The sequence below is a fragment of the Mesorhizobium sp. B2-4-19 genome, from assembly GCF_006441315.1.
GTDB lineage: Bacteria > Pseudomonadota > Alphaproteobacteria > Rhizobiales > Rhizobiaceae > Mesorhizobium.
Genome location: NZ_VFUV01000008.1, coordinates 1 through 224787 on the forward strand (window position 1 = coordinate 1; position 224787 = coordinate 224787).

229 protein-coding genes, 2 tRNA genes and 2 pseudogenes (1 of these 233 only partly in view) are annotated in these 224787 nt (G+C 63.6%); 121 read left to right on the forward strand and 112 right to left on the reverse strand.

The window, feature by feature from the left end; translation table 11 throughout:
• The 5 genes from FJ546_RS15375 to FJ546_RS15395 form a co-directional block, all read left to right on the forward strand.
• Positions 1-571 (forward strand): LysM peptidoglycan-binding domain-containing protein (locus FJ546_RS15375; RefSeq protein ID WP_140890120.1); only part of this gene is annotated, 571 nt, incomplete at its 5' end.
• 145 nt (positions 572-716) lie between these two features.
• On the forward strand, positions 717-1781 hold the full coding sequence (gene hemH, locus FJ546_RS15380) for a ferrochelatase (protein ID WP_140890121.1): 1065 nt from the start codon (positions 717-719) through the stop codon (positions 1779-1781).
• A 157-nt stretch (positions 1782-1938) separates the two neighbouring features.
• Positions 1939-3150 carry an FAD-dependent oxidoreductase gene (locus FJ546_RS15385; protein WP_140890122.1) on the forward strand — a complete coding sequence of 404 codons (1212 nt, stop codon included), beginning with the start codon at positions 1939-1941 and terminating at the stop codon, positions 3148-3150.
• Positions 3151-3271: 121 nt separating this feature from the next.
• Positions 3272-4222, forward strand: a complete 951-nt coding sequence (locus FJ546_RS15390) for an SPFH domain-containing protein (protein ID WP_019861051.1) — start codon at positions 3272-3274, stop codon at positions 4220-4222.
• Positions 4223-4242: 20 nt separating this feature from the next.
• Positions 4243-4707, forward strand: a complete 465-nt coding sequence (locus FJ546_RS15395) for an NfeD family protein (RefSeq protein ID WP_140890123.1) — start codon at positions 4243-4245, stop codon at positions 4705-4707.
• A gap of 245 nt (positions 4708-4952) precedes the next feature.
• Here FJ546_RS15395 and FJ546_RS15400 read toward each other — a convergent pair whose 3' ends face one another.
• Positions 4953-5954 carry a KpsF/GutQ family sugar-phosphate isomerase gene (locus FJ546_RS15400; RefSeq protein WP_140890124.1) on the reverse strand — a complete coding sequence of 334 codons (1002 nt, stop codon included), beginning with the start codon at positions 5952-5954 and terminating at the stop codon, positions 4953-4955.
• 207 nt (positions 5955-6161) lie between these two features.
• On the opposite strand from FJ546_RS15400, the gene FJ546_RS15405 reads away from it, so the two are divergent.
• Positions 6162-7943 (forward strand): outer membrane beta-barrel protein, encoded by a 1782-nt coding sequence (locus tag FJ546_RS15405; protein WP_181167949.1) that lies wholly within the window; start codon positions 6162-6164, stop codon positions 7941-7943.
• Between the two features lie 52 nt (positions 7944-7995).
• On the opposite strand, the gene galU is transcribed toward FJ546_RS15405, so the two are convergent.
• A complete protein-coding gene (galU, locus tag FJ546_RS15410; protein ID WP_181167961.1) occupies positions 7996-8910 on the reverse strand; it encodes a UTP--glucose-1-phosphate uridylyltransferase GalU in 915 nt (304 codons plus the stop codon).
• A 203-nt stretch (positions 8911-9113) separates the two neighbouring features.
• Here galU and FJ546_RS15415 point away from each other — a divergent pair, with 203 nt between their 5' ends.
• Entirely contained in the window at positions 9114-10337 is a 1224-nt protein-coding gene (locus FJ546_RS15415) for a lytic murein transglycosylase (protein ID WP_140890127.1), read from the forward strand.
• A 123-nt stretch (positions 10338-10460) separates the two neighbouring features.
• On the forward strand, positions 10461-11690 hold the full coding sequence (locus FJ546_RS15420) for a DUF459 domain-containing protein (RefSeq protein ID WP_140890128.1): 1230 nt from the start codon (positions 10461-10463) through the stop codon (positions 11688-11690).
• Positions 11691-11721: 31 nt separating this feature from the next.
• Here the strand turns inward: FJ546_RS15420 and FJ546_RS15425 are convergent, their stop codons facing one another.
• Together FJ546_RS15425 and gltB are read right to left on the reverse strand one after the other, a co-directional pair.
• A complete protein-coding gene (locus tag FJ546_RS15425) occupies positions 11722-13176 on the reverse strand; it encodes a glutamate synthase subunit beta (RefSeq protein ID WP_140890129.1) in 1455 nt (484 codons plus the stop codon).
• 142 nt (positions 13177-13318) lie between these two features.
• Positions 13319-18049, reverse strand: a complete 4731-nt coding sequence (gltB, locus tag FJ546_RS15430; protein WP_140890130.1) for a glutamate synthase large subunit — start codon at positions 18047-18049, stop codon at positions 13319-13321.
• Between the two features lie 494 nt (positions 18050-18543).
• Here gltB and FJ546_RS15435 point away from each other — a divergent pair, with 494 nt between their 5' ends.
• Positions 18544-19596, forward strand: coding sequence for a low specificity L-threonine aldolase (locus FJ546_RS15435; RefSeq protein WP_140890131.1), 1053 nt, complete (start codon positions 18544-18546; stop codon positions 19594-19596).
• A gap of 80 nt (positions 19597-19676) precedes the next feature.
• On the opposite strand, the gene FJ546_RS15440 is transcribed toward FJ546_RS15435, so the two are convergent.
• Positions 19677-20144 carry an Hsp20 family protein gene (locus tag FJ546_RS15440; RefSeq protein ID WP_140890132.1) on the reverse strand — a complete coding sequence of 156 codons (468 nt, stop codon included), beginning with the start codon at positions 20142-20144 and terminating at the stop codon, positions 19677-19679.
• 480 nt (positions 20145-20624) lie between these two features.
• On the opposite strand from FJ546_RS15440, the gene FJ546_RS15445 reads away from it, so the two are divergent.
• The 4 genes from FJ546_RS15445 to FJ546_RS15455 all read left to right on the forward strand — a co-directional run bounded on the left by FJ546_RS15445 (position 20625) and on the right by FJ546_RS15455 (position 23100).
• Positions 20625-21602 (forward strand): alpha/beta hydrolase, encoded by a 978-nt coding sequence (locus tag FJ546_RS15445; RefSeq protein ID WP_140890133.1) that lies wholly within the window; start codon positions 20625-20627, stop codon positions 21600-21602.
• A gap of 165 nt (positions 21603-21767) precedes the next feature.
• Positions 21768-21923 (forward strand): hypothetical protein, encoded by a 156-nt coding sequence (locus FJ546_RS31245; protein ID WP_181167950.1) that lies wholly within the window; start codon positions 21768-21770, stop codon positions 21921-21923.
• A gap of 3 nt (positions 21924-21926) precedes the next feature.
• Positions 21927-22163, forward strand: a complete 237-nt coding sequence (locus FJ546_RS15450; protein WP_140890134.1) for a DUF1127 domain-containing protein — start codon at positions 21927-21929, stop codon at positions 22161-22163.
• 106 nt (positions 22164-22269) lie between these two features.
• Positions 22270-23100, forward strand: coding sequence for an AraC family transcriptional regulator (locus FJ546_RS15455; protein ID WP_140890135.1), 831 nt, complete (start codon positions 22270-22272; stop codon positions 23098-23100).
• 26 nt (positions 23101-23126) lie between these two features.
• Here FJ546_RS15455 and hisN read toward each other — a convergent pair whose 3' ends face one another.
• Positions 23127-23900 (reverse strand): histidinol-phosphatase, encoded by a 774-nt coding sequence (gene hisN, locus FJ546_RS15460; RefSeq protein ID WP_140890136.1) that lies wholly within the window; start codon positions 23898-23900, stop codon positions 23127-23129.
• A 314-nt stretch (positions 23901-24214) separates the two neighbouring features.
• Complete coding sequence (locus tag FJ546_RS15465; RefSeq protein WP_010911371.1) at positions 24215-25156, reverse strand: N-formylglutamate amidohydrolase; 942 nt, start codon at positions 25154-25156, stop codon at positions 24215-24217.
• Between the two features lie 163 nt (positions 25157-25319).
• Between FJ546_RS15465 and FJ546_RS15470 the strand changes: the two genes are divergently transcribed.
• Both FJ546_RS15470 and FJ546_RS15475 read left to right on the forward strand, forming a co-directional pair.
• Positions 25320-25682, forward strand: a complete 363-nt coding sequence (locus FJ546_RS15470) for a response regulator (protein ID WP_006199474.1) — start codon at positions 25320-25322, stop codon at positions 25680-25682.
• Between the two features lie 116 nt (positions 25683-25798).
• Positions 25799-25873: transfer RNA gene (locus FJ546_RS15475), tRNA-Val, on the forward strand.
• Between the two features lie 164 nt (positions 25874-26037).
• Here the strand turns inward: FJ546_RS15475 and FJ546_RS15480 are convergent.
• Positions 26038-26784: a glycosyltransferase family 25 protein gene (locus tag FJ546_RS15480; protein WP_181167951.1), complete on the reverse strand. Its 747-nt coding sequence runs from the start codon at positions 26782-26784 to the stop codon at positions 26038-26040.
• A gap of 289 nt (positions 26785-27073) precedes the next feature.
• Positions 27074-28228, reverse strand: coding sequence for a dihydrodipicolinate synthase family protein (locus tag FJ546_RS15485; protein ID WP_140890138.1), 1155 nt, complete (start codon positions 28226-28228; stop codon positions 27074-27076).
• A gap of 242 nt (positions 28229-28470) precedes the next feature.
• Here FJ546_RS15485 and FJ546_RS15490 point away from each other — a divergent pair, with 242 nt between their 5' ends.
• From FJ546_RS15490 to FJ546_RS15555, 14 genes are all read left to right on the forward strand, one after another.
• Positions 28471-29529 carry a LacI family DNA-binding transcriptional regulator gene (locus FJ546_RS15490; RefSeq protein WP_140890139.1) on the forward strand — a complete coding sequence of 353 codons (1059 nt, stop codon included), beginning with the start codon at positions 28471-28473 and terminating at the stop codon, positions 29527-29529.
• A complete protein-coding gene (locus FJ546_RS15495) occupies positions 29526-30542 on the forward strand; it encodes a Gfo/Idh/MocA family oxidoreductase (RefSeq protein ID WP_140890140.1) in 1017 nt (338 codons plus the stop codon). Before FJ546_RS15490 ends, FJ546_RS15495 begins: the two co-directional genes overlap by 4 nt.
• On the forward strand, positions 30539-32140 hold the full coding sequence (locus FJ546_RS15500; protein ID WP_140890141.1) for an acyl CoA:acetate/3-ketoacid CoA transferase: 1602 nt from the start codon (positions 30539-30541) through the stop codon (positions 32138-32140). The genes FJ546_RS15495 and FJ546_RS15500 overlap by 4 nt, the downstream gene beginning before the upstream one ends.
• Positions 32133-32909 carry an enoyl-CoA hydratase/isomerase family protein gene (locus FJ546_RS15505; RefSeq protein WP_140890142.1) on the forward strand — a complete coding sequence of 259 codons (777 nt, stop codon included), beginning with the start codon at positions 32133-32135 and terminating at the stop codon, positions 32907-32909. The genes FJ546_RS15500 and FJ546_RS15505 overlap by 8 nt, the downstream gene beginning before the upstream one ends.
• A gap of 13 nt (positions 32910-32922) precedes the next feature.
• Positions 32923-34434 carry an aldehyde dehydrogenase family protein gene (locus FJ546_RS15510; RefSeq protein WP_140890143.1) on the forward strand — a complete coding sequence of 504 codons (1512 nt, stop codon included), beginning with the start codon at positions 32923-32925 and terminating at the stop codon, positions 34432-34434.
• A gap of 58 nt (positions 34435-34492) precedes the next feature.
• Positions 34493-35746: an ABC transporter substrate-binding protein gene (locus FJ546_RS15515; RefSeq protein ID WP_056577572.1), complete on the forward strand. Its 1254-nt coding sequence runs from the start codon at positions 34493-34495 to the stop codon at positions 35744-35746.
• 153 nt (positions 35747-35899) lie between these two features.
• Entirely contained in the window at positions 35900-36850 is a 951-nt protein-coding gene (locus FJ546_RS15520) for a sugar ABC transporter permease (RefSeq protein WP_027047381.1), read from the forward strand.
• Positions 36847-37791 (forward strand): carbohydrate ABC transporter permease, encoded by a 945-nt coding sequence (locus FJ546_RS15525; protein WP_140890144.1) that lies wholly within the window; start codon positions 36847-36849, stop codon positions 37789-37791. Before FJ546_RS15520 ends, FJ546_RS15525 begins: the two co-directional genes overlap by 4 nt.
• A gap of 20 nt (positions 37792-37811) precedes the next feature.
• Positions 37812-38927: an ABC transporter ATP-binding protein gene (locus FJ546_RS15530; RefSeq protein WP_140890145.1), complete on the forward strand. Its 1116-nt coding sequence runs from the start codon at positions 37812-37814 to the stop codon at positions 38925-38927.
• 5 nt (positions 38928-38932) lie between these two features.
• Complete coding sequence (locus FJ546_RS15535; RefSeq protein WP_140890146.1) at positions 38933-40435, forward strand: GMC family oxidoreductase; 1503 nt, start codon at positions 38933-38935, stop codon at positions 40433-40435.
• Positions 40432-41193, forward strand: a complete 762-nt coding sequence (locus tag FJ546_RS15540) for a 3-ketoacyl-ACP reductase (RefSeq protein ID WP_140890147.1) — start codon at positions 40432-40434, stop codon at positions 41191-41193. The genes FJ546_RS15535 and FJ546_RS15540 overlap by 4 nt, the downstream gene beginning before the upstream one ends.
• An 11-nt stretch (positions 41194-41204) precedes the next feature.
• Positions 41205-42833 carry a choline dehydrogenase gene (locus FJ546_RS15545; protein WP_140890148.1) on the forward strand — a complete coding sequence of 543 codons (1629 nt, stop codon included), beginning with the start codon at positions 41205-41207 and terminating at the stop codon, positions 42831-42833.
• Positions 42834-42846: 13 nt separating this feature from the next.
• A complete protein-coding gene (locus tag FJ546_RS15550) occupies positions 42847-43164 on the forward strand; it encodes a Dabb family protein (protein ID WP_140890149.1) in 318 nt (105 codons plus the stop codon).
• A gap of 90 nt (positions 43165-43254) precedes the next feature.
• Entirely contained in the window at positions 43255-44472 is a 1218-nt protein-coding gene (locus tag FJ546_RS15555) for an MFS transporter (protein WP_181167952.1), read from the forward strand.
• A 7-nt stretch (positions 44473-44479) separates the two neighbouring features.
• On the opposite strand, the gene FJ546_RS15560 is transcribed toward FJ546_RS15555, so the two are convergent.
• The 12 genes from FJ546_RS15560 to FJ546_RS15615 all read right to left on the reverse strand — a co-directional run bounded on the left by FJ546_RS15560 (position 44480) and on the right by FJ546_RS15615 (position 58858).
• Complete coding sequence (locus FJ546_RS15560) at positions 44480-45325, reverse strand: EamA family transporter (protein WP_140890151.1); 846 nt, start codon at positions 45323-45325, stop codon at positions 44480-44482.
• 7 nt (positions 45326-45332) lie between these two features.
• On the reverse strand, positions 45333-46241 hold the full coding sequence (locus FJ546_RS15565; RefSeq protein ID WP_140890152.1) for an endonuclease/exonuclease/phosphatase family protein: 909 nt from the start codon (positions 46239-46241) through the stop codon (positions 45333-45335).
• 117 nt (positions 46242-46358) lie between these two features.
• Positions 46359-47912: a sodium:proton antiporter gene (locus tag FJ546_RS15570; RefSeq protein ID WP_140890153.1), complete on the reverse strand. Its 1554-nt coding sequence runs from the start codon at positions 47910-47912 to the stop codon at positions 46359-46361.
• A 227-nt stretch (positions 47913-48139) separates the two neighbouring features.
• Positions 48140-49204 (reverse strand): ABC transporter ATP-binding protein, encoded by a 1065-nt coding sequence (locus FJ546_RS15575; RefSeq protein WP_140890154.1) that lies wholly within the window; start codon positions 49202-49204, stop codon positions 48140-48142.
• Positions 49205-49219: 15 nt separating this feature from the next.
• The gene (locus FJ546_RS15580) at positions 49220-50011 is read right to left on the reverse strand and encodes an ABC transporter permease (protein WP_027043159.1); all 792 of its coding nucleotides are present in this window, start codon (positions 50009-50011) and stop codon (positions 49220-49222) included.
• Positions 50008-50802, reverse strand: a complete 795-nt coding sequence (locus tag FJ546_RS15585; RefSeq protein WP_246686866.1) for an ABC transporter permease subunit — start codon at positions 50800-50802, stop codon at positions 50008-50010. The genes FJ546_RS15580 and FJ546_RS15585 overlap by 4 nt, the downstream gene beginning before the upstream one ends.
• A 188-nt stretch (positions 50803-50990) precedes the next feature.
• Entirely contained in the window at positions 50991-52097 is a 1107-nt protein-coding gene (locus FJ546_RS15590; protein ID WP_140890156.1) for an ABC transporter substrate-binding protein, read from the reverse strand.
• A 242-nt stretch (positions 52098-52339) separates the two neighbouring features.
• The gene (locus tag FJ546_RS15595; RefSeq protein WP_140890157.1) at positions 52340-53512 is read right to left on the reverse strand and encodes an iron-containing alcohol dehydrogenase; all 1173 of its coding nucleotides are present in this window, start codon (positions 53510-53512) and stop codon (positions 52340-52342) included.
• A gap of 18 nt (positions 53513-53530) precedes the next feature.
• The gene (locus tag FJ546_RS15600; protein ID WP_140890158.1) at positions 53531-54919 is read right to left on the reverse strand and encodes an aldehyde dehydrogenase family protein; all 1389 of its coding nucleotides are present in this window, start codon (positions 54917-54919) and stop codon (positions 53531-53533) included.
• An 88-nt stretch (positions 54920-55007) separates the two neighbouring features.
• A complete protein-coding gene (locus tag FJ546_RS15605; protein ID WP_027047383.1) occupies positions 55008-56378 on the reverse strand; it encodes a glutamine synthetase family protein in 1371 nt (456 codons plus the stop codon).
• A gap of 97 nt (positions 56379-56475) precedes the next feature.
• Positions 56476-58017: an amino acid permease gene (locus FJ546_RS15610; RefSeq protein WP_140890159.1), complete on the reverse strand. Its 1542-nt coding sequence runs from the start codon at positions 58015-58017 to the stop codon at positions 56476-56478.
• Positions 58018-58039: 22 nt separating this feature from the next.
• Positions 58040-58858 carry an N-formylglutamate amidohydrolase gene (locus tag FJ546_RS15615; protein ID WP_140890160.1) on the reverse strand — a complete coding sequence of 273 codons (819 nt, stop codon included), beginning with the start codon at positions 58856-58858 and terminating at the stop codon, positions 58040-58042.
• 136 nt (positions 58859-58994) lie between these two features.
• Between FJ546_RS15615 and FJ546_RS15620 the strand changes: the two genes are divergently transcribed.
• From FJ546_RS15620 to FJ546_RS15630, 3 genes are all read left to right on the forward strand, one after another.
• Positions 58995-59822: a MurR/RpiR family transcriptional regulator gene (locus FJ546_RS15620; protein ID WP_140890161.1), complete on the forward strand. Its 828-nt coding sequence runs from the start codon at positions 58995-58997 to the stop codon at positions 59820-59822.
• A gap of 202 nt (positions 59823-60024) precedes the next feature.
• Complete coding sequence (locus FJ546_RS15625; RefSeq protein WP_140890162.1) at positions 60025-61185, forward strand: efflux RND transporter periplasmic adaptor subunit; 1161 nt, start codon at positions 60025-60027, stop codon at positions 61183-61185.
• A complete protein-coding gene (locus tag FJ546_RS15630; RefSeq protein WP_140890163.1) occupies positions 61182-64313 on the forward strand; it encodes an efflux RND transporter permease subunit in 3132 nt (1043 codons plus the stop codon). The genes FJ546_RS15625 and FJ546_RS15630 overlap by 4 nt, the downstream gene beginning before the upstream one ends.
• Before the next feature lie 3 nt (positions 64314-64316).
• Here the strand turns inward: FJ546_RS15630 and FJ546_RS15635 are convergent, their stop codons facing one another.
• The 6 genes from FJ546_RS15635 to FJ546_RS15660 form a co-directional block, all read right to left on the reverse strand.
• A complete protein-coding gene (locus tag FJ546_RS15635) occupies positions 64317-64727 on the reverse strand; it encodes a GtrA family protein (RefSeq protein ID WP_140890164.1) in 411 nt (136 codons plus the stop codon).
• Complete coding sequence (locus FJ546_RS15640) at positions 64724-65542, reverse strand: ChbG/HpnK family deacetylase (protein ID WP_140890165.1); 819 nt, start codon at positions 65540-65542, stop codon at positions 64724-64726. Before FJ546_RS15640 ends, FJ546_RS15635 begins: the two co-directional genes overlap by 4 nt.
• On the reverse strand, positions 65539-66519 hold the full coding sequence (locus FJ546_RS15645; RefSeq protein ID WP_140890166.1) for a glycosyltransferase family 2 protein: 981 nt from the start codon (positions 66517-66519) through the stop codon (positions 65539-65541). Before FJ546_RS15645 ends, FJ546_RS15640 begins: the two co-directional genes overlap by 4 nt.
• The gene (locus FJ546_RS15650) at positions 66512-67693 is read right to left on the reverse strand and encodes a glycosyltransferase family 87 protein (RefSeq protein WP_140890167.1); all 1182 of its coding nucleotides are present in this window, start codon (positions 67691-67693) and stop codon (positions 66512-66514) included. The genes FJ546_RS15645 and FJ546_RS15650 overlap by 8 nt, the downstream gene beginning before the upstream one ends.
• 215 nt (positions 67694-67908) lie before the next feature.
• A complete protein-coding gene (locus tag FJ546_RS15655) occupies positions 67909-68946 on the reverse strand; it encodes a zinc-binding dehydrogenase (RefSeq protein WP_140890168.1) in 1038 nt (345 codons plus the stop codon).
• Between the two features lie 56 nt (positions 68947-69002).
• Positions 69003-70244 (reverse strand): acyl-CoA dehydrogenase family protein, encoded by a 1242-nt coding sequence (locus tag FJ546_RS15660; RefSeq protein ID WP_140890169.1) that lies wholly within the window; start codon positions 70242-70244, stop codon positions 69003-69005.
• Positions 70245-70358: 114 nt separating this feature from the next.
• On the opposite strand from FJ546_RS15660, the gene FJ546_RS15665 reads away from it, so the two are divergent.
• The 6 genes from FJ546_RS15665 (at position 70359) to FJ546_RS15690 (ending at position 74702) form a co-directional block, all read left to right on the forward strand.
• Positions 70359-71174, forward strand: a complete 816-nt coding sequence (locus tag FJ546_RS15665; RefSeq protein WP_140890170.1) for an SDR family oxidoreductase — start codon at positions 70359-70361, stop codon at positions 71172-71174.
• A 39-nt stretch (positions 71175-71213) separates the two neighbouring features.
• A complete protein-coding gene (locus tag FJ546_RS15670; RefSeq protein ID WP_010911413.1) occupies positions 71214-71699 on the forward strand; it encodes a MaoC family dehydratase in 486 nt (161 codons plus the stop codon).
• Positions 71696-72730 carry a phosphotransferase gene (locus FJ546_RS15675; RefSeq protein WP_140890171.1) on the forward strand — a complete coding sequence of 345 codons (1035 nt, stop codon included), beginning with the start codon at positions 71696-71698 and terminating at the stop codon, positions 72728-72730. The genes FJ546_RS15670 and FJ546_RS15675 overlap by 4 nt, the downstream gene beginning before the upstream one ends.
• 12 nt (positions 72731-72742) lie before the next feature.
• Positions 72743-73519 (forward strand): SDR family oxidoreductase, encoded by a 777-nt coding sequence (locus tag FJ546_RS15680; protein ID WP_140890172.1) that lies wholly within the window; start codon positions 72743-72745, stop codon positions 73517-73519.
• 102 nt (positions 73520-73621) lie between these two features.
• The gene (locus FJ546_RS15685; protein ID WP_140890173.1) at positions 73622-74266 is read left to right on the forward strand and encodes a TetR/AcrR family transcriptional regulator; all 645 of its coding nucleotides are present in this window, start codon (positions 73622-73624) and stop codon (positions 74264-74266) included.
• A 187-nt stretch (positions 74267-74453) separates the two neighbouring features.
• Complete coding sequence (locus tag FJ546_RS15690) at positions 74454-74702, forward strand: DUF680 domain-containing protein (protein ID WP_140890174.1); 249 nt, start codon at positions 74454-74456, stop codon at positions 74700-74702.
• Between the two features lie 53 nt (positions 74703-74755).
• Here the strand turns inward: FJ546_RS15690 and FJ546_RS31605 are convergent, their stop codons facing one another.
• From FJ546_RS31605 to FJ546_RS15740, 9 genes are all read right to left on the reverse strand, one after another.
• On the reverse strand, positions 74756-74989 hold the full coding sequence (locus FJ546_RS31605) for a helix-turn-helix domain-containing protein (RefSeq protein WP_246686856.1): 234 nt from the start codon (positions 74987-74989) through the stop codon (positions 74756-74758).
• A 358-nt stretch (positions 74990-75347) separates the two neighbouring features.
• Positions 75348-76397 (reverse strand): Gfo/Idh/MocA family oxidoreductase, encoded by a 1050-nt coding sequence (locus FJ546_RS15705; RefSeq protein WP_140890176.1) that lies wholly within the window; start codon positions 76395-76397, stop codon positions 75348-75350.
• Between the two features lie 16 nt (positions 76398-76413).
• Positions 76414-77199 carry a ThuA domain-containing protein gene (locus FJ546_RS15710; protein ID WP_140890177.1) on the reverse strand — a complete coding sequence of 262 codons (786 nt, stop codon included), beginning with the start codon at positions 77197-77199 and terminating at the stop codon, positions 76414-76416.
• Between the two features lie 79 nt (positions 77200-77278).
• Positions 77279-77515 (reverse strand): hypothetical protein, encoded by a 237-nt coding sequence (locus FJ546_RS15715; protein ID WP_140890178.1) that lies wholly within the window; start codon positions 77513-77515, stop codon positions 77279-77281.
• 59 nt (positions 77516-77574) lie between these two features.
• Positions 77575-78159, reverse strand: a complete 585-nt coding sequence (locus tag FJ546_RS15720; protein WP_140890179.1) for a sarcosine oxidase subunit gamma — start codon at positions 78157-78159, stop codon at positions 77575-77577.
• Positions 78152-81145 (reverse strand): sarcosine oxidase subunit alpha, encoded by a 2994-nt coding sequence (locus FJ546_RS15725; protein ID WP_140890180.1) that lies wholly within the window; start codon positions 81143-81145, stop codon positions 78152-78154. Before FJ546_RS15725 ends, FJ546_RS15720 begins: the two co-directional genes overlap by 8 nt.
• Positions 81142-81438, reverse strand: coding sequence for a sarcosine oxidase subunit delta (locus FJ546_RS15730; RefSeq protein ID WP_140890181.1), 297 nt, complete (start codon positions 81436-81438; stop codon positions 81142-81144). The genes FJ546_RS15725 and FJ546_RS15730 overlap by 4 nt, the downstream gene beginning before the upstream one ends.
• 11 nt (positions 81439-81449) lie before the next feature.
• Positions 81450-81872 (reverse strand): hypothetical protein, encoded by a 423-nt coding sequence (locus FJ546_RS15735; RefSeq protein WP_140890182.1) that lies wholly within the window; start codon positions 81870-81872, stop codon positions 81450-81452.
• Positions 81872-83125, reverse strand: a complete 1254-nt coding sequence (locus FJ546_RS15740; RefSeq protein ID WP_032931625.1) for a sarcosine oxidase subunit beta — start codon at positions 83123-83125, stop codon at positions 81872-81874. Before FJ546_RS15740 ends, FJ546_RS15735 begins: the two co-directional genes overlap by 1 nt.
• A gap of 215 nt (positions 83126-83340) precedes the next feature.
• On the opposite strand from FJ546_RS15740, the gene FJ546_RS15745 reads away from it, so the two are divergent.
• Positions 83341-83709, forward strand: a complete 369-nt coding sequence (locus tag FJ546_RS15745) for a YrdB family protein (protein ID WP_140890183.1) — start codon at positions 83341-83343, stop codon at positions 83707-83709.
• A 142-nt stretch (positions 83710-83851) separates the two neighbouring features.
• Here the strand turns inward: FJ546_RS15745 and FJ546_RS15750 are convergent, their stop codons facing one another.
• The gene (locus tag FJ546_RS15750) at positions 83852-84565 is read right to left on the reverse strand and encodes a hypothetical protein (RefSeq protein WP_140890184.1); all 714 of its coding nucleotides are present in this window, start codon (positions 84563-84565) and stop codon (positions 83852-83854) included.
• Positions 84566-84763: 198 nt separating this feature from the next.
• Here FJ546_RS15750 and FJ546_RS15755 point away from each other — a divergent pair, with 198 nt between their 5' ends.
• The 7 genes from FJ546_RS15755 to FJ546_RS15785 all read left to right on the forward strand — a co-directional run bounded on the left by FJ546_RS15755 (position 84764) and on the right by FJ546_RS15785 (position 90320).
• Positions 84764-85525 carry an SDR family oxidoreductase gene (locus FJ546_RS15755; RefSeq protein WP_140890334.1) on the forward strand — a complete coding sequence of 254 codons (762 nt, stop codon included), beginning with the start codon at positions 84764-84766 and terminating at the stop codon, positions 85523-85525.
• A 109-nt stretch (positions 85526-85634) separates the two neighbouring features.
• Positions 85635-86021, forward strand: a complete 387-nt coding sequence (locus tag FJ546_RS15760; protein WP_140890185.1) for an SET domain-containing protein-lysine N-methyltransferase — start codon at positions 85635-85637, stop codon at positions 86019-86021.
• A gap of 176 nt (positions 86022-86197) precedes the next feature.
• A complete protein-coding gene (gene rpsU / locus FJ546_RS15765; protein ID WP_010911429.1) occupies positions 86198-86464 on the forward strand; it encodes a 30S ribosomal protein S21 in 267 nt (88 codons plus the stop codon).
• Between the two features lie 144 nt (positions 86465-86608).
• Positions 86609-87451, forward strand: a complete 843-nt coding sequence (locus FJ546_RS15770; protein ID WP_140890186.1) for a tetratricopeptide repeat protein — start codon at positions 86609-86611, stop codon at positions 87449-87451.
• A gap of 208 nt (positions 87452-87659) precedes the next feature.
• Positions 87660-88136 carry a DUF992 domain-containing protein gene (locus FJ546_RS15775; RefSeq protein ID WP_140890187.1) on the forward strand — a complete coding sequence of 159 codons (477 nt, stop codon included), beginning with the start codon at positions 87660-87662 and terminating at the stop codon, positions 88134-88136.
• A gap of 86 nt (positions 88137-88222) precedes the next feature.
• Positions 88223-88708, forward strand: coding sequence for a DUF992 domain-containing protein (locus FJ546_RS15780; RefSeq protein WP_140890188.1), 486 nt, complete (start codon positions 88223-88225; stop codon positions 88706-88708).
• Between the two features lie 175 nt (positions 88709-88883).
• On the forward strand, positions 88884-90320 hold the full coding sequence (locus FJ546_RS15785) for an MFS transporter (protein WP_140890189.1): 1437 nt from the start codon (positions 88884-88886) through the stop codon (positions 90318-90320).
• An 85-nt stretch (positions 90321-90405) separates the two neighbouring features.
• Here the strand turns inward: FJ546_RS15785 and FJ546_RS15790 are convergent, their stop codons facing one another.
• The 8 genes from FJ546_RS15790 to FJ546_RS15825 form a co-directional block, all read right to left on the reverse strand.
• Positions 90406-91095: a response regulator transcription factor gene (locus FJ546_RS15790; RefSeq protein WP_140890190.1), complete on the reverse strand. Its 690-nt coding sequence runs from the start codon at positions 91093-91095 to the stop codon at positions 90406-90408.
• Positions 91092-93824, reverse strand: coding sequence for a sensor histidine kinase KdpD (locus FJ546_RS15795; RefSeq protein ID WP_140890191.1), 2733 nt, complete (start codon positions 93822-93824; stop codon positions 91092-91094). The genes FJ546_RS15790 and FJ546_RS15795 overlap by 4 nt, the downstream gene beginning before the upstream one ends.
• 56 nt (positions 93825-93880) lie before the next feature.
• Complete coding sequence (kdpC, locus tag FJ546_RS15800; RefSeq protein WP_140890192.1) at positions 93881-94444, reverse strand: potassium-transporting ATPase subunit KdpC; 564 nt, start codon at positions 94442-94444, stop codon at positions 93881-93883.
• 11 nt (positions 94445-94455) lie between these two features.
• Positions 94456-96549 (reverse strand): potassium-transporting ATPase subunit KdpB, encoded by a 2094-nt coding sequence (kdpB, locus tag FJ546_RS15805; protein WP_140890193.1) that lies wholly within the window; start codon positions 96547-96549, stop codon positions 94456-94458.
• Positions 96546-96755, reverse strand: a complete 210-nt coding sequence (locus FJ546_RS15810) for a hypothetical protein (RefSeq protein WP_246686857.1) — start codon at positions 96753-96755, stop codon at positions 96546-96548. The genes kdpB and FJ546_RS15810 overlap by 4 nt, the downstream gene beginning before the upstream one ends.
• A 7-nt stretch (positions 96756-96762) precedes the next feature.
• Positions 96763-98466 (reverse strand): potassium-transporting ATPase subunit KdpA, encoded by a 1704-nt coding sequence (gene kdpA, locus FJ546_RS15815; RefSeq protein ID WP_140890195.1) that lies wholly within the window; start codon positions 98464-98466, stop codon positions 96763-96765.
• A gap of 20 nt (positions 98467-98486) precedes the next feature.
• Positions 98487-98576: a K(+)-transporting ATPase subunit F gene (gene kdpF / locus FJ546_RS15820; RefSeq protein WP_019861144.1), complete on the reverse strand. Its 90-nt coding sequence runs from the start codon at positions 98574-98576 to the stop codon at positions 98487-98489.
• Positions 98577-99266: 690 nt separating this feature from the next.
• Positions 99267-100160, reverse strand: coding sequence for a LysR family transcriptional regulator (locus tag FJ546_RS15825; protein ID WP_140890196.1), 894 nt, complete (start codon positions 100158-100160; stop codon positions 99267-99269).
• Between the two features lie 153 nt (positions 100161-100313).
• Here FJ546_RS15825 and FJ546_RS15830 point away from each other — a divergent pair, with 153 nt between their 5' ends.
• Positions 100314-100967, forward strand: a complete 654-nt coding sequence (locus FJ546_RS15830; RefSeq protein WP_140890197.1) for a hydrolase — start codon at positions 100314-100316, stop codon at positions 100965-100967.
• Between the two features lie 72 nt (positions 100968-101039).
• On the opposite strand, the pseudogene FJ546_RS31610 reads toward FJ546_RS15830, so the two are convergent.
• Positions 101040-101330 (reverse strand): annotated as a pseudogene (locus FJ546_RS31610) (Crp/Fnr family transcriptional regulator); the annotation flags it as partial.
• 220 nt (positions 101331-101550) lie between these two features.
• Between FJ546_RS31610 and FJ546_RS15840 the strand changes: the two are divergent.
• The gene (locus FJ546_RS15840) at positions 101551-101781 is read left to right on the forward strand and encodes a hypothetical protein (RefSeq protein WP_246686858.1); all 231 of its coding nucleotides are present in this window, start codon (positions 101551-101553) and stop codon (positions 101779-101781) included.
• Between the two features lie 498 nt (positions 101782-102279).
• On the opposite strand, the gene FJ546_RS15850 is transcribed toward FJ546_RS15840, so the two are convergent.
• From FJ546_RS15850 to FJ546_RS15855, 3 genes are all read right to left on the reverse strand, one after another.
• A complete protein-coding gene (locus tag FJ546_RS15850; protein WP_140890199.1) occupies positions 102280-102582 on the reverse strand; it encodes a DUF982 domain-containing protein in 303 nt (100 codons plus the stop codon).
• Between the two features lie 196 nt (positions 102583-102778).
• Complete coding sequence (locus FJ546_RS31615; RefSeq protein WP_246686859.1) at positions 102779-103030, reverse strand: hypothetical protein; 252 nt, start codon at positions 103028-103030, stop codon at positions 102779-102781.
• On the reverse strand, positions 102994-103476 hold the full coding sequence (locus FJ546_RS15855; protein ID WP_246686860.1) for an acyltransferase family protein: 483 nt from the start codon (positions 103474-103476) through the stop codon (positions 102994-102996). The genes FJ546_RS31615 and FJ546_RS15855 overlap by 37 nt, the downstream gene beginning before the upstream one ends.
• Before the next feature lie 369 nt (positions 103477-103845).
• On the opposite strand from FJ546_RS15855, the gene FJ546_RS15860 reads away from it, so the two are divergent.
• From FJ546_RS15860 to FJ546_RS15870, 3 genes are all read left to right on the forward strand, one after another.
• On the forward strand, positions 103846-105138 hold the full coding sequence (locus FJ546_RS15860) for a site-specific integrase (RefSeq protein WP_246686861.1): 1293 nt from the start codon (positions 103846-103848) through the stop codon (positions 105136-105138).
• Between the two features lie 83 nt (positions 105139-105221).
• Positions 105222-105545 (forward strand): AlpA family phage regulatory protein, encoded by a 324-nt coding sequence (locus FJ546_RS15865; protein ID WP_140890200.1) that lies wholly within the window; start codon positions 105222-105224, stop codon positions 105543-105545.
• Between the two features lie 194 nt (positions 105546-105739).
• The gene (locus tag FJ546_RS15870; RefSeq protein WP_140890201.1) at positions 105740-106156 is read left to right on the forward strand and encodes a hypothetical protein; all 417 of its coding nucleotides are present in this window, start codon (positions 105740-105742) and stop codon (positions 106154-106156) included.
• A gap of 69 nt (positions 106157-106225) precedes the next feature.
• On the opposite strand, the gene FJ546_RS15875 is transcribed toward FJ546_RS15870, so the two are convergent.
• Complete coding sequence (locus FJ546_RS15875; RefSeq protein WP_140890202.1) at positions 106226-107287, reverse strand: tyrosine-type recombinase/integrase; 1062 nt, start codon at positions 107285-107287, stop codon at positions 106226-106228.
• Positions 107284-107472, reverse strand: coding sequence for a hypothetical protein (locus FJ546_RS31250; RefSeq protein WP_181167953.1), 189 nt, complete (start codon positions 107470-107472; stop codon positions 107284-107286). The genes FJ546_RS15875 and FJ546_RS31250 overlap by 4 nt, the downstream gene beginning before the upstream one ends.
• Before the next feature lie 155 nt (positions 107473-107627).
• Between FJ546_RS31250 and FJ546_RS15880 the strand changes: the two genes are divergently transcribed.
• Positions 107628-108332 (forward strand): SOS response-associated peptidase, encoded by a 705-nt coding sequence (locus tag FJ546_RS15880; protein ID WP_140890203.1) that lies wholly within the window; start codon positions 107628-107630, stop codon positions 108330-108332.
• 3 nt (positions 108333-108335) lie between these two features.
• On the opposite strand, the gene FJ546_RS15885 is transcribed toward FJ546_RS15880, so the two are convergent.
• Entirely contained in the window at positions 108336-108746 is a 411-nt protein-coding gene (locus tag FJ546_RS15885) for a hypothetical protein (protein ID WP_140890204.1), read from the reverse strand.
• 14 nt (positions 108747-108760) lie between these two features.
• On the opposite strand from FJ546_RS15885, the gene FJ546_RS31255 reads away from it, so the two are divergent.
• Positions 108761-108937, forward strand: coding sequence for a hypothetical protein (locus FJ546_RS31255; RefSeq protein WP_181167954.1), 177 nt, complete (start codon positions 108761-108763; stop codon positions 108935-108937).
• On the forward strand, positions 108934-109098 hold the full coding sequence (locus FJ546_RS31260; RefSeq protein WP_181167955.1) for a hypothetical protein: 165 nt from the start codon (positions 108934-108936) through the stop codon (positions 109096-109098). The genes FJ546_RS31255 and FJ546_RS31260 overlap by 4 nt, the downstream gene beginning before the upstream one ends.
• A gap of 40 nt (positions 109099-109138) precedes the next feature.
• On the opposite strand, the gene FJ546_RS15895 is transcribed toward FJ546_RS31260, so the two are convergent.
• On the reverse strand, positions 109139-109516 hold the full coding sequence (locus FJ546_RS15895) for a hypothetical protein (protein WP_140890205.1): 378 nt from the start codon (positions 109514-109516) through the stop codon (positions 109139-109141).
• Between the two features lie 168 nt (positions 109517-109684).
• Positions 109685-109774 (reverse strand) — tRNA-Ser (locus tag FJ546_RS15900).
• 367 nt (positions 109775-110141) lie between these two features.
• On the opposite strand from FJ546_RS15900, the gene FJ546_RS15905 reads away from it, so the two are divergent.
• From FJ546_RS15905 to FJ546_RS15915, 3 genes are all read left to right on the forward strand, one after another.
• Complete coding sequence (locus FJ546_RS15905) at positions 110142-110858, forward strand: hypothetical protein (protein ID WP_246686862.1); 717 nt, start codon at positions 110142-110144, stop codon at positions 110856-110858.
• 133 nt (positions 110859-110991) lie between these two features.
• The gene (locus FJ546_RS15910; protein WP_140890207.1) at positions 110992-111315 is read left to right on the forward strand and encodes a hypothetical protein; all 324 of its coding nucleotides are present in this window, start codon (positions 110992-110994) and stop codon (positions 111313-111315) included.
• 219 nt (positions 111316-111534) lie between these two features.
• Positions 111535-112524 carry a BMP family ABC transporter substrate-binding protein gene (locus tag FJ546_RS15915; protein ID WP_140890208.1) on the forward strand — a complete coding sequence of 330 codons (990 nt, stop codon included), beginning with the start codon at positions 111535-111537 and terminating at the stop codon, positions 112522-112524.
• Positions 112525-112589: 65 nt separating this feature from the next.
• Here the strand turns inward: FJ546_RS15915 and FJ546_RS15920 are convergent, their stop codons facing one another.
• A complete protein-coding gene (locus tag FJ546_RS15920) occupies positions 112590-112994 on the reverse strand; it encodes a hypothetical protein (protein ID WP_140890209.1) in 405 nt (134 codons plus the stop codon).
• Between the two features lie 22 nt (positions 112995-113016).
• A complete protein-coding gene (locus tag FJ546_RS15925) occupies positions 113017-113223 on the reverse strand; it encodes a SlyX family protein (protein ID WP_169627215.1) in 207 nt (68 codons plus the stop codon).
• Positions 113224-113441: 218 nt separating this feature from the next.
• Between FJ546_RS15925 and FJ546_RS15930 the strand changes: the two genes are divergently transcribed.
• From FJ546_RS15930 to deoA, 6 genes are all read left to right on the forward strand, one after another.
• Positions 113442-114974: an ABC transporter ATP-binding protein gene (locus FJ546_RS15930; RefSeq protein ID WP_140890210.1), complete on the forward strand. Its 1533-nt coding sequence runs from the start codon at positions 113442-113444 to the stop codon at positions 114972-114974.
• Entirely contained in the window at positions 114971-116110 is a 1140-nt protein-coding gene (locus FJ546_RS15935) for an ABC transporter permease (RefSeq protein ID WP_140890211.1), read from the forward strand. The genes FJ546_RS15930 and FJ546_RS15935 overlap by 4 nt, the downstream gene beginning before the upstream one ends.
• 1 nt (position 116111) lies before the next feature.
• Positions 116112-117083, forward strand: coding sequence for an ABC transporter permease (locus FJ546_RS15940; protein ID WP_010911455.1), 972 nt, complete (start codon positions 116112-116114; stop codon positions 117081-117083).
• Between the two features lie 168 nt (positions 117084-117251).
• Positions 117252-117644: a cytidine deaminase gene (cdd, locus tag FJ546_RS15945; RefSeq protein ID WP_140890212.1), complete on the forward strand. Its 393-nt coding sequence runs from the start codon at positions 117252-117254 to the stop codon at positions 117642-117644.
• Positions 117645-117674: 30 nt separating this feature from the next.
• Positions 117675-118484, forward strand: a complete 810-nt coding sequence (locus FJ546_RS15950; RefSeq protein ID WP_140890213.1) for a purine-nucleoside phosphorylase — start codon at positions 117675-117677, stop codon at positions 118482-118484.
• Positions 118484-119803 (forward strand): thymidine phosphorylase, encoded by a 1320-nt coding sequence (gene deoA / locus FJ546_RS15955; protein ID WP_140890214.1) that lies wholly within the window; start codon positions 118484-118486, stop codon positions 119801-119803. Before FJ546_RS15950 ends, deoA begins: the two co-directional genes overlap by 1 nt.
• On the opposite strand, the gene FJ546_RS15960 is transcribed toward deoA, so the two are convergent.
• The 3 genes from FJ546_RS15960 to FJ546_RS15970 all read right to left on the reverse strand — a co-directional run bounded on the left by FJ546_RS15960 (position 119804) and on the right by FJ546_RS15970 (position 122218).
• Positions 119804-120367, reverse strand: coding sequence for a TIGR02281 family clan AA aspartic protease (locus FJ546_RS15960; RefSeq protein ID WP_140890215.1), 564 nt, complete (start codon positions 120365-120367; stop codon positions 119804-119806).
• Between the two features lie 120 nt (positions 120368-120487).
• Positions 120488-121117 carry a uracil phosphoribosyltransferase gene (gene upp / locus FJ546_RS15965; protein WP_010911460.1) on the reverse strand — a complete coding sequence of 210 codons (630 nt, stop codon included), beginning with the start codon at positions 121115-121117 and terminating at the stop codon, positions 120488-120490.
• A gap of 126 nt (positions 121118-121243) precedes the next feature.
• Complete coding sequence (locus FJ546_RS15970; RefSeq protein WP_140890216.1) at positions 121244-122218, reverse strand: adenosine deaminase; 975 nt, start codon at positions 122216-122218, stop codon at positions 121244-121246.
• 134 nt (positions 122219-122352) lie between these two features.
• Here FJ546_RS15970 and ubiE point away from each other — a divergent pair, with 134 nt between their 5' ends.
• From ubiE to coaBC, 3 genes are all read left to right on the forward strand, one after another.
• Positions 122353-123129, forward strand: coding sequence for a bifunctional demethylmenaquinone methyltransferase/2-methoxy-6-polyprenyl-1,4-benzoquinol methylase UbiE (gene ubiE / locus FJ546_RS15975; protein WP_140890217.1), 777 nt, complete (start codon positions 122353-122355; stop codon positions 123127-123129).
• A 67-nt stretch (positions 123130-123196) separates the two neighbouring features.
• The gene (gene ubiB / locus FJ546_RS15980) at positions 123197-124771 is read left to right on the forward strand and encodes a 2-polyprenylphenol 6-hydroxylase (RefSeq protein ID WP_140890336.1); all 1575 of its coding nucleotides are present in this window, start codon (positions 123197-123199) and stop codon (positions 124769-124771) included.
• A 91-nt stretch (positions 124772-124862) separates the two neighbouring features.
• Positions 124863-126332, forward strand: coding sequence for a bifunctional phosphopantothenoylcysteine decarboxylase/phosphopantothenate--cysteine ligase CoaBC (coaBC, locus tag FJ546_RS15985; protein ID WP_210243109.1), 1470 nt, complete (start codon positions 124863-124865; stop codon positions 126330-126332).
• 128 nt (positions 126333-126460) lie between these two features.
• Here the strand turns inward: coaBC and FJ546_RS15990 are convergent, their stop codons facing one another.
• Positions 126461-127039, reverse strand: coding sequence for an invasion associated locus B family protein (locus FJ546_RS15990; RefSeq protein ID WP_140890218.1), 579 nt, complete (start codon positions 127037-127039; stop codon positions 126461-126463).
• Entirely contained in the window at positions 127039-127389 is a 351-nt protein-coding gene (locus tag FJ546_RS15995; protein ID WP_140890219.1) for a hypothetical protein, read from the reverse strand. The genes FJ546_RS15990 and FJ546_RS15995 overlap by 1 nt, the downstream gene beginning before the upstream one ends.
• A 61-nt stretch (positions 127390-127450) precedes the next feature.
• Here FJ546_RS15995 and FJ546_RS16000 point away from each other — a divergent pair, with 61 nt between their 5' ends.
• Both FJ546_RS16000 and FJ546_RS16005 read left to right on the forward strand, forming a co-directional pair.
• On the forward strand, positions 127451-127834 hold the full coding sequence (locus FJ546_RS16000) for a hypothetical protein (protein ID WP_246686863.1): 384 nt from the start codon (positions 127451-127453) through the stop codon (positions 127832-127834).
• A 124-nt stretch (positions 127835-127958) separates the two neighbouring features.
• On the forward strand, positions 127959-128435 hold the full coding sequence (locus FJ546_RS16005; RefSeq protein WP_140890220.1) for an NUDIX hydrolase: 477 nt from the start codon (positions 127959-127961) through the stop codon (positions 128433-128435).
• Positions 128436-128462: 27 nt separating this feature from the next.
• Here the strand turns inward: FJ546_RS16005 and FJ546_RS16010 are convergent, their stop codons facing one another.
• Positions 128463-129002, reverse strand: coding sequence for a GNAT family N-acetyltransferase (locus FJ546_RS16010; protein ID WP_140890221.1), 540 nt, complete (start codon positions 129000-129002; stop codon positions 128463-128465).
• Between the two features lie 105 nt (positions 129003-129107).
• Positions 129108-129266 (reverse strand): YdeI/OmpD-associated family protein, encoded by a 159-nt coding sequence (locus FJ546_RS16015; protein WP_140890222.1) that lies wholly within the window; start codon positions 129264-129266, stop codon positions 129108-129110.
• 213 nt (positions 129267-129479) lie between these two features.
• Between FJ546_RS16015 and FJ546_RS16020 the strand changes: the two genes are divergently transcribed.
• Both FJ546_RS16020 and FJ546_RS16025 read left to right on the forward strand, forming a co-directional pair.
• Positions 129480-129938, forward strand: a complete 459-nt coding sequence (locus FJ546_RS16020) for a DUF2214 family protein (RefSeq protein ID WP_140890223.1) — start codon at positions 129480-129482, stop codon at positions 129936-129938.
• A 152-nt stretch (positions 129939-130090) separates the two neighbouring features.
• A pseudogene (locus FJ546_RS16025) lies at positions 130091-130424 on the forward strand (tripartite tricarboxylate transporter permease); the annotation flags it as partial.
• Positions 130425-130430: 6 nt separating this feature from the next.
• On the opposite strand, the gene nth reads toward FJ546_RS16025, so the two are convergent.
• Positions 130431-131243 carry an endonuclease III gene (gene nth / locus FJ546_RS16030; protein WP_140890224.1) on the reverse strand — a complete coding sequence of 271 codons (813 nt, stop codon included), beginning with the start codon at positions 131241-131243 and terminating at the stop codon, positions 130431-130433.
• A 22-nt stretch (positions 131244-131265) separates the two neighbouring features.
• On the opposite strand from nth, the gene FJ546_RS16035 reads away from it, so the two are divergent.
• Positions 131266-131760: a DUF2244 domain-containing protein gene (locus tag FJ546_RS16035; RefSeq protein WP_140890225.1), complete on the forward strand. Its 495-nt coding sequence runs from the start codon at positions 131266-131268 to the stop codon at positions 131758-131760.
• 2 nt (positions 131761-131762) lie between these two features.
• On the opposite strand, the gene FJ546_RS16040 is transcribed toward FJ546_RS16035, so the two are convergent.
• Complete coding sequence (locus tag FJ546_RS16040) at positions 131763-132578, reverse strand: class I SAM-dependent methyltransferase (RefSeq protein ID WP_140890226.1); 816 nt, start codon at positions 132576-132578, stop codon at positions 131763-131765.
• 115 nt (positions 132579-132693) lie between these two features.
• Between FJ546_RS16040 and FJ546_RS16045 the strand changes: the two genes are divergently transcribed.
• From FJ546_RS16045 to FJ546_RS31265, 9 genes are all read left to right on the forward strand, one after another.
• Positions 132694-133572, forward strand: coding sequence for a bifunctional helix-turn-helix domain-containing protein/methylated-DNA--[protein]-cysteine S-methyltransferase (locus FJ546_RS16045; RefSeq protein ID WP_140890227.1), 879 nt, complete (start codon positions 132694-132696; stop codon positions 133570-133572).
• 219 nt (positions 133573-133791) lie between these two features.
• Positions 133792-134262: a hypothetical protein gene (locus FJ546_RS16050; protein WP_140890228.1), complete on the forward strand. Its 471-nt coding sequence runs from the start codon at positions 133792-133794 to the stop codon at positions 134260-134262.
• 20 nt (positions 134263-134282) lie between these two features.
• Entirely contained in the window at positions 134283-134675 is a 393-nt protein-coding gene (locus tag FJ546_RS16055) for a hypothetical protein (RefSeq protein WP_140890229.1), read from the forward strand.
• Positions 134642-135169 (forward strand): hypothetical protein, encoded by a 528-nt coding sequence (locus FJ546_RS16060; protein WP_140890230.1) that lies wholly within the window; start codon positions 134642-134644, stop codon positions 135167-135169. The genes FJ546_RS16055 and FJ546_RS16060 overlap by 34 nt, the downstream gene beginning before the upstream one ends.
• Positions 135144-135626 carry a hypothetical protein gene (locus FJ546_RS16065; protein WP_140890231.1) on the forward strand — a complete coding sequence of 161 codons (483 nt, stop codon included), beginning with the start codon at positions 135144-135146 and terminating at the stop codon, positions 135624-135626. Before FJ546_RS16060 ends, FJ546_RS16065 begins: the two co-directional genes overlap by 26 nt.
• A gap of 182 nt (positions 135627-135808) precedes the next feature.
• Complete coding sequence (locus FJ546_RS16070; protein WP_140890232.1) at positions 135809-136714, forward strand: ribokinase; 906 nt, start codon at positions 135809-135811, stop codon at positions 136712-136714.
• A 1-nt stretch (position 136715) separates the two neighbouring features.
• Positions 136716-138161, forward strand: coding sequence for an amidase (locus FJ546_RS16075; RefSeq protein ID WP_140890233.1), 1446 nt, complete (start codon positions 136716-136718; stop codon positions 138159-138161).
• Between the two features lie 105 nt (positions 138162-138266).
• Positions 138267-138881 carry a LysE family translocator gene (locus FJ546_RS16080; protein ID WP_140890234.1) on the forward strand — a complete coding sequence of 205 codons (615 nt, stop codon included), beginning with the start codon at positions 138267-138269 and terminating at the stop codon, positions 138879-138881.
• Positions 138882-138926: 45 nt separating this feature from the next.
• Positions 138927-139067: a hypothetical protein gene (locus tag FJ546_RS31265; protein ID WP_181167956.1), complete on the forward strand. Its 141-nt coding sequence runs from the start codon at positions 138927-138929 to the stop codon at positions 139065-139067.
• A gap of 58 nt (positions 139068-139125) precedes the next feature.
• On the opposite strand, the gene FJ546_RS16085 is transcribed toward FJ546_RS31265, so the two are convergent.
• Complete coding sequence (locus FJ546_RS16085; protein WP_140890235.1) at positions 139126-140067, reverse strand: nucleoside hydrolase; 942 nt, start codon at positions 140065-140067, stop codon at positions 139126-139128.
• A 256-nt stretch (positions 140068-140323) separates the two neighbouring features.
• Between FJ546_RS16085 and FJ546_RS16090 the strand changes: the two genes are divergently transcribed.
• The gene (locus FJ546_RS16090; RefSeq protein ID WP_013893014.1) at positions 140324-140749 is read left to right on the forward strand and encodes an Hsp20 family protein; all 426 of its coding nucleotides are present in this window, start codon (positions 140324-140326) and stop codon (positions 140747-140749) included.
• 64 nt (positions 140750-140813) lie between these two features.
• On the forward strand, positions 140814-141071 hold the full coding sequence (locus FJ546_RS16095; protein ID WP_032920755.1) for a DUF1150 family protein: 258 nt from the start codon (positions 140814-140816) through the stop codon (positions 141069-141071).
• Between the two features lie 71 nt (positions 141072-141142).
• On the opposite strand, the gene ptsN is transcribed toward FJ546_RS16095, so the two are convergent.
• From ptsN to lptC, 6 genes are all read right to left on the reverse strand, one after another.
• Positions 141143-141607: a PTS IIA-like nitrogen regulatory protein PtsN gene (gene ptsN / locus FJ546_RS16100; protein WP_019861194.1), complete on the reverse strand. Its 465-nt coding sequence runs from the start codon at positions 141605-141607 to the stop codon at positions 141143-141145.
• 58 nt (positions 141608-141665) lie between these two features.
• On the reverse strand, positions 141666-142244 hold the full coding sequence (gene raiA, locus FJ546_RS16105; RefSeq protein WP_140890236.1) for a ribosome-associated translation inhibitor RaiA: 579 nt from the start codon (positions 142242-142244) through the stop codon (positions 141666-141668).
• 266 nt (positions 142245-142510) lie between these two features.
• Positions 142511-144037, reverse strand: a complete 1527-nt coding sequence (rpoN, locus tag FJ546_RS16110) for an RNA polymerase factor sigma-54 (protein WP_140890237.1) — start codon at positions 144035-144037, stop codon at positions 142511-142513.
• A gap of 251 nt (positions 144038-144288) precedes the next feature.
• The gene (lptB, locus tag FJ546_RS16115; protein WP_140890238.1) at positions 144289-145107 is read right to left on the reverse strand and encodes an LPS export ABC transporter ATP-binding protein; all 819 of its coding nucleotides are present in this window, start codon (positions 145105-145107) and stop codon (positions 144289-144291) included.
• A complete protein-coding gene (locus tag FJ546_RS16120; RefSeq protein ID WP_140890239.1) occupies positions 145107-145706 on the reverse strand; it encodes an LptA/OstA family protein in 600 nt (199 codons plus the stop codon). Before FJ546_RS16120 ends, lptB begins: the two co-directional genes overlap by 1 nt.
• Entirely contained in the window at positions 145693-146406 is a 714-nt protein-coding gene (lptC, locus tag FJ546_RS16125; RefSeq protein ID WP_140890240.1) for an LPS export ABC transporter periplasmic protein LptC, read from the reverse strand. Before lptC ends, FJ546_RS16120 begins: the two co-directional genes overlap by 14 nt.
• Positions 146407-146762: 356 nt before the next feature.
• Between lptC and sppA the strand changes: the two genes are divergently transcribed.
• The 4 genes from sppA to FJ546_RS16145 all read left to right on the forward strand — a co-directional run bounded on the left by sppA (position 146763) and on the right by FJ546_RS16145 (position 149486).
• Entirely contained in the window at positions 146763-147719 is a 957-nt protein-coding gene (gene sppA, locus FJ546_RS16130) for a signal peptide peptidase SppA (protein ID WP_140890241.1), read from the forward strand.
• 80 nt (positions 147720-147799) lie between these two features.
• Positions 147800-148084 carry an integration host factor subunit beta gene (locus tag FJ546_RS16135; protein WP_006200394.1) on the forward strand — a complete coding sequence of 95 codons (285 nt, stop codon included), beginning with the start codon at positions 147800-147802 and terminating at the stop codon, positions 148082-148084.
• A 30-nt stretch (positions 148085-148114) separates the two neighbouring features.
• Positions 148115-148483, forward strand: coding sequence for a DUF1049 domain-containing protein (locus FJ546_RS16140; RefSeq protein WP_095772484.1), 369 nt, complete (start codon positions 148115-148117; stop codon positions 148481-148483).
• Positions 148484-148520: 37 nt separating this feature from the next.
• Entirely contained in the window at positions 148521-149486 is a 966-nt protein-coding gene (locus FJ546_RS16145; RefSeq protein ID WP_140890242.1) for an ornithine cyclodeaminase family protein, read from the forward strand.
• Here the strand turns inward: FJ546_RS16145 and FJ546_RS16150 are convergent.
• The 3 genes from FJ546_RS16150 to FJ546_RS16160 form a co-directional block, all read right to left on the reverse strand.
• Positions 149476-149919, reverse strand: coding sequence for an EVE domain-containing protein (locus FJ546_RS16150; RefSeq protein ID WP_140890243.1), 444 nt, complete (start codon positions 149917-149919; stop codon positions 149476-149478). The genes FJ546_RS16145 and FJ546_RS16150 overlap by 11 nt on opposite strands.
• Positions 149916-150311 (reverse strand): VOC family protein, encoded by a 396-nt coding sequence (locus FJ546_RS16155; RefSeq protein WP_140890244.1) that lies wholly within the window; start codon positions 150309-150311, stop codon positions 149916-149918. The genes FJ546_RS16150 and FJ546_RS16155 overlap by 4 nt, the downstream gene beginning before the upstream one ends.
• Positions 150312-150388: 77 nt before the next feature.
• Positions 150389-151078, reverse strand: a complete 690-nt coding sequence (locus tag FJ546_RS16160; RefSeq protein ID WP_140890245.1) for a YafY family protein — start codon at positions 151076-151078, stop codon at positions 150389-150391.
• A gap of 101 nt (positions 151079-151179) precedes the next feature.
• Here FJ546_RS16160 and FJ546_RS16165 point away from each other — a divergent pair, with 101 nt between their 5' ends.
• From FJ546_RS16165 to FJ546_RS16195, 7 genes are all read left to right on the forward strand, one after another.
• Positions 151180-151665 carry a DUF1772 domain-containing protein gene (locus FJ546_RS16165; RefSeq protein ID WP_140890246.1) on the forward strand — a complete coding sequence of 162 codons (486 nt, stop codon included), beginning with the start codon at positions 151180-151182 and terminating at the stop codon, positions 151663-151665.
• A 102-nt stretch (positions 151666-151767) separates the two neighbouring features.
• Positions 151768-152853 (forward strand): class I SAM-dependent rRNA methyltransferase, encoded by a 1086-nt coding sequence (locus FJ546_RS16170; protein ID WP_140890247.1) that lies wholly within the window; start codon positions 151768-151770, stop codon positions 152851-152853.
• On the forward strand, positions 152854-153711 hold the full coding sequence (locus FJ546_RS16175) for an RNA methyltransferase (protein WP_140890248.1): 858 nt from the start codon (positions 152854-152856) through the stop codon (positions 153709-153711).
• Positions 153712-153724: 13 nt separating this feature from the next.
• Positions 153725-154237 (forward strand): signal peptidase II, encoded by a 513-nt coding sequence (gene lspA, locus FJ546_RS16180; RefSeq protein ID WP_140890249.1) that lies wholly within the window; start codon positions 153725-153727, stop codon positions 154235-154237.
• A gap of 57 nt (positions 154238-154294) precedes the next feature.
• Positions 154295-155284 carry an MDR family oxidoreductase gene (locus FJ546_RS16185; protein WP_140890250.1) on the forward strand — a complete coding sequence of 330 codons (990 nt, stop codon included), beginning with the start codon at positions 154295-154297 and terminating at the stop codon, positions 155282-155284.
• A gap of 142 nt (positions 155285-155426) precedes the next feature.
• Complete coding sequence (locus FJ546_RS16190) at positions 155427-157709, forward strand: PAS domain-containing hybrid sensor histidine kinase/response regulator (RefSeq protein ID WP_140890251.1); 2283 nt, start codon at positions 155427-155429, stop codon at positions 157707-157709.
• 288 nt (positions 157710-157997) lie between these two features.
• Positions 157998-158873 (forward strand): GNAT family N-acetyltransferase, encoded by an 876-nt coding sequence (locus FJ546_RS16195; RefSeq protein ID WP_181167963.1) that lies wholly within the window; start codon positions 157998-158000, stop codon positions 158871-158873.
• Positions 158874-158930: 57 nt separating this feature from the next.
• Here the strand turns inward: FJ546_RS16195 and FJ546_RS16200 are convergent, their stop codons facing one another.
• A complete protein-coding gene (locus tag FJ546_RS16200; protein ID WP_140890253.1) occupies positions 158931-159563 on the reverse strand; it encodes a trimeric intracellular cation channel family protein in 633 nt (210 codons plus the stop codon).
• Between the two features lie 128 nt (positions 159564-159691).
• A complete protein-coding gene (grpE, locus tag FJ546_RS16205) occupies positions 159692-160324 on the reverse strand; it encodes a nucleotide exchange factor GrpE (protein WP_140890254.1) in 633 nt (210 codons plus the stop codon).
• A 236-nt stretch (positions 160325-160560) separates the two neighbouring features.
• On the opposite strand from grpE, the gene FJ546_RS16210 reads away from it, so the two are divergent.
• Both FJ546_RS16210 and FJ546_RS16215 read left to right on the forward strand, forming a co-directional pair.
• Positions 160561-160761, forward strand: a complete 201-nt coding sequence (locus FJ546_RS16210; protein ID WP_140890339.1) for a hypothetical protein — start codon at positions 160561-160563, stop codon at positions 160759-160761.
• A gap of 80 nt (positions 160762-160841) precedes the next feature.
• Positions 160842-161864, forward strand: a complete 1023-nt coding sequence (locus tag FJ546_RS16215; protein ID WP_140890255.1) for a fatty acid desaturase — start codon at positions 160842-160844, stop codon at positions 161862-161864.
• A gap of 47 nt (positions 161865-161911) precedes the next feature.
• Here the strand turns inward: FJ546_RS16215 and FJ546_RS16220 are convergent, their stop codons facing one another.
• The 7 genes from FJ546_RS16220 to cysG form a co-directional block, all read right to left on the reverse strand.
• Positions 161912-162532 carry a DJ-1/PfpI family protein gene (locus tag FJ546_RS16220; RefSeq protein ID WP_140890256.1) on the reverse strand — a complete coding sequence of 207 codons (621 nt, stop codon included), beginning with the start codon at positions 162530-162532 and terminating at the stop codon, positions 161912-161914.
• Positions 162533-162717: 185 nt separating this feature from the next.
• Positions 162718-164325, reverse strand: a complete 1608-nt coding sequence (locus tag FJ546_RS16225) for a GMC family oxidoreductase N-terminal domain-containing protein (protein ID WP_140890257.1) — start codon at positions 164323-164325, stop codon at positions 162718-162720.
• Between the two features lie 96 nt (positions 164326-164421).
• Positions 164422-164952 (reverse strand): DUF934 domain-containing protein, encoded by a 531-nt coding sequence (locus FJ546_RS16230; RefSeq protein WP_140890258.1) that lies wholly within the window; start codon positions 164950-164952, stop codon positions 164422-164424.
• A gap of 111 nt (positions 164953-165063) precedes the next feature.
• Complete coding sequence (locus FJ546_RS16235) at positions 165064-165828, reverse strand: phosphoadenylyl-sulfate reductase (protein WP_140890259.1); 765 nt, start codon at positions 165826-165828, stop codon at positions 165064-165066.
• Entirely contained in the window at positions 165803-167473 is a 1671-nt protein-coding gene (locus tag FJ546_RS16240; RefSeq protein WP_140890260.1) for a nitrite/sulfite reductase, read from the reverse strand. Before FJ546_RS16240 ends, FJ546_RS16235 begins: the two co-directional genes overlap by 26 nt.
• A gap of 44 nt (positions 167474-167517) precedes the next feature.
• Positions 167518-167811 carry a DUF2849 domain-containing protein gene (locus tag FJ546_RS16245; protein WP_140890261.1) on the reverse strand — a complete coding sequence of 98 codons (294 nt, stop codon included), beginning with the start codon at positions 167809-167811 and terminating at the stop codon, positions 167518-167520.
• Positions 167808-169259 carry a siroheme synthase CysG gene (gene cysG / locus FJ546_RS16250; protein WP_140890262.1) on the reverse strand — a complete coding sequence of 484 codons (1452 nt, stop codon included), beginning with the start codon at positions 169257-169259 and terminating at the stop codon, positions 167808-167810. The genes FJ546_RS16245 and cysG overlap by 4 nt, the downstream gene beginning before the upstream one ends.
• A 380-nt stretch (positions 169260-169639) precedes the next feature.
• Between cysG and FJ546_RS16255 the strand changes: the two genes are divergently transcribed.
• Together FJ546_RS16255 and FJ546_RS16260 are read left to right on the forward strand one after the other, a co-directional pair.
• A complete protein-coding gene (locus tag FJ546_RS16255) occupies positions 169640-170089 on the forward strand; it encodes a host attachment protein (protein ID WP_140890263.1) in 450 nt (149 codons plus the stop codon).
• 213 nt (positions 170090-170302) lie between these two features.
• Complete coding sequence (locus FJ546_RS16260) at positions 170303-172087, forward strand: cation:proton antiporter (RefSeq protein WP_140890264.1); 1785 nt, start codon at positions 170303-170305, stop codon at positions 172085-172087.
• Here FJ546_RS16260 and FJ546_RS16265 read toward each other — a convergent pair whose 3' ends face one another.
• A complete protein-coding gene (locus tag FJ546_RS16265) occupies positions 172088-172894 on the reverse strand; it encodes a helix-turn-helix transcriptional regulator (RefSeq protein ID WP_140890265.1) in 807 nt (268 codons plus the stop codon).
• A 101-nt stretch (positions 172895-172995) separates the two neighbouring features.
• Between FJ546_RS16265 and FJ546_RS16270 the strand changes: the two genes are divergently transcribed.
• The gene (locus FJ546_RS16270) at positions 172996-173916 is read left to right on the forward strand and encodes a zinc-binding dehydrogenase (RefSeq protein WP_140890266.1); all 921 of its coding nucleotides are present in this window, start codon (positions 172996-172998) and stop codon (positions 173914-173916) included.
• A gap of 27 nt (positions 173917-173943) precedes the next feature.
• Here FJ546_RS16270 and FJ546_RS16275 read toward each other — a convergent pair whose 3' ends face one another.
• From FJ546_RS16275 to FJ546_RS16315, 9 genes are all read right to left on the reverse strand, one after another.
• Positions 173944-174696 carry an SDR family oxidoreductase gene (locus FJ546_RS16275; protein WP_140890267.1) on the reverse strand — a complete coding sequence of 251 codons (753 nt, stop codon included), beginning with the start codon at positions 174694-174696 and terminating at the stop codon, positions 173944-173946.
• Between the two features lie 90 nt (positions 174697-174786).
• The gene (locus tag FJ546_RS16280) at positions 174787-177066 is read right to left on the reverse strand and encodes a transglycosylase domain-containing protein (RefSeq protein ID WP_140890268.1); all 2280 of its coding nucleotides are present in this window, start codon (positions 177064-177066) and stop codon (positions 174787-174789) included.
• Positions 177067-177417: 351 nt separating this feature from the next.
• Complete coding sequence (locus tag FJ546_RS16285) at positions 177418-177798, reverse strand: hypothetical protein (protein WP_140890269.1); 381 nt, start codon at positions 177796-177798, stop codon at positions 177418-177420.
• Positions 177799-177807: 9 nt separating this feature from the next.
• The gene (locus tag FJ546_RS16290; RefSeq protein ID WP_181167957.1) at positions 177808-178227 is read right to left on the reverse strand and encodes a hypothetical protein; all 420 of its coding nucleotides are present in this window, start codon (positions 178225-178227) and stop codon (positions 177808-177810) included.
• A 68-nt stretch (positions 178228-178295) separates the two neighbouring features.
• Positions 178296-178442: a hypothetical protein gene (locus tag FJ546_RS16295; RefSeq protein WP_019861232.1), complete on the reverse strand. Its 147-nt coding sequence runs from the start codon at positions 178440-178442 to the stop codon at positions 178296-178298.
• Between the two features lie 25 nt (positions 178443-178467).
• The gene (locus FJ546_RS16300; protein ID WP_140890270.1) at positions 178468-178722 is read right to left on the reverse strand and encodes a GlsB/YeaQ/YmgE family stress response membrane protein; all 255 of its coding nucleotides are present in this window, start codon (positions 178720-178722) and stop codon (positions 178468-178470) included.
• A gap of 190 nt (positions 178723-178912) precedes the next feature.
• On the reverse strand, positions 178913-179098 hold the full coding sequence (locus FJ546_RS16305; protein ID WP_140890271.1) for a hypothetical protein: 186 nt from the start codon (positions 179096-179098) through the stop codon (positions 178913-178915).
• Between the two features lie 85 nt (positions 179099-179183).
• Positions 179184-179804, reverse strand: coding sequence for a ribonuclease D (locus tag FJ546_RS16310; RefSeq protein ID WP_140890272.1), 621 nt, complete (start codon positions 179802-179804; stop codon positions 179184-179186).
• Between the two features lie 78 nt (positions 179805-179882).
• Complete coding sequence (locus tag FJ546_RS16315; RefSeq protein WP_140890273.1) at positions 179883-181268, reverse strand: M20/M25/M40 family metallo-hydrolase; 1386 nt, start codon at positions 181266-181268, stop codon at positions 179883-179885.
• 420 nt (positions 181269-181688) lie between these two features.
• On the opposite strand from FJ546_RS16315, the gene polA reads away from it, so the two are divergent.
• On the forward strand, positions 181689-184652 hold the full coding sequence (polA, locus tag FJ546_RS16320) for a DNA polymerase I (RefSeq protein WP_181167964.1): 2964 nt from the start codon (positions 181689-181691) through the stop codon (positions 184650-184652).
• 34 nt (positions 184653-184686) lie between these two features.
• Here polA and FJ546_RS16325 read toward each other — a convergent pair whose 3' ends face one another.
• From FJ546_RS16325 to FJ546_RS16360, 8 genes are all read right to left on the reverse strand, one after another.
• On the reverse strand, positions 184687-185091 hold the full coding sequence (locus FJ546_RS16325; RefSeq protein WP_140890274.1) for a Fur family transcriptional regulator: 405 nt from the start codon (positions 185089-185091) through the stop codon (positions 184687-184689).
• A gap of 350 nt (positions 185092-185441) precedes the next feature.
• Complete coding sequence (gene mgrA, locus FJ546_RS16330) at positions 185442-186488, reverse strand: L-glyceraldehyde 3-phosphate reductase (RefSeq protein ID WP_140890275.1); 1047 nt, start codon at positions 186486-186488, stop codon at positions 185442-185444.
• 133 nt (positions 186489-186621) lie between these two features.
• Entirely contained in the window at positions 186622-187761 is a 1140-nt protein-coding gene (locus FJ546_RS16335; RefSeq protein ID WP_140890276.1) for a Gfo/Idh/MocA family oxidoreductase, read from the reverse strand.
• An 11-nt stretch (positions 187762-187772) separates the two neighbouring features.
• Positions 187773-188519 carry a sugar phosphate isomerase/epimerase gene (locus tag FJ546_RS16340; RefSeq protein ID WP_140890277.1) on the reverse strand — a complete coding sequence of 249 codons (747 nt, stop codon included), beginning with the start codon at positions 188517-188519 and terminating at the stop codon, positions 187773-187775.
• Positions 188520-188570: 51 nt separating this feature from the next.
• Positions 188571-189674 carry a sn-glycerol-3-phosphate ABC transporter ATP-binding protein UgpC gene (gene ugpC / locus FJ546_RS16345; RefSeq protein ID WP_140890278.1) on the reverse strand — a complete coding sequence of 368 codons (1104 nt, stop codon included), beginning with the start codon at positions 189672-189674 and terminating at the stop codon, positions 188571-188573.
• 2 nt (positions 189675-189676) lie between these two features.
• Positions 189677-190612 carry a carbohydrate ABC transporter permease gene (locus FJ546_RS16350; protein ID WP_095772441.1) on the reverse strand — a complete coding sequence of 312 codons (936 nt, stop codon included), beginning with the start codon at positions 190610-190612 and terminating at the stop codon, positions 189677-189679.
• Positions 190605-191498: a sugar ABC transporter permease gene (locus FJ546_RS16355; RefSeq protein WP_140890279.1), complete on the reverse strand. Its 894-nt coding sequence runs from the start codon at positions 191496-191498 to the stop codon at positions 190605-190607. The genes FJ546_RS16350 and FJ546_RS16355 overlap by 8 nt, the downstream gene beginning before the upstream one ends.
• 86 nt (positions 191499-191584) lie before the next feature.
• The gene (locus tag FJ546_RS16360) at positions 191585-192823 is read right to left on the reverse strand and encodes an ABC transporter substrate-binding protein (protein ID WP_095787095.1); all 1239 of its coding nucleotides are present in this window, start codon (positions 192821-192823) and stop codon (positions 191585-191587) included.
• 403 nt (positions 192824-193226) lie between these two features.
• Between FJ546_RS16360 and FJ546_RS16365 the strand changes: the two genes are divergently transcribed.
• Positions 193227-194279: a LacI family DNA-binding transcriptional regulator gene (locus FJ546_RS16365; protein WP_140890280.1), complete on the forward strand. Its 1053-nt coding sequence runs from the start codon at positions 193227-193229 to the stop codon at positions 194277-194279.
• Here the strand turns inward: FJ546_RS16365 and gndA are convergent.
• From gndA to FJ546_RS16395, 6 genes are all read right to left on the reverse strand, one after another.
• Positions 194276-195703 (reverse strand): NADP-dependent phosphogluconate dehydrogenase, encoded by a 1428-nt coding sequence (gndA, locus tag FJ546_RS16370; protein WP_140890281.1) that lies wholly within the window; start codon positions 195701-195703, stop codon positions 194276-194278. The two genes, FJ546_RS16365 and gndA, sit on opposite strands and share 4 nt — an antisense overlap.
• Positions 195704-195868: 165 nt before the next feature.
• Complete coding sequence (locus tag FJ546_RS16375; protein ID WP_181167958.1) at positions 195869-197482, reverse strand: copper resistance CopC/CopD family protein; 1614 nt, start codon at positions 197480-197482, stop codon at positions 195869-195871.
• 76 nt (positions 197483-197558) lie between these two features.
• Positions 197559-198077 carry a YcnI family protein gene (locus FJ546_RS16380; RefSeq protein ID WP_140890283.1) on the reverse strand — a complete coding sequence of 173 codons (519 nt, stop codon included), beginning with the start codon at positions 198075-198077 and terminating at the stop codon, positions 197559-197561.
• Positions 198078-198116: 39 nt separating this feature from the next.
• Positions 198117-198656 carry a copper chaperone PCu(A)C gene (locus tag FJ546_RS16385; RefSeq protein ID WP_140890284.1) on the reverse strand — a complete coding sequence of 180 codons (540 nt, stop codon included), beginning with the start codon at positions 198654-198656 and terminating at the stop codon, positions 198117-198119.
• Between the two features lie 95 nt (positions 198657-198751).
• Positions 198752-199108 (reverse strand): DUF2946 family protein, encoded by a 357-nt coding sequence (locus FJ546_RS16390; protein WP_140890285.1) that lies wholly within the window; start codon positions 199106-199108, stop codon positions 198752-198754.
• A 122-nt stretch (positions 199109-199230) separates the two neighbouring features.
• Positions 199231-200121, reverse strand: a complete 891-nt coding sequence (locus FJ546_RS16395) for a GntR family transcriptional regulator (protein WP_140890286.1) — start codon at positions 200119-200121, stop codon at positions 199231-199233.
• Positions 200122-200374: 253 nt separating this feature from the next.
• Here FJ546_RS16395 and FJ546_RS16400 point away from each other — a divergent pair, with 253 nt between their 5' ends.
• The 6 genes from FJ546_RS16400 (at position 200375) to FJ546_RS16425 (ending at position 208019) form a co-directional block, all read left to right on the forward strand.
• Positions 200375-201880: an altronate dehydratase family protein gene (locus tag FJ546_RS16400; protein ID WP_140890287.1), complete on the forward strand. Its 1506-nt coding sequence runs from the start codon at positions 200375-200377 to the stop codon at positions 201878-201880.
• A 63-nt stretch (positions 201881-201943) separates the two neighbouring features.
• Positions 201944-202948, forward strand: a complete 1005-nt coding sequence (locus FJ546_RS16405) for an aldo/keto reductase (protein ID WP_140890288.1) — start codon at positions 201944-201946, stop codon at positions 202946-202948.
• 308 nt (positions 202949-203256) lie between these two features.
• The gene (locus FJ546_RS16410) at positions 203257-204252 is read left to right on the forward strand and encodes an ABC transporter substrate-binding protein (protein WP_095199574.1); all 996 of its coding nucleotides are present in this window, start codon (positions 203257-203259) and stop codon (positions 204250-204252) included.
• A gap of 167 nt (positions 204253-204419) precedes the next feature.
• Positions 204420-205973, forward strand: a complete 1554-nt coding sequence (locus FJ546_RS16415) for a sugar ABC transporter ATP-binding protein (protein WP_140890289.1) — start codon at positions 204420-204422, stop codon at positions 205971-205973.
• The gene (locus tag FJ546_RS16420) at positions 205970-206938 is read left to right on the forward strand and encodes an ABC transporter permease (RefSeq protein WP_140890290.1); all 969 of its coding nucleotides are present in this window, start codon (positions 205970-205972) and stop codon (positions 206936-206938) included. Before FJ546_RS16415 ends, FJ546_RS16420 begins: the two co-directional genes overlap by 4 nt.
• Before the next feature lie 64 nt (positions 206939-207002).
• Positions 207003-208019, forward strand: a complete 1017-nt coding sequence (locus tag FJ546_RS16425) for a zinc-binding alcohol dehydrogenase family protein (RefSeq protein WP_140890291.1) — start codon at positions 207003-207005, stop codon at positions 208017-208019.
• A 15-nt stretch (positions 208020-208034) separates the two neighbouring features.
• On the opposite strand, the gene phnF is transcribed toward FJ546_RS16425, so the two are convergent.
• Positions 208035-208784 carry a phosphonate metabolism transcriptional regulator PhnF gene (phnF, locus tag FJ546_RS16430; protein WP_140890292.1) on the reverse strand — a complete coding sequence of 250 codons (750 nt, stop codon included), beginning with the start codon at positions 208782-208784 and terminating at the stop codon, positions 208035-208037.
• A 120-nt stretch (positions 208785-208904) separates the two neighbouring features.
• Between phnF and phnG the strand changes: the two genes are divergently transcribed.
• The 13 genes from phnG to phnE (FJ546_RS16495) all read left to right on the forward strand — a co-directional run bounded on the left by phnG (position 208905) and on the right by phnE (FJ546_RS16495) (position 219797).
• On the forward strand, positions 208905-209366 hold the full coding sequence (phnG, locus tag FJ546_RS16435; protein ID WP_095772716.1) for a phosphonate C-P lyase system protein PhnG: 462 nt from the start codon (positions 208905-208907) through the stop codon (positions 209364-209366).
• A complete protein-coding gene (gene phnH, locus FJ546_RS16440) occupies positions 209366-209977 on the forward strand; it encodes a phosphonate C-P lyase system protein PhnH (protein WP_140890293.1) in 612 nt (203 codons plus the stop codon). Before phnG ends, phnH begins: the two co-directional genes overlap by 1 nt.
• Positions 209978-209979: 2 nt before the next feature.
• A complete protein-coding gene (locus FJ546_RS16445) occupies positions 209980-211092 on the forward strand; it encodes a carbon-phosphorus lyase complex subunit PhnI (protein WP_140890294.1) in 1113 nt (370 codons plus the stop codon).
• The gene (gene fosX / locus FJ546_RS16450; protein ID WP_140890295.1) at positions 211089-211508 is read left to right on the forward strand and encodes a FosX/FosE/FosI family fosfomycin resistance hydrolase; all 420 of its coding nucleotides are present in this window, start codon (positions 211089-211091) and stop codon (positions 211506-211508) included. Before FJ546_RS16445 ends, fosX begins: the two co-directional genes overlap by 4 nt.
• Entirely contained in the window at positions 211505-212404 is a 900-nt protein-coding gene (locus tag FJ546_RS16455; protein WP_095787147.1) for an alpha-D-ribose 1-methylphosphonate 5-phosphate C-P-lyase PhnJ, read from the forward strand. Before fosX ends, FJ546_RS16455 begins: the two co-directional genes overlap by 4 nt.
• The gene (phnK, locus tag FJ546_RS16460) at positions 212401-213177 is read left to right on the forward strand and encodes a phosphonate C-P lyase system protein PhnK (RefSeq protein WP_140890296.1); all 777 of its coding nucleotides are present in this window, start codon (positions 212401-212403) and stop codon (positions 213175-213177) included. Before FJ546_RS16455 ends, phnK begins: the two co-directional genes overlap by 4 nt.
• A 2-nt stretch (positions 213178-213179) precedes the next feature.
• Entirely contained in the window at positions 213180-213887 is a 708-nt protein-coding gene (phnL, locus tag FJ546_RS16465; RefSeq protein ID WP_140890297.1) for a phosphonate C-P lyase system protein PhnL, read from the forward strand.
• Complete coding sequence (locus FJ546_RS16470) at positions 213884-214501, forward strand: DapH/DapD/GlmU-related protein (RefSeq protein WP_140890298.1); 618 nt, start codon at positions 213884-213886, stop codon at positions 214499-214501. The genes phnL and FJ546_RS16470 overlap by 4 nt, the downstream gene beginning before the upstream one ends.
• An 85-nt stretch (positions 214502-214586) precedes the next feature.
• On the forward strand, positions 214587-215297 hold the full coding sequence (locus FJ546_RS16475) for a DUF1868 domain-containing protein (RefSeq protein WP_140890299.1): 711 nt from the start codon (positions 214587-214589) through the stop codon (positions 215295-215297).
• A 233-nt stretch (positions 215298-215530) separates the two neighbouring features.
• Positions 215531-216388, forward strand: a complete 858-nt coding sequence (gene phnC, locus FJ546_RS16480) for a phosphonate ABC transporter ATP-binding protein (RefSeq protein ID WP_140890300.1) — start codon at positions 215531-215533, stop codon at positions 216386-216388.
• A 111-nt stretch (positions 216389-216499) separates the two neighbouring features.
• Positions 216500-217408 carry a phosphonate ABC transporter substrate-binding protein gene (gene phnD, locus FJ546_RS16485; RefSeq protein ID WP_015315649.1) on the forward strand — a complete coding sequence of 303 codons (909 nt, stop codon included), beginning with the start codon at positions 216500-216502 and terminating at the stop codon, positions 217406-217408.
• Positions 217409-217469: 61 nt separating this feature from the next.
• Positions 217470-218426 carry a phosphonate ABC transporter, permease protein PhnE gene (phnE, locus tag FJ546_RS16490; protein WP_140890301.1) on the forward strand — a complete coding sequence of 319 codons (957 nt, stop codon included), beginning with the start codon at positions 217470-217472 and terminating at the stop codon, positions 218424-218426.
• A 3-nt stretch (positions 218427-218429) separates the two neighbouring features.
• Positions 218430-219797 (forward strand): phosphonate ABC transporter, permease protein PhnE, encoded by a 1368-nt coding sequence (gene phnE, locus FJ546_RS16495; RefSeq protein ID WP_140890302.1) that lies wholly within the window; start codon positions 218430-218432, stop codon positions 219795-219797.
• A gap of 79 nt (positions 219798-219876) precedes the next feature.
• On the opposite strand, the gene FJ546_RS16500 is transcribed toward phnE (FJ546_RS16495), so the two are convergent.
• The 3 genes from FJ546_RS16500 to FJ546_RS16510 are packed head-to-tail and all read right to left on the reverse strand — an operon-like array spanning position 219877 to position 223069.
• Complete coding sequence (locus FJ546_RS16500; protein ID WP_140890303.1) at positions 219877-220728, reverse strand: sugar phosphate isomerase/epimerase; 852 nt, start codon at positions 220726-220728, stop codon at positions 219877-219879.
• Positions 220729-220770: 42 nt separating this feature from the next.
• Complete coding sequence (locus tag FJ546_RS16505) at positions 220771-221958, reverse strand: Gfo/Idh/MocA family oxidoreductase (RefSeq protein WP_140890304.1); 1188 nt, start codon at positions 221956-221958, stop codon at positions 220771-220773.
• 55 nt (positions 221959-222013) lie between these two features.
• The gene (locus FJ546_RS16510) at positions 222014-223069 is read right to left on the reverse strand and encodes a sugar phosphate isomerase/epimerase (protein ID WP_140890305.1); all 1056 of its coding nucleotides are present in this window, start codon (positions 223067-223069) and stop codon (positions 222014-222016) included.
• Between the two features lie 400 nt (positions 223070-223469).
• Here FJ546_RS16510 and FJ546_RS16515 point away from each other — a divergent pair, with 400 nt between their 5' ends.
• Together FJ546_RS16515 and FJ546_RS16520 are read left to right on the forward strand one after the other, a co-directional pair.
• Positions 223470-224357 (forward strand): sugar phosphate isomerase/epimerase, encoded by an 888-nt coding sequence (locus FJ546_RS16515; RefSeq protein ID WP_140890306.1) that lies wholly within the window; start codon positions 223470-223472, stop codon positions 224355-224357.
• 60 nt (positions 224358-224417) lie between these two features.
• A protein-coding gene (locus FJ546_RS16520) for a mandelate racemase/muconate lactonizing enzyme family protein (RefSeq protein WP_140890307.1) crosses the window boundary here: on the forward strand, positions 224418-224787 show its 5' end (the start). The gene runs 800 nt beyond the window's last position; the window shows 370 of its 1170 coding nt (coding positions 1-370); it begins with the start codon at positions 224418-224420; the stop codon falls past the right edge of the window.

Here is a 224787-nt window from a genome sequence, read left to right on the forward strand (position 1 = left end):
GCTCGACGGCCGCATCACCGAGATCGCCTCGACCGTCGCGGCGACCCCGGCAGCGGAACCAGCCAAGCCTGCAGAGCCGGCAAAGCCAGCCGAGGCAACCCCGGCCCCCGCGCCGGCGGAACCTGCCAAACCGGCCGAGGCCGCGAAACCGGCTGAACCGGCAAAGCCCGCGGAAGCCGCACCGGCAATGCCTGAACTGCCCGCGAACTCAGGCGATATCGCCAACACGCCGCCGGCCATATCGACGGAGAATGCACCTCCGCCACCGGCCCCGCCGGCTCCCGCTGCCCCGGCAGCTGCACCGGCCGAGCCGGCAAAACCAGCCGAGGCCGCCCCTGCACCGGCAGCACCGGCCCCGGCGGAACCCGCCAAGCCGGCAGAGCCGGCAAAGCCCGCTGAAGCCGCACCCGCCACGGGCAGCCATGTCATCGTTACCGGCGACAGCTATTGGGATCTGGCCAAGAAGGCCTATGGCGACGCCACCAAGTGGAAACTCATCTACGAGGCCAACAAGGGTCAAAGGCCGCATCGGCTGATGCCCGGCGCGACGCTGACCATCCCGGCGAAGTAACCTCACTTCGTCTCTTCCATCCAACACCCGCCCGGGAAACCGGGCGGGTGTTCTGTTTTCAGCTGGACACGCGTTAAGGTGCGGCCAGACGCGGCATTGAAAGCCCGTGCAGGATGATTAGGTTCGCGCCTTCTGGAGAACCGCTATGACGTTCACAACCGCTGTCGATCCCAAAGCCGCGAAGGCCCATGGCCCACTGCCGGCCGGGCATCCGCCGGTCAAGACCGGCAAGGTCGGTGTCATGCTGATCAATCTCGGCACGCCTGACGGCACCGACTTCAAACCGATGTGGCGGTATCTCAGGGAATTTCTGTCCGATCCGCGCGTCATCGAGCTCAACAGGGCGATCTGGTATCCGATCCTCTACGGCCTGGTGCTTACATCGCGGCCGAAGAAGTCCGGCGCCAACTATGCCCGGATATGGAACCAGGAAAGGAACGAGTCGCCGCTGCGCACCTACACCCGCGCCCAGGGCGAAAAGCTGGCCGAGGCGTTGCGCGACCTGCCCAATGTCGTCGTCGACTGGGCCATGCGCTACGGTAATCCTTCGACCGCGAGTGTCGCCGAAAGGCTGGTCGCGCAGGGCTGCGACCGCATTCTTTCGTTCCCGCTCTACCCGCAATACTCCGCGACGACGACGGCCACCGCCAATGATCAGCTGTTTCGCGCCTTGATGAAGATGCGCGCGGCCCCCGCCATCCGCAGCGTGCCGCCTTACTATGACGAGCCGGTCTATATCGAGGCGCTGGCGCGTTCGATCGAGCAGAATATCGCGGCGCTGGATTTCGAGCCGGAAGTGGTCATCGCCTCATACCACGGCATCCCAAGGCCCTATTTCGAAAAGGGCGATCCCTACCATTGCCACTGTCTCAAGACGACCCGGCTGTTGCGCGACAGGCTCGGCTTGGACGAGAAGAAGCTGATCACCACCTTCCAGTCCCGCTTCGGCGCCCAGGAATGGCTGCAGCCCTACACCGACAAGACGGTGGAGAAACTCGGCAAGGACGGCGTCAAATCCATCGCCATCGTCAATCCCGGCTTTTCCGTCGACTGCATCGAGACGCTGGACGAAATCGGCCGGGAAGCGGCCGAGACCTTCCATCACGCCGGCGGCAAGAACTTCGCTCACATCCCTTGCCTCAACGACAGCGCCGAGGGGATGGCGGTGATCGAGGCGATGGTGCGGCGCGAACTGTCCGGCTGGGTCTAGGAGAAACTCTAGGGAAACTGTGAAACGATTTTCCCGGGAAAAGCGCATAGCGCTTTCTCTTGGGAATTTCGTCAACCAGAGAGTTAGAGCGGCTCGCCGCTCTGATACCGGAACAAGGGCCACTCAGGAGCGTTGAGCGGTTCCTCCGGAGAATTCGATGCCCCGCAAGCTCGACCTCAGAACCGGCCGGCCCGTCTGGTCCGTCTATCGGGCGCCTGCCGTGCCGACGTCGGCGCTGACCCGCGACGTCAGGACCGACGTCCTGATCATCGGTATGGGCATCAGCGGCGCCATGGCGGCCGAGGCACTGACGGCGGAAGCTCATCAGGTAATCTGCATCGACCGGCGTGGTCCGCTGAAAGGCTCGACCGCGGCGACCACCGCGCTCGTCCAGTTCGAAATCGACCAGCCGCTTTCCGTGCTCTCGAAGACGATCGGCAAGACCAAGGCACAGCAGGCCTGGCGCCGCTCGCGGCTCGCCGTTTCCAACCTGGCCGGCCGCATCGAATATCTCGCAATCGACTGTCGCCTGCGCCGCACCCCGTCGCTCTATCTGGCCGGCACGCTGCTCGGGCCGTCGGAACTGATTGAGGAAGCCGAAGCGCGGCGACAGGCGGGCATTGCCGCAACCTATCTGACGCCGCAGCCGCTGGCGCAGACATTCGGCATCGAGCGCGGCGGCGCCATCCTCAGCCATGGCAACATCGCGCTCGACCCGAGCAAACTGACGGCCGGCTTGCTGCTCAAGGCACTGGAGCGCAAGGCACGTCTTTACGCGCCCGCCGAAGCGACGGCGATCGAGGACAATGCCGACGAGGTGGTCGTGACGACAAAGGAGGGCCCGACCATCACCGCACGGTATGTCGTCCTGGCCACCGGCTACGAACTGGTCGACATCGTGCCGGCAGCCGCCCACCGGATCATGTCGACCTGGGCGATCGCGACACGCCCGCAGCCGCGAAAACTCTGGCCGGGTCCGTCGTTCATCTGGGAGGCGTCGAACCCGTATCTCTACATGCGCTCGACGGCGGACGGCAGGGTCATCTGCGGCGGCGAGGACGAGGATTTTGTCGACGAGACGCGGCGCGACGGACTGATCGCCGACAAGAGTGCCCGAATTGCCGACAAGCTGGGCCAGGTGTTCCCGCATCTCGACGTCAGGCCTGAATTCGCCTGGACCGGCTCCTTCGGCACAACCAGCACCGGCCTGCCCTATATCGGCGCCGTCCCCCGGCATCCGCGCATCCATGCAGTCATGGGTTACGGCGGCAACGGCATCACCTTCTCGCGCATCGCTTCCGAAATTATTTCGGCTTCGATCAAGGGGATGACCGACATCGATGCGGAGCTCTTCGCCTTCAACCGGTGAGTGCAGAGCAACAAACAATCCTTCATCACCTGATTGTAACGTTCCTGAAACACACTTAAGTCTTTGGTGAAGTCGGCTGCGCGGGAATGGCTCTCGCGGCCCGCTTCTGAGGGAGAGCCAAATGGATTTCAGTGGTTTCGATATTGCGGTCGTTGTTCTTGTCGCGCTTGTCGTGCTGGTGCTGTTCAAAGGCATCAAGACAGTTCCCCAAGGCTACAACTATACGGTCGAACGTTTTGGTCGTTACACCAGGACACTGAGCCCCGGCCTCAACATCATCACGCCGTTCGTCGACCGCATCGGCGCCAAGATGAACATGATGGAGCAGGTGCTCGACGTTCCGAGCCAGGAAATCATCACCCGCGACAACGCCATCGTCGGTGTCGACGGCATCGCCTTCTACCAGATCCTCAATGCGGCACAGGCCGCCTACCAGGTTGCCGGCCTGCAGAACGCCATCCTCAACCTGACTATGACCAACATCCGTACCGTCATGGGCTCGATGGACCTCGACGAGCTGTTGTCCAACCGCGACGCCATCAACGAGCGCCTGCTGCGCGTCGTCGACGAAGCAGCGCATCCATGGGGCATCAAGATCACCCGCGTCGAGATCAAGGACATCAACCCGCCGGCCAACCTCATCGAATCGATGGGCCGCCAGATGACCGCCGAACGTAACAAGCGCGCCCAGATCCTGGCCGCCGAAGGCCTCAAGCAGTCGCAGATCCTCGAGGCCGAGGGCCGCAAGGAGGCCGCCTTCCGCGACGCCGAGGCGCGCGAACGCTCGGCCGAAGCCGAGGCCCGCGCCACCCAGGTGGTGTCGGAAGCGATTTCCAAGGGCGACGTGCAGGCGCTGAACTACTTCGTCGCGCAGAAATACACCGAGGCGCTCGGCAAGATCGGCACGGCCACCAACAGCAAGATCGTGCTGATGCCTTTCGAGGCGTCGTCGCTGATCGGCTCGCTCGGCGGCATCGGCGAGATCGCCAAGGAAGTCTTCCGCAGCGAGGGCACGACCGGCGCGCAAAGGCAGGCCGCGCGCCCGCCAGTTGTGCGCCCGAGCGACAACTGAGTCCGCAGGAGGCCACTCCCATGTTCGATCGCATCATTTCCGAACTCGGCCCGTGGAACTGGATGGTTCTGGGCTTCGTGCTGCTGGTGGTGGAGGTCATCGCGCCGGGCTTCTTCATGCTGTGGATCGGCATCGCCGCGCTCATCATCGGCGCGGTGTCGCTGCTGATCTGGGATGCGGCGATCTGGAGCTGGCAGGTCCAGGTCCTCGCCTTCCTGGCGCTGTCGCTGGTTTCAGCCTTCGTCGGCAAGAAACTCATGGGCGGACGCGACCAGCCGACCGACCAGCCGCTGCTCAACCGGCGCGGCGCCCAGATGGTCGGCCGCATGGCAACGCTTGCCGAGCCGATCAAGGACGGCCGCGGCCGCATCAAGCTCGGCGACACGCTGTGGCGCGTCTCCGGGCCCGACCTACCGGCCGGCACGCAGGTGCGCGTGACAAGTGCCGCCGACACGGACCTGGAACTGACGGTGGAGCGTGTCTGAGTGTCCAGACGGCGCCGGCGCGAAAGGTGTGTTGAGATTCAGGTCAGGCCGAGTCGGAGTCGAAGACGGGCGCGAAGCGACCAAAATGGCTGATGCCGAGAACCGGAGCGGAGCGTACTTAAGTACCGGCCTACGCCGGCCGTAGCCTTAGCTGCGACGATCCCTCATGAGTGCTTCGGCCGGTGAGGGCCGGAAGCGCGGGTATCAGCCATTTGCAGACCGGCTTCACCTGAATATCGGCATGCCTAGGCAGCGCCGATGCGCAACAGGTCGTGGAAATGCACCACGCCCAGCGGCATGTTGTTCCTGGTCACCACCAGCGCGCCGATATTGTGCTCGTTGAGCAGCGCGATCGCCGTGCCGGCTAGCGTCTGCGGGTCGACCGTCTTGGGCGAGCGGGTCATCACCTCGTCGACGATGACGTCGGCCAAATTGCGGTGCAGGTTGCGCGCGACATCGCCGTCGGTGATGATCCCCGCCAGTTCGCCATTGGCGTCGACGATCAGGACGCAGCCGACCTTCTTCTGCGACAGCGTCATTACCGCTTCCGGCATCTTGGTGCCGAGCACGGCCAGCGGCATCTGGTCGCCGACCCGCATGATCTCGGAGACCATGGTAAGATTGGCGCCGAGTTGGCCGCCGGGATGGAAGGTGCGGAAATGGTCTGGCGTGAAACCCCGCGCCTCGAGCAGTGCGATCGCCAGCGCATCGCCGATGACCAGTTGCAGCAGCGTCGACGTCGTGGGCGCCAGCCCGTGCGGACAGGCCTCCGGGGTGCGCGGCAAAAGCAGCACGACGTCGGCCGCGCGCGCCAGCGCCGATGTCTCGCCCGATGTGACGGCGATGAGCGGAATGGAAAAACGCCTGGAATAGGCGACGATGCCGAGCATCTCCTTGCTTTCGCCCGACCATGAGATGGCGATGATGGCGTCGTCCTTGGCGATCATGCCGAGATCGCCATGGTTGGCCTCGACGGGATGGACGAAGAAGGCCGGCGTGCCGGTCGAAGCCAGCGTCGCCGCGATCTTCGAGCCGATATGGCCGCTTTTGCCGACGCCGGTGACGATCAGCCGGCCTTCGATCTTCGAGATCATGTCGACGGCCTGCGCGAAAGGCGCGGCCAGCCCGTTCTCGAGCGCCTCGGCAAGGGCGGCGATGCCGGCCTGCTCGGTCGCCACCGTTCTCAGTGCCGAATCGATCGACGCTTGCCTGTCCAGGGGCTTCTTATCGAGGAATCTCGCATGCATGGATGATGCGATTAGCGCGTTGCCGCCCGCCTGTCCAACAGAAATGGCGCTGGCGCCCGGACGGCGGAGGCTTCGGACAGGTCACAGGATCGGCAAACAGCGGCACTTTAACCGGACGAACGATCGCCGCCTCAACCCTCCGTTAACCATCCCCATTTACGGTTCGGTAAGTATGGCGCGCACAGCGCCGCGCAAGCAGTGGTGGCGATGTCCGGGGCCCAGCCAGAGAAATCGAGAGGACGACGGGGCAAGGCGGTCTGCGCCTTGTTGCTGGCGACCAGCATGTTTGCCTTGTTGCGCCCGGGGCAGCTTCATGCCCAGGAAACCGAGCTGCGCGGCGAGGTGTCCGAATCGGCGATCCTGTCCGACCAGCAGCGCAAGGCAAAGCAGCTCGCCCTTGCCACCCAGGGCCAGCAACAGTCGGCCAACTCTGCGCAGGACGATGCGCCGCCGCGCACCTATTTGCCGGCCAGCGCCGGCGCTGTCCCTGACGACACGAACACCGATGCCGCCACCGGCAGCATTTTCGATCCGCCGCAGGCGACCGACGACACGGCCACCGACAATCCGACGCCGCCCAAGCCTCGTCGCCGTCCGTCGAGCGCCGGCCAGAACGCGGCGGATCTGGACAAGACCAAGGCGGACCCCAGGGCAACCGGCAAATCGAAGAAAAAGAAGAAGGCGACCACCGCGACCACGGACACCACTCAGGCCGCGACCGACGATACCGACGGCGCGGACCAGGAAGCGGCCAACCGCCGTGCTCTCACCGTCGACAGCGCCGGCAGGCAGAAACTCGACCCCGGCGCCGAACGCACCGCCGCCATCGAAGGCCAGAACAAGAAAGCCGAGGAGGATCCGTTCCAGCCCACCGGCGTCAAATGGGGCTCCTTCGTCATCCGCCCGTCGATCGAACAGGGCATGACCGCCACCACGAACGGCGATTCGAGCAGTGCCGGCACCTCGGCGCTGCTGTCTGAGACAGCGTTGCGCTTTACGGCCGTCTCCGACTGGCGCGAAAACTCCGCCACCATCGACGGCTATGGCCTGTTCCGCGAGACGGTGTCGGGCTACCGGGTTCACGATGCGCAGGGCCGCATCGAAGGCCAGCTCAATGTCGACCTCGACAACGAGCTGCGCGCCATCGCCAAGCTCGGCTACGAGGCGGTGCCTGAAACGGCGTCCTCGCCCAACGCCATTGCCGGCGTCAGCACGCAGCCGCTGCGGCAGACCATCGACGGCAGCCTCGGCGTCGAAAAGGCCGTCGGCAAGATGCAGTACACGTTGACCGGTGCGGTCTCGCATGACTTCTACGGTGACGCCGAGCTTTCGGACGGCACCACGCTGTCGCAGAAGGATCAGGACAACACGCTCTACACGGCGACCCTGCGCACCGGCTACGAAATCTCCCCGGCTCTCACCCCGTTCAGCGAAATCGAGGTCGGCCGCCGGGCCTACGATCAACGCATCGACAATGAAGGCTTCGAGCGGTCCTCGACCCGGCTCGGCGCCCGCGCCGGTCTGCAACTCGATATGGGTGAGAAGCTCTCTGGTGAGTTCTCCGCCGGCTGGCTGCGGGAAGCGATCGACGACAAGAGCCTGGAGGCGATTTCGGGCGCCACCGTCAACGCCGACCTCAAATGGTCGCCGGAACGCGGAACCACGATCGGCCTGACCGGCAAAACCACCGTCGAGACCACCACCACGGCGGGCGAAAGCGGCGATATCCTCTATTCCGGCCGCTTGACGGCCGAACGGCAGATCCGTGCCAACCTTACCGCGAATGCCGCCCTGGGCGTCGACTGGCGCGACTATGTCGGCATCGACGGCCATGACAGGATCTTGAGCGCCGAGACCGGGCTGACCTGGTGGCTGAACCGCTATGCCGGCCTCACCAGCCGGGTCAGAACCGAAAAGCTGACCAGCAACCTGCCCGGCCGCGACTACACCGCCAACAGCATCTACCTTGGCCTGAAAGTGCAGCGCTGAAACACGCCTGCCTAGGGGCGGTCAGCCGCTCGCGCTGACATGACCCATCCAGCTAAGATACCGCGACCCGCCGCTCCGATGGCGTCATCTCGTCGAGAAGCGTGCGGATGACGCCGGCCATGTTCTCCTTCATGTCGCTGCGCCACAGCGCGAAGGCGACATTGGCCTCGACAAAACCCTCCGGCGATCCGCAGTCGAAGGTGCGGCCCTGATAATGATAGCCGTAGAAGGCCTGCTGCTTTTCCAGCTTCAGCATCGCATCGGTGAGCTGGATTTCGTTGCCGGCGCCCTTTTCCTGACCCTCGAGGATCTTGAATATCTCGGGCTGCAGGATGTAGCGGCCATTGATGTAGAGATTGGACGGCGCCGTGCCGGTCTTCGGCTTCTCCACCATCTCGGTGATGCGGAAGCCGTGATGCGTATCCTCGCCACGGCCGACAATGCCGTATTTGTGGGCCTCCGCCGGGTCGCATTCCTGCACGGCAATGATGTTGCTGCCGGTTTCCTCGTAGAGCTCGACCATCGATTTCATGCAGCTCTTTTCCGACTGCATGATCATGTCGGGCAACAGCAGCGCGAACGGCTCGTCGCCGACCAGTTCGCGCGCGCACCAGACGGCATGGCCGAGCCCCATCGGCACCTGCTGGCGGGTGAAGCTGGTCTGCCCCGGCGCCGGCTGCAACCGCTGCAGGCGGGCAAGCTGCTCGTCCTTGCCGCGCTGGGCGAGCGTGTCATAGAGCTCGAACTGGATATCGAAATGGTCCTCGATGACCGCCTTGTTGCGGCCGGTCACGAAGATGAAATGCTCGATGCCCGCCTCGCGCGCCTCGTCCACCACATACTGGATGACCGGCCGGTCGACGACGGTCAGCATCTCCTTGGGAACAGCCTTGGTGGCCGGGAGGAACCGCGTGCCGAGACCGGCGACCGGGAAAACTGCCTTGCGAACTCTCTTCATGCTTTCAATTATCCGTTTGCTGGCCGGCTCCGCAATCCCTGTCTCGCGACATTTTCACGCCCGAATTGAAGATTAGTGGGAGCGGGTGAGGGAAACTTCCACCGGTTCAAGCATCGAGGTGTCTTTTCGTTCCAGGAGACACCTATGGTAAACTAATTCCTAACCCGGTTCGGCGATGAATGGTCTTTCCTGAGACAGAGAAGGAGGAAAACATGTCCGTTCGCAATGCCGCAAAACGTTTCACCAGCGTCATGACGGCCGCCAGCCTCTCGCTCGCTCTGCTGATGCCTGCCGGACCCGCTTTCGCCGACGCCGGTTTCCGCCAATGGGTCGCCGGCTTCCGCGCCACCGCCGTTGCCGGCGGCGTTTCCGGCGCTGTCTACGACCAGGCTTTCCGGGACATCAAGGAGCCCGATCCGGTGGTGCTGGAGAAGGCGCGCACCCAGCCCGAATTCACCGCGCCCGCCTGGGACTATTTCGACAATCGCGTCCACGACCAGTCCGTCGCCGTTGGGCAGCAGATGGCGAAGAAGTGGAAGCCGTGGCTGGACAGGATCGAGGCGCGGTTCGGCGTCGATCGCTACATTCTGCTGGCCATCTGGTCGATGGAATCGAACTATGGCGAGATCCTCAAGCGCGACGACATCATGCGCAACGTCATCCGGTCGCTTGCGACGCTGGGCTATGGCGACCCGAAGCGCTCGAAATATGCCCGCACCCAGCTGGTCGCAGCCCTGAAGATCCTGCAGACCGGCGACATCGATGAAAGCCATCTGATGGGCTCCTGGGCCGGCGCCATGGGGCAGACCCAGTTCATCCCCACCAGCTACCAGCACTATGCCGTCGACATGGACGGCAACGGCAAGCGCGACATCTGGAATTCAATCCCCGATGCACTGGCGACATCGGCCAATCTGTTGAAGAAGAATGGCTGGCAGGCCGGCAAGACCTGGGGCTACGAAGTCACCATACCTGCCGGCAAGCTGCCGGGCGGAGCGAAGACGCTGGCGCAATGGCAGGCGCTTGGCGTCGTCAGGGCCAGCGGCAAGCCGTTCAAGAACCTCACCGACAAGGCGACGCTGAAAGTGCCGGACGGTCGCGGGGGGCCAGCTTTCCTGATGATCCGGAATTTCTCGGTCGTCAAAGCCTACAACAACGCCGACAAATATGCCCTGGCCGTTGGCCTTCTTGCCGACGAGATCGCCGGTGGCAACGGCCTTGTCCAGGACTGGAAGCGGCCCTTCACCAAGCTCACCTTCGAGGAACGGCAGGAGCTGCAGAAGCGGCTTTCGCAGCACGGGCTTTACGACGGCAAGTTCGACGGCAAGATCGGTGACGGCTCCAAGACCGCCATCATGGCCTATCAGGCAAAGGTCGGCTTGACCCAGGACGGCTACCCGAGCATGGAAGTGCTCAAATGGCTCAGGCAAAAATAGAGCCGGCCACGGCGCCGCGCGTATTTGGGCGCGTATATCAGGCGCCATGGCACTTTGAACTTGCGCCCGGCCGCAAAACCGGCTCCGGTTTGCCGGACCAGGCGCAAGGGGATGGAGGTGTGATTGGTTTCGGCCGCGCGTATCGCGATCCTTGCTCGTCGCACGCCGATCCTTTTTCTGGCGATCGTCCTGTTGGCGATCGGCGCCGCCGGCGCCTTCCATGTGCCGGCCATGGCGCAGGAGCAGCCGCAGCAAAATCGTGGCTGGTCGTTGCGTGACCTTCTGTTTCCGCGCCGCAGCGAGCGGGTCGAACCACCGCTCGACATCCAGAAGGCAAAACCAAAGCCGCGTAAACCGAGGGTTCCGCGTGCGCCGGTCGAGCCACAAACACCGATAGCGGAAAAGGCGCCAGACGCTCGCATCGTGCTGGTCGTCGGCGACTTCATGGCGTCGGGCCTTGCCGAAGGCCTGGACATAGCCTTTGCCGACAACCCAGCCGTCAGGATCGTCGTGCGCTCCAATGGTTCATCCGGCTTCGTGCGCGATGATTTCTACAATTGGCCCGAACAGATAAAATCGCTGATCGAGACCGAGAAACCGGCCGCGGTCGTCGTCATGCTGGGCTCCAACGACCGCCAGCAGATGAGGGTGGGGGACGTGCGCGAGCAGCCCCGGTCAGAGAACTGGACCAAGGAATACGAGCGCCGCACCGACGAACTCGGCAAGGCCATTGCCACTGCCAAAGTGCCTTTCCTGTGGGTCGGCATGCCGGCATTCAGGGTGCCGAAGATGACATCGGACATGCTGGCCTTCAACGACATCTACCGCAAGGCCGCCGAAAACCATGGCGGCGAATTCGTCGATGTCTGGGACGGCTTCGTCGACGAGAACGGCGCCTTCGTCACCAACGGCCCCGACATGAACGGCCAGCCGGTGCGGCTGCGCGCCGATGACGGTATCAACGTCTCCAAGGCCGGCAAGCGCAAGCTCGCCTTCTACACCGAAAAGCCGCTGGCCAAGATCCTGGGCCTCGCCGCGCCGGGCAGCGTGGCCCCGGCGACAGCACCGCCGGGCGCGCCCGTCGAGGCACCGGCGCCGGCCGCAGCACCCATTGTCATCGACCGCACCGCACCCATGCTGCTCAGCGATCCGGCCCTTGACGGAGGCTCCGAACTGCTCGGCGCGGCGGCGCCGGCGAAGGCCAATCCGGCTCTTCCCGGGGAGCGACTGGTGATCGAAGGCAAGGCGCCGGAGGCCGCGCCCGGCCGCGCCGACGATTTCTCCTGGCCGCCAAAGGCAGAGCCGCCGGCGACAGCCGCTGCGACCGACACGACGACGGCGATCAGCCCTTAGTCACGCAGAACTCTTGAGATCGTCTCGCAACTCAGCGGGGCAATACGCTCGTCCCCATCAGCGCTTCATCGATCGAGCGCGCCGCCTGGCGGCCTTCGCGGATCGCCCAGACGACCAGCGACTGGCCACGGCGCACGTCGCCCGCCGCGTAGAGCCGGTCGACGCTGGTCTTGTAGTCGCGGTCATTGGCCTCGACATTCCGCGAGCGGCGGCTGTCGGTGGCGATCTTCATCTCGCCCTCGAGTTCCTGTGCGACGCCCACCATTGCCGGTCCGGCAAAGCCGATGGCGATGAAGGCGAGATCGGCGCGGATGACGAATTCGGTGCCTGCGATCGGCTTGCGCTTGTCGTCGACCTCGCAGCATTTGACGCCGGTCAGTTGGCCGTCCTCGCCGATGAACTCGAGCGTCGCCACCTGGAATTCGCGCTCCGCACCCTCGGCCTGCGAGGACGATGTGCGCATCTTGGTCGCCCAGTAGGGCCAGACCGCGAGCTTGTCTTCCTTCTCGGGCGGCTGCGGGCGGATGTCGAGTTGGGTGACGCGCACCGCGCCCTGGCGGAAGGCGGTGCCTACGCAGTCGGAGGCGGTATCGCCGCCGCCGACGACGACGACATGCTGCCCGCCGGCGATGATCGGGTGCGACGGCCACGCCACCGACTGGATCGGCTCGCCGCCGACGCGGCGGTTCTGCTGCACCAGATAGGGCATGGCATCATGCACACCGCCGAGATCGTCGCCCGGAATGTTGGCCGCACGCGGCGTTTCCGAGCCGCCGCAATAGAGCACCGCATCATGTTCGGCGAGCAGTTCGGCGACGGGCTTGTCGACACCGACATTGACGCCGCAATGGAAGGTCACGCCCTCGCCCTGCATCTGTTCGATGCGCCGGTCGATATAGTGCTTCTCGATCTTGAAGTCGGGAATGCCGTAGCGCATCAGCCCGCCCGGGCGGCTCTCGCGCTCATAGACATGGACGTCGTGGCCGGCGCGGCCGAGCTGCTGTGCGGCGGCCATGCCGGCGGGGCCGGAGCCGATGATGGCGACCCGCTTGCCGGTCTTCTTCTCCGGCGGATAGGGCCTGATATGGCCGGTCTCGTAAGCCTTGTCGGCGATCGCCTGTTCCACCGTCTTGATGGCGACCGGAATGTCCTCGAGGTTCAGCGTGCAGGCTTCCTCGCAAGGGGCGGGGCAGATGCGGCCGGTGAACTCCGGGAAATTGTTGGTCGAGTGCAGGTTGCGGATCGCGTTGTCCCAGTCCCTGTTGTAGACGAGGTCGTTCCAGTCCGGGATCTGGTTGTGGATCGGACAGCCCGTCGGCCCGTGACAGAACGGGATGCCGCAATCCATGCAGCGCGCGGCCTGTTTCTCGACCTCTTTGTCCGACATCGGCAGCGTGAACTCGCGGAAGTGCCGGATGCGGTCGGAGGCCGGCTGGTACTTGTGCACCTGCCGGTCGATTTCGAGAAAGCCTGTTACCTTGCCCATAGTCCAGTTCCTGCTGTCCAGATGGTGCGGTTTTCGCCGCACCCGTTAACCTCTTGAGGCAGCCATGGCAACCTTGCGCCCGAGGTCAAACTGTCGATGAAGGGGGCCGGGAGGCCTGGGCTCCCCGGTAATTCTCACAAATCTATTCGGCCGCGACGCCCATGCGCATGCGTTCCATCTCGATCAGCGCGCGGCGGTATTCGACCGGCATGATCTTGCGGAATTTCGGCCGGAACGTCGCCCAGTCGTCGAGGATCTCGCGGCCGCGCACCGACCCAGTATAGTGCACATGGTTCGAGATCAGCTGGTAGAGACGTTCCTCGTCATGGCTGGTCATGTCGCCGGACACGTCGACGCGACCCTTGTGGTCGAGGTCGCCGCCATGGTGCAGCAGCCTTTCCATCAGGTCGTCTTCTTCCGGCACCGGCTCCAGTTCGACCATGGCCATGTTGCAGCGCTCGGCGAAATCGCCGGCTTCGTCCAACACATAGGCGACGCCTCCCGACATGCCGGCGGCGAAGTTGCGGCCGGTCTTGCCGATGACGACGACGACACCGCCGGTCATGTATTCGCAGCCATGGTCGCCGACGCCTTCGACGACGGCGGCGACGCCCGAATTGCGCACCGCGAAACGCTCTCCGGCGACACCTGCGAAATAGGCTTCACCCTCGGTCGCGCCATAGAGCACCGTGTTGCCGACGATGATGGACTCGGCCGCCACGATCCTGGCTTCTTCCGGCGGCCGGATGACGATGCGCCCGCCCGACAGGCCCTTGCCGACATAGTCGTTGCCGGCGCCGACGAGTTCGAACGAGACGCCGCGCGCCAGGAAGGCGCCGAAGGACTGGCCGGCTGTGCCGGTCAGCTTCACCTGGATCGTGTCTTCGCGCAGCCCCTTGTGCTTGAAACGCTTGGCGACTTCACCCGACAGCATGGCGCCGGTAGAACGGTCGACATTGCGGATATCGACCTCGATCTTGACCGGTTGCTTGGCCTCCAGTGCCGGCTTGGCCAGCTCGATCAGCTTGCGGTCGAGGACGTCGTCGATCGGGTGCTTCTGCCGCTCGGTCCAGTGCACCGCTTCGTGCGGCGCATCGGGCTTGTAGAACATCTTCGAGAAGTCGAGGCCGCGCGCCTTCCAGTGCTGGATCACGTCGCGCTTTTCCAGAAGATCGCTGTCGCCGATGATCTGGTCGATATGGCTGTAGCCCATCTCGGCCAGCAGCGCCCTTACCTCTTCCGCCACGTAGAAGAAGAAGTTGATGACATGCTCGGGCGTGCCCTTGAAGCGCTTGCGCAGCACCGGGTCCTGGGTGGCGACACCAACCGGACAGGTGTTCAGGTGGCACTTGCGCATCATGATGCAGCCGGCCGCGATCAGCGGCGCGGTCGAGAAGCCGAACTCGTCGGCGCCGAGCAGCGCGCCGATGATGACGTCGCGCCCGGTGCGCAAGCCGCCGTCGACCTGCAGCGCGACGCGCGAACGCAGGCCGTTCAGTACCAGCGTCTGATGCGTCTCGGCCAGGCCCATTTCCCACGGGCTGCCGGCATGCTTGAGCGAGGTCAGCGGCGAGGCACCCGTGCCGCCATCATAGCCCGAGATGGTGATGTGGTCGGCGCGCGCCTTGGCGACGCCGGCCGCGACCGTGCCGACACCGACTTCCGACACCAGCTTGACCGACACGTCGGCCGCCGGGTTGACGTTCTTCAGATCGTAGATCAGCTGAGCCAGATCCTCGATCGAATAGATGTCGTGATGCGGCGGCGGCGAGATCAGGCCGACGCCCGGCGTCGAATGCCGGACCTTGGCGATGGTCGCGTCGACCTTGTGGCCGGGCAGCTGGCCGCCCTCGCCGGGCTTGGCGCCCTGCGCCACCTTGATCTGCATGACATCGGAATTGACCAGATATTCGGCCGTCACGCCGAACCGTCCCGAGGCGACCTGCTTGATCGCCGAGCGTTCCGGGTTCTTGCCGCCACCGGGCAGCGGCAAATAGCGGTCGGCCTCTTCGCCGCCCTCGCCGGTGTTCGACTTGCCGCCGATCTGGTTCATGGCGCGCGCCAGCGTGGTGTGCGCTTCCCTGGAGATCGAACCGAACGACATCGCCCCGGTCGAGAAGCGCTTGACGATCTCGGCCGCCGGCATGACGTCGTCGAGCGCGACCTTCTTGCGGCCGGTCTCTTCCGCCAGCCTGATCTTGAACAGGCCACGTATGGTCTGCGCGCGGGCGGTCTCGCTGTCGATCTGCGCGGAATACTCCTTGAATGTCTCCCACGAGGCCTGGCGCACGGCGTGCTGCAAGGTGGCGACCGCGTCGGGCGACCACATATGCGCCTCGCCGCGCATGCGGAAGAGATATTCGCCGCCGACTTCGAGGCTGTTGCGCAGCACCGGATCGTTACCGAAACCGTCCGTGTGGCGGCTGACGGTTTCGCCCGCGACCTCATCCAGCCCGACGCCTTCGATCAGCGTCGCCGTGCCGGTGAAATACTTCTCGACGAAATCGGACTTCAGCCCGATGGCGTCGAAGATCTGCGCGCCGCAATAGGACTGGTAGGTCGAGATGCCCATCTTGGACATCACCTTGAGGATGCCCTTGCCGATCGACTTGATGTAGCGCGACACGACCTCGTAGGCGTCGACCTCTTCCGGCAGCTCGCCGCGCTTGTGCATGTCGAGCAACGTATCGAAGGCGAGATAGGGATTGATCGCTTCGGCGCCGTAGCCGGCAAGGCAGCAGAAATGGTGCACTTCGCGCGGCTCGCCGGATTCGACGACCAGGCCGACGGAAGTACGCAGCCCCTTGCGGATCAGGTGATGGTGCACCGCCGCCGTCGCCAGCAGCGCCGGGATGGCGATACGGTCCGGGCCGAGCTGGCGGTCGGACAGGATGATGATGTTGTAGCCGCCGGCGACCGCCGCCTCGGCGCGTTCGCACAGGCGGTCGATGGCGCCCTGCATGCCGGCAGCGCCCTCATTCGAGCCATAGGTGATGTCGATGGTCTTGGTGTCGAAACGGTCCTCGGTGTGGCCGATGGAACGGATCTTCTCCAGATCGCCATTGGTCAGGATGGGCTGGCGCACTTCGAGCCGCTTGCGACGCGAAGTGCCGACCAGGTCGAAGATGTTCGGCCGCGGCCCGATGAAGGATACCAGGCTCATCACCAGCTCCTCGCGGATCGGGTCGATCGGCGGGTTGGTGACCTGGGCGAAATTCTGCTTGAAATAGGTGTAGAGCAGCTTCGACTTGTCCGACATCGCCGAGATCGGCGTGTCGGTGCCCATCGAACCAACGGCCTCCTGGCCGGTGGTCGCCATTGGCGACATCAACAGCTTGGTGTCTTCCTGGGTGTAGCCGAACGCCTGCTGGCGATCGAGCAGGCTGACGTCCTTGCGCAGCGCGCGCGGTTCGACCGGCTTCAGGTCTTCCAGGATGAGCTGCGTGTTGGCGAGCCAGGTCTTGTAAGGATGCCTGGTGGCGATCTCCGACTTGATCTCCTCGTCGGGCACGATGCGGCCCTTGGCAAGGTCGATCAACAGCATGCGGCCGGGCTGCAGCCGCCACTTCTGGACGATCTTCTCCTCCGGCACAGGCAGCACGCCGGCTTCGGAAGCCATGATGACGCGGTCGTCGTCGGTGACGATGTAGCGTGCAGGGCGCAGGCCGTTGCGGTCGAGGGTGGCGCCGATCTGGCGGCCATCGGTGAAGGCGACCGCCGCCGGCCCGTCCCACGGCTCCATCAGGGCGGCATGGTATTCGTAGAAAGCCTTGCGATCGGCATCCATGAGCTTGTTGCCGGCCCAGGCTTCCGGGATCAGCATCATCATGGCGTGGCTGAGGCTGTAGCCGCCCTGGAACAGGAATTCGAGTGCATTGTCGAAGCACGCCGTGTCGGACTGGCCGTCATAGGAGATCGGCCACAGCTTCGAGATGTTGTTGCCGAACAGCTCGGAATCGACCGAGGCCTGGCGCGCCGCCATCCAGTTGTTGTTGCCGCGCACCGTGTTGATCTCGCCATTGTGCGCGACCATGCGGTAGGGATGCGCCAGCTTCCATGACGGGAAGGTGTTGGTCGAGAAACGCTGGTGGACGAGGATCAGCGCGGTCTCGAAGCGCGGGTCCTTGAGATCCTTGTAATAGGCGCCGACCTGATAGGCCAGGAACATGCCCTTGTAGACGATGGTGCGCGCCGACAGCGACACGCAATAGGCGCCGATGTCCTTGTTGTCGTTCTCGGCATAGATGCGGCCCGAAATGACCTTGCGCAGCAGATAGAGCCGGGCCTCGTATTCCTCGTCATCCGGAATATCGGCCGTGCGGCCTATGAAGACCTGGCGATGGAACGGCTCGGACGCGACGATATCGGGCGCCTTCGACAGTGACGAATTGTCGACGGGCACGTCGCGGAAGCCGATGAGCGGCAGCCCTTCGGACTGCGCCGATTCGGCGATGATGTCCTCGATATGGGCGCGCAGCGCCGCTTCCTGCGGCATGAACCAGTGTCCGACGCCGTACTGGCCCGCCGGCGGCAGTTCGATGCCCTGGGCCGCCATCTCCTCGCGGAAGAACTGGTCGGGAAGCTGCACCAGCACGCCGGCCCCGTCGCCGACCAGCGGGTCGGCGCCGACGGCGCCGCGATGCGTCAGGTTTTCGAGCACGGCAAGCCCGTCCTTGACGATCTGATGCGACTTCACGCCCTTCATGTTGACGATGAAACCGACGCCGCAGGCGTCATGCTCGTTGCGCGGATCGTAGAGGCCCCGAGGGGCAAAACCGGTTCGACCGATGTCGGTTCGAGAGGTATTTTTGACGGCAGCCGCTTTCGTCTGCGCGGCCTGGCCGTTCGTCGCAGAGAGCGTCATGTCCGTCATTGTCCTGTCCTCCGTTCCAGCCCTTCAGGCGCTGGTTTGCCTCGGCAAGCGCTTGGCTCACCCTGATCCTTGCGGCACGTCTTGCGAAATCCTTGCCGAACCAGGCGGCTTTCCGCATGGTTCGCGTCTGGTATCGTACAGGCCAGAGTCTGGCCGTCCACCTGTCGCTCGCAGCAACAGCCGGAGAGGCCAATATGTTACGCCAATCCAGCCTGTTTTGTGCGACAAAATAAGACAGCACTACTGTCCTAAATTTTTATGGCAGAATTCCCCGGCGCACACAAGACCGATTCACAAAAAACTTGCGCCTTCCGCGACATAAAATTACGTGAAATTCAGGAAAAACGTAAGCTTCAGTCGCCGATCCCTGCCGTGTCGGCTTGGCTGGCTTTAACGGTTTTCCGGCACTTGGCCCTTGCGGTTGGCGCGTGGAACCGTTCAACTCCGCGCTGATTTTCCCAAAACCTCGATCTTCCCCAGACATAGGCAGATGCATGTTCTTCGCTTCCGACAATTGGGCAGGCGCCCATCCCAATATCGTTGCCGGCCTGTCGGTCGCGGCCGGCGGCTTTGCCACCGCCTATGGCGACGGCGCGCTCGACCAGGCGGTCTACCAGCGCTTCAACGAGATTTTCGAACGCGAGGTCGCGGTGTTCTTCGTGGCGACCGGCACCGCCGCCAATTCACTGTCGCTGACCGCCTACAACAAACCCGGCGGCATTTCGTTCTGCCACCGCGAATCGCACGTCATCGAAGACGAGTGCGGCGCGCCGGAATATTTTTCCGGCGGCTCGCGGCTGCATGCCGTCGACGGCGCGCTGGGCAGGATCGACGCGCGCAATCTGGAAAGGGCGATCGGCCGTTTCGCCGGCGAGGTGGTACATTGGGGCCGCCCGATGGCGGTTTCGATCACCCAGTCGACCGAGGTCGGCACCGTCTACGGCCTGAATGAGATCGAGACGATTTCGGCCATCGCAAAACGGCACTCCATGCCGCTGCACATGGATGGCGCCCGCTTTGCCAATGCGCTGGTCGCGCTCGACACGACGCCGGCCGAAATGACCTGGAAGCGCGGTGTCGACATCCTGTCCTTCGGCGGCACCAAGAATGGTTGCTGGTGCGCCGAGGCGATCGTGCTGTTCGACCTCGACCGCGCCAAGGAATTGGCCTTTCTGCGCAAGCGCGCCGCCCAGCTGTTTTCGAAGTCGCGCTTCGTCGCGGCGCAGTTCGAAGCCTATTTCAAGGACGGCCTGTGGCTCGACACGGCGCGCCACGCCAACGCCATGGCCGCCCGCCTCGCGGCGGCCATCGAGGATTCGGCCCACGCGAAGCTGGCCTGGCTGCCGCAAGCCAACGAGGTGTTCGCCGTGATCAAGAAGACCGAGGCCGAGAGACTGCAGGCAGCGGGCGCCGCCTTCTATGATTGGCACAAGCCGCATGGCTTTGACGGCCATATCGGCGAGGAGGAACTGCTCTACCGCTTCGTCACCAGCTTCGCGACGTCAGCCGAGGAGGTCGACCGCTTTGGCCAATTGATCGCCGGATAATCGGTCCCCGAACAACAAAAAGCGGCGCCTTTCGGCGCCGCTTCCGTCTCGGGAGGAGACACTTCTATTCCTGGGCTACATTACGCAGCGTTCTTGGCCTCGATCTGCTTGGCCTTGGCCGGAGCCGAGGTGATCGCGATCTTGCGCGGCTTCAGTTCCTCGGGAATGTTGCGCTTGAGGTCGACGAAGAGCAGGCCGTTCTTCAGCGTGGCGCCGACGACTTCAACGTGGTCGGCAAGCTGGAAGCGGCGCTCGAAGGCCCTGGAGGCAATGCCGCGATAGAGCAATTCGGCGCCTTCACCGTTACCCTCGTCCTTGCGCTCACCCTTCACAGTCAGGACGTTGCGGTGAGCTTCGATCGAGATTTCCTCGTCCGAGAAGCCGGCAACCGCCATGGAGATCCGGTAGGAATCCTCACCGGTGCGCTCGATATTGTAGGGCGGATAGGTCTGCGCGCCATCGGGCTGCGCAAGCGAATCCAGCATGGTGAAGAGACGGTCGAAGCCGACGGTCGAACGGTAAAGCGGGGAAAAATCAACGTGACGCATGATGTGTTCTCCTGTTGAGCAACATGGTTTGCGTATGGCCAGTGCGAAACCCGTAAGCGGCGTTTCGGCAGGACCAGCGGCCCCGACATTGGCGACCGCACTTAACATTTGGGGAGCGCTCGAATGCATTTCAAGATTTCCCCGGCGACAAAAACTGAATGGCCTACCCGTTGATGAACGGCAGATGAACCGGCGCTTCGGCGCCTGTTCAGACAGCCGCCGCTAGAGTGAGGTCAAGATCAAGGATTGGCGGCGCCGGATTTTACAGGGATGCCGCAACGAGGCCGAACCGGGTGTTAACGTCCCTTCCTCCCGGATCGACAGAGGCCGGAAGCACGCCCTCGGGGCTGCTTCCGGCCTTCCCATTGCGATCCCGGCACAACCCGGATTTGCTTTGCTTTTAATGCATTGGCGTCTATCACCTTGACGAGGCCAGCCGCGACAGGCTGGCACCTGAAGACGCCGAGCACAAAGCGCCGCATGACGGACCTTCTCCACGACACGCCGCTTTTCCACGAAACCGAGGGCAATCCGCGACCGGAAAACGCCACCGGTGGCGTTTTCATCACGCGCGACCGCAAGAAGATCCGCTATGGCCTGTTCCCGGCGGCCGCGCGCCCGATTCGGGGCACCGTGGTGCTGCTGTCCGGCCGCAACGAGTGCATCGAGAAATATTTCGAAACCATCCGCGACCTTGCCGCCCGCGGCTTTGGCGTCGCCACGCTCGATTGGCGTGGCCAGGGCGATTCCGACCGGCTGATCCGCGATCGCCAGCGTGGCTATGTCCGCTCCTTCCGCGACTACACGGCCGACCTGGAGCAGTTTTTCGAGGAGATCGTGCTGCCCGATTGCCGCGGGCCGTATTACATCCTCGCCCATTCAGCCGGGGCCGTGATCGCGCTGCTTGCCGCGCCGTCCATGGTGAACCGCGTGCGCCGCATGGTGCTGATCGCACCGTTCCTGACCCTGCCCGACCTGCCGGTCTCGATCACGACGGTCCGCCGTATCTGTTCGGTTTTCTGCGCTTTGGGGCTGGGCCGGCTCTATGCCGCCTGGGGTCCACGGCCCAGACATACGCTGCCTTTCCTAGCCAACAAGGTAACGTCGGATCCGCGGCGCTACCGCCGCAACACGCGCATCTACGAAGAGTATCCGCGAATGGCGCTTGGCGGTCCGACGATCCGCTGGCTGCAGGCGGCGGCGAAGGCGTCGGAAGCCATCAGCGACCCCGACTTCATGGCCCGGATTCAGGTGCCTCTGCTGATCATCGCCGCCGGCGCCGACCAGGTCGTGTCGACCAGGGCGGTGGAAGCCTACGCCAGAAGCCTGAGGCTCGGCTCGCTGCTGATGATCGACGGCTCCAAGCACGAAATCCTGCAGGAGGTCGATCTTTACCGCGAACAATTCCTTGCCGCCTTCGACGCCTTCATCCCCGGCTCGGACGATCCGACGGCCTGACCGGCACCGCGGTTCTTTCACAGGCCGGCATAGCTGACACACCGTTGTCAGGATGATCGGCCAGCTGCTCCCCGTGGCGCGCAAACCGCTAAAGATTCTGACAGCCACCCTCGCATCGAAATGCTCATCTCAGCGCGTCGAATTGAACGCCATGGAGATGAGATCATGACCGAGAAAACCTGCGCCGCCTGCGATTGCCAGCTGGATGCCAACCCGATCCGCGTCAAGGTCGGCGGCAAGACCGTCGAGGTCTGCTGCGAGGATTGCGCCACGGCGCTGAACGAAACCGGTGCCTCGGCGGCCGGCGTCAGCGAGGATTGAGCCATGCGCACCGATCACGCAGCGGCACAACCCCTGGCTGGCCAGCCGCCAGCCCATACCGAAACCAGCCTGCAGGCCTTGCACGCCCAATGCATCGCGGCGGCGAGATGGATCGCCAGCCAGATGGAGAAGCGCCGAAGCCGGCTTGCCTTGCTGGAAATGACCGACGAACAGCTCAAGGACATCGGTCTGTCACGCGGCGAAGCCTATTCGGAATTCAGGCGTCGCTCGTGGGACTGAGAAGCGTCCGTCGAGAAGTCTCCTGACAGGATTGGGCAGGCCGTTTGGATAGAGTGCCCATCGCAATGCCGGAGACCTTTCCGGCGCGAGGGGAAAACGCAACGCCATGCCGCAATTCACGGTTCAGCTCCTTCTGGACACCGGTACCGTCAGGGTGCGGGATGTCGTCTGCAGCGGCGAATGCAGTCACAGGAGCGATGAGGAGTGCGCGTCTGCCACGCATCTGGTGTTCCCCTATCGCGGCGTCTTCGTGCGCCATGTCGGCCGCAACGATGCGGTCGCGGAAGCCAATCAGCTTCTGTTCTTCAATGAGGCCGAGGCTTACCAGGTCAGCCATCCCATCGAGGGCGGTGACGCCTGCCTCGACCTCGTCATCGAGGAAGGCCAATTGCGGGAACTGGCGCCGAAGGAGCAGTTGCGCGCCAGTGGCGTCCTGGCGTTTCGCCGCCAGCGCCGGCGAATCGATCCGCGCGCGCAGGCCTTGGTGGCGCTGCTGCGCCACGGCCTGAGCCGCAATGTCGCCGAAACGCTGGAGGCCGAGACGCTGGCGCTAACGCTGGTGCGGCGTTCGCTCGGCGAGCGCACCTCGCATGTCGCGGGCGCCAGCCCCGGACGGCAAAAATTGGTCGACCGCGCCAAGCTGGTGCTGGCGTCGGATCTGTCGCGGCGCTGGACGCTGGCCGAGATTGCAGCCGAGGTCGGCGTCTCGCCGGTCTATCTGACGCAAATATTCCAGCAGGTCGAAGCGATGCCGCTCTATCGCTATCACCTGCGCCTGCGGCTGGCGCGCGCGCTCGACCTGCTCGGCGGCTACGACAACCTGACCACGCTCGGCATGGACCTCGGCTTTTCCAGCCACAGCCATTTCAGCGCGTCGTTCAGACAGGTCTACGGACGCACGCCGGCGGAATTCCAGCGCTCGATCAGATCGCGCTGAACTGCTTCAAAGAAAGTCCGGAGATATCAGCCGCGCAGGGCAACCATGGCGGCCGCGTGAAGCTCCGGCGTCGCCGCCGCCAGCACATCGCCGCCCTTTTCCGCCGGTCCGCCATCGAAGGTGGTGACGACGCCGCCCGCCTTCTCGATGATCGGGATCAGCGCCACGATGTCGTAGGGTTTCAGGCCGGGATCGGCGACGATGTCGACGCTCCCCGAGGCGATCATGGCGAAGGCATAGCAATCGACGCCGTAGCGGGCGAGTTGGACCTGTTTCTCGAACGTGTCATAGCGCGTGCGCGCCTCGCCCTGGAACAGCGCGGGCGTGGTGGTGAACAGCGTCGCCTCATCGAGCCTTGTCGTCTTGCGGGTCGAAAGCTTGCGCGGACCGCCCGGCCCCTCATAGTGCGAGCCCGAGGCGTTGGCGTAGAACAGCTCGCCGGTGAAAGGCTGCGCCATCATGCCGGCGACTGCGTCGCCGTCGACCGTCAGTCCGACCAGTGTCCCCCACACTGGCAGGCCGGAGATGAAGGCGCGCGTGCCGTCGATCGGGTCGATCACCCAGACATGCCGGCTGGAGGTGTTTTCGCTGCCATGCTCCTCGCCGAGAATGCCATGGTCGGGATACTGCGCCGATATCAGTGCGCGGATGGCGCGTTCGGTCTCGCGGTCGGCTTCCGTGACCGGGTCGAAACTGCCCTTTTCCTTGTTGGCGACGGCACCCTGGGCGCGAAAGCGCGGCAAGGTCTCGGCCGCCGCCGCCTGCGCGATGCGGCGCATGAAATCGATGCTGATGTCCAATTGATTCTCCCGCATTGCCGAGTGCCCAATCGGGCTCTGCCGACACTTTCCCGCCAAAACAAGCCTGTTTATCGATTTATTCGCAGCGACACTTGTTGCCTAAAAGCCACATCTGCGTCATCGAAACGCAATTTCCACATCATTCTGAATTAAAAAAGCCTGAACATCGCTTGACATTTGTGCACCGCACAATACCCTCAATATCGGACAGGGTTTCCTGTCCATGCCCTCCTTGGGCGTTTCCTCCCTAGACTTCGACCGTGTCGTGCAAACGATGCGGTCTTTTTTTACATCTGCGCCTCGGGCTGGCTGTTTCACTCCGCGGCCAGCGGCAGGTCGATGAAGTGATGGTCGGGCATCGCCATCAGATCCGCTGAAAATCGCGTCAGATCGTCGGCCAGCGCGTCGAAGCCAGCGACTTTCTCGAACGTCCGCTCATTCATGTAGAGCCCGCGATTGACCTCGATCTGCAGGGCATGCAGATGGCGCGCCGGACGGCCATAATGTTCCGTGATGAAGCCGCCGGCATACGGCTTGTTGTGGGCGACCGTATAGCCCATCGCGGTCAAGAGGCCGATCGCCGTCTCGGTCAGCGCGGCGGTGGCCGAGATGCCGAAACGGTCGCCGATGATGAAGTCCGGCCGCAGGCCGTTGTCGCCGACGCGGATGCTTGCCGGCATCGAATGGCAGTCGATCAGCACCGCAAAGCCGAAGCGGGCATGGGTTCTGGTCAAAAGCCGCTTCAGCGTTTCATGATAGGGCTTGTAGACGGCCTCGATGCGGGCGACGGCTTCGGCGAGCGGCAGGCGACCGGAATAGATGTCGAGCCCTTCACCCACCAGTTTGGGCACGGTGCCAAGTCCACCGGCCACCCGCGCCGAACGGATGTTGCAGAAGGACGGCACCGGCTCGGCGAACATGCGCGGGTCGAGTTCCCACGGCTCGCGGTTGACGTCGAGATAGGCACGCGGGAAATTCGCCGCCAGCATCGGCGCGCCAAGCGCCACGGCGCCGCCGAACAATTCATCGACGTAGCAATCTTCCGAGCGGCGGATGGCGTTGCGGTCGAGCCTCGCCATGGCGAGGAAGCGTTCCGGATAGTAGCGGCCGCTATGCGGTGAGTTGAACAGGAAGGGGACGCGCTGCTCGACGCCCGATCGGATTTCGAAGGGTTGAACGACCGAAAAATCCTCGGCTGCCGTCTTCAATTTGCACGAACCCGAAAACACCGATGCATCATCGTATGAAAGTGCCACCTTGCCGCCCGCATGTCCAGCATTTCGCCGTCCGCATCGCTCTGCCGAATGCGGATAACGCTTCGCCGTATTCACTTGATGTTTACTGTCACCGCCTCATATACAGGATGGTTAACGGGCTGCCTGGGCGGCAGTCTCGGGCGGGTGATTCGGACGGGATATCATGGCACGCATTCTTCTGGCGGAAGACGACGACGATATGCGCCGTTTCCTCGTCAAGGCGCTGGAACGCGCCGGCTACCAGGTCAGCGATTTCGACAATGGCGCCAGCGCCTATGAGCGGCTGCGCGAGGAGCCGTTCTCGCTGCTGTTGACCGACATCGTCATGCCGGAGATGGACGGCATCGAACTGGCGCGTCGTGCCACCGAGATCGATCCCGACCTCAAGGTCATGTTCATCACCGGTTTCGCCGCCGTTGCGCTGAACCCGGATTCCAAGGCGCCGAAAGACGCCAAGGTGCTGTCGAAGCCCTTCCACCTGCGCGATCTCGTCAACGAGGTCGAGAAGATGCTGCAGGCGGCCTGAGCGGCCTTCAGCTGAGGCATCGGCACTTGTTTGCCGGTGCGGCGAGACGACGCCTTCTTTCCTTTTTCTCGCTATTGACGCGCCGGACCAAAAATGGTGTATGCGCGACGTCGGATGGGCGTGTAGCTCAGCGGGAGAGCACTGCATTGACATTGCAGGGGTCACAGGTTCAATCCCTGTCACGCCCACCATCCTTTCAACCACCTAGCTGACACCCTCCTCCGTTTGGCGCACAAACGGATGATGTTTGCTTTTTAGGGGAAAAGCAAAATCCGCCGCCGGGTGGACGACGCATCTTGGCCCATGGGCCGATTTGTCGAGCATCTTGGCCGACATGCCGCGTGAGCTACCGTTTTTATTTGGGGTAAACTGAGGGGCCTAGCAGCACAGCGTCAACTTTCTCTGTCGATAAGAAATTCCTGTTACGCAAGTACCAGAAAATGCGCGTCGCCTCTGAATGGATTCTGTCGGCCATTCGCTTGTTTACATGGGGTCTGGGAGCAAGTTGGATCAAGCTCAAAGGTCCCTCGATGCCAACGACGGCCGCTTGGGCGCAGAGAGCCGGCATCAATTGGTAGATCGTGTTGCGCGCGGCCGTCATCTGATTTGGGCTGAAAAGGGCGACGTCGACTGCTGCCCTAAAGCGCTCCGTGTTTCTGAGCAGGCCATAGGCGGCACTTTTGGAAATCACGTAGCCGCACGAACCCAAGTGTTGCCCGAGAAGCCGCCTTGCCGAGTATCCGTTTTTGACGGGGATGTGCCGGCTCCCGAGTCTTACTCGGCTGAGGAATGTTTCCAGCTTGATGATATCGGCATCTGGCGGGACCCAGGAGTCATCAGCCAAAACGCCGCCAGCGTCCTGGCTGAAAACAACATCGTCCTCGAATACCGCGCCATACTTGTCGGGACCATCCGCGATGGTTTTCCAGCAGCGGCGGTGACTGAGAAAGCAACAGATTTCCATTTCGGTCAGCGGCGGCGCGGTAAACGGAACTCCGTTCATTGCGTCGATACCGGCGACGCGCTCGAAATCAATCCCAATACGAGAAAACTGAGCTGTAGCCGAGGCCAGCCGATCAACTGATCGGTCAAGATTAATCACCAAACATTTCACTGCCGCCCCCGCAACCTACAAATAAACTATTAGCTATATTGGTGCCGCTTCAGCGTCAATATTGGACATCGAACCAACTCGTCCTGCCGCTGGCGGAATGCGCCCCCCTGACCCATTCGCCGGATGGTTGGCTCCCGACCTGGCCCGGCAGCGATGCCGAAGCCGCGAAAACCTTTGGATCGGTGAAGGATGGCCTGAACCTCGGCACGCCTGATGGCGGTCGCGTCCCGGGAGAAATTGGTTCAAAAGAAAATTCGGACGCCTGCGCGAACCATCTTCAGATGCCTGCGACGGCACACAGGTTCTTCATCCGCGATACGGCAAGGTCAGGGTCGGCCAGCAGGCCTGCCCGGTCGGCAAGGCGAAAGATCTCGGCATAATGGCGGATACCGCGCGCCGACTGCATGCCGCCGACCATGGTGAAATGATCCTGGTGGCCGTTCAGCCAGGCCATGAAGACGATGCCGGCCTTGTAATATTCGGTCGGCGCCTCGAAGATTTTTCGCGATAGCGGCACCGTCGGCGCCATCAGCGCGTCATAGCCGGCGCGGTCGCCCTCGGCGAGCCTTGCCAGCGCGGCGTTGGCGACAGGCGCGATGGCGTCGAAAATGCCAAGCAGCGCGTGCGAATGCCTGTTGCCGTCGCCGGCGATCAGTTCGGGGTAGTTGAAGTCGTCGCCGGTGAACATCACGACGCCCTCCGGCAGCCGGTTGCGCAGCGCGACCTCCTTGCCGGCATCGAGCAGCGATATCTTTATGCCTTCGATCTTGTCTGCGTGGCGTTCGATGATGGCGACCACCGTATCGAGCGCGGTCTCGAAATCGCCGCTGCCCCAATAGCCCTTCAAGGCCGGGTCGAACATGTCCCCCAGCCAGTGCAGGATGACCTTGCCGGAGGCCTGGCTCAAGATGCGGTCATAGACGCGCGCATAATCGTCCGGCCCCTTCGCGACGGCCGCCAAGGCACGGCTGGCCATCATGATCGCCTTGCCGCCCTGCCCTTCGATGAAAGCGAATTGCTCGTCATAGGCGGCGATCACATCGTCGAGCGTCCTGGCAGCGGTCGGCGCCAGTTGGTCGGTTCCAGCACCCGAGGCAAGATCGGCGCCTTCGACAGTGCACGCCTCGGCGATCGAGCGGCGGATCAATTCCTTCGCATTGGCCCAGTCGAAACCCATGCCGCGCTGCGACGTATCCATTGCCTCCGCAATGCGGAAGCCGAGCCGCCACAAATGATGGCGGAATGCCATCGTCCTGTCCCAGTCGACCGCGGGCCGCGACCATGGATCGGTCATTTCAAGGGGGTCGGCAACGACATGCGCGGCGGCATAGGCGGTGCGCGAAAACCGCGCGCCGATCGCCGGCCGCGCCGGCCGTCCGACAAGCGCGTAACGGGCGCCGCGGCCACCTTCACCAGGCAAGACAATATCCATCGACCTCTCCCTTCGCTGCGCCTATTAACTGGAACGTTCCAATAAATCAAGAACCTTTAAGATTCGGAGCGAGTTTGGCGGCAAATGCTGCGTTGCAACACGGAAGGCCTTACCAGCCGTGCCATTTGAGTACGCACAATCAGTTTTTGCGGCTGAGAAAAATTCGCGATTGACTCAAGATTGAACCAGTGATTAGAACGTTCCAATAGATTTGAATGAGAAGACTGGGAGGACGCATCGAGATGGCCAGCCGGGCCAAGGCCACGATATTCGACATTGCCCGCGAGGCGGGCGTGTCCAAATCGACGGTATCGCTCGTGCTCCAGGGCAGCGGGCTGATCCGGCCTGAAACCGCGGTCAAGGTGCGCAAGGCGATCGAGGATGTCGGCTACGTCTACAACCGCGGCGCCGCCAATCTGCGCAAGGCCCATTCCAACGTCATCGGCATGGTCATCAACGACCTCACCAACCCGTTCTTTGCCGAGCTGGCGGTCGGCATGGAACGCGTCTTCCAGTCGGCCGGCATCGTGCCCTTCATCGCCAACACGGCGGAGAATCCGGTGCGCCAGGAAGAGGTGCTGAAGTCGCTGATGGAACAGGGCGTCGCCGGTCTCATCGTGTCACCGGCGCGCGGCACCACGCCAGGCGCTTTCCGGCGGCTGGAATTGGCGGGCGTGCCGGTGGTCTTCGCCATGCGCCGCCTGCCTGAAAGCCGCATCCCTGTGATCGCGCCCGACAATCATCGCGGCGCCTATCTTGCCGCGGCCCATCTGATCGCCAAAGGGCATCGCCGGCTCGCCTTCTTCGGCGGTTCCTCGGATCTGGTGGTTTATCAGGAACGGCTGGGCGGCTTTCGCGAGGCCTGCGAGACGCTGGGCATCTCCCCCCGCGACGTGCTGGTCGTCGAGGGCGAAACCAACCGCAGAGGCGGCCTCGCTTGCTTGGAAACCGCTCTTACAATGGCCGAGCCGCCGACCGCTGCCCTCTGCTTCAACGATGCAGTCGCCTTTGGCGTGATGCTGGCGTTGCGCAAGCGTCGGCTTGAGCCGGGACCGGATTTCGCCGTCGTCGGCTTCGACGACGTGGTCGAGGCCGAACATTACATGCCGGCGCTGACCAGCGTCGCGGTGGACACAGCCGGCCTCGGCGAGCGCGCCGCCCACGTCATGCTCAAGCTGATCCAGTCGCGCACCACGCGGGCCGAAGACCATATCGGCGCGGTCAATCTCGTGGTCAGGGAAAGCTGCGGTCCGGATCTCCGCACGCGAAACAGGCCTACGGGAACGGGAGGCGCCGCGTGAGTGTCAAATGGGGGCTGATCGGCGCCAGCACGATCGCCAGGCAATTCATGATCAATGCCATTCGCGCGCAAGAGGGCGGCGAGATCGCGGCGGTGATGAGTTCCAATCCGGAACGCGCCAGGTCCTATGCCAGGGAAAACGGCATTCCAGCCGCCGTGTCTACGCTGGATGCCTTGCTGAAGTCCGACATAGACGCCGTCTACATCTCGACCACCAACGAACTGCATCTCGAACAGGCGCTTGCCGCCATCGCGGCGGGCAAGCATGTGCTGTGCGAGAAGCCACTGGCACTGACCAGCGCCGACGCGCGCAAAATGGTCGCGGCGGCCAGGGCGGCCGGCATCGTGCTCGGCACCAACCATCATCTGCGCAACGCCGGCGCGCATCGCGCCATGCGTGACGCCGTCGCATCGGGGCGCATCGGCAAGCCGGTCGCCGCGCGCGTCTTCCATTCCGTCTATCTGCCGGAGAATCTGCAGGGCTGGCGCATCACCAAACCGGAAGCCGGCGGCGGCGTGGTGCTCGACATCACAGTCCACGATGCCGACACGCTACGCTTCGTGCTCGGCGACGATCCGGTAGAGGTCTCGGCCTTCACCCAATCTGCCGGCATGGCCGGCGGCGGACTGGAAGACGGTGCCATGTGCATCTGGCGCTTCAAGTCGGGCCTCATTGCCCAGTCGCATGAGGGTTTCACCACCAAATTCGCCGGCACCGGCTTCGAGGTGCATGGTTCGGAAGGCTCGCTGATCGCCAGCGATGTGATGACCCAGAAACCGGACGGCTCGGTGCTGTTGCGCACGGCCAAGGGTGAGGAGCAATTGAGCTTCGGCCGCGAGGACCTCTACGTCAGATCGGTGGGTCAGTTCCATGCCGCGATCCTCGGCGAGGGCCAGCCTGCCGCCACCGGCGAGGACGGCATCTGGTCGCTGGCATCAGCCGAGGCGGCGTTGCAGTCGGCCAGCTCCGGCAAGGCCGTCAAGATCGACCCGAAACTCGGGAGCATCAGGTGAGCAAGGTCGTTTCAGCGGCACATGCAGCCAGCCTGATCAAGGATGGCATGACGGTATCCGTGTCGTCGTCGAGCGGCCTTGGCTGTCCGGACGCGGTGCTGGCCGCCATCGGCGAGCGCTTCGATGGCGAAGGTCATCCCAAGAACATCACCACGCTGCACCCGATCGCCGCCGGCGACATGTACGGCATCAAGGGCATCGATCATCTGGCCAAGCCGGGTCTCTTGAAGCGCACGCTATGCGGTTCCTATCCGTCTGGCCCCTCCTCGTCCGAGCCGCCGCAGATCTGGAAGATGATCGGTGACAATTCGGTCGCCGCCTACAACGTGCCGTCCGGCATCCTGTTCGACATGCACCGCGAGGCCGCCGCCAAACGGCCGGGCGTGCTGACCAAGGTCGGTCTCGACACCTTTGCCGACCCGCGCCATCAGGGCTGCGCCATGAACGCCGCGGCCAGCGAGCCGATCGTGTCGGTACAGCAGTTCGACGGCGAGGAATGGCTCTATTTCCGCTCGATCGTGCCCAACATCTCGATCATCCGCGCCACCACGGCGGACGAGCGCGGCAACCTCACCTATGAGCATGAGGGCGCGTATCTCGGCGGCCTCGAACAGGCGCTCGCCGCCCGCAACAATGGCGGCATCGTCATCGCGCAGGTCAAACGCGTCGTCGAGAACGGCACGCTGAAGCCGCATGACGTGCGTGTGCCGGGCGTGCTGGTCGACCATATCGTGGTGGCGCCCGACCAGTTGCAGACGACGCTGACACCTTACGATCCGGCGATTTCGGGCGAGATCTTCCGGCCGCTGTCGACCTTCCGCAACGCCGAGATGAACGTGCAGAAGGTGATCGCGCGCCGTGTCGCCATGGAATTGCGCGACGGCATGGCCGTCAACATAGGCTTCGGCATCTCGGCCAATGTGCCGCGCATCCTTCTGGAAGAAGGCCAGCACGGCAAGGTCACCTGGGTGATCGAGCAGGGCGCGGTCGGCGGGGTGCCGCTGCTCGACTTCAAGTTCGGCTGCGCCTCCAACGCCGAGGCGATCATGCCCTCGCCGCACCAGTTCATCTATTTCCAGGCCGGTGGTTTCGACGCCTCGCTGCTATCTTTCCTGCAAATCGACCGCCACGGCTCGGTCAACGTGTCGAAACTGTCGGCGCGGCCGCACGTCACCGCCGGCGCCGGCGGCTTTGTCGACATTACCGCGCGGGCGAAGAAGATCGTCTTCTCCGGCTTCTTCAATGCCGGCGCCAGGCTTTCGCTGGCCGATTGCGGCATCCGCATCGACCAGGAAGGCAAGGTCAAGAAGGTGGTCAAAGAGGTCGAGCACATCTCGTTTTCCGGCAAGCGCGCCGTCGCCCAAGGCCAGGACATCACCTATGTCACAGAGCGCTGCGTGATGAAGCTGACGCCCGACGGCCTGATGGTCACCGAGCTGGCGCCCGGCATCGACCTCGAGCGCGATGTCCTGGCGCAGGCCGAGATGCCGCTTGGTGTCGCCAACGACCTCAAGGTGACGCCGGCGGCGCTCTACCAGGACCGGCCGATCGGCCTGTCGCTCAATGACGGCGCCTCGCTCGGAGGCGCGCATGGCTGAGCGCCTCGTTACCTTCGAAAAGGACGGCGCCATCGGCATCGTCACGCTGCGCCGCCCTGAAAAGTTCAACGCGCTGGACATTCCGATGCTGCGCGCTCTCGAAGCCGCGCTCGACGAAGCGGAGCTGGCCGAAGGCGTGCGCGTCGTGCTCTTGCGCGGCGAAGGCAAGGGCTTTTGCGCCGGCGGCGATGTCGAGGCCTGGGGCGCGATGAGTGCTGCCGATTTCCAGGTGCAATGGGTGCGCTACGGCCACCGCGTCTTCGACCGGCTGGCGCGGCTGCGGCAACCGACCATCGCCGTGCTGTCCGGCCATGCGCTGGGCGGCGGGCTGGAACTGGCGGTCGCCTGCGATTTCCGGGTCGCCGAGACGCATGTGAAATTGGGCTTCCCCGAAACCTCGATCGGCGTCGTGCCCGGCTGGTCCGGTACGCAGCGCGCCGTGCGCCGCTTCGGCGCGCAGACGGTGCGGCGCATGGCCTTGGGTGGTGACATACTTCTCGCTCCCGAAGCGCAGGCCCTTGGCGTGGTGGACCGGGTGACCGAAACCGGCAAGGCGTTCGACGAGGCCAAGAGCTGGGGTGAAAAGATCGCCGAACGCGGCCCGCTGGCGACGGAAGCGGCCAAGCTGATGATCGCGGTGGCCGAAGGCGAGGAAAGTGCGGCCGCTGCCGAAGCGTTGGCCAGCGGCTTTATCGCGCTCACCGGCGACCTCAAGGCTGGCGTCGACGCCTTCAAAACCAAGCAGAAGCCAGCATTTTCAAGACGCTAGAGAAAACGCTCTGATGAACGCACCCCTCAACATCGCCATGCCCGCCGAGGCCTCAGCCGGGCCGAAAAATTACCGGCTGCTGATCGACGGCAAGCACGTCGATGCTCGCGACGGCCGCACGCTGGAACGCAAGAGTCCCGGCCACGGCTTCACCGTTTCGCGCTATGCACAGGCCGGCCAAGCCGAGGTGGAAGCGGCGGTGCAGGCCGCGCACAAGGCGTTCGAGACCGGCCCATGGCCACGCATGAAGGCCGGCGAGCGCGCAGCGATCCTGTTCAGGACGGCCGACCTGATCGAGGCGCGGCTGGAAGACATCGCCCGGCTCGACGCGCTGGAATCCGGCAAGCCGATCGCCCAGGCGCGCGGCGAGATCGGCGGCGCCGTCGACATCTGGCGCTATGCCGCCTCGCTCGCCCGCACGCTGCATGGCGAGAGCTACGCCAATCTCGGCGATGCCATGCTGGGCGTGGTCGTGCGCGAGCCGATCGGCGTCGTGTCGATCATCACGCCGTGGAATTTCCCGTTCCTCATCGTCAGCCAGAAACTGCCTTTCGCGCTCGCCGCCGGCTGCACGGCGGTGGTCAAGCCGAGCGAAATGACCTCGGCCTCGACCTTCGTGCTGGGCGACATCCTGCTCGAAGCAGGCCTGCCCGCCGGCGTCGTCAACATCCTGGCCGGTCTGGGCGCCGATGTCGGCGCGCCGATGGTCAGCCACCCCCTGATCGAGATGGTGTCGTTCACCGGCTCGACCCGCGTCGGCAAGATGACCATGGCGTCCGCCGCGCAGTCGCTGAAGAAGGTCTCGATGGAACTTGGCGGCAAGAACGGCCAGATCGTCTTTCCCGATGCCGACCTCGAGGCCGCCGCCGACGCGGCGGTGTTCGGCGGCTTCTTCAATGCCGGCGAATGCTGCAATGCCGGCAGCCGGTTGATCGTGCACGAGGCGATCGCCGACGATTTTCTCAGCGCCGTCAAGGCGCTCACCGCCAGGGTGAAGGTCGGCGACCCGCTCGACGAGCAAACCAAGGTCGGCGCGATGATCTCGTCCGACCATCTGGCCAAGGTGACGGATTACGTTGCGGCAGCGGCAGGCGAAGGCAGCAATGTCTTCAGCGGCGGCAAGCAGCTGGCCTCCAATGCCGGCCAATATCTCGACCCCACCATCATGCGTGGCGTCACCGAGGACATGGCCATTGCGCGGGAGGAAGTGTTCGGACCGGTGCTCTCAGTGCTCACTTTTGAATCGATTGAAAAGGCGTTGCACATCGCCAACAACACACCCTATGGTCTGTCTGCAGGCGTGTGGAGCGCCAGCATCGACACGTGCATGTCGGTGGCGCGTAGGGTGCGTTCGGGGACGGTTTGGGTGAACACATTCATGGAAGGTTATCCCGAGCTGCCTTTCGGGGGCTACAAGCAGTCCGGTCTCGGACGCGAACTCGGCAAACGCGCCGTCGAGGACTATACCGAGGAAAAGACAATCCAGTTTCATCGCGGCCAGCGCACCGGATGGTGGGTCGGCTGAGTTGGGAAGAACCCGGTGGGCTTCCACCGGTCGTGTAATGCAACAAGGGAGGAAGTACATGTTGCGCAAACTGCTTATCGGAACGGCTCTTGCGACGAGCTTTGCCTTCTCGGCGCACGCCGCGGACGTCAAGGAAGTGCAGATGCTGCATTGGTGGACGTCGGGCGGCGAAGCGGCTGCCCTCAACGTGCTGAAGGGCGACCTGGCCAAGGAAGGCTATGCCTGGAAGGACGTTCCTGTCGCCGGCGGCGGCGGTGATGCTGCCATGACCGCCCTGAAGGCGATGGTCGCGGCCGGCAACTATCCAACCGCCTCGCAGATGCTCGGCTACACCGTGCTCGATTATGCCGCGGCCGGCGTCATGGGCGACCTGACCGAGACGGCGAAGAAGGAAGGCTGGGACAAGTCGGTTCCGGCCGCCCTGCAGAAGTTCTCGGTCTATGAAGGCAAGTGGGTCGCGGCTCCGGTCAACGTCCACTCGGTCAACTGGCTGTGGATCAACAAGGCCGTCATGGACAAGATCGGCGGCACCGAGCCGAAGACCTTCGACGACTTCGTCGCCCTGCTCGACAAGGCCAAGGCCGCGGGTGTGATCCCGCTCGCTCTCGGCGGCCAGAACTGGCAGGAAGCCACCATGTTCGACTCGGTCGTGCTGTCGACCGGCGGACCCGAGTTCTACAAGAAGGCCTTCAACGACCTCGACGACGCTTCGCTCAAGTCCGACACGATGAAGAAGTCGTTCGACAACCTCGCCAAGCTCGTCACCTATGTCGACCCGAACTTCTCGGGCCGCGACTGGAACCTTGCCACCGCCATGGTCATCAAGGGCGATGCCCTGGTGCAGGTCATGGGCGACTGGGCCAAGGGTGAGTTCCACGCCGCCAAGAAGACCCCGGGCACCGACTTCCTGTGCTACCGCTTCCCGGGCACCGACGGCTCGGTGATCTACAACTCCGACATGTTCGGCATGTTCAACGTTCCGGACGACCGCAAGGCCGCCCAGGTCGCGCTCGCCACCGCCACCCTGTCGAAGAGCTTCCAGTCGGCCTTCAACGTCGTCAAGGGTTCGGTTCCGGCCCGCACCGACGTTCCGGACACCGACTTCGATGCTTGCGGCAAGAAGGGCATCGCCGACCTGAAGGCGGCCAATGACGGCGGCACGCTGTTCGGCTCGCTGGCCCAGGGCTACGGCGCCCCGCCGGCTGTCGCCAATGCCTACAAGGACGTGGTCTCGAAGTTCGTCCATGGTCAGATCAAGACCTCGGACGAGGCCGTGACCGAACTGGTCAAGGCGATCGACGACGCCAAGTAAGCGCAACGCTCGAAATCACCTTCCCCGCTTTGGCGGGGAAGGTTTTATCCCAGGATTGGCCGGCTCGACACCATGCCGACCCAAGACCCGTATACACGGGGCCGCCTTGCCGCCTGACGGCGGAGCACGGACGACCCGAAACGGGAGGAGCTCATGAGCACAGTAGCAACAAGCCAGATCAAGCTGACGCCGGAGCGGTCACGCACCTCTGTGCGCTCGCGCCTGCAGGACGCCTTGCCGAAGATCGTTCTGGCGCCGAGCTTCGCCATTACCATCGTCTTCGTCTACGGCTTCATCCTGTGGACGATCTATCTGTCCTTCACCAATTCCAAGACCTTCCCGTCCTACGTCATCACAGGTTCGCGCGCCTATCAGCGGCTGTGGGGCTGGACCTTCGACACCGACCCGCCATCGAGCTGGTACACGTCGATAACCAATATGGGCATTTTCGGCTTTCTCTACATCCTGATCTGCCTGGCGCTTGGCCTGTTCCTGGCCATCCTGCTCGACCAGAAGATCCGCGGCGAAGGCGTGTTGCGGCCGATCTACCTCTATCCGATGGCGCTGTCCTTCATCGTTACCGGCGTCGCCTGGAAATGGTTCCTTGATCCCGGTCTCGGCCTCGAACAGACGCTGCATCAATGGGGCTGGACGAGCTTCCATTTCGACTGGATCAAGAACAAGGATTTCGTCATCTACACCGTGGTCATCGCCGGCGTCTGGCAGGCCTCCGGGTTCATCATGGCGATGTTCCTGGCCGGCCTGCGCGGCATTGACGGCGAGATCATGAAGGCAGCGCAGATCGACGGCGCCACAACCTTCCAGCTCTACCGCCGCATCGTCATCCCGCTGCTGCGGCCAATCTTCCTGTCGGCCTTCATCGTGCTCGCCCACCTCGCCATCAAGTCATACGACCTTGTCGTGGCGCTGACCTCCGGCGGTCCTGGCGGCTCGGCCTGGCTGCCTTCGAATTTCATGTACGAATACACCTTCAAGCGCAACGAGATGGCTGTCGGATCGGCCAGTGCGGTGATCATGCTGATGACCATCGTCGCCATCATCGTGCCCTATCTCTATTCGGAACTCAGGGAGAAGCCGCGATGAGCGCTGTCGCCACCCCTGCCCGCCAGGCCTCCGGCGGCATCAACGCCAAGCTCGTCAACCGCATCGTCATCTACGGGCTTCTGGCGCTGTTCGCGCTGTTCTACCTGATGCCGCTCTTCGTCATGCTGGTCACCTCGTTCAAGACCATGGACGAGATCCAGAACGGCAACATGCTGGCGCTGCCCAAGGCGCCGACCTTCGACCCGTGGCTGAAGGCCTGGGGCGAGACCTGCGTCGGCCTCACCTGCGCCGGCATCAAGGGCTATTTCTGGAACTCCATCAAGATGGTGGTTCCGGCCGTGCTGATCTCGACCATGCTCGGCGCCCTCAACGGCTACGTGCTGACCAAATGGCGTTTTCGCGGCGCGACGCTGGTGTTCGGGCTGATGCTGTTCGCCTGCTTCATTCCGTTCCAGTCGGTGCTGCTGCCGATGGCGACGATCCTTGGCAGCGTCGGCCGCTTCGGCGTGACCTTGCAGAACTCCGTCGGAACCAGCTTCGGCCTCGGCAATTCGACGGTCAACCTCGTCTTCGTCCACGTCGTCTACGGCATCGGCTTCACCACGCTGTTCTTCCGCAACTATTACGAGGCCTTCCCGACCGAATTGATCAAGGCTGCACAGGTCGACGGCGCCTCCTTCTTCCAGATCTTCCGCCGCATCATGCTGCCGAACTCGATGCCGATCTTCGTCGTCACCGTCATCTACCAGTTCACCAACATCTGGAACGACTTCCTGTTCGCCTCGGCCTATGCCGGCACCGGCGACGCCATGCCGATGACCGTGGCGCTGAACAATGTCGTCAACACCTCGACCGGTGTCGTCGAATACAACGTCAACATGGCGGCCGCGATGATCGCCGCTCTGCCCACCCTGATCGTCTATGTCGTCGCCGGCCGCTATTTCGTGCGCGGGCTGATGGCGGGCGCGGTCAAAGGCTGACCAATTCACAAGGAACGACCATGGCTTTTCTGGAAATTGACGGGCTGAAGAAGCGCTTCGGGAATGTTGAGATCCTGAAGGGCATCGATGTAGAGCTCGAAAAGGGCGGCTTCCTGGTGCTGGTCGGTCCGTCTGGCTGCGGCAAGTCCACCCTGCTCAACACGATCGCCGGCCTGGAGCAGATCACCGAGGGCGAGATCCGCGTCGACGGCCGCGCCATCAACGATCTGCATCCTTCGAAGCGCGACATCGCCATGGTCTTCCAGAGCTACGCGCTGTACCCGAACATGACGGTGGCCGGGAACATCTCCTTCGGCATGGAAATGCGCGGCGTGCCGGCCGACGAGCGCCAGAAGGCGATCGACAAGGTGGCCAAGGTCCTGCAGATCGGCCATCTCCTGCAGCGCAAGCCGAGCCAGCTTTCGGGCGGCCAGCGCCAGCGCGTCGCCATGGGCCGGGCGCTGGTGCGCGACCCCAAACTCTTCCTGTTCGACGAGCCTTTGTCCAACCTCGACGCCAAGCTGCGCGTCGACATGCGCATCGAGATCAAGCGTCTGCACGCCACGACAGGCACCACCATCGTCTACGTCACCCACGACCAGATCGAGGCGATGACGCTGGCGACAAAGATCGCCGTCATGCGCGACGGCGAGGTGCAGCAGTTCGGCACCCCGGCCGAGATCTACAACAACCCCAGCAATCTCTTCGTCGCCGACTTCATGGGCTCGCCGGCCATGAACCTGATCCCGGCGACCATCGCCACATCGGGCAATGCGCTCTCCGTCGTGCTGCGGCGTGAGGAGCGCGAGCCGATCACGCTGCCGATGGCCAATGCGCCGGCAGGTCTCTCGGCATTCCAGGGCAAGCCGATCATCTTCGGCGTGCGGCCGGAAGCGCTGACCGATCCGGAGGGCGCCGAGCGCAACGCCTCGAACATCGCCACCGCCGACCTGCATATCGAGGTCGTCGAGCCGGCCGGTTCCGACACGTTCGCCGTCACCAATCTCGGCGGCAAGGGCGTGGTGGCGCGGCTGCGCGCCGACGCCAACATCCAGCCTGGCACCAGCACGCCGCTCGCCTTCAACCTGACCAAGGCGGTGTTCTTCGATCCGGCGACCGAGAACCGCATCCGCTGACGGCCATGGCAAATCCGGACATCGTCATCATCGGCTCCGGCATTGGCGGCGCCACGATCGCCTCCGGCCTGGCCGGCAGCGGCGCCTCGATCCTGATGCTGGAGCGCGGCGAGCCCTTGCCGGCAACCTCGCATGCCCGCGACACCCGCTCGATCTTCGTCGACGGCCACTACCGCCCGAAGGAGATGTGGCGAGAGGCCGGCGGTGCCGCCTTCAACCCCGGCAATTACTACTATGTCGGCGGCAATTCGAAATTCTACGGCGCGGTGCTGATCCGCTACCGCAAGGAAGATTTTGCGGCCATGGAGCATTTCGGCGGCGTCTCGCCCGCCTGGCCGTTTTCCTATGATGAGTTCGAACCCTGGTATTCCAGGGCGGAGCAGCTGTTTCGCGTGCGCGGCGCGCTGGGTGAGGACCCGACCGAACCGTTCCACTCGATCCCCTACGCCTTCAAGCCGGTGCCCGACGAAGCACCGATCGCGCGCGCCCGTGCTGAACTGAAGGGCCTCGGCCTGCATCCGGCCTCACTGCCACTCGGCGTCGACATCGATACCTGGCTGAAGGAAGGCAGAACCGGCTGGGACGCTTTCCCCAACACCGGCCTGGGAAAGATGGACGCCCAGACAGCGCCACTGGCGGCGGCGCTTGGGGATAGCAACATCCGGATCGAGACCGGCTGTCACGTCGAGTATCTCGAGGCGCCGCCCGACGGCAAAAGCATCGCCGCCATCCATTACCGGCGGAACGGCGAACTGAAGAAAGTGTCGCCGAAACTGGTCATCCTGTCCGCCGGCGCGGTCAATTCCGCCGTCATCCTGCTGCGCTCGCCCTCATCCGACGGCAAGGGCCTCGCCAACCGCTCCGACCAGGTCGGCCGCAACTTCATGAACCACAATTCCAGCGCCATGCTGGCCATCGACCCGCGTCGCAGGAACGATGCCGTCTACCAGAAGACGCTGATGCTGAACGACTACTATCTGTCGGACGGCAAGGGCGGCAAGCCGCTCGGCAACGTCCAGCTGCTTGGCAAGATCGACGGCAACATGCTGAAGGCCAATGTGAGGACGGTGCCGAAATTCGTGCTCGACTTCATGGCCGGCCATGCCGTCGACTGGTATTTGATGTGCGAGGACCTGCCCGATCCCGAAAGCCGCATCATGGTCGACGGCAAGGATATCGTCATGCAGTGGCGGCGCTCCAACATGCAGTCGCTCGACGGGCTGACCAAAGTGATGCGCGAAAACTTCCGCGCCTGCGGCTACCCCATCGTGCTGTCGCGCCCCTTCGACAAGCGCACGCCGTCGCACCAGTGCGGCACGGTCAGGATGGGCGACGATCCGGCGACATCGCCGCTCGACCCGTTCTGCCGCGCCTACGACCACCGGAACCTGTTCGTCGTCGATGCCAGTTTTTTGCCGAACTCGGCTGCGGTCAACCCGGCGCTGTCGATCGCCGCTCAGGCGTTGCGGGTGGCGGACCACATTCGCAAGGTGGAGCTTGCCGCATGACCCGCCCCGCAGCCATCGTCACCGGCGGCGCGCGCGGGATCGGGCTGGCTTGCGCGGAAGCGCTGGCCGATGCCGGCTTTGACATTCTGGTTGCCGACCTCGCCGAACAGGCGCCTGACGGGCTCGACGCAGACATCTCGGCGCGCGGCGCAAAACTCGCCTATGTCAGTTGTGACGTCGCCAATCTCGACGGCCACGCCGTGTTGGTCGATGCCGCCATGAACGCCTTCGGCCGCATCGACTGTCTCGTCAACAATGCCGGCGTCGGCGCCGTGGTACGTGGCGACCTGCTGGAGCTGAAGCCCGAAAATTTCGACCGCACGCTTGATATCAACCTGCGCGGCACGGTCTTCCTCAGCCAGGCCGTCGCCAAGGCAATGCTGGCCATACCCGGCGGCCACGCAAGATCGATCATCACCGTCACCTCGGTCAGCGCCGAAATGGCCTCTCCGGAGCGCTCCGAATACTGCATGTCGAAGGCTGGCCTTTCAATGTGGGTGAAGAACCTGGCGCTGCGGCTCGCGGCAGAGAACATCGGCGTGTTCGAAATCCGGCCCGGCATCATCCGCACCGACATGACGGCGGGCGTGACCGCCAAATACGATGCCTTGATCGACAGCGGGCTGGTGCCGGCCAAACGCTGGGGCGAAGCGTCGGACATCGGCGCGGTGGTGGCGACGCTTGCCGCCGGCAGGCTCGGCTTTTCGACCGGCTCAATCATCAATGTCGACGGCGCGCTCTCCGTGCCGCGGCTATAGGTGGAAACGACATGACCGACTACATCATCGTGGGCGCCGGTCCGGCCGGCTGTGTTCTGGCCAACCGGCTGAGCGAGGATCCCTTGAATTCCGTGCTGCTGCTGGAAGCCGGCGGCAAGGACTGGCATCCCTATATCCACATGCCGGCGGGCTTCGCCAAGATGACCAAGGGCATCGCATCCTGGGGCTGGTCCACCGTGCCGCAGAAAAACATGAAGGACCGCGTCTTCTGGTACACACAGGCCAAGGTGGTCGGCGGCGGTTCGTCCATCAACGCCCAGATCTACACGCGTGGCAATGCCCGCGACTACGACGCCTGGGAGAAGGAAGAGGGTCTCGCCGGCTGGGGCTATCGCGACGTGCTGCCCTACTTCAAGCGCGCCGAGAACAACCAGCGTTTCGCCAACGATTTTCACGGCGACCAGGGGCCGCTCGGCGTGTCGAACCCGATCTCGCCGCTGCCGATCTGCGAAGCCTATTTCCGCGCCGGCCAGGAGATGGGCATTCCCTTCAACCCCGACTTCAACGGCGCTGCCCAAGAAGGCGTCGGCTATTACCAGCTCACCCAGAAGGATGCCCGGCGCTCCTCGGCCTCGGTCGCCTATCTCAAGCCGATCCGCGCCCGCAAGAACCTCGCCGTCCGAACCGATGTGCTGGTGACACGCATCGTCGTCGAGAACGGCCGCGCTGTCGGCGTTGAAGTCGTCGACCGACCAAGCGGCGGGAAGAAGATCCTGCGCGCCGAGCGCGAGGTAATCGTCTCGTCCGGCGCCATCGGCTCGCCGAAGCTTTTGATGCAGTCGGGCATCGGCCCGGCCGACCACCTGAAATCGGTCGGCGTGACGCCCGTGCATGACCTGCCCGGCGTCGGCTCCAACATGCAGGACCATCTCGATCTGTTCGTCATCGCCGAATGCACTGGCGACCACACCTACGACAATTACGCCAAGTTGCACCGCACGGCCTGGGCGGGCCTGCAATATCTGCTTTTGAAGAAGGGGCCGGTGGCCTCCAGCCTGTTCGAGACCGGCGGCTTCTGGTACGCCGACCCGACCGCCGCCTCGCCCGACATCCAGTTCCATCTCGGCCTGGGCTCCGGCATCGAGGCCGGCGTCGAGAAGCTGAACAATCCGGGCGTCACCTTGAACTCGGCCTTCCTGCGGCCGCGCTCGCGCGGCACTGTGCGGCTGAAGAGCGCTGACCCGGCCGACCATCCGCTGATCGATCCCAACTACTGGTCCGATCCCTATGATCGCGCCATGTCGATCAAGGGGCTGCGGCTGGCGCGCGAGATCATGCGGCAGAAGGCGCTTCAGCCTTACGTGCTGCGCGAAGTGCTGCCCGGCCCGTCGCTGGCGACCGACGACGAACTGTTCGACTACGCCTGCCGCAGCGCAAAGACCGATCACCATCCTGTCGGCACCTGCCGCATGGGCCATGACGAGATGGCTGTCGTGACGCCGGATTTGCGGCTGCGCGGCATCGAAGGCTTGCGCGTCTGCGACGCCTCGGTGATGCCGCGCGTGCCCTCCTCCAACACCAATGCACCGACCATCATGGTTGGCGAAAAGGGTGCCGACCTGATCCTCGGCCGCGAACCGCTGCCGCCGGCTGTATTTTCAGGAAACCGGGCTGCTTGAAGGGGATGAAGAAATGATCAGGCACTGTGTCTTCGCCCGGTTTTGCGGCGATGTCCCCGAAAGCGAGCGCACGGCGATCCATGCCGACCTCGAGGCGCTTCGAGAGGTTATCGACGGCATGGACACGGTCCACTTCAGTGCCAATGTCAGCCCCGAGCCCTTTGCCCGCGGCTTTGGCCATGGCTTCACCATCGATTTCCGCGATGCCGCCGCCCGTGACGCCTATCTCGTCCATGAGGCCCATCAGCGCGCCGGCACCCGGCTGGTCGCCGCACTCGAAGGCGGCACGGACGGATTGATGGTCTTCGACCTCGACCTTACGAAAAAGTGACCGCCGGTTCTTCGAAAGCCGGCTGATCGCTGTTCTCTTTTGCGAGCGGGGCGACATATCGTTCCTTTGGGGGTACCAAAGGAGGACGCCTTGAATCTCACTGCCGAGCAGAAGAAAACCGTTCTGGCCTCATTCCTGGGCTGGACGCTCGATGCTTTTGATTTCTTCCTTCTGACATTCCTGCTCACCGATATTGCGAGTGAATTCCACACCGATGTCCCGGCAGTCTCAAAGGCACTGTTCCTGACCTTGGCGACGCGCTTCATCGGCGCGTTTTTCTTTGGCATGCTCGCCGACAAATATGGGCGCAAGCCCATCCTCATGCTCAACATCGTCAGCTATTCGGTGATCGGCGCGCTCGCCGCCTTCTCGCCCAATCTCGGCATTTTCCTCGCCCTGCGCGCTTTGTTCGGCATCGCCATGGGCGGCGAATGGGGGCTTGGCAGTTCGCTCGCCATGGAATCCATCCCGCCCAGCGCGCGCGGCTTCGTATCGGGCATCCTGCAATGCGGCTATCCAGCCGGCTACCTCCTGGCGGCGGTGGTTTACGGCCTGCTCTACCAGCAGACGATCGGCGGCTACACGATCGGCTGGCGCGCCATGTTCCTGCTCTCCTTCTTGCCGGCGCTGATCGTGCTCTTCATCCGCTCGCACGTGCCGGAATCGCCGGCCTTCGCCGAGGCGCGGAAATCGGTCAAGCCGGGGCTCCTGGAAACGCTGCAGAAGCACTGGGGCGTCGCGCTCTATGCCGTCGTGCTGATGATGTTCTTCAATTTCTTCAGCCATGGCACGCAGGACCTCTACCCGACCTTCCTGAAGAAGCAGCATGGCTTCGATCCGCACACGGTGAGCTGGATCACCATCGTCGCCAATATCGGCGCCATCGTCGGCGGCCTGGCCTTCGGCGCGCTGTCGGAGAAGATCGGCCGCGTCAACGCCATCACGCTTGCCTGCCTGATCGCCCTGCCGTCGATCCCGCTATGGGCCTACAGCACCACGCCCTTCATGTTGGCCATCGGCGCTTTCGTCATGCAGGTCGCCGTCCAGGGCGCCTGGGGCGTCATCCCGGTGCATCTCAACGAACTGTCGCCGGGGGCGGTCCGCGCGACCTTGCCCGGCTTCATCTATCAGGCCGGCAACCTTGCCGCATCCTATGGCGGTCCGTATCAGGCGGGCATAGCGGAGGCGGCCGGAGGCAGTTACGGCTACGCGCTGGCGCTTTTCGCCGGCGTGGTCGCCGTCTGCATCATCGTCGTCATCCGCTTCAGCCCAGAGCGGCGCGGCCAGGTGATGACAGTCCTAGGTTGAGTGCGGCCTAACCCATCCGGAGCGCTATAACCCCGGCAACGATGCTGAGCGCGGCGGCGCCGCGCCAGCCCGTCATCTTCTCGCCGAGCGCGTAGACCGAGATCAGCATGGCGAACAGGATCGAGGTTTCGCGCAGCGATGCCACCGAGGCGATCGGCGCCTTGGTCATCGCCCACATCACGATCCAGTAGGCCGCGCCGCTGAGCACGCCGGTAAATAGCCCGGCCTTCCAGTCGCGCGCCAGCACGGGCAGTGACTGCGGCCCGCGGAAGATGAGGCACAGCACCAGCGCCCATGTCGCGTCGCAGACGAACAGCCAGGCCGCGTAGCTTTGCGCCGTCGCCGCCAGCCGTGCGCCGCTGCCGTCCGACAATGTGTAGCTGGCAATGAAGATCGACGTGCCGAGCGCAAAGCCGACGGCGCGCAGGTTGAGCCTCTCCAGATGCGCGCCGCCGCGAAACGACATCACCAGCGTGCCGGCCGACAGAAGCAGGATGCCGAGAACGGCAAACGGCGCCGGCACCTCCTGCACCACCACGATGCCACCAAGTGCCGCCAGCAGCGGTGCCGTGCCGCGCGCCAGCGGATAGGTCTGGGCGAAATCGCCGGCCTTGTAGGCGCCGATCAGGAAGGTTCGGTAGCCCATGTGGAAGACCACCGAAGCGAGAATGAACGGCCAGACCGCGGCCTTCGGGAATTCGACGAAAGGCAGCACGAACAGCGCGGCAAAGCCCATGCCCAACGTCATCAGCGTGATCGACAGGAAGCGGTCGAGATGCACCTTGACCAGCGCGTTCCAGATCGCGTGCATGGCGGCGGCGGCAAGCACCGCGAAGAAGACGAAAAGCGTCATTTCGGGTCTATCGACCTCCCAAGCCGAGCGGCGTTTCGAGATCGATGTCGACCCGGACCGGGAAGTGATCGGACGCCACCTCGCCCATATCGGATGCGATCGAGCGCACCCGCCCGGCAAACATGCCGCCGACGAAACAGTGGTCGAGCCGGCGCTTTGCCAGCCTGCCGTCGATGATCTTCTCATGCGTGTGGAAGTCGTCAGCTGGTTCGATCGCCACAACGGCGGCGTCGACGAAGCCGTCGAGATAGGCAGCACCCCGATGATAGGGCGTGCTGCCGACGATGCGGCGGTATTCGGCGCTGCCCGGCTCCATGTTGAAATCGCCCATCCAGATCGCCGCCTGCGGATTTTCCGGCTCGGCTTCGCCGCTGGTCCAGTTGCGCGAAGGCTCGTCATCGATGCCGCTCCACGGCCCGCCTTCGGACGGCGCACGGCGGTGTTCGGCCAGCAGATAGTCGATCTGCTCCAGCCGCTCTTCCGCCGCGATATGGGCGAGATGCAAGGACAGCACCCGCACCGCGCCGGCCGGCGTACCGATCATGCATTCGAGCGCCGCGTTGCGCGTGTTGAGCGGCCTGAGCGTCCGGCGCATCGGCAGCGCATGCAGGCGCGACCAGACGATCGGCAGTTTCGACAGAACCATGGTGCCGAACTGCCGGCGCCGATTGACCAGGCGGCCGTCCCGCCGCGCGCTGGCGTCCATGTCGAAGGCCGGGCCGTAGACCCAGTGATAGTCCGGCAGCAGGCGCGACAGCAGCTCCGGCTGGTCGTCGAAATGGCTGCGCTGCCAGTGCCGCTCGACCTCCTGCAGGGCAATGATGTCGGCGCCGTCGACGATGCGCGCCGCGCGCGAAAGGTCATAGCGGCCGTCGCTGCCGAACCCGTACTGGATGTTGTAGCTGACCAGCTTCATTGCTTATCCGGCTCACCGTCGGTGATGGCATTAGCGACTCAGTGGATTGCTTGCAATGTGCAGGAGAATGCAAGCGGCTTGTGCCAGAGCCGTCCCCCTGCCCCGCCGCGCGATCTTCTAATCTGTCGTCAACGGCTGGAATCGTCCCGCTGGCGACGCCGCCAGTTCCGCCCAGTCTATCTCTTCTTCCAGTCGGTGATAGGCCTCGTCGCCGATCGTGCCGTTGCTGCGCAATTCCTCCAGCGTGTCGCGCTGGCGGTTGATGGCGTAGAGGCGCAGCCGGTCGTATTCGGTTGCCGCCTGTGCGTCCTGCGGGTTTTCCGCGATCACGCGCTGAGCCTCGTACTGCTCGCGCACGACAGCCGCGGCGGCCGATGTCTTGCGGCTCAACACGTCAAGTGCGGCCTGCATGACGGCAACGCGCGCCTGCGCAACCTCATTGTCGACGGTTCTGTCGGGATCGAAGTTGAGTATCCGCAGCAGAGGCTTCAGCGTCATCCCCTGCAGCACCAGCGTACCCAGAACCACCGCGAAGGCGGCAAGCACGATCGGATCGCGGCCGGGAAAGCCGGCAGGCAGGGCAATGGCCACCACCAGCGTCACCAGCCCGCGCATACCGCACCAGCCGACCAGCACGGCGCCGCCAAATGTCGGCAAATCCCGCTTTCTGTCTTCGCCGCCGAGACGGGCAAGCCATCGGATGATCGCCACATAACTCGCCACCCAGACGAGGCGCGCCGCGATGACGACAACCAGCACCGTTGCGGCAAACAGAAAGGCCTCGCCCTGCCCTCCGCCGGAAAGCCGGCCGACGATCGACCGTGCCTGCAGGCCCATCAGCACGAAAGCCAGCACGTTGAGAACGAACACCGCCGACTCCCAGACCGAATAGGTGCTGACACGGCGTCTCGCCGACATGCGGCGCGGTGCACTGCGCGCAATCGTGATGGCGTAGACGACGATGGTGATGATGGCGGAAAGACCGAGCTTGTCGGCCAATATCCATACGCCGAATGTCCCGGCGAACTGCACCACGGTACTGCTCGCCGCATCCTCGATGCGGGTCAGCGTCAAGAGCGAGAGGCGGCCAAGCAGATAACCGGCAATCAGGCTGCCGATCGTTGACAGCAGGATCACCGGAATGGCGTTGCTCAGCATGATCGAGCCGAGTGCTGCCGAAACCGCCAGCCGGTAGATCAAGAGCGCGGTGGCATCATTGAGCAGGCTTTCGCCCTGCAGGATGGCGGTGATGCGGTGCGGCACCTTGAATTGCCCGAGAACGGCACTCGCCGCCACCGCATCCGGCGGCGCGACGATGGCGCCGAGCGCGATCGCCGCGGCGATCGGCAGGCCGGCCATCTTCCAGCCGACGAAGGCAACCACGACAGTGGTGAAGACGACGGCGCCAAGCGCCAGCAGCAGCAACGACAGCCGGTAGCGCTTCAGGTCGCGCAGCGACGTGTCATAGGCAGCATCGAGAAGCACCGGCGCGATGAACAGCGCAAGCGCCAGTTCCGGATCGATCTCGATCATCGGTGCGCCAGGCACGAAGGCGATGCCGACCCCGGCCAGGGCCAGCAGGGACGGATAGGGGACTTCCAGCCGCCGCGACAGCGCCGTCAGCGCGACAGCCGTCAAAAGCAGGACAAGGGTGAGTTCAAAAAGGGCCATGGCTCATCGTAGCGGCGAAGAGCGACTGTTGGCAGTACCCCTCGGCAGGATACTGTTGATTGTCGAAGCCTTGGCCGGCCGTGGGATTTAAAAGTGACCAACTGAGGGGCGGCGCCGACGGTTGGTCATCGCAGACATCGAATCCACGGTATCGAGGGTTGCGAGCATCGACGATCAAGATGCGTTGTTCGGCGCATTGAGACCGCCGCGGAATGACGTTCGCTTCGCTAGTGCAAGACCAGCATGTCGCCCGACGAGAACGAAATCTCGGCCTTCTCGCCGACGGCCGGCGGCGGCGTCGCCGGGCTGTTGAACGTATCGAGCGACACCGTGTTGCCGCCGATGCCGACACGAACCCGGATCACCGAGCCGAGGAAGTGCACTTCGGATATCTCGCCGGACAGGCTGGAATCGCGGCCGGGCTGGCGGCCGAGCGAAATCGCCTCGGGCCGCAGCGCCAGCGACAGCGTGTCGCCGGACTTCGAGCCGTTGAGCTTGCCCTTGAGCGAGACTTCCTGCGTGTTGACCTGAACCGTGCCGGCCGCGGCATCGGTGACCTTGCCTTCGAGCACATTGAGCGTGCCGACGAAATTGGCGACGAATTTGGTCGCCGGCCGGTTGTAGATCTCGAACGGCGTGCCGACCTGCTCGGCCTTGCCGCCATACATGACGGCGATGCGGTCGGAGATCGACAGCGCCTCTTCCTGGTCATGCGTGACGAAGATGGTGGTGATGCCGAGCTTCTTCTGGATCGAGCGGATTTCCTCGCGCAGCGACACGCGCACCTTGGCGTCGAGCGCCGACAGTGGCTCGTCGAGCAAAAGCAGCTTCGGCTTCGGCGCGATCGCGCGCGCCAGCGCGATGCGCTGCTGCTGGCCGCCCGAGAGCTGGTAGGGATAACGGTCGGCCATCTGCGGCAGCTTGATCATGTCGAGCATCTCGGCGACGCGCTTGTCGGCATCGGCCTTGTTCATGCCGGCAACCTTCAGCCCGAAGGCGATGTTCTGCGCCACGGTCAGGTTGGGAAACAGCGCGTAGGCCTGGAAGACCATGCCGACATTGCGCTGGTTGGGCTTCAGCCGGGTAATGTCCTTGCCGGCGACGACGATCTTGCCGGCGCTCGGCTCCTCGAAGCCGGCGACCATACGCAGGACGGTGGTCTTGCCGCAACCGGACGGTCCGAGGAACGAGACGAACTCGCCCGGCTCGACATCGAGGCTGAAGTCCTGGACCACGGTGTTGGAACCGTAGGACTTTCGCACGTGCTGGATGGACAGGAATGGCTCGGCCATGGCTTTTCTCTCAGGTCAATTCGGGCGGTTCGACGACTTCGGCGCGAACCGGGACAGGATCTGGATGAGCGACATACAGCCCCAGGTAATGGCGAAGGCGATGATGGCAAGGGCTGCCGGTTCATAGGCGCGGTTCGCACCGATGTTCTGCAGGTACGGCCCAAAGGCCGGGCGGTTGAGCAGGCTGGCCATGGTGAACTCGCCGATGACGATGGCGAAGGTCAGGAAGGCGCCCGACAGCACGGCGATCAGCACATTGGGCAGGATGACGCGGCCGATGATCGTACCCCAGCCGGCGCCCAGGATCTGCGCTGCTTCCGTCAAGGTCCGCACGTCTATGGTGCGCAGCCCGGTATCGACGGCACGATACATATAGGGCAGCGCCAGCGTTGCATAGCCGATGACCAGCAAGGCATTGGCGCCCATGTTGCTGCCAAGGAACGGCAGCGGCGAATTCGAACCGTACATCCTGATATAGCCGAAGACGATGACGATGGCGGGAATGACCAGCGGCAAGAGCGTGATGAACTCGACGATTGGCCTGAGCTGCGGCAGACGCAGCCGGATCCAGTAGGCCGCCGGCACGACGATCAGCACACCAAGGATGATGGTGAAGATCGCGGCGACCACCGAATACAGGAAGGTCGACTGGAAGCGCGCGTCGCCCAGCACGATCTGATAGGCGTCGAAGGAATGGACGCCGCGGCGCATGCGCAGCGAGAATTCGACCGTCGCCATCAGCGGAATGAAGAAATACGCCGCGCCGACGATGAAGACTACCCAGGCCCAGAATTTTCCCGACTTCATTTCAGCCACCTTTCGGAGCGAGTCCGGAACCAGATGTAGAAGACATTGGCCAGGCCCGTGATGACGATCATGCCGAAGGCGATGGCGTAGCCGAGCTGCGGATTGTGCAACACGTCGCCATTGATCTGCGAGTAGAGCTTGATGGGGACGATGTTGAGCGCCGGGCCGGCAAACGCGTAGGCCGTGGCAATGGCGCCAAAGGCATTGGCGAAGAGAAGAATGACGGTGCCAAGGAAGCTCGGCCATATCACCGGGATAACCACCATGCGCCAATACTGCGCCTGCGTGGCGCCGAGCGTGGCGGCGGCCTCGCCCCATTCCTTCTTCAAACCGTCAATGGCCGGCACGATGATGACCACCATCAGCGGGATCTGGAAGAACAGATAGACCGCGATCAGACCCGATGTGGTGAGGAAATTGAAGCCCATCGCGTAGATGTTGACGTTGAGGACATCACGCAGAAGCGTCGTGACGATGCCGACGCGGCCCAGCGTGGCCAGGAAGGCGAAGGCCAGAGGCAAGCCGGCGAAATTCGAGGCGACTCCGGAGAAAGTCAGGGTCGCGGAGCGCGTCCAGCTTGGCAGTCCGCCGCGCACGATGGCGATAGCTATTGCCAGCCCGGCAAACGCGCCTATGATGGCCGACCAGAAACTGATCTTGATCGAAACCCAGTAGGAACTGCTGATCGACGGATCGCTGACCAATTGCAGGATATTGTCGAAGGTAAGCCGACCATCACTGTTCTGGAAAGCCCCGATCACGAGATAGATCGTGGGCAGGATTAGGAACATCAGCGCGAAGATGAAGAAGGGCGCCACGCCGATCCATTGCGTCGGCAGGCGAAATGCGGTCGCCTCGTTGGGCGGCGCGGGCTTGGAGGCAATTGTTCGATTTGAAAGCGTAAGATCGGTCATGCGCCGGCTACCGTCTTCGAGGAAAGGCCGGGCGGCCTTGCGACCGCCCGGGTGGATTTCAAGTGCTACTTGACGTTGGCGCCGACAACGGCGTCCCAGTTCTTGCTGATGGCTTCCTTGGCCTTGCCCTGCTCGTCGAGCGTCGGGAACGCGGCGGCGGCATAGGACTCCGCCGGCGGCAGCTTGGCCAGCACATCCGCCGGGATCTTGCCGTTCTTGGCGAGATCGTTGAAGCGGATCGGGTGGCAATAGCCCTTCAGCCAGCCGATCTGGCCTTCGTCGGAATAGAGGTATTCCATCCACAGCTTGGCTGCGTTCGGGTGCGGCGCGAAGGCGCTGATCGCCTGCACGTAGACACCGGCGACGACGCCCGTCTTCGGCACGATGACGTCGACGGGCGGGTTGCCCTTCAGCGTGTCGCGGCCAGCGAGCGCGTTGTAGTCCCAGTTGATCAGGATCGGCGTCTGGCCCTGGGCGAGCGTTGCCGGCTTGCCGACGACCGGGACGAAGTTGCCGGCGGCGTTGAGCTTCTTGAAGAAGTCGAGGCCAGCCTTGCCGGCGGCTTCACCGGCAGCGGCGCCGGTCGACAGGCCAGAGGCGTACACCGCCTGGATGGCCTGGTTGGAAGCGCGCGGATCACCGGCAACGGCGACAGCGTTGGCGAATTCCGGCTTCAGGAGATCGGCCCAGTCCTTCGGCGACTCCTTGATCAGGTCCTTGTTCACCATGAACGACAGAACGCCGTAATAGTCGCCGTACCAGGCGCCGTCGGCATCCTTGGCGCTGTCCGGGATCGAGGCCCAGGTCGACACCTTGTAAGGCATCAGAAGGCCGTCCTTCTTGGCGGTCGGGCCGAAGGACAGGCCGACGTCGATGACGTCGGGAGCCTGCGGGCCCTTGTTGTCCTTGTTGGCCTTGATCGCCTCGACCTCGTCGCCGGAGCCGGCATCGGGGTTGAGTTCGTTGATGGTGATCCCCGGATACTTCGCCTTGAAGCCGGCGATGACGTCGCCGTAACCGCACCAATCGTGCGGCAGCGCGATGGTGGTGAGCTGGCCTTCAGCCTTCGCGGCCTTGACGAGATCGTCCAGCGAAGCCGCGGACGAAATCACCGACGACACCATCAGGGTCGCGGCCGAAAGGGAAAGCACTTTCCCCGTGAATTTGAACATATGTTCTCTCCGTTGAACTGACGCCGTTGGACGCCTGCGATGCGGTATCGTTTTCGTGTGACAGCCAGATGAAGGCTTTATGAAACCATTGGCCGGCAGCAGAAAAAGTTAACTCTTTTTAACGGGCTGTAGCAATTAGCCATCACTTATTTTTCCGGCTAATCACTTTCCGCCTTGCATTTCATCCTTTCCCCCTTGGTTGCCCTGATTTTCCAGATCAATTTCTGGCGATGACGAGACCGTCAGATCGTGCCGGCGATAGCGTTTTCCAGCAGCGTCAGCGCCGCCTTCTTGGTCAGCTTGACCGGGTTGCCGCCGGCTGTCGGATCGACCACCGCCATGTCGGCGATCAGCGCCTTGCGCTTCTTGTCCATGTCGAGCCCCTTGATCAGGCCCGGCAGCGCGTGCGGCACCTTCAACTCCTTGCGCAGCTTGATGATCGCCTTGGCGAAGCCGTCGAAGCCGCCCTTGATCCCGCAATAGGCGGCGAGCCGGGCGATACGCTCCTCGATGGAGTCACGGTTGAAGGCGAGCACATAAGGCATGAACACCGCATTGGTCATGCCGTGATGGGTGTCGTAGAGCGCGCCGATCGGGTGCGACAGCGAGTGGATGGCACCCAGCCCCTTCTGGAAAGCGGCGGCGCCCATGGCGGCCGCGCTCATCATATGGGCGCGCGCGACCAGGTCCTTGCCGTTGGCATAGGCCTTCGGCAGGTTCTCGAACACCAGCCGGATGCCCTCCACCGCGATGCCGTCGGCCATCGGATGGTAACCCGGGGCGCAATAGGCTTCGAGGCAGTGGGCAAGCGCATCCATGCCGGTGCCGGCGGTGATGAACGCGGGCATGCCGACCGACAGTTCGGGATCGGCGATGACGATCGCCGGCAAGAGCTTCGGATGGAAGATGACCTTCTTGGTGTGCGTCTCCTCATTGGTGATGACGCCGGCGCGGCCGACTTCCGAGCCGGTGCCGGCCGTGGTCGGGATGGCGATGATCGGCGCGATCGCATCCGAATTGGCGCGCGTCCACCAGTCGCCGACATCCTCGAAATCCCATACCGGCCGCGTTTGGCCGGCCTGGAAGGCGACCAGCTTGCCGAGATCGAGCGCCGAGCCGCCGCCGAAGGCGATGACGCCGTCATGCTTGCCCTTCTTGAACACGGCGATGCCCGCGGTGAGGTTGGAATCGACCGGGTTCGGCTTCACCTCGGAAAACACGCCGTAAGGCACTTTGGCATCGTCGAGGATCTTCAGCGTCGAAGCGACGACCGGCAGTTTCGCCAGGCCCGGATCGGTGACGAAGAGCGGCCGCTTGATACCGGTGGCCGCAAGCACCTCTGGGAGTTCCTTGATGCGCCCGGCGCCGAAGCGGACGGTGGTGGGGTAGTTCCATTTGGAGATCAGCTTGGACATTTTTTGTCTTTCGAAAAATCAGATGGCTTCGCGCAGGTGGAAGGATTTCGGCCGGGTCAGATTGTCGTAGCCGATGGCCGACAGTCCCGCGCCCTTGCCGGTGTCCTTGACGCCAGTCCAGACCAGCGCCGGATCGAGGTAGTCGCAGCGGTTCATGAACACGGTGCCGGTCTCGACGCGGTTGCCGATCGCCACCGCATGCTCGGTATCGCGCGTCCAGATCGAGGCGGTCAGCCCATAGGCGCTGTCGTTCATCAGCGCGATCGCCTCCTCGTCGTTGCGCACCTTCATGATGCCGACGATCGGGCCAAAGCTTTCCTCGCGCATGACGCTCATCTGGTGGTCGACTTCGGTCAGCACTTCCGGCGCCAGATAGGGCGAACCGGCCTTGTCGTCAGTCACCTTCATGTTGATGTGCGCCTTGGCGCCCTTGCGCAGCGCTTCGGCCTTCTGCTCGCGGATCAGGTCGGCGAAACGCGCTTGCGCCATCGGCCCCATCGTCGTCGCCTGCTCCAGCGGATTGCCCACGACATAGTTTTTCGTCTCGGCGATGAAGCCCTCGACGAACTCGTCATAGACCTTCTCGTGCACGTAGACGCGTTCGATGCCGCAGCAGCACTGGCCGGAATTGTAGAAGGCGCCGTCGACCAGATTGGCAACCGCATGGTCCATCTTGGCGTCGGGCAGCACATAGGCCGGGTCCTTGCCGCCAAGCTCGAGGCCGAGCGTCATGAAAGTGCCGGCCGCCGCCTTTTCGATGGCGCGGCCGCCGCCGACCGAACCGGTAAAGTTCACATGATCGATCTTGCCTGAGCCGAGCAGCTTTTCGGTCTGCGCGTGGTTGAGCACGACATTCTGGAAAACGCCCTTTGGCAGGCCGGCTTTGTCGAAGGCTTGCTGAAAACGCTCGCCGACGAGCAGCGTCTGTGCGGCATGCTTGAGGATGACGGCATTGCCGGCCATCAGAGCCGGCACAATGGTGTTGACGGCGGTCAGGTAAGGATAGTTCCACGGCGCGATCACCATGACGACGCCGAGCGGATCCTTCTTCACATAGCGGCGAAACCCATCCTTCGGATTTGAGGCCGGCACGGATTTCAGCGCCTGCTCGGCGATCTCGACCATGTAATTGGTGCGTTCCTTGACACCGCTGAACTCACCGCCATAGCGCACCGGACGCCCCATCTGCCAGGCGATCTCAGGCACGATCTCGTCGGTCATCGCCACCAGCGCTTCGAGCATCGCGAGAATGTACTTGCCGCGCTCGACGATCGGTACCTGCGCCCACTTCTCCTGCGCCGCCTTGGCGCGCTCGACCGCGGCGTTGACCGCCTGGTCCGTTGCCACGGGACGCTCGGCGTAGATCGAGCCATCGATGGGGGATTTCAACTTGACCGTTTCGGTCATTCCTTCAGTCCTCGCGCTTCATGAAATCTTGATTTTTGACGCCGCCCGCCCTTCAGACGATGGCCAAGGGCGGCGAAGCCGACATAGTTTAGTACCGCTCGAACCCCCTGTGCAGTTCCCAATCCGTAATGCGGCGGTCGTATTCGAACTGCTCCCACTTGGCGGTGTGGACATAATGTTCGAGCACGTCCTCGCCGAGCGCCTGTTTCAGCATCTTCGACTTGGCCAGCGTCTCGGTGGCGTCGCGCAGCGTCTTCGGGATTTCGGGCAGGCGCGAAGCCTGATAGGCGTCGCCGACGAACGGCTTCTGCAGTTCGAGCTTCTCGTCGATGCCGGCAAGGCCGGCGGCGATCAGCGCCGCGAAGGCGAGATAGGGGTTCAGGTCGGCGCCGCCGATGCGGCATTCCATGCGGATGCCCTTGGTGCCCTCGCCGCACAGGCGGAAGCCGGCGGTGCGGTTGTCCTCGCTCCACATGATCTTGGTCGGCGCGAAGGTGCCGGCCTGGAAGCGCTTGTAGGAGTTGATGTAGGGCGCCAGGAACCAGGTGAACTCCTTGGCGTATTTCAACTGCCCCGCCGCCCATTGCTGGCCGAGCGTCGACAGCGTCCAGTCGGCCTTCTTGTCGAAGAACAGCGGCGTCTTGCCGTCGGCGCTCCACAGCGAATTGTGGATGTGGCTGGAGTTGCCGGCGAGCCCGTAATTGTACTTGGACATGAAGGAAATGGCCTTGCCCTCGGACTCGGCGATCTCCTTGGCGCCGTTCTTCAGGATGACGTGGCGGTCGGCCATGTCGAGCGCCTCGGCATAGCGCACATTGATCTCTTCCTGGCCCGGGCCCCACTCGCCCTTGGAATTCTCGATCGGGATGCCGGCCGCCTCCATCTCGTTGCGAAGCCGGCGCATGACGCCTTCTTCCTTGGTGGTGATGCCGATCTGGTAGTCGCCGATATAGGGCGAGGCGGTGTCGAGGCCCTGCCAGTGTTTCTTGCGGGCCGAATCGTAGGTCTCGTTGAACAGGTAGAATTCGAGCTCGGACGCGAAATAGCCGATATAGCCGCGCTCGGAGAGCCGCTTGACCTGTTTCTTCAGGATGGCGCGCGGCGAGTGCGGCAGATCGTCATGGGTATGGTGATCGAGCACGTCGCAGATCACCAGTGCGGTCTTCTCCAGCCACGGAATGCGCCGCAGCGTGGCCAGGTCCGGCTTCATGACGAAATCGCCATAGCCCTTGGACCAGCTTGCCGCCTTGTAGCCAGGCACCGGCTCCATATCGATGTCGGCGGCCAGGAGATAGTTGCAGCCATGCGTTTCGTCATGGGCGGAATCGACGAAGTACTGCGCCAGGAAGCGTTTTCCCGCCAGCCGCCCCTGCATGTCGACGATGCAGGCCAGCACCGTATCGATCTCACCGCTGGAGACCGCCTTCTTCAACTGATCGAACGAGAAATTTCCGGCCATTCCTGAGGCACTCCAGCGCTTGGCGTTTCGGGCTTGTCACATTGAACGGGAACAAAAAACCGTGGCGAGCGAACCCGCCACGGTTTTGATTGCCTGTTTAGGCGGATTCGCCGACGGCCTTTTCGGCCGCAGCGATGTTCGCCCTGCGCTTGGCGATTGCAGCCTCGCCGATGGGCGGCCCCTGGAAGCGCCGGTTTTCAACGGCGAACCACAAAACGACGAGCAGAACGATCAATCCGATCGCATAGTTGATCAGAATGTCAAACGGCGGTTGGATGCCGGCATACATCAACACCAGAACACCAAGCACGGTGATGACGGCAAACGGTTTTGACCAGATGCCGAGCCGGAACGGTCCGAATTCGGTCCAGCTCTTTCCTTCCGCAAGAAGTCCGGCTGCGATCGGCATGGCATAGGAGACATAGAGGAAGAGAGCGCAACCAGCTGCGAGCGCCGCGAAAGCCGGCGAATAGAGCGTAGCGGCAATCGACAGCACAACACCGAGCCAGATGGCCGGGACGGGCGTGCGCCAGGTCGGCGAAACCTGCTTCCACAGCGATGACCCCGGCAGACCGCCGTCACGCGAGAAAGCAAAGATCATGCGCGAGGTCGAAGTGAGCCCGGCCAGCGCGCATAGATAGTTCGACAGCACGATGGCGATGCCGAGCAGAGCCTTGAGCCAGGTTGGCGCCGGCAGATTGTTGAACAGGTTGAACCAGGCATTGCCGCCATCCTTGGCTGTCGCCACGAGATCGGGGCTGGCAAGGACGAAGGAAACCGCCATGACAAAACCGAAGACGAGAGACCAGAGGACCGCGTGGATCATGCCTCTGGGCACCGCGACGCGGGCATTGTGCGTTTCCTCGGCGGTATGCGCCGACGCGTCGAAGCCGGTGATGGTATAAAGCGGGTAGAGAAGGCCGATGAGGAAGGCCACGAGCGCCGTACGGGCCGTCGGAACATAGCCACCGCCGAGATCGCCGGTCGTGTTCACGAAAGTCGTCAGCCGCGCAAGATCGAAGCCATGCGCGCCCCAGATCAGGAAGGTCAGCGTCAGCACGACCGCGACAACGAGGATGAGATAGCCGGAAAAGTCGGTCAACATTGTCGTCGTTTTGATGCCGAGATGATTGAAGAGGCCTTGGGTGACGGTAATCAAGACGACTGCCGTCGTCTGCTGCCAGAAGCCCCAGGTCGACGTGTCCCAACCGAAGATCGGACCCGCGACGAGCCCCTGAAACAGCAAGTAGACGCCGACATTCACCGAAGCGACGACGAAGATTAGGCCGAGCAAGTTGATCCAAGCCGTGGCCCAGCCCCAGCCGCGTCCGCCGAGGATTGAGGACCAGTGATAGAGGCCGCCGGCTGTCGGATAGGCTGATCCAATCTGGCCGAGAGAAGCCGCGACCACGAGCGCAAAGACGCCGCCGATGACCCAGCCGATGGTCGCCTCGAAACCGCTGCCAGTAGCCATGGCCAGCGGGAATGACGTGATGCCGCCGGCCAGGATGCAGATGATCGAGAAGGAGATGGCAAAGTTCGAGAAGCCGCCCATGCGGCGAGCCAATTCCTGGGCGTAGCCCATACTGTGAAGGATTTTTACGTCCTCCGACTTGTCTGTGTGATCAGGTGTTGCCATGTTCGAGTTCCCCTGTTGGTTCTTAGCTGGCCGATTGAAATGACTTGCCGACTACGCTTGGTCTTGAGCCCCTGGCCTCCTCGGGCTCCAGATTCGAAAATATGCCGGTGAGCAGATCCGCCCATTTCCGCTGCCCGGTCTCACCGGAGATTTCATCGTTGCGGATTTCGATCATCGCGCAGGGCAACCCGCGCGAGCGCGCATGCCGTTCCAGCGTGAAATAGACGCGATCGGCCGGCGAATAGGGCTCGTTGACGCCGACGGTGATGCCGGCAAGCCGCTTGAGCGCCGATATCAGCGGCGACGCCAGCCGGCGATCCTCGTCATGGATGATGCCGATATGCCAAGGCCGGTCGCGGCCCTTGTAGACTGGTGTGAAGGAATGCACGGACACCAGCCGGGTCTCCTGGCCGCGCGCCAGCCGTTCCTCGACGATGCGTTCGATGGTGCCGTGAAATGGCTGCCATGACAGGGCGATCCGTGCCGCGCGCTGCTTTTCCGACAGGCCGGCGTTGCCCGGTATGGCCGTCGTCTCGCTGATCGGCGGCACGAGGTCCGGCGCGTCGAGCGGCCGGTTGCAGTCGATGACGAGGCGCGAAATGCGGGTTTCGACCAGCGTCGCATCGAGCGCTTGCGCCATGCGCGTTGCCACCGGCAGCGCGCCTGGATCCCAGGCGATGTGGCGGGACAGGTCTTCGGCGGCAAGGCCGAGCGTGCCGAATTCGGCGGGCAGGAAATTGGAGGCGTGGTCGCAGGTCAGCACGAAGGGGCTCGATCCGCCCGGGTTCGTCACCCTCACGGTATCGGACGATGCAAGGCTGGCCGGCCGTGCTTTCTCCATAGTCTGCCGTCCCCGGGGAGCGCTGTATCGTATGTTACGTATTTTGCCTCATTGCGTCCCTACGGATGATTTCATACAGTTTACCAGGCTTTGTCAAATGCGATCTCATGGACCAGGCCAAGGGGTGGGGGAAAAGATGATTTCCAGCATTGCCGAACTGATCGCCGACCGCATCGGCACGATGCCGGCCGGCGAAAGGCGCGCGGCGCAGACGCTGATCGCCAGCTATCCGATGATCGGCCTGAAGACGGTCGCCGAATTCTCGACCGCGGCCGGCGTCTCCTCGCCGACGATCCTGCGCTTCGTGGCCCGGCTCGGCTTCCAGAACTATCCGGAGTTCCAGTCGAGCCTGCAGGACGAATTGGCGGCGCAGCTGCAGTCGCCGGCAATACGAACGCTCAACCCGCCCTCGCCCGGCGGCGGCACGGTCTCGCCTATGCTGGAAGCGACGCTCGACAATATGCGCGAGACCTTCCGCCACCTCTCCGACAAGCAGCTGGCGGACATCGCGACACGGCTTGCCGACCGGCGTGGCAAGACATTCCTCATCGGCGGCCGCTTCACCGATCCGCTGGCGCGCTACATGGCCGCCCACCTTGCCGTCATCCAGCCCGACGTCTTTCACCTCGCCGGCCAGGAGAGCATGTGGCGCGACCGGCTGATCGACATGGGCAAGCGCGACGTGCTGGTGATCTTCGACATCCGGCGCTACCAGGACAGCCTCGTCCGCTTCGCCGAGAAGGCGCATCAGCGCGGCGTCCAGATCGTGCTGTTCACCGACCAGTGGCTGTCGCCGATCGCCCGGTTTGCCCGCCATGTCATCGCCGGACGAACGGCGGTGCCTTCCGCATGGGATTCCTCGGCCGCGCTCTTCGTCGTCGCCGAAACGCTGATCGGCGCCGTCACCAGACAGCTCGAGGCCGACGGCGCCCGGCGCATCCGCGAGATGGAAGGTCTGCGTTAGCAAGGTCACCGGCCAATCGCATCCGCCCCAGGCGGGCATCTCGAATTCACGTTACCGAGATTTAATGTGCACGATAGCGTGATAATTGCCATAAACCGGTGATACCGGGATGTGGCGTGGCCGGCTTTCGCCGCCAGCCCGTATCGTCGCTGCATCCGCTTCCGCCTGGAGCCGGCAGGCGATTCTTGCCGCTGGAGTGTCGATGCCGAGCTGGAAACAGATTGTCCTTGCGTTTGTGATCGTGGTCGCGGCAGCGGCTGCGTGGGCGCGCTTCTACCCCGACGCTCCGCAAGTGCTGGCGCGTTGGGGCATCGACTGGGCTTATGGCGCGACACCTCCGGCGCAGGACACGGCGGCGGCTGGCCCTCGGCAGGCGGGGCGCAGCGGCCCCCGGATTGCCACCATCGTTGCATCGCCGGCCGCCTCGGCTGTCATCAACGACCGCCTGCAGGCGATCGGCACCGGCCGCGCCAACGCCGCGGTGACCGTCAATCCCTACAGTTCCGGCCGCCTTGCCGAATTGCTGGTCGAATCCGGCAGCCATGTCGACAAGGGACAGATCATCGCGACGCTCGATTCCGAGACCGAGATCATCGCGCAGAACCGGGCCAAGCTCGCCTTGCAGGATGCGCAGTCCAAGCTCGACCGCGTCAAATCGCTGCGCGCCTCCAATGCCGCGACGCCGGTCGCGGTGGCCGATGCAGAGGTGGTTCTGGCGGGCGCCAAGCTGGCGCTGCAGGACGCCGAGCTTGCGCTGCAGCGCCGCTCCATTTTGGCGCCGATATCGGGCACCGTCGGCATCCTGCCGATCTCGGCCGGCAACTACGTGACAAACCAGTCGGCCATCGCCACGCTCGACGACCGCTCCTCGATCCTGGTGGATTTCCAGGTGCCCGAGCGCTTCGCCGCCGCCGTCAAGGTCGGCGCGCAACTGACGGCGACGCCGATCGCCAATCCGAGCAGCGCCTATACCGGCACGGTCTCGGCCATCGACAACCACATCGACGAGAAGAGCCGCACGCTGCTGGTCAAGGCCAAGATCGCCAATCCCGCCGATTCGCTGCGCGCCGGCATGTCGTTCTCCATCACCATGAAATTCCCTGGCGAGACCTACCCGGCCGTTAGCCCGCTGGCGATCCTGTGGGGCTCGGACGGCGCCTATGTCTGGCAGATCGAGGACGGCAAGGCCAAGCGCGTGCCGGTGCGCATCGTCCAGCGCAACACCGAGACCGTGCTGATTGATGCGGAGATCGCCAGCGGCGACATGGTGGTCACCGAAGGCACGCAGAGCGTCAGCGAGGGCGGCGAGGTCCGCATCGCCGGCCAGGAGCAGCGCGCCGCCAACACCGCCGAAGGCTCATGACCGGACCCGTCAACGCCGCCAGCGATACCGGCTTCACCGCGCTGTTCATTCGCAGGCCGGTCATGGCCTTCGTGCTCAACGTCCTCATCGCCGTTGCCGGCCTCGCGGCCTTCTACGGCGTCGAGATCCGCGAACTTCCGGACGTCGACCGCGCCGTGGTCACCGTTTCCACCACCTTCCAGGGTGCCGCGGCCGAAACCGTCGACCGCGAGCTGACCGACACGATCGAAGGCGCCGTTGCCCGGGTCTCCGGTGTCAAGTCGATCTCGTCTTCCTCCTCGTTCGGCCAGAGCCGCGTCACGATCGAATTCAACGACGGCGTCGACCTCAACGTTGCGGCCTCCGACGTGCGCGATGCCGTCGGCCGCGTCGCCAACCAGATACCCGACACCGCCGATCCGCCTCGCATCGTCAAGGCCGATGCCAATTCCGATGCGGTGATGCGGCTGGCGGTGACATCGGACAGCATGTCGGTCCAGGACATGACCGTGGTGGTGCAGGACCAGATCGAGGACGAACTGGCAGCCGTGCCCGGCGTCGCGGACGTCCAGGTCTATGGCGACCGCGACAAGATCTTCCGCATCGACGTCGACCAGAACAAGCTCGCCAGCCTCGGCTTCACCGTGGCCGACCTCCGGACAGCCCTGGCGTCGGTCGCTTTCGACTCCCCTGCCGGATCGATCACCACGACCAACCAGGACCTGATCGTCCGCACGACGGCGGACGTGACCACGCCCGGGGAATTCGAAAGCATCATCATCGGCGGCACGACGCGCATCCGCGATGTCGCCACCGTCACGCTCGGCCCCGATGTCGGCCAGACCACACTGCGTTCCGATGGCAAGACCGGCATCGGCATCGGCATCATCCGCCAGGCGGAATCGAACACTTTGGACATCTCGACCGGCGTCCAGGCCGCCGTCGCCAAGCTGCAGGAAAACCTGCCCAAGGGCATGGCGATCAAGATCACCAGCGACGACGCCGTCTTCGTCAAGGGCGCGGTCCACGAGGTCGAGATCGCGCTCGGCCTGTCGGTGACCATGGTGCTGATCGTCATCTACATCTTCCTGCTCGACTGGCGCGCCACGCTCATCCCCGGCCTGTCGATGCCGGTCGCCATGATCGGCACCATCGCCGCCATCTATCTGGCCGGCTTCTCGGTCAACATCCTGACGCTGCTCGCCATGGTGCTGGCGACGGGCCTTGTCGTCGACGACGCCATCGTGGTGCTTGAAAACATCGTGCGACGGCGCAACGAGGGCATGGGGCCGCGTGCAGCCGCCGTGCTCGGCGCGCAGGAAGTGTTTTTCGCCGTCGTTGCCACGACGCTGACGCTGGTCGCCGTCTTCGTGCCGATCTCCTTCCTGCCCGGCCAGACCGGCGGCCTGTTCCGCGAATTCGGCTTCGTGCTTGCCATGTCCGTGCTGCTGTCCTGCGTGGTGGCGCTGACGCTTTGCCCGATGCTCGCCTCGCGCATGCTGACGGGCGCCTCGCTCCACCACGAGGGTGGCCACGGCATGGGCGCCCGTATCGGCGGCGTGCTGAATACCGCCTACAAGCGCGCCCTGCACGCTTGCCTCGATGCGCCCTGGATCGTGGTTCTGATCGCGGTGCTGTTTGCCGGCACTGCCTTCACCCTGTTCGGCACCATCCGCCAGGAACTGACGCCGACCGAGGACCGCGCGGCCGTGCTGTTGCGCATCAATGCGCCGCAAGGCGTCAGCCTCGATTACACAACGCAGCAGATGCAGAAGATCGAGAAGCTGATCCAGCCGATGCGCGATTCCGGCGAGATCCGCTCGACCTTCGAGAATGCCGGCCAGAACGGCTCCTACAATTCCGGCTTCATGGTGATGACGCTGGCGCCCTGGAACGAGCGCAGCCGCAGCCAGCAGGAGATCATGGCCGAGATCAGCCAGCTGACCAAACAGGTGCCCAGCGTGCGCATCTTCCCGGTGCAGCCCAACAGCCTCGGCATCCGCGGCGCCGGCAACGGCCTGCAATTCGCGCTGGTCGGCAACGACCGCAAGGCGCTCGGCGACGCGGCGGTGAAGATCATCGCCGAGATGCAGAAGGATCCGCGCTTCCAGACGCCGCGCCTGTCGATCGATCCGACGCAGCCGCAGCTGGCCGTCGCCATCGACCGCGAGCGCGCCTCGGACCTCGGTATCGACATCACGGGGCTGGCCAACACCATGCAGGCCATGCTCGACGGCAACGATGTCGTCGACGTCTACATCGCCGACCGCAGCTATGGCGTGAAACTGGTCTCGACCACCAATCCGATCAACGATCCGACCGATCTGGAAAACGTCTTCCTGAAGACGGGAGACGGCCGCTTCGTGCCGATGTCGACCATAGCCACGCTGACCGAACGCGCCGTGCCGCCGTCGCTGTCGCGCGAACAGCAGCAGCCATCGGTGGCCATCACCTCCAACCTCTCGGGCAATTTCGCGCTTGGCGATGCGCTGAGCCACGCCGAAGAGATCGCCACGCCGCTCCTGCCACCGGGCAGCCGCATCCTGCCGCTGGCCGAAGCCGCCACGCTGGGCGAAACCAACAGCGCCATGGTCACCATCTTCGGCTTCGCGCTGGTCATCATCCTCCTGGTGCTGGCGGCCCAGTTCGAAAGCTTCGTCAGCGCCGTCATCATCATGGCGACCGTGCCGCTCGGCCTGGCCTGCGCGATCTTGGCCTTGCTGCTGTCGGGCACCAGCCTCAACGCCTACAGTCAGATCGGCCTGGTCCTCCTGGTCGGCGTGATGGCGAAGAACGGCATCCTGATCGTCGAGTTCGCCAATCAGTTGCGCGATCGCGGGCTCGGCGTGCGCGAGGCGATCGAGCAGGCCTCGACCATCCGCCTGCGGCCGGTGATGATGACGATGATCTGCACCATACTTGGCGGCGTGCCGCTGGTGCTGGCGGCGGGCGCGGGTGCCGAGGCACGCGTGGCGCTCGGCTGGGTCATCGTCGGCGGGCTGGGGCTGGCCACCGTCTCGACACTGTTCCTGACGCCGGTCGCCTACCTCCTGCTTGGCCGCTTCGTCACACCGAAGACCCACGAGGAAACACGCCTGAAGCGCGAGCTCGAGGAAGCCGCTTACGTCGGTGTGGAGCCGGCGGAATAGCTGCTATTTCAGCAACCGGCCTTCGATCGACCAGCGCGCGGCAAGGAAATTCAGCACCGCCGCCACGATGACACCGCCGATCTTCGCCGGCCACACGCCGACGATGCCGGCGAACAGTGCGATCGACAGGCTGGAGACGCCGAGCGAAATCAATGCCCCAAGCGAGACGAAACGCAGGAAGGCGTAATGCAGCCGGATGGCCTGGTTGCGCTCGAACGACCAGAAGCCGTTCGCCACGAAAGAGAAGATGACGGCGATCGACCATGAGATGACGTTGGCCGGCAGCGGCGGGACATGCAGCTTGAGCAACAGAAAAAAGCCGGCAAGGTCTATGGCCGTGTTCGCCAGTCCGACAATGGCAAAGCGCACGATCTTGCTGCCGGTCGAACGCCGGGGCTGGTCGGCGCCGCTCATCCCTTGCCGTCCATGATCTCGACGCCGGCGCGGGCGAGGCTCGCACCGAACGCGTCGGAGGCCAGCACCGCGTATTCCACCTCGCGCACGCCTTGCATCGGGTCGCGCGCCCGGAGCGTCTCGTCGACATGGCCGGGATGGCACATGAACAGGCCTCGTTCCGGCAGCGCCTCGAGGGCGGCCTGCAGAACCGGCGCGAACCGTTCGGGCTGCCGCCAGTCATAGATGCCGGCGAGCGGCTCGAAAAGGGTGAAGCCGGCGCGCGCCATCGAGCGGTTGAAGCCAGCGGCCACGGCGGCGATTGCCGCGACCTTCGGCGCGACGACGGCATCGCCCAGCGCCGGAGCGCCACGCAGCGCCGGCCGACGGCCGGCTTCGGGAAAACATTTCCGCAGCCATGTGCGCACGACAGGCAAGAAATGCACGTGCTGGTGCCCGTCGATGAAGTCGGGCTGGCGGCCAAGCGCCTCGACGAAGCGGCTGTGCTGCACGTCGAGCTCGGCATGGACATCGTGCTCGTCAATTTTGCCGCGCAGGATCGGCATTGCCAGCGAACGCAGCGGCGGCAGCCGGCCTTCCGGCGCCAGGCTCGACCGGCCGGTGACGGCCGGCTGATCGGTCAAGGTAAGATGCAGCCCGACCGCGACGCGGCCGCGCAACGGCTTTATAAGCGCAGCCGCATCACGCCATTCCGGAAAGCCCGTCATGCAGCTGGTGCCGGTCAGGCGGCCGCGATCGAGCAGGTCGAGAATTCCGGCGGAAACGCCGGGCGCCAGGCCGTAATCGTCGGCGATCAGGCGGATGCGCCGCGTCATGCGCCGGATGCGCCTGGTGGCCTGTCCGAAACGCCGCGCACGACATCGCGCACGATATAGACCGGGCGGTCCTTGCTTTCCGAAAGCGTGACCCAGACATATTCACCGATCAGGCCGAGCAAGGTGAGGTTGAGGCCGCCGAGCAGGACGACGGCGACCATGAGGCTGGGATAACCGGGAACGGCGATGCCGTAGAACAGCACCTCGAAGAACACCTTGGCTCCGTAGAGGATCCCCGCCAGCGCCGCCAGCATCCCACTCAGGCTGATGATGCGCAGCGGGATGACGGAAAAGGACGTAAACCCTTCCAGCGAGAAGGCGATCAGGTTGAGCCGGCTCCATTTCGACTTGCCGGTGACACGGTTTTCGGGCGAATAGGTTATGGCTTTCTGGCGGAAGCCGGCCCAGGCGAACAGGCCCTTGTTGAAGCGTCTTTTGTCACGCAGGCTGGTCAGCGCGCGCACCACGGCGCCACGCATGACGCGGAAGTCGCCGGCATTTTCTGGAATGTCGAAACGCTGGCTGCTGTTGATCAGGCTGTAGAACAGCTTCGCCAGTTGGCTGCGCCGCCAACTGGCCTCGCGGCGGTCGTTCTGTGCGTAGACGACGTCGATATCCGGATTATCCACCAGTTCGGCGATCATCTTCAGGCTGGTGTCCATCGAATGCTGGAGGTCGGCGTCCATGACCAGCGCCATGGCGCCCCGCGACTGGTCGAGGCCGGCGAGCACCGCGACCTCCTTGCCGAAATTGCGGCTGAGCCGCACGATCTCCCAGGAACCCGACAACGCTTGTGAAAACCGCTCGGCGCCATCGTCGCGGCTGCCGTCGTCGACCAGGATCTTGTGGACTTCCATGCCGAAACGCTGCGACACTTCGGCTTCGAGCTTGTCGAGCAATGCGGCAAAGGCCGATGCCGACTGCGCCTCGTTCAAGAACGGCGCGACGATATCGAGAACGGTCCGCGACTCAGCCATTTGCGACAGGCCTTTCATTCATCACCTTGTCTCGCGTCACCTTGCCTCGCGCTTTGGCCCAGAACCACCAGATCAGGGGACCGGCAACGAGGGTCACCGCGATCGGCCGGAACCAGGGGTACAGGAAATCATGGATGTGATGTTCGACGCCCGTCAATCCGGTCAGGAACAGCATCACGGACAGCACCGAAGCCAGGACACCGCCTCGTTCCTCGCGCCACAACAAGGCAACAGCGAGACCGGCCGGCACGGCGATCATGGCATAAGTGTTGGGCTCGACGCGCGGGTTGAAGACGCACATGTAGAACGTCGCCGCCAGGAAGATGGCGAGACCAGCCGTCCCGCGTTCGAGCTTGCGATCGAACCAGATGACGAATGAAAGCGTGAACAGGGCCATGACGATGCGCACGATGGTTGCGCCGAATTCCGGGAGGGGCAGCCCGATTGTGGTGAAGGGCGCCGTGAAGTCGGTGGGAACAAAGTGGCTGGTGTTGTCGACAGCCATCGAGGTCAGCATCCCGCCAAAAACACGATACTGGTCGTTGAGATAGCCCGCCGGCGCAAAGGCATAAGGCAGAGCGAGCACGAACAGCACCGCCAGCACCAGCACCGGTATCAGGCGAGGCCGCAGGGCTCCCGCCAGGAGCAGCATGATGATCGCGGTCGGTTTGGCGATGATGGCAACCGAAGCCCAGAAGAAGGTTTCGGCACGCCGCCCTTCGAGCGCCGACAAGGTGAGAAGCCAGCAGGCGCCGGTCAGCAGGATCGTCGCCTGGCCGTTACGGATCGCACCCAGCGCCATCGGCAAGGCAAGGAACAGGCCGAAGGAAAGCAGCCATGGCAATTCCCCGCCGCCGAGCCTGCGCACCTGCCGCATCGCGGCAAAGGTCAGCACCGCGAAACCGATGATATGCCACGCCAGTCCACCCAGATGCGGTCCGAGCTTGAGTATGGGAACATAGAGGGCGGCAAAGGCCGGGGCGTAGAGATATCCCATCTCGGACTGGATATTGTAGAGCGGCCGGCCGGCCAGGAATTCCTGACTGCCGTATCTGTAGGCCATCAACACCGAACGCGTGTCGGGCGACCACAGGATCATGGCAAGGACGACCAGGAACGCTCCCATCCACAGGCCAAGTCCCAGACGGTCGAAAACCGGCTTGGAAATCGTCATCAAAGGCACCCCACACATTCCGGAACAAGCCCTTGCCCGCACCGTCCGGCATTTCGATGGCGGCATATCACGGACAAAGCGAAGTGGCATAGGGGCTGAAAGACGCGGCCATCATCTCCGCGGGCCGCCGCGGATGGTTGGACGCCGCGGCTTCCGACCGGGAAGAACCTCTGAAGGGCCTCGTATTCGCGCCTCTGGCGTTGCTTCGAACAGCATCAAGGCCGAATGAAAACCTTGCCATTGGGCTTGGCCAGTTCCGCCGGCACCCGCGCCATCGCCTCGGCGAGCGGCACGATATCAGTCACATCGGTCGACCAGCGCCCGTCGGAAAAACGCTTCTGCGCCTCCTGGATCGCCGGACCACGCCGGTCTTTGAATTGCCGCATCCATTCGCTCAGCCAGAAGCCCTCGATATGCTTGTGTTGGAAGATCAGTTGGCCGGGCTCGCGGATGATGGTGGCGTCCGGGTCGAGCCGGCCGTAGATGATCCAGCGCGCCCGTTTCGGCATCGCATTGAAAATGGCAGAAGCCAGCGGCCCGGTGACCGCATCGAGGAAGATGCGCGGTTGCTCCGCCTTCATCACCTCGCGCAACGCAGCCTCGAAATCCGCCGCTTTCTCATTGAGCACATGGGCAGCGCCGATCTCCTTCAGCAGCACGATCTGCTCATCGCGGCGCACGGTGACGATAGGCCGGAACCCTTCTTCCTTGGCCAGCCCGATGATCAGCTTGCAAAGCTGGCTGGCGCCGGCGGTCATGACGAAGGCCTTTTCGCCCTCCTGCTTGACGATGTCGAACATGGCGATGGCGGTAATCGGATTGACGATCATCGCCGCGCCGTCCTCGTCGCGCACCGTATCGAGCAGCGGAATGCAGGCCGCCGCTTCGGCGACGGCATATTCAGCCCACGATCCCCAGTTGCTAAGGCCGGTGGCGAAGGCGATGCGCTTGCCGACGAGGCTTTTGGCATAGGGCTCGTCGCCGGCGGCGACGACCGTGCCGACACCCTCGAAGCCGGCTGGCCGGCCCTTGACACGCGGCTGACCGTACTGACCCTTGATGAAGGCGACATCGGATGGGTTGATCGAAGCCAGGCTGACCTTGATCAGCACCTGGCTCGGGCCCGGCGTAGGCACCGCGATGCGGCCCGGCTCGAGATAGGGCTTCATCGCCTCGAGCGCACTGCCGCTCGGCGTCTTGGTGTAGCCGTCGCCGACCAGGAGCAACGCCTTCATTTCGGAGGGGATGGTCATCGGTGACACTCCTTGTTGTTGGCAGAAGGCCATAGCGCAGGAGACCGAGCTCCTGCTCAGAGCTTCTCCTGCGTGTACTTCTTCAGCTCCGTCCGCGCCACCTGCCGGCGATGCACGGCGTCGGGCCCGTCGGCCAGGCGCAATGTCCTCAGATGCGTCCACGACCGCGCCAGCGGCGTGTCCTGGCTGATGCCTTGCGCGCCGAACATCTGCACCGCCTCGTCGGTGATCCTCAGCGCGACGCGCGGCGCGATGACCTTGATCTGGCTGATCCAGGGGGCAGCGGCGCGCGCATCGCCCTGGTCGATCATCCAAGCCGCCTTGAGGCAGAGCAGCCGGGCCATCTCGATCTCCATGCGGCATTCGGCGATCATGTCGAAATTGGCGCCGAGTTTCGCCAGCTTCTGGCCGAAGGCCTCGCGGCGCACGGAGCGCTGGCACAGCATCTCCAGCGCCATCTCGGCCTGGCCGATGGCGCGCATGCAGTGATGGATGCGGCCGGGACCGAGCCGCCCTTGCGCGATCTCGAAACCCCTGCCCTCGCCGAGGATCAGGTTCGAGGCGGGAACACGCACATTGTCGAAGCGCAGGTGCATATGGCCATGCGGCGCGTCGTCGTCGCCATAGACCTGCATGGCCCGAACCTTGGTCACCCCCCTTGTGTCCGTAGGCACCAGGATCATCGAATGGCGACGGTGCTGCGGCTCGCCGTCGCCGCCGGTCCGCACCATGACGATGTAGATGGCGCAGCGTGGATCGCCCGCGCCCGAGGCCCACCATTTCTCGCCGTTGAGCACATAGTCGTCGCCCTGCCGCTCGCAGCGCATCGCAATGTTGGTGGCGTCGGACGAGGCGACGTCAGGCTCGGTCATCAGATAGGCCGAGCGGATTTTTCCGTCCAAAAGCGGCTCCAGCCACTCTTTCTTGTGCTCGGCCGAGCCGTAGCGCTCCAGCACCTCCATGTTGCCGGTGTCGGGCGCCGAACAATTGAAGGTTTCGGCACCGAGATGCGCCTTGCCCATCTCCTCGGCGAGATAGGCATATTCGACGGTGGACAGGCCGTAGCCGCGTTCCGAGCCGGTCAGCCAGAAATTCCACAGGCCGCGCTCCCTTGCGGTCTTCTTCAGCCCTTCGAGGATTTCGCTCTGGCGTGGGCTGTAGACCCAGCGGTCGCCTGCCTTGCCCACTTCGCCCAAGAATTCCTTGTCGAGTGGCATGATCTCGTCACGCACCATGGCCGCGACGCGCGCGTGGATCGGCCTTAGCCGCTCGGTCATGCCGAGATTCATCTCCGTCATCGGTCGCTAACCCTTCATAGAGGCCCGGCAATTTACCCGTGGCAAGGATGACCGTACTTCGGATAGCCTTGTCAACGCGAACTCTTTGCCCAGGGCAAAGCGCGGAGGATTGGAATGGCCTATCTCGACGAGCTGTTTTCGGTGGCCGGCAAGACCGCGCTGGTGACGGGCGCGGCGACCGGCATCGGCCGCATGGCGGCGACAGCGCTGGTCAAGGCCGGCGCCAGCGTGATGATCGCTTCGCGCAAGGGCGAGGATTGCATCAGGGTCGCCAATGCGTTGAACGGACTTGGCGCCCCGGGCCGGGCCGACGGCTTCGCCGGCGACGTCTCCAGCGAAGCCGGCATCGCCGCACTCGTCGCCGAGGTCAAGGCGCGGACCGGCAAGCTCGATATCCTGATCAACAATGCCGGCGTTTCCTGGGGCGCGCCGCTGGAGAGCTTCCCCTATTCGGCATGGGCCAAGGTGCTCGGCGTCAATGTCACCGCCGTCTTCCACCTGACCCGCGAATTGCTGCCGCTGCTCGAGGCCGCGGCAAGCGACGCCGATCCGGCCCGGGTGATCAATCTGGGTTCGGTGATGGGCACGCAGCCGCTGGCCGACGACGCCTATTCCTACACGGCGTCCAAGGCCGCGGTGCATCACCTGACGCGTACCCTCGCACTCGAATTCGCCGCCCGCCGCATCACCGTCAACGCCTTTGCCCCCGGCCCTTTCCAGAGCCGCATGACGGCCTTTGCCACCGGTACGGATGAGCAAGCCAGGCACGTCGGCGGCCATGTTCCGATCGGCCGTATCGGCGCACCGGATGACATTGCCGGCGCAACGCTCTATTTGTGCAGCCGTGCAGGCAGCTATGTCACCGGCGCCATCCTGCCGATCGACGGCGGGCAGTCGGTGCAGCATGGGTTGACCTTGTTCAAGGAATGACATTTTCCGGCCGTAGAAGCCGGAGGTGAACTGGAGGACATGAGCGTGGAACCGATCAGTCTCGATGTGCTTCTGGCCAGTGTCGGCAAGGAGGTTGGCGTTTCGCCGTGGCGGGTGGTGACGCAGCGCATGATCGACCAGTTCGCCGACGCCACCGACGACCACCAGTTCATTCACTGCGATCCCGAGCGGGCCAAGCGCGAGACGCCGTTCGGCGGCACCATCGCGCACGGCTTCCTGTCGCTGTCGCTGCTGTCGGCAATGACGTTCGAGACAATGCCGCCGCTGGAAAACAGCAAGATGGGCGTCAACCACGGTTTCGATTCGCTGCGCTTCCTGGCGCCGGTGAAGACCGGCGCGCGCATCCGCACCCGTTTCGTGCTGGCCGACGTCAAGGTGAGACCCTCGGGCTGGGTGCAGACGGCGCACGACGTGACGATCGAGATCGAGGGCTCGAAGAAACCGGCCCTGACCGCGCGCTGGCTGACGCTGACGCTGATCGAACGCCAGCCCGAGACCGCATGATCGACCCCAACGCGCTCGACCAGGCAGCGCTTGCGCCTTACCTCGAGGCGGAAATTCCCGGCTTTTCCGGGCTTGCTTCAATCGAAAAATTCAAATCCGGTCAGTCCAACCCGACCTATCTCATTACGGCGGCCAGCGGCCGCTGCGTGCTGCGCGCCAAGCCGCCGGGGCAGTTGCTGAAATCGGCGCATCAGGTCGACCGCGAATTCCGCGTGATGAAGGCGCTTGCTGGCACCGCCGTTCCGGTGCCCAAAATGCTGCATCTGTCGGCCGAGGACTCGCCGATCGGCCGCATGTTCTATGTCATGGATTTCCTCGACGGCCGTATCTTCTGGGATCCGGCATTGCCCGAGGCACGGGACAACGATGAACGCGCCGCCATCTACGACGCCATGAACGGCACGCTCGCGGCCCTGCACGAGGTCGATGTCGACGCGGTGGGTCTTTCCGATTTCGGCCGGCCGGGCAATTATTTCGAACGGCAGCTGGCACGCTGGACCAGCCAGTACCGCGCCTCCGAAACCGCCATCATTGCCGACATGGACCGACTGATCGCCTGGCTGGAAACGCACCTGCCCGCGGATGACGGCCTGATATCGCTGGTGCATGGCGACTACCGGCTGGACAATTTGATCTTCGCGCCGGGCCAGCCAAGGGTCATCGCGGTGCTCGACTGGGAGTTGTCGACGCTTGGCCACCCCTTTGCCGATATCGCCTATCAATGCATGCAATGGCGCCTGCCGCATGTTTCAGGCTTTCGCGGCCTCGGCGGCGTCGACCGCGCCGCGCTCGGCCTGCCTTCCGAAGAAGACTACGTCGCTGCCTATTGCCGGCGGCGCGGGCTCAGCGGCATCGGCAACTGGACTTTCTTCCTCGCCTTCTCCTTCTTCCGGTTGGCGGCGATCTGCCAGGGCGTCTACAGGCGCGCGCTGGACGGCAATGCCTCCAATCCCGAAAAGGCCAGGACCTATGGCGAGGCGGTGAAGCTGCTGTCGCATCTCGCCGCCAGACTGATCGACAGGCAGACATGACGGGGAGCCATTATGGGCCGCTTTGACGGAGCAACGGTGCTGATCACAGGTGCCGCCGGCGGCCTCGGCCGGAGTGCTGCGAAAGGCTTTGCCACCGAGGGCGCGCGGCTGATGCTGTCGGACATCGACGAAAAGGCGCTCGCCGATCTCGCCGCAACCTTGCCCGCCGAGACGGTGTTCCTGGCCGGCAACGTAGCGGACGAAAAATTGTCCGAGGACCTGGTCCGGCTGGCGGTCGAAAGATTCGGCAGGCTGGATGTCGCCATCAACAATGCCGGCATCGTCCAGAGTTTCGTGCGCCTGCCGCAGGTTCCATCGGACGAGGCCCGCCGCGTGCTTGAGATCGACCTGCTTGGCGTCTTCTATGCCATGAAGCACCAGATCCCGCAGATGGAGCGACAGTTCAGGGCGACGGCCAAGGGCGGCGCCATCGTCAATATCGCCTCGGTTGCCGGACTGGTCGGCGCGCCGAAACTCTCGGTCTATGCGGCCGCCAAGCATGGCGTCGTCGGGCTGACCAAATCGGCGGCCGCCGAATATGCGACCAAGGGTGTGCGCATCAACGCCATCTGCCCGGCCCACACAAGGACGGCAATGGTGGACAGTTTCGTGCGCGCCTCTGGTGCCCCGGAGGCAGAGGCGTTGGCCGACCTGACACGCGGCGTGCCGATGAAACGCGTGGCGGAGGTCGACGAAATCATCGCCGCCATCCTGTTCGCCGCCGACCCGGCCAATTCCTTCATGACCGGCCATGCGCTGGCCATAGACGGCGGCGTCGGGGCGATCTGAGCCTACCGCTTGGGAACCTGCGGCGCCCTTGTCCGTTTCCGTACAGTGTATATAATTTAGCCAGATACCGCCAACCCCCGACACCACCGAAAGGCACCGGACTTGCCGCTGAGCGTCAAGAAACGCCGTGAGAAACAGAAGGCCGAGCTGCGTTCCGAACTGGTCGAAGCCGCGCATAAGCTCGTCCAGGAAGAAGGCTATGAGGGCCTGACCATCCGCAAGCTGGCCAAGCGGGTCGGCTACGCGCCGATGTCGGTCTATTCCTATTTCGCCGACAAGCAGGACATTCTGTTCGCGCTGGCCGAAGACGCCTTCGAAACGCTCGCCCGCCGCATCGAGGAGCATCCGTCCGACGATCCGATCGAGGCCTTGCAGGCGGTGATGACCGAATATGCCGCCTTCGGCCTCGGCAATCCCAATGAATACCGCACCGTTTTCATGACCGAAAAGACCAGGCTGCCGGAAGGTCGGAGTTTTCAAGAAATGCACGAGGCCAACCCGGCGATGAAGGTGCTGATCACGCGGGTCGAAGCCTGCGTCGCCGCCGGAAAACTGCAAGGCGATCCGCGCGCCATCGCCACCATGCTGTGGGCGGTCGGCCACGGCACGATCTCGCTTCTGATCACCTTTCCCTTCTATCCCTTCGGCGACCCGCAGGCTTTCGTGAAGCGCATGTGCGACTTGCAACTGGCCGCACTCAGCACCCAGAACGTGCCGCCATTGACCGACACACTGGTCAACTGCTGAACGACATCTCCTTCGTTTCCACGCTTCCTCGCCGCCCTTTCGGACCAAACCCAGGGCAAATTCTTGGTTAACAAAAATTTATCGTACGCATACGATCTTGACTTGAACTTCGCGATCGGCGGACGTATTTGTACGCGGCACCGTACATGTACGGAAGAAATTCACCCGTTGAGAACGGAGACCGACGATGAAAAAGACACTCCTCACCCTCGCCGCCGTGCTGGCACTTTCCGGTTCGGCCTTCGCCGCCAGCACCACCCAGCCGGTCAAGCACCTGCCGGCCGCGACCTGCGTCGACACCAAGACCAATGTGAAGCTGGATTGCGCCTCGACCGGCTCGGTCGAGAAGAAGGGCGCCGCGGAAAATACCGCTGAAGGCAAGGGCCCGCGCCTTGGCATCAGCATCAATCCCTGGATCCTGCCGAGCGCGTTCTAAGATCGACCGCATACCCGCCCGGGGTTTCCCCCGGGCATGGACGATACCCACAGCTAGCCCAGGGTCTGCGCCTGATATTGAGTTGGTGCGCGGCCAACCTTGGCCGCTGAAGCGGTGCTGAAGGGGTTAGCCGATTGATAGCCAACATCGGCAGCCGTCTGGCTGAGCGGCTTGTGACTATGCAGCAAGGCATCCTTGGCCAGCGTCATGCGCCACGCCAGCCGATATTCGACCGGTGCCGCCCCGACGATATCGGCGAACCGCCGCGCAAAGCGCGAGCGTGACATTCCGGCACTTCTGGCGAGTTCGGCGACCGTCCACGCTCTGCCGACATCCGCAGGGCAAGCGCCCTCGCCAGCTTCGGGTCCGCAAGGCCGCCAGGCAGTCCTGTGGCTGTGACGCGCGCCGCGCGCCATCCCGCCGCAGCGTTTCAATCAGCTCTATCAGCCTCGACAGCACCATGTCCCTGGCCGGCCGTGCCGCGTCTATCTCATCGACGATGATGCGCATCAGGCGGCGTTGGTCGACCTCGGAAGACGAATATCTGTCAACCATGAACCGGCTGAGGGGGCAGACCGCCTGGCGCGACGGCAATCCCGGCTATCGCTTTGCGCCAAGACTGCCAACCGCTGCGATGGCCCGATGTCAGCCGACCGAAATCGGCAGCCTGCTCGCCGAACTCTCGAAGGCGGCGTCGATAAGCTTCTGAATGTCGGCGGCGCGCCGGAAGGACGGGTCGCCATTCTGCCCGGCATCCAGCGCGTCGACAAAACGCCGCGCGTTGCGCTTGACATCCGGCACGGCCAGCTCTCGCCAGAGCTGAACATCGACATCCTCTCCCAGGCACGCCGACAGCCGCGCTGCCTTGCCATCGGTCTCGACCTTGAGCGCTCCTTTGGTGCCATGCAGCGCCAGCGACAGGTCATTGCCATGGCCGGTTGTGTAGCGGCTCGCCATGATCGTCGCCAGCGCGCCGGATGCCAGCCGTGCCGTCATCGCCACACTGTCATTGGCGTCCAGCATATAGTCGCCGATCCGGTCGCCTTCAGCCTTCGGAAACGTCACCAGGTCGGCGTGCAGGCTGATAATATCCTGGGCCGCGCCATAGGTGGCGAAGTCCAGTATGTGGATGCCGACATCGCCCAGAACCCCGGTCGAACCGTGCCGGGTCGACAGTCGCCACAGCCATTTGTCCTCGACGCGCCAGTCGCCCCAGGATTTGCTGACCAGCCAGCTCTGCTTGTAGCTCGCCTCGACATGGCGCAATTCGCCGATCGCGCCCGCCAACACCAGACGCCGTGCTTCCTGGATCGCCGGTGAATTGCGGTAGGTGAGATTGACCATGTTGACGAGGCCGGCGGCCTCGGCCGCTTCGGTCATGGCAAGCGCATCGGCATGGTTCGGCGCCAGCGGCTTTTCGCAAAAGACATGTTTTCCCGCGGCAAGCAGCGCCAGCGTCGTCGCCTTGTGCACACCGTCCGGAGTCGCGTTGATGGCGGCGTCGAAATCGCCCCAGGCGATCGCCGCTTCAAGGCGCTCGAAAGAAGCGCCGATCTCGTTGGCAGCGGCAAACGCCGCGGCGCGGCCAGGCAGTTGATCGACGCAGGCGACAATGCTGCAGCCAGGAACCTTTGCGAACTCTTCGATATGATGTCCGGCGATCCAGCCGGTGCCGAGCAAGAGCAGGCGATGCATCAGATCAGGTTCCCCATCAACTCAACCCCTTATCGCCATCGGCATGCAGGCGCAGGCCCTTCTGCACGATCTTCTCCTTGGCCTTGTCCGTCGGCACGTTCGGCGCATTGGTGATGCCGGACCATGCGGGTGCCGGATTGTGCGCCCAGTGCACGGCATTGCGCAGCACCTGCTGCACGCCCTCATTGTGATAGATCGGATAGGTCTCGTGGCCGGGTGAGAAATAGAAAATGCGGCCCGCGCCGCGCTGGTAGGTCAGCCCGGAACGGAACACCTCGCCGCCCTCGTACCAGGAGACGAACACCGTCTCCAGCGGCTCCGGCACCGCGAAGGGCTCGCCATACATTTCCGTCTCGCCGATCTCCAGGCATTCGCCGATGCCTTGCGCGATCGGGTGACCACGGTTGATCGCCCAGACACGCTCGCGCTCGCCCGCCTCGCGCCATTTCAGCGAACAGGGCGTGCCCATCAGCCGCTTGAAGATTTTCGAGTAATGGCCGGAATGCAGCACGATCAGCCCCATGCCTTCCCAGACCCGCTTCTGCACGCGCTCGACGATCTCGTCCTTGACCTCGCCATGCGCGGCATGGCCCCACCACAAAAGCACGTCGGTGGCGGCCAGGCGTTTCTCGCTCAGCCCGTGCTCCGGCTCCTGCAAGGTGGCGGTGGTTGCTTCGATGTCCTTGTCCTGGTTGAGCGCCGCGGCAATGGTGCCGTGCATGGTCAACGGATAGAGGTCGCGCACGGCGGCATTGGTCTGTTCATGGACGTTCTCGCCCCAGACAACAGCTTTTATTGGCATTTTTCCTCCTCCAAAGCGCTTTGAATATCCCAACTGGCGATACCTTGGAAAGATGCCTGTCGACCAAAATTGCTGAAAATCAGGGCTTGCGGGTTTTTCGGCCAGGAACGGTCTTGGCCTTGCCCGGCTTGGCGGGTGCGCCGGGGATCGCCGAACTGATGATGGACACCGGATCGCTGGCCGGGAACGTGTCCTCAAGGCCTTCCTCGAGTTCCTCTTCGGCGTCTGCCCCGCGATGCCGCTCATGTTCCAGCGAGCGAACAGCGTCGGTTTTGGCTTTCGGCTGCGGCGATTTCGGCGCGGACTTCGACGGCATCGGCACTTCTCCCTCGACCTGTCGCCGCACAACGAACGCAGGCGGCAGAACGTTCCGGGTCAGCCAGCGGCGTCGCGGGCTCCCTCGGACAGGAAAGTAAAGACATAGTCCGAGAACGAACGCCAGCACTCGACCCGGAAGGCGTCGTCCGACGTGCGCAACAGCACGATCTCGGCCTTGCCGAGGATGGTGCGCGAAGCCGCGCCCGCCGGGAAGGCGTCGAGCGACAGGTCTTGCGGGCAGCCCGAATTGATCGTGGTTTGGGCCGCCGGACCGGTGACGGAGATCGCGATGTTACGGTGTGAGATGCCGACAGCCGAATGAAGCGCGGCGACCGTCGCGCAGTCGGCGAGCGGATCGTTTCCGCCTTCGTCGATGACAAGCCACTCGTCGGGGCCGAGCCACAAAGCGGTGCGCCCGCCCTTCGACGCGGAAGTCTTCGGCTTCTTCGGCAAGGTCAGGCCAAGCGCCTTCGACAGCGCCGCGACCGAAGCCTCCGGCGCGCGCAGCGAGATGCGCTCGGCTGGCGGCAGGACTTCAACCTTCACGCCGGTCGCCGTCGTACTGCGTCCAGCCAACGCCGGACGGCGGTCGACCGAAGGCGATGCGGCCGCAGCCGTCTTCTTTGCAGCAGCCTTAGCCATTGAGGCGACCTCCCGTCTCGTCGAAGAACACCATGCCGGTAACCTCCACTTCGATCACCCCGTTCGGCATCGGCACGTAGAGCGTATCGCCCATCCGGTCGCGGCCGCCGGCAACCAGCGCCAGCGCGATCGAACGGCCGCAATTCTGCGACCAGTAGCTGGACGTCACGTGGCCGATCATCTTCATCGGGATTGCCTGCTTCGGATCCTCGACGATCTGCGCGCCTTCCTCCAGCACCACCTTCGGGTCCTTGGTCTTGAGGCCGACCAGTTGCTTGCGGCCCTTGGCGACCAGGTCTGGCCGCGCCATGCCGCGGATGCCGACGAAGTCGGTCTTCTTCTTGCCGACCGCCCAGTCGAGACCGGCATCGTTCGGCGTCACCGTGCCGTCCGTGTCCTGGCCGACGATGATGTAGCCCTTCTCGGCGCGCAGCACGTGCATGGACTCCGTGCCGTAGGCGGTGGCGCCGTGCTTCTGGCCTTCCGCCCACAGCGCTTCCCAGACGGCCTGGCCGTAATCGGCCGGCACATTGACCTCGAAGCCGCGCTCGCCGGTGAACGACATGCGGAAAAGCCTTGTCGGCACGCCGCAGATCTTGCCTTCGCGCACCGACATGTGCGGCAGCGCCTCATCGGACATGTCGATGCCTTCGACCAGCGGCGCGATGATGTCGCGCGATTTCGGCCCCTGCACCGCGATGACCGCCCACTGTTCGGTGATCGAGGTCAGCCAGACATTCAGATGCGGGAACTCGGTCTGGAGATAGTCTTCCATGTGGTTCATGACGCGCGGCGCACCGCCGGTCGTCGTCGTCACATGGAAACGGTCCGGCGCCAGCCGGCCGACGACGCCGTCATCGTAGATGAAGCCGTCCTCGCGCAGCATGATGCCGTAGCGGCAGCGGCCGGGCTCGAGCTTCTCCCACGGATTGGTGTAGAGCAGTTCCATGAACTTGGCCGCATCCGGCCCGACCACCTCGATCTTGCCGAGCGTCGAGGCGTCGAACAGGCCGGCGGTGGTGCGGACCGCGACGCATTCGCGATCGACCGCGGCATGCATGTCCTCGCCGGCTTTCGGGAAATACCAGGCACGCTTCCACTGGCCGACATCCTCGAAGACCGCGCCTTGCGCTTCGGCCCACGGATGCGTCGCCGTCTTGCGCGTCGGGTCGAACAGCGGCCCGCGCGCATGGCTGACGATCGCGCCGAAGGTGACCGGCGTATAGGGCGCGCGGAAGGTCGTCAGGCCGACCTCGGGGATCGGCTTGCCCAGCGTCTCCGCGGCGATCGCCAGGCCGTGCATGTTGGAGGTCTTGCCCTGGTCGGTCGCCATGCCGTTGGTGGTGAAGCGCTTGACGTGCTCGATGGAGCGCATGCCCTCATGCACCGCCTGGCGGATGTCCTTGGCGGTGACGTCGTTCTGGAAGTCGACGAAGGCCTTCACCGTCGTGTCCGGGCCGGCGCCGGGCGCGGCGCCCAGCATGCCGCGCGACCAGCTTTCCGAGGCGTCGACCTTCGGCTTGGCGCCCTTGGCGGTTTTCGCGCCGGCATCCTTGGCCGCCTTGGCCCCAGCCGCATAGGCCTCGTCCACCGTAGCCGACAAGCCGTCCGTGCCGTTGCAGGCACCGACGGAGACGCAATCCTGCGCATAGGTGCCGGGCACGAAGCGCTTGGTCTCGTCGTTGAAGGCGACCTTGCCGCGCGACTGCGAGAACAGATGCACCGACGGTGTCCAGCCGGCCGACATCAGGATCGCATCGACGGAAATGGTGCGCTCGCCGCCGCCATTCTTCGGCTGCACGGTCATCGAGGATACACGCAGCTTCCCGCCGGCGCGGATCACCGCGCGGCCGAAATTGATCTCGATGCCGAGCGCCCGCGCCTCGTCGATCACCGGACCGGTCGGGTTGTCGCGCAGATCGACGATCGCCGCGATGTTGACGCCGGCCTTTTTCAGATCGATCGCCGCGGCGTAAGCCGAGTCATTGGCCGTGTAGACGCCGACGTTCCTTCCGACCGCCACGCCATATTGGTTGAGGAAGGTGCGCGCCGCGCCCGCCAGCATGATGCCCGGCCGATCGTTGTTGGCGAAGACCATGTGACGTTCGATGGCGCCCGAGGCCAGCACGACGCGCTTGGCCCGCACCTGCCACAGCCGCTCGCGCGGCAAGTCGTGGCCGGGAGCCTTCAGGTGATCGCTGACGCGCTCGACCAGGCCGACGAAATTCTGTGCGTAATAGCCGAAAGCCGTCGTGCGCGGCAGCACGCGGACATTGTCCATCGCGCTCAGCCTGGCGACCGCCGCTTGCGCCCAGGCAAAACCGTCCTGGCCGTCGATCCTGGCACCCGTCTCGAAACGCAGGCTGCCGCCGAACTCGGCCTGCTCGTCGGCGAGGATGACGCGCACGCCGGTTTCCGCTGCCGCCAAGGCCGCCGCGAGCCCTGCCGCGCCGCCACCCAGCACCAGCACGTCGCAATGCGCGTAGCGCGACGAATAATGGTCGGGATCGGGTTTGTCGGGCGAAACGCCAAGGCCGGCGGCTTCACGGATCTTCGGCTCGTAAAGGCTCTTCCAGGCCGCCTTCGGCCACATGAAGGTCTTGTAGTAGAAGCCGGCCGAAAACATCGGCGATGCCAGGTCGTTGACCGCGCCGACGTCGAAGGACAGCGACGGCCAGCGGTTCTGCGAATTGGCGGCGAGCCCGTCATAGAGCTCCTGCACGGTGGCGCGCACATTCGGCGTCTTGCGCGCGTCGTCGCGTACGATCTGCACCAGCGCGTTCGGCTCTTCCGCGCCGGCCGACAGGAAGCCGCGCGGCCGGTGGTACTTGAAAGAGCGGCCGACCAGATGCACGCCATTGGCAAGCAATGCGGAGGCCAGCGTGTCGCCCTCGATGCCGGTATAGGACTGGCCGTCGAAGCTGAACCGCGCGGTCTTGGCCTGGCTGAGGCGACCGGCTCTCGGAATGCGGAACGCGCCGCTCATTTGGCAACTCCCGGCAGCTTGGCGGGTTTGGGTTCGCCGGCCTTGTAGGTCATGACGAACTTGTCGGTGACGGTGTCGCGCACCGCGTTGAAGAAGCGCGCGCAGCCATGCATGTGCCGCCAGCGCTCATAGATGATGCCCTTGGGGTTGGAGCGGATGAAGAAGAACTTCTCGAAATCGTCGTCGCTCTCGCCAGCAATGTTGGTCGAGCGGGCGATGTGCGCCTCGCCGGCGTTGCGGAATTCGAGTTCCGGGCGCTCTTCCTCGCAATAGGGGCAGCGGATGAGAAGCATTCTGTTTGTTCCTACAATTCGCCGTGGTCGACGCGGACGCCGGGGGGTTGGTCGCAAAGTTTCTGGCCCATCGTCACGAACGGCGCGACGAGCCGCAGCCGCTCCTCGACGTCAGCGGAATCGCGAAACAGGGCGCGGTTGGCCATGTTGCCGAGCGTCAGCTGTATCGGGTCGGTCGTGACGATGACGCCACGCGGCTTGAAATCCTCGTCTTCATCCAGATCCTTCGGCCGGCCTTCGAAGAACATCACAACTTTCTGGCCGCCGCCCCAGACACAAGTGAGCGTTCCCTCGTCGACCGAAAACGGCCATCCAGCCTCGTTGCCGGCGCGCGTGATCGGCTGCAGCCGCACCTCTTCGGCCGACGGCATGTGGAACATGCCTTGTTCCCCCGCCAGCATCAGCGGCATCGCGACAGCCATCTGCGCCATCATCAGTGCGCCACTGCCGCCGCCGCCGCCTCGTCGATCAGCCGGCCGGTGCGGAAGCGTTCGATGGTGAAGGGCGCATTGATGGGATGCGGATCGTCCCTGGCGATGGTGTGGGCAAAGACATGGCCCGAACCAGGCGTCGCCTTGAAGCCGCCGGTGCCCCAGCCGCAATTCACGTAGAGGCCGGGCACCGGCGTCTTGGCCAGGATCGGCGAGCGATCGGGCGTCACGTCGACGATGCCGCCCCACGAGCGCAGCATCTTCATGCGCGTGAAGATCGGGAACATCTCGCAGATGGCGTCCAGCGTATGCTGCAATATGTGCAGGCCGCCGGTCTGCGAATAGGAGACATACTGGTCGGTGCCGGCGCCGATCACCAGCTCGCCCTTGTCGGACTGCGAGATATAGGCGTGCACCGTGTTGGACATGACGACACACGGCACCACCGGCTTGACCGGCTCCGACACCAGCGCCTGCAGCGGATAGCTTTCCAGCGGCATGCGCACGCCGGCCATGTTCATGATGACCGAGGAATGACCGGCGGCAACGACACCGACCTTCTTGGCGCCGATGAAGCCGCGCGTCGTGTCGACGCCCATGACCGCGCCGTTGGCGGCGCGCTTGACGCCGGTGACCTCGCAATTCTGGATGATGTGGACGCCGCGCGCCGAAGCGCCGCGCGCATAGCCCCAGGCGACCGCGTCATGGCGCGCCGTGCCGCCGCGCCGCTGCAGCGCGGCACCGACGACCGGATAGCGCGCATCCCTCGAGATGTTGAGCGGCGGGCAGAACTCCTTCGCCTGCTCAGGCGACAGCCATTCATTGTCGATGCCGTTCAGCCGGTTGGCGTGGACATGGCGCTTCAGCACCTGGATGTCGTGCACATTGTGCGCCAGCATCATGACGCCGCGCGCCGAATACATGACGTTGTAGTTGAGCTCCTGGCTGAGCCCGTCCCACAGCTTCAGCGCATGGTCGTAGATGCCGGCGCTTTCGTCATAAAGATAGTTGGAGCGGATGATGGTGGTGTTGCGGCCGGTGTTGCCGCCGCCGAGCCAACCCTTTTCCAGCACCGCGACATTGGTGATGCCATGCACCGTGGCGAGATAGTAGGCGGTGGCCAGGCCATGGCCGCCGGCGCCGACGATGATGACGTCGTATTCCTTCTTGGGCTCAGGCGAGGACCATTGTTCCTCCCAACCCTTGTGGCCGCGCATGGCCTCGCGGGCGATGGCGAATACCGAATATTTTTTCAACGTCCCAGCCTCGCGCCAACAGATCTCGCGGATTGCAGCCGGGCTTTTGTTGGACCCGGCGCGCGAGGTGTATCACTAGCGAAACAGCGCTTCCACCCTTGCGCTGTTTGCGACGGCGCTTGCCGTTTTGCGCCATGACGAAAAAGACCCATGCGGGCTGGCTGCCGTGGCTGCGTTCAGCCACATTATCAGTCGCGCGATTCTGGAGGACGAATATGGGCAATGCTTGGTGGAATCTGACCTTGCGCTTCCTGCTTGAGCTTGCCGCCTTGCTCGGTCTCGGCATTGCCGGCTGGCACCTTTCCAACGGATGGTGGCGCTGGGTCCTCGCTTTGGCCTTGCCGATCATTGCGGCCCTGCTGTGGGGTACTTTCGCGGTGCTCAACGACCCAAGCCGGTCGGGCCGCGCACCTGTGCCGGTTCCGGGCACGGTGCGGCTGGCGCTCGAACTGGTCATCCTGTTCGGCGGCGCTGCCGGATTCTATGCCACGGGTCACACGACCGCGGGCATTGTCGTCGCCTTGCTCATAGCCATCAGCTATGCATTTTCGCTCGACCGGCTGGGCTGGCTGCTGAAGCAATAGTCACCAACCGGCCTGACGCGGCGCGTGTGGTGTCGCTGGCAAAACAGCGCTTCCACCCTTGCGCTGTTTCGCAACGGCGCTTGCCGTTTTGCGCCGTGACGGACAAGACTGGGGTCTATTGCACCCAAGGCAAGGCACGAGCCTACGCGGGAGAGGCCCGTTTTCTGGACAACGTGGAAGACCAAACGGCATAGGTCGGTGTCAGTTGGACGCGATAGCAAGCGGCCGCGATCTCCCTGACTTCGACGTCATGCGACGCTTCGGCCATCGCCAAGAACTGCTCGTCGACCACATAGCGTGGCCTGACGGCGACGGCTGCACCGAAGCGCCGTACGAGCGGATTGGGGTGATCTAGCAACCACCGCACTGTGTTGGTTGTCGCATTGAGGTGGTGCCCATGGGCCTTTGCCAGGATCGGGAATGCCGAGTCCGGGCAGAGCGCGGCGGCATTTTCCACTGCAAGCCGTAGCTGCCATCCTGCCGCAAGGCGGATGAACTGCGCAACCCTCCACCGGACGCCGAACACCTCATCGTCCAGCTTGAGCATCACGCGGCCGAGAATGGCTCCATCAGCCGGTGTCGTGCATCCCAGAAGCGCCTCGATTGCATCGAACCTGATCCGCACAATTTTGTTGTCGAGCAGATCGGCGATCTCCGCGACAACACAATTCATGTTGCAGCTTAACCGGGGGCTGATTTCGGCCACCAAAAAAGCGGCGGTTCCCTGCGTATAGAGATTGTCGGACGTAAGTAACGGCCGGAGATTTTCGAGCGGAAAGCCCTTGTTGAAGTGCGAAAGAAGGTCGTTCGCCAACTTGCCGTCGCCCTCGTAGCCGGGCTCCAGCAACTTGCTCATCATGTCTTGAGGGGTCATTGGGATGGGTGGCGCGTCCACCCGCAAAGTTGAATGACGGTTTCGTAGCTTGGTAGCCATCCAGCGTCAAGAAATCCTTGCGAACACCTTCGCAGGTATCGGGTGGCTCCGACCTGCTCCATCTGCGACCAAGCATCCCGATTGCCGGCCAGACCGGCGCGGAAAACAGGGATGCCCAAAATGCTCGCACTCGCCAACAAGATCGCCATCGTCACCGGCGCCAGTTCCGGCATCGGCCGCGCCACGGCAAAACTCTTCGCCGAGGAAGGGGCTAGGCTCGTCGTCGCCGCCCGGCGTCAGGCCGAGCTCGATATGCTTGTCGCCGAGATATCGGGCGTGGAGGGCACGGCCATCGCGCTTGCCGGCGACGTCAGGGACGAAGCCTATGCGAAAGCGCTTGTCGATCTGGCGGTCGAACGCTTCGGCGGCCTTGACATCGCTTTCAACAATGCCGGCGCCGTCGGCTTGATGGCGCCCCTGCCCGACATGATGCCGGCGACATGGCACGAGACGATGGACATCAATCTGACCAGCGCCTTTCTCGGCGCGAAGTATCAGATACCGACCATGCTGGAGCGCGGCGGCGGCGGCTCGCTGATCTTCACTTCGAGCTTTGTCGGCTACACTGCCGGCATGCCGGGCATGGCCGCCTACGCCGCCGCCAAGGCCGGCCTGATCGGCCTGACACAGGTTCTGGCCGCCGAATACGGGCCGAAAGGCCTGCGCGTCAACGCATTGCTGCCGGGCGGCACCGACACACCGGGCGCAACGACAACGACGCCCGAAGCACGCGCTTTCGTCGAAGGCATCCATGCGCTGAAGCGCATGGCGCAACCGGAGGAGATTGCCCGCTCGGCGCTTTATCTCGCCTCCGATGCCTCGAGCTTCACAACGGGAACCGCGCTGTTCGCCGATGGCGGGGTCTCGATCAACCGGACGTGAAGGTTTTTTGCGGCGAACAGGCCGGTTCGCCGCTTTGACGCAGGCAGCCGGTCTTGCTTTTTCCGCGCGATTTGGCGATTCCGTTTCTGTCGAAACGGGTCCCGAAACCATGATGCTGATCCGAACCTATGTGGCCGCGAGCGCGATCGAGGGCGTCGGCATGTTCGCCGCCGAGCCGATCCGGAAGGGCGCCTCGATCTGGCGGCTTAACCCAGATTTCGACCGGCTGATCCCGATGCACGAATACGAGGCCGCACCCCAGCCTCTGAAGGAACTGCTCGACCGCTATGCCTATCCGAGCCCGGATCGGCCGGGCTTCATGGTCTATGAGGTCGACAATGGCCGCTTCATGAACCATTCGGCGACGCCGAACACCGATTTTTCGCAATATGGCGGCGCGACAGCGACCCGCGACATTGCCGCCGGCGAAGAGATCACTTGCGACTACGGCGAATTCTTCGAGGATTTCGAACGGCTGCACCTGGCCACGGCGTAGTTGGCGCTCTATCTCGGGGCGACCGTGGCAATTTGGCTGTTGTCCTGCATTTCGACTGTGGACAGCGCGGCCTGATTCTGCTATCAGCCGCCACAATTCGTGGTGTCGACCGCCGCGGAGGCTAGTGGCTATGGCTACTTGCCTGTTGATATCAAACCCGAAAGACAGGATTGCCCGTGCAGGTACTCGTCCGCGACAATAACGTTGATCAGGCGCTTCGCGCGCTCAAGAAGAAGATGCAGCGCGAAGGCATTTTCCGCGAAATGAAGATGCGCGGTCACTACGAGAAGCCTTCCGAGAAGCGCGCCCGCGAAAAGGCAGAAGCCGTGCGCCGCGCCCGCAAGCTGGCCCGCAAGCGCGCCCAGCGCGAAGGCCTGCTGCCGATGACGCCGCGTCCGGTGGCTGCCGGTGGTGCTGCTGGCGCAGCGCGTCCGCCGCGCTGATTATTGCCAATATTTCGTCCTTTTCGAAGGATACCAGGGTGGCGCGATGCGGAATCGCCGCCACCTTTTTATTTTGATTGTGACCCGGCCCGGAGGGGGGATCCGGACCTGAACGACGCGGCATGAAGTGAGGACAGGGCAGACATGAACGCAATAAGCGTGGAGCGCGGCACCGCATTGCGTGGTTTCGCCCTGACGGCAGCCCTGCTTTCCGGATTGGTGCTGGCCGGCTGCCAGACATCGGGCCCGACCGGCGAGTTCAACAACATCGACAAGGCGCAGGGGTCGAGCGAGAACATCTCCTCGCTGTCGGCGGTCATCCAGCGCAATCCCCAGGATCCCGAAGGCTACAATGTGCGCGGCTCGGCCTATGGCCGCGGCGGCCAGTATCAGGCGGCGCTCAAGGACTTCAACCAGGCCATCCAGCTCAATCCGAATTTCTACCAGGCCTATTCCAACCGCGCGCTCATCCAGCGCTTCCTCGGCAATCAGGCGGCCGCGCTCGACGACTACAACAAGTCGATCCAGATCAACGGCAATTATGACGCCGCCTATATCGGCCGTGGCAATCTCTACCGCAAGGCGGGCCGCACCCAGGACGCCTTCAACGATTTCCAGAAGGCGATCCAGCTCGACACGACGGACGCCCGCGCCTACCACAATCGCGGCCTGATCTATCAAAGCCAGGGCCAGCACAAGTTCGCCATCGAGGATTTCTCGACCGCCATCTCGCTGGCGCCGGATGCGGCCGAGCCCTACAACGGCCGTGGCCTTTCCTATCTGGCGACGGGCGACGAGGACAACGCCTTCTCCGATTTCAACATGGCCATCAAGCTCGACGGCCAGAACGCCGAGGCCTGGGCCAACCAGGCGCTCATCTACGAGCGGCGCGGCGACAAGGCGAAGGCGGCGAAATCCTATAAGGAAGCCGTGCGCCTCAACCCCAATTACCAGCCGGCCAAGGACGGCCTCGCCCGCGTCAGCTGATATCGGCTTTAGCAGATCCGGCTAAGCATTATGGCGACGTCGGCGTGTCCGAAAGGACACGCGGCCCTGAAGATCGCCGCCGATCCGGCAACCGCGCGTTAACCCCCGCTCCAAGCTGTTAACCTTTGCCTTGTTCGCGCCAAGGTTTCAGCGGAACGGTCTGGTCACTCGAGCCGTTATTCCAAGCGATTTGCGAAAGGACCCTCCCATGATCAAGAAACTCGTCTGCGCCGCTGCCCTTGCAACGACCGTGTTCGCTGCCGCTCCGGCCAGCGCCGGAAAGCTGCAGCTCGGCACTCTCGACTGCACCATCGACGGCGGCACCGCCTATATCGTCGCCTCCAACAAGGGCGTGTCCTGCGTCTTCCGTCCCTACCACCACGGCCCGTCGGAGATTTACACCGGCGTCATCTCCAAGATCGGTGTCGATCTCGGCCAGACGCATCAGGGCCAGCTCGTCTGGGCGGTTCTTGCCGCGACCCGTGACCGCGACGCGGGCGACCTCGCCGGCAGCTATTATGGCGTCAATGCCGAGGCGAGCGTCGTCACCGGTGGCGGCGCCAACCTGCTGGTCGGCGGCTTCGACGGCGCCTTCATGCTGGAGCCGCTCAGCGTCCAGGCGCAGACCGGCGTCAATCTCGCCGTGGCCGTGACCTCGCTCGAGCTGATTCATTCGCTGAAGTGATCGAACGGAGCCACGCGCTCCTCTCTACCTTACGGCGCGGAACCATATAGGATGGTTCCGCGCCGTTTGATTTTGAGGGGAACGATATGCCGAAGACAGCCGCCGCCGCTGCCGTGATCACACTCGTGCTCGGCGCGACACAGACGCAGGCGCAGGACCGGGGCATCGAACTTGGTGCCCTTGAATGCGCCATTGGCGGAGGCACCGGCTTCATCTTCGGCTCGACCAAGGATCTGAGCTGCACCTTCACGCCGACCGACAAGAGCTTCGCGCCGGAGGCCTATTTCGGCGCCGTCAACAAATACGGCCTCGACATCGGCACGACAAAACAGTCGGTGATGCGCTGGCTGGTGCTGACGCCGCTGAAGAACATCTACGCGCCGGGTGCGCTGGCGGGCGACTATATCGGCGCCAGCGCCGAGGTGACGGCCGCCGTCGGCGCCGGCGCCAATCTCCTGGTCGGCGGCTCCTCGCAGGCCTTCACCCTCCAGCCGCTCAGCCTGCAAACGCAGACCGGTATCAATCTCGCCATCGGCGTCAGCCAGTTCCAGCTGCGCAGCATCGAGAACTGACCTTTTGAAAAAAACGCTTGAGCTCAACCGCGGTTGAGGTCCTACAAGCCCAGCCGACCGGACCGGCACGCCGATGGGCACGCTATCCGGCGCTGTTGCCACGCATGGTCCTGCCGGAAAGCCTTGCTGGCTTCTGGTGCCGTGCGCCGGCATCGAGATATGCAGAAGCATGGACATGACTGAAATCGGTACGAACAGGGTCGACTGGCGCGCATTGTGGGCGAGCGGCGACCTGGCGCGCTTCTGCTTCATCAGCCTCGGCATCCTGCTGCACGCCACCAACGAGACGATGGTGGCAACCGTCATGCCGGCCATGGTCGGCGAACTGGCCGGCGTGCAGCTCGTCGGCTGGTCATTGGCGATCTACGAGCTCGGCGCCATCGTCGCCGGTGCCGCCGCCGGGCGACTGGTGAGCTACGTGGCGCTGCGCACCAACATGGTGGTCGCCGCCCTGCTCTACGCCGCCGGCGCGCTGATCTGCGCCACCTCGCCTTCCATGCAGTTGTTCCTCACCGGCCGGCTGATCGAGGGGCTGGGCGGCGGCGCGCTGGTATCGCTCGCCTTCGTCTCGGTCGAGCGGCTGTTTTCGCGCGCCATCTGGCCGCAGCTCTTCGGCATCATGTCGGCGATCTGGGGCGTCGCGGCGTTCAGCGGCCCGTTGCTGGGCGCGATCATGACCGAATTCCTGTCGTGGCGCTGGGCCTTCGGCGTCTTCACCCTCGGCGGCACCGCCATGGCAGTGGCAAGCTTCCTCGTGCTCAACACGCCGGAGGCGAAGAAACCCAGCACGAGCGCCGGCAAGGCCCCGCCCTTCCCCTTCGCCGCCCTTGCCTGCCTTGCCGTCGCCGTGGTGCTGATCGCCTCGGCCGGCGTCGACATCGCCCTGCTGCGCTCTTCGCTGCTGATCGTGCTGGGCCTCGCCGGGCTCGCGCTGTTCTTCACCATCGACGCGCTGAAGCCGCGCTCGCGGCTGTTCCCGGCGCGGCTGTTTTCGTGGCGCACTCCGGTCGGTGCCGGCATGACCATGGTCGCCGCCTTTTCCGTCGCGACCTGCTCCTTCGGCGTCTACGGGCCGCTGCTTTTGACCAGCCTGCACGACATCCCGCTGCTGACCACCGGCTACATCATCGCCGCCGAATCGATCGCCTGGTCGATCCTGTCGATCCTCGTCGCCAACGCGCCGCCGCAGCGTGAACGGCTGATCATTATCACCGGCGCCCTGATGATCGCGGCGGGCATCGCCGGCTTTGCCTATACGATACCCCTGGGCTCGATCCCACTGATCCTGGTCTGCGCCTTGCTGCAGGGCGGCGGCTTCGGCATTGCCTGGCCGTTCCTGACCCGCGTCATCGTCGCCTCCGCCCCGGACGACGAGCAGACCATCGCCTCGGCCGCGGTGCCGACCATGCAGCGCATCGGCTACGCCGTGGGGGCCGCCCTTGCCGGCATCGTCGCCAATGCCAGCGGCTTCTCGCAAGGCTTGAACCACGACGCGGCGGCCAATGTCGCGAGCTGGCTGTTCCTTGCCTTCGTCCCGCTTGGCATCCTCGGCTGTCTCGCCGCCTTGCGGACGTCAGCGGCCGCAACTCGACCGCTGGAAGCCGTCGGCTGACTGGAGCAATTCCAGGAAAAGTGTGTACGGTTTTCCGCCCGGAATTGCGTCAAAACAAAAAGTTAGAACTTCAATTCGGGCTGTCTCAATCGACACGCAGCCGATAGCCGACACCGGTCTCGGTGGTGATGTAGCGCGGCTGGTCGGGGGTCTTCTCGATCTTCTGCCGGAGCTGCCTGACATAGACCCGGAGATACTGCACGTCGGTCGAATCATCCCAGATCTGCTTCAGGATGAAATGGTGGGTCAGCACCTTGCCGGCATGCTGCACCAGGATGCGCAATATGTCGTATTCCTTCGGCGAGAGTTTTATCTCCTTGCCCTCGACCTTGACGATGCGCTTGACCAGATCGACGCTGAGGTCGCCACTTTGGAATACAGGCTTCTCGCCCTGTTGCTGGAACTTGTGCCGCAACGCCACGCGGATGCGCGCCACCAGTTCGTTCATGCCGAACGGCTTGGTGACATAATCGTCGGCGCCGAGTTCGAGCGCATTGACGATGCCGGCCTCGTCGGTGCGGCTGGAGAGGATGACGACGGGAATGTCGAGCCCCTCGTCACGCCATTTGCGCAGGAGCTCATGGCCGCCCATGCCAGGCAGACCGAGGTCGAGCATCACCAGATCCGGCTTTTCCTGTTCCATCAGCTCGATCGCCACCTTGGCGTTCGGCGCCTCGCTGATGGCATAGCCCTGGCTGCCGAGGCCGACCCGAAGCAGCTTGCGGATCGGCGGCTCGTCATCGACGACCAGTATCCTGACATTCGAATTTGTCATGAAGGCCGATCCACGCTGGTCTCTTCGCCGCGATTGCCGACATCGGATGATTCCGCCGGCACCGGCATCCTGATGGTGAACGCAGCCCCAGGGCGGTCGGTCCGGTCGGCGGCCGAGATGGTGCCGCCCATCGATTCGACAAAGCCGCGGCAGATCGACAGGCCAAGCCCGGTGCCGGCGCGCACCTGATCGCCCTTGCGCACCCGGTAAAAGGTGTCGAACACACGTTCCAAATCATGCGACGGAATGCCCGGCCCCTCATCCATGATCTGCACGATAACGGATCCATTGTCGGCCCATCCCTGCACGCGGATCGTCGAGCCGGACGGCGAATATTTCGACGCATTGTCGAGAAGGTTGAACAGAACCTGCTCGAACAGCACGGGATCGAGCTTCAGCATCGGCAGGTCGGGCGGAATATCGACCTCGATCTTGTGTTCGCTGGTGATCTTGCGGGCGCGGTTGAGCGCCGTGCCGACGATATCGCCGACATAATGCAGGGCATAGTTCGGTTCCATGGCCCCGGATTCGATCTTGGTCATGTCGAGCAGATTGGCGATGAAGCGGTTCAGCCGCTCCGATTCGTCGATCACCGTCGACAGGAGCTCCGCCCGGTCCGGCTCGGGCAGATCCGGCGCGAATTCCTTGAGCGTGCCCGCCGCTCCCATGATCGCCGAGAGCGGCGTTTTCAGGTCATGCGAGATCGAGGTCAGCAGGGCCGAGCGCAGCCGGTCGGCTTCGGCCGCGAGCTTGGCGCGGTCGACATCGGCGACCAATTGGACGCGTTCGATCGCCACCGCCGCCTGGTCGGCCAGCGCATCAAGCAGGCGCTGTTGCTCGGGCGTCAGCAGCGGGCCCTGCTTGTCATTGTCGAGGCCGACGACACCGATCGCGGTGCGCCCGGTACGCAAAGGCAGATAAAGACGCTTGGCGCCAGGCAGCGTGTCGGCGCCGCGCCCGGCGGGGCGGTTGTGTTCCCACGCCCAGCGGGCTGCGGCGATATCGGCCTCGGCCAGCGTGTCGTCCGGCGGATAGCCTGCCTTGACGGTGATGGTGCCGTCTTCGGGCAGAAGCAACACCACGCGCAGCTTCAGCATCGAGGCGATCTGGAACGCCGTGGCCCACAGCACGTCGTCGAGCGTGCCGGCGCCGGCGAGCTTCTTGGAGAAGAGGTAGATGTCCTCGGTGGCCCGCGCCCGCGAGCGGGCAGCGACGGCCTGGCGCTGCATGCGCGCGGCGAGGTTGCTGGCGATCACCGCCACGGCAAGGAAGACGGCGAGCGCCACGATGCTCTCGGGATCCCGGATCGTCAGCGTGTAGCGCGGCTCGAGGAAGAAATAGTTGAAGGCAAGGGCACTGAGGAAGCACGCATAGAGCGCCGGCCAAAGGCCGCCGGCCACCGCCGATGTCAGCACCGCCAGGAGGAAGACGATCGCCAGATTGCGGACGTCGAGGAACTGGTCGAGGACGGCGCTGACGGCCAATGAACCCGCGACATAGGTCGTGGCCAGCATATAGGGCCAGATCTGGAATTGCTTCTGCTCGGCCGCCGCCTTGACCCTTCTCGAGGTCGCCTCGGCATCCCGCTCGGTCCCCGAAATGACGTGGACGCTGATGTCGCCGGCATTGCGGATCAAATCATAGGTGAGCGAGCCCTCGATCAGTTCGCGCCAGCGCGACCGGGTCGGCCGGCCGACCACGATATGGGTGAAATTGTTGGCAGTCGCGTGGCGCACGATGTCCTGCGCGACGTTCTGGCCGGGAATGGTCGTCACCTCGGCGCCGAGCTGCTCGGCAAGGCGCATCAGCGTGGCGAGCCGGTCCTTGTCTTCCTCGGACATGCCGGCCGAGCGCGGCGTATCGACATGCAGCGCCGTCCATGGCGCGCGAAGCCGGTCGGCCAGCCTGCGTGCGTAGCGGATGCGGGCCGCACCGCCCGGACGCGCGTCGACGCACACGAGCACCCTCTCGCCCGCGGCCCATGGGCCCTGGATGGCGTGCGACTGCATGTGATTGAGCAACTGCTCGTCGACACGCTGGGCCGTGCGGCGCAGCGCCAGTTCGCGCAAAGCCGTCAGATTGCCCGACGAAAAATAGTTCTCGATGGCGCGCTGCGCCGTGTTGGGGAAATAGACCTTTCCCTCTTCCAGCCGCTTGATCAGGTCGTCGGGCGTCAGGTCGATGATTTCGACATCGTCGGCCTGGTCGATAATGGAATCGGGAACCGTCTCGCGCACCCTGACCCGCGTGATCTGCGCGACGACGTCGTTGAGGCTTTCGACATGCTGGATGTTGAGCGTCGTGTAGACGTCGATGCCGCGCGCCAGGATCTCCTGGACGTCGAGATAACGCTTGGGGTGGCGGCTGCCGGGTGCATTGGTGTGGGCGAGTTCATCGACCAGAACCAATGCGGGGCGCCGGGCGAGGATTGCGTCTATGTCCATCTCGTCGAGGACGCGCCCCTTGTAGTCGACCTTGCGGCGGGGGATGACTTCATAACCCTCGACCAGGGCCTGGGTTTCCCCGCGGCCATGCGTCTCGACGATGCCGATCACGACATCGATGCCGTCGGCCAGCCTGGCACGGCCCGACATCAGCATTTCGTAGGTCTTGCCGACACCGGGCGCGGCGCCGAGGAATATCCGCAAGCGGCCGCGTCCCTCCCGCTCGGCGTGCTCTAGCAGCGCGTCGGGGGAAGGTCGGTTCTCGTTGCTTCTGTCGTCCGGCATCAGGATCGATCATGGAGAGGTCCGGGGATGCTGTCGATCCCCGGACCGCGCCATACCTATTTAGCCGCGTCCAGCGCCAGGTTGAGCGCCAGCACGTTGACAACAGGCTCTCCCATGAAGCCGAGTTCCCGGCTCTCGACCTCGCCGTCGACAAGCACCTTGACCTTGGCTTCGTCGATGCCCCTGGCCTTGGCGACGCGCGGAATCTGGAAATAGGCGGCCTCCGGGCTGATCTGCGGGTCGAGGCCGCTGCCCGACGCCGTCACCAGGTCCATCGGCACAGGCTGGTTCGGATTCTCTGCCTTCAGCTTCTCGGCATCGCCCTTGATGCGCTCGATCAGCTTGGGGTTGGTCGGGCCGAGATTGGAACCGCCGGAGGCGCCGGCGTCATAGCCGTTGCCGGCGGCCGAAGGCCTGCCGTGGAAATACTTGTCGCTGGCGAAGGCCTGGCCGATCAGTTCGGAGCCGATGACCTTGCCGTCCTTCTCGATCAGGCTGCCATTGGCCTGACGCGGGAACAGCGCCTGCGCTATGCCGGTCATGCCCAGGGGATAGACCAGGCCGGTCAGCACGGTGAAGAAGACGATCATGACGATCGCGGGTCTGATTTGCTTGAGCATCGGAATGATCCTTATGCAAGGCCAAGGGCCGTGACGGCCATGTCGATTATCTTGATGCCGGCGAACGGCACGATGATGCCGCCCAGGCCGTAGACGAGAAGGTTGCGGCTGAGCAGCGCGCCGGCGCCGATCGCCCGGTATTTGACGCCGCGCAGCGACAGCGGGATCAGCGCGATGATGATCAGCGCGTTGAAGATGATGGCCGAAAGGATGGCGCTCTGCGGCGTCGCCAGATGCATGATGTTGAGCGCCTGCAGCGGACCGGTGGTCTGGCCCGGCGCGACATAGAAGACGGCGAACATGGCCGGGATGATGGCGAAATACTTGGCCACGTCGTTGGCGATCGAGAAGGTGGTCAGCGAGCCGCGCGTCATCAACAGTGCCTTGCCGATCTCGACGATCTCGATGAGCTTGGTCGGGTCGCTGTCGAGATCGACCATGTTGCCGGCTTCGCGCGCGGCGACCGTGCCCGTGTTCATGGCGACGCCGACATCGGCCTGCGCGAGTGCCGGCGCATCGTTGGTGCCGTCGCCGCACATGGCGACCAGCTTGCCCTTGGCCTGCTCGTCGCGGATCAGCTTCAGCTTGTCCTCGGGCGTGGCCTGGGCCAGGAAGTCGTCGACGCCGGCTTCCGCCGCGATGGCCGCCGCCGTCATCGGATTGTCGCCGGTGATCATCACCGTGCGGATGCCCATCTTGCGCAGCTCGGCGAAACGCTCGCGGATGCCGCCCTTGACGATATCCTTGAGGTGGACGATGCCGAGCAGCCGCCCGTCGCGCTCGACCGCCAGCGGCGTGCCGCCGGACTTGGCGACCTCGTCGGCGATCGCCTGCAGATCCCGGACCGTGTCGCTGTTCGGCCGCGTCGCGTGGCTGGCCACGGTCGCCTGGTTGACATGGGCGAGCACGGAATCGACCGCCCCCTTGCGCACCGAGGAGCCGTCGATGTCGACGCCGCTCATGCGGGTCTGCGCGGTGAAAGGCACGAAGGCGGCGTGCAACGTCGCCATGTCACGGGCGCGGATGCCGTATTTCTCCTTGGCCAGCACGACGATCGAACGGCCCTCCGGCGTTTCGTCGGCAAGCGAGGCGAGTTGTGCCGCGTCGGCCAGTTCCTGTTCGGTGACGCCCTTGACCGGGCGGAATTCCGTCGCCTGGCGGTTGCCGAGCGTGATGGTACCGGTCTTGTCGAGCAGCAGCGTGTCGACGTCGCCGGCGGCCTCGACGGCACGCCCCGACATGGCCAGCACGTTGAAGCGCACCAGGCGGTCCATGCCGGCGATGCCGATGGCCGACAGCAGCGCGCCGATGGTGGTCGGTATGAGCGTGACGAACAGGGCGACGAGCACGGTCACCGAGATGTAGCCGCCGGAATAGGACGCAAAGCTCGGGATGGTCGCCGTGGCCAGCACGAAGATCAACGTCATGCCGACGAGCAGGATGTTGAGCGCGATCTCGTTCGGCGTCTTCTGGCGTTCGGCGCCTTCGACCAGGGAAATCATGCGGTCGAGGAAAGTGTGGCCGGCGGCAGCGGTGATGCGTACGCGGATCCAGTCGGACAGCACCTGCGTGCCGCCGGTGACCGCCGAGCGGTCGCCGCCGGATTCGCGGATGACAGGAGCCGACTCCCCGGTAATCGCCGCTTCGTTGACCGAGGCGACGCCTTCGATCACTTCGCCGTCGGACGGGATGATGTCGCCGGCTTCGACCAGGACGATGTCGCCGACCTTCAGGCTGGTGCCCGGCACCAGCTTGAACTTGCTCCTGTCCTCGCCGGTCAGGAGCTTGGCCTGGGTCTCGGTGCGTGCCTTGCGCAGGGAATCCGCCTGCGCCTTGCCGCGCCCCTCGGCGACGGCCTCGGCGAAATTGGCGAACAGCACCGTGAACCACAGCCAGATGATGATCTGCAATGTGAAGCGCAGGTCGCCGCCGCCGGTGATGAGATCCCTGACGAACAGCACTGACGTCAGCGCCGAGACGATGGCGACGACGAACATCACTGGGTTGCGGGCCAGTGTGCGCGGGTCGAGTTTGCGGAAGGCACCGCCAATGGCCGGCCACAGGATGCGGGCATCCATGATAGCGGTTGATTTTAACTGGCTCATTTTGAAGCTCCGGCTTCGCTGTTGTTGGGCGGCACCGGGTGATTGGATGCCGAAAAGGGTGGGCCGTAGACCAGCAGCCAGATCACGATCATGACGGCCGCGATGCCCAGGAACGTCGACACGGTCGGGAAGGGAGGAGGCTTGGCCTCCCCCTCGCTGCCGGCTGGCGGCCTGGCCTTGCGACGCTTGCTGCTGAACAAGGGCATGGCCGCCTCAGAAGGTTTGCCCATGGATCATCGCCAGGTGCTCGATGATCGGCCCGACGGCGAGCGCAGGGAAGAAGGTGAGGCCGCCGACGATGACGATGACGCCGATCAGCAGCCCGACGAACAGCGGCCCATCGGTCGGGAAGGTGCCTGCCGAAGCCGGCACGGTCTTCTTCGCCGCCAGCGAGCCGGCGATGGCGAGCGCCGGGATGATGACCAGGAAGCGGCCCATCAACATGCCGATGCCGATGGTGATGTTGTACCAGGGCGTGTTGCCGCTGAGACCGCCAAAGGCCGAACCGTTGTTCGCCGCCGCCGAGGTGTAGGCGTAGAGCACCTCGGAGAAGCCGTGCGGTCCGCCATTGGCAATCGAGGCCACGGCGCTCGGCAGGACAACGGCGATCGCCGTGAAGATCAGCATTGCGAGCGGCAGGCACAGGATGGCCAGCATCGCCATCTTGACCTCCTTGGCCTCGATCTTCTTGCCGAGATATTCGGGCGTGCGGCCAACCATCAGGCCGGCGACGAAGACGGCGACGACGATGAACATCAGGATGCCGTAGAAGCCGGCGCCGACGCCGCCGACGATGACCTCGCCAAGCTGCATGTTGATGAGCGGGATCATGCCGCCGAGCGCGGTGAAGCTGTCATGCATGGCGTTGACCGCACCGCAGGAAGCGGCCGTCGTGATGACGGCGAACAGCGCCGACAGAGCGATGCCGAAGCGGGTCTCCTTGCCTTCCATATTGCCGCCGTCGATGCCCAGCGCATGGATCAGCGGATTGCCCGCGGCCTCCGCCCAGTAGCAGACGGCGACGCCGGCGATGAACAGCGCGCCCATCGATGCCAGGATCGCCCAGCCCTGGCGCTGGTTGGCGACCATGCGGCCGAAGACGTTGGTCAGCGCGGCACCCAGCGCGAAGATCGTCACCATCTGGATCAGGTTGGAGATGGCGTCGGGATTTTCGAACGGATGCGCGGCATTGGCATTGAAGAAGCCGCCGCCATTGGTGCCGAGCATCTTGATGGCGACCTGCGAGGCGACCGGGCCAAGCGCGATGGTCTGCTTGGCGCCTTCCAGCGTGGTGGCGTCGACGTACGGCCCAAGCGTCTGCGGTATGCCGAGCCAGACATAGACCAGGGTGAGCACGATGCAGAGCGGCAGGAGCACGTAGAGCGTGCAGCGGGTCATATCGACCCAGAAATTGCCGATCGATTTGCCGGAGGCGCGGGCAAAGCCGCGGATCAGCGCGATGGCGATGGCAATGCCGGTGGCCGCCGAAACGAAATTCTGGACCGTCAGCCCGGCCATCTGCAGGAGATAGGACATCGTGCTTTCACCACCGTAGTTCTGCCAGTTGGTGTTGGTCACGAAACTGGCGGCGGTGTTGAAGGCGAACGCCGGATCGACCGCGCCCATGCCGGCGGGATTGTAGGGCAGACTGCCCTGCAGGCGCTGCAGGGCATAAAGCACCAGGAACCCGGTAAGGTTGAACAGCAGCAAGGCCACCGCATAGGCGGTCCAGTGCTGTTCCTCACGTTCGCTGGTGCCGCAAATGCGGTAGAGCCCGCGCTCGAGCGGGCCGAAGATCGGTGAAAGCGGCGTGCGATCGCCGTTGAAGACGCGGTGCATGTAGAAGCCAAGCGGCTTCGTCAGCAAGACGATGACCCCGCAGAAGGCAAGGATCTGTATCCAACCGTTCAGTGTCATGGCTGTGGCTTTCCGTGCCTTCAGAAGCGTTCTGGACGAACGAGGGCGTATGTGAGGTAGGCGAGCAGGAACAAGGTCACGCCGCCGCCGAGGATGTAATCGAAAAGCATGGCTCGATCCTTCAGCTCAAATTCTGTCGCAGGCTTTGACGTAGGCCAAGGACAGGGCAAAAAACAAAACCCCTATCCCGAGAACAATGATGTCCATTGTGCTTGTTCCTTGCTTTGATTTTTCTACTCGGCAGCTGCCGGAGCAGGCCTGCAACTACGTGAAAGCGGCGCGCCGCACTCCGATTGGCGGCGTCCGACGTTTTTCCCATGCGGAATATGGACCCGACCGCCATAAAGGTTCGAGACGGCCCGGGGCGGAAAGAAATAGAAATTTTATAAAGGTTTTGGCAACGATTTAGGCTCTGACGCGGACGGCCGTCGTGCTGCAAACTCTAGGTGTGCAACCTCTACAACATCACCACGTCGCAAGAGCAACCTTGAGCCATCGACATCTACCCGAACCAGTTTGGCCCGGTAGTTCGCAATGCATCGGACGGCGAGCGCGAGCTTGCGATGGGGAATGCGACCCGCTGGAGCGTGTCCGGGGCAACGCGGACTCCGGACCACCAACATCCGCAATCATCAGTATGACCACTGGCGACAGTATATTGGTTGGTGTCGAGCATCGTTGCCTGGTCCCGGCGACGTGCTTCGCGGAGCCAGCCCCATGCCGAACGACAAGGACCCCGAGGCAGGCGGCACTCAGCGGAACTTTTGGTTCGCCCTCAATGAAGATCGCTCGTTCGTGTTTTAACGGTCGAGACCCCAAATGTCCGGATTTCTTGCGAAGTACTCGATCAGCATCTCAGTGAGAACCCGGACTTTCCGTGCGGGGTGCTGACCTGGCGGTCGGATGACATACGCGCCTGCCGAAGGTGGGGGATAGCGTGTCATTACCGGAACGAGGGCGCCGGAGGCCACATATTCGTGTGTGATGCAATCGGGGAGCCAGGCGATGCCGAGTCCCGCCGCCGCGGCAGCGGCTAGCGCCGTAGCGTTGTCGGCCTTGAACCTGCCCTGCGGCTGAACCGTGACGATCTTGTCACCATTCATGAACTGCCAGGCTTCCGTTCCTTGCATGAGGGCCTGATGGTTGACGAGTTGCTCTACCGTCTCAGGTGAACCGTGCGCTTTGATGTAATCAGGGCTTGCGACAAGCTTTCCATAGATCGGTCCGACGCGCTTCGCGATCAGGTTGGAGTCATGAAGGTAACCAACCCGGATCGCGCAATCGAAACCTTCGGCGATCAGATCGACGAAGCGATCGCTGTAGGAGGTATGGATGTGGAGCTGCGGGTGGTGTTGCGCCATTTCCGCGAGCACGGGGGCGAAGTGGGTCGGGCCGAAAGAGAGCGGCATGGCAACCCTCAGACGGCCGCGCAGCTCACCGGTGGGGAGGATCGTTTCCCTGGCCGCATCGATCTCGGCGCTGGCTCTGGCCGCATGCTCTCTGAACGTGATCCCCGCTTCCGTAAGCGCGGCGCCGCGGGTCGTTCGTGCAAGAAGTTGAATACCAAGTTCCGCTTCAACCCGAAAGAGCCGCCGACTGACGATCGATTTGGAGACGCCGAGCCGGCGCGCGGCGGCCGATACGCCCCCTGCATCGGCCACTGCGACGAATGTCTGTAGATCTTCGATGTCCATTCGGCGTTCCTTATTCCGCGACACAGCTTGTCTGATTATGGCACTACCGCGTCACCAAAAGGAACAGCAAATTGTGTCCAGGCAACGTCGCCTGCTGGCGCATGTCTCCCGTGAACCCATTGCCGTCCGTAGCGGCAGAGAAAGGAAGTCTTGATGACCCCTCGTAACGGCCTCGATTCGCTTCTTCGCCCCGAAGATTCGGTCCTCGTTCTGATCGACCATCAGCCTTATCAGCTCGCAAACCTGAACAGCCACGATCCGCACATGGTGGTCAACAACACGACCGCGCTGGCGAAGCTAGCAAAAGCCTTCAATGTTCCGACCATTCTCACCAGCGTGATCGCGGCGCGCGGTGGGCTTCTCTTTAAGCAGATCACCGACGTATTTCCGGACCAGGAAGTCATCGATCGCACCTGGGTGAACACCTGGCAGGACGAGAATGTGGTGAACGTCGTCAAGGCGACCGGCCGCAAGCAGCTGATCATTGCCGGCCTGTGGACCGAGGTCTGCGTCGCAATGCCCGTGATCCAGGCCGCCGGCGAAGGCTGGGACGTGACCGTGATCACCGACGCGTCGGGCGGGATTTCGAAGGAGTCTCACGAAGTTGCCATCCAGCGAATGATCGCGGCCGGCGCGAACGTGATGACCGTGATGGCGCTCGCTGGCGAATGGCAGCGCGATTGGGCGCGCACCGAGCATGTCGAGGAGCTGAGCGAGATTCTGATCCAGCACTTCGGTGGCAGCGGCATCGCCTTCCTGTGGGAGCAGCAGCTCCTCAACACACCGGTTCCGCGCGCCGCAGCGTGAATCGAGCGGGGACGACGAGCGGTCTCTCCGGCGCCCGAGCGTCGCTCGAGCCCCGTCGTCCCCTTCCTCGCACAGAGCGACGATGCCGTGATCCATGGTCTTCAGCAGGAAAGCGTGGGGATCGACGAAATCGCCGGACACCTGCAATGAGGTGAACTGCCGGCCGCCATTCTCCAGCACTTTGTAGCGCGCCGCCAGCCCGTCGAGGATCAGCGTCGAATAAGTCGGACGCGACCCCGACGCGACGATGTCCTGGCCGGTGGCGAAATGCCTCTCGAACGTCATGGCGCCGGCCAGCAGCGCCTTCTCGGCGTCTGACAGCGCGTCATGCTGCCCCAGGTTCAGATAGAGGGATTCAAGCACCGCAATCTCCGGCGAAAGGGCTTCGGCGGCCGATCGCCATCTTGTTCTGTCGGAAGCAAAAGCGGCTTCGGCTACATACGCCGTTGGCCGCTGCTAAGCATCAACATTTGTTAGCGCCTGCTTGTTCCGCGGCAAATGCCGCTCTGACGGAACAACTGGCTGGTCCGCGAATTGTCGGTTGAATATCTCGCCATCTCATCAGTCTGAGGGTCAGCCCATCATGCCTCGATATTATCTTGACCTCTACAATGGCGACGGTCTGACGGTCGATGATGACGGCCAGGTCTTCGAGACGCGCGAGCGCCTGCGGCGCGAAGTGATCCGCATTCTGCCTGACATCGTCCGCGACGAGATCATCGAAAACGACCACACCTCACCGTCAAGGTACGCGACGAAGAGGCGCACCAAATATTCAAGGCGTCGCTTGTCGTCTCGTCAGGTTGGTGAGTGACATGTCGCTATCCCGGAACATCGATGACAAAAGTTTTCCAACCATCATTTGTAATCGCCGCCCCAGCCGCAACGCTGCACCATGCGGGGCCGGAAGATGATGGAGGCGCCGATTTGTTCCAAACCAACGCCGGTTCGTAATGGAGTTAGCAGTACATGGTCCGTGCAAAAGTCGACACCCAGCGCGATGAGCGCGCCAAGCGTGAATCGCAGATCGTACTCGACGCCGAGCGGGCGGCCCGCGAAGCAAAGACAGCCAGATTGAAAGAGCTGCGCCTCGCAGCGCAATCATCGCAAGAGCCAGATCCGACGAGGCCCAAGCCGACGCGACGGCGCGCGCCTTCGAAAGGTTGACCGCCTACGACTGCTGGATAGACATCATCGGTAGATGACGGCGATCCCTGTGATCGTCTTGCAAAGCGAAGCCCGGCTCGGGAAGACTAAGCCGGGCTTTCGGTGGTGGCCGCGTTAGCCGCCACGACGGGAGGTGGCCTCAAACTCAGGCGGCGTAGCCGCCATGGCCGCGCGCGACGGCACGCGCCACGATGACCGGCTCGACTTCGGGCCAGAGGATGCCGGTTGCTTGTGCGAACTCGACGAGCGCATGGCGCGCCTCGTCCCTGGTGATACAGCCTTCCAGCGCAAGACCGCACGCCTCCACGGCATTGCGATAGAGCAGACCACGGCGCGAGGTCGTCCAATCGGTCAGGAAATCGTGCATTTCGGCCAGCGAGGCAATCTCGCGCTTGAAGCCGAGGCCGACGGTCAGTGCGACCTGTGAATGAAACAGCTTGTCGTGCATGAAGCAGGCTCCTGATTATAGCAGCGCCAGGAGAAATATCCGGGCTGGTCCACGGACGGGACGCCGTGAAACGCTCTGCGGGCCAAGAGGTTCCGGGCCGGGAGCTTTCATATGAAATGCGGCGGTCGTGCTCTGATCGCGATGCCCGCATCGTTCCCGTCAGCCCTGGCCAATCAGCGTTCGAATGGCCCGGAAATCATCGCTCCTGAGCGTTGTGCGCGGCCTGCAGACTGTCTTGTGAAACGTCCGCGATGCGCCAGGACTGCGCTGCTTCAGCGGCTGTCGTCTCACGCACCTCGCGCTGCGTCGACAGGCGAAGAACTGTCGCAAGACGGTTTCCCAGCGAGACGCCCGGCTTTTCGACCACAAGGTGCGCGACCAGCGCCATGAGGACCAGAAGCACCATCGCAATCAATATAACGAGCCAATATTGGGCGGCGTTGTCCATGGCGAAGGCCCGCAGAGGCGCGATGGAGAATGTCGAGCGACCTCCAAAGCCATCGCCGTGCCGACGGCCAGAACATAGAGCGGCCCGATCCTGAAAGCCCGCTTGAGGAACAGGGTCGGAAAATCCACGGAGGACTTTGCCGACAGCAGTTTCCCCCAGAACAAATAGGCGGAGATGATGAAGAACAAGGATACGCCCACCTGTCCCAGTGGGCCATAGAAAGCCGAAGGCGGATGCTTCCATGCGCCGGTCGCCAGCATTTCATGGTATTTGACGGCGTGGTGAAGCACGATGGCAAGCGCCAGATAGCCTCGCATTCCGTCTATTGCCCGCACCCTGGAGGAGTTCGATTCGAAACCCACCCGCTGAAACAGCGGCATGCCCGTAAGCGGCCAAAGCAGCGCGACGACCACGAAAGCGGGCCAGATGTCATAAAGTCCAATCACGATTGCTCCGAGCCGATGCGCACAGCACGCTGAGTCGCCTTGTTGGACTATGCAACCTCGCCCGGAGCCGGCACAAGCGCTCGCCACCATCCGCCAACCGAACGATCATTGGCTTGCCGGAGCGCATCGTTCCCCTGAGGCCCGGGTACCCTAAGCCCTTGGACTGCTTGTGGCTGACACCGAGATCAATCAGCGATTGGGAACGCTGGCGGAGAGAGCGTCCGAAGATGCGACTAGTCTTGACTAGTCAGAAGTAGCCAACCTGTTGATTTCCCGAGATTTTAGTTAGGCATGACTAGCTAACAAATCTGCGGAAGGCTTCAAAAAGGTTAGTCGGGACGACCGTACTAACACCAAGGAACCTCCGCAATGGCATCGAAAATCGACACTCTCAATCGCGAGCTTCGCAATCGGATCAATGCCGGCCAAGCTAATCTGTGGTCGCATGGCAACGGCTTGTGTTTCGCGTTGTCCAGCAATGGCAAACCCACTTGGGTTTTCCGCTATACGTTCGGCAACAAGCGCCGCGTCATGACACTTGGACCGCACAACGATCCGATCAGCGACCGGCAATTCAAAGAACTGGAAATGGTCGCTATTGAACACCGCGACCAAGTGAAGGCCGGCACTGATCCGCTCATAGCGACAAAGCCCAAACAGTCAAAGACGACCGGCGACGATACGTTTGAAGACGTGGCCCGCGACTACATCGCAACGCATAGCGGCAACTGGCGTAACGACAAACACGCGGCCCAATGGTCGAGCACTCTGGAAACCTACGTCTACCCAAAGATCGGACGGTTGTTGCCTCACGAAATCGGCGTTGATCACGTATTGTCGGTCTTGCAGCAACACCACATTCGGCGCGGCAAGCGACTGCCACTTTGGGACGCCGTGCCCGAGACGGCGAGCCGTGTTCGAATGCGGATTGAAACCGTCATCGCCGCAGCGAAATCCAAGGCAATGGGAAGTGCAAACCCCGGGATCAAAGCCATGTGGAAAGATCACCACAACCCGGCAAAGTGGGAAGACGGGCTAGAGCATTGGCTTGGGAAGGGCAAGCAATCCAAAGGCCATCATGCAGCGATGGCTTTTGCAGATGCCCCGGGATTTGTGCAGGAATTGCAGACAAAGACCGACTACTCAGCAAAGGCGCTCATGTTGACGATCCTTTGCGCAACTCGCACCGGCGAGACTTTGCTAGCAACGTGGGATGAATTCGACCTTGAAGCCGCGACTTGGAAGATTCCAGCCGAACGCATGAAAGCCGGTATCGAACACCGCGTTCCTTTGTCGAGCGCTGCAATCACGCTGTTGAAGGGTCTGCACCGTATCGCCGGCAATCCGTATGTCTTTCCGGGCCAAAAGCGCAATCAACCGTTGTCTAATATGGCTATGCTGGAGATGCTGCGTGGCATGAGGGAGGGACTGACCGTTCACGGCTTCCGAAGCGCATTCCGCGACTGGTGCAGCGAAACAACGCTGCATCCTGACACGATCGCTGAAATGGCGCTCGCTCACACAATCAAAGACAAAACGGTTGCCGCATATCGTCGTGGCGATGCCTTCGAACGTCGCAAGCAACTCATGCAACAATGGTCAGATTATCTTTTGATTTCCAACGACAACTATAAGCAAGAATGGCAACGATTGATCGCGTAGACCGGTGATCTGTGGATAACTATCAGGACGGCCCGGCTAAGCGGGCTGTCTCTTTGACTACTCATGCATAGTCATGCTTAGCTATGTCGTCTTATATTGCCGCCTCGATTTTTGGGCGCGCGCGAGCGGTGGATGCCGCATGCCACGGTGAAGACGTGGCGCAAAGCGGCTGGATGGCTGCAAATCAACCCAAAAGATTTGGAAAGCTTCCCCACATGGATGCTATGACGGTACTCACGCGCGACCAGCTTTGCGCCATGCTCAAAATCAGCGATACCTCCCGCCAGCGGCTCGAAAGGATCGATCCGACTTTTCCGCGCAAGCTGCACGTTTCGGCCCGCAAGGTCGGCTATCTCCTTAGCGACGTACATGCATATCTCGCTCGGCGGCGCCAAAAAGCGGCATGATCGGTTTGCGACAGCGGTTAGACGGCAATTTTGCTGCCGTTATTGCCAGAAAAAGCGTATTGTTTTCAATAAGTTATTTGAAACGAGTTCAACGGACGGATGTTCCGCCGAACTTAAAGATAAGCCCGGCAAGGCGTTGCGAGCCGTACCGGGCAAAATCAGTGTTTAAAAACGATTACGGAAAGTGAAGTTACATGAACGCCTTAGCACCGAATAACACGGTTGCGCAAGACTTTGCTCTATCGTCGTCACATATCGCAGCGTTGACCGGGCAACAAGACGGCAGCAACGTTGTTTGTGATATTCGTTTTATCCACGACACCGATAAGAGCAGACCGGCGATCCCGACGCGTGGAACGCTACAACAACTTTGGACGACCATCCTAAATTATCAAACGCAAGGCTTCGGCGCTTTCATCAACTGCAACGAAATGGATGGCAACGGGCTGACACTCGCCAACGTCCAATCGATCCGCGCTCACGTCATCGACCTCGACAACCTTAGCGCCGCGCAAAATTACGAACGGGCAGCGCAATTCAATCCAGCACCATCATTCGCCGTGCAGTCATCGCCGGGACGATTCCATGTGTATTGGAGCGTTCAACCCTAGCGTCGAGTGTGCATGAGGAAAACGCGGTGCGCTAGAGGCGGAGGCATCCTCCGCCACGATCGTTGAATTTTAGGCTCTTTCCAGATCGACTAACCTTTCCGACCAACCATATTGGGAAATCCGTTCGCTTGCTGCTCGCGATAGCCGTTTGCGGTCGGCTTCCTTGGTATATATCTCTGCCGTCGCCAGTTTCGTCCAAGCGTACATTGCGCATAGTTCATGGGCGGTCGCGCCATTCTCGGCGGCAATGGTTGCGCCGGCTTTACGAAGTCCGTGCGCTCGACACTCGTTAGGTAGCCCGGCGTTCTCGCATTGCAGCGCAAACCAGTTGCCGAAGCTTTCCGGCGAAGTGAACGGCTTGCCGCAGGACGTAACCATAAACGACAAATCGCCGGTCGTTGTTGCGTCAATGGACCGCTGCAATTCCGGCCAAATGGTCAGATAGACCATGGTGTTGGTCTTTTGGGTGCGCAGCGTAATCAAACTGTCGCGGACGTGCTGCGGCCCTACGCGAACAACGTCCCCTCTCCGTAGCCCGCAGAACAGCATGATATCGAGCGCGAGCCGGGCGCGAGTGCCTACCGGATGGAACACGCGGTATTGCTCAACCTGATCGACCGTCCAGCTATGGAAACCGTCCGTCTTCGCCTTGATTGGCTTCACGCCGTTACAAGGATTGTGGTCGATATGGCCGGCACTAACTGACCATTCAAATAGCTTGCGGATCGCCTTCAATGCGTTGTTTGCGGCGAACGGTGTATCGGCTTTGGCATCCATCGCGGCTTGAAGGTGCTGGCGTTTGATGGCCTTGAAAGGTTGCGTCCCGGATTTCTCAACCAAACGCGCAAAGATGCTGTCGCGAACGCGGCGGGTTGATGGTCGTAATCCTTTGAAATGGGCGCTTTGCCGGTATTGGTGGATAAGCCACGCAAGGGTATAAGCCGCAGGACGGCCAACGGGTTGAACGACAAGCTTCCCGGCAAAGGCGTCGTTGTAAGCCTTGATATATTCGCGCGAATTATATTCGCCCGGCAGTCGGACGCGGATTTGTCCCGGTCGTCGGAAATACCAGACATGTTTTCCATGGCGATTGCGCTCATGAATTTCGTACCGTCTGCGGGCGGCAATCAAAACGACACCTTTACGTTGTCGACGGACGACCGGTCGTCGGGGTGCCGGTCAGTTGCGCCCGATGCTGGCACAAGGCGAATGTTTATACCGCCCGGCGTTTCGATGACTGGCACGTAACCCGCCTTGGACGCGCCTTTGCAGATCGCGGTAATCTGCTTTTGGGTGAGCAAAAGTTTCCGTGACATTTAGCGTCCCCTTGGATCGGCGGCGATTTGGTTGACACGAGCCGGCAGCGCGTACGTGTCGTACTGGTCAATTCCAGCCTCAACGCCCTGCTTTACGGCGTCTTCAAGCTCTCTCCGCCCGAGAACCCCGCTGACGTTCACATTGAGCGTACCGTATGTGCAATCTTTACAACATCACCACCAGCCAAGATGCCATCCGCGAATGGACCCGCGCATTGCGGGACATCACGGGCAATCTTGAACCGTCCCTTGACGTTTACCCCAACATGCCGGGACCGGTTGTGCGCAATGCGCGAGATGGTCAGCGCGAGCTAGCGAAACTGCTTTGGGGAATGCCAACGCCGATAGAGCGAGTGAAGGGCAAGGCCGACTATGGCACGACCAACATTCGCAACCCGCAATATTCGCACTGGCAGCAATACGTTGGCGTGGAAAATCGCTGCGTCGTGCCCGTGACCAGCTTCGCAGAACCTAGCCCAACTCCCAACGACAAAGACCCAGAGACAGGCATTCAGCGCAACTTTTGGTTTGCCCGGAGCAAGGACCGGCCCTTGTTCTTCTTTGCCGGCATGTGGACGCCGTGGCACGGTGTTCGCCGGGTCAAAGACGGGCCGGGCGATTTCGAGCTTTACGGCTTCATGACGACCAAGCCTAACGCCGTCATTGCCCCGATCCATGAAAAGGCAATGCCGGTGATCCTGACCACTCCGGAGGATGTCAATGCGTGGCTAACCGCGCCATGGTCCGAGGCGCGACACATGCAGCGGACAGCGCCCGACGACGCCTTGGTGATTGTCGAGAAGCCGGCCACACAGATCAAGTTTCCGCAGCAAGCACCGGTCCAAGGATCGCTGTTCTGACCGTCATTCGTCCCGCCAAACGGGGCTTTTCCGAACCTGTATCTTGACCAGCCGGCGCACCTTCATCCGCTCGCGCTCGGCCGCGACAGGAACGATGACATCGCATTCAATGTTGTCTTTCCGACCGCATCGCTCGCATTTCATCGCGCGGCAGAGTCGGTTCACATCGGTATCGCCAAACAGCTTTATGAGGTCGCCGGGATCGTAATAGCGCCGGCCGTACCGATCATGGCAGTACCCGCAATCAACCCACACCAACTGACCGTTCTGCACGGCAGAGCTAAGGAACCAGATGGTTGTGCGGCGCTTGGGCGGTTGCTCGGGCATGACATACGAATTGGAAGCCATTCTTTGCCAAGTCAATTCGACCTTGACAATTTTGTTCCGTTTTTGTTCACTAACGGCATGGACCATCAGGAGTCAATGAAATGGACCACATTGTCAGGCTCGACAGCCGCCAAGAAGCTGCACTTCAAGCCACGGCCGATAAATTCATTGCCCTTCACAAAGGCGACCCGGTGAAGGCGCTCAAGGAAATGATCGTGCTCAATGGCCGTCTTCAACAGCGGCTTGATGCGCTGTCAGGGGCACGGCAACGCCAATGACACGCATCGCATTTGCGAGGGAACTGGAAAGCGCATCGGACGCCATTGCGGATATCGCGTTGACGACTATCGCAAGCGAACTGGCAATTCCCAAAGGCGATTTGGTCGCGCGGATTCTCCGCGAATGGCTGGAAACGAATGCCTATCTGCCTGTGCCGTAGATACTAGACGAAGAGAGCGCGACCGAAGGCAGTGCGCAAATCACGGACGGGGCATGGCCCCGGCGATAAAGTATATCAGACCGGTTCCAGACCACGTCACGATAGACATCAATATTGCCCACACAATTCGCGAATACATTGGACGCTCATTCGTGTTAACGCTCGGGAATGTTTCCTGCACTATGCGTTCCAACACGTAGAGCATCTTTATAAGCAGAAAAATTGAAAATACCACCGGCCCAATTAGGTAAAAAATATAAAGCGAAAGCTCTAGGTACGTCGATCCGTGGCGCTGAATGACGTATCGAACACCAACAGCGGTACCAACCGAAAACGCCACCGTCGTAAGCGCCATTCGGGCCAAATCAAACCACGGCCTTTCCTTATCGAGCACGGCTTGAATTTTCTGTGCAACCATCGGTGCGACTCATTTTTGGAGTGAGCCCCAAGCATACGACATTTCAGCAATTCGTAGAATGGACGATCAGCGCTGTGGAAAGATCACCGATGGTTAGTAGATTGGTTAGTTGATCACTAACCGAAAATCGCCAAACCCCATGTTTTCTGTGCGTTTCAGGGGTTGACTTGGCGGAGAGAGCGGGATTCGAACCCGCGTTACGGTCTCCCGTAAACACACTTTCCAGGCGTGCGCCTTCAACCACTCGGCCACCTCTCCGTCCGTGCCTTCGCGCCGGCCGGTTTCGCCGCGCGGGTTGGGGAGATGCATCTCCTTGGGGCCGCGGTGCGGAACGCCCGCGCCATGGACGCCGCCCAACCAGCGGACATCCTTCCCCGGCACCTGAGCCGTCGAAGCAACAGGCGCGGGGCTCATCTAGTCGATCCCGCGCCGAATGCCAAGCCATAACGGCACTCTATTCGCTTTGCCGGCCACATGGCGGTTCGCGAGGCCGCCCTCGCACCGGTTTCCGGGGCGCCGGCGCCGAATGATGTGCACAGGCAAGGCCGTAAGACCCGCCGCGCTTGACTTCGCGGCCGGCCATCTGTCGAGTGAGGCGGAGGCTTTGCGGGGGCATTGTCCGGACATGACATCGAGCAGCGAACAACCGAGTGGGCAGGCGCCGGCCGGCCGCCCGGGCGGCGACCTTTTTTACGTCCCTGCGGGCTGGCTCATCTTCGTCATGGCGTGGTCGGTCTATGGCCTGGCGTCGGCATGGTGGCTGGTCGGCAATTCCGGCCTGCCCGACAAGATCTTCTATTTCCTCGTTGGCGGGCTCGTCGCCAATGTCATCACCATCCTGTGGGGGCTTTACCTGCTCGGCCTCGCCTTTGGCCGTTCAGGGCGTTTCCCCCGCCATTTCACCATCTGGCAGATCGCCACCATCGTCTGGGTGCTGGCGAGACAGGCCTATGTGCTGACAGTGCCGGAATTCGCCTTCTCCGCCAGGAGCCTCGGCATCACCGCCATCGAGATCAGCATCGGCCTGCTTTGCATCTACCTGTTGCGCCCCGGCTCCGGCGCCGGGACCGTCTACGCCAGGCCGCAAACCGAAGCGCCGCCGGTCTTCGTTTCCATCATCGCCGCCTTGCTCGGCATCATTCTGGGCGCCGTCGTCGGTGCCCTGGTCGGCTTCTTCGCCGGCTCGGTGATCGCCGATGTCGCCGAGGTGAGCTGCTTCGAGGGCGGCTGCGGCTATTTCGCCGCCTTCATCGGCCTGGCCGGGCTGGTGGTCGGCGCCATTGGCGGCGGCATTCTCGCCGTCTGGCTCGTCCATCGGCGCATGCGCAAGCCTGTGGCATAGGACAGAAAAGCGCGGGCCTTCAAATTCGCGTATCGCGGTTGCGGGCGGGCCAGACAAATTCTATTTCTCGTTTCGAGACACGTGCCGGAGATCCCTTGGGAAAGCATCCAGGATCGGCCGGGGGAGAACCTGGATGTTTCGCTTCATTTTCCGCCTTGCCGCGATGGTCGCGCTGTCGGTCTCCGTCATCATGGCGGTGCTCGACACGACGCGCACGGTGGCGGCTTCGGCGCTTGTGCTAACGCCGCTCAATGCCAGCTGGCTGGCGGTGTCGCCGCAGACGCGGGCGGCCTTCGAGACCTTCGTCCGCGCCAAGGCCAGTCCGCTTTTGTGGGATGGCGCCATCGCCTGGGTGCTCGACCGGCCGGGATTTGCCGTGTTCGCGGTGCTGGCCTTCCTGCTCTACGCCATCGGCTACAGGCGCCAGCGGCGCACAGGCCAATTCGCCGCCAACTGATCGGCAAAGGTCGCCAGGCAAGATCGAGCTGCGGCGCGGCCTGCCCCTGGCACGCTTTTCCAAAAGGTCAAAATTCCGCGTGAATTTTGTTTCGGGCCGTGCCAGATTGCCGCCGGGCGGGAGGGGAATACACTCCTGGCTGACGTCGCATGCCGGCCGCAGAACCGGGCAGGCAGGCGGGGCGTAACGGAAAAAAATAACCGACAGGGTGTGGATCACATGAAACGTATCGTTCTCGGCCTCCTGGCCGCAACCGCAATGGTTCTTCCGGCTTTCGCCGCGGATGTCCAGCCGGCCATCCTCTATGATCTGGGCGGCAAGTTCGACAAATCCTTCAACGAGGCTGCCTTCCATGGCGCCGAGAAGTTCAAGACCGAGACCGGCACGCCCTATGTCGAGTTCGAAGTGTCCAACGCCTCGCAGCGCGAGCAGGCGCTGCGCCGCTTCGCCGAGGACGGCCACAACCCGATCGTCATGGCCGGCTTCGCCTGGGAGGATGCGCTGAAGAAGGTCGCGGCCGAATATCCCGATCTCAACTTCGCCATCATCGACGATGCCGTCGACCTGCCCAATGTCCGCTCGCTGGTGTTCAAGGAGAATGAGGGCTCCTACCTCGTCGGCATCATGGCCGCGATGGCATCGAAGTCGAAGAAGGTCTCCTTCATCGGCGGCATGGACATCCCGCTCATCCGCAAGTTCGAATGCGGCTATGTCGGCGGCGCCAAGTCGGCCGGCGCGACCGACGTCATCCAGAACATGACCGGTGACACCCCGGCTGCCTGGAACGATCCGGCCAAGGGCGGCGAAATCGCCAAGACGCAGATCGACCAGGGCTCCGACGTGGTCTACGCCGCGGCCGGCGGCACCGGCGTCGGCGTGCTGCAGGCGGCGGCGGATGCCGGCAAGCTCGGCATCGGCGTCGATTCCAACCAGAATGGCCTGCAGCCCGGCAAGGTGCTGACCTCGATGATGAAGCGCGTCGACGTTGCCGTCTACACCGCCTTCATGGATGGCAAGAACGGCACCTTCAAGGGTGGCGTCGAGAATCTCGGCCTGAAGGAAGGCGGCGTCGACTACGCCATGGACGACAACAACAAGGCGCTGGTGACCGCCGAGATGAAGGCTGCCGTGGAAAAGGCCAAGGCCGACATCATCGCCGGCAAGATCAAGGTGCACGACTACACGGCCGACAACGCCTGCCCCTATTGATCGGCAGAGACGTCAGGTCAGGGCTAACGGACCGCCGGGTGAGAACCCGGCGGTCCTGCATTGGGCTACAGCTTGCCCGCCAGGTAACCCAGCGCAAACGCCACGATCAGCCCTGCGGCAACGACAAATCCGCGCCGCCCGCCAAGCGCTTGCAGGCCGATTCCATATGGCGGCCGGGAAAGGCCCCGGATCACCGTCGCCGGCCCGGCGTTGCCGTCGCCGAGGTGGACGCTGCGCATCTGCGGTAATTCGGCGAGGCGTTGCGTCACCAGTTCCCAATGCCTGGTTGGCAGGAGTCCTCGTTTTTCGTGACGGTCGAAGAATTGCATCTGCCCCGCAAACCGCACCACGGCGTCGCGGAAGGTGGGGTCGATCTCGAGATCGCGCTCGGCCCGTTCGCGCTCCGCATCGCTCATCAGGCCCAGCACATATTCGCCCGCCCTTTCAATGCGATCGCCTTCACCGGCCATGATTTGCGCCCTCCCCTCGTCTTCACCAATGCGGCGGCTTGGTCACCGGTACGTCGGGCGCCGCCTGCTCCTCCAGTGCCAGGAAGCGATCGGTCAGCGCGTCGAGCTTGCGCTGCATGCGCTCGATCACCGTCCACTGTTCGGCGATCTGTCCCGACAGTTCCTCGATGGTCCTTTCCTGCTCGGCGGCGCGGATTTCCAGCGTCGTCAGCCGGTCGGCGGGCATGATCATTCGCAGTCCCTGATCTTGCACCACAATGCCTTGCGTCGTGATGCGAATTTCGACGCCGCCATATTAGCGAATATGAAGCCTGCGGACACGTTGGAAATTGACAAGCGCACCGGGATTTGCCGAGAGTGGATACTGCTCCGGCCAATTGGCACCGGCGGGGCGTCATGCTAGGCATTTTGACCAAGCGATAAAAAAATAAGAGTGGGACTGGCTGCATGGCGCAAGCCGCAATCGAACTGATCGGCATCAACAAGAGTTTTGGCGCCGTGCACGCCAACCGCGACATCAACCTGGAGATCGCGCGCGGCACCATCCACGGCATCGTCGGCGAGAACGGCGCCGGCAAGTCGACGCTGATGTCGATCCTCTACGGCTTCTACCAGGCCGACAGCGGCGAAATCCGCGTCGGCGGCAAGCCGGCATCGATCAAGACCCCCAATGACGCGATCGCGCTCGGCATCGGCATGGTGCACCAGCACTTCATGCTGGTCGACAATTTCTCGGTGCTGGAAAACATCATTCTCGGCGCCGAAAGCGATGCCCTCTTGAAAAGTAGCATCGCCAAGGCGCGCTCCGAACTCGACCGCCTCGAAAGGGAATATGGGCTCGAAGTCGACCCCGACGCCATCATCGAGGAACTGCCGGTCGGCCTGCAGCAGCGCGTCGAAATCCTCAAGGCGCTCTATCGCGGCGCCGAGATCCTCATTCTCGACGAGCCGACGGGCGTCTTGACGCCGGCCGAGGCCGACCACCTGTTCCGCATCCTCAAGCAATTGAAGGAACAGGGTAAGACGGTGGTGCTGATCACCCACAAGCTGCGCGAGATCATGGCCATCACCGACACTGTCTCGGTCATGCGCCAGGGTACGATGGTGGCGACGCGCGAAACCAACAAGACGACGGTGGGCGAACTGGCCGAACTGATGGTCGGGCGGCGCGTGCTTCTGAGGGTCGAAAAGGGCGAAGCGGAAGCCGGCGCCGTCAAGCTCGCGGTCAAGAACCTGACGGTGAAGGATTCGCGTGGCGTCACAATGGTCGACGATATCTCCTTCGACCTGCGCGCCGGCGAGATCGTCGGCATCGCCGGCGTCGCCGGCAACGGCCAATCCGAACTGCTCGAGGCGATTTCCGGCATCAGGCATGCCGTTTCAGGCTCGGTCATGCTCGACGGCAAGCCGATCGACCTGACAGGTGCCGCCGACCCCGGCGAATTGCGCGACCGAGGGCTGGGGCACGTGCCGGAGGATCGGCACCATGTCGGGCTGGTGCTGGCCTTCGAGGAGAACGAGAATTCCATCCTCGGCTATCACGACGACCCTCGCTATCTCAAAGGGCCTTTCCTCAACGTCGATGCCATCATGGCCGACGCCAAGGACAAGATCGACAAATACGATATCCGGCCTGGCAATCCGCGCCTGAAGACGGCGAACTTCTCCGGCGGTAACCAGCAGAAGATCGTTCTGGCGCGGGAGATGGAGCAAGATCCGGGCGTACTGATCGTCGGCCAGCCGACGCGCGGCGTCGACGTCGGCGCCATCGAATTCATCCACAAGCGCCTGATCGCCATGCGCGACCAGGGCAAGGCGGTGCTGGTGGTCTCCGTCGAACTCGACGAGATCCGCTCGCTCTCCGACCGCATCCTGGTGATGTTTGCCGGCCGCATCGTCGGCGAGCGCGGTCCGGAAGCGACCGAGGGCGAGCTTGGCCTGCTGATGGCGGGCGTCGAGCGCCAGGAGGCAGCACTTTGAGCACGCCATACGCCAAACTGCCGGCCTGGGCTGACTATGGGCTGATCCCGCTGATCAACCTGGCGGTGGCCTTCATCGTTGCCGGCTTCGTCGTGCTCTTGGTCGGCGAGAACCCGTTCCGCGCCGCCGTCATTCTGGTCGAGGGCGCTTTCGGCAAGGGAACGGGCATCGCCTTCACCCTCTTCTATGCCACCACCTTCATCTTCACCGGGCTTTCGGTGGCGGTCGCGGCGCATTGCGGCCTGTTCAACATTGGCACCGAGGGACAGGCCTACATTTCGGGCCTCGGCATCGCCATCGTCTGCCTGTCCTTCGACAGCATGCTGCCCTGGTGGCTGACATTTCCGATGGCCATCGTCGCTTCGGCGCTTGTGGGCGCGTTGTGGGCGCTCATCCCCGCCTACCTTCAGGCCAGGCGCGGCTCGCACATCGTCATCACCACCATCATGTTCAACTTCATCGCCGCCTCGATCATGGTCTATCTGCTGGTCGGACCGCTGAAGCCGGCGGGGTCGCAGGCACCGCAGACCCGCAACTTCCTTGCCGGCGCCGAACTGCCGAAACTCAACTGGATCATCGAGCTGTTCGGCGCCAAGATCCGCTCGGCGCCGCTCAACGTCACCTTCCTGCTGGCGCTGCTCATGGCCTTCCTGGTCTGGCTGCTGATCTGGCGCACCAAGCTCGGCTATGAGATGCGCACCTATGGCCATAGCCCCAAGGCGGCGCGCTATGCCGGCATTTCGGAAACCCGCATCATCATCACCGCGATGATGATCTCTGGCGCGCTGGCCGGCATGATGGCGCTCAATCCGGTGATGGGCGACCAGCACAATGTCGCGATCGACTTCGTCTCCGGTGCCGGCTTCGTCGGCATCGCCGTGGCGCTGATGGGGCGCCTGCATCCGGTCGGCATCGTGCTGGCGGCGGTGCTGTTCGGCATGCTCTATCAGGGCGGCGCCGAACTTGCCTTCGAGATGCCGGCGATCAGCCGCGACATGATCGTCATCATCCAGGGCCTGGTGATCCTGTTCGCCGGCGCGCTCGAACACATGTTCAGGCCTTACATCCAGGCGCTGTTCGCCTCGTTCAGTCCGAGGTCGGTCGGCATGGAAGCGGTCAAGGGAAAGGGCGCCTGAGATGGATGTCTTTATCGCCATCGTGCAGATACTGGACTCGACCATCCGCTTGTCGGTGCCATTGCTGCTCGCCTGCCTCGCCGGCCTCTTTTCCGAGCGTTCCGGCATCTTCGACATCGGGCTGGAAGGCAAGATGCTGGTCGGCGCCTTCGCCGGCGCCGCCGCAGCTTCCGTGTTCCATTCGGCCTTTATCGGCCTCGGCATGGCGATCCTGATTTCGGTCGCCTTCGCCATGGTGCACGGCTTCGCCTCGATCACCCACCGCGGCAACCAGATCGTTTCCGGCGTGGCGATCAATTTCATCGCCGCCGGATCGACCATCATCCTCGGTCAGGCCTGGTTCCAGCAGGGCGGGCGCACGCCGGCTCTGCAGCCGGGCGAGCGGTTCGACGCGATTGTCTGGCCCGGCGCCGAAGCGGTCAGGGACGTGCCGATCATCGGACCGATCTATGCGGAACTGATCTCGGGCCATTCGCTGCTGGTCTACCTCGCCTTCCTGATGGTGCCGTTCACCTGGTGGGTGCTGTTCCGCACCCGCTTCGGCCTCAGGCTGCGCGCCGTCGGCGAGAACCCGGCCGCCGTCGACACCGCCGGCATTTCGGTCGCCTGGCTGCGTTACCGGGCCCTGATCTGCACCGGCATCCTCACCGGCGTCGCCGGCGCCTATCTGTCGATGGTGCAGAATGGCGGCTTCGTGAAGGACATGACCGCCGGCAAGGGCTACATCGCACTGGCAGCGCTGATCTTCGCCAAGTGGAAGCCGGTCAACGCCATGTTCGCTTGCCTGCTGTTCGGTTTCCTCGACGCGGCGGCGATTCGCCTGCAGGGCTCACCCTTGCCGATCATCGGCAAGGTGCCGGTGCAGTTCATGCAGGCCTTGCCCTATATCCTCACAGTCATCCTGCTCGCCGGCTTCATTGGCAAGGCCATCCCGCCGCGCGCCGGCGGCGTGCCCTACGTCAAGGAACGCTAATGCATGTCGCCCAAAAGTGACCTCGGTTTTGGGAGAACGACATGCATAAAACAAAGAGTTAAAGCGCGTCGCCCGAATCCGCTTCGACGCGACGCGCTTTAAGGGCCGACGGCCCGGCGCGTGCCTCGCGCCGGGTTTTGGACACGATCATCGGAGAGAACAACTGAAATGTCGCATGATCTGTTCGAAGCGGCCAGGACCGCCATGGCCAAGGCCTATGCGCCCTACTCGAAATTTCCGGTGGGCGCCGCCTTGCGCACCGAGGACGGACGCGTCTTCGCCGGCGCCAACGTCGAAGTCGCCTCCTATCCGGAAGGCTGGTGCGCCGAGACCACCGCGCTCGGCCACTACATTATGGGCGGCGGCGGCAAGATCGTCGAAATCGCCGTCCTTGCCGAACGCATGGCCAAATGCTCGCCTTGCGGCGGCTGCCGCCAGCGGCTGGCCGAATTCTGCCAACCGGACACAAAACTCTACCTCTGCGACAATACGGGCGTGGCCGAGACCGTGACCATGGGCGACATGCTGCCCTATGGTTTCCGGGGCGAAATCTTGAAATGAGGAATTGGCTCAAATGAAGAGCGGGCTGCAATGACCGAAAAGGCGGTGGACCATCTGATCGAAAGGCTGGACGGCCTGGCGCCGTCGACGGCGCTGGTGCTGGGATCGGGCCTCGGCGTCCTTGTCGACCGGATCGAGCACCCGATCCGCGTCCCCTATGCCGACCTGCCCGGCTTTCCCAGCAGCGGCGTCAGCGGCCATGCCGGCGAAGTGGTGGCGGGCCTGTTTGCCGGCACGCCGGTGCTGATGCTGTCCGGCCGCGCCCATTATTACGAGCACGGCAACGCGGCGGCGATGCGCCCGGTGCTGGAAGTGCTCGCCGGCATCGGCATCACCAAACTGATCCTCACCAACGCCGCCGGTTCGGTCGACCCGGACATGCCGCCGGGCTCGGTGATGATGCTCACCGACCATATCAATTTCTCCGGCAGCAATCCGCTGATCGGCGAGCCCAGCGACCGCCGCTTCGTCGGCCTGACCGAAGCCTATGATGCCGGCATCCGCAAGGCGATCGAGCGCGCCGCCAAGGCAACCGGCACCGCGCTGCACAAGGGCGTCTATATGTGGTTTTCCGGCCCGTGCTTCGAAACGCCGGCCGAAATCCGCATGGCCCGCATCATGGGCGCCAACGCCGTCGGCATGTCGACCGTGCCGGAAGTCATTCTCGCCCGCTTCCTTGGCCTGCGCGTCGCCGCCTGTTCGGTCATCACCAATCTGGCGGCCGGCATGACCGGAGCCGAGCTTTCGCATCAGGAGACCAAGGACATGGCGCCGGTCGGCGGGTCGCGGCTGGCAACGGTCCTGCACAGAGTGTTCCGCGACGGACTGCTGGAGAGTTGATGCTTCCGCAGGAAATCATCCGCCACAAGCGAGACGGTCACAGGCTCTCGGCCGGTGAAATCGCTGCCTTCATCGGCGGCGTGACCTTGGGCACCGTCACCGATGGCCAGGCCGCGGCTTTCGCCATGGCGGTGTTCTTCAACGGCATGAACCGCGACGAGGCGGTGGCGTTGACGCTGGCCATGCGCGATTCCGGTGATGTGCTCGACTGGTCGGACCTGCCCGGCCCGGTCACCGACAAGCATTCGACCGGTGGCGTCGGCGACAATGTCTCGCTGATGCTGGCGCCGATCGTCGCCGCCTGCGGCGCCTATGTGCCGATGATTTCGGGCCGCGGCCTCGGTCATACCGGCGGCACGCTGGACAAGATGGATGCGATCCCCGGCTATGTCAGCCAGCCCGATCTCGCGTTGTTTCGCCAGGCGGTGCTGGAAACCGGCTGCGCCATCATCGGCCAGACCGCCGATCTGGCACCCGCCGACCGCCGCCTCTATGCCATCCGCGACGTCACCGGCACCGTGGAGTCGGTGCCGCTGATCACCGCCTCGATCCTGTCGAAGAAGCTGGCCGCCGGCCTGGGCTCGCTGGTGCTCGACGTCAAGGTCGGCAATGGCGCCTTCATGGAGAAGTCGCGCGACGCGACCGCGCTCGCCAACAGCCTGGTCGAGGTCGCCAGCGGCGCCGGACTGAAGGTGTCGGCGCTGATCACCGGCATGAACGAACCGCTGGCCTCGGCCGCCGGCAATGCCGTCGAGGTGCGCAACGCCGTCGATTTCCTCACCGGCCGTCTGCGCGACCGGCGGCTGGAGGATGTGACGCTGGCGCTGGCCGCCGAAATGCTGCAGTCGGCGGGACTGGTGTCATCCAACCAGGATGGCTTGCGGCGTGCCACTGAGACGCTCACCAGCGGCCGCGCCGCCGCCACCTTCGCCCGCATGGTGGCGGTGCTCGGCGGCCCCGCCGATTTCATCGAGAAGCCGGAAAAATATTTGGCCGTGGCAGCCACGGAATTGGCGGTCAGGGCGACGACGGACGGCTTCGTCACCGGCATCGCCACCCGCGACATCGGCCTTGCGGTGGTTGGTCTGGGCGGCGGGCGCACGAGGCCAGACGACAAGATCGACCCCAGCGTCGGCATCACCAGGCTGCTGCCCATAGGCGCGGAAGTCCATGCCGGAGACCCGCTGGCACTGATCCACGCCCGCTCGCCCTCCGATGCCGAGGCGGTCGCCGCCACCGTGGTTTCGGCCTATGCGATCGGCACCTCGAAGCCACCGGCCGACAAAACCGTCATCCGGCGGATCCTGCCGCGCGGTTGATTATTGGACGAGCAGCAGCGTACCGTTTTCGGCCTGATATTTGCCGAGCCGGCTGAGGAAGCTCATGCCGATCAGATTGGTGCTCAGCGCCCTGTCGTCGAGCACGATGGCTTGCACGCCGTCGACGCTGATGCTGCCGATCTGCAGGCGGTCGATCATCACCACCGCCGCCTTGATCGAGCCGTTGGCGGTGTTGACCCCATGGCTGAAATCGGACGGATTGAGCGACAGCCCGATCCTGCGTGCCGTCGACGTGTTGACGGCGACCAGCGTGGCGCCGGTGTCGATCATGCCGTCGACCTGACGGCCGTTGAGCTTGAAGGTCGACGAGAAATGCCCGCGCCCGTCCGCGGTGACGACGACCTTGCGGCCGGTCGGCAGCGGCGCTGCCGGTCTGTCGGGAACCGACGCCAGGTTGATCTGCGGTTGTGCCCCGACCTGGGGCCTGGCCGTCACCGTCGATTTCAGCAAGTTCTCGAATATCTGCGGATTCGACTGATAGACGACCGGGATCGATGCCGATGTCCCGGCAAAGACGCTGAGGATGAGAAGCTTGCGCAGCATGGATCGGCCTTCGTGAGAGCCAATCGTTTAGCCCCGGCATGGTATTTGCCGCTTTAACGGGCGCTAAAACCGCGCCGTTGCGTAAACATTCGGTAAACAGTACCAGGAACTTGCCCGCTGCTATTTCGTCCCGTACATGCGGTCGCCGGCATCACCGAGGCCGGGCATGATGTAGCCCTTCTCGTTGAGTTGGCGGTCGATGGAGGCCGTGAAAACCGGAACGTCCGGATGCGCCTTGGTGAAGCGCTCGATGCCTTCGGGCGCCGCCAAAAGGCACAGGAAGCGGATGTTGGTGGCGCCGCGCCCTTTCAGTTTGTCGATCGCCGCGATCGCCGAATTGGCCGTCGCCAGCATCGGGTCGACGACGATCACCAGCCGGTCGGCGAGATCGCTTGGCGCCTTGAAGAAATATTCGACCGCCTCCAGCGTCTCGTGGTCGCGATAGAGGCCGATATGGGCGACGCGCGCCGCCGGCACCAGGTCGAGCAGGCCTTCCAGCAGCCCGTTGCCGGCGCGCAGCACCGAAGCGAACACCAGCTTCTTGCCCTCCAGCGTCGGCGCTTCCATGGTCTCGATCGGCGTTTCAATCGTTGTCGTCGTCAGCTCGAGATTGCGCGTGACCTCGTAGCCGAGCAGCAGCGATATCTCGCGCAACAGCCGCCTGAAACCGGCCGTGGACGTCTCCTTCTTGCGCATGATGGTCAGCTTGTGCTGGACAAGCGGATGGTCGACGACGGTGACGCCCTTCATGATGTTCTCCTGATGCGTGTCGCCCGGCGCGCGGACGCGCTTCAGGCAGCTGGAACGACCCTAGCGACTATGGACCGGCCAAGGAACCGCTTGGCCGCCATCGACCACAGCTTTGTCGGAAGAAAATCAGCGCGCCGCGCCGTTCAGCCGGGCAAGAAGTGCCGCCTTGGTCTTCCTGTCGACAAAGGCGGCTTCGATGGCGGTCCGGGTGACGGCGGCAAGCGCCTTTTCGTTCATCGCAAAATGCTCCGCCGCGATATCGTATTCGCGCTTCAGCGAGGTCCAGAAATAGGGCGGGTCGTCGGAGTTGAGCGTCATCTTGCAGCCGGCGGCCTGCAAGGCGGGAAAAGGATGGTCGGCAAAACTGTCGAACACTTTAAGCGCGATGTTGGAACCGGGGCAGCACTCCAGGACGATGCCTTCGTCGGCGATGCGCCGGACAAGGTCCGGGTTCTCGATGGCGCGCACGCCGTGGCCGATGCGCGAGGGGCGGATATGGTCAAGCGCCGCCTGGACCGTCTCCCAGCCCGTCAGCTCGCCGGCATGGATGGTGATGCCGAGCCCGGCCTCGCGTGCAATCTCGAAAGCCCTGACATAGTCCTCCATCTCGCCCACGCGCTCGTCGCCGGCAACACCGAAGCCAGTGACCAGCGGATTCCCGCAGCGCGCCGCGAAGCGTGCCGCCCGTTCGATCGATTCCACGCCGACTTGGCGCACGCCGGTGACGATCATGCGGCCCTCGATGCCGGTCTTGGCCTTGGCGCGCAGCATGCCTTCGCCCAGCGCATCGGTATAGGCCTTGGGCGAGAGCCCGGCTTTCGTCGCATGGTCCGGCGAGGTGAAGACTTCGGAATAGATGGCGCCATCGCGGGCAAGACTGGTCAGATAGTGATCGGCCAGCCGCGCGTAGTCCTCTTCGGTGCGGAACAGATCGGCCGAAAAATCGTAAGCCGCGAGGAAGGACGTAAAATCGTGCCAGACGAAGGAACCGTTCTGGATATAGGGCGAGGTATCCTTGCCGTATTTCTGCGCCTGGCGGATGACGAACTCGGGCGCCGCTGCCCCTTCAATGTGGCAGTGCAGTTCTGCTTTCAGAGGCATTCAAACATCCCGTCGGTCAGTCCAGGTCTTGAAAACCCACCACCTGGAAGCGCGGCTGAACACCGCGCCTTAAAGAATAGCGCCCACAGCATCGATCGGCTATGGTCCCGCCGGTTTTGTGACGGATCAAAAAAATGTCAGTTGAGAGAACCACGGCGGCGGGCGGCATGGAAACCTCCTATGGTTTCAAGCGTGTGAGGGAAGGCGAGAAGCAGTCCCTGGTCAATGATGTTTTCCACAAGGTCGCCAATCGCTACGACCTGATGAACGACCTGATGTCGGCGGGCCTGCACCGGCTGTGGAAGGATGCCATGGTCACCTGGCTCAATCCGCCGAAGCGGCCAGGCTGGAAGGTCCTGGATGTGGCGGGCGGCACCGGCGACATTGCCTTCCGCATCGTCGATGCCAGCCATGGCAACGCGCACGCCACCGTGCTCGACATCAACGGCTCGATGCTCGCTGTCGGCCGCGACCGGGCCGAAAAGAAGGGCCTGTCCGGCAACACCGATTTCGTCGAGGCCAATGCCGAGGAACTGCCGTTCTCCGACGCCACCTTCGACGCCTACACCATCGCATTCGGCATCCGCAACGTGCCGCGCATCGATGTCGCGCTCGCAGAAGCGTTCCGCGTGCTGAAGCCCGGCGGCCGGTTCCTGTGCCTGGAATTTTCCGAGGTCGAGATGCCGCTGCTCGACAAGGCCTATGAAGCCTGGTCGTTCAACGCCATCCCCAAGATCGGCAAGATGGTCACCGGCGACGGCGAGCCCTATTCCTATCTGGTCGAATCGATCGCGAAATTCCCCAACCAGCAGAATTTCGCTGCGATGATTTCCCGCGCCGGTTTCGACCGCGTTTCCTTCCGCAACTATTCCGGCGGCATTGCCGCGCTTCATTCGGGCTGGAAGCTTTGAGGCTGGCCCGCATTTCCCATTCTCGATATGGCTCATGCCGGTCTCAAGAACCGGCCTGGGTGCGGCCGTGAGCAGCGTCGGTGCCGGTTTCAGGCTCGCGCGGGCCGGCTGGGTGCTGGTGCGCGAGGGCGTCATCGCCGCCCTGCCTGGCGAGGAACTGTCCGGCCTGCCGAAATTCGGCTGGCGGCTGGCGCGGCTGTTCACCCGCCGCCGCGCGCTCGCCTATGAGCGCAGCGACCGGCTGGCGAAGGCGGTGGTCCGGCTCGGCCCGTCCTATGTCAAGCTCGGCCAGTTCCTGGCAACGCGGCCCGACGTCGTCGGCAACGACATGGCGCTCGATCTCGCCATGTTGCAGGACAAGATGCACACATTCCCGAGAACTGAGGCGGTAGCGGCCATCGAAGCCTCGCTCGGGCGCAAGGTGGGCGATCTCTACGCCGAGTTCGGCAACCCCGTCGCCGCCGCTTCGATCGCCCAGGTCCATGCCGCCGAAGCCATCCATGATGGCGCTGCCACCAAGGTCGCGGTGAAGGTCATCCGGCCCGGCGTGCGCCGCCGCTTCTTCCAGGATCTCGAAAGCTATTTCCTCGCTGCCCACCTGCAGGAGAAATACATCCCCTCCTCGCGCCGCCTGCGGCCTGTCGAGGTGACCGAAACGCTGGCGCAGACAACCAAGATCGAGATGGATTTGCGCCTCGAGGCGGCGGCACTCTCCGAACTTGGAGAGAACACCAAGGACGATCCGGGCTTCCGCGTGCCATCCGTCGACTGGGAGCGTACGGGTCGTGACGTTTTGACCATGGAATGGGTCGACGGCGTCAAGATGAACAACATCGCAGGCTTGGAGGAGGCCGGCCACGATCTGAAGGCGATCGCCGCCAATCTCGTCCAGTCATTCCTGCGCCATACGCTGCGCGACGGCTTCTTCCACGCCGACATGCATCCGGGCAATCTGTTCGTCGAGGAGGACGGCACCATCGTCGCCGTCGATCTCGGCATCGCCGGCAGGCTCGGTAAGAAGGAGCGCCGCTTCCTCGCCGAAATCCTCTACGGTTTCATCATGCGCGATTATCTGCGTGTCGCCGAGGTGCATTTCGAAGCCGGTTACGTACCGCGCCAGCACGATGTCGCGGCCTTCGCGCAAGCGATCCGCGCCATCGGCGAGCCGATCCACGGCCAGCCGGCCGAGACCATTTCCATGGCCAAGCTCCTGACGCTGCTGTTCGAGGTGACCGAACTCTTCGACATGGCGACGCGGCCGGAACTGATCCTGCTGCAGAAGACCATGGTGGTGGTCGAAGGCGTGGCGCGCACGCTCGATCCCGCCTTCAACATGTGGAAGACGGCCGAGCCGGTGGTCGGCGGCTGGATCGCAGGAAACCTTGGCCCGCGCGGCATGATGATCGATGCGCGCGACGGCGCCAAGGCGCTGCTGACGCTCGCCCGCCAAGCGCCGGAGCTTGCCGCGCGCACCGACCGGCTGTCGCGCGAGATTGACCTGATGGCCGAGCACGGCCTGCGCTTCGACGAGACCACGGCGCGTGCCATCGGCAGGGCCGAGGCGCGCTACAGCCGCTCCGGCCGCGTCGCGCTGTGGGTGATCGCGCTGACGCTAGTTTATATCGCATGGAAGATTCTTTAGACCTGAAAAACCAAGGTTGAGCCCGCGACTTGCGGCAAATTGATTGCATTGCTATCATCGCCTTCGGCCGACATGAACAAAGTGCAATCATATGGCAAGCATCACGATCCGAAACCTTGACGATGAGGTCAAGGAGCTGCTGCGCCGATTGGCTGCGGAAAACAACCGTTCCATGGAGGAGCAGGCCAGGGTGATGATCCGGGCCGCCGTCGACGGTCAGATCGGATCCGGCCGCATCGACCAGATCGAAAAGACCTTGCGCGAACTGACCGGCATGCACAGCGCGGCGACCCCGGTTGCGGCCCCTGCGAGCAAGATCCTTCCGCGGGGCACGCTTTCCCGAAAGAGCATTCTGCTCATCATCGGCGGCGGCATCGCCGCCTACAAGGCGCTGGACCTGATCCGCCGGCTGCGCGAGCGCGGCGCGACAGTAAGGGTGGTGATGACTGCCGCAGCGCAGGAATTCGTCACCACGCTGTCGGTTGGCGCGCTGTCGGCCGACCACGTCTTCACCGAACTGTTCGACCGCAATGACGAGCACGATGTCGGCCATATCAGGCTGTCGCGCGAGGCCGATCTTCTGGTCGTGGCGCCCGCCACCGCCGATCTGATGGCCAAGCTCGCCAATGGTCACGCCAACGATCTGGCCTCCACTGTGCTGCTGGCCACCGACAAGCCGGTACTGATGGCGCCGGCGATGAATCCGAAAATGTGGTCGCATCCGGCCGCCCGCCGCAACCGCGCGACCTTGGGCAAGGACGGCATCACTTTCGTCGGCCCGGCCAGGGGCGAGATGGCCGAAAGCAACGAGGCCGGTGAAGGCCGCATGGCAGAGCCGCTGGAGATCGTCGCCGCGGTCGAGGCGCTGCTCGATGCCGGCCCCAAGCCGCTGGCGGGGTGCAAGATCATCGTCACCTCCGGCCCGACGCATGAGCCGATCGACCCGGTACGCTATATCGCCAACCGTTCCTCCGGCAAGCAGGGCCACGCCATCGCCGCCGCATTGGCAAGGCTTGGCGCCGATGTGCGCCTCGTCTCCGGTCCTGTAAGCATCGCCGACCCGGCTGGCGTGAAGACTATTCATGTCGAACGTGCGCAGGAAATGCGCGATGCGGTCGAACAGCTTTTGCCCGCCGATGCCGCGGTGTTCGTCGCCGCCGTCGCCGACTGGCGCAGCGAGAATTCGGCCGGCGAAAAGATCAAGAAGGTGGCGGGCGAAGGACCGCCGGTGCTGCGCATGGTGGAGAACCCCGACATCCTTGCCGGCGTCGGCCATCACAGCCAGCGACCCGGCCTGGTCGTCGGCTTCGCCGCCGAGACGCAGGATCTCTTGCGCAATGCCAAGGCCAAGCTCGCGAAGAAAGGCGCCGATCTGATCGTCGCCAACGATGTGTCGCACGAAAGCGGCATCGGCCCTTCAGGCGTCATGGGCGGCGATCGCAACCGGGTGCGGATCGTGTCGAAGGCCAGCGTCGAGGAATGGCCCGAAATGACCAAGGACGAGGTGGCGGCGCGGCTCGCCACCCTCATTGCCGAGCGGCTGAAAACGATCGTCGCTTGACGTGGATTAGGAGAAGTGTGAGCGGTTTCCCGGGAAAAGCGCGCAGCGCTTTCCCAAGGGAATTGCGAACATCAAAGACTACACGCGACGCCAGTTGGACGTCGCGCATCAGATTCCGGACCGAGCCGTCAGTTTGACAAGAGCTCCGCCGTACGGGCGAGCGCGCCGCCGAAACCGTTGAGCGGAATGGAAAAGCTCACCGCTTGTCCCGTATCCGCCGCGAAGGCGTCGATCTTCAGCGTCGTGCCGTTCTTGAGCAACGGCGTGACATTGGCGTCGAACGCCACCGGCACCAGGCAGCCGACGGCCTGGCAGGTGTTGAATGCCAGGCTGCCGTCCAGCTTCTGGTCATCGATGGTCAGGGTGACCCCCTTGGCGAGCGCCAGCCCAAACGGCAGGGCAAGAGTGCCTGTCGCCTCGTCGCCGGTCTTGCTCGAAAGCTCGATCGCCAGCAGCCGCTGGTTGCTCTGTTTGTTGAACTGTTGGTGCGACAGGCTGCAGACCTTGTTCGTGCCCGATATCTGGCAATTGACCGTCCAGTCGCCATGGGTTTCGGACAAGGCCGATGCCCCGCCCGGCAGTTGTGGCGCATCGGCCGCGGCGGGCGGAGCCGCCACCTTGTCGCCTTTGGTCTGCGCGGCCACGGCCGGCACACCGGCGATGCAGGCCGCACCCAGCATCGTAACCAAATACGCGTATTTCCTCATCAAGACCTCTCCCGCCCGGCTCCGCCTCGAGCCAGCCTGGAAACTGAGCTTGAGAGACGCGCTGACTGCATTCTGTTTTGACCGTTTTCCCCGAAGGCGCCATTGTCCCTGGCGGACATGCCGGTGCCATTCAGCTCGAGGCCGGCGCCGACCCGATAGAGCGGCGAATCGGTCGCGTCCGTCAAGTGCAATGCGAGGTTGCCGGGCAGATTCTCCGCCGCCGCAAAGCGGCCTTCGATCTCCCGCCCCTTGTCGGAGAACGCCACTCCGGCCTTTCCATAGAGGCGAACGCTGGCGATCTCACTAAACGCGATGTTCGTGCCGGTCTCCAGCGCTGGCGTCGCCTGCAATCCGTGGCCGCAGGCCGGATGGCCGGGACAGGGCGGGCCACGATTGATTTCAAGGCGACCGATGGACCGCCATGGCATCGCCGGGCAAACACCCTATATTGTGGGAATGGACAGGATTTTTCGCAGGAATGTGCCGATGTCGGCGCGCCGACTATCGATGAGACTTGCATCGGCGGTGCTGGCCGCTACTTTTTTAGCCGGCTTTGCGCTGCCCGCTTCCGCGCAGGTGGCCAATCCCGCGATCAACAGCAACACGCCGATCCAGCAGAACGATCTGCAGGCCCTGCAGAGCCGCATTCAGCGGCAGCAATTCCAGCAGCAGCAACAGCAGTACCGCGACCAGGACCGCGTGATCGTCCAGCAGCCACCGCCGGTCGTGCCGCGGGTCAGGCCGGGCTGCCAGACGCAGATCATCGGCAGCACGGCCGTGAGCAACTGCCGCTGACAGGCGGGCTTCTTTTATTTAGCCGACTTACATGGTAGGGCACCTTGAGGGTCCCCCGGGGCAGTTTGGGTTTGCAAAGGCGCCGCGTCACGCTATGGGGCACTGACCGACTGGACTATTGCAGATGACAGCCACGAAGAAAAAGGCCGTACGCCGGGCCAAGAAAGGGGAAAGAATCCGCCAGGTGGCGGCGATCCCCTTTCGCTTGACCGCGAATGGGAGTTTCGAGGTGATGCTGGTCACGTCGAGAACGACGAGGCGCTTCATCGTCCCCAAGGGATGGCCGATGAAAGGCAAGAACGGACGCAAGGCCGCCACCATCGAGGCGATGGAAGAAGCCGGCGTGCTTGGCAGGACCCTGAAGCAGCCGGCCGGCACCTATTCCTACTGGAAGCGGCTGGCCAACCGCTTTGTCCATGTCGATGTCATCGTCTACCTGCTTGAAGTGACCGAGGAACTGGCCAACTGGCAGGAGGCCAAGCGGCGACAGCGGGCATGGCTGACGCCGGCCGACGCGGCGATGTTGATCGACGAACCGGATCTTTCGACGCTGGTGAAGAACCTGACACTTTCCCAGCCCACGCCGACCGATGCCACCTAGGTGCACTACCGGAGCTGCAATCCCGGTTCAGGACAGCCGCTCCAGCAGCACGGTTGGGGCGTCATGATAGGTGGTCCGCAACACTTCGCGATAGCCGACCTTATCAGCGACATTTAACGAGGCGGTATTTTCGGGATCGATGATGCAGACGGTTTTCACCCGTCCGAAGGTTTCTTCGCCCCAGGCCAGCACACGGCCGACGACCTCTGTGGCGAGGCCCGCCCCGTGCACTTCCGGCGCCAGCGCCCATCCGGCCTCGGGAATGTCTTCGATCGACGGTTCCATGTCGCGCTTCAGGTCGTGAAACCCGGCCTCGCCGACGAAGCGGCCCGTCGCCTTCTCCTCGATCGCCCAGAAGCCGTAGCCGAGCAGCGACCACAGGCCGGCATGACGCAGGAAGCGCATCCAGCTTTCCTCGCGCGTGCGCGGCTTGCCGCCGATGAAGCGGGTGACGGCGGGGTCCGCCCACATTGTTGCATAGGCGTCGAAATCCTCCAGCCGGTGTGCCCGCAGAATGGTTCGCTGCGTCTCGATGACGGGAGCGACGGTCACTTTGCGGTTGTTCATTGGATTTGCCTCGCTGATCTTGTCCGCGCTTAGCAAATTGCCCCTGCGGTGCAAGGGCCAGCGGAAGACGCGCCATCATCCAGAACAGCGGCCCGAAGCAGATCTTCAGCCGTGCCAGCCTATGTTCATGTAGACACCGCCACGTTGCAATTCGTCCAGCATCTGGTCGAGCCGCTTCTGCCTGGTGTCCGGGCGCTTGGCGCGGGCAATCCAGCCGAGATAGTCGTTCTTCTGGTAGTCCGGCCGGGCCTCATAGGCAGTCATCGCCCTGCGTTCCGCCAGGGGCGACGTGAAGGGGGCGTTTCAGTCCGATCATGCCTGAACGTACCCGGACCGAGCGTCAACGCCGCCTATGACCAGGACCAGCTTTCTGTGGGAATTCTGCCCGACGGTGTTAATTTCCCGGCAGGCTGATTCAGCACATTTGCCGCGCGACCTTTTCAGACGCGGGGCTGGTGCTCAACCCAGGGAAGAAACATGGACACGACCGACCTTGTGCTTGCCATTATCCATCATCTGCTGGTGTTTTCCCTGGCAGGGATCATCGGCGCCGAATTCGTGCTGATCCGCGGCGACCTGCCCGCCGTAACCCTCAAGCGACTCGCCGGCATCGACCGCCACTATGGCATCATCGCCTCACTCATCATCATCGTCGGCATCGGCCGTGTTTTCTGGGGCCTCAAGGGATGGGAGTTCTACATCTACAACTGGATGTTCTGGGCCAAGATGGCGGCATTCGGCATTGTCGGCCTGCTGTCGATCATCCCCACCGTGCGCTTCATTTCCTGGAACCGGCAGGCCAGCGCCAATCCCTCCTTCGCCGTGCCGGCGGGCGAACTGGCCTCGGTGAAGAGCTATATCCGCGCCGAGGCCTTCGTCTTCCTGCTGATCCCGGTCTTCGCGGCGGCGATGGCGCGCGGTTACGGCTACCAATAGATCTGGAATAGAACGAGAGCGGGCAGAGGCCTGCAATCGCGCGCTGGAAGCCGATCATCGCAGCCGCCGGCCAGTACGCCGACTGATGGTGTGAACCGGGCGCCGGCGGCGCCCCGTTCGCTTCGATCCGTTTTCACATGCAACGGCAGGCCGTGCTCTTCCCGATCATCACGGCGTTCTGCTCGATCGGCGTTTACGGCGTCAACACCAACGCTTTCGATCTCTATCGCCTCCTTCGGCCCGCTCGGCTGTGTCCTGACCAAGCTGCGCTGCGAGCCGGCACCCCTGCTGCTCGGCTTCGTGCTCGGCCCGCTGCTCGAGGAAAACCTGCGCCGCGCCATGATCCTGTCGCGCGGCGACCCCAGCACCTTCGTGACGCGGCCGATCAGCGCCGGCCTGCTGCTGGTGGCGCTGGCCGTGCCCGTCATCGTCTTCCTACCCTCGGTCAAGAAGAAGCGCGAAGAAGTGTTCGTGGAGGAGAGTTGAAGCCGGTCAGCTTTGGGCTTGAACCTCGTCCAACGGATCGAGCGGAGCGATCGGCACCAGGGGCGCTGGAATGCTGGTCGTCTTCTCCTCAGCCTTACAGATATCAGCGATGACGCAGGCCGGGCAGTCCGGCTTGCGCGCCTTACAGACATAGCGGCCATGCAGGATCAGCCAGTGGTGCGCATGGCGCATGTATTCGTCCGGGATAATCTTCAGCAGCCCTTGCTCGACCTGTTCAGGCGTCTTGCCGGGCGCCAGGCCGAGCCGGTTGCCGATCCGGAAAATATGCGTGTCGACGGCCATCGTATGCTGGCCGAAGGCCATGTTGAGCACGACATTGGCGGTCTTGCGCCCGACGCCCGGCAGCTTCACCAACTCGTCGCGGTCGTCGGGCACTTCCCCGCCATGGTCACGGATCAGCGCTTCTGAAAGCGCGATGACGTTCTTGGCCTTGTTGCGCCACAGACCGATGGTCCTGATATAGTCGCCGACCTTGGCCTCGCCCAGCGCCAGCATCTTCCGCGGCGTGTCGGCGGCCTTGAACAAGGCCCTTGTCGCCTTGTTGACGCCGGCGTCCGTCGCCTGCGCCGAGAGCACCACCGCCACCAAGAGCGTGAAGGCGTTGACATGTTCGAGCTCACCCTTCGGCTCCGGCCGCTGGACGGAAAAGCGGCGGAAGATCTCGTGCACTTCGGCCGGACTGTAGCGTGACGTCCGCCGCGCCGGCCGTGGGCGCGGCTTGGCGTTCGAGCCGTCACGTCGTCCGGCCGGCAGGTCTTTTTCGGGCATGGAAGAATCTTTGGACTTGGGGCTCGCCATTCCCCTCCTATAGTATCCTGTCATGAGCGACACAAACGCCTCGTTCCAGGCTGACGAGCCCTTCTTTCACGCCTTGCTGACCCCGCACCGGTCGCTGGGCCGGACGGGCTTCCTGGTCCTGATGGGCGCTTTGTCGTTCGGCTGGCTGGCGACCGGCGCGTTCTTCCTGTCGCGCGGCGCCTGGCCGGTATTTGGGTTCTTCGGCCTCGACGTGGCCGCCGTCTACATCGCCTTCCGTGTCAACTACCGCGCCGCCCGCGCCCGCGAGGAGGTATCGGTCTCGCGTACCAGCCTCGACATCCGCAAGACGGCCCCTTCGGGAAAATCGGAAGCTCACCGCTTCAACCCGTTCTGGGCAAGGTTTTCGGTTGCCCGCCACGCCGAGATCGGCATCACCAAAATGACGGTCGAAGGCCAAGGCCAGAACGTGCCGATCGGCGGCTTTCTTGATCCAGAGTCCCGCGAGAGCTTTGCCATCGCCTTTTCGCGCGCGCTGGCGACCGCCAAGGCGCGCTGAATCTAGAACCGATAGCGCAGAAGCCTGCCGACCTTGCGCAGCGCCGGAATGTGTTTCCACAGGCGAACGAAGAGTTTGGCGGACCAGCCCATGCGGGCGGCGTGTTCGGGCATGTAGGCGGAAATATCCTCGACGAACCGCAGTTTCGGAACCGCCAGTTCCAGCTCGTGCGGATCGTCGATCGCCCAGTGAACCTCGGCGCCAGTCGCCTTGATGGTGGGATTGAAACGGAGCAGCGTCAGGCCGAAACGGCTGTAGGCGTCGAACATCAGCTCGCCGCCGGCAAGATGCGAGACAAGCCGCGAAACCAGGCGCAGCCCCTCATCGGCGGGAAGATAGGGCGTCAGCCCTTCCGCCACCACGATCGCCGGGCGGTTGCGGGGCACTTCGGCCAGCCAGCCGGGCTCCGTCACCGACGAAGCGATGAGATGATAACGGTCGCGGGACGGGTAAAGTTTTCGCCTAAGTTCGATGACCTGGGGATAGTCGACATCGAACCAGTCCACGCCCGGCGGCGGATCGACACGGAAGATGCGCGTATCGAGCCCGCAGCCCAGATGCAGCACGATGGCGCCGGGATTCCTCGCCAGAAAATCCTCGACACGGACGTCCAGTGTCTTGGCCCGGATCGCCAGGCCGATGCCGAGATTCTCGTCGACCTTGAGCCTGGAGAAATCATAGTCGATCTTGTGCACCGCCTCGTCGGCGAAATGATCCCCAAGCAGCGAACGGGGCAGCCGGCTCTCCAGCGCCTTCCCGTACAGCGTCATCAGCATGGTTTCCCTTGCCCCTGTCAGATGCACCTTCTCGCCAGCCATGAGCGACTCCTGGCACGAAACCCCGAGTCTATCTGGGTATGCGCGGCAAGAAGGCAAGTTTCGGGTGGCGATCGCCGCCCCGAGGGGCGATATTCCTGGCCAAGGAGACAGTTCCATGAGCACACAGACAGCCGTCCTCAAAAAGGACATCACGCCGCAAGGCAGCGACTACGAGATCGTGCGCCGCGCCATCGAGAAGATCAGCCTCGACTATCGCGACCAGCCTTCGCTCGAGGAGCTTGCAGAGGAAGTCGGCGAGACGCCAACCGGCCTGCAAAAACTTTTCACCCGCTGGGCCGGCCTGTCGCCCAAAGCCTTCCTGCAGGCGGTGACGCTCGACCATGCCCGCCGACTGCTCGATTCCGGCATGCCGCTGCTCGAAACCTCGTTCGAACTGGGCATGTCCGGCCCTGGCCGGCTGCATGACCTGTTCGTCACCCATGAGGCAATGTCGCCGGGCGACTACAAGACGCGCGGCGCCGGCCTCACGATCCGATATGGCTACCATCCCTCGCCCTTCGGCACCGCCCTGATCATGGCCACTGACCGCGGGCTTGCCGGCCTCGCCTTCAGCGACCCCGGCGAGGAGCGCGCCGCCTTCGCCGACATGTCCAGCCGCTGGCCGAACGCCATCTATCTCGAGGACCTGGCCGCGACCGGTCCTTACGCCGCGCGCATCTTCGATCCGACGCTGTGGCGCCCCGACCAGCCGCTGCATGTCGTCATGATCGGCACCGACTTCCAGGTTCGCGTCTGGGAGGCGCTGCTGCAGATCCCGATGGGCAAGGCCCGCACCTATTCCTCGATCGCCGCCAGCATCGGCGCGCCAAGCGCCAGCCGCGCGGTCGGCGCCGCCAATGGCGCCAACCCGCTCTCCTTCGTGGTGCCTTGCCATCGCGCCATCGGCAAGTCCGGCGACCTCACCGGCTACCATTGGGGCCTGACCCGCAAGCGCGCCATCCTTGGCTGGGAGGCGGGCCAAGTGTCGTCATAAATATCGTTTTTCCAGTTTCCGGCGAAGAAATTTACAGATCTTGGATAGCAGAAAGTATTACTTGGATTCTATCGGAAATTCACATTACAACCGGTGACAACCTTTGGTTTTTTATAAGATGTTATTTTCGCGAATTATTTAAGTTTACGCTAAATTAACCACGATAAAGCGATCATGACTCCTGTTAATTCGGGCGATCCGACTTAATAGGAGGTCTCGATGAAGTTGTTTCGCACCGCCTTCGGTGCAGCCCTGCTGGTCGCGTGTCTGGGCCAGCCTGCATTGGCTACGACGCAAAATGTCATTTTCAATGGCACGATCACCCCGACCTGCACGCTTGTCATTGCCACCAATGGCACGATGACGGTCAGTCCCGATCTCCAGACCCTCAGTTCCCACAACAGCGGCGGCTCTGCCGGAACCGTCACGCTGACGACGACGGGCGGCGTGTCGCTGAGCGTCGATCCGGTTACCACCACGACTGTGCCGTCGGCCGACACGACGTCGACCACCTGGACGCCAACCTACTCTTCCGCCGGTGCGCACTCCATCGTCGAAACCGGTTCCGCGACCGCCATCAGCACGCCCGGCGCCGACCTCGTTTCGGTCCATCTCGCCGGCACCAAGGGCGGCAGCAACCGCTTCGCCAACGGCAACTATCAGGCAACGGTAACGCTTCGCTGCGAGTAGCGCTCGGGAAGGAGGCATCCTTGACACTTTTTCGAACCCTGGCGACGGTGCTGGCCGTCGGCCTGATCCCTGCTGCCGCGGCGGCCCAGTCGATGTCGCCGATGCGCGGCGAGGTCAACAGTTTCACCGACGTCTTCGCGGTCCGCGTCTTCCCGGCCAATCCATACGACCAGAAGATCAAGATCGAAATCCACGTCTACGATCAGGATTTTCAGCCGGTGGACGCCAGGATATCACCGGCTGCCTTCCAGCTCGGTGCCCAGGCCTCCCGTCCCGTCCTTGTGGTCGTGCCCTTCGGCGGCGCCGCCGAGCGTAAGGTGCGTATCTGTACCGAAAGCATCCCCTTCCCCAACCGGCAGACGCAGATAAGGGCGCAGATATGCGGAAAGTTCTTTGGGCACCGCAAGTCCTGACGCTGGCACTCGCGGTTGCTGTCACAAGCACCGTTCCAACTCAGGCCCAGGACCAGATCTACAATCTCAACCAGAACGAGAACGGCTTTAATTTGCCCGGCGTCACCTTGCCCCAGGGCCAGGACGAGGTCCATGCCGCGGACGGCACCACTTGCCGTTCCGCCGCTTCCGGTTCCGGTGCCTATGTCGATCTCGGCGTTATCAGGGGCAACAATCAGACGGACAATGGCGTTGCCACCTACGGCCGGGTGGTGATCCCGATCGGGCGCACACCGAAACGCCTCGATTGCAGCCGCCTCTACGAACTGGAGGTCCAGCGCCTGCAGCTGGAGCTGAAACTGCTCAAAATGGGCCTCGGCGGCGACGGCCCGACGGGAAGCGTGGCCGCCAGCGCTGCCGTTCCCGCCGCTACGACCACATCACCCGGATGGGCCAACGAAGGCTGGACCATCAGGACCGGAAACAGCGATGGCAAGAAAAAGAAGAAGAAATAGTCGCGCCTGGTTTGCGGTGGCAGCCCTTGCCGGCCTCAGCCAGCCCGCGCCGGCGGCGATCATCGGTACCTGCACCATCATGATCGGGGCATCGGGAACGATGACGGCAAATCCTGGCTTAAGCATACTGGGCTCGAAACAGGCAGGCGGATCGAGCGCCAGCGCCACCATCGTGGCAAGCTCGCTTCTGTGCACCCTGCTCGACCTGCTGGACTGCTATTCGGTTTCGGCGCCGGCGCCTGCCGCATTCTCCTCCGCGCCGAGCGGCGGCGGCACCAATGTCACCTTCGCCTCGGTCTTCCGCCTCGATGGCTCGGGGGTCGACATCAACGGAAGCGTGCCGCAAAGGGTCACCAACGGCACCCACGCCCTGCAGGTCGATCTCACCGCCACCAAGTCGAGCGGTGTCTTTCCCGCGGGCACCTATCAGGGCATCGTCACCGTGCGCTGCGAGTGAGGCGACAAATCGCCGTTTGATATCCACATGGTCTGGCAACTCATCGCATGACGCGCTAGCTTCCCGCGCAATCAGGGTGACGGCGCATTCATATTGATGCCAGCTCCGCCCTCTTCGATTCACATCGTGCTTTCCGAAAGTCGATCCTGATTTCCGGCCAGCGCTGGCAGGGAGGCACTTTCTTGATAGTCGTCGTCGGCTCGATCAATCTCGACCTTATCGCCAAAGTCGACCGCTTGCCGAGCCCCGGCGAAACGGTGAGCGGTTCCGGTTTCGCCACGGCGCCGGGCGGCAAGGGCGCCAACCAGGCGCTGGCCGCCGCGCGCGCCGGCGTCCCGGTGCGCATGGTCGGCGCTGTCGGCAAGGACAGTTTCGCCGGCGAGGCGCTGGCATTGCTGCGCGAGGCCAAGATCGACCTGTCGGGCGTGGGCGAAACCTTTGCCTCGACCGGAACGGCGCTGATCATGGTCGATGACGACGGCGAGAATATCATCGCCGTGGTTCCCGGCGCCAATGCTTCCGTAGTGCCCGGCGACCTCTCCAAGGCCTTCCTCAAAAAGGGCGATGTCGTGCTGCTCCAGCACGAGATCCCGCTGGCGACCGTCGATGCGGCGCTCGACCAGGCACGGGCGGCCGGCGCCATCACCGTGCTCAACACGGCTCCTTTCCAGGGCGATGCGGCGGCTTTCCTCGGCAAGGCCGATTATGCCGTCGCCAACGAGACCGAGTTCGACCTCTACGGCGAGGCGCTGGCGCTGAGCGGCCGCGACCGTGCGGCACGTATGCGCGACTTCGCCGCGAAAACCGGCCGCACCATCGTCGTCACCCTCGGCGGTGACGGCGTCATGGCGGCGACGCCGAGCGATTTCCTGACCGTTGCGGCCATGAAGATCACGCCTGTCGACACGGTCGGCGCCGGCGACACCTTTTGCGGCTACTTCGCTGCCGGCCTGTCGGCCGGCCTGGCGCTCGACAAGGCACTGGCACGCGCCGCTGCGGCGGGCTCGCTCGCATGTCTCAAGCCCGGCGCCCAGCCGGCGATCCCGCTGGCCAAGGATGTCGATCAAGCCTTGCAGGAAACCCATTGAAATGATGCGCCCCGGGACGAAACATGCCGTGCCGCCGGCCGGTGATATCTGCCGCCTGTCCGCTATCGACCTTGCCGGCGCGATTCGCCGCAAGAAACTGTCCGTGCGCGAGGTGGTGACGGCCTTCCTCGACCGCATCGAAGCGGTCAACCCGCTGGTCAACGCCATCGTCTCGTTGCGCGATCGCGGCGATATCCTGCGCGAGGCCGATGCAGCCGATGCCAGGCAAGCGAGCGAAACCGGGACACTCTTCGGCCTGCCGATCGCCATCAAGGACCTCGCCTCGACGACCGGGCTCAGGACCTCGTTCGGCTCGCCTATCTTTGCCGATTTCGTGCCGCAGGAAGACGATTTCTTCGTCGAGCGCATCCGCAACGCCGGCGCCATCATCATCGGCAAGACCAATGTTCCCGAATTCGGGTTGGGATCCAACACCTACAACAACGTCTTTGGGCCGACGCTGAACGCTTTCGATCCGGCGCTCACCGCCGGCGGCTCGAGCGGCGGCGCCGCGGTGGCGCTGGCGCTCGACATGGTGCCCATCGCCGATGGCAGCGACTTCGGCGGCTCGCTGCGCAATCCGGCAGGCTGGAACAATGTCTACGGCTTCCGGCCGTCGCAAGGGCTTGTGCCCGCCGGACCCGATCTTGAGGTCTTCCATGCGCAGATGGGCGTCGAGGGCCCGATGGGCCGCAACGTCGCCGACATGGCGCTGCTGCTCGACGTGCAGGCGGGCTACCATCCGCAGGCGCCCCTGTCCTATGAGAAACCGGGTTCGTTCCTCGAAGGGCTTGCACCGCCATCGACTGGCGGCCGCATCGCCTGGCTCAGCGACCTCGGCGGCCATCTGCCAGTCGAACCTGGCATCCTCGATCTGTGCGAGGCGGCACTCGGCCGCTTCGCGGATGCATCCTTCTCGGCAAAACCCTTGCTGCCGGATTTCGATTTCGAAGCTCTGTGGCAGGCCTTCGTGGCGCTGCGCCAGGCCAGCAGCGGCTGCGCCCTCAAGGTCCACTACGACGATCCTTCCAAGCGCGGTTTGCTGAAGCCGGAAGCCATATGGGAAATCGAGAACGCCATGCGGCTGACGGCGCCGCAGATCCGCGCGGCCTCGGTCGTGCGCACCTCCTGGCATCGGATGCTGCTGTCGATCTTCGACCGCTTCGATCTCATCGCCCTTCCCACCGCGCAGGTCTTCCCCTTCGAAGTCGGCATGCACTGGCCAAGCGAGGTCGCCGGGCGGCCGACGGACAGCTATCACCGCTGGATGCAGGTTTCAGCCTTCGCCACGCTGGGCGGCTGCCCGGCGGTCAACGTGCCGGTCGGCTTCGACGACAAGGGCCGGCCAATGGGCATGCAGCTGATCGGCCGGCCGCGCGGCGACCTCGCCGTGCTGAGGGCCGCCGCCGCCTATGAGGCGACACTGCCCTGGCAGGCCGGCGCCTGACGCGCGTGCAACAGCCCGGCGTTTCGCGTCAGGCTTGCGCGGAGGCTACCACCATGCATTGATTGTCGCCTGCCACGCCGCATTGGCGGCATTTTGAGGAAGATCATGTCGCTGGAACTCTACGCCGCCTATGTTCTCGCCTGCATCGTCATCATCCTGGTGCCGGGACCGACGGTCACGCTGATCATCGCCAACAGCATCCGCCATGGAACCCGCGCCGGTCTGGCCAATGTCGCCGGCACGCAGGCCGGGCTTGCCATCATGATAGCCATCGTCGGCATCGGCCTCAACACGCTGATCGCGGGCATGGGCCACTGGTTCGAATGGGTCAGGCTGATCGGCGCCGCCTACCTGATCTGGATGGGTGTGCAGATGTTCCGCTCCAAGGGCACGCTGAATGCCGACGGAACGGCGAGAAAGCCGCGCGGCGGTTTCTTCCTGCAGGGCCTGCTGGTGGCGCTCAGCAACCCCAAGACGCTGGTGTTCTTCGGCGCCTTCTTTCCGCAGTTCGTCGCGCCGCAAGGCGACTATTCGCTGCAGATCGTCGTCATGGGCCTCACCGCCATGATCTTCGCCGCCGTGTCGGATTCGACCTACGCACTCGCCGCCGGCCGCGCCGGGCGCCTGCTGTCGGCCCGCCGCATCAAGCTCATGTCCAGGATCAGCGGCAGCTTCCTGGTCGGCGGCGGCCTCTGGCTGGCGTTTTCGCGGTCGAAGTAACGGCGGCCGCGAGGCCGGCGCCGCAAAGAGTTGCAGCGCCCTGGAATGGCAATCTATGTGCTTGTTCTCAATGATGGCTCGTCTGTGCTCATCGACGACGAGCGCCCGCATCTGATTGGGTCAGATGCGAGCATCGAACGCGTGACGCCCGACAATGGCGTCGTCTTCTACCGGTTTCCCGAGTGAGACATGCCCAAAAGCTCTCTGCCTCTGGGCAAACCGTCTGCATCAAGGGGTGGAAGTGCTACAGCCGCGCCAGCCGTTCCACCAGCAGCGCGAAGAAGCCGTCATGGTCGATGTCGCGCATCACCATGGCGTTCTTTTCCCGCTTGGTGACGCCCCACCAGTCGATCACGGTCATGCCCATGGTCAGTTCCGAGGCGGTCTCCACGCTGACGTTGCAGTTGCGGCCCTTGAACAGCTCCGGCTTCAACAGATAGGCGATGACGCAGGGGTCGTGCAGCGGGCCGCCATCGGTGCCGTATTTGCCCTCGTCGTAACGCTCGAAGAATTCCAGCATCTCGGCGGTCGCGATGCCGACCTTGGTGCCGAGCGCGCGGAAGGCCTGCGTGCGCTTGGTGGTGGTCAGCGCCTTGTGGGTGACGTCGAGCGGCATCATCACGATCGGGATGCCGGACTTGAACACCAGATCGGCGGCCTGCGGATCGACATAGATGTTGAACTCGGCCGCGGGCGTGACGTTGCCGCCCTCGAAGAAGCCGCCGCCCATCAGCACGATCTCCTTGATGCGCGGCACGATCCGCGGTTCGCGGATCAGCGCCAGCGCGATGTTGGTCAACGGTCCGAGCGGGCAGAGCGTGATAGTGCCGCTCTCTTCCTTCATCAGCGTCTCGACGATGAAGTCGACGGCATACTGCTCCTGTAGCTTCATCGTCGGTTCGGGCAGCTGCGGCCCGTTGAGGCCGGTCTTGCCATGCACTTCCTCGGCGGTGACCAGTGTGCGCGCCAGGGGACGGATAGCGCCGGCATAGACCTTGACCTCCGGGCGGCCGGCCAGTTCGCAAATCTTGCGGGCATTCTTCTCGGTAAGCTTCAGCGGCACGTTGCCGGCAACGGCTGTGATGCCGACGATCTCCAGTTCGCTGCTGCCGAGCGCCAAGAGAATGGCGACGGCATCGTCCTGGCCGGGATCGGTGTCGATGATGATCTTGCGTGGTTGGGGCATTTCAATTCCTTGTTTGGGAGGCCGTGAGCTCACCGGATCGATCGCACGCCTGAAGAACGACCCCGGCGCTTCTCCTTGCATCCGCGCGTCGTTTCAAGCGCCATGTCGATTATTCCTGTGAGTCCAAGGCTTGGTCTTTTTGGGCGGGTCTTGTGGTGGCTTGAACTTGGTCGCGCGGCGGACCATATCAAGAGCATCGGGAAAAATGCCATCCGGGTTTTTCCAGTTTATGTCGCTCTTGAGAGGACAGTGTAACATGAGCCGAATGACGCCTTTCTCCAGCCCGCTTCTCCTTGGTTTCGACGCCATGGAAAAGACCTTGGAGCGTCTGGCGAAGTCCGGTGACAGCTACCCTCCCTATAACATCGAGCGCCTCAGCGGTGCCGACGGCAAGGCCGAAAGGCTGCGCATCACACTCGCCGTCGCCGGTTTCGCCGAAAGCGATCTCGATGTGACAACGGAGGAAAACCAGCTGGTCGTGCGCGGCCGTCAGACCGACGACACCGAGCGCGAATTCCTTCATCGCGGCATCGCCGCGCGCCAGTTCCAGCGCTGTTTCGTGCTGGCCGACGGCATGCGTGTGATCGCGGCGGAGCTGAAGAACGGCCTTTTGTCGATCGACCTCGATCGGCCGGAGTCCGAACGGCTGGTACGGAAAATAAACATATCGGTGAAAGACTGATCTTCACCGACAGCTCTCATGCGGGATGGCCTTGAGCGGCATCCTCGCGCCAAGGAGGCTTGAAATGACCAGAACTGACGAGAATATCACCATGACCAGCGGTGAATTCGCCCATCTCGGCGAAGGCTCGGTCGCTTATCTGCGCAAGGTCTCGAGCGATGAGTTGCTCGGCCGCTTCCCCAACATCGGTGAAATCGCGCCCGGCCTGGAACTGTGGGCGCTGTTTGCCGCCAATGGCCAGCCGATCCTGCTTTCCGACGCGCGTGACCGCGCGCTGGCCGGCGCCATGGAAAACGACCTGACCACCGTCGCCATTCACTAAAAGCGACAGGTTGGCTGAAACGACGAGGGCCGCTCGCGGCGGCCCTTGGCAGTCTTTTTCAAAATCCGGCTTCAGGCGGCGTGCGAGGCCTGCGTGTCCGACAGCAGCGCGTGGATCGCCGCGGCGTCGCGCGTCCCCCTGATCTTGGCCACCGTGTCGGCGTCGCGCAGCACGCGCGCGATGCGCGACAAGGCCTTCAGATGATCGGCGCCCGCCCCTTCCGGCGCCAACAGCAGAAACACCAGATCGACAGGCTGGTCGTCCAGCGACTCGAAATCGACCGGCGTTTCCAGCCGGGCGAAAACACCGGCGATGCGCTTCACGCCGGCGAGCTTGCCATGCGGAATGGCGATGCCATTGCCGACGCCCGTCGAGCCCAGCCGCTCACGCTGCAGGATGGTGTCGAACACTTCCCTCTCCGGAATGCCCGAAATCGCCGCCGCCCGTTCAGAAAGCAATTGCAGAAGCTGCTTCTTGGAGTTCGCCTTCAACGCCGGCAAGATCGCCGGAACGCTGATAAGATCGCTCAGATCCATGCTTGAAAATCCCTTGTTCGCCTGCCGTGGCCAGTCCCCACCCCTCGTGCGGCTGGCTTTATCCCTGTGCGACCTTGGTCGTGGACGGGTCGATCCAGCCAATGTTTCCGTCGGGCCGGCGATAGACGATATTGAGATGGTCGGTTCCGGCGTTGCGGAAAACGAACACCGGACTGTCCTTGGTATCGAGTTCGATGACCGCCGAGGCCACCGACATGGTCTTCAACGTCATGGTCGATTCGGCGACAATGGCCGGCGCGAAATCCTCCGGGATCTCCTCGTCGTCATCGGCGAGCGGCGCCATCACCGTATAGGCGATGTCGGTCAAATCGCCATTGCCTGAATTGTGCGATTTGAGACGGCGCTTGTAGCGCCGAAGCCGGGTCTCCAGCCGATCGGCCGCGGCCTCGAAAGCCAGGGTCGGATCCTGGGCATCGCCCGTGGCCTGCAGCGAGGCGCCGGAATCCAGCCGGATCATGCAATCCGCCGAATAGCGCGAGCCCGATTTGATGACGGTGACGTGTCCCGCAAAGCCGCGATCGAAATATTTGCCGATCGCTTCGCCGACACGATCGTTGATGCGTGTGCGGAACGCATCGCCGATATCCATGTGTTTTCCCGATATGCGCAGATTCATCTGAAAACTGACCTTCCTTGCTCAGGCTTCAAACTGGCCCGAGTTTATACTCGTGATCCGTGCGCACAAGCTTTGCGGCGTCACTCGCGCCGATTTAAATCCGAACTTTCCGGTTGATCACAAGCCGCCTTTTTGACCGTCCCGAGGCCATTGTCGTGACGGACCATCCGCTAGCGGGCATCGGGCCCGTCTCATGCGGGCGGGCTTCTAGCCACTTCCCCGCGGCTTGTCAATGAAGCTCGGCAGCTGTGGAAAATCGCAGGCGCCTAGCGCCCGGCGCTGGCGAGCGCCCGCTTCTCGCGCCGGCGCTGCACCGACGACGGAATATTCATGCCTTCCCGGTACTTGGCGACCGTGCGCCGGGCGATATCGACGCCGCTCTCCTTGAGCATGTCGACGATCGCGTCATCCGAAAGTACATCGATAGGTTTTTCTTCGTCGATCAGCTGCTTGATGCGATCACGCACCGCTTCCGAGGAATGCGCGTCGCCACCGCCCGACGCGGCGATCGAGGCGGTGAAGAAATAGCGCAGTTCGAACACGCCGCGCGGGGTCAGCATGTATTTGTTGGCGGTGACGCGGCTGACGGTCGATTCGTGCATGCCGATCGCGTCGGCCACCGTGCGCAAATTGAGCGGCTTCAGCTGGCGCACGCCGTGGACCAGGAACGCATCCTGCTGGCGCACGATTTCCGAGGCCACTTTGAGGATCGTCTTTGCCCGCTGGTCTAGGCTGCGCGTCAGCCAGTTGGCGTTCTGCAGGCATTCGGCCAGGAAATCCTTTTCCGCCTGGTTCTTCGCATGCGGCGACACCTGGGCGAAATAAATATGGTCGACCAGCACGCGCGGCAGCGTTTCGGCGTTGAGTTCGACGGTCCAGCTGCCGTCATTGGCCGCGCGCACCTCGACATCGGCGACGACGGCGTCGCTGGCGCCGCCCGAAAACGCCATGCCCGGGCGCGGATCGAGTGCCCGGATTTCGGCCAGCATGTCGAGCAGATCCTCCTCGTCGACGCCGCAGATCCGCTTCAGCGTCTGGAAATCACGCCGCGCCAAGAGCTCGAGATTGGCGACCAGGGCCTTCATCGCCGGGTCGAGACGGTCGCGCGCCGCAAGCTGCAGCGAAAGACATTCGGCAAGGTCGCGGGCGAACAGGCCGGTCGGCTCGAAGGTTTGGCATACCGCCAGCACCTTGGCCACGCTCGCTGCGTCGGTGCCCAGACGCGCGGCGATCTCCTCGATATCAGCCCTGACATAGCCGGTCTCGTCGAGGCCATCGGCGAGTTCGCCTGCGATCAGCCGCGCCGGGGGATCGACGAAGGCAAGGGCGATCTGCTCGCCGACATGGTCGCGCAAGGTGATGGCGCTCGCCGCCATGTCGCCGGCGTCGAGCCCCTCGGACGAGGAGCCGCCGCCATTGCCGGAAGCCGATTTCCATTGCGCCGTCAGGTCGGGTCCGAGCCGCTCGCTGGTGCCGGGATCGTCGGGAAACAGGTTCTCCAGCGACGTATCGAGTTTTTCCGATATCGCCTCGGCGCTCCACCCCGTCTCGTTCTCGAACCAGTCGCCCTCTGCGGCCGCTTGCGGCTCTGCCTCGATCTTCTGCACCTGGTCGCTCGCGGCGTCGTCCTGCGGCTCGGCGCGTTCCAGAAGCGGGTTGCGCTCGATCTCCTCGTCGATGAAGTGCTCGAGCTCGACATGGGTGAACTGCAGCAGCCGAATCGACTGCATCAGCTGCGGCGTCATCACCAGCGACTGGGACTGTCTGAGCTGTAGTTTCGCCGCCAACGCCATGGTTCGGTTTCAAACGCCTCCTCTACGCGTCCGCGCCTCCCGAAATGAATTCGGCAGCCGGCCATAGAAACTGGCCCGGCTTTTGCTTGTCAAGGCAAAGCCTAGCAAAAGCCGCTTACCGGAGCGTTATCTCGGGGCAAAATCGCGAAAAATCAGCCCGCGACACGCAAAAAATCGTGCCAGGAAACAAATTTCACGCCTAAGGCAAATTTCCGGAAACGATCCTCCGCCCGGAATTGCATGAAAAAAGATCAGAGCGTAAAGCCCTCGCCGAGGTAAAGCCGCCGCACATCCGGGTTCGCCACCACCTCGTCGGCGCGGCCATGGGTCAGCACCTGGCCGGCATGGATGATGTAGGCACGGTCGATCAGCCCGAGCGTCTCGCGCACATTGTGGTCGGTGATGAGGACACCGATGCCGCGCGCAGTCAAATGGCGCACCAGCTGCTGGATATCGGCGACGGCGATCGGATCGATGCCGGCAAAGGGCTCGTCGAGCAGCATGTAGGCCGGGCGCGTCGCCAGCGCGCGTGCGATTTCCAGGCGCCGCCGCTCGCCGCCGGAGAGCGACATGGATGGCGCCTTGCGCAGATGGCTGATGTGGAATTCCTCGAGCAGTTCGTCGAGATTGCGCTCGCGCACCTTGCGGTCCTTCTCGACCACTTCGAGCACGGCGCGGATATTCTGCTCGACATTGAGGCCGCGGAAGATCGACGCCTCCTGCGGCAGATAGCCGATACCGAGGCGGGCGCGACGATACATCGGCATCGAGGTGACGTCGAAACCGTCGATCTCGATCGAGCCTTCATCCACCGGCACAAGGCCGGTAACCATATAGAAACAGGTGGTCTTGCCGGCGCCGTTGGGGCCGAGCAGCCCGACGGCCTCGCCGGCGCGCACGCCAAGCGTGACGCCGCTGACCACCTTGCGGCCCTTGTAGCTCTTGGTCAGGCCCTTGGCGATCAAGGTTCCCTTGAACTTCGTCTTGTCGACGGTGATCGTGGCCGGAGCCGAAACCTTGGCTGCGGCACGTCCCGGAAGACGCGCCGTCAGCGATGACAGGCTGGCCATCAGGGGTTCGTCGCTCCCGCCTTTGGCGCATCCGATTTCGGCGGGGTCATCGACATGATGACACGTCCCCCGCAACCATCGACATTGGCCAGGCCAGTCTTCATTTGCACGGTCAGCTTGCAGCCCTTGAGCACGTTGGGGCCTTGCGACAGCACCACTTCCTTGCCGGACAGGACCAGCACCTGCGTCTTCATGTCGAAGGTGCCATTGTCGCCGGTCGCAACCTGGTCATCCGACTTGATGTAGACCTTGCTGCTGACTTCGAGGTGATCGATGTTGGCGGAGCCGGTCATCGCGGCACCCGCCGCTTCGGTGCCCTTGGCGGCCGCGTTGGGATCCTTGACGTAATAGACCATCATCTTGCCGGCCTTGAGCAGGGTTGGCCCCTGGACGACGGTGACGTTGCCGGTGAACACGGCGACGTTCTCGGCCTGCCGCACCTCCAGCTTGTCGCTTTCGATCTGGATTGGCTTGTCGCCGGACAATTTGAGCCCGGACACCTGGCTGCTGGCACCCGACTGCGCCAGCGACGGCACAAGGCCCAGCAGGAGCAGCACCGAAGTTGCGGCCGCAAGCCGTGTCGAACTATTGTGCCACATTCGATTCTTCGCCCTTTGCCTCAGCCGCCTTCACGCTGGCGGGATCGATGTTGACGCGCACCCTCTTCTCGAACACCAGGATCTTGCCATTGTCCTGGACCGACAGGGAATCCGCTGTGATTTGCGACCCGCCACTGCTGACGTCGACGGGGTCGTCCGTCTTCATAGTGCCTTTGCCCATGTCGAGGAAGACCGATTTGAACTTGGCTTGCATGCCGTCCGTCGTGGTGATCATGACGTCGCTGGTCATTTTCATCGTATTGCCGTCGCGATCGTAGATACCGTGCGAGGCTTTGATGGCAGCGACATTGTCCGGCCCGACCGGCACCTTGGCGTCTATGCCTTCGAGTTCGATGATGCCTTGCGTGTTGACATCCTGGATCGCCCGCAGGGCCGTCATCGAATAGGGCTGCTTCTCCTTGGTGAAACCGTTGAGCTTGGGATTGGCCATCACCAGCTTGCCGTTGGAAAAGGCGGCGCCTTCCGACTGCACCGCGACCGAGACGGGGGCGGCCAGATAGGAATAGAGCGGGAAGGCGACGGCGATCAGCGCCGCGGCCAGGGGCACGGCGAATTTGAGCACGCGCACGCGGCGCGAATGACGCTGGGCGCGGTCGAACGCATCGCCCCGCGTCCAGCCATCCGCCGGGGGAGCCAACGCCGTCTCGGGGCTGGTCGGTTCATTCGATCGCGCTAACATGACTGCTTTCTTCTAGACCCTGCCCGCCAAGGAACACCGCCTATAGGTGGGGGGCCGGCACTCTCAAGCAAGCACAAGCCCACGAAAACCGCAAAAATGTGACAACTGTGGTTGTACAAACTAAAACGAGGTCGGCACAACAGCCGGTACTTCATAGCAGAAATGGGCGCGCCTGCGCCTTTTTTTCATCACCGCTGCTCCTCCCTTACCTCGCGTCCCTTGCGCAGGCCAGTCACAAAAAGGACAGTGTTGGGATCGCCGCGGGCGGATTGCCGCGCCATAGGCAAGCGGAACTGCTTCCCGATGAAGACATCATGGTCTAAAAGCGTCTCTTCCCGCCGACTATGAGGCTGACCATGGCATTGAGAGCCGACGACCTGATCGACCGCCGCCGTTTGCGGCGCAAGCTGACATTCTGGCGTGTTGCGGCCATCGGCATCGTGGCCCTCGGAGTGATCGCACTGTCGGCCTGGTTCTATCGCGACGATCTCGGCGGCTCGGCTGTCGACCATATCGCCAAGGTCAGGATCGAAGGCACGATCACCGAGGACGAGGAGCTGATCAAGCGTCTGGAAGACATCCGCAAGTCGTCGAAGGTGAAGGGCGTGATCCTCGCGATCGATTCACCCGGCGGCACCACCGTCGGCGGTGAATCGATCTATGAGGAAGTGCGCAAGGTGGCCGCCGACAAGCCGGTTGTGGCCGAAGTCGGCACACTCGCCGCGTCGGCCGGCTATATGATCGCAAGTGCGGCCGATCACATCGTCGCCCGCAAGACCTCGATCGTCGGTTCGATCGGCGTGCTGATCCAGTATCCCGACGTCAGCGGCCTGATGGACAAGCTCGGCATCAAGCTGGAGGAAGTGAAATCCTCGCCGCTCAAGGCTTCGCCTTCTCCCTTCAAGCCGACCAATGATGACGAGCGCGCCATGGTCCGCAAGCTCATCCTCGACAGCTACGACTGGTTTGTCGGCATCGTCGCCGAACGCCGCAAGATGACCCACCAACAGGCGCTGGCGCTTGCCGACGGATCGATCTTCACCGGCCGCCAGGGTGTCGCCAACGGGCTGATCGACGCCGTCGGCGGCGAAACCGAGGCGATCGACTGGCTGGCGACCAAGGGTGTCGACGCCAAGCTCAAGGTGGTCGAATGGAAAGACACGGAGCGGCGCGGCAGCTTCCTGTGGTCAAAAGCCATGGTAAAAATGGTGGGCAGCGCGCTTGGCCTGCCGGACCACAGCAGTGATGTCATCCATGAACTTGGCGCCGACCGCTTGTTTCTTGACGGCCTCGTTTCTGTCTGGCACCCTTGAGCGCGGTTTGGGACAGCTGAAAAAGCCAATAAAATCATCCTCATAATTTCGACCGAACTGCTTTCACGGGGACCCGTCTGATGATCAAGTCCGAACTTGTGCAGATTATTGCCACGCGCAATCCGCATCTTTTCCTGCGCGACGTCGAAAACATCGTCGGCGCGATCTTCGACGAGATCACCGACGCACTCGCCGAAGGCAACCGGGTCGAGTTGCGCGGATTCGGTGCCTTTTCGGTGAAAAACCGTCCCGCCCGCACCGGCCGCAACCCGCGCACCGGCGAATCCGTCGAGGTCGAAGAGAAATGGGTGCCGTTCTTCAAGACCGGCAAGGAACTGCGCGAAAGGCTGAACGGCGGCAAGTAGGCGCAGCGCCAACTTCCGACGGAAAACATAATGCTCAATCGTTTCATGCTCATCGTGGTCTTCGTGCCCCTGGCGATCATCCTGATCGCGCTGGCCGTCGCCAACCGCGAACTCGTCGCCTTCACGCTGGATCCGTTCAATCCCGGCAATCCGAAGCTGACGCTCACCTTGCCGCTCTTCATTTTCCTGTTCCTGGCGCTTGCCATCGGCATGATCGTCGGCAGCCTGGCGACCTGGGTCAAGCAGGGCCGCTACCGCAAACTGGCGCGCCAGCGCGGCGTCGAGGCGGAAAACCTGCGCCAGGCGGTCAGCCGCGCGCCGTCGGCGCCGCAGGGATCAGCCCAAGGACAGGCCCAAGGGTCGGCCCAAGGGTCGGCATTGCCAAAGCCGACCAGTTGATGGGCCGGCCGGCGTCTTTCGTTCCACGGAGCTGTTCATGCTGACTATTTCGGCCGCCGAGGTCGACCGTGCGCTGACCTTTCCCGGACTGGTCGAGACGTTGCGCACGGCATTCCGCGAAGGTGCGGTGCAGCCGGTCAGACATCATCACGCTGTCGAACGGCCCGATGGTGCGGCCTCGACCTTGCTGCTGATGCCGGCATGGACCGATTTCAACGCCGCCGGCACGTCTTCCGGCGGCCATATCGGGGTCAAGATCGTCACCGTCTCGCCCGACAACAACGCCATCGGCAAGCCCGCCGTGATGGGGCTCTATCTCCTGCTCGATGGCGCAACCGGCGAACCGGCGGCCCTGATCGACGGCCAGCGGCTGACGCAGTGGCGCACCGCCTGTGCCTCGGCGCTGGCGGCTTCCTACCTTGCCCGCGACGACGCCTCGCGGCTGCTTGTGGTCGGCGCGGGCGCCCTGTCGCCGTTCCTCGCCAAGGCGCATTCGGCCGTGCGGCCGATCAAAACCATCCGTATCTGGAACCGCACCCCGGCAAACGCCGAGAAAGTCGCGGCCGATTTGCGCGCCGATGGCTTTGCGGCCAGCGCCGCGAGCGACCTTGATACCGAGCTTGGTGGGGCCGATATCGTTTCCTCGGCGACGATCACCACCACGCCGCTGATCAAGGGTGCTCTGTTGCGGCCAGGCACCCATGTCGACTTGGTCGGCGGCTTCACCCCGACGATGCGTGAAAGTGATGACGACGCCATCGCCCGCGCCCGCGTCTATGTCGACACCCGCGCCGGCGCCACCAAGGAGGCCGGCGATATCGTCCAGCCGCTGGCCTCCGGCGTGCTGAAGCCGGACGCCATCGTCGCCGACCTGCACGAACTGGCGCGCGGCCAGGGCAAAGGTCGCGGGAGCGCCGACGAGATCACGCTGTTCAAGTCGGTTGGCGCGGCACTCGAAGACCTCGCCGCGGGCATTGCCGTATACAAGGCTCTCAAGCCCTAGCTTCTGCAAGTTTCGTTGCAGCACCCATCGCCTCTGCGATCAGACGAAAATCGTGATCGGTGATTTCGAACAGGCCGAAGCGCAGCTGATACCCCCAGTTCGACTTGCCGGCGGTGAAGTCCAGCCGTTCGAGCAACGGCTTGATCGGCGCGTCCTCCGCCGCCATCCACGCGACATCGCGCCGGAACGGCGTGAAGCCGCCGCCCATGTCGCCCTGATAGGGTTCTCCCTCCCGCACCGTGCCGATTGCCGTGAACGCCTGCAGGCCGTCTTTTTCGCCCAAAACTGTGGTCGGCGAATAATAGACGATGCCGTCGCCGGGCTTGACGCGACGCAACGGCGCAGCCTTGCCGTGGTTGACCTGCATGAAACCGTCCTTTCGGCCGCGCCGGACATGTTCGGCCGACGCAACGGCGATCCAATACGCGCTCATTTCTGTTCCCCATCGGCCTGTTGCCCGTCGGACAACCAGTAGACGCGCAGGCGGTGGTTGTCGGGATCGAGCGCAACGAAAGTGCGGCCGAAATCCATGTCGGTCGGCGTCTGCAGGATCTTCAAGCCGCGTCCGGACCAGTCGGCGTGGGTGGCATCGACCGCATCCGGCGTCTCCAGCGCAAACACGATCTCGGCGCCGCCACCGGCCGCGGCCGCCGCCGGCTCGACCGTATGGCGCGACCACAGGCCGAGCTTGAAGCCGTTGTCGAGCTCGAACAGCACGAAGGTCGGCGCGCTTTCGACCGGCTCGCGCCCCAGCAGCGCGCTGTAGAAGGCACCGCTCTTGAGCGGCTGGTCGACATAGAGAATGACGAAATTCGGGCTTACCATGACTGCTCTCCAAGCTGGTTCAACGTTTCGACTTGGCTGATATAGGGCAAGCTACTGTCAGATTCTGGCAGTAGGCATCATGGCACGCGCGGCTTGTCGAGCGTCGCCCGCCACTCCTTGAGCAGCACCTGGCGGCGACGCGGATAGCGCGCATCGACGGCGTCGAGGCCGGATATGCGATCGGCGCGAAAATGCCGGAAATCCTGTCGCATCTCGCACCACGCCACCACCACCCGCACCTTGTCGAAGAAGCCGAGCGCGAACGGCCAGACGATACGTTGCGAAGCAGCGCCCCCGGCATCGCGATAAAGAAAACCGAGCTTGCGTTCGTGGCGGATGGCCTGCCGCACGACGCCAAGATCTATGCCTTCAATGGCCGTCATCTGCGGCCCCACCAACAGGGTCGAGGCATCGAGATCCTCGCGCAGATCGTCCGGCAGCACGGCCGCGATCTTGGCCAGCGCATTGGCGGCAGCGGCCGAAAGACGCTGGTCCGGCTGCTTGGCAACCCAGCGCGAACCGAGCACGATAGCTTCGATCTCCTCGTCGCTGAACATCAGCGGCGGCAGCATGAAGCCGGGCTTGAGCACATAACCCAGCCCTGCCTCGCCCTCGATCGGCGCGCCCTGCCCCTGCAGCGTGGCGATATCGCGGTAGAGCGTACGGATCGAAATCCCGAGCTCATCGGCCAGCGCGTGCCCGCTCACCGGACCGCGGTGCCGGCGCAGCGACTGGATCAGGTCGAGCAGGCGTTCGGAGCGGGACATCAATGGCAATCCGTTGGCGACGAACGATAGGGCCTGCATGCTTGGCGCCGCAAGCGGCATGATGGCTCGGAACTCCTCGGACGAGGGACCGTTGTTCCGGCATGCAGATATACGGTTTTCTTCTGTTCTGGTCTGTGCTGACTGCCATGGTCGCCGCACTCAGCCTCGGGCCGTCTTTCGCCCACGTCCTGGAATCGGCACCCCGGCTCACCCAGTGGTCGCCGGCCCTTTGGCGCGAGACCACCGTTTTCAACGGCCAGTTCCTGCTCTTCGCGGTGATTGGCGCGCCGCTGGATATCGCGGCAATCGCCTGCCCCGGACTGCTGGCCTGGCTGCTGCGCGAGGATCGCCCGGCGTTCTGGTTCGCGCTCGCAGCCGCCTTGCTCTACGCGCTGTCGCTCGTGTTGTGGTTCGTTCTCGTCAAACCGGCCAATGACGTCCTCGCCACCTGGGTGCCTGGCCCGATCCCGGATGGTTTCGAAGCCATCCGGCTGCGTTGGGAAACCGGCCACATGGCCGTCACGGCATTCAAAACCGCCGGCTTCATTTCGCTGGCTCTTGCCCTGCTTGCGATCAGGCGCGGCTGAACCGCCCGCCACCGCTCCGCCGTCGCAATGTCGCGCGGGTTTTGTTGCGCCGAAGGGCATAGCTGTGGCAGAAGCGGGCCGAACCGCCGGAGATGCTGCTTCTTGAAGTCTTTTCGCGACAAACGCCGCGACGGCCGCCCGCCCGCGAAAGACGGCGCGCAACAGGCGCGTGCGCACGACAATCGCGGTGCGGCAAGGTCGGAGGCAAAGCCACGGGAAAAGCAGGCCGGCAGCCCGGACAGCCAGCCCGCGCCGAATTCCGCGCCGCGCATCCTTGCCCGCCGCGACGGCGCCCTGCCTGCCGAGCAGCTTCCGCTGATTCTCGAAGTGGCGCCGAATGCCGATTATGCGCTGCTCGACAGCGGCGCCGGCCAGAAACTCGAACAATACGGCCCCTACCGCATCGTGCGGCCAGAGGGCCAGGCGATCTGGCAGAAGGCCTTGCCGGCGAGGGACTGGGAGCGTGCCGACGCCATCTTCACCGGCGACACCGACGAAGAGGGCATCGGCCGCTGGCGTTTCCCGAGGATGCCGCTCGGCGAGACCTGGCCGATGAAGCATGACGGCATAGATTATCTCGGCCGTTTCACCTCGTTTCGCCATGTCGGCGTCTTTCCCGAACAGGCCTCGCACTGGGACCACATGGCCGGGCTGATCGCGGCGGCCAGGCGGCCGGTCAAGGTGCTGAACCTGTTCGGCTATACCGGCCTCGCCTCATTGGTGGCGGCCCGCGCCGGCGCCGAGGTCACCCATGTCGATGCCTCGAAGAAGGCGATCGGCTGGGCGCGTGAAAACCAGGAGATGGCCGGGCTAGGCGGCAAGCCGATCCGCTGGATCGTCGACGACGCGGTGAAATTTGCCGAGCGCGAGGAGCGCCGCGGCAGCCGCTACGACATCATCCTGTTCGACCCGCCGGCCTATGGCCGCGGTCCCAAGGGCGAGGTCTGGCAATTGTTCCAGGATCTGCCTGCCCTGACCGATCTCTGCCGCGCGATCCTGACGCCGAAGCCGCTTGCCGTGGTGTTGACCGCCTATTCGATCCGCGCCTCCTTCTTCGCGATCCACGCTTTGATGCGCGACACGTTCGCCGGCATGGGCGGCAGGGTTGAATCGGGTGAGCTGATCATCCGCGAAAAGTCCGCCGGCAGGGCGCTTTCGACCTCATTGTTTTCGCGTTGGGTGGCCTGAATGAACGAACGGCATGTGGGCGCACCCGGCCAGGTCAAGGAGGTCACCAGCCTCGCCAATCCGCTGATCAAGGACATCAAGGCACTCGCCCTGAAGAAATTCCGCGACCAGCAGAACGCCTTCATGGCGGAGGGGCTGAAGCTGGTCATCGATGCGCTCGACTTGGGCTGGCAGATCAGGACGCTTGTGTTCGCCAAGGCCGGGCGGGGCAACCCGGCCGTGGAAAAGGTCGCGGCGCGCACGGTTGCCGCCGGCGGCACGGTGCTCGAAGTCTCGGAAAAAGTGCTTGTCGCCATCACCCGCCGCGACAATCCGCAAATGGTGGTCGGCGTTTTTTCACAGAGATTTCTCGCCCTGAAGGACATCCGCGCCGACAATGGCGACGTCTGGGTGGCGCTCGACCGGGTCCGCGACCCCGGCAATCTGGGCACCGTCATCCGCACCGTCGATGCCGTCGGCGCCAAGGGTGTCATCCTGGTCGGCGACACCACGGATCCGTTTTCCGTCGAGACGGTGCGCGCCACCATGGGTTCGATCTTCGCCGTGCCGGTGGCGAAGGCAGCGACCGAGGCCTTCCTTGCCTGGCGCGGCGGATTTTCTGGCCTTGTCGCCGGCACGCATCTGAAGGGTGCGGTCGACTACCGCTCGGTCGATTTTTCCCGTGGGCCTGTGCTGCTGATGATGGGCAATGAGCAACAGGGCCTGCCTGAAAGCCTGGCGGCGAGTTGCGACCGGCTGCTCAGGATTCCGCAAGCGGGCCGCGCCGATTCGCTCAATCTCGCCGTCGCCACCGGCATCATGCTGTTCGAGATCCGGCGCGGCGCGCTGAGGCTCGAACCAATCGCCGACCAGCAATGAAGGTTGCCCGCCCGTGAGATCATGGTCCCCCTACGCGCTGCTCGTCGTCGCGGCCATCGCGCTCGATCAGTGGATCAAGCATCTGGTCGAGACCGGCCTGCCCTTCCAGGAAAAGCTCGATCTGGTGCCGTTCCTGGCGCTGTTCCGCACCTACAACACCGGTATCGCCTTCTCGATGTTCTCCTCCTTCGGCGATACTGGGCTGGTGGTCATCGCCGTTATGGTCGTGGCTTTCGTGCTCTACCTCGCCACCCGCACGCCATCGGGCCATGTCATCGCCCGCACCGGCTTTGCCCTGATCATCGGCGGCGCGCTGGGCAATCTGATCGACCGTGCCGTCTACGGCCACGTCATCGATTACATCCTGTTCCACACGCCGGTCTGGTCCTTTGCCGTCTTCAACCTCGCCGACGCCTTCATTTCCGTGGGCGCGGCACTGGTCGTCTTCGACGAACTCATCGGCTGGCGCCGCGAGCCCAAACCTTCGAATGCCAAACCTTCCAAAGCCAAACCTTCCAAAGATTGACCCCACGCGGCCATCGCCGCACAGTCCAGGACGCCAAGCAAGTTCGCGGAGAAAAAGATGTCCGAAACCTTCAAAGCCATCCTCGTCTCGCGCGACGCCGACAAGAAACAGTCGGTCGCCGTGACGGACCTCACCGAAGCCGACCTGATGGAGGGTGACGTCACCGTCGCGGTCGAGGCGACGACGGTGAACTACAAGGATGGGCTGGCCATTACGGGCAAGGCGCCGGTGGTTCGCCGCTGGCCGCTGGTGCCGGGCATCGACTTCGCCGGCACGGTCATCTCGTCCTCCAATCCCGACTGGCGCAAGGGAGACAAGGTCATCCTGAATGGCTGGGGTGTCGGCGAGACGCATTTCGGCGCCTATGCCGGGCGCGCCCGCGTCAAGGGCGACTGGCTGGTGCCGCTGCCGGAAGGCATCAGCGCCCATGACGCGATGGCGGTCGGCACCGCCGGCTATACCGCCATGCTCTGCGTCATGGCGCTGGAGCGGCACGGCATCCTGCCCGATCGCGGCCCGGTGGTGGTGACGGGTGCTGCCGGCGGCGTCGGTTCGGTCGCGGTCTCCATCCTGTCCAGCCTCGGGTACCACGTCATTGCGTCGACCGGACGCAATGCGGAAAGCCCCTATCTGATAAATCTCGGCGCCGCCGAGGTGATCTCGCGCGACGAGCTCAGCCAGCCCGCCAAACCGCTGGCCAAGGAACGCTGGGCCGGCGGCATCGATTCGGTCGGCAGCCACACGCTGGCCAATGTGCTGTCGATGACCTCCTATGGCGGCGCGGTCGCGGCCTGCGGCCTGGCCGGCGGCATGGATCTGCCGTCGAGCGTCGCCCCCTTCATCCTGCGCGGCGTCTCGCTGCTCGGCATCGATTCGGTGATGGCGCCGAAGGCCGTGCGCCTCGAGGCCTGGCGGCGCATCGGCACCGATCTCGACCTGCAGAAGCTCGCCAGCCTGTCCACGACCATCGGCTTCGGCAACATCATCGATGCCGCGCGCGACATCGTCGACGGCAAGATCCGCGGTCGCGTCGTCGTCGACATGTAAGCCCGCCTCGCGGGCTCCAGCCGGCGGACGGATCGCCTAATCCGGTGGCGAATACGCCGCTGCCGGGACAAAAACGCCTATCCGCTAAAATTCGAACGATCCGCCGCAATTTTCCATAATCTCTGTCTGGCAAGGGTTTCGCATGATCGCGGAATCCGACAGCCAACAGGCGAACAAGGGCGACGATGTCGATGCGGTTGCGGCGCCGGCGCGGCGGTTCATCGCCGCGCCGCCGCTGGTGCCCGAGCAACAATTGGTCAGGCGGGAAGGCCTGCCGCTGCTCACCTTCGTCGCCATCCTGGTCCTGGCGGGCCTCGCGCATCTGACGGGGGCGCCGATCTTCATCAGCCTCGCCTTGCTGGCAACCGGCCTCGCCGGCCTGGCCATGCATTTCCATGCCAGACGCAGCGTCCACCGCACCGTGGTACTGCTGGACGAGACCACCGCCCGAAGCCGCGCCGAGATCGAGACGCTGGCCGACCGCATGTGGGAAATGCAGGAAAGCGAGGAGCGCTTTCGCGGTCTCATCGATGCGCTGGGCGACCTCGTCATCCATCGCGATCGCGACGGCCACATCGTCTATGCCAACAAGGTGTTCGCCGATCTGGTCGAAGCCGATCAGCGCGATCTTGCCGGCAAGACCCTGGCCGAACTTGGCATCGAGGTCGGCATCGTCCCCGACGCCGCCTTTTCCGACCATGAGTGCCTCAGTTCCACCGATGTCGCCATCCGCACGCCAAGCGGCCCGCGCTGGTTCTCCTGGATCGAACTGTCGGTGCGCGACAAGGACAGCGGCACGGCATCGCATCGCGCCATCGCCCGCGAGATCACTGCCCGCAAGCGCGCCGAATCCTCGCTCATCACCGCGCGCGAGCGCGCCGAATACGCAAGCCAGGCCAAATCGCGCTTCCTCGCCACGGTCAGCCATGAAATCCGCACGCCGATGAACGGCATCATGGGCATGGCCAGGCTGCTCGCCGATACCAGCCTGTCGCCGGAACAGCAGACCTATGTCGGCGCCATCTCGACCTCGGCCAGCGCCCTGCTCGCCCTGATCGAGGATCTGCTCGACTATTCCAAGATCGAGGCCGGTCGCTTCGATCCGGAACCGCAGCCCATGTCGGTGCGCGAGATCGCCGACAACATCATCGAATTGCTTGCCGCCCGCGCCTTCGCGAAGGGTATTGGCCTCGGCTGCCACGTCGAACCGGATGTACCGCAATTGATCACAGCCGATCCAGGCCGGGTCAGGCAGGTGCTGCTCAATCTGATCGGCAACGCCATCAAGTTCACCGACGGCGGCGGCGTGCTGGTCGGCATTGCGCGCGCCCGCACCGAGACCAGCGACCGCATCTGCTTCACCATCACCGACACCGGTCCCGGCCTGCGCGAAGAGGACATGGAGCGTATCTTCGAGGAGTTCGAACAGGCCGACGGCACGTCGACGCGCGCACATGGCGGAGCGGGGCTCGGACTTGCCATCTCCAAGCGGCTGGTGGCGGCCATGGGCGGCACGATTTCGGTGTCCAGCCGGCTTGGCCAAGGGTCGGACTTCGTCTTCGAAATCCCGGCAACGTCGGCCACCGAGGCGCCGCAGAACCGGCAGACCGCACTCACCGGCAGACACGCGGTGATCCTATCCAGGAACACCGTCGAGGCCGACGCGATCGCCCGCACCATCCGCGCCAATGGCGGCACGGCCGGTATCGCCACCACCGTGGCGCAGGCGGTGCCCCTGGCCGAGGGCTGCGACGTGCTTCTGGTCGACGCGGCCATGGAGGAGAGTGATGGGAGGGTGCTGAAGCGGTTGCGCCAAGGCGGCTTTTCCGATTGCGAAGCCATCACGCTGATCGCGCCGACCGATCGCGGCATGCTTGGCGAGTTCCGCGCCAGCGGCTACGCGACCTTCCTGGCCCGGCCTGTGCGCGGTGGAACACTTTTGCGCGTTCTTTTGACCAGCCACACGCCGGCGCTTGCCCAGCCGCAGCCGGAAAAGCGCCGCACCCCGGCGTTGCGCGCCTCCAGCGACCGCCAGGTGGGCCTGTCCGTGCTGATCGCTGAGGACAACGACATCAATGCCATGCTGGCCCGCGCCACGCTGTTGAAGGCGGGGCACCGCGTCAAGGTAGTCGGCAATGGCAAGGCCGCAGTCGAGGCCGTCACCAGCGCCGGGCACAAGCACCGCTTCGACGTAGTGCTGATGGACCTGCATATGCCGGTCATGGACGGGCTGGATGCCATTGCCGCGATCCGCCGCCATGAGGAAGAGACATCGGCACCACCTGTGCCGATCATGGTGCTGTCGGCCGACAGCCAGGAAAAGACGCGCCATGCGGTGCTTGCCCATGGCGCCAGCGGCTTCGTCACCAAGCCCCTCGACCCGGATGCGCTTGTCAACGCCGTCGAGGGCCAGGTTGCGGCTTGATCTGCTTTTTTTCCAGCTGGGCGGCTGATGCATGCCAACCCAAAGAGGCCCCGAACTATCGAGGGCGACATGCATGAAAACAAGGGTTTGAAGCGCGGCGAGTTGATCCGTGCGAACGAAAGGCACCTCGCTCCTCCTCACCTAACGTAGCCGGTTGACCGTTTTCGCCAGCCGACGAAGTATTGCCCGCGACGCCTTATCACGGTACTGTCACAATCCTGTTGCACCTACACCGTATCCCCGTGCCAAGAGGGATGGCTCGAAGGAGAATCACTCGTGCATACAGTTATGCCGGAATGTGACACTCGGCCGAACGCCAGCAGCGCCTTGCTCGGCGGGCGTAATGTCGATTCCGTCATAAAAGGCGCAGCACTCGGCCGTATCGGCAATCTCGAAGTGCGGCTCGCCCGCAACGAGGCCGAGATCGCGGCCGCGCAGGAAGTGCGCTATCGCGTATTCTATGACGAGCTTGGCGCCCGCAAGGACCTGTTCCAGGTGCAGGACCGCCGCGACGCCGACCGATTCGATCCGCTTTGCGATCATCTGCTCGTCTTCGACAATTCGATTTCCGGCCCCGAACACCGCCGCATCGTCGGCACTTACCGGCTGCTGCGGCAAGAAATCGCGGCCGCCGCCGGGGGCTTTTATTCCGAAGGCGAATTCGAGCTGACCAAGCTCATCGCCCGCCATCCCGGCCAGCGTTTCCTCGAACTCGGCCGATCCTGCGTTTTGCCGGAATACCGCTCGAAGCGCACCATCGAGGCGCTGTGGCAAGGCATCTGGGCCTACATCAATCACTACGAGATCGGCGTGATGACCGGCTGCGCTTCCTTCCACGGCACCGTGCCGGCGGCGCATGCCGAGGCGCTAACCTATCTCGCCCATCACTGCCGCACGAATTCGGCCTGGGACGTGCGCGCGGTGTCCGGGCGCTATTGTTCCATGGACCTGATGCCGATCGAGGCGGTCAACACCAAGGCGGCGATCGCGGCGATGCCGCCTCTGGTGAAGGGCTATCTGAGGGTCGGCGCCCGCATCGGCGACGGCTGCGTCATCGACCGCGAATTCTCGACCGTCGATGTCTTCGTGGTGATGCCGGTCAAGGAGATCGGCGCCCGCTACGTCAACTACTATGGCGGGGAAGCGCAGCGCTTTGCGGCGTAAGGGCAGTAGGAAAGACGCTACGATTCACGCTTCGCTGACTACTCACTATTCCCTTCCTTACGGAATATCCTCCGGCCGCCGGCCAGGCCGGCTCCTGTACGACGGAAACGACCAGCCGAAACGCAGCGCGCCGCCGCGCACGGCGAGCGCCACGACGAAGCCGGCCAACCCCGAGACGATCTGCGGCAATCCGGCGACGTCGCCCAATGTGAAGATGGCGGCGCCCGCCAGAGCGGCGGTGACGTAGATCTCCGGCCTCAGCAGCACCGATGGTTCACCGGCAAGCAGATCGCGCAATATGCCGCCGAAGGTCGCGGTCAGCATGCCGGTGATGATCGAGACCACCGGCGAACCGGTGATTGCCAGGCCCTTGGCCGCACCCATCACTGAAAAGGCGGCCAGCCCGATGGCGTCGAGCCACAACAGCAGCTTGTAGCGGGATTCGACGCGATGCGCGGTGAAGAAGACCAGGATCGCCACCACGGCGCAGATCAGCACATAGTCGCGGTTTCCCACCCAGAAGACCGGCACGTTGAGGATCAGGTCGCGAAACGTGCCGCCGCCAATGCCGGTGACGCTGGCGAGGAACAGGAAACCGATAATGTCGAGTTGCTTTCGCGAAGCAGCCAACGCCCCGGTCGCCGCAAAAACAGCGACGCCGGCATAGTCGAGAAGGGCGATGGGATGCATGGCGGTAAGGGGAGTAGGGAGTAGGGAGTAGGGATTTAGGAATTGGGCGTATGAATAGCACGAAGCCGCACGATTGATACGACTGCCTTATTCCCTACTGCCCTACTGCCCTACTGCCTAACCCCTAACTACGCATCCTTCTCCGCCTGCTCATTCACCGGCCCCGGCTCGACCGGCGCCTCAGCGGCAACCTTCGGGCCGCCCTTGGCGACGCCGACCATGGCCGGACGCAGCACGCGCTCGCCGATCGAATAGCCCGGCTGCACGACCTGGACGACGGTGTTGGCCGGTACATCGGGATTGGGCACTTCGAACATGGCCTGGTGGAAATTGGGATCGAACTTCTCGCCTTCCGGCGCGAGCTTCTTGACCCCATGCCGTTCCAGCGCCGACAGCATGGCGCGCTCGGTCAGGTCGACGCCTTCGATCAGCGCCTTGAAGCCGGCGTCGCCCGAGGCCTTGGCCTCCGCCGGAATGGCGTCCAGCGCGCGGCGCAGATTGTCCGACACCGACAGCATGTCGCGGGCGAAATTCGCAACCGCATAGGTACGCGCGTCGTGCACGTCACGCGCGGTGCGGCGGCGCAGGTTCTCCATCTCGGCCGCGACGCGCAACGCGCGGTCCTTCAGCTCTTCATTTTCCTTCAGCAGTCGTACAAGCGCTTCATAGTCGCCGTCGATGCTGCCTTCCATGCGCTCGGCATTGGCCTCGGCCGCCTCGGCTTCACTGGGCGCGCGTTCGTCTTTTGCCTGGTCGCTCATCGCCGTTTCCCGTCATCTCGAATGGTATGGATTTTGTGCCCGATATCGACGTTTGGCAGCCAAAAATCAAGGGGCAAGCGACCTAGAGCCTTTGGCCGGACCTGGGTCGTGATCAATGGCGATGCTTAGATTTTAATTCAAAGTTTACCATACTTGCCCGCTTGGCTTGCCACGGAAGCGTGATGCGGGAACCATTCCCCTACTGGGGGAGTTTCGGAGCCGACACAGGATTTGAAATGATGACCCGCAACAAGGCTGAAAAGGCAGAAAGGCTCGCCGCAGAAGTCAGGCGCCAGTTCGGTGCCGAGGCGATGACGCGTTTTCTGCGTACCTTGCCGGCTTTCCGTATCGAGGCCGATACTCACGAACGCTTCAGGCAATTGCTCGACCGCCTCGATCGGGTCGAGAATGGCGGTACCAGATTGCGGCGGCAGTAGCGCGTTACGCGACAATTACGCGCAGTAATTTTGCGTGATGGCTGCCTTGTGGTAGCCACATGCCGCGCCTATGCTTCCTGATGAACATGATTTCCCCCGATGCGGTCGCCAACAGCAAGCGTGCCTGGTTGAAGGTCCTGGCGCGCTACAAGAAGCCGGACCGGCGACGCAGCGCCGTCGAACTCGCCATCACCCTCATCCCGTTCGCCACGCTGTGGGCGCTCTCCTCGGCTGCCTATGCCTATGGCCATTGGTGGGGTCTGATCCTGATCCTTCCGGCAGCCGGGTTCCTGGTGCGCATCTTCATGATCCAGCATGATTGCGGCCATGGCTCCTTCTTCGCCAACCGCTATGCCGACGACTGGATCGGCCGTGCGCTCGGCGTCCTGACGCTGACGCCCTACGATTGCTGGCGGCGCGCCCACGCGACGCATCATGCCAGCGCCGGCAATCTCGACGAGCGCGGCATGGGTGACATCACGACGCTGACCGTTACCGAGTACCGGCAATTGTCCTGGCGCGGGCGCCTCGCCTATCGGCTCTACCGCCATCCGCTGGTGATGTTCGGGCTTGGACCCATCTGGCTGTTCATCTTCTCGCAAAGGCTGCCCGTCGGCATGATGCGCGGCGGCCTGACGCCATGGGTGTCGTCGATGACCACCAATCTCGCCATCGCGCTTGCGGCGGCCCTGCTCATCTGGACCCTCGGTCCCGGTGCGTTCCTGGTCGTCCATCTGCCGATCGTCATTCTCGCCGGCTCGGCGGGCATCTGGCTGTTCTACGTCCAGCACCAGTTCGAGGAGACGGAATGGGCAAAGGATGACGACTGGGAGTTCCAGCATGCCGCCTTGCATGGCTCGTCCTATTACGACCTGCCGCCGGTGCTGAACTGGTTCACCGGCAATATCGGCGTCCATCACGTCCACCACCTCTCCGCCAAGGTGCCGGGCTACCGGCTGCAGGAAGTGCTGCGCGACTATCCGGAATTGCGCGGCATCAGTCGCGTCACGCTGCTCGACAGCCTGCGCTGCGTCAAACTGGCATTGTGGGACGAGAGCCGCCGCAAGCTGGTGTCGTTCCGCGAGGCACGGGCGACGATGTAGAACGACGACCGCCTCGCCATGGCGCGGCGGCGGAAGCAAACCCCTGTTCAGGCGGCCTGGCGCTCTTCGCGCATCAGGATCTCGCCATGGTGGATTTCGGTGCCAAGCACCTTCAGACACTCGCGGATGAAGTTGGACAGGCCCGGCCAACCCTTGGCCGACACCAGATTGCCGTCGACATGGGCGCCGGTCGGCGCGACATCGACGTAGATGCCGCCGGCGAGCGTCACTTCCGGCTCGCAATAGTGGAGTGCCGCCACTTCCCTGCCCCGCACCACACCGTCGACCGCGATCAGGATCTGCACGCCATGGCAGATGGTGAAGATCGGCTTGCCGGCCTCGTGGAAATGCCGCACCAGCGCCTGCACCCGCTTGTCGATGCGGATGTATTCGGGACCGCGCCCGCCCGCCGCGTAGACGGCGTCATACTTGGCCGGGTCCACCTCGGAGAACGTCTTGTTGAGGATGTAGTCGTGGCCGGGCTTTTCCGTGTAGGTCTGGTGGCCTTCAAAATCGTGCAGCGAAGTCTTGAGGATATCACCGGCCTTCTTGTCCGGGCAGACGACATGCACCGTGTGGCCGACGGCGTGCATGGCCTGTTCAAAGACGAAAATCTCATACTCCTCGCTGAACTCGCCAACGAGCATCAATATCTTCTTGCCAGCCATTCCCGGTTTCCTCCCTTGTGGCTATGTTTATTTCGGGTCGCGAAATAATGTTCCCTATCCTAAGGGCAGGAGGGTCGAAGGGAAAGCGCAAATCGCCAAATTGGTATGACCAGTTTTCCGCCTTCTCGACCGAAGGCGCTTCTCGGCAGACGAAAATAGCTTCGCTGGTTCGACCAGAGCCGCGGTCAGGCGGCCGCCTTGACCATGTCCGCCGCCTTCTCGGCAATCATGATGGTCGGAGCGTTGGTGTTGCCGCCGATCAGCGTCGGCATCACCGAGGCGTCGACGACCCGCAAGGCTTCAAGCCCGTGGACCCGCAATTGCGGATCGACCACCGCCAGGTCGTCGACGCCCATCTTGCAGGTGCCGGCCGGGTGATAAATCGTGTCGGCGCGGGCACGGATGTGGGACATCAACTCCGCGTCGCTCGAAACACCGGCGGTGTAGATCTCCTTGTGGCGATATCTGGCCAGCGCCGGCGCCTCCAAGATACCGCGCATCATCCTGACACCCTTGAGCAAAAGCCCGGCGTCGCGTTCGTCCGAAAGAAAGCGCGGATCGATGCGCGGCGGTGCCATGGGATCATGAGTCGACAGCCCGACCTCGCCGCGCGAATGCGGCCGCAGCACGCAGACATGGCAGGAAAAGCCATATCCCATATGCAGCTTGCGGCCATGATCATCCACGATCGCGATGCAGAAATGCAGTTGCAGGTCGGGCCGTTCCATCGCCGGATCGGATTTGAGGAAGGCACCGCCTTCGGCATAGGGCGTGGCGATCATACCGCCGCCATCTTTCCGCCAGCGCAGCATGTGCCGCAGCAGGCCAGGTAGGCCGCGCAGACCGATGCCCATCATGTCGGCATCCTTGGACGTCCAGCCCATAATGAAATCGAGGTGGTCTTGCAGGTTCTTGCCAACACCGGGCAGTTCATGAATGACCGGAATGCCATGCATGGCAAGCTCGGCGGCCGGGCCAATGCCCGACAGCAACAGGAGCTGAGGCGAACCGAAGGCGCCGCCACAGACGATCACCTCGCGCCTGGCTTTCGCGACGGCTTCGCCCTTCCCCGCGCGATACCGCACGCCGGTGGCTCGCTTGCCATCGAGGATGACCGCCGTGGCATGCGCTCCAGTGATGACGGTAAGGTTCGACCTGTTCATGGCCGGTCGCAGATAGGCCGCGGCCGCCGAGCAGCGCTCGCCGTTACGACGTTCGCCCCAGAATTGCGTCACCTGGTAAAGTCCGGCACCTTCCTGTTCGACGCCGTTGAAATCATCGTTGCGGCGGATCTGGTTTTCGCCGCAGGCCTCGACAAAGGCCCGGGAGAGCGGACGTGGCTCTTGCTGCTCGGCAACCCGCAGCGGCCCGTCACCGCCATGCAGGGCATCAGCGCCGCGTTGATTGCCTTCCGCCCGCCGGAAATAGGGCAGCACCTCGTCCCATGACCAGCCGTCGCAGCCGAGGTCGGCCCATTCGTCATAATCGCCGCGGTGCCCGCGCGTATAGAGCATGGCATTGATGGCGCTGGATCCGCCCAGCGCCTTGCCGCGCGGCTGGTAGCCCTTGCGGCCGCCAAGGCCCTGCTGCGGCACCGTCTCGAACGCCCAGTTGTTGATCTTCGGCCGGCCCGGCAACAATGCGATGATGCCTGCCGGCGCGCGGATAAGCAGGTTGCCGCCCGCGCCGCCGGCTTCGATCAGACAGACCGTTTTCGATGGATCTTCGGACAGCCGCGCGGCAAGCGTGCAGCCGGCGGACCCGCCGCCGGCGATGACATAATCGAAAGCCATGACTTCCTCCCTCGCACCCGGCGGATGTTTCCGTCCGGATGACCAAGAGAAGGCTCGATTACGGCCTATGTAAAGATGGGTGGAATTACCCCGACGTCAGCTGCGAACGCGCCGCCAGGAATATTTCGGGCCCTTGAGCTCCGGCACGGCGGCTGGCTGGTAGTAAAGCCCCAAGCCGCCGGTGCGGTCCTCTTCCAGGCGCTTCAGCAGCACCGGGTTGGAAATCTCGAACTCGTCGAAGCCGAGACGCAGCATATGCGGCAGCGGATCGACCAGCACTTGGCCGGTGGCGCGAACGGCACCCTCGAAGTGGTAGCGGCCGCGCAGCAGTTCGGCCTTGGAGAAGGAGCGCCCATCGCTGAAGGCCGGGAAGACCAGCGCCACCAGCGACAGCTGGTCAAGCAGGTCGGCTATCTTCTCGAGCTGATCGCCGGGCTGCAGCACCACGCCGAGCCGCTCCTTGGCGGACCGGCGCACCTCCGGATCGAGGTCGAGGAACACCTGCAGCGGCAGGATGAAGCGGCCATTGCCGGAAAGCGCGTCGGCACTTTCGGCATGAGCCCACTCGTCCTCGCGAAAACCTTGCGGGGTCCAGAGCCGGGTCTCCGGTGTCGTCGTTTCGGTCATCAAAATTCCTAAAGCCCCAAGATCCAAGTGCGCTGAGAGCCCCTCCCGCACAAAACCGGCGGCCTCCGGGTGGAGGTCGCCGTTCGCAGGCCGGCTGGATATCAGCATACCCTATAGTGATGCGTCGGTCAGCGACTTCTCCAGTCCCGACAGGTGAATGCCGCACTCGGTCTTGGCATGACCGGCCCAGCGGCCGCTGCGCGCATCCTCGCCCGGCTGCACCGGTTGCGTGCACGGAAAGCAGCCGATCGACAGATAGCCATAAGCGACCAGCGGATTCTCGCGCAGTGCATGCGCCCGCATGTAGTCGGCCTGGTCCGAGGTCGTCCAGTGCGCCAGCGGATTGATGCGGATGCGCGGGCCGACCGCCTCGAACACCGGCAACGCTGCCCGCGTCGAGGCCTGAAAACGCTTGCGGCCGGTGAACCAGGCGCGGAAGGGTGCCACGCCACGCGCCAGCGGCTCGACCTTGCGCACGTCGCAGCAGGCATCGGTGTTGCTCTGGTGCAGATTACCCGTCGGGTCGATCCGCGCGAGCGCCGCCTCCTCGGGCTTGATGACCTGGATGTTGGTCAGCCCGAAATCGGCGACGAGCGCGTCGCGGTAGCCGAGCGTCTCTTCGAAATGCTTGCCGGTGTCGAGGAAGATGACCGGCAGCGTGCGGTCGATCTCGGCGATCATGTGCAGCAGCACGGCCGAATCCGCCCCGAAGGACGACACGGCCGATATCTCGTCGTGAAACAGTTCGCGAGCCGAGCGCTCGATGATCTCGATCGGCTTCAGGTGGCCATAGAGCGCGTCAAGCCCCGCCGCCTTGGCGGCGACGCCGTCATCGGCGTCGGCGATATGGTCAAGCGGCCTTGGTTTCGCCAGCATAGAGCGCCTCCTTGAACGGCGCGGGACCGACACGGCGGTAGGCGTCGATGAATTTTTCCTCAGGGTTGAGCCGAAGGCCGAGATAGGTCTCGACGATCTGTTCGATGGCGTCGGTGATCTCTTCCGACGAGAAGCCGCGGCCGATGATCTCGCCGACCGACGTGTTCTCGTCGGCCGAACCGCCCAGCGTCACCTGATAGAGCTCGGAGCCCTTCTTCTCGACGCCGAGGATGCCGATATGGCCGACATGGTGATGGCCGCAGGCATTGATGCAGCCGGAGATCTTCAGCTTCAGTTCGCCGATCTCGCGCTGCCGCTCCAGCGAGGCGAAGCGTTGCGAGATTTCCTGCGCGATCGGGATCGAGCGTGCGGTGGCCAGCGCGCAATAGTCGAGGCCCGGGCACGAGATGATGTCCGATATCAAGTTGGAGTTGGCCGTCGCCAGCCCGATATCGACCAGCGCGTCATAGACAGCCTTGAGGTCGGCGCGCGCCACATGCGGCAGGATCAGGTTCTGCTCATGGCTGACACGCAACTCGTCGAAGGCGTAACTTTCGGCGATGTCGGCGACCGCCTCCATCTGGCTGTCCGAAGCATCACCCGGCACCTCGCCGATGCCCTTGAGCGAGATCGTCACCGCCGCGTAGTCGGGATGGCGATGCGTCACCACATTCTGGTCGAGCCACTCCGAAAAGCCTTTGGAATCAAGACGCGCCAGCTTGACCGCCTGGTCGCCTTCCGGCCGATCAGTGAGCGCCGGCGGCGCGAAATAGGCTTGGATGGCGCGGATATCGGCATCCGGCAGCTTCAGTTCGGCGTCCTTCAACTCCTGCCACTCGGCCTCGACCTGGCGGGTGATTTCCTCGACGCCGGTCTCGTGCACCAGGATCTTGATGCGTGCCTTGTACTTGTTGTCGCGGCGGCCATAGAGGTTGTAAACGCGCAGGATCGCCGTGCAGTAGGACAGAAGATCGGCTTCCGGCAGGAAGTCGCGGATCTTCCTTGCCACCATCGGCGTGCGGCCCTGGCCGCCACCGACATAGACGGCGAAGCCAAGCTCGCCGGCGGCGTTCTTCTTCAGGTGCAGGCCGATATCATGCGTCTGGATGGCGGCGCGGTCGCGCTCTGCCCCGGTCACCGCGATCTTGAATTTCCTGGGCAGGAACGAGAACTCCGGATGCACCGAGGACCATTGCCGCAGGATCTCCGCATAGGGACGCGGATCGGCGACCTCGTCGGCGGCGGCACCGGCGAAATGGTCGGCGGTGACGTTGCGAATGCAGTTGCCGCTGGTCTGGATGGCGTGCATCTCGACGCTCGCCAGATCGGCCAGGATCGCCGGTATGTCCGACAGCGCCGGCCAGTTGAACTGAATGTTCTGGCGCGTGGTGAAATGGCCGTAGCCCTTGTCGTATTTGCGGGCGATGTGACCGAGCATGCGCAGCTGCCTGCCGTTCAGCGTGCCGTAGGGCACCGCGATACGCAGCATATAGGCGTGCAGCTGCAGGTAGACGCCGTTCATCAGCCTTAGCGGCCGGAACTGGTCCTCTGATATCTCGCCGGACAGCCGGCGCTGGACCTGGTCGCTGAATTCGGCGACGCGGGCCTGGACAAAATCGTGGTCGAACTCATCGTAACGGTACATGCTTCGTCTTTCAGGGCGCGTCCGCCCGTTTCACTCAAACCTGGCTACGCCGCCCGCTCGGCCTGCTTGCCGAGATCGCCGCGGATGGTCGGGCCGGCGGCGCGGATCTTTTCACGCAGCCGCACTGGCTCGACGACACCGTCGACGACTTCCGCGTCGATCAGATTGACATCGACCACTTCATTGTCGGCATAGGCCTTGGCGCCGATCGCCTCAAGGCGATCTTCGGCCGCCTTGTCATGGGCAAGATCGGCGTGGCCCACCGTCTCGGCCCAGCCGCCATCGGCGTACCAGACGGCGATGCCATCCGTCAGGCGGTTGGCGGTCAGTATCTTCATGACTGAACTCTCTCGCTGGCGGCTTTGGTCGCGCCTTCATTCCTGTGTGCCGCAAGCGGTTCGGACCGTTCGAAGTTGGCGCCGGCGACCGCATCGCCAATGATGGTCATGACCGGCCCGGAAAGATCGCCACGCGCTTCCAGCGATGGCAGGTCGGCCAACGTGCCGTGGAAGCGGCGCCGGTTGGCAAGGCTGGCATTCTCGACCACGGCCACCGCCGTGTCCGGCGACAGGCCGGCTTCGATCAGCCGGCCGGCAACCTCGGCAGCGACGGAGCGGCCCATATAGACGGCGACGGTGGCGCCGGAAATCGCGAGCTTGGCCCAGTCGGGCAATGAATTGCCCTTGAGGTCGTGGCCGGTGGTGAAGACCATGGACGAGGAGACGCCGCGCAAGGTCAGCGGCAGTTCGAAATCGGCGGCGGCGGCAAAGGCAGCGGTGACGCCCGGAACCACCTCATAGGCGATACCGGCATCGCGCAGTGCCGCCATTTCCTCGCCGGCGCGGCCGAATACCAGCGGATCGCCCGACTTCAGCCGCACCACGCGCTTGCCCTGCCGGCCAAGTTCCACCAGCAGCGCGTTGATTTCGGCCTGGCTCTTGCTGTGGCAACCCTTGCGCTTGCCGACCGGCAGGCGCTCGGCATCGCGGCGGCCCATGGCGACGACCGCCTCCGGCACAAGCGCGTCATGGACGATGACATCGGCTTCCATCAGCATACGATGGGCACGCAACGTCAGCAGATCCTCGGCGCCCGGACCAGCGCCAACCAGCGCGATGTGGCCCGAAGCGGGTGCGTTCGATAGCAGAAGATCCACCGCCGCGTCATGCGCCTGCGACAGCTGGCCGGCCTCCACGGCATGTGCAGGCGCACCCTGGAAAAAACTGTTCCAGAAGCGGCGGCGGGCATTGCCTTTCGGCAGCAATTTCTCGGCCGCCCCACGCAGCGAAGCGGCGAGCGTCGCCAGCGAACCGAGCGATGGCGACAGCATCTGATCGATGCGGCTGCGCAGCATCTGGGCCAGCACCGGGCCGGCGCCCTCGGTTCCGATGGCGATGGCGACCGGCGCACGGTTGACCAGCGCCGGAGTGAAGAAGTCGCAAAGCTCCGGCCGGTCGACGGCATTGACCGGAATGCCCAGTTCGCGCGCATCGGCTGCGACACGGCGGTCGAGCGCCTCATCGCCGCTGGCGGCAAACACCATGACAGCACCTTCCAGCTGCGAGGCGTCATAAGCTGCCGCGACATGGTGGGCGCCGGACTGAGCGATAAAGGCAAGCAGCTCCGGCTCGGCATTTTCGGCGATGATGCGTAGCACCGCGCTCGACTGTCCAATCAGCCGCGCTTTGGCCAAGGCTTCCTCGCCGGCGCCGACGATGGCCACGGCTTCGCCCTCGACCCGCACGAAGACGGGAAAGGCATTGAGCTTGGCATTGGCCTGCGGCATGGGAAAGCAATCCGGGAACAGTGTCGCAGTTTTACGCCCGGGCGCGAAAAACCAGAAGCAAAGCACTCGCGCATCCTGTGATGGCAGGCAATCGCTTTTTCGCAACTGCGAAAGGCAGGAGAAAAATATTCCACATCCGCGGTGCGGGCGGATTCAAGCCCCTGAAGCGAGCCTTGATTTCAGGTCTTTTTAGCCACCTGCCCTCTATCTGACAAAACAGTTTTTTCTAATTTCTACCAATTCAGTAGATTAAAGTCGCCCACTCACGGATCGCCTGTTCAACCGCTGGCGGCACCGCCGTCGCTTCGCCGTAGGGAGGTGGAACGTTGCCGGGTTGATACGCGTTCCGAAGCGTAGCCATTCATCAAAGGAGCGCTTCCATGGACACGATCAAACTGAGGCACGGCATCTGGGTCCTGGTGGCCGACGGTGAAAAAGCGCTCTTGCTCAAGAATGCCGGCGATAACAAGTTTCCAAATCTCGAAGTCGTGCAGGTGATGGAACAGGAGAACCCGCCCACCCGCGAACAGGGAAGCGACAGCCCCGGCCGGTACAATGACGGCCCGTCGGTGCACCGCAGCGCCGTCGAGGATACCGACTGGCACCGGATCGGCAAGGAGCGTTTCGCGGAAGAGATCGCGGCCCGGCTCTACAAGCTCGCGCATGATGGTGAGTTCGATAGCATCGTGCTTGTCGCCCCGCCGGTGATGCTCGGCGCCATGCGCAAGAAGCTGCATAAGGAGGTCGGTGACAAGGTGACGGCTGAAATTCCAAAAACCATGACCAACCACGCCATCTCCGAGATCGAGGCCTTGCTGCAAGCAGCCTGACCGCGGGCGATGGATCCCAAGGCCATGCGCCAGTGAGCGCAAAACGGACCGGCGGCCTCTCGGCCGCCGGTCGAGCATTTTGCCGCCGCACCCGTCGATTTTCGCACCCTGCGGGTTGCATCGCGGACACCCCATCCACCATATTGCCAAACAGGCGGCGGCTTAGGGCGGCGCACATCCGACATCGCAAACTTGAAAGGCGCTCCATAGACAATGCCGCATGACACGCCCCTTATCGCCACCATCGTCGCCGGTCTGGGGCTGGCTTTCGTCTTCGGGGCTCTGGCCAACCGTTTCCGCATTCCGCCGCTGGTCGGCTATCTCGTAGCCGGCGTCCTGGTCGGGCCGAATACGCCCGGCTTCGTCGCCGATGCCGGCCTTGCCAACGAACTGGCCGAGATCGGCGTCATCCTCCTGATGTTCGGCGTCGGCCTGCATTTCTCGCTGAAGGACCTGTTGTCGGTCCGCGCCATCGCCGTGCCCGGCGCCATCGTCCAGATCGGCTTTGCCACGGCACTCGGCGCCGGACTGTCCTGGATGCTCGGCTGGTCGATGGGCGCGGGGCTGGTGTTCGGCCTGGCACTGTCGGTCGCCTCGACCGTGGTGCTGCTGCGCGCGCTTCAGGAACGCCGGCTGATCGAGACCGAACGCGGCCGCATCGCCGTCGGCTGGCTGATCGTCGAGGATCTGGTCATGGTGCTGGCCCTGGTGCTGCTGCCGGCCCTTGCTGGCGTGCTCGGCGGCCAGGAACAGGCGGATGTACACTCGAGCGGCCTGCTGTCGCTGCCGGCCGGCTACGGCATCTGGGGCGTCGTCGGCATCACGCTCGCCAAGGTCGCCGCCTTCGTCGTCGTCATGCTGGTGGTCGGCCGCCGGGTGATTCCCTGGATTCTGCACTACGTCGCCCATACCGGGTCACGCGAACTGTTCCGTCTCTCGGTGCTCGCCATTGCGCTCGGCGTCGCCTTCGGCGCGGCGAAACTGTTCGGCGTCTCGCTGGCGCTCGGCGCCTTCTTCGCCGGCATGATCATGAGCGAATCCGAGCTTAGCCACCGCGCGGCCGAAGAATCGCTGCCGCTGCGCGACGCCTTCTCGGTGCTGTTTTTCGTCTCGGTCGGCATGCTGTTCGACCCGTTCAGCCTGCTCAGCAACGGCCTGCCGATCCTGGCGACATTGGCCATTATCGTCATCGGCAAGTCGCTGGCGGCGTTCGTCATCGTCGTCGCCTTCGGCTATCCCCTGGCGACGGCCCTCATGATTTCGGCCAGCCTTGCCCAGATCGGCGAATTCTCCTTCATCCTGGCCGAACTCGGCGTCGGGCTGAAACTCTTGCCCGAACAGGGCCGCGACCTGATCCTGGCCGGCGCCATCCTGTCGATCGTGCTCAACCCGCTGATGTTCCTGGTCATCGACTGGATGAAGCCGTGGCTGGAGGCCCGCGCCGCCAGGACGGCGCCGCCGGCGGACGCCAAGCCGGTCGGTCCGGCGACCGAACCGGGCCAGGTCGCCTCGATCGTCGCAACAGCCCAACAGGAAGACGGCCCTCCGCCGAAGACGGCGCTTACCGGCCATGCCATCCTGATCGGCTATGGCCGTGTCGGCGGCCTTGTCGGCGCGGCGCTGAAAGAAGCAGCGCTGCCCTTCCTCGTCATCGAGGACGCCGACAAGACACTGGCCAAGCTGAAAGCCGATGGCGTCGAGAGCGTCGCCGGCAATGCCGCCAACGCCGAAGTGTTCGCCGCCGCCAATCCCGAAGGCGCCAGCCGGCTGATCCTCGCCATCCCCAATGCGTTCGAAGCCGGCCAGATCGTGCTCAGGGCGCGCGCCGCCAACCCCGGCGTCAATGTCGTCGCCCGGGCCCATTCCGATGCCGAGGTCGAGCATCTCAAGGGGCTCGGCGCCGACACGGTGATCATGGGCGAGCGCGAAATCGCGCGCGGCATCGTCGAAGAGGTGCTCGGTCACAAGCCATCTGCGACCGAACCGTCCGCCGCCTGATCACCGCACGAATGCGGACCCGCCATTGCGTGCGATGCTGCTGAGATACTGCGCGGGAGGCTTGCCGAGCGCCTTCTTGAACATGGTGATGAAGGCTGTGACGGACCCATAGCCGAGATCGCCCGAGACACGCTGGACGCTGGCACCCGAAGCCAGTTCCCTTATCGCAACGATCAGGTGCAATTGCTGGCGCCAGCGGCCGAAGCTCAAGCCGGTTTCCTTGACGACAAGACGAGCAAGACTGCTCTCACTGAGCGCGACACGCTTGGCCCACTCGGCCAGCGTGCTGCGATCGGCGGGATCGTTCGCCAGTGCTTCCGCGATCCGCTTCACGCGCGGTTCGGAGGATATCGGCAAATGCAGTTGCTGGACAGGCATGTCGGGCAGTTCGGCCAGCACGACGCTTCCCAGGAAAGCACACCGCGCGTCATCAGGCGCGCAGTCCGACAGTTCGATGATCAGTTCGCGCAGCAGCGGCGAGATCGAAAGCGTGCAGCACCGATCCGGCAGCGCAGCCGCGCCCGGCTCGATATAGACGAAGAAAATCCGCGCATTGGCCGTCGCGATGTTGCTGTGTTGCATGCGGCTAGGCACCCACACGCCGCAATGCGGCGGCACCATCCAGAGACCACTGGGCACGCGGCAGGTGACGCCGCCGCCAAGCGCGAAGACGAGTTGCCCTTTGCGATGCCAATGGTCCGACACCTCGGCCCTGGTCTCGGTGACGTCGACGCGCACGGCGATCACCGGAGCAAGGACGTCATCGACGTCGAAATCGAGCCATGGGTAGCGAAGCGGCTGTCTCATGATTGACGGCTTTTAGCGATGAATTGCCTTTATATCCAGATTTTGCGTCAGCAAAAATCGATAGGCTTGGGTCGTTCTCGCCAATTGGCAAAGGTGTACCCATGCTCGCCCTCACCGTCTCATCAGACAATGCAGCCAGATTGAAACTCGCCGAGGTGGACGAGCCACAGCCTTGCGCGAACGAGGCACTGGTCGCCGTCCGCGCAACCTCGTTGAACCGCGGCGAACTGCGCCTGCTCACCATACGCCCGGACGGCTGGATACCCGGCCAGGACATCGTCGGGATCGTCGAACGGGCTGCAGCGGATGGCTCCGGGCCGGCCGTGGGCACCCGCGTCGTGGCTTTGGTCGACGAGGCCGGCTGGGCCGAACGTGTCGCCGTTCCGACCGACCGTCTCGCCGTCATGTCGGATGAGGTCAGCTTCGTTTCCGCGGCCACGCTCCCCGTGGCGGGCACGACAGCGCTGAGGACCTTGCGCCATGGCGGAGAGTTGGCCGGCCAACGGGTGCTGATCAGCGGCGCGAGCGGTGCCGTCGGCCGTTTCCAGATCCAGATCGCCCGAGAGCAAGGCGCGTCGGTGACGGCCATCGCCGCCGCGCGGCATGCTGGGGATCTCCGCGATCTCGGCGCCGAGCAGGTCGTCGAGGCGATCGAGCTGGTCGAGGGACCATTTTCGCTGATCACCGAGTCGGTCGGCGGCGAAAGCCTCGCCCGCGCGATCGAACGCGTCGCGCCCGGCGGGACCATCGTCATGTTCGGTTCAAGCAGTGGCGAGCTCACGCCTATCGGATTCCGCCAGTTCGTTCCGGGCCATGAGGGGGCGCGGCTTCAGATCTTCGCCTACTACACGTCCGGCTCAGGCATTGGCGCCGATATCGCCGCGCTGCTCGCCCTGGTCGCCGCCGGCCGGCTGGAGACCCGCATCGCCTTGACCGTGCCGTGGACCGATATAGCCCAGGCCCTTGACGCCCTGCGGCAGCGCAGCTTCAGCGGCAAGGCTGTTCTCACCATCGCCGGATGAGCAACCCTCGGCCTGGATTCGACGGGCTCACACGTGCTGGCCGCCGTTGATGTGGATTTCCGAGCCGGTCACATAGGAGGCCTGCCCCGAGCACAGGAAGAAGATGATGTCGGCGACCTCTGCGGTGGTGCCGAGGCGCCTGAGCGGGATCGTCTCGACGATCTTTTCCGTGCCTGGCGACAGGATCGCCGTGTCGATCTCGCCGGGTGCAATGGCGTTCACGCGGATGCCGTGCGGGCCAAAGTCGTGCGCCATCTCGCGCGTCAGCGAGCCGAGCGCGGCCTTCGATGTCGCATAGGCGGTGCCGGCGAAGGGGTGCACGCGGGTGCCGGCAATCGAGGTGACGTTGACGATCGAGCCCTTGGCCGTCGCCAGCTCCTTGAACAGGCCGCGCGCCAGCATGATCGGCGCGAAGAAATTGACCTGGAACACGTCGCGCCAGACATGCATCGGCGTGTCGATCGAGTTCATGCGGCTGTTGCCGTCCTTCAGCTTGGGCGAAATGCCGGCATTGTTGACCAGAGCATTGAGCTGGCCGCCATGTGCTTCCAGCCGATGGCGGATTTCCGAGACGGCGATGCCGACATCTTCCTGATCGGCAAGGTCGACCTTGATGTGGTCCTCGGGACCTGCCGGCCACGGGCAATCCTCGGCGAAAGCCTGACGCGAACAGGTGATGACGCGCCAGCCCTCGCGCGAAAAGCGCTTGACCGTGGCATGGCCGATGCCACGGCTGGCGCCGGTCAGCACGATGGTTTTTCTGGTGTCGAGTTCGGCCATGTCACGGTCTCCGGCCGGAGGTGTAGCCGAACACCGTGGCGCTGGCGAGAGGCGGATTGACGCCGCTGCGAACCGCCGGGGCGATCGCCGTCAGCCGCCGCCCAGAATATCCAGGATCGAGGTCTGCTTCCTCTTCTTCAGCGGACCGCCAACATTGCCCGGCGGCACCGGATGGCCGACCGAAGCAGTGGTGCCGTCATCCGCCGGCATGTTGAAGCCATCTGCATCGACGGTCTGGGCAGGCCGCGCCACCCGGGCCGGCGCCGGCGCCTGGGTTGCCTGTGCGGCTGGCGCCTGCTGGCCAACCGAGACTGACGGGACCGGCGCTGGCTGGTTGTTGTCGGCCGACGGTATGTCGTCGGGCACGATCGTGTCGGCCGGCGTCGACTTCCAGGTGCCGGGCAGCGGCCGCACCGGTACGCCCTCATGCGCCGCGACCATGAATTCGTGCCAGGCCTGCGCCGGCAGCGCGCCGCCGGTGACCTTCTTCATCGCCGTGCCATCATCATTGCCGAACCACACACCGGTGGTGAGATTGGCGGTGTAGCCGACGAACCAGGCATCGCGCGAATTCTGGCTGGTGCCGGTCTTGCCGGCCGACGGCCAGGCGAAGGCCGCCTTCTTGGCCGTGCCGACCTCGACGGTGCCGGTCATCATCGAATTCATCATGCCGACGATCTCGGGTTTCACCACACGCGGCGCGCTGCCGCCACCGCTGTCGTAGAGCATCTTGCCCTCGGCGGTCGTGATGCGGCGGATGAAGTGGATGTCGGGCTTGTAGCCGCCATTGGCGAAGGGCACATAGGCCGACGTCAGCTCCAGCGGCGTCACTTCCGAGGTGCCGAGTGCGATCGAGGTGTTGGCCTGCAGTTCGGACTGGATGCCCATGCGGTGCGCCGCTTCCACCACCGCGTTCGGCCCGACCTCCATGGTCAATTGCGCGGCGACCGAGTTCAGCGACTTGGCCAGAGCGGTGGCCAGTGTCACCTTGCCGAAATACTTGCCGCCGTAATTGTCCGGCGTCCAGTTGCCGATCTTGATCGGCGCATCGTTGCGGATGCTGTCGGGCGTGCGGCCGGCTTCCAGTGCCGCCATATAGACGAACGGCTTGAACGCCGAGCCCGGCTGCCGGCGCGCTTCCGACGCGCGGTCGAACTGGCTGGTCGAATAGTCGTAGCCGCCGACCATGGCGCGCACCGCGCCAGAATCGTCAATCGACACCAGTGCGCCCTGGGTGACGTTGAGCTTCTTGCCGCTTTCGTCGATCAGCCGGCGGATCGACTGCTCGGCGAGCTTCTGCAGGTTCAGGTCGACGGTGGAATCGATGACGATGTCGCCGCGCACGTCGCCGATCAGGTCGGGCAGTTCTTCCATGATGGTGTCGGCGACATAGTTTTCCGAGCCGGTCCAATAGGACGGCGCGCGCGTCGCCGGCGCGCTGAGCGCCGTCTTCAGCTCCTTGTCGCTGATCTTGCCCTCTTCACGCATGGCCGCCAGCACGAGCTGCGAACGCTCCTCCGCGGCCTTCGGATCGCGCGCCGGCGACAGCCGCGACGGCGCTTTCAGCAAGCCCGCAAGCAGCGCCGCTTCCGAGAGCGTGACGTCACGCGCGCTCTTGCCGAAATAACGCCGCGAAGCCGCCTCGACACCAAAGGCGCCGGAGCCGAAATAGACCCGGTTGAGGTACATTTCGAGGATCTGGTCCTTGGTGTGCTTGTGTTCGAGCCACAGCGCCAACAGCACCTCCTGCACCTTGCGCTCCAGCGTGCGGTCGGGCTTCAGGAACAGATTCTTGGCCAATTGCTGCGTCAGCGTCGAACCGCCCTGCGAGAAATGCCCGCCCATGAGGTTGGTCACCATGGCGCGCGACAGGCCGATCGGATCGACGCCGAAGTGCGAATAGAACCGGCGGTCCTCGATGGCGATGACGGCTTCAGGAATGTAAGGCGACATTTCGTGCAGGCCGACGGCTTCGCCGCCGCTCATGCCCCTGTTGGCGAGCAACTGGCCATCGGCCGAGACGATCTTGATGTTGGGGGCGCGGTCGGGGATCGACCAAGTGGTGGCCGCCGGCATCTTGGCGCCGTAATAGACGACGACGCCCGCCACCGCGATGCCGCCCCAGATGGCAAGCACGAAGCACCAGTAGAACAGCCGGCCGAGCACGCCGAACAGGCCGCGCCGGCTCCTGCCGCTCCTGCCGCGCCCGCCGCGCGACGATTTCGCCTTCGACGATTTGCGTTTGGCGGAGGCTTTGCGGTTGCTCGGCACGACGCGGTCCTCCTCGCTCACCGAAAGACCCGGCTGGGATCGCGCCTGTGGCGGTCCCTCGAAACTGGGCTCGATGCGGCTGTCTCTGCGGTTCGCCATGCGCTGCGCTTGCTGTCCCCGGTGCCAATGGCGCTCCGGTTGCAGAGTAGATGCGGCGATTTAAGGGCGGGTTAAGTCGGAAAATTCAAAGCGATTGATAATCAAATGCCTGGGGTCCGGCAGTGATCGCGCTGTTCGAGCCCCTGATTGGCGCTGACAAACGGTCGCGCCAGCCGCGATGGAACAATCCTCGCCGTGTCATTTTGTCCGGGCGCCAAGGCCCGAACCATTCTCAGCCGCGACCCAGGCAGTCGCGGACATGTTCCATGTTGGGGCGCGATCGCAAATGGTCGCGGCTTCGCGTTCGACCGCGCCCCAAATCACCGCCACCAGGCAATCACCTAGTGGACATCAGCTGATCGCCGCACGAACCGAGAGCGCTGCCCTCGACGATTGCATAACCTCGCCGACATGGCAGTAGCAGACGATCTCGTGCAGTTGGTGGTCGGTCAGCTCGAAGAAGCGCTTGGCTTCGCCATAGCTGTCGTCTTTCAGACCCTCGTCGTGCAATATGGGGTCCGTGAAGGCAACCGCTATCGGCGAGCTATCGGCTCGCATGACATCGCGCTCCGCCGGCGCACGGTATTCGGTCCCGGCAAGCGCCGTCAGCAGCCGGCTGGGCTCACGTTCAAGAAGCTCGGCCCAACGTATGAGACGTTGGGTTCGGCTCATTACCGGCTGTGTGTTGACCTCGGCCACTGCATGCAGTTGGTCTAGTGTTTGGTGTTTCATGGCAACCTCCTAGCAATAGGTTGGTTGATCCCAAACGCCCTGTACCGGCATTATAGCGCCAGAGCGTCGATCCGTCATTCTAATTCCATGCCGGGACAATCGCGCTTCCGGCACTACGCCGATGCAATGGCCCCGTCTGCCGGCGATTTTCAACTCCTCCGCGATCGGCGACAGCGCAAAAGGGCCAGCGTCTGCTGCTCGCAGGTCACCGCCACGACCTTTCGGGCCGCCTTCCTCGGGACTGGCCCTGCCGCGCAGGAAGGCGTCCTCGTCGAGCACGGTCACCGGGCGCGCCGGCATGCGATGCCCATTCCAGTCACCGTCGCGGTCATAGACATCCACCATCCGGCTGCCGGCGTCGGCGACGGCGACGGCGACGGCGACGGCGACGGCGACGAGGATGTACCGATCATCGTCTGTAAAGCGCACGCCATGCGGCTAGCGGCGTGCCTGCGGATTCGGTGTCGGGCCTGACGCCGCGCCCCGTCGACGGGAACTCAGTTCTGCTGGATAGAAATGCCCTTGTCGTCGATCTTGAGTTCGACGCCCTTCGGCTTGGTCTGCTCGCGGTAGACATAGACGCCGAGCGCGATGACCACGACGACGAGCGCGCCAATGATGAGGTAGAGCGTATTCTGCTTCATGGCGCGCCCCTTGTCGTTTCGAGCCTCAGGCTCGTTTCAGGACCCTGACCAGCACCAGAAGGATAATGGCGCCGATCGTGGCGTGGATGATGGAAGCGATGATGCCGCCGCCGATGGAGAAGCCGACCCGCGGCAACAGCCAGCCGGCGATGAACGCGCCGACGATGCCAACGATGATGTTGCCGATGAGGCCGAAGCCGAAACCGGAAACGATGAGACCGGCAAGCCAGCCGGCGATGGCACCGATGATGATGAAGACGAGAAGGCTTTCTACGCCCATGGCGATTTCCTCCGAGCAAGGGGGCGAACGCGGAACGAAAGGCTCCGAATCGGCCCCGATATCAACGGCTTCAGGCTATTCGAAAGCAGCTGGCCCCGCCAGCGGCGCTCGCTTTGGCAATTCCAGGAAAAGGGTAAAGCGGTTTTCCCGGAAAAAGCGCGTAGAGCGTTCCCTGGGGATTGCGTCAAAGCTAAGAAGCGGGCCGCCAGCTGGTCGGCTCGACCTTCTTTTGCGTGTGGCTGTCGGTGTAGACCCACCAGCCGTCATCGCGATATTGCCCGATGGATTCGTTGATGACGCCGTCGCCGTCCTTCCAGGTGACTGTGACCTTGGAGCCATCGGTCGGCGCGGTTGCGATCGGCTTTCTGTCGGCCATGTCATCCCCTTTTTCCAGCCCACAGAACGCGACGGCTGGCATCTGGTTCCCAACCGGCCGTCGGGCGCGGATGTCGCGAAGGCGATCAGCTGTGCGCGAAGATATCCTCTTCGCCCCAACCCATCAGGTCAAGCTTGGCCCGCATCGGCAGGAAGCGGAAGCAGGCATCGGCCTCCTTGCTCCGCCCCTCGCGCGCCAGCCGCCCGGCCAGCACATCGCGCAGCCGGTGCAGATAGAGCACGTCGGAGGCGGCATATTCGAGCTGCTCCGGCGACAGCGTTTCGGCCGCCCAGTCCGACGATTGCTGCGCCTTGGACAGGCCGATGCCGAGAAGCTCGAAGCAGATGTCCTTCAGCCCGTGCCGGTCGGTATAGGTGCGGGTCAGCCGCGAGGCGATCTTGGTGCAGAACACCGGCTCGGGCATCACCCCGAAGGCGTTGTAGAGCACGGCAAGATCGAAGCGTCCAAAATGGAACAGCTTCGTCACGCTGCGGTTCTTCAGCAGGCTGACGAGGTTCGGCGCCTTCTTCTGGCCGGGCGCGATCTGGATGACGTCGGCGCTGCCGTCGCCAGGCGATATCTGCACCACGCACAACCGATCGCGATGCGGGTTCAGACCCAGCGTCTCGGTGTCGATGGCCACCGCCCCGACATTGTAATGCGAAAGGTCGGGCAAATCATGCTTGTGGAAACGGATGTCGGCCATGGTCTTCTCCGGTGGCGGCGTTCCCCGTCCTCGCCGCGATCCGGTGAAAAATCAACAGGAAAACGTCTTTTCCGCCGCTCAGCGCGTCAGTGCATCGAGAATACGGGCCCAGGAGCGCTGGCCCTTGTGAAAGGATGAGAGCTCGTATTTCTCGTTGGGCGAGTGGATGCGGTCATCGTCGAGGCCGAAGCCGACCAGCAACGATTCCATGCCGAGATAGGTCTGGAAGTCGCCCACCACGGGGATCGAGCCACCGCTGCCGGTCGTCACCGCGGGCTTGGGCCATTCGTCGGACAGCGCGGTCTTGGCCTTGCCCAGGAATGGCGAGTCGTAGGAAAGCTGGATCGCCGGCGAGCCGCCATGCGGATGGAATTCGACCGAGCAGTCGGCCGGAATGCGCTCCTTGACGAATTTCTGGAAGGCGGCGCGGATCTTGGCTGGATCCTGCTTGTGAACGAGGCGGAACGACACTTTTGCCGAAGCTTCCGCCGCGATCACCGTCTTGAAGCCCTTGCCGGTATAACCGCCGATGATGCCGTTGAACTCGGCGGTCGGCCGCGCCCACGTCAATTCCAGCACCGAGCGGCCTTTTTCGCCCGACGGGATGGACAGGCCGACAGGCCCGAGGAAGGTCTCGGCCGTTTCGCCGAGCGTCTCCCAGGATTTCAGCACCTGCGTCGGCGTTTCCTCGACGCCGTCGTAGAAGCCCGGAATGGTGATGTGGCCATCCTTGTCGTGGATGTCGGCCAGCACCCTGGCCAGGATGCGGATCGGGTTGGCGGCGGCCCCGCCATAGAGGCCCGAATGCAGGTCGCGGTCGGCGGCCTTCACCGTGATCTCTTCGCCGACCAGCCCGCGCAGCGCCACGCAGATCGACGGCGTTTCACGGTCCCACATCCCGGTATCGCAGACCAGCGCGAAATCGGCCTTGAGCTCCTCGGCATTGGCCTCGAGGAACGGTTTCAGCGACGGCGAGCCGGATTCCTCCTCGCCCTCGAACAGGATGGTGACGCGGCACGGCAGATTGCCATGCACCTGCTTCCAGGCGCGGCAAGCCTCGACGAAGGTCATCAGCTGGCCCTTGTCGTCGGCCGAGCCGCGCCCGGTGATCACCTTGTGGTCGGGTCCGACTTGCTTGATGGCAGGCGCGAACGGATCGCTTTCCCACAATTCGATCGGGTCGACCGGCTGCACGTCGTAATGGCCATAGAACAGCACATGTGGCGAACCGGCCGGCCCCTCGTGTTGCGCAACCACCATCGGGTGTCCCGGTGTGTCGCGAACGCTGGCGTCGAAGCCAATCAGCTTGAGCTCCGCCACCAGCCATTCCGCCGCCTTGCGGCAGTCGGCGGCATAGGCCGGATCGGTGGAGATCGACTTGATCCTGAGCAGGCCGAACAGGCGTTCCAGGCTCTGGTCGAGATTCTGGTCGAGACGGTCGAGGACGGGGGAAACTGCGGACATGTGTGAAGCCTTTCGATTCAGTGCCGGAACCGTAAAGGCAGAGCGGGGAAACGAAAAGCCCGGGACGATTGGACCACGGCGCGGTCCGGCTGCCGCGGGCAAAAAAAGACCGCCGTGGTGGAGGGGGAACCACGGCGGCCTCATACTCGAAACGATGCGGCAGCCCGGAGAGGGGGGATAGGCTGCCGCAGTTGTCCGGGATAGGCGGGGGACGGGCCTTGCTCCGGACTTCGGCGAAAACTGCCGATGAAATCTATTTGGGTCTCTGAACGTGGCGATTCAAGGGCACCAACGTTACACTTTTGTAACGTGCCCGTGATCGAGCCTGCATCCCTCGATCTGTCAGGGTGTTGACGGAACCGATACCTGGCAATGCGTTTGGCATGGACCAAGCCAGCGCGCCGCGCTATCCCTGCCGGCATGAAAAAAGGCGATCATCTCTTCCTCATCGACGGCTCCGGCTACATCTTCCGGGCCTATCACGCACTGCCGCCGCTAACCCGCAAGTCCGACGGCCTGCCGGTCGGCGCCGTTTCCGGTTTCTGCAACATGCTGTGGAAGCTGATGCAGGATGCCCGCAACACCGATGTAGGCATCGTGCCGACGCACTTCGCGGTCATCTTCGACTATTCCTCGAAAACCTTCCGCAACGACCTCTATCCCGAATACAAGGCCAACCGTTCGGCGCCGCCTGAAGACCTGATCCCGCAATTCGGCCTGATCCGCCAGGCGACCAAGGCGTTCAACCTGCCTTGCATCGAGATGGAAGGCTTCGAGGCCGACGATCTCATCGCCACCTATTGCCGGCTGGCCTGCGAGGCCGGCGGCGACACCACCATCATCTCCTCCGACAAGGACCTGATGCAGCTGGTCGGCGATACGGTCGGCATGTACGACCCGATGAAGGACCGCCAGATCGGCATCCCTGAGGTCATCGAGAAATGGGGCGTGCCGCCGGAGAAGATGGTCGATCTGCAGGCGCTGACCGGCGATTCCGTCGACAATGTGCCCGGCGTGCCCGGCATCGGCCCGAAGACCGCGGCGCAGCTGCTGGAGCAGTTCGGCGACCTCGACGGACTGCTAGCCCGCGCCGGCGAGATCAAGCAGGATAAGAGGCGCGAATCGATCATTGCCAACACCGACAAGGCGCTGATCTCGCGCCAGCTGGTAACGCTGAAGAACGACGTGCCGGTGGCCGAGGGGCTGGACGACTTCATCCTGCACGCGCCAGATGGGCCGAAGCTGATCGGCTTCCTCAAGACCATGGAATTCACCTCGCTGACCCGCCGCGTGGCGGAAGCGACCGGCACCGAGGCCGGCGACGTCCAGGCCGTCGCGGTGAGCGTCGAGCGCGCCGACAACGCCCACGGCCCCGATGTCGGCGCCGGAGCGCCGGCTGTGGCCCGCGGCGGTGCCGAGACGGGTCAGGCCAACGGCGAGGCAGCCGCCACACCGACGGCGGACAAGGCCAAGCAAGGCGATACTCCTTCCTTGCTCTCAGCTTTGCGGCTGGAGCGCGCGGCAACCAGCAAGATCGACACGGCGGCCTATCCCTGCATTCGCGATATCGCGACCTTGAAAGCCTGGGTGGCCGAGGCGACGGAGGCCGGCATTGTCGCCTTTGACGTCAGGGCCACCTCGTCCGATCCGATGCAGGCCGAACTGATCGGCTTGGCTATAGCCACGGCGCCCGGCCGCGCCGCCTACATTCCCTTCGCCCACAAGAACGGCAATGGTGACCTGCTCGGCGGCGGCGCGCTCGAAAACCAGATACCTCTCCGCGAGGCGCTGGCGGTGCTGAAACCGCTGATCGAGGACAGATCGGTCCTCAAGATCGCGCAGAACCTGAAATACGATCTCGTCATCATGAGCCGCTACGGCATCGATGTCGCGCCGTTCGACGACACCATGCTGATCTCCTACGTGCTCGATGCCGGTACCCCGCACGGTCACGGCATGGACCAGCTTGCCGAGAAATGGCTTGGCCACACCCCGCTCCAGCTCAAGGACGTCACCGGCTCCGGCAAGAGCTCGGTCGGTTTCGACCAGGTCGACATCGACAAAGCGACGGCGCACGCCGCCGAGGACGCCGATGTCACGCTGCGGCTCTGGCTGGTGTTGAAGCCCCGGCTTGCGGCCAAGGGCCTGGTGTCGGTCTATGAGCGGCTGGAACGGCCGCTGGTGCCGGTTCTGGCGCGCATGGAACAGCGCGGCATTTCGGTCGACCGGCAGATCCTGTCCAGGCTGTCGGGCGAACTGGCGCAGGGTGCTGCCCGGCTGGAAGAAGAAATCTACCAGCTCATCGGCGAGCGCATCAACATCGGCTCGCCCAAGCAGCTCGGCGATATATTGTTCGGCCGCATGGGCCTGCCCGGCGGCTCCAAGACAAAGACCGGCCAATGGTCGACCTCGGCGCAGTTGCTCGAAGACCTTGCCGCCGAGGGCCACGAACTGCCGCGCAAGATCGTCGACTGGCGCCAGCTGACCAAACTGAAATCGACCTATACCGATGCGCTGCCCGGTTTCATCCATCCCGACACCAGGCGCGTCCACACCTCCTATGCGCTGGCCGCGACGACGACAGGCCGGCTGTCGTCCTCCGATCCGAACCTGCAGAACATTCCTGTGCGCACCGCCGAAGGCCGCAAGATCAGGACCGCCTTCATCGCCGACAAGGGCAACCGGCTGGTCTCGGCCGACTACAGCCAGATCGAACTGCGCGTACTCGCCCATGTCGCCGAAATCCCGCAATTGCGGCAGGCTTTCGCCGACGGCGCCGACATCCACGCCATCACCGCGTCGGAAATGTTCAACGTGCCCGTCGAGGGCATGCCTTCGGAAGTCCGTCGTCGCGCCAAGGCGATCAATTTCGGCATCATCTACGGCATCTCGGCCTTCGGCCTCGCCAATCAGCTGTCCATTCCGCGCGAGGAAGCCAGCAACTACATCAAGAAATATTTCGAGCGTTTCCCCGGCATCCGCGACTATATCGAGGAGACCAAAGCCTATGCCCGCGAGCACGGCTTTGTCGAAACCATCTTCGGCCGGCGCATCCACTACCCGGATATCCGCTCCTCGAACCCGTCGATCCGCGCATTCAACGAACGCGCCTCGATCAACGCCCGCCTGCAAGGCACCGCCGCCGACATCATCCGCCGCGCCATGGTGCGCATGGAGGAAGCGCTGGACAAGGCCAAGCTGTCGGCCCGCATGCTCCTGCAGGTGCATGACGAACTGATCTTCGAGACGGTCGAGGCCGAAGTCGAGGCGACCATCCCCGTCGTGCGCCATGTCATGGAAAACGCGGCGATGCCGGCGGTATCGATGTCGGTGCCGCTGCATGTTGATGCGCGGGCGGCGAACAATTGGGACGAGGCGCATTAGCGCCAACGCTTCGTCATCCTACGAAGAGAAGACCTTAAGCGGCCTCGGCCCGGCACTTGGCGCACGTCCCGCGAAACTCGATCACCGCCTTCTTGGCGGCAAAGCCGGTCGAATGGACCCATTCGTTCAGCCGGTGGTCGACATCGTGGTCCGACATCTCGGTTACTTGCCCGCATGTGTCGCAGATGGCGAAGGCGGTCATCGAATGGCTGTGATCATGCGGTTCGGCGCAGGCGACGAAGGAGTTGATGCTTTCCAACCGGTGCACGAAGCCGGACTTCACCAGCGTGTCCAGCGCGCGATAGACCTGCAGCGGCGCGCGAAAACCGCGTTCGCGCAACTGGTCGAGCAAGGTGTAGGCGCTGAGCGGTCCGCTGGCGGTCTCGAGCTTCTCGAGCACGCACAACTGGTTCTTCGTCAGCACATCCCTTGCCGTCATGGTCCGGTTCCAACTTGTCCTGCGCCATCCTCAGGCTGTCTGCCCGCGCAAACCGCCTGATCCCATTCAGATAGCGACGAACCGTCGTCTTTGCTACTCTTCTGTTGCCGTCCCGGGTCAGTCGATGACGCGCGGGCACATTGGTGACGGCGGGATCGATAGCGCCACGGTATTCAAGGATACTGGCGGAAATCTCGACCAAGGTAGCCAAGGGTGTGCCCGGCACCATTGGCCTGCCGACCCACGCGGCGATCAAGTCGCCTCAGGGAGGCCGGCCACGCCCTGACTGGACTTCATCCGCGGAAGGCCGGCGCGAGCAATTCCGCCAGCCTTTATTAGCCGGCTTTCATCTATTTCCTCGGCGGGCCTTTGCGCTCGGCGGAGGCTGCCCACAGATTGATGTCGGATTCGCGCGCGTAGCTGTCGATCTCGGCCAATTCGGCGTCGCTGAAGTCGAGCACCTTCAGGGCGCCGACGCAGTCCTCGACCTGCTCCGGCCGGCTGGCGCCGATCAGCGCCGACGTCACCTTGCCCTTGCGCAGCACCCAGGCCAGCGCCATCTGCGCCAGCGTCTGGCCGCGCTTGCCGGCGATGGCGTTGAGCGCCTTGATGTTGGCGATGGTGCGGTCGTTGATGAAGGCCGACTTCAGCGACTTGCCCTGCGAGGCGCGGCTGCCTTCGGGGATGCCGCCGAGATATTTGTCGGTGAGCATGCCCTGGGCCAGCGGCGAGAACACGATCGAGCCGACGCCGAGCCCCTCCAGCGTGTCGAGCAGGCCGTCCTCCTCGACCCAGCGGTTCAGCATCGAATAGCTCGGTTGGTGGATGATGCAGGGCGTGCCGAGCCGCTTGAGGATGTCGGCGGCTTCGCGGGTGCGCTGCGAGTTGTAGGACGAGATGCCGGCATAGAGCGCCTTGCCCGAGCGCGCCGCATGGTCGAGCGCCCCCATGGTTTCCTCCAGCGGCGTGTCGGGATCGAAGCGGTGCGAGTAGAAGATGTCGACATAGTCGAGCCCCATCCGCTTCAGGCTCTGATCGAGGCTGGCCAGCATGTATTTGCGCCCGCCCCATTCACCGTAAGGGCCGGCCCACATTTCATAGCCGGCCTTGGTCGAGATGATCAGCTCGTCGCGATAGGCGGAAAAATCAGTGCGCAGGATCTCGCCGAAAGCGGTTTCGGCCGAGCCGGGCGGCGGTCCGTAATTGTTGGCGAGGTCGAAATGGGTGATGCCGAGATCGAACGCCTTGCGCACGATCGCCTGCTTGGTCTTGTGCGGCGTGTCATTGCCGAAATTGTGCCACAGGCCGAGCGAGATCGCCGGCAGTTTGAGGCCGGAGCGCCCGCAGCGGTTGTAGATCATTTTTTCGTAGCGATTTTCGGCGGCGACATAGGGCATGGGGAAACATCCTCGAAACTGAACAGACCGGGCAGCTTCATCGCAAACGCGGTGAGCCGGCCCGGCGCCCTTTTACCCTCTCCCCGGCCGAACGGGGAGAGGGACAAATCAAAATTATCGATAATCCTTGCGCCTACTTTTTCGCCAGCAGTTCCTTGGCCGCCTTGACGCCAAGTGCCGCCGGCCGCTCGCAAGTGGTCTGCATGGCCACGAACTTGCCGGTTTCGCCGGAACGCAGGATGCCGGTCATGACGTCGACGGCATGCAGCGCCAGCTCCATCGAGCAACGATGCGGCCGCCCCTCGACTATTGCCAATGCCATGTCGGCGAGACCCGCCGTGCGGTAGTTGGCCATCATGCCCTGGCCGTGCATTTCGTTGGGCACGCCAAGCGGGTGCTTCCATTTCGGCAGCTTCTTGACCGGCTTGCCCTCTTCGGTGAAGCGCACGTCCCCGCCGAAGAAATTCGGATCCGGCACGAACACCGTGCCCGCTTCGCCATAGAGTTCCATCGGCGCGTGGCCGTGAGCCCAGACATCCCAGCTGGTGTTCAACGTCACCACGGCGCCGTTCTCGAATTCCAGCAGGCCATGGATCGTTGTCGGCGTGTTGACCGGGATTTTTTCGCCCGCGCGCGGTTTCGATGAAATCGTCCGCTCCTTGGCCGGGGTTGTCGCAAAGGCCGCCACCTGTTTTACCGGCCCGATCAGCTGGATCAGATTGGTGATGTAATACGGTCCGATATCGAGCACCGGTCCGGCGCCCGGCTGGAAGAAGAAATCCGGATTGGGGTGCCAATGCTCCATGCCATGACCCATGACATGGCAGGTGCCGCTGGTGATCTTGCCAAGCTTCCCCTCATCGATCAGCTCACGCACCAGCTGGTGCGCGCCGCCGAGGAAGGTGTCGGGCGCCGAGCCGATGCGCAGCCCCTTCTTTTCAGCCCGCGCCTTGAGGTCCTGGCCCTCTTCGAGCGAGAGCACGAACGGCTTTTCCGAATAGACGTGCTTGCCGGCATCGAGCACGCGTTTCGACACCTCGTAATGCACCGCCGGTATCGTCAGGTTGACGATGATGTCGATGTCGTCGGCCTTGAGCAGATCCTCGACGGTCTCGGCGCGCAGCTTGAACTCCTTCGCCCGCGCCCTGGCCGTGTCCATGTTGATGTCGGCGCAAGCGCGCATCTCGATGCCGCGAAACAGCGGCGCCAGCGAGAAATACGCCTTCGAGATGTTGCCGCAGCCGATGACGCCAATACCCAGTTTCTTTGCCATGATGATTGTTCCTAGTAAGCCTTGACGGATTCGATCGAGCGGCTGGCGAAGCGCTCGATGTCGTTGGGGTTGTCCTGTTCCATGACAAAGTATTTTGCCGCGCTCCTGGCCCGCAACACCTTGATCAGCTTGGCCCAGTCGATCGTACCGTGGCCGACGTCCGACCAGCCGTCCTCGTCCAGCCCTTCGCCCGGCCTGGCGATATCCTTGACGTGCACGGCGACGATGCGCTTGCCGTGCTTTTCGATCCAGGGCAGCGGATCGGCGCCGCCGCGCACCACCCAGGCAAGGTCCATCTCCCAGCCGATATCGGGAGCGGAAGACAGGATGTGATCCTGCGGCACCGAACCGTCGGCGAGGGCCTTGAACTCGAAATCATGGTTGTGCCAGGCAAAGCCGTAGCCGGCCTGCGAGGCGAGGTCGCCGACCTTGGCCAGGCGCTCGCCAAAGCCGCGCCAGCCGGCGGCGTCGGACGGCCTGTCCTCGGCCATCAGATAGGGGCAGATCAGAAGCTTGATGCCGAGCGCTTCGGCCGTTTTGCGCACGCCGTCGAAATCCTTCTCCAGCGCATCGATGGAGAAATGCCCGGTCGGCATCGAAAGCCCGTTCTTGTCGAGTTCCGCGCGGAAGGCCTTGGGATTTTCATAGACGCCACCGAAGCCTTCGACTTGCGTGTAGCCGAGCTTGCCGAGCATCGCGAGCACGCCCTCCCAGGGTTGAAAATTGCGGGCGCTGTAAAGTTGGAATGACCAGTTCATCGTCTCTGTCCGTTCTGCTTGGTAGGGAGGGTTCTTAGGAGGGCTTGGGGGCTATAGGCGGTTGCCGGATGGGGTGTCGAACAGCGAGGCGCGGGCCGGGTCAAAGCCGATCCGGATTGGATCGCCGGTGCGCAGCGTCTTTTCCGCCTCGACGCGGAAGGAAAAATTGCGGCCGCCGAGCTTGGTCCACACCAGCGTGTCCGAGCCCATCGGCTCGACGATCTCGACGGCTGACTCGGCGGTGAACGGCATGGCCTTGGCCGCATCTCCAAAGGCGACGTGCTCGGGCCTGATGCCGAACACACAGGGCTTGCCCGCGCTACCGCGATCCTTGTCGAACTCATAGCGGTCGAGCGGTATCGAAACCCCGTCGGCGGTGAACGCCGCGGCATCGCCGGCTGCCAGTTGACCCTCGACGAAATTCATCGCCGGCGAACCGAGGAATCCGGCGACAAAGCGATTGACCGGACGGTTGTAGATTGTTTGCGGCGCGTCGAGCTGTTGGATGACGCCGCCCTTCATCACCGCGATCCGGTCCGCGAGCGTCATCGCCTCGATCTGGTCGTGGGTGACGTAGATCATGGTGTTCTGCAATCTGCGATGCAGCAGCTTGATCTCGACGCGCAATTCGGATCGCAGCTTGGCGTCAAGATTGGACAGCGGTTCGTCGAACAGGAACACGTCGACATCGCGCACCAGCGCCCGCCCGATCGCCACGCGCTGCCGCTGGCCGCCGGACAGTGCGGAGGGCTTGCGTTGCAGCAGCGGTTCGATCTGTAGGATCTCCGCGGCGCGCGCGATGCGCTTGGCGATTTCGTCCTTGGGCAGGCCCGCGACGCGCAGGCCGAAGGACAGGTTCTTCTCCACCGTCATCTGCGGATAGAGCGCATAGGACTGGAATACCATGCCGATGCCGCGATCCTTGGGCTCTTCCCAGGTGACGTTCTTGCCCTTGATGAAGATGCGGCCCTTCGAAATGTCGAGCAGCCCGGCAATGCAGTTGAGCAAGGTCGACTTGCCACAGCCGGAGGGCCCCAGGAGCACGATGAACTCGCCCTCGGCGATATCGAGATTGAGTGTCTGCAGGACCGACACCGCACCATAGTTCAGCGACAGGTTCTGGATCGATACGCTGGGGTTCGCGATTTCAGCCATCATCACCCTTTCACCGCGCCGGCAGCGATGCCACGCACAAAAAGCCTGCCGGAAATGAAATAGATAACGAGCGGAACCAGCCCGGTCAGGATGGTCGCCGCCATATTGACGTTGTATTCCTTCACGCCCTGCACGGAGTTGACGATGTTGTTGAGCTGAACCGTCATCGGATAGGTGTCGGGACGCGTGTAGACGACGCCGAACAGGAAGTCGTTCCAGATGCCTGTCACCTGCAGGATGACGGCGACGACGAAGATCGGCAGCGACATCGGCAGCATGATGCGCAGATAGATGCCCCAGAAGCCGGCGCCGTCGACACGCGCCGCCCGGAACAATTCCTCCGGCATGGAGGTGAAATAGTTGCGGAACAGCAGTGTCAGGATCGGCATGCCGAAAATGGAATGGACGATCACCAGGCCGCTCAGGCTGCCATAGAGGCCGATCTCGCGCAGGATGATGACGATCGGGTAGATCATCACCTGATAGGGGATGAAGGCACCGACGATTAGGATGATGAAGAACGTGTCGGCGCCCTTGAAGCGCCAGTTGGCCAGCGCATAGCCGTTTACGGAGGCGATCGCGATCGACAGGATCACCGAAGGTACGGTGATACGAACGGAGTTCCAGAAGCCGCGCGAAAGTCCGTCGCAATTAAGGCCGGTGCAGGCCGTCGACCATGCCTTGACCCAGGGCTCGAAAGTGATCTCGAGCGGGGGCGAGAAGATGTTGCCGAGGCGGATTTCCGGCATGCCCTTGAGCGAGGTGACGATCATCACATAGAGCGGCAGGAGGTAGTAGAGCGCCGCCACGATGAGCGTGCCGTAGAGGAAGATGTTGCGGCGCGAGAAGATGTGACGCGGCTTCGGTCCGCTCGGTCCCGAGGCATCGGCTTGGACGGCCCCGGACGGCGCGGACAGGGAAACGGCTTGGTCAGACACGCTTCCTGCCTCCGAATTCGAGATAGGCCCACGGCACGATGACGATCATCACCGAGAGCAGCATCATGGTCGAGGCTGCGAAACCCTGGCCGAGATTCTGGGCGAAGAACATGTAGTCGTAGACATACTTTGCCGGCACTTCGGAGGCGATGCCCGGTCCGCCGCTGGTCTGGGCGACGACAAGGTCGTAGACCTTGACGATGCCGGACGCGATGATGACCAGCGTGGTGATGAAGACCGGCCGCATCATCGGAATGATGATGAACAGATAGGTCTTCCACATCGGAATCCCGTCCACCCGCGCGGCCTTCCAAATATCCTCGTCTATGCCGCGCAGGCCGGCCAGCATCAGGCACATGATCAGCCCGGTGCCCTGCCAGAGCGCGGCGATCGATATGCCGTAGATGACGATGCTGGAATTGTAGAGCGGATCGAAAGCGAAGCTCGTCCAGCCAAGGTTTCGTATCACGCCCTGGATGCCGAAATCAGGATTGAGCAACCATTGCCAGACAAGGCCGGTGACGATGAAGGAAAGCGCGAAGGGATAGAGAAAGATCGTGCGGAACGTATCCTCGAAACGGATCTTCTGGTCGAGCAGGGCAGCGAGGACGAAACCGATCACCAGCGAGAAAACCAGCGAGATCACGCCGTAGATCAGCAGGTTCTCGATCGAGATCAGCCAGCGCGGGGTCGCCCACAACCGGTAATACTGGTCGAGGCCGACGAAATTCAGCCGCGGCAACAGCTTCGAATTGGTGAAGGAATAGAGCACCGTCCACGCCGTGCCGCCGACGAAAACCACCAGCGCGGTGAGGATCATGGGGATCGACGCGACCTTCGCATTGAGATTGCGAAACAGTCGGCTCGGGCGTTCGCTCTTGCTCATCGGTGCAGCCATGCTGGATCGGGTAAGAGCCCGCCCTCCCGGCCTGGAGTTAACCGGACCGGGAGGAAAGGGAGTTGCCGGCGGTATCAGTCCGCCGTGGCGATGATGTCGGCGAAGCGCTTCTGCGCCTCTTCCACGGTCATCTCGGGCTTGGCGAAGAACTCGGAGAACAGGTCCTCCTTCTGCTTCTGGCTGTCTTGCGAAAGCAGCTGATCGGTCCATGGGATCACGGCACCCTTGGCCAGGATGGCGAGACCCTTCTTCATGCAGTCATTGGCGGCGTTAAGGTCGACGTCGCCACGCACCGGCAGCGAGCCCTTCTTGAGATTGAAGGCGACCTGGGTCTTGGGATCGAGCAAGGTTTCGGCCAGGACTTCCTGCGCCTTTGACTTGTCGGCATCCTTGAGCACCGGGAAATAGAAGGCATCACCACCCGTGGCGATGACCTCGTTCAGGCCAAGGCCGGGAAGACAGGTATAGTCCTTGCCGGCGGTCTTGCCGGCAACCTGGAACTCGCCCTGCGCCCAGTCACCCATGATCTGGCCGCCGGCCTTGCCGGTGATGACCATGTTGGTGGCCTGGTTCCAGTCCTGCACATTGGTGTTCTTGGCCATCTTGCGCGCATCATCGGCCGCCTTGAACACCTTGGCGACTTCGGGGCCGGCTGCGAACTTGGCGTCCTTGTCCTTGTAGACCTTGAGGAAGGTGTCAGTGCCGCCGACCGCTGCAAGCAGCACGTCGAAGGCGCCGGACGATTGCCAGGCCTGCCCGCCCACCGCCAGCGGCACGATGCCTGCCTTCTCGAGCGCCGGGGCGGCGGCCACATACTCATTCCAGTCCTTTGGCACCGGCACGCCGGCCTTCTGGAAGGCCTCGTTCGAGAGCCACAGCCACTGCCAGGAGTGGATGTTGACGGGCACGCAATAAATCTTGCCGCCGATGGTGCAGCTGTCTAGCAGGCTCTTCGGCCGCACGACCTCTGTCCACTTGCCCTTGGTGGCGACATCGGTCAGGTCGCGCATCAGGCCGGCCTGCACCAGTTCTTCCGCTTGCCGGCCGTGATTGAACTGGGTGGCGCCCATCGGGTCGCCGCCGGTGATCCGGCTGATCATGATCGGCCGTGCCGTTCCGCCGGAGCCGGCAATGGCGCCGTCGACCCAGTGGTTGCCGGTGGCGTCGAATGCCTTGGCGAGTTCCGCGACCGCCGCCGCCTCGCCGCCGGAAGTCCACCAATGAGTGACTTCCAGGTCCGTCGCGGCGGCCGGGCCGGCGAACTGTAGCGCGGCCGTGGCCGCCAGGGCAGCGGTCAAAAGTTTGTATCGCATTTCGGTTCCTCCCAGAATCTGAAACGTTACAGATTTTCGATACGGCAATTGCGTGAATGGCGCAACCCCAGGCGCGGAGACCGTTCGATATTTTTTCGAGTCACGAATAAAATCTGTCGAGCTTGTCGTTGTGCGCCGCAATATGAGCAATTGCAGTGCAAAATAAGAAAAGGTCCGTGAAAGCCGGCAAAGAGCGTCGCCAGCACGGCGTTTCGCTCTGGATTTTCAAGGGAATTCGCGACTCCATGCCGTCCTGCGAATTCGGCCGCCAGAGGAGTGCGATTGGCAATCTGTAACGTTTCAGTATATTGACGGATTGCCGGGCTTGAAATCATGCAGCGCCGCAAATCACGGCGATTGCCGACCCGGCCTGCGGCTGCTATGCGCCTGATGGGCGGGACGAATGGACAGACGGCATACGGAAAAGAACGAGGAAGCGTCGGCGCAGGAGCGGCCAACGCTGAAGACGCTTGCCTTCATGACCGGGCTCGGCGTCACCACCGTGTCGCGCGCCTTGAAGGATGCCCCTGAGATCGGCGCCGAAACCAGGCGCCGCGTCCAGCTCGTCGCCAAGCAGATCGGCTACCGCCCGAACCGCGCCGGCGTCAGGCTCAGAACCGGTAAGACCAATGTCATCAGCCTCGTGCTCAACACCGAGCAGGAGATCATGAGTTTCGTCTCCGACATCATCTACGGCGTCTCGGAAGTCATTGCCGACACGCCCTACCATCTGATCGTCACACCCTATTCGCGCTCGCAGGATCCGCTCGACCCGATACGCTACCTGGTCGAGACCGGCTCGGCCGACGGCGTCATCATTTCACGCACGCAGCCGAACGATCCCCGGGCCCGCTACATGCTGGAGCGCGGCATTCCGTTTGCCACGCATGGTCGCACCGAGATGGGGCTGGTCCACCCCTATCATGATTTCGACAATCACGCCTTCGCGGTCGAGGCCGTACGGCGCCTTGCGAGCATGGGACGCCGCAAGCTTGCTTTGCTGACGCCACCCGTCGGACTGACCTATTACGGCCATACGGTAAACGGCTTCGCCGATGCGCTGAGCGAGGTTGGCGCCAGCGAGATCCCGTTCAGCACCGTATCGATCGACCATTCGATCGAACAGATCAGGACGAGGACCGCGCAGTTGATGCGCCGCGACATCAGGCCGGACGGCTTTGTCAGCAGCGCCGCCGCCGCCACCCTTGCGCTCGTCGCCGGCATCGAGGATGCCGGCCTCAAGCTTGGCCGCGACGTCGACATCGTCTCCAAGCAGTCATCGGACCTTCTGCATCTGTTCCGGCCCGAACTGCTGATCGTCAACGAGAACTTCCGGCTGGCGGGCTCCGAACTCGCCCGCTCCGTGCTCGGCTGGATCGGCGGCGCGGCACCCGGCTCCCTGCAAAGTCTCAGCGTGCCGGGCGAGGTCCTGGCCTACAATCGCTCCCCGGACTAACCGGCAGCGCCACTGCCCCACGGACCGTGGAAGGCACCCTGCTCGCCGATGCGTTCGAAGCCATGCGCGCCGAAGAAGTCACGCTGCGCCTGGATCAGGTTCGAGGTGCCGCGGCCCTGGCGATAGCTATCGAAATAGGCAAGTGCGGAAGACAGCGCCGGCACCGGCACGCCGGCCTCGGAAGCCTTCGCCACGATACGCCGCAGCGACGGATGCGCTTCCTGCATCAAGCTGATGAAAGCCGGCGCCATCAGGAGATTGGTCGAAGCGCCGCCGCTGCTGAAGGCCTCGGCCATCGTATCCAGCATCTGCGAGCGGATGATGCAGCCAGCGCGCCATATCCTGGCGATGGTCGGCATCGGCAGGTTCCAGTTGAACTCCTTCGAGGCGCCGCTCATCACTGCGAAACCCTGCGCATAAGCCGCGATCTTGCCGGCGAATAGCGCCAGTTCGAGATCTTTCAGCAGCGCATCCCTGTCGCCGGAAATCTTCGATACCCCGATGTTGCCATAGGCTTTCTCGGCCGCCAGCCGCTCGTCCTTGATCGACGACAGCACGCGTGCCGCCACGGCCGCCTCGATCGCGGTCGCCGGAATGCCGAGTTGCTGCGCCTCGATGACCGACCATTTGCCGGTGCCCTTCTGGCCGGCGCGGTCGAGGATGATGTCGACCACCGGCTTGCCGGTCTTGGGATCGTCGGCGGCGAGCACCTTGGCGGTGATCTCGATCAGGTAGGAGTTCAGCCGGCCCTTGTTCCAGTTGGAGAACACCGCGCCGATGTCCTTCGGTCCCATGCCCAGGCCATCGCGCAGAATGCCGTAGATTTCAGCGATCATCTGCATGTCGGCATATTCGATACCGTTGTGGATGGTCTTGACGAAGTGGCCGGCGCCATCGGTGCCGAGCCAGGCGGCACAGGGTTCGTCCTTGAACTTGGCGGAGATGGCGGTCAGCACCTTTTCGACCCGCTTCCATGAATCCTCCGTGCCGCCGACCATGATCGACGGGCCATGGCGCGCGCCCTCCTCGCCGCCGGACACGCCCATGCCGATGAAGGTCAGGCCCGAGCCGGACAGTTCGGAGAAGCGCCGCATCGTATCGCGGAAATTGGCGTTGCCGGCATCGATGACGATGTCATTGTCGGACAGCACGCCGCGCAAGGCTTCGATCTGTTCATCGACCGGCTTGCCGGCCAGCACCATGATGATGATCGGGCGCGGCGGCCGGATCGCGGCGGCAAGTTCTTCCAGGCTGTAGCAGGGCACAACCATGTTCTTCAGCGCGCCGGCATTCTCAACGAAGGCGTCGGTGCGTGCCCGGGTGCGGTTGAAAACGGCAATGCGGTGCCCGTGCTCGGCGATGTTCAGCGCCAGGTTGGAGCCCATCGTACCAAGGCCGATCAGGCCGATTTCGGCTTTTTCCATCGTTTCTTCCCTGCTTTCGGATCTTGTTGGTTGGAGCCCGCGATTTTGCCGGATGCCCGTTCGTCCCGGGATGATTGACGGGCCTTTCGGGCCGCGTCAACCGCCTCGCCGAATTGTGTTGCGGTTGCACAATGCAGGCCGTTCGACAACGATCACATCTGTCGGCTACGGCCGGACGTCCACAGGCGCTTCGATCTTCACCATCTTGAAATCCGAGACCAGGATGTCGATGCGCACCGTCCAGCGCCCGGGAACCGGAATGACGAGGTTGTCGACACGCCAGCTGCCGTCGCCGGGCTTGGTCGCCGCGCGCCTCAGCGGCTCGATGCCGGAATCGGGTTTCGACAGCACCAGCGTCACCTCCTTGGCGTCGAGTGGCCCGAAATCGCCTGTCATGATGATCATCGAGGCGGCGACAGGCCCGGCATGGCCTGGCGTGATGCTGAGATCGGCCATCGCCTCCAGTGCGTGAATGTGGACCGAGACCGGCTGCGCCGCCGCGATCGCCAGCGCCCGTGGGGGCGGCGTGAAGCGCCAGCCCGCGGCAACGCCGAAGATCGCCAGCACGATCAGCATTTCGACGCTGATCGATCGGGTGAGCCTGCGCTGCACCTCCGTAGCGCCCGCCTCGGCGGAAGCGGTGAGTTTCCAGCGATTGACCGCGGCCAGCGTGAACAGGAAGACCAGCAGCGCCAGCTTGACCAGCAGTAGCCGGCCATAGGCGGTGCCGGCCAGTGCCGAGGGCGTCTGCACCTGAATGACCGCAAGCACGATGCCGGCCGCGGCAAGCATGGCCACCACAGGCAGGATCGCGCGGGAGAAGCGGCGCAGGAACGCGACGGCGCCAGCCGTCTGGCGCTTCAGCGCGAGAGCGAGCGGCACCAGCGCGCCGCCCCAGAAGGCAATGCCGATACCGTGCATGAACACCAGCGGCCGCGTCAGCCATTGCGGCTCGGTCGCGCTGGCGTGGCCGCTGGCGGCAAGCGCGACGCCGACGCCAAGGAGGCCGGCGAGCGCCAATGGACTGGCGAGTACACGCGGTCCGGCCAACGAAAGCAAACCCAGCCCCAGCGCAGCCAGGGCGGCCAGCACCGTCCAGCCGAAGGAGGTGCCGAGCCCGGTCCGCCAGATCACCGGCTGCGCCAGATGGGAGAGCGGCGCTCCGAGCGCATCGAGCCCCTGAAATCCGAGCGACAGGGGTGCCGCCACCAGGCCGCACAGGATCGCGGCCGTGACAAAACGCTGGCCGGCGCGTCCGTTGCCCGCCAGCCAGGCAAGGGCGAAAGCGCCGCCGACACCGAGGAAAAGACCGATGTAAAGAAAGACCTTGCCGATCCAGATCGCCGACCGCGACGGCCAGTCGACCGCTTCGGACACGGCGGGCGGTTCGCTTGGTGCGCCGATCGAAAACAGCAGCGAGCCGCCGACCGGATGGCCGTCGGCGGAAATGACGCGCCAGCTCAGCACATGCGTGCCGGATTTAAGCGCCTGTGGATTGTCGATCTCGAGCGTCTGGTCGGTGAGGCGGAAGGATGTCAGCGCAACCGGCGTGCCGTCTGGCTTCACCAGCGTCAGCACCAGGGGCGAAACCGGTTCGCTGAAGGTCAGTGAGAACTGCGCCGGAGCCTGCGCCAGCACTGCGCCGTCGGCCGGGTCGGTCTTGATCAGCGCGGCATGGGCAAAGGCCTGGCTGGTCGAGGCCATGACGATAAGCGCCATGAGCAAGCCCAGCAGTCCGCCGGCAATCCGGCCGACGCGCTTGCTATTGGTATCGACCATCCGGGAAGATGTTGCGGTCATGCCAGGCCACGGGGCTGCGGCGCGCTCCGGCAAGCAGAGCGCGCCAGGGGAGAAATTATTTCTTCGGTGTGAGCTTGATGCCGGGCGCCGGGGTCTCCAGCGCGTCTTCATCCTGCCCTGCCGCCGGGATCTCGATCCAGCGGTCGACGGCATCGCCGCATTCCTGCACCACCGGGAAATAGAGCTTCTGGCCGACGGGCAGATCCGCCGTCAGCGTGGCGCGGAAGGTGAACTCGTCGTAGAATTCATCCGGCAGATTGCCGCCACTCCAGTCGACTTCCTTGACGCCGTCGGTCACCGCCTGGCCATAGAGCTGATAGGATTTTTCATATTTGCCCTTCTTGGTCTGCAGCGTCCAGCCGGGTTTCGGCATCGGCTTCACCGCGATCACCCCTTCCGGGATCTGCACGCGCACGGCGGTCGTCGCCTTGCCGTCGCAACCATGCGGCACCCGCAGCACTGCCTTGTAAGTCGAGCCGACCGCCGCTTCCTGGGTTTCGAGCGTGATATGCGCGAAGGCGGCATTTGTCCCCAAAGCCAGAATCGCTCCGGCCGCCAAAAGATACTTGTTCATGATGGTCCCTCTAGAATTCTGATCGGTACGACGGCCGGTTCAGTCGTTGTCTTCTTGAGGCGCCGCGCTGCCAATGGCCTGCACGGCGAATTTGATCGTCACCGTCCCGGCCTTTTCGAAGGTCAGCGTGGCGGCGAACATCTCGCCTTGCTTGGGTGGCTGCTTCAAATCCATGAACATCACATGATAGCTGCCGGGACCCAAAACGACCTTGCCGCCGGCTGGAATCTCCAGGCCGCCGACAACGGGCCGCATGGTCATGACGCCGTCCTTGACGCCCATCTCATGCAGTTCGGCCTTGCCCGAGATATCGGACGAAATTGACAGCAGCCGGTCCGGCGCGCTGCCGTTGTTTGTAATGGTGAAATAGCCGCCGGCCACCTTGGCGCCGGCCGGCGTGGCGCGTGACCAGGGATGGCCGATCTCGATATCGCCGACCTTGAACTCATGCGCTAGGACGGATTGAGCGCCGGCGAGCATGACCGCCAAGGCCAGCGCGGCTATGCCGAGACGCTCCTGGACGTGGGACAGAATGCGGCTGAACAGATTGCCCGCCGCTATGGGGGAAGAATGGGACATGGTTGCTCCATGAAGTGATGATCGCGCCGTCGCCGGTCGCGAGCCGTTTGGTCGTTGGATGGGTGCGCCCGCGAAAGGTTCCGCCGGGCAAAAATTCAGGCCGCCAGCGGCGGCGCACGCGGGTTCGACGGCGAGCGCTCGCGCGCGAAGTCGAGGTGAATGCTCGCCGGAAAAACGAAGGCGACCGCTTCGAATGTAAGGCTGGCCAGGGCCAGCCCGGCGTCGGGCGGCGGCGCAAAGGCGGATGAAAACATGCTGCAGCCAAGCGTGCAGCAGGCCGGCAGATGGGACGGGTGCTGGTCCCCGCCGGGAAGCTGGGTGGCACCGTCGTGGGTACAGATGACATTGCCGAAGGCGTCGAGCTGCGCGGCATTCGGCCCGGTTACGAAGGCGAACGCGCCGAGCGTCGACTGAAGCAGCAGCAGGCAGGCCGCGACAAGCGCGGTCGGCATGCTCCAGCGTCTCCCCCGGCGGTTCAAGCCATCTGCCTCTTCAAGCAACTCCTGGAAGGATACCTATCATGGCAGCGGCAGGTCGAAAATCGCCAATTCGATGCTGCGGCAACGCGGCGCGATCAGGATTTCTGCAAGGGGATGGAGGTCAGCAGCGTCTGGCGCGCCGACTTCAGGTGCTTGCGGCAGGCGGCGTCGACCTTGCCGAGGTCGCGCGATTTGAGCGCCTCGATATAGGCAAGGTGCTCGCCGACCGCGACTTCGTTGCGCTCGCGCTCCTGCGCCTTGTTCCACTGGTAGTGGTAATGGAAGATCATGGCGATGACGTCGTAGAAATCGACGATGAAACGGTTGTGCGAGGCCCGGTGGATGAGCCGGTGGAAGCGCTCGTCCAGCTCGGAAAACGCGTTGAAGCGCGTGGCGATCTCTCGTGCCAGCAGACGATGTTCGTCCTCCAGGCGGTCGAGATCGGCCCAGACCGGGCTGTCCTGCGGCAGGGCGGCGAAGGCAGCCGCCGAGCGCAGTTCGAACATCTCGCGGATCTCGGTCAGTTCGAGCGCGAAAGCCCGCGTAAAGCCCTTCAGCACCCAATGGCTGTTGCGGCGCTTCTCGATCAGGCCGAAGCGCGAGAAGCGGATCAGGAACTCGCGCACGCTGGTGGTGCCGACGCCGATCTCGCGCGCCAGTTCAAGCTCGTTGATCTGCATGCCGGCCTCGGCGCCACCGGCGAGCAGGCGCCGCATGAACGACCGCTCGATGATTTCGGCCAGTGTGTCTGTCTCTTCCTCGGGGAAAAAATCGTCGGGTCGCGGATCGCGCAGCACTGTCTTGGCACGCTTGTTCCAGGCGATCAGCCCGGTCTCCTCCATGCGCGCCAGGATGCTGCGCACGGTCGTGCGGCTGACGCCGAGCAGCATGCCCAGTTCCGGTTCCGACGGCAGGCTGCGCGTTTCGTCGAGCAGCCTGAGGCACCTGTTATAGGCGTCCTTGTAGACGTTGTTGCTCTTGGACATCCCCAGACCCATTCATGCCGGCGCTTGCGGCGGCCGGCTTGAAGCGCAATATGACGTTCTCATGACCCTGAAAAGCAGGAATTGCTTTCGCCAGGGCGCGGTCCATTGTTTGCAGCGCCGCCGCCAGCCAGAGGCGTGCGGAACGCCTGCGAAAAAACAATTGACGCAAAACTGTTTTTTCACGATAAAAGACATTAACTCTTAACAAGCGCGTGTCAATCCGCGCATCCCAGGATCACCCAGGAAACCGCCCGTGAACGTCTCGAACACCATTCTTCTGTCCCCCGCCGACAATGTCGCCGTTGCCAATGGCCGCATCGAGATCGGCACGGCTCTGCCGGGCGGCGCACTTGCCACCGCCGTCATCGAGCCCGGCCACAAGGTAGCGATCAAGCCGATCGCCGCCGGCGAGGCCGTGGTCAAATACGCCCAGGCGATCGGCCGCGCCACGCAGGACATCGCACCGGGCGAGCATGTCCATTCGCACAATCTGGTGTTCGAGGCCGGCCGCCTGCCGGTGGTGCCGCCGAGCGAGGCCGAGCATGCGACAGCGGCCGACCGCGCCCGCACCTTCATGGGGTATCGCCGCGCCGATGGCCGCGCCGGCACGCGCAACTTCATCGGCATCATCGCCAGCGTCAATTGCTCGGCCACGGTCTGCCATTCCATCGCCGACACAGCCAACCGGACCTTGCTGCCGAAATATCCCGGCATCGACGGTTTCGTGCCGATCGTCCACGGTCAGGGCTGCGGCATGAGCGGCACTGGCGACGGCATGATGGTGCTGCACCGCACGCTTGCCGGCTATTCCCGCCACCCGAATTTCGGCGGCGTGCTGATGGTCGGCCTGGGATGCGAGGTCAACCAGCTCACCCTCTATGGCCAGAAGGGTATCGCCGCGGGAAAACGCCATTTCAACATCCAGGACGCAGGCGGGTCGCGCAAATCGGTGGAGAAGGCGATGGCCGTGCTGGCCGAGATCGCCGAGGAAGTCGGTCAGTTGAAGCGCGAGCCGATCCCGGTCAGCGAGATCGTCGTCGGTCTGCAATGCGGCGGCTCCGACGGCATGTCGGGCATCACCGCCAATCCGGCGCTGGGGGCGGCCGTCGACATTCTGGCCGGCGTCGGCGGCATCGGCATCCTCTCCGAGACCACGGAAATCTACGGCGCCGAGCATCTGCTCGCCTACCGCGCGGCGACGCCCGAGATCGCCAAGAAGCTCGATGGCTATGTGAAGTGGTGGGAAGATCACGTCGCCAAGCATGGCGCCTCGATCGACAACAACCCCTCGCCCGGCAACAAGCGCGGCGGCCTCACCACCATCCTGGAAAAGTCGCTCGGCGCGGTCGCCAAGGGCGGCCAGACGCCGCTCAACGGCGTGTTCGGCTATGCCGAGAAGGTCACCGGCAGCGGACTGGTGTTCATGGACACGCCCGGCTACGACCCGGTCTCGGCCACCGGCCAGGTCGCGGGCGGCGCCAACGTCATTGTGTTCACCACCGGCCGAGGCTCCTGCTTCGGCTGCCGACCGACACCGTCGATCAAGGTGGCCACCAACTCGACCATGTATCACCAGATGGAAGAGGACATGGACGTCAATTGCGGCGTCATCGCCTCGGGCGAAAAGACCATCGCCGGCATGGGCCGCGAGATTTTCGAACTCATCGTCGAGACGGCTTCCGGCCGCAAGACCAAGAGCGAGGATTTCGGCTATGGCGACAACGAGTTCGTGCCCTGGCATCTCGGCGCGACGCTCTGAATTCAAACGCATATGTGGTAGAACTGCCGGGCTGGACAGCGGCCGGCAACGGGGAGGGTTTGCATGGAAAAACGCCGCATCGGCAGGACGGCGCTCGAAGTCACCGAAGTCAGCTTCGGCGGCGCCGCGATCGGCGGCCTTTACCGCGCCTGTTCACGCGAGGCGGCGATGGAGACGCTGCAAGGCGCCTGGGAGGCGGGCCTGCGCTATTTCGACACCGCGCCCTTCTATGGGTTCGGCCTGTCGGAACGCCGCTTCGGCGACTTCCTGCGCTACAAGCCGCGCGATTCCTATGTGCTGTCCACCAAGGTCGGCCGCCTGTTCCGCCCGGTGCCTGAAGACCAGGTGCCCGACCACTCCTATGTCGATCCGCTGCCCTTCGCGCTCGATTACGACTATTCCTATGACGGCATCATGCGGTCGGTCGACTTCAGCTATGCGCGGCTTGGGCTGAACAAGATCGATATCCTGTATGTGCACGACATCGGCGCCTACACGCATGGCATCGAGAAGACCAAGCTGCACTTTCGCCAACTCATGGATGGCGGGCTCAAGGCACTCGAGGAGTTGAAGCGATCCGGCACGATTTCCGCCTATGGTCTCGGCGTCAACGAAGTCCAGATCTGCCTCGACGTGATGCGCCGGGCGCCGCTCGACTGCATCCTGCTCGCCAGCCGCTATTCCTTGCTCGACCGCAGCGCCGAAGCCGAACTGCTGCCGCTGTGCCGGGCGCAGCGGACGTCGCTGGTGATCGGCGGCGTCTTCAACTCCGGCATATTGGCGACCGGGCCGGTGCAAGGCGCGCATTTCGACTACCAGCCCGCCAGCCGCGCCATGCTCGATCGGGTCGACGCGATGGAGAAGATCGCCGGCGAAGGCGGTTACCCGCTGGCCGCCGCCGCCTTCCAGTTTCCCCTGCACGAGCCGATGGTCGCCACCGTGCTGACCGGCACCGCCAAACTGGCAAACCTGACACGTAACCTCGAGCTGCTCGACATCAACGTGGCGGGGACGGAATACGCCAAATATCGTCCCTACACGGTGGTGCAGAGCGTCCACCAGCCTTGACGGGAGAGGCTCGGCTTCTCAAATGCGCGACCCCGCGGAAAGAATGAATGTTCCATATTGACTAACGCATGGAATTAACATTCCATGCGTTCACAAAACGGGAGCTTTCGGCTGCGTCCAGGGAGGAGCGGCGCGTGAATGTGTCCGTGCCTGACATGGGAATCAGGTGCGAAACACCGCTTGCATCGTCCAGATCGATGCACTATCAAAACAGCGTAAATGTTTTTTATTGATAAAGTTCTGTTTGGGCCACGCCTATCCGAACGGAGCTTCCGTAACGTTCACCGGGCGACTTAGGGAGGTATCCTATGAAATTCGTGACCAGCATTCTCAACCGCCGCGCCGTCATGGCCCTGGCAGCAGCGTCGATGCTCGCCGGCGTCATGCACTCAGCGCCGGTTTCGGCGGCGGACGTGACCATTCCGATCATCGTCAAGGACACCACGTCCTTCTACTGGCAGATCGTGCTCGCCGGCGCCCGCAAGGCCGGCAAGGATCTCGGCGTCAACGTGCCGGAACTCGGCGCCCAGGCTGAAACCGACGTCAACGGCCAGATCTCCATCCTCGAGAATGCCGTCGCCGGCAACCCGGCCGCCGTCGTCATCGCGCCGACCGAAGCCAAGGCGCTCGGCAAGCCGATCGACGAAGCAGCGGCCAAGGTCAAGGTCATCGGCATCGACTCCGGCGCCGACTCCAAGGCCTTCACCTCGTTCCTCACCACCGACAACGTCCAGGGCGGCCGCGTCGCCGCGGACGGTCTTGCGGCGGCCATCGGCGCGGCCAATGGCGGCAAGGTCGAAGGCAAGGTTGCCCTGATCACCGCACTGCCTGGCGCCGGCTCGCTCGAGCAGCGCGCCCAGGGCTTCAAGGAACAGCTCAAGGCCAAGTATCCCGGCCTCGAACTGATCGCCGACAAATATGCCGACGGCCAGGCCACCACCGGCCTCAACATCGCGACCGACCTGATCACCGCCAATCCGGACCTGAAGGGCATCTTCGCCTCCAACCTGATCATGGCGCAGGGCGTCGGCCAGGCGATCGCCGAGAACAAGCTTGCCGGCAAGGTCGGCCTGATCGGCTTCGACAGCGACGAGAAGCTGATCAAGTTCCTGAATGACGGCGTCATTTCCGGCCTCGTCGTCCAGGATCCCTACCGGATGGGCTATGACGGCATCAAGACCGCGCTCGCCGCTTCGAAGGGCGAGAAGGTCGAGGCCAATGTCGACACTGGCGCCAACCTTGTCACCAAGGCCAACATGAAGGATCCCAAGATCGACGCGCTGCTCAACCCGAAGCTCAACTAAGCAACGGTAGAGACGCAGGGTTTCCGGGGCCTCGTGCCCCGGAAACGACAGCGATGTCGTTTGGAAATAGGGCAACCTGGGCTAGGTTGCCCTGGCAGGCATTTCGAAGCCTGCCGCAGGCCCAGATCGTGAGGCCAATCTGGGGAAGCCAATCAGGGAGGATTGTCATGACATCGACGGCGCAAGACCTACACCCCGCCCCTGTGCTGGAGCCCGGCAGGACGATCCTCGAACTGCGCGGCCTCGAGAAGAAATATCCCGGCACCCATGCGCTGAAGCCGGTGACGCTGGCCTTCAAGTCGGGCGAAATCCACGCCATCGTCGGCGAGAATGGTGCCGGCAAATCCACTCTGATCAAGCTTCTGACCGGCGTCATGCCGCGCACCTCCGGCGATGTCATCTGGGAAGGCAATCCGGCGGCGCTGGCGACCCCGCATGAAGCGATGGCGCTCGGCATCAACGCCGTGCACCAGGAAGTCGTGCTCTGCCGTCATCTAACGGTCGCCGCCAACATGTTCCTCGGCGAGGAGAATTCGCGCTTCGGCATCCTGCAGCAGCGCGCCATGGTCAAGGAAGCGCAGAAGATCATCGACGATCTCGGCTTCGACCTGCCGGCGCATGTCATGCTCGGCGACCTCACCATCGGCCAGCAGCAACTGATCGCCGCCGCCCGCGCCACCGTGCGCGGCACCAAATTCCTGATCTTCGATGAGCCGACCGCCTACCTGACCCGCAAGGAGGCCGACCAGCTCTTCACCCTGATCCGTCGGCTGAAGTCCGAGGGCGTGACCATCATCTACATCAGCCATCGCATGGAGGAGGTCTTCGAGCTCGCCGATCGCGTCTCCGTGCTGCGCGACGGCACGCTGGTCGGCACCAGAAACATCGCCGAGACCAACGATGCCGAACTGGTCAAGCTGATGATCAACCGCTCGATCGAGCAGGTCTATCACAAGGAGCACTTCACGCCGGGTGCCGCGATCGTGGAGACCAGGAACCTGTCGGGCAAGGGCTTCGAAAATGTCTCGATGACCGTCCGCGCCGGCGAGATCGTCGGGCTCTACGGGCTGATCGGCGCCGGGCGCAGCGAATTCGTCACCACGCTCTACGGCCGCCATCGCAAATCGGCCGGCCAGATCCTGTGGGAAGGCAAGCCGGTTCAGGTCAATTCGGAGCACGATGCGATCAAGCTCGGCATGGCGCTGGCACCGGAAAGCCGCCGCGACCAGGGCCTTTGCCTCAATTTGCCGGTTGGCCTCAATCTCAACCTGCCGATCTACAAGCGCATCTCCAAAAACCTGTTGATCTCCGGCGCGCAGGAGAAGACCCAGGCCGACCGCCAGATCGCCGATCTCCGCATCAAGACGCCGACACGCCACGCGCTGGCCTCCAGCCTGTCGGGCGGCAACCAGCAGAAGATCGTCATCGGCAAATGGCTGGCTCATGGCGCCAAGCTGTTCATTTTCGACGAGCCGACAGTCGGCGTCGATGTCGGCACCAAGGCCGAAATCTATCGCCTGTTCGGCGCGCTCTTGTCGAAGGGCGCCGGCATCATCCTGATCTCGTCCTACCTGCCGGAAGTCTATGAGTTGGCCGACACGCTGCATGTGTTCCGCCGTGGCAAGCTGGTGGCGACACACGGATTCCGCACCGCCGATCACGAGGAAATTCTCACACAGGCGCTCGCCGAGAAACAAGAAAAGCTGGGAGGAAAGATATGAGCACCGAGGCGATTCCTGCCGAAAAACCCAAGCGCAATTACAACGCCCTGTTCGGGCTGACGCTGCTGGCGCTGCTGGTGCTGCTCTGGGTCATCCTGTCGCTGTCGACATCGAGCTTCGCCTCGGCCAACAACATCTCGAACCTTTTGCGTCAGGGTTCGATGATCGCCATCCTGGCGGTCGGCCAGACCTTCGTCATCATCACCGGCGGCATCGATCTGTCCGTCGGTGCTGTGGTCGGCTTTGCCACCGTCATTGCGGCGATGCTGATCAACGCCGGCATACCGGTCTTCCTCGCCATCGCGATCACGCTGCTGGTCGGCGTTGCCATCGGCCTGTTCCACGGCTTCGGCATCGTCAAGATGGGCCTGCCGCCCTTCATCATCACGCTGGCGACGCTGACCTCGCTGCGCGGCATCGGCCTTCTGATGACCAATGGCAACTCGATCTCCATCAACAATGACGCCTTCCAGGAATTTTCGCGCAACTCCTTCCTCGGCGTGCCCAATCTGTTCTGGATGGTGATCCTGGTCGGCATTCCGGCCTACATTTTCCTGCATCACAGCCGCTGGGGCCGCTACCTCTTCTCGGTCGGCTCGAACGCCGAGGCCTCGCGCCTCTCCGGCGTCAATGTCCAGCGCACCATCTACATGGCCTACACGCTGTCTGGCCTGTGCGCGGCTTTTGTCGGCGTGCTCCTGGCCTCGCGCATCGGCATCGGCAACCCGACCCAGGCCGAGGGCTGGGAACTGCAGGCGATCGCGTCCTCGGTCATCGGCGGCACCTCGCTGTTCGGTGCGGTCGGCTCGGTGCATGGCCCGCTGCTCGGCGCCTTCATTCTCGCCACCATCAACAACGGCGCCAACCTGCTCAACGTCAACGCTTTCTGGCAGCGCATCATCACTGGCGTGTTGATCATCGTCATCGTCTATTTCGACGGTCTGCGCCGCCGCAGCGGCAAGTGACCATTGCTGAAATCGATCTCCGGCCCGGCGTGAAGACGGGTCGGAAACCCAATCGGACTGAGACATGAAAGCCGTTATCTGCCGCTCACCCGGGGAACTCGTCCTGGAAGACCGCCCCGCGCCCGGCGCGCCCCCTGCCGGCTGGGCGCTGGTCGCGGTCAGCCATGTCGGCATCTGTGGCACCGACTACCACATTTTCGAGGGCAAGCACCCGTTCCTCGCCTACCCCCGCATCATGGGCCATGAAGTCTCCGGCAGCGTGATCGAGACCGGCGAGGGCGTCGATCTTGCCGTCGGCGAACCGGTCGTCATCAACCCTTACCTCTCCTGCGGCAAGTGCATCGCCTGCCGGCACGGCAAACCGAATTGCTGCGTCAAGATCGAGGTGTTGGGCGTCCATCGCGACGGCGCCATGTGCGAACGCATTCTTGTCCCGGCGCGGAATCTCTATCCGGCCAACGGCCTGTCGCTGGCCGACGCAGCCGCCGTCGAATTCCTGGCCATCGGCGCGCACGCGGTGCGTCGCGCCGGTGCCGATCCCGGCGCTCGCGCTCTGGTCATCGGCGCCGGCCCGATCGGGCTCGGCAACGCCATCTTCGCCCGCATTGCCGGGCTCGACGTGACGCTGCTCGACATGAGCAGTGAACGTCTCGCTTTTGCCGAAAACGAACTTGGTTTCAGGATCCTCGACGGCTCGCGCGGAGCGGTGTCGGATCTGGTCAAGGAAGCGACATCGGGCGAAGGCTTCGACGTGGTCTTCGACGCCACCGGCAACACCCGGTCGGTGCAGTCGGCCTTCGCCCATGTCGCGCATGGCGGCACACTGGTGCTGGTCAGCGTCGTCAAGGACGACATCGTCTTCTCCGACCCTGAATTCCACAAACGCGAAATGACGCTGGTCGGCAGCCGCAATGCACTGCGTGCCGATTTCGATCATGTCGCAGCCTCGATCCGCAACGGCGCCGTGCCCCTGGCCAAGCTCGTCACCCACCGCACGACGCTGGCCGATACGCCGAGCGATCTCGCCCGCTGGGCGCATGAGAAATCCGGGCTGATCAAGGCCGTGATCGAGATCGGATAGTCGGCAGGATTCGGCTCACAGCGCCGACAGTTTGAACTCGACCCGCTCCGCCGGAAAGCGCGACTCGGAGAACTGGATCGGCTGGCCGTCCGGCGTGATGTTGACGGCCACCGTGACCAGTACGATGGCGCCTGGCTGCAGATCGAGATCGGCAAGGTCAGCCGCGTCGGCGTGGCGCGCCGACAGCACGGTCGATTGCCTGAGATAATCGTCGATGCCGAAGCGGGCCAGCGACGCGGTGACCGAGCCAGTCTCAGCCATCGCCTGGTCGATACCGGCAAAGCGCCTGGCATCGAACCAGCCGGCAGCGCGTGACACTGGCCTTCCATCGGCTTCGCCACGTGTCTCCAACCGGATCACCTCGGCACCCTTGGCAAGGCCAAGCCCTTCGGCGACACGCTGGCTGGCCGGCTCGACCGACGAGGCAAGCAGCACGATGTGTCGTTCCGAAGCCTGTCCTTGCAAGCCGGTCGAAAAACGTGTGCGCGCGCCGATCGGATAGGACAGCCGCCTGCGCGACAAGACGAAGGTGCCCCGCCCCTGCTCGGCCCGCAGCACCCCTTCCTGCACGAGCGCCGATATGGCGCTGCGCACCGTGTGGCGATTGACGCCATAGCGCTCGGCCAGCGCCACCTCCGGCGGCAGCGCGGCATTCTCGGCGAAATCGCCGGCGGCGATCGCCTGCAGGATCCTGTCGGCGATCTGCCGCCACAGCGAGACGCCGCTGCGCCGTTCAATGCTGTCGGCTTCCTGTCGCCCGATCATGAATCGCCCCTGCCTTCCATCCCCTGTCATCCACCCGTCATGGACTCGCGCTAGGTAATATGTATAATTTGTATAGTTGTCTATATCAATAGACAAATTTAGCGAAGAGGAATGCTGCCGATGCGAGGACAGGAAGCCCGCGACCAGGCCGGACGCAAAGCCGCGATGGCGACCCTGGCGCAATCGAGCGGTGACGACATCGTCCGGCTCTGGAACGAAGCCGGCCTGCCGTCGCAGGCCGAGCTGCTGCGTGGCCCCGAGACCGGGCTGGTGACGTTGCGCGGTCGCATCGGCGGCGGCGGCGCACCGTTCAATGTCGGCGAGGCGACCGTCACCCGCGCCACGGTCCGGCTGCCGTCCGGACAGGTTGGCCATTGCTACGCGCTTGGCCGCGACAAGCAGAAGGCGAAGCTGGCGGCGATCGCCGATGCGCTCTGGCAGGACCCTGCCCGCCGCGCCGAGGTCGAGACCAGGCTGATCGCGCCTTTGAGGTCGGCGCTCGCCGCTGCCCAAGAAAAACGCCGCGCCGAGACAGCGGCAACGAAGGTGGATTTCTTCACCATGGTTCGCGGGGAAGACTGATGGATATCGCAGCGCAATCGATCGAGGGCGGTTTCGCCGACCCGGTGTTCAACGCACAGACCGTTTTCCGCGCGGTCATGGATGCGATGGCACGGCCGGGCAGCGTGCAGCCTTTGCCGGCCCTGGCCCGCCCGCCGGCGCCGCTCTCGGCAACCGCTGGCGCCGTGGCACTGGCGCTCTGCGACAACGACACGCCGCTCTGGCTCGACCCGGCCCTGCACGCCTCCGCTGCGATCGGCTCCTGGCTTGGTTTCCACACCGGCGCGCCACTGGCCAACACGCCTGCCGACGCGCATTTCGCCTTTGTCGCCACGCCGGCCGAAATGATGGCGCTCGACGGCTTTGCGCAGGGAACGCAGGATTATCCCGACAGGTCGACCACCCTGATCCTGCAGGTCAGCGACCTCGTTTCAGGCACTCCGTTGCTGCTGGAAGGTCCCGGCATCGAAATCAGCGCCATGGTCGCGCCGACGCAGATGCCGCGTCATTTCATCGAGCAGTGGAAGCAGAATATCCAGCGCTTTCCGCGTGGCGTCGACATCATCCTCGTCACCGCTGAAGGCATAGCCTGCCTGCCGCGCACGACGCGCATCAAGACGATGGAGGCTTGAAGATGTATGTCGCGGTAAAAGGCGGCGAAGCCGCAATCGCCAACGCCCACAGCCTGCTGGCCGATCGCCGGCGCGGCGACCGTTCGGTGCCGGCACTGCGCCTCGACCAGATCGTCGAACAGCTGGCGCTCGGCGTCGACCGGGTGATGAGCGAAGGCTCGCTCTATGACCGTGAACTGGCCGCGCTCGCCATCGTCCAGTCGCGCGGCGACATGATCGAGGCGATCTTCCTGGTGCGCGCCTATCGCACCACGCTGCCGCGCTTCGGCTACAGCAAGCCGATCGATACCGGCGCCATGCTGGTCGAACGGCGCGTCTCGGCGACCTACAAGGATCTGCCAGGCGGCCAGTTGCTCGGCCCGACCTTTGACTACACGCACCGGCTGCTCGACCCGGAACTTGCCGCCGGCGCCGATGTCGCCGAACCCTTGCGGCGCGAGACGGAAGCGCAGGCCATGCCACGCGTCTCGGCGATCCTCGCCCGTGAAGGCCTGATCGAACCGGATGGCGAGATGCCGCAGGACCATGTGCCCGGCGACATCACCCGCGAGCCACTGGAATTCCCGATGGCGCGCGACATCCGCCTGCAGGCGCTGTCGCGTGGCGACGAGGGTTTTCTCCTGGCGCTCGGCTATTCCACCCAGCGCGGCTATGCCCGCAACCATCCCTTCGTCGGCGAAATCCGCATCGGCGAGGTCGAACTGGAACTCGATGTCCCCGAACTGCCCTTCGCAGCACCGCTCGGCACGGTGCGGGTCACCGAGTGCCAGATGGTCAACCAGTTCAAGGGTTCGGCCAAGGCGCCTCCGCAGTTCACCCGCGGCTACGGCCTGGTCTTCGGCCAAAGCGAGCGCAAGGCGATGGCCATGGCGCTCTGCGACCGCGCCCTGCGCGCCTCCGAGCTCGGCGAGGACATCATCGCCGCCGCCCAGGACGAGGAATTCGTCATCTCGCATTCCGACAATGTCCAGGCGACCGGCTTCGTCGAGCACCTGAAGCTGCCGCACTATGTCGACTTCCAGGCCGAACTCGACCTCGTGCGCCGCATGCGCGCCGAATACGAGGCCCGAGAAAACCCCGCGAGGGTCGAAGAGAAGCGGGAGGCCGCGGAATGATCGAAGGCCTGTCCCACATGACCTTCATCGTTCGCGACCTCGAGCGGATGACAAGGATACTCGAGGGCGTCTTCGACGCACGCGAGGTCTATGCCAACGACGCCGAGCAGTTCTCGTTGTCACGCGAAAAATTCTTCCTGATCGGCGACATCTGGATCGCCATCATGAAAGGCGAGAAGCTTAACGAACGCAGCTACAACCACATTGCCTTCAAGATCGATGATGCCGATTTCGACCGCTACGCCGAGCGCATCGGCAAGCTAGGCCTCGACATGCGCCCGCCGCGCCCACGCGTCGAGGGCGAAGGCCGCTCGATCTATTTCTACGACGACGACAACCACATGTTCGAACTGCACACCGGCACGCTCACCGAGCGACTGGCGCGCTATGCCAAAGGACTTGAGGTCGCATCATGACCGACATCGCCACCTACAACTTCGCCTATCTCGACGAACAGACCAAAAGGATGATCCGCCGGGCGATCCTCAAGGGCATCGCCATCCCAGGCTATCAGGTGCCGTTCGCCTCGCGCGAAATGCCGATGCCCTATGGCTGGGGCACCGGCGGCGTCCAGGTCACCGCCTCGATCATCGGCCCAAATGACGTGCTGAAGGTCATCGACCAGGGCGCCGACGACACCACCAATGCGGTGTCGATCCGCGCCTTCTTCAAGAAGGTCGCCAATGTCGCGGTGACCACCGATACCGCCAGCGCCACCATCATCCAGACCCGCCACCGCATCCCCGAACATCCGCTGACCGCGGGCCAGGTGCTGGTCTACCAGGTGCCGATCCCCGAGCCGCTGCGCTTCCTCGAACCGCGCGAGACCGAAACGCGCAAGATGCATGCGCTGGAGGAGTACGGCCTCATGCATGTGAAGCTCTACGAGGACATCGCCAAGCACGGCCGCATTGCCACCACCTATGCCTATCCGGTCAAGGTCGAGGGCCGCTATGTGATGGACCCCTCGCCGACGCCGAAATTCGACAATCCCAAAATGCACCGCTCGCCGGCCTTGCAGCTGTTCGGCGCCGGCCGCGAGAAGCGCATCTACGCCGTGCCGCCCTTCACCGATGTCGTCAGCCTCGACTTCGAGGACCATCCGTTCGAGGTACAGACCTTCGACCAGCCCTGCGCACTTTGCGCGGCCGAGAATGTCTATCTCGACGAGGTCATCCTCGACGACCATGGCGGCCACATGTTCGTCTGCTCCGACACCGACCATTGCGAGAAGCGGCGCGAAGAGGGCCATCGCGGCCATCTTGCTCCGGAAATCCATCTTGCTTCCGAAAAAATGGAGCCGGCACAATGACCGACGAACCGCTGCTGCGCGTCTCGGCGCTCTCCAAATTCTACGGTTCGCGCGTCGGCTGCGACAACGTCTCCTTCGACCTTTGGCCGGGCGAAGTCCTGGCAGTCGTCGGCGAATCCGGCTCCGGTAAGACGACGCTGCTCAATTGCCTGTCGACGCGGCTGCTGCCGTCGTCGGGCACCGCCAGCTACCGCATGCGCGACGGCCAGTTCCGCGAGCTCTACCGCATGAGCGAGGCCGAGCGCCGCTTCCTGATGCGCACCGACTGGGGCTTTGTCCACCAGAACCCGGCAGACGGCCTGCGTATGACGGTGTCGGCCGGCGCCAATGTCGGCGAACGGCTGATGGCGGTCGGCGAGCGCCACTACGGCAAGATCCGCGCCACGGCCGTCGACTGGCTGTCGCGCGTCGAGATCGAGGAAGACCGTATCGACGACGAGCCACGTGCCTTTTCCGGCGGCATGCGCCAGCGCCTGCAGATCGCCCGCAACCTCGTCACCGGCCCACGACTGGTGTTCATGGACGAGCCGACCGGCGGCCTCGACGTCTCGGTGCAGGCGCGCCTACTCGACCTCTTGCGCGGGCTGGTCACCGATCTCGGCCTCGCGGCCATCGTCGTCACCCACGACCTCGCGGTGGCGCGCCTGCTGTCGCAGCGCATGATGGTGATGAAGGACGGCCGCGTCGTCGAAAGCGGCCTCACCGACCGCGTGCTGGACGACCCGCGCGCGCCCTACACGCAGCTTCTCGTTTCCTCCATTTTGCAGGTGTAGCGATGCCAACCCCGCTCGTTGTTTCCGACGTCGCGAAAAGCTTCACCATGCACCTGCGCGACGGCATCAAACTGCCCGTCGTCGCCGGTGTCTCGTTCTCGATCAAGGCGGGCGAATGCACCGTGCTCGGCGGCCCGTCCGGGGCCGGCAAGAGCTCCATCCTGAAGATGCTCTACGGCAACTATGCCGTCGACGAGGGGCAGATCATCGTCAGCCACGAGGACGGACTGATCGATCTGGCCAACGCCAGCCCCCGCACCGTGCTTGCCGTTCGCCGGCAAACGATCGGCTATGTCAGCCAGTTCCTGCGCACCGTGCCGCGCGTCTCGGCGCTCGACGTCGTCGCCGAGCCGCTGGTCGAGCGCGGCGAGGACCGCGAGGCGGCCAGAGGCAAGGCGCGCGCCCTGCTTGCGCAGCTCAACTTGCCGGAAAAACTCTGGGCACTGCCGCCGGCGACCTTCTCCGGCGGCGAGCAGCAGCGCGTCAACATCGCGCGCGGCTTCATCACCGAGCACCCTATCCTGCTGCTCGACGAGCCAACCGCCTCGCTCGACGCCACCAACCGCGACGTGGTGATCGAACTCATAGCCGCCAAGAAGGCGGCGGGCGTCGCCCTGCTCGGTATCTTCCACGATCATGATGTGCGCGAGGCGGTTGCGGACCGCATCATCGACGTCACCGCTTTTGCTCCGGGAAAACTCGTCGCATGACCAGGAAATTGTCGGAGTCGCCGCTGGTCCACCCGACGGCGGAGGTGCACAATTCGACGCTTGGCCGCTGGACCGAGATCGCCGACCGCAGCCGGGTTTCGGAAAGCGAACTCGGCGACTATTCCTACATGATGCAGGATTGCTCTGTCTGGTGCGCGACGATCGGCAAGTTCGCCAATATCGCGGCAAGCGTGCGCCTCAACGCCACCAACCACCCGACCTGGCGGCCGACGCTGCATCACTTCACCTACCGCGCCTCGGACTATTGGGACGACGCCGAGCATGAGAGCGAGTTCTTCGCCCAGCGCCGCGCCAAGCGCGTCACCATCGGTCACGACACCTGGCTCGGTCATGGTTCGACCGTCCTGCCGGGCGTCACCGTCGGCGATGGCGCGGCGGTTGGTGCCGGGGCGGTCGTCTCGAAGGATATCGCGCCCTACACCATCGTCGCCGGCGTGCCGGCCAAGCCGATCCGTGAGCGCTTCGACCGCCGCACCGCCGAACGCTACCAGGCGCTTGCCTGGTGGGACTGGGACCACGCGCGGCTGCGCGCTTCGCTCGATGATTTTCGCGAGCTGTCGGCGGAGGCTTTCCTGGAGAAATACGAGGGATAGCTCCTCACATCATCGTCATTCGGGGACCTGTTCATATCCCTGACACAGGACTCGGACAGGACGCCATCTCCCCAAGGAGATTGCGATGCTCGACACCGTCAGACCCTCGCTCGCCGGATTCTTTGCCGGCTCCAACCCGACCCCGCCGGCGCATCTCGGCACGCGCTACGACACCTCGGGCAATTTTCTGACCGAGCCCGGCAACACGGTTGTCAGCCATCTCGTCAGCGGCTCGCCCTCGGAAGCCGTGGTGCTTGCGGTGCGCGAGAAGATGCTGGCGATGCCCGACGCCGACCGGCTCGCCTTCACGCCCGTTTCCAGCCTGCATATGACGCTGTTCCAGGGCATCATCGAATATCGCCGCCGCTTGCCTTACTGGCCGCAGGACGTACCGCTCGACACCAGCATCGACGCCATGACCCGCCTCTATCTGGAGCGCCTGAAGGGCTTCGAGGGCTTCGGTCCTTTCGACATCAAGGTGATCGAAATCGTACCGACCGGTCTCACCGTGACCGGCGCGACCGACGAGGACGTGCGCATCATGCGTCAATGGCGCGATGCGCTGGCGGTGCCGTTCGGTTATCGGCACCCCGATCATGACGCCTACGCCTTCCACATCACCTTTGCCTATCAGATCCAACGCCTCGCCGACGATCGCGCCGCCGCGTGGCAGGCTCTGTTCGACGATTGCCTGGCGCTTTTCGCAAGGCAGGCTCCGATAATCGAGATCAAGGCGCCCGCCTTCTGCGCCTTCCGCGACATGAAGCACTTCGAGGAATTGCTGGTGCTCGGCTGATCGCCGACAGCCCGCCAATACATCTCGCCCGAAAGTGGCCCCGGTTTTGGGAGAACGACATGCATAAAACTAAAGGCCTGGAGCGCGTCGCATGAATTCGTTTCAGCGCGACGCGCTTCAGCCGTCGCGCCTGTGGAGCGTAACAAAACTGACATGCTGGCGACATGGCAGGTTCATCTGGCTGCGTTAGGCGAGTGCCTGACGATCAACAAGGTCCGGACTGGAACCTGCTCATGTCAGCAAGCTCTGCCACGCTCGAAATCCGCGGCGTCAGCCGACGATTTGGCAAGAACACCGCGGTCAGCGACGTCAACATCTCGATCCCGCAGGGTCAGATGGTTGGCGTCATCGGCCGTTCGGGCGCTGGCAAATCGACCCTTCTTCGCATGATCAACCGTCTTGTCGACCCCAGCCAGGGGTCGATTTTTTTTGGCGGCGCCGAGGTCTCCCGGCTGCGCGGCTCGCCGCTACGGCGCTGGCAGCGCGATTGCGCCATGATCTTCCAGCAGTTCAACCTAGTGCCGCGCCTCGACGTGCTGACCAACGTCCTACTCGGCAAATTGAACCACCGTTCGACCCTGTCCAACCTTCTCGGCATGTTCTCGCGCGCCGAATGCGCCGAGGCGGTCGCCGCGCTCGAGCGGCTCGACATAGCCCGCACCGCGCTTCAGCCCGCCGGCACCTTGTCTGGCGGACAGCAGCAGCGTGTCGCCATCGCCCGCGCCATGATGCAGCAGCCCAAAGTGATCCTCGCCGACGAGCCGATCGCCTCGCTCGACCCGCTCAACGCCAAGGTGGTGATGGATTCGCTGCAGGACATCAATCTGCGCGAGGGCATCACCGTCGTCACCAATCTGCACACGCTCGACACCGCCCGCGCCTATTGCAACCGCATCATCGGCATGGCCGCCGGCAAGGTCGTCTTCGACGGCCCGCCGGAAGAGCTCAACCGTGAGGCCGTGCGCCTCGTCTATGGCGCCGACAGCAATGGCGCGGAGATATCGGAGGCCATCACCTCCACCAGCGTTCCCTTCAAGCAGAAGATCGCAGCATCCGCCGGACCGCTCGAACCCGCATTCCCGGGATATTGAGCCCGCTACGGGCCAAAAGTGAGCAGCCTGGATCGTCCGCCCGCGTCAAGGGCACTTGTCAAGATCAAGAACGCTGCCGGCGCGGGGCCGGAACTTACAGGAGAGACATCAATGTTCAGGAAGATGGTTTTCGGTGCCGTTTCGGTGCTCGCCATGGCCACCAGCATGGCCCATGCCGCCGACATGAAGGAATTTCGCGTCGGCATTCTTGGCGGTGAAAACGAAACCGACCGGCTGCGCAACTACCAGTGCCTGGCCGATCACCTGAAGGCCGAGTTTGGCTTCGAGAAGGTTTCGCTGTTCCCGGCCGCCGACTATGACGGCGTCATCCAAGGCCTGCTCGGCGGCACGCTCGACTTCGCCGAACTCGGCGCTTCCGGCTACGCCAGCGTCTATCTCAAGGATCCGAAGGCGGTTACCCCGATCCTCACCACCAAGCAGACGGACGGCTCCACCGGCTACTATTCGATCGGGCTGGCGCTGAAGACGTCGGGGATCACCGACATCAAGTCGGCCAAGGGCAAGAAGCTCGGCTATGCCGATCCGGATTCGACCTCCGGCTACCTGATCCCGCTGACCCAGATTCCGAAGACCACCGGCGCCTCGAACGAAACCTACTTCGCTTCGACCCAGTTCAATGGCGGCCACGAAAACAACGTTCTGGCCGTGCGTGACGGCAAGGTAGACGTCGCGGTCGACGATTCCTCGGGCATCGGCGACTTCAAGAACGGCTACACCTCCGGCACATTCCACAAGGAAGTCGCCAAGGGCGCCGTCGACCCCAACGACTTCGTCGAAGTCTGGCGCTCCGGCCTGATCCCGAACGGCCCGCTTGTCGTGCGCACCGCGATCGGCGACGACATGACCGCCAAGCTGGCCGCTTTCTTCACCGACCTGCCAAAGAAGGACAAGGCTTGCTTCGAAGGCGTCGAAGGCGGCGATTTCACCGGCTACGTTCCGGTGAAGCCGGACTTCTATAGCGTCATAGTCGAAGCCCGTAAGGCAGCCATCGGCGGCTAACGGCGAAATCGCAAAAGGGGCGGTACCTCATCAAGTACCGCCCCTTTTTGCATCTCCGATCATGACCCTTTCCGTGACAGCCCCCTCCGGTGCCACCCACGAGATGGCCGATGCCTGGCGACGCCAGACGTCGCTGCGCCGGTTCTATACAGTGCTCGGCGTCGGCCTACTGCTGGCCGCCATGTTCGCCAGCATGTGGTTCGCCGACGAAGCCAACGCCGGGCACTTCTTCGACCGGCTGCCGCATATCCTGGATTTCCTGAGCTGGCTGGTTCCCAAGGACTGGAACGACGTCTGGCGGGCATTGTTCGATATTGCCTCGCCGCATGACACCGGCACCCAGGAATACAATTTCCCGCTCGGCCGGATTTATGTCTGGGGCGGATTCTACATTCCCGAATATTTCGAGCTGATGCTGACCACGGTGAACGTCGCGCTGGTCTCGACCTTCATCGGCTTTATCTTCGCGGTGCCGTTTTCCTTCATCGCGGCGCGCAACCTGACACCTCATCCGGCACTGAGGCTGGTGGTCAAGCGCTTCATGGAATTGCTGCGTGCCTTTCCGGAGATCGTCATCGCCGGCCTGTTCGCGGCCATCGTCTCGACCGGCCCGATCGCCGCCATCATCGCCATCGGCCTGCATTCCATCGGCGCACTCGGCAAGCTGTTCTACGAGATCAACGAGAACATCGACATGCGTGCCGAGGAAGGTCTGACGGCGGTCGGCGCCAACTGGTTCGAACGGGTGCGCTTCGCCGACCTGCCTCAGGTGTTGCCCAATTTCGTCTCCTATACGCTGCTGCGGGTCGAGATCAACGTGCGGGCCTCGACCATCATCGGCGCCGTCGGCGGGGGTGGCATCGGCGAGGAACTGAAGCTGTCCATCTCGCGCGGCTTCGGCGCCAAGACGCTGGCGCTGGTGCTGCTGCTGTTCACCACCATCTTCATCATCGACCAGTTTTCCGCCTGGCTTCGTCGCAAGCTGGTCGGCGAACAAGCCTTTATGATGGGGGCGTAAATCATGGCGACCATGACCGCCGAGGAGATTCTGTCGATCGAGACGCGCCACCCACAGGTGTTCCGACGCCCGGCATACAAGCGCTTTGGTCCGCTGCTCCTGTTCGTCGGCACTCTCCTCTATCTGATCTATGCCTTGTGGTTCTTCAGCCTGCCGCAGGTGCTGCGGGAATCGCACTGGGAGCGTCTGCCGCTCTTCCTGACACAATGGATCAGCTATGATCTGCAGCCGGAATTCCGTCTCGACCAGCCGGAGATCACGCCCAAATACCCGCGCTTTTCAGCGCTGGGCGACAACCCGAATCCCGACTGGGTGGTCAGGAATCCGGACGGCACCTTCACCGTGCTGATCGACGGGCCGGCAAAATCCGTCACCTTCGACAAGACGCAGGCGACGATCGTCGCCAACGGCCAGACCGTGCCCGTTTCGCTGACCAGCGGCAAGCCGGTGGTCTCGGGTACGGTACCGGACTGGATCACCGCCCATGACGACGAGGTGGTGGCCAAGATGGGTTTCGCCGGCGAGGTGCGCGTCACGGTAGACCGCGTCAAGGTGCGCAAGCGCTTCCTCGGCTGGGCGAACTTCGTCTTCGACACGCGCTCACCCTTCTTCGGCAAATCAGCGAGGGAAGTGATCTCGTTGATCATCTCGGGACCAGAGCTGAAACCAGGTACCACCAACCTTGCACTCGCCGGCGACAACATCTGGAACAACGCCCAGTGGCAGCACGGCGACGTCTGGACGAAGCTCTTGCAGACCATCGTCATGGCTTTCCTCGGCACGCTGCTCGGCGGCATCGTCGCCTTCCCTCTAGCCTTCTTCGCGGCGCGCAACATCACGCCGAGCGGCGTGTTCAGCCAGGTGCTCAAGCGCTTCTTCGACTTCATGCGCTCGGTCGACATGCTGATCTGGGCGCTGTTCTTCACCCGCGCCTTCGGCCCCGGCCCGCTGGCGGGAAGTGCCGCGATCTTCTTCACCGAGATCGGCACCCTCGGCAAAGTCTATTCGGAAGGCCTGGAGAACATCGACGACAAGCCGCGCGAAGGCGTACTCTCGACCGGTGCCAACGGCATCTTGGTGCAGCGCTACGGCGTGATGCCAGAAGTGATTCCGGTCTTCATTAGCCAGACGCTCTACCAGTGGGAATCCAACACCCGCGGCGCCACCATCATCGGCGCCGTCGGCGCCGGCGGCATCGGCCTGAAACTGTGGGAAGCGATGCGCACCAATTCCAACTGGGCCAACGTCTTCTACATGGTGCTGCTGATCCTGCTCGTCGTCTTCATTTTCGACAACATATCCAACTTCCTGCGCCGCCGCCTGAGCCGGACCATCCACGACTACAACAGAATCCAGGCCCAGCAGGAATAGCTTGTGATATAGAAACGGACTGGAGGCCGGCGGGACAGAGGGGGGCGCGAAGGATCGCCGACGCAACGTGATCGGCTTCCTATCCCGCCTTCTTCCAGCCGTTCCTGATATGCCTGTACCCGTCGCGATAGACGGCTTCAGGCGTCCCGGAAAAATCCCGCCACACCTTGGTCGCCGCCGCCAGATCCTTCAGCGAGCGACCGAACGCTTCGATCGTCAGCCAGTCGTCATAGCCGCTCTTGCGAATGGCGGAAAAGGTCTCTTTCCACGGAATGTTGCCACGCCCCGGCACGCCGCGATCGTTCTCCGATATGTGGATATGCACGACATTCCTGCGATGCTTCGTATAGGCACCGATCGGATCGGCCTCCTCGATATTGGCATGAAAGGTGTCGTACATCGCCTTGATATGCGGTCGGCCTACGGCATCGATGTGCTCCGACAGGTCCGCCATCGTGTTGAAAAGATAACATTCGAAGCGGTTCAGCGCCTCCAGCCCGATGGTCACGTTCCGCGTGCCGGCATGGTCGCCGATGGCGCGCTGCGAGGCAATGGAACGGTTCTTCTCGGCGGGTGTCGGCCCGCTGCCGGAAAAGGCGCCGAGCGTCGAATGCAGCGGTCCGCTCAGCGTGCGGGCGCCAAGCGCATCGGCGCAATCGATGGCCCATTTCATGTAGTCGACGCCGGCCTTGCGCGTTGCCGCATCCGGCGAAATCAGGTTCATTGCCGGATCGCCCATCGCCGAGACCGCCGTGCGCTCCAGCCCGATGCGATCGAGCAGGTCGCCGAGCTTTTTGTAGTCGTCCGGCGTACCGGCGAAAATCGGTATCTCGACACCGTCGAAGCCTGTCGCCTTGATGTCGCGAAGCAGCGGTTCGTGTTTTTTCGAGACGCTGGTCGTCCACAAGAACATGCACATGCCGATTTTCATCGACAACCCTCCCCCGTTTGATCCCCCCGGATCATTCTTGTTTTAGAGCTTCGTCCAGGCCCCATTCTTCTTCGACGACTTCACGCAGGCCTCGATGAAGGCCATGCCCTCGACGCCATCCTGGATGGTCGGGAAGACGACGTCCTTGGCCGGCTTGTCACCCTTCTTGCGCGCCGCGCGGATGGCGCGTGCAGCCTCCTGATAGATGTTGGCGAAGCCTTCGAGGTAGCCCTCGGGATGGCCTGACGGTACGCGGCTGACACGGCCCGCCACCGGCAGCGCGCCGGCGCCGTTGCGCGTGATCAACTGCTTGGGCTGGCCGAACGGCGTGTACCAAAGATAGTTGGGGTCGGCCTGCACCCATTCCAGCCCGCCCTTCGAGCCATAGATGCGCAGCTTCAGCCCGTTCTCGTGGCCTGGTGCCACCTGGCTGGCCCAGATCATGCCCTTGGCCGGATGCGTCTTGCCGGTGGGCTTGAAGCGCAGCATGACGTTGACATTGTCGTCGAGCAGCCGCCCCGGCACGAACGCATCGAGATCGGCCGACAGCGAATCCAGCTCCAGCCCGGAGACGAAGCGGGCGAGATTGTAGGCATGGGTGCCAATGTCGCCCAGCGCGCCGCCGGCGCCCGCCTGCTTGGGATCGCCGCGCCATGAGGCCTGCTTCTGGCCGGTGGCGGCGAGATCCTCGGTGAGCCAGTCCTGCGGATATTCCGACTGCACGATGCGGATGTCGCCGAGCACGCCCTTGGCCACCATTTCGCGAGCCTGCCGCACCATCGGATAGGCGGTGTAGTTGTGGGTGAGCACGAACACCTTGCCGGTCTTTTCGACCACCGCGGCGAGCTTTTTCGCCTCGGCCAGGGTCGTCGCCAGCGGCTTGTCGCAGATCACGTGGATGCCGGCCTCGAGGAAGGCCTTGGCAGCCGGCACATGGACATTGTTGGGCGTGACGATGGCCACCGCCTCGATGCCGTCGGGGCGCTTGGCCTCGGCTTTGGCCATCTCGGCGTAGGAAGCGTAGCTGCGGTCCGGATCGAGCCCGAGTTCGGCGGCCGAAGCCTTGGCGCGCTCGGGGTTCGCCGATAGCGCACCAGCCACCAGCACGAACTCATTGTCCAGGCGCGCCGCGATGCGGTGAACCGCGCCGATGAAGGCGCCTTGCCCGCCGCCGACCATGCCATAGCGGATCGGGCCGCCTCCCGTTTCCGATTTCGATGCGCCGACCATGTTTTCTCCCTCGTGTCTTGGATGCCCCTCCCCTCGCGCGGGAGAGAAAGTCGCTTCAAATTCCCATCATCGCGCGCAGCACTTTCTTGTCCGTCGCGCCACCGGCGAAGTCGTCGAATGCCTTCTCCGTCACGCGGATGATGTGGTGCTGGATGAAAGGCGCCCCTTCGGCCGCTCCGTCCTCGGGGTGCTTCAGGCAGCACTCCCATTCCAGCACCGCCCAGGAATCATAATTGTATTGCGTCAGCTTGGAGAAGATACCGGCGAAATCCACCTGCCCGTCGCCGAGCGAGCGGAAGCGTCCTGCGCGGTTGGTCCAGCTCTGATAGCCGGAATAGACGCCTTGCCGGCCGGTCGGGTTGAACTCGGCGTCCTTGACGTGGAAGGCCTTGATGCGCTCGTGGTAGATGTCGATGAATTCGAGATAGTCGAGCTGCTGCAGCAGGAAGTGCGACGGGTCGTAGTTGATGTTGCAGCGCTTGTGGCCACCGACCGCGTCGAGGAACATCTCGAAGGTGGCACCGTCGAACACGTCCTCGCCGGGATGGATTTCGTAGCCGACATCGACGCCATTGTCCTCATAGACGTCGAGGATCGGCTTCCAGCGCTTGCCGAGTTCGGCGAAGGCCTCCTCGATCAGACCGGCCGGCCGCTGCGGCCAGGGGTAGAGGTAGGGAAAGGCCAGCGCACCGGAGAAGGACACCGAAGCCTTGAGGCCGAGATTCCTTGACGCCTTGGCACCGAACTTCATCTGTTCGACCGCCCATTCCTGCCGCGCCTTGGGATTGTTGTGGACCGAAGCCGGCGCGAACCCGTCGAACTGCGCGTCATAGGCAGGATGCACCGCCACCAACTGTCCCTGCAGATGCGTCGACAATTCGGTGATCTCGACGCCGGCGTCAGTGCAGATGCCCTTCACCTCGTCGCAATAGGCCCTGGAAGACGCCGCTTTCTCGAGGTCGAACAGGCGCGCGTCCCAGGTCGGGATCTGCACGCCCTTATAGCCGAGACCGGCGGCCCATTTGGTGATCGCGGCCAGCGAATTGAACGGCGCTGCGTCACCCGCGAACTGCGCCAGAAACAGTCCGGGGCCCTTCATTGTCGTCGGCATCGGCATCCTCCCTCATTGTGTCGCGACCAAGCATAGCGCCGATTGGAAGCAGGGCCAGCCATTTTGGTCTTTTGCATCGGGCGCATTGCAAGCACTGCCATTCTGGTATTACCAAATAGGGGAATTTGGTCAAGCCTGACAATGCATCGGCCGAGCCCACCGGATACCCGAAGCATTGGCATATATCGCAATATAATCAACGTAATAATTCACACGGCAAGTTACGCATCCGCGCTTCTTGCCGTTCCAGGCAATTTGCTGTAGACCTCACTTAAGGCCCAATTGGTCGAACCAGTTTGCAGGAAAAGGCTGGGGATGCCTTGGGGAGGAACCCTTGCGCCGTCTTTCGGCGACACATGTCGAAGGCAAACGATACGGACGAATTTGGGAAGGACAGACCATGCATCTTTCGACGCACAACTGGATGCGGGCGGAACCATTGGAGACGACGCTCAAGCGCATCAAGAAATTCGGCTATGAGTCGATCGAGATTTCCGGCGAGCCCGCGCAGTACAAGACCAAGGAGACGCGGGCGCTGCTGAAGGAGCATGGCATTCGCTGCTGGGGCGCGGTGACCTTGATGCTGGGCGAACGCAACCTTGCCGCCAAGAACCAGGGCCAGCGCGAGCGCTCCGTGCAGTACGTCAAGGACGTGCTGACCATGGTCAGCGAGCTCGATGGCGAGATCATCACGCTCGTCCCCGCGACGGTCGGCAAGGTCGTGCCGGACGGCACCGAGGAAGAGGAATGGAAATGGGTGGTCGACGCGACCCGCGAATGCTTCACCCATGCCAAGAAGGTCGGCGTCAAGATCGCCGTCGAGCCGCTCAACCGCTTCGAGACCTATCTGTTCAATCGCGGCGCCCAGGCGCTGGCACTGGCCGACGCGGTCAGCCCCGAATGTGGTGTTTGCCTCGACGCCTACCACATCCATATGGAAGAATTTAACGTCTACGACGCCATCCGTAAGGTTGGAAAGCGCTTGTTCGACTTCCATGTCGCCGACAACAACCGCTTCGCCGCCGGCCTCGGCCAGATCGATTGGCCGAAGATCGTCGCCACCTTGAAGGAAGTCGGCTACGACGGCGCGCTGACCAATGAATTCGTCGCCCCGGTCGACCGCACGCCGGCGGCACCCTATCCCGAAATGGTCGAGCGCCACCCGGTCGATATCTCGCCTGAGCAGCTGAAGTTCATCCAGGACCACGGCTCCAGCGTGCTGACCGAGAAATTCTACACCGACCAGATGCGCATCACCGCCGAAACGCTGCTGCCGCTGATCAAGTAGTCGACGACTGTTGGGAAATTTGCCCTTTCGCCCTGACCGGTGGCGGGGCTGGGGAAAGACATGCGCATCAAGACCGTCCAAGCCTGGTGGGTCCGCATCCCGATCGAAGCCGCTCGGCAGCACCGCAGCGACTTCGGCCAGGTGACGACCTTCGACGCCGCCATCCTGCGCATCGAAACCGACGACGGACTGGTCGGCTGGGGCGAAGGCAAGAACGCCGCCGGCAGCGCCGGCAGCTATGGCGCCCTCGTTCACATGCTGAACCAGGAGGTTGGGCCGCAGCTGATCGGCCGCGATCCGGCCGACATCGGCATCATCTGGGAAATGCTCTACAATGGCGTGCGCCACGACAGTGCCGCCCGCGCCGGCCACGCCATGCCGCAACTGGCGCGGCGCGGCATGAGCATCGCCGCCATCAGCGCCGTCGACA

Bases quoted from the DNA above. Each gene is read 5' to 3' on its own strand.
- hemH (WP_140890121.1), top strand. From the start codon at position 717: ATGACGTTCACAACCGCTGTCGATCCCAAAGCCGCGAAGGCCCATGGC.
- FJ546_RS15385 (WP_140890122.1), top strand. From the start codon at position 1,939: ATGCCCCGCAAGCTCGACCTCAGAACCGGCCGGCCCGTCTGGTCCGTC.
- FJ546_RS15390 (WP_019861051.1), top strand. From the start codon at position 3,272: ATGGATTTCAGTGGTTTCGATATTGCGGTCGTTGTTCTTGTCGCGCTT.
- FJ546_RS15395 (WP_140890123.1), top strand. From the start codon at position 4,243: ATGTTCGATCGCATCATTTCCGAACTCGGCCCGTGGAACTGGATGGTT.
- FJ546_RS15400 (WP_140890124.1), bottom strand. From the start codon at position 5,954: ATGCATGCGAGATTCCTCGATAAGAAGCCCCTGGACAGGCAAGCGTCG.
- FJ546_RS15405 (WP_181167949.1), top strand. From the start codon at position 6,162: ATGTCCGGGGCCCAGCCAGAGAAATCGAGAGGACGACGGGGCAAGGCG.
- FJ546_RS15415 (WP_140890127.1), top strand. From the start codon at position 9,114: ATGTCCGTTCGCAATGCCGCAAAACGTTTCACCAGCGTCATGACGGCC.
- FJ546_RS15425 (WP_140890129.1), bottom strand. From the start codon at position 13,176: ATGGGCAAGGTAACAGGCTTTCTCGAAATCGACCGGCAGGTGCACAAG.
- gltB (WP_140890130.1), bottom strand. From the start codon at position 18,049: ATGACGGACATGACGCTCTCTGCGACGAACGGCCAGGCCGCGCAGACG.
- FJ546_RS15435 (WP_140890131.1), top strand. From the start codon at position 18,544: ATGTTCTTCGCTTCCGACAATTGGGCAGGCGCCCATCCCAATATCGTT.
- FJ546_RS15440 (WP_140890132.1), bottom strand. From the start codon at position 20,144: ATGCGTCACGTTGATTTTTCCCCGCTTTACCGTTCGACCGTCGGCTTC.
- FJ546_RS15445 (WP_140890133.1), top strand. From the start codon at position 20,625: ATGACGGACCTTCTCCACGACACGCCGCTTTTCCACGAAACCGAGGGC.
- FJ546_RS31245 (WP_181167950.1), top strand. From the start codon at position 21,768: ATGACCGAGAAAACCTGCGCCGCCTGCGATTGCCAGCTGGATGCCAAC.
- FJ546_RS15450 (WP_140890134.1), top strand. From the start codon at position 21,927: ATGCGCACCGATCACGCAGCGGCACAACCCCTGGCTGGCCAGCCGCCA.
- FJ546_RS15455 (WP_140890135.1), top strand. From the start codon at position 22,270: ATGCCGCAATTCACGGTTCAGCTCCTTCTGGACACCGGTACCGTCAGG.
- FJ546_RS15470 (WP_006199474.1), top strand. From the start codon at position 25,320: ATGGCACGCATTCTTCTGGCGGAAGACGACGACGATATGCGCCGTTTC.
- FJ546_RS15485 (WP_140890138.1), bottom strand. From the start codon at position 28,228: ATGGATATTGTCTTGCCTGGTGAAGGTGGCCGCGGCGCCCGTTACGCG.
- FJ546_RS15490 (WP_140890139.1), top strand. From the start codon at position 28,471: ATGGCCAGCCGGGCCAAGGCCACGATATTCGACATTGCCCGCGAGGCG.
- FJ546_RS15505 (WP_140890142.1), top strand. From the start codon at position 32,133: ATGGCTGAGCGCCTCGTTACCTTCGAAAAGGACGGCGCCATCGGCATC.
- FJ546_RS15510 (WP_140890143.1), top strand. From the start codon at position 32,923: ATGAACGCACCCCTCAACATCGCCATGCCCGCCGAGGCCTCAGCCGGG.
- FJ546_RS15515 (WP_056577572.1), top strand. From the start codon at position 34,493: ATGTTGCGCAAACTGCTTATCGGAACGGCTCTTGCGACGAGCTTTGCC.
- FJ546_RS15520 (WP_027047381.1), top strand. From the start codon at position 35,900: ATGAGCACAGTAGCAACAAGCCAGATCAAGCTGACGCCGGAGCGGTCA.
- FJ546_RS15525 (WP_140890144.1), top strand. From the start codon at position 36,847: ATGAGCGCTGTCGCCACCCCTGCCCGCCAGGCCTCCGGCGGCATCAAC.
- FJ546_RS15530 (WP_140890145.1), top strand. From the start codon at position 37,812: ATGGCTTTTCTGGAAATTGACGGGCTGAAGAAGCGCTTCGGGAATGTT.
- FJ546_RS15535 (WP_140890146.1), top strand. From the start codon at position 38,933: ATGGCAAATCCGGACATCGTCATCATCGGCTCCGGCATTGGCGGCGCC.
- FJ546_RS15540 (WP_140890147.1), top strand. From the start codon at position 40,432: ATGACCCGCCCCGCAGCCATCGTCACCGGCGGCGCGCGCGGGATCGGG.
- FJ546_RS15545 (WP_140890148.1), top strand. From the start codon at position 41,205: ATGACCGACTACATCATCGTGGGCGCCGGTCCGGCCGGCTGTGTTCTG.
- FJ546_RS15550 (WP_140890149.1), top strand. From the start codon at position 42,847: ATGATCAGGCACTGTGTCTTCGCCCGGTTTTGCGGCGATGTCCCCGAA.
- FJ546_RS15560 (WP_140890151.1), bottom strand. From the start codon at position 45,325: ATGACGCTTTTCGTCTTCTTCGCGGTGCTTGCCGCCGCCGCCATGCAC.
- FJ546_RS15565 (WP_140890152.1), bottom strand. From the start codon at position 46,241: ATGAAGCTGGTCAGCTACAACATCCAGTACGGGTTCGGCAGCGACGGC.
- FJ546_RS15570 (WP_140890153.1), bottom strand. From the start codon at position 47,912: ATGGCCCTTTTTGAACTCACCCTTGTCCTGCTTTTGACGGCTGTCGCG.
- FJ546_RS15575 (WP_140890154.1), bottom strand. From the start codon at position 49,204: ATGGCCGAGCCATTCCTGTCCATCCAGCACGTGCGAAAGTCCTACGGT.
- FJ546_RS15580 (WP_027043159.1), bottom strand. From the start codon at position 50,011: ATGAAGTCGGGAAAATTCTGGGCCTGGGTAGTCTTCATCGTCGGCGCG.
- FJ546_RS15585 (WP_246686866.1), bottom strand. From the start codon at position 50,802: ATGTTCCTAATCCTGCCCACGATCTATCTCGTGATCGGGGCTTTCCAG.
- FJ546_RS15590 (WP_140890156.1), bottom strand. From the start codon at position 52,097: ATGTTCAAATTCACGGGGAAAGTGCTTTCCCTTTCGGCCGCGACCCTG.
- FJ546_RS15595 (WP_140890157.1), bottom strand. From the start codon at position 53,512: ATGTCCAAGCTGATCTCCAAATGGAACTACCCCACCACCGTCCGCTTC.
- FJ546_RS15600 (WP_140890158.1), bottom strand. From the start codon at position 54,919: ATGACCGAAACGGTCAAGTTGAAATCCCCCATCGATGGCTCGATCTAC.
- FJ546_RS15605 (WP_027047383.1), bottom strand. From the start codon at position 56,378: ATGGCCGGAAATTTCTCGTTCGATCAGTTGAAGAAGGCGGTCTCCAGC.
- FJ546_RS15610 (WP_140890159.1), bottom strand. From the start codon at position 58,017: ATGGCAACACCTGATCACACAGACAAGTCGGAGGACGTAAAAATCCTT.
- FJ546_RS15615 (WP_140890160.1), bottom strand. From the start codon at position 58,858: ATGGAGAAAGCACGGCCGGCCAGCCTTGCATCGTCCGATACCGTGAGG.
- FJ546_RS15620 (WP_140890161.1), top strand. From the start codon at position 58,995: ATGATTTCCAGCATTGCCGAACTGATCGCCGACCGCATCGGCACGATG.
- FJ546_RS15625 (WP_140890162.1), top strand. From the start codon at position 60,025: ATGCCGAGCTGGAAACAGATTGTCCTTGCGTTTGTGATCGTGGTCGCG.
- FJ546_RS15630 (WP_140890163.1), top strand. From the start codon at position 61,182: ATGACCGGACCCGTCAACGCCGCCAGCGATACCGGCTTCACCGCGCTG.
- FJ546_RS15635 (WP_140890164.1), bottom strand. From the start codon at position 64,727: ATGAGCGGCGCCGACCAGCCCCGGCGTTCGACCGGCAGCAAGATCGTG.
- FJ546_RS15640 (WP_140890165.1), bottom strand. From the start codon at position 65,542: ATGACGCGGCGCATCCGCCTGATCGCCGACGATTACGGCCTGGCGCCC.
- FJ546_RS15645 (WP_140890166.1), bottom strand. From the start codon at position 66,519: ATGGCTGAGTCGCGGACCGTTCTCGATATCGTCGCGCCGTTCTTGAAC.
- FJ546_RS15650 (WP_140890167.1), bottom strand. From the start codon at position 67,693: ATGACGATTTCCAAGCCGGTTTTCGACCGTCTGGGACTTGGCCTGTGG.
- FJ546_RS15655 (WP_140890168.1), bottom strand. From the start codon at position 68,946: ATGACCATCCCCTCCGAAATGAAGGCGTTGCTCCTGGTCGGCGACGGC.
- FJ546_RS15660 (WP_140890169.1), bottom strand. From the start codon at position 70,244: ATGACGGAGATGAATCTCGGCATGACCGAGCGGCTAAGGCCGATCCAC.
- FJ546_RS15665 (WP_140890170.1), top strand. From the start codon at position 70,359: ATGGCCTATCTCGACGAGCTGTTTTCGGTGGCCGGCAAGACCGCGCTG.
- FJ546_RS15670 (WP_010911413.1), top strand. From the start codon at position 71,214: ATGAGCGTGGAACCGATCAGTCTCGATGTGCTTCTGGCCAGTGTCGGC.
- FJ546_RS15675 (WP_140890171.1), top strand. From the start codon at position 71,696: ATGATCGACCCCAACGCGCTCGACCAGGCAGCGCTTGCGCCTTACCTC.
- FJ546_RS15680 (WP_140890172.1), top strand. From the start codon at position 72,743: ATGGGCCGCTTTGACGGAGCAACGGTGCTGATCACAGGTGCCGCCGGC.
- FJ546_RS15690 (WP_140890174.1), top strand. From the start codon at position 74,454: ATGAAAAAGACACTCCTCACCCTCGCCGCCGTGCTGGCACTTTCCGGT.
- FJ546_RS31605 (WP_246686856.1), bottom strand. From the start codon at position 74,989: ATGTCACGCTCGCGCTTTGCGCGGCGGTTCGCCGATATCGTCGGGGCG.
- FJ546_RS15705 (WP_140890176.1), bottom strand. From the start codon at position 76,397: ATGCATCGCCTGCTCTTGCTCGGCACCGGCTGGATCGCCGGACATCAT.
- FJ546_RS15710 (WP_140890177.1), bottom strand. From the start codon at position 77,199: ATGCCAATAAAAGCTGTTGTCTGGGGCGAGAACGTCCATGAACAGACC.
- FJ546_RS15715 (WP_140890178.1), bottom strand. From the start codon at position 77,515: ATGCCGTCGAAGTCCGCGCCGAAATCGCCGCAGCCGAAAGCCAAAACC.
- FJ546_RS15720 (WP_140890179.1), bottom strand. From the start codon at position 78,159: ATGGCTAAGGCTGCTGCAAAGAAGACGGCTGCGGCCGCATCGCCTTCG.
- FJ546_RS15725 (WP_140890180.1), bottom strand. From the start codon at position 81,145: ATGAGCGGCGCGTTCCGCATTCCGAGAGCCGGTCGCCTCAGCCAGGCC.
- FJ546_RS15730 (WP_140890181.1), bottom strand. From the start codon at position 81,438: ATGCTTCTCATCCGCTGCCCCTATTGCGAGGAAGAGCGCCCGGAACTC.
- FJ546_RS15735 (WP_140890182.1), bottom strand. From the start codon at position 81,872: ATGATGGCGCAGATGGCTGTCGCGATGCCGCTGATGCTGGCGGGGGAA.
- FJ546_RS15745 (WP_140890183.1), top strand. From the start codon at position 83,341: ATGGGCAATGCTTGGTGGAATCTGACCTTGCGCTTCCTGCTTGAGCTT.
- FJ546_RS15750 (WP_140890184.1), bottom strand. From the start codon at position 84,565: ATGAGCAAGTTGCTGGAGCCCGGCTACGAGGGCGACGGCAAGTTGGCG.
- FJ546_RS15755 (WP_140890334.1), top strand. From the start codon at position 84,764: ATGCTCGCACTCGCCAACAAGATCGCCATCGTCACCGGCGCCAGTTCC.
- FJ546_RS15760 (WP_140890185.1), top strand. From the start codon at position 85,635: ATGATGCTGATCCGAACCTATGTGGCCGCGAGCGCGATCGAGGGCGTC.
- FJ546_RS15770 (WP_140890186.1), top strand. From the start codon at position 86,609: ATGAACGCAATAAGCGTGGAGCGCGGCACCGCATTGCGTGGTTTCGCC.
- FJ546_RS15775 (WP_140890187.1), top strand. From the start codon at position 87,660: ATGATCAAGAAACTCGTCTGCGCCGCTGCCCTTGCAACGACCGTGTTC.
- FJ546_RS15780 (WP_140890188.1), top strand. From the start codon at position 88,223: ATGCCGAAGACAGCCGCCGCCGCTGCCGTGATCACACTCGTGCTCGGC.
- FJ546_RS15785 (WP_140890189.1), top strand. From the start codon at position 88,884: ATGACTGAAATCGGTACGAACAGGGTCGACTGGCGCGCATTGTGGGCG.
- FJ546_RS15790 (WP_140890190.1), bottom strand. From the start codon at position 91,095: ATGACAAATTCGAATGTCAGGATACTGGTCGTCGATGACGAGCCGCCG.
- FJ546_RS15795 (WP_140890191.1), bottom strand. From the start codon at position 93,824: ATGCCGGACGACAGAAGCAACGAGAACCGACCTTCCCCCGACGCGCTG.
- kdpC (WP_140890192.1), bottom strand. From the start codon at position 94,444: ATGCTCAAGCAAATCAGACCCGCGATCGTCATGATCGTCTTCTTCACC.
- kdpB (WP_140890193.1), bottom strand. From the start codon at position 96,549: ATGAGCCAGTTAAAATCAACCGCTATCATGGATGCCCGCATCCTGTGG.
- FJ546_RS15810 (WP_246686857.1), bottom strand. From the start codon at position 96,755: ATGCCCTTGTTCAGCAGCAAGCGTCGCAAGGCCAGGCCGCCAGCCGGC.
- kdpA (WP_140890195.1), bottom strand. From the start codon at position 98,466: ATGACACTGAACGGTTGGATACAGATCCTTGCCTTCTGCGGGGTCATC.
- kdpF (WP_019861144.1), bottom strand. From the start codon at position 98,576: ATGCTTTTCGATTACATCCTCGGCGGCGGCGTGACCTTGTTCCTGCTC.
- FJ546_RS15825 (WP_140890196.1), bottom strand. From the start codon at position 100,160: ATGGACATCGAAGATCTACAGACATTCGTCGCAGTGGCCGATGCAGGG.
- FJ546_RS15830 (WP_140890197.1), top strand. From the start codon at position 100,314: ATGACCCCTCGTAACGGCCTCGATTCGCTTCTTCGCCCCGAAGATTCG.
- FJ546_RS15840 (WP_246686858.1), top strand. From the start codon at position 101,551: ATGCCTCGATATTATCTTGACCTCTACAATGGCGACGGTCTGACGGTC.
- FJ546_RS15850 (WP_140890199.1), bottom strand. From the start codon at position 102,582: ATGCACGACAAGCTGTTTCATTCACAGGTCGCACTGACCGTCGGCCTC.
- FJ546_RS31615 (WP_246686859.1), bottom strand. From the start codon at position 103,030: ATGGACAACGCCGCCCAATATTGGCTCGTTATATTGATTGCGATGGTG.
- FJ546_RS15860 (WP_246686861.1), top strand. From the start codon at position 103,846: ATGGCATCGAAAATCGACACTCTCAATCGCGAGCTTCGCAATCGGATC.
- FJ546_RS15865 (WP_140890200.1), top strand. From the start codon at position 105,222: ATGTCGTCTTATATTGCCGCCTCGATTTTTGGGCGCGCGCGAGCGGTG.
- FJ546_RS15870 (WP_140890201.1), top strand. From the start codon at position 105,740: ATGAACGCCTTAGCACCGAATAACACGGTTGCGCAAGACTTTGCTCTA.
- FJ546_RS31250 (WP_181167953.1), bottom strand. From the start codon at position 107,472: ATGTCACGGAAACTTTTGCTCACCCAAAAGCAGATTACCGCGATCTGC.
- FJ546_RS15880 (WP_140890203.1), top strand. From the start codon at position 107,628: ATGTGCAATCTTTACAACATCACCACCAGCCAAGATGCCATCCGCGAA.
- FJ546_RS15885 (WP_140890204.1), bottom strand. From the start codon at position 108,746: ATGGTCCATGCCGTTAGTGAACAAAAACGGAACAAAATTGTCAAGGTC.
- FJ546_RS31255 (WP_181167954.1), top strand. From the start codon at position 108,761: ATGGACCACATTGTCAGGCTCGACAGCCGCCAAGAAGCTGCACTTCAA.
- FJ546_RS31260 (WP_181167955.1), top strand. From the start codon at position 108,934: ATGACACGCATCGCATTTGCGAGGGAACTGGAAAGCGCATCGGACGCC.
- FJ546_RS15895 (WP_140890205.1), bottom strand. From the start codon at position 109,516: ATGGTTGCACAGAAAATTCAAGCCGTGCTCGATAAGGAAAGGCCGTGG.
- FJ546_RS15905 (WP_246686862.1), top strand. From the start codon at position 110,142: ATGACATCGAGCAGCGAACAACCGAGTGGGCAGGCGCCGGCCGGCCGC.
- FJ546_RS15910 (WP_140890207.1), top strand. From the start codon at position 110,992: ATGTTTCGCTTCATTTTCCGCCTTGCCGCGATGGTCGCGCTGTCGGTC.
- FJ546_RS15915 (WP_140890208.1), top strand. From the start codon at position 111,535: ATGAAACGTATCGTTCTCGGCCTCCTGGCCGCAACCGCAATGGTTCTT.
- FJ546_RS15920 (WP_140890209.1), bottom strand. From the start codon at position 112,994: ATGGCCGGTGAAGGCGATCGCATTGAAAGGGCGGGCGAATATGTGCTG.
- FJ546_RS15930 (WP_140890210.1), top strand. From the start codon at position 113,442: ATGGCGCAAGCCGCAATCGAACTGATCGGCATCAACAAGAGTTTTGGC.
- FJ546_RS15940 (WP_010911455.1), top strand. From the start codon at position 116,112: ATGGATGTCTTTATCGCCATCGTGCAGATACTGGACTCGACCATCCGC.
- cdd (WP_140890212.1), top strand. From the start codon at position 117,252: ATGTCGCATGATCTGTTCGAAGCGGCCAGGACCGCCATGGCCAAGGCC.
- FJ546_RS15950 (WP_140890213.1), top strand. From the start codon at position 117,675: ATGACCGAAAAGGCGGTGGACCATCTGATCGAAAGGCTGGACGGCCTG.
- deoA (WP_140890214.1), top strand. From the start codon at position 118,484: ATGCTTCCGCAGGAAATCATCCGCCACAAGCGAGACGGTCACAGGCTC.
- FJ546_RS15960 (WP_140890215.1), bottom strand. From the start codon at position 120,367: ATGCTGCGCAAGCTTCTCATCCTCAGCGTCTTTGCCGGGACATCGGCA.
- upp (WP_010911460.1), bottom strand. From the start codon at position 121,117: ATGAAGGGCGTCACCGTCGTCGACCATCCGCTTGTCCAGCACAAGCTG.
- FJ546_RS15970 (WP_140890216.1), bottom strand. From the start codon at position 122,218: ATGCCTCTGAAAGCAGAACTGCACTGCCACATTGAAGGGGCAGCGGCG.
- ubiE (WP_140890217.1), top strand. From the start codon at position 122,353: ATGTCAGTTGAGAGAACCACGGCGGCGGGCGGCATGGAAACCTCCTAT.
- coaBC (WP_210243109.1), top strand. From the start codon at position 124,863: ATGGCAAGCATCACGATCCGAAACCTTGACGATGAGGTCAAGGAGCTG.
- FJ546_RS15990 (WP_140890218.1), bottom strand. From the start codon at position 127,039: ATGAGGAAATACGCGTATTTGGTTACGATGCTGGGTGCGGCCTGCATC.
- FJ546_RS16000 (WP_246686863.1), top strand. From the start codon at position 127,451: ATGGACCGCCATGGCATCGCCGGGCAAACACCCTATATTGTGGGAATG.
- FJ546_RS16005 (WP_140890220.1), top strand. From the start codon at position 127,959: ATGACAGCCACGAAGAAAAAGGCCGTACGCCGGGCCAAGAAAGGGGAA.
- FJ546_RS16010 (WP_140890221.1), bottom strand. From the start codon at position 129,002: ATGAACAACCGCAAAGTGACCGTCGCTCCCGTCATCGAGACGCAGCGA.
- FJ546_RS16015 (WP_140890222.1), bottom strand. From the start codon at position 129,266: ATGACTGCCTATGAGGCCCGGCCGGACTACCAGAAGAACGACTATCTC.
- FJ546_RS16020 (WP_140890223.1), top strand. From the start codon at position 129,480: ATGGACACGACCGACCTTGTGCTTGCCATTATCCATCATCTGCTGGTG.
- nth (WP_140890224.1), bottom strand. From the start codon at position 131,243: ATGGCGAGCCCCAAGTCCAAAGATTCTTCCATGCCCGAAAAAGACCTG.
- FJ546_RS16035 (WP_140890225.1), top strand. From the start codon at position 131,266: ATGAGCGACACAAACGCCTCGTTCCAGGCTGACGAGCCCTTCTTTCAC.
- FJ546_RS16040 (WP_140890226.1), bottom strand. From the start codon at position 132,578: ATGGCTGGCGAGAAGGTGCATCTGACAGGGGCAAGGGAAACCATGCTG.
- FJ546_RS16045 (WP_140890227.1), top strand. From the start codon at position 132,694: ATGAGCACACAGACAGCCGTCCTCAAAAAGGACATCACGCCGCAAGGC.
- FJ546_RS16050 (WP_140890228.1), top strand. From the start codon at position 133,792: ATGAAGTTGTTTCGCACCGCCTTCGGTGCAGCCCTGCTGGTCGCGTGT.
- FJ546_RS16060 (WP_140890230.1), top strand. From the start codon at position 134,642: ATGCGGAAAGTTCTTTGGGCACCGCAAGTCCTGACGCTGGCACTCGCG.
- FJ546_RS16065 (WP_140890231.1), top strand. From the start codon at position 135,144: ATGGCAAGAAAAAGAAGAAGAAATAGTCGCGCCTGGTTTGCGGTGGCA.
- FJ546_RS16075 (WP_140890233.1), top strand. From the start codon at position 136,716: ATGATGCGCCCCGGGACGAAACATGCCGTGCCGCCGGCCGGTGATATC.
- FJ546_RS16080 (WP_140890234.1), top strand. From the start codon at position 138,267: ATGTCGCTGGAACTCTACGCCGCCTATGTTCTCGCCTGCATCGTCATC.
- FJ546_RS31265 (WP_181167956.1), top strand. From the start codon at position 138,927: ATGGCAATCTATGTGCTTGTTCTCAATGATGGCTCGTCTGTGCTCATC.
- FJ546_RS16085 (WP_140890235.1), bottom strand. From the start codon at position 140,067: ATGCCCCAACCACGCAAGATCATCATCGACACCGATCCCGGCCAGGAC.
- FJ546_RS16090 (WP_013893014.1), top strand. From the start codon at position 140,324: ATGAGCCGAATGACGCCTTTCTCCAGCCCGCTTCTCCTTGGTTTCGAC.
- FJ546_RS16095 (WP_032920755.1), top strand. From the start codon at position 140,814: ATGACCAGAACTGACGAGAATATCACCATGACCAGCGGTGAATTCGCC.
- ptsN (WP_019861194.1), bottom strand. From the start codon at position 141,607: ATGGATCTGAGCGATCTTATCAGCGTTCCGGCGATCTTGCCGGCGTTG.
- raiA (WP_140890236.1), bottom strand. From the start codon at position 142,244: ATGAATCTGCGCATATCGGGAAAACACATGGATATCGGCGATGCGTTC.
- rpoN (WP_140890237.1), bottom strand. From the start codon at position 144,037: ATGGCGTTGGCGGCGAAACTACAGCTCAGACAGTCCCAGTCGCTGGTG.
- lptB (WP_140890238.1), bottom strand. From the start codon at position 145,107: ATGGCCAGCCTGTCATCGCTGACGGCGCGTCTTCCGGGACGTGCCGCA.
- FJ546_RS16120 (WP_140890239.1), bottom strand. From the start codon at position 145,706: ATGTGGCACAATAGTTCGACACGGCTTGCGGCCGCAACTTCGGTGCTG.
- lptC (WP_140890240.1), bottom strand. From the start codon at position 146,406: ATGTTAGCGCGATCGAATGAACCGACCAGCCCCGAGACGGCGTTGGCT.
- sppA (WP_140890241.1), top strand. From the start codon at position 146,763: ATGGCATTGAGAGCCGACGACCTGATCGACCGCCGCCGTTTGCGGCGC.
- FJ546_RS16135 (WP_006200394.1), top strand. From the start codon at position 147,800: ATGATCAAGTCCGAACTTGTGCAGATTATTGCCACGCGCAATCCGCAT.
- FJ546_RS16140 (WP_095772484.1), top strand. From the start codon at position 148,115: ATGCTCAATCGTTTCATGCTCATCGTGGTCTTCGTGCCCCTGGCGATC.
- FJ546_RS16145 (WP_140890242.1), top strand. From the start codon at position 148,521: ATGCTGACTATTTCGGCCGCCGAGGTCGACCGTGCGCTGACCTTTCCC.
- FJ546_RS16150 (WP_140890243.1), bottom strand. From the start codon at position 149,919: ATGAGCGCGTATTGGATCGCCGTTGCGTCGGCCGAACATGTCCGGCGC.
- FJ546_RS16155 (WP_140890244.1), bottom strand. From the start codon at position 150,311: ATGGTAAGCCCGAATTTCGTCATTCTCTATGTCGACCAGCCGCTCAAG.
- FJ546_RS16160 (WP_140890245.1), bottom strand. From the start codon at position 151,078: ATGTCCCGCTCCGAACGCCTGCTCGACCTGATCCAGTCGCTGCGCCGG.
- FJ546_RS16165 (WP_140890246.1), top strand. From the start codon at position 151,180: ATGCAGATATACGGTTTTCTTCTGTTCTGGTCTGTGCTGACTGCCATG.
- FJ546_RS16175 (WP_140890248.1), top strand. From the start codon at position 152,854: ATGAACGAACGGCATGTGGGCGCACCCGGCCAGGTCAAGGAGGTCACC.
- FJ546_RS16185 (WP_140890250.1), top strand. From the start codon at position 154,295: ATGTCCGAAACCTTCAAAGCCATCCTCGTCTCGCGCGACGCCGACAAG.
- FJ546_RS16190 (WP_140890251.1), top strand. From the start codon at position 155,427: ATGATCGCGGAATCCGACAGCCAACAGGCGAACAAGGGCGACGATGTC.
- FJ546_RS16195 (WP_181167963.1), top strand. From the start codon at position 157,998: ATGCCGGAATGTGACACTCGGCCGAACGCCAGCAGCGCCTTGCTCGGC.
- FJ546_RS16200 (WP_140890253.1), bottom strand. From the start codon at position 159,563: ATGCATCCCATCGCCCTTCTCGACTATGCCGGCGTCGCTGTTTTTGCG.
- grpE (WP_140890254.1), bottom strand. From the start codon at position 160,324: ATGAGCGACCAGGCAAAAGACGAACGCGCGCCCAGTGAAGCCGAGGCG.
- FJ546_RS16210 (WP_140890339.1), top strand. From the start codon at position 160,561: ATGATGACCCGCAACAAGGCTGAAAAGGCAGAAAGGCTCGCCGCAGAA.
- FJ546_RS16215 (WP_140890255.1), top strand. From the start codon at position 160,842: ATGAACATGATTTCCCCCGATGCGGTCGCCAACAGCAAGCGTGCCTGG.
- FJ546_RS16220 (WP_140890256.1), bottom strand. From the start codon at position 162,532: ATGGCTGGCAAGAAGATATTGATGCTCGTTGGCGAGTTCAGCGAGGAG.
- FJ546_RS16225 (WP_140890257.1), bottom strand. From the start codon at position 164,325: ATGGCTTTCGATTATGTCATCGCCGGCGGCGGGTCCGCCGGCTGCACG.
- FJ546_RS16230 (WP_140890258.1), bottom strand. From the start codon at position 164,952: ATGACCGAAACGACGACACCGGAGACCCGGCTCTGGACCCCGCAAGGT.
- FJ546_RS16235 (WP_140890259.1), bottom strand. From the start codon at position 165,828: ATGCTGGCGAAACCAAGGCCGCTTGACCATATCGCCGACGCCGATGAC.
- FJ546_RS16240 (WP_140890260.1), bottom strand. From the start codon at position 167,473: ATGTACCGTTACGATGAGTTCGACCACGATTTTGTCCAGGCCCGCGTC.
- FJ546_RS16245 (WP_140890261.1), bottom strand. From the start codon at position 167,811: ATGAAGATACTGACCGCCAACCGCCTGACGGATGGCATCGCCGTCTGG.
- cysG (WP_140890262.1), bottom strand. From the start codon at position 169,259: ATGCCGCAGGCCAATGCCAAGCTCAATGCCTTTCCCGTCTTCGTGCGG.
- FJ546_RS16255 (WP_140890263.1), top strand. From the start codon at position 169,640: ATGGACACGATCAAACTGAGGCACGGCATCTGGGTCCTGGTGGCCGAC.
- FJ546_RS16260 (WP_140890264.1), top strand. From the start codon at position 170,303: ATGCCGCATGACACGCCCCTTATCGCCACCATCGTCGCCGGTCTGGGG.
- FJ546_RS16265 (WP_140890265.1), bottom strand. From the start codon at position 172,894: ATGAGACAGCCGCTTCGCTACCCATGGCTCGATTTCGACGTCGATGAC.
- FJ546_RS16270 (WP_140890266.1), top strand. From the start codon at position 172,996: ATGCTCGCCCTCACCGTCTCATCAGACAATGCAGCCAGATTGAAACTC.
- FJ546_RS16275 (WP_140890267.1), bottom strand. From the start codon at position 174,696: ATGGCCGAACTCGACACCAGAAAAACCATCGTGCTGACCGGCGCCAGC.
- FJ546_RS16280 (WP_140890268.1), bottom strand. From the start codon at position 177,066: ATGGCGAACCGCAGAGACAGCCGCATCGAGCCCAGTTTCGAGGGACCG.
- FJ546_RS16285 (WP_140890269.1), bottom strand. From the start codon at position 177,798: ATGAAACACCAAACACTAGACCAACTGCATGCAGTGGCCGAGGTCAAC.
- FJ546_RS16295 (WP_019861232.1), bottom strand. From the start codon at position 178,442: ATGAAGCAGAATACGCTCTACCTCATCATTGGCGCGCTCGTCGTCGTG.
- FJ546_RS16300 (WP_140890270.1), bottom strand. From the start codon at position 178,722: ATGGGCGTAGAAAGCCTTCTCGTCTTCATCATCATCGGTGCCATCGCC.
- FJ546_RS16305 (WP_140890271.1), bottom strand. From the start codon at position 179,098: ATGGCCGACAGAAAGCCGATCGCAACCGCGCCGACCGATGGCTCCAAG.
- FJ546_RS16310 (WP_140890272.1), bottom strand. From the start codon at position 179,804: ATGGCCGACATCCGTTTCCACAAGCATGATTTGCCCGACCTTTCGCAT.
- FJ546_RS16315 (WP_140890273.1), bottom strand. From the start codon at position 181,268: ATGTCCGCAGTTTCCCCCGTCCTCGACCGTCTCGACCAGAATCTCGAC.
- polA (WP_181167964.1), top strand. From the start codon at position 181,689: ATGAAAAAAGGCGATCATCTCTTCCTCATCGACGGCTCCGGCTACATC.
- FJ546_RS16325 (WP_140890274.1), bottom strand. From the start codon at position 185,091: ATGACGGCAAGGGATGTGCTGACGAAGAACCAGTTGTGCGTGCTCGAG.
- mgrA (WP_140890275.1), bottom strand. From the start codon at position 186,488: ATGCCCTATGTCGCCGCCGAAAATCGCTACGAAAAAATGATCTACAAC.
- FJ546_RS16335 (WP_140890276.1), bottom strand. From the start codon at position 187,761: ATGGCAAAGAAACTGGGTATTGGCGTCATCGGCTGCGGCAACATCTCG.
- FJ546_RS16340 (WP_140890277.1), bottom strand. From the start codon at position 188,519: ATGAACTGGTCATTCCAACTTTACAGCGCCCGCAATTTTCAACCCTGG.
- ugpC (WP_140890278.1), bottom strand. From the start codon at position 189,674: ATGGCTGAAATCGCGAACCCCAGCGTATCGATCCAGAACCTGTCGCTG.
- FJ546_RS16355 (WP_140890279.1), bottom strand. From the start codon at position 191,498: ATGAGCAAGAGCGAACGCCCGAGCCGACTGTTTCGCAATCTCAATGCG.
- FJ546_RS16360 (WP_095787095.1), bottom strand. From the start codon at position 192,823: ATGCGATACAAACTTTTGACCGCTGCCCTGGCGGCCACGGCCGCGCTA.
- FJ546_RS16365 (WP_140890280.1), top strand. From the start codon at position 193,227: ATGGACAGACGGCATACGGAAAAGAACGAGGAAGCGTCGGCGCAGGAG.
- gndA (WP_140890281.1), bottom strand. From the start codon at position 195,703: ATGGAAAAAGCCGAAATCGGCCTGATCGGCCTTGGTACGATGGGCTCC.
- FJ546_RS16375 (WP_181167958.1), bottom strand. From the start codon at position 197,482: ATGGTCGATACCAATAGCAAGCGCGTCGGCCGGATTGCCGGCGGACTG.
- FJ546_RS16380 (WP_140890283.1), bottom strand. From the start codon at position 198,077: ATGAACAAGTATCTTTTGGCGGCCGGAGCGATTCTGGCTTTGGGGACA.
- FJ546_RS16385 (WP_140890284.1), bottom strand. From the start codon at position 198,656: ATGTCCCATTCTTCCCCCATAGCGGCGGGCAATCTGTTCAGCCGCATT.
- FJ546_RS16390 (WP_140890285.1), bottom strand. From the start codon at position 199,108: ATGCCGACCGCGCTTGTCGCGGCCTGCCTGCTGCTGCTTCAGTCGACG.
- FJ546_RS16395 (WP_140890286.1), bottom strand. From the start codon at position 200,121: ATGTCCAAGAGCAACAACGTCTACAAGGACGCCTATAACAGGTGCCTC.
- FJ546_RS16405 (WP_140890288.1), top strand. From the start codon at position 201,944: ATGGAAAAACGCCGCATCGGCAGGACGGCGCTCGAAGTCACCGAAGTC.
- FJ546_RS16410 (WP_095199574.1), top strand. From the start codon at position 203,257: ATGAAATTCGTGACCAGCATTCTCAACCGCCGCGCCGTCATGGCCCTG.
- FJ546_RS16415 (WP_140890289.1), top strand. From the start codon at position 204,420: ATGACATCGACGGCGCAAGACCTACACCCCGCCCCTGTGCTGGAGCCC.
- FJ546_RS16420 (WP_140890290.1), top strand. From the start codon at position 205,970: ATGAGCACCGAGGCGATTCCTGCCGAAAAACCCAAGCGCAATTACAAC.
- FJ546_RS16425 (WP_140890291.1), top strand. From the start codon at position 207,003: ATGAAAGCCGTTATCTGCCGCTCACCCGGGGAACTCGTCCTGGAAGAC.
- phnF (WP_140890292.1), bottom strand. From the start codon at position 208,784: ATGATCGGGCGACAGGAAGCCGACAGCATTGAACGGCGCAGCGGCGTC.
- phnG (WP_095772716.1), top strand. From the start codon at position 208,905: ATGCGAGGACAGGAAGCCCGCGACCAGGCCGGACGCAAAGCCGCGATG.
- phnH (WP_140890293.1), top strand. From the start codon at position 209,366: ATGGATATCGCAGCGCAATCGATCGAGGGCGGTTTCGCCGACCCGGTG.
- FJ546_RS16445 (WP_140890294.1), top strand. From the start codon at position 209,980: ATGTATGTCGCGGTAAAAGGCGGCGAAGCCGCAATCGCCAACGCCCAC.
- fosX (WP_140890295.1), top strand. From the start codon at position 211,089: ATGATCGAAGGCCTGTCCCACATGACCTTCATCGTTCGCGACCTCGAG.
- FJ546_RS16455 (WP_095787147.1), top strand. From the start codon at position 211,505: ATGACCGACATCGCCACCTACAACTTCGCCTATCTCGACGAACAGACC.
- phnK (WP_140890296.1), top strand. From the start codon at position 212,401: ATGACCGACGAACCGCTGCTGCGCGTCTCGGCGCTCTCCAAATTCTAC.
- phnL (WP_140890297.1), top strand. From the start codon at position 213,180: ATGCCAACCCCGCTCGTTGTTTCCGACGTCGCGAAAAGCTTCACCATG.
- FJ546_RS16470 (WP_140890298.1), top strand. From the start codon at position 213,884: ATGACCAGGAAATTGTCGGAGTCGCCGCTGGTCCACCCGACGGCGGAG.
- FJ546_RS16475 (WP_140890299.1), top strand. From the start codon at position 214,587: ATGCTCGACACCGTCAGACCCTCGCTCGCCGGATTCTTTGCCGGCTCC.
- phnC (WP_140890300.1), top strand. From the start codon at position 215,531: ATGTCAGCAAGCTCTGCCACGCTCGAAATCCGCGGCGTCAGCCGACGA.
- phnD (WP_015315649.1), top strand. From the start codon at position 216,500: ATGTTCAGGAAGATGGTTTTCGGTGCCGTTTCGGTGCTCGCCATGGCC.
- phnE (WP_140890301.1), top strand. From the start codon at position 217,470: ATGACCCTTTCCGTGACAGCCCCCTCCGGTGCCACCCACGAGATGGCC.
- phnE (WP_140890302.1), top strand. From the start codon at position 218,430: ATGGCGACCATGACCGCCGAGGAGATTCTGTCGATCGAGACGCGCCAC.
- FJ546_RS16500 (WP_140890303.1), bottom strand. From the start codon at position 220,728: ATGAAAATCGGCATGTGCATGTTCTTGTGGACGACCAGCGTCTCGAAA.
- FJ546_RS16505 (WP_140890304.1), bottom strand. From the start codon at position 221,958: ATGGTCGGCGCATCGAAATCGGAAACGGGAGGCGGCCCGATCCGCTAT.
- FJ546_RS16510 (WP_140890305.1), bottom strand. From the start codon at position 223,069: ATGCCGACGACAATGAAGGGCCCCGGACTGTTTCTGGCGCAGTTCGCG.
- FJ546_RS16515 (WP_140890306.1), top strand. From the start codon at position 223,470: ATGCATCTTTCGACGCACAACTGGATGCGGGCGGAACCATTGGAGACG.